Source organism: Halobacteriovorax sp. RT-2-3 (assembly GCF_047085075.1).
Taxonomy (GTDB): domain Bacteria; phylum Bdellovibrionota; class Bacteriovoracia; order Bacteriovoracales; family Bacteriovoracaceae; genus Halobacteriovorax_A.
On sequence record NZ_JBKIYF010000002.1, the window covers coordinates 469,138 to 699,823 of the forward strand.

Genomic DNA, 230,686 nt, shown 5'->3' on the forward strand with positions numbered 1-230,686 from the left:
CTCCGACATCAAGACAACAATGATCTATGCTCACTTAGACAAAGATTTTATGATTGAAGCCGCTAACGTTGTTTCATTTTGATATTTTGAGTAAATAATTTCATCTTACTTCCGACAAGCGAAGTGAGATGAAATTTATCAAGGTACTTTATAATGTTAAAGAAACAAACAAATGACTTTATTGAGAGTATTTCTGTAATCAGAGATTTTCACTCGACATTCTCTAACCACTTAAAAGAAAAAGAGAACAAAGAGAATCCAATAAAGGGCGAAGCTTTTTTTCAAGAGCTAATTACTTACATTAGAGAAAATCAAGAAAGTGTAGAACTTAAAAAGTCGAAAGATAAAAAAACGACGGAAGTAGTTTTTAAAAAATCACCAAGCAAGAAACTACGAAATATGATGAAAGAGTTTAAAAATAATGATGCAAAGAAGAAGCTTATATTTAAAAGCTCATTAATCAACCTAATTTCGACTGCTGAGTGGTTTTTTTCAAATACTTTACATGTATACTATAACGAGCATTCCGATGCACTTAGCGATACTCATAAGTATTTTGCTCTAAAAGACCTAAAAGAAATTGAAAGTATAGATGATGCAAGAACTTACATTATTTCAAAAAATATTGAATCTCTCTTACATGGAAGCTATTCTGACTGGTTGGAATTCATTAAGAAGAATATAAAACTTAAAACTCAAGATATTGAGCACTTACACAATGAAGTAAATATCATATTCAAAATTAGAAATTTATATGTACACAATAATGGAGTTGTTAATAATATTTTCAGACATGGACTTAGCGAAGAAAATAAGAAAAAATATAAAATCAATAAACAACTAACTCTTGAGTTTGATGATATATGTAAATACATAGACCTTATCGAAACAACATTCCTCTTTCTTTCATCAAAAATATGGCAAAAACTAGAAAAGGAAAGTCAGACAAGAATAGACACATATCTAACTTATGCATTTGACCATATGAAAAATGAAAAATGGGATTGTGCAGAGAAGATCTACAAAATAATTCTATCTGATAAAGGTATTAAAGATAAAGATAAAACAATTTCACAAATCAATAATTGGTTATCAATTAAAAGACAACACGGTATTGAGAAAATTGTCGACGAGGTTAAAAATGTTGATTATTCAGCAAAACACGAAATTTTCAGACTTGGAAAACTTCTACTTCTCGAGCAAGAATATGCCGAATGTTCAAAGATTATTTACGATTTAATAAAGTCAGAACATCTGAATTTAAATGACCTAATTGAATGGCCAATATTTAAGGAGTTCAATGGTTCAAACGATTTTATCTTATTACTTGAAAAGCTGACGACAAATAAGTTGATAACAAAGGAACAAGAAAAGAATACTATTTTTCAACTTGGTGCAAAGAAAGAAAAAGAAACAAAGAAGAAAGTTTCTAAAAAATCAGCAAAGAAGAAAGTGACTAAGAAAACAGCAAAAAAGAAAGTTTCTAAGAAAACAGCAAAAAAGAAAGTTTCTAAGAAAACAGCAAAAAAGAAAGTTTCTAAGAAAACAACAAAAAAGAAAGTTTCTAAGAAAACAACAAAAAAGAAAGTTTCTAAGAAAACAGCAAAGAAGAAAGCGACTAAAAAAACAGCAAAAAAGAAATAAAAAAACCTGCCACACCGTTGCCACACGACAAGGCAACCACCACGAAAAGCTGAATAATATTAAATAGTTAGAAGATCGTGGTGGAGGTGGTGGGAATCGAACCCACGTCCGAAATAGCGTCTTGATAGCGGCCTACGTGTGTAGTCTTCGGTTATCGTCAGAAGACAAGACTGTCCGTGATACGTGACCTCGGCAAACCCCGGTGAGTGATTTACGAGGAGGCCCGGCAGCCTCGAAGCCTAGTTAACCAGCAGACTTAACTGGATTGCTACATTCTGTTTCTTGGCAGTAGCGCCTCACAAGACTAATCCTAATTAATTAGGCAGCCATTGGCATTGCATAATCGTCTGCAATTAACGGTGGACTCCTTTTTACCAGGACCGTGGAGACCAACCTGGACACGCCCGGATACCTGTCAACCATCCCGTCGAAACCAGGGCACCCCCATTAGATTTTGACTTGCGGATATTTGGAACAAATATACGTAAGCGGCAGTATAGCACAGCATTTCAAAAGTGGAAAGAAATCCATCGACAATCAACGCTGTGCACACATCTTTATTTTTCATCTACATTTTCTAGATTAACTAAAGAAGCACCAAAGTAGATCAGGTTCTTAATTAGAACTAGGGAACATACTAATAAAATCGCAGCAAGTAGCGGTTGAATAATTCCATGAATATAACCGAGCTCTAAATCGACATTCTTATACAGGTATAGATTGAGTAGTAAAATATAACCAAGTATTTCCACATTGTGAGAATTTAAAACCACCTTTTTAAATAGAGGGCCAAGTTCATTACAATTTTCTATATCATTTCTAACTGTAGGCTTCATAATTCTTACAGTGTTATAAATTATTCCTAGAATAATGAGTTCTATTGCAAAAACAGAAAACAGAGAAAGCAAAGCCTCAAGTAAAATAAATATCCATATGAGAGTTGAATTGTCATGGGTTGAATACTCACTATAACTTTTTATCACAGAATATGCTGCTGCAATAAGTGGAGTGAAAACCATTAAGCTGTTCATTGTTTTTTTTCTCATAATTTATTCCAAGTTTCCAAGCTGTGGCCTACGAGAGTTTCTGTGTTGCATCCCCTTCATCGTATTACTCCTTAGTTGTCTTTGATCTACAATTAAATAAATCCACAAGTAACTGGGAAACAAAGAGATAAAGAAACCCACTAAAAAGTGAAGCACTTACCGCCAAGGCCATTCCCAATTCAAAATTTGTACCCTTCAGAGCAAGACAATAAAAAGTTATACCTGCAACAGTAATCACACCAACAATATGTGAAACGCCAGCATAATATTCTAGTAAATCCAATAGTGAACGAACTTGATTAAATTGGGTTATTTTTCCAACACTAACCCCACTCTCATGTCCTAATATTGAATTGTAAATGAGGCCAAATATTGAAACGATAATCATAAATGCAATGAGAAAGAATAAGATTGAAATGCTTATGCTAAACTTCCCCTGTAAATAATTAATTGAATAAAAGTAGCCTAGTACTGGTGAGAGTAAAAGGCATGGCCATAAATATAAGCTTGTTTTATTTGAAAATTTCATTCTCTGCTTCCTAGTCTCTAAATTGAGGTCTTCCAAAATTTACTTGTAAGTCATTAAAATAATCATCAAATTCTTCATAGAGTCTCCCTCGTAAATATTGAATTTAACGAAAGCTACTCCAGTCTCACCTCAAAAACGAAATATTTCCAAAATGAAATAAGAAATTTTAAAAGAGAAAAGACTCTAGTGATTAAGCACCGCCAAAATCACTTCAAGCGCCTCAACCTGATCGGCGAGCCCCATCGTCTCAAAGCTTGGAAGATGAACGAAGCCTGCCTTGGCGCGCATCTTCTTTTCTTCGATAATGTGGCGAATGCCATAGAAGACGTGATTACACACGAAGCGTCCGCAGTCGCGAGAGATGGCCACGGGAATTTGGGCCGCAAGAAGGGCGTCTTCAATCTCCCCTATGGGAAGAGTGGAATCATAAGTTGCAGCTGCTCCCTCAAAGATCACTTCGTTTACCGGGCAATTGCCTTCGTTGTCTGCGATGCTTGCATCGTTAAGGTTGTGGGCCAGAACTTCGAGATTTATTTCGCGGGCCTTTTCGTTAAGGCCAAAGCAGATGATATAGTCGGGATTTAAAAAGAAGGCTTCCTTCTTTAAGATGGCCAAGCTCTTTTCAAAAACTGTTGGAAGAATTAATTTGTGAACCTCAAGGTGGGAGAAGTTGGCCGTGGTCGCCTCCACCACTTCCCCGCTTGGATTAATGAGATTATTTCCAAAGGCATCAAAGCCTGTGATTAAAACTTTCTTTGCTCTCATATCATAAATCTCAGTATGCCACGTATTCTAACTTAAATCCCCACGCCTCTTCGTCAATATTTGTGCGTGGATAGATTGAGTTATTCTTTTCACTATACGAAGTCTCACAACGTCCCTCACTCACCTCATCCATCGTCAGGAAGTTTGTGCGAATGACACTTCCATCCTTTGTCGATATAGCAAGTTCAGCTGCGCCGTAATGAAAGGCTATTTCAGAATCTTTATAATTAATCTCAAGAAGGTTTTGCGTCACATACTTTTTGCCAAGTACCTTCACATCGGTGCGATAAATCATGTACTGATCCATCACAAAGAAATTATCACCTGATAAGATCATCTTACGAAATGAATCTTCCTCAGTTGTATAAGCGCCACTGCACTTATAAAGCGTGTTGATTTCAAATTTCCCACCAAGGTTTTTTAGCACCACTTTGCCTTCTCGATTTCGAGTCATGGTATGCCCAAGATAGAGATAGGCCATACAATCACCATCAGTAGAGATTGCTCCGGTATAACTTGTCGTTAGACCTCCAGGGTGGCGTGACTTTAGAAGATCAGCAGATAGACTGCAATTATAAACCTCATCCTTCATTTGATAGTCTTGATAGCACACATCCACTTGATGCTTTAGGGCCTTTAGGTAGTTAAGCTTCTGGCCAACACTTGTGCGAAACTTGGCCTGGCCTTCGGCGTCTTCGGGATAAAATGTCTTTTGAAGCTCGGCCTTAAGATCACTTTTGTAAGTGTCTGCGATGGCCTCAAGATTTGAGCAGTTATTTGCGTAAGAGCTAAGACTTAAAATTGCGATTAGGATTAGTTTTTTCATAGGAATATCCTCCCAAATTCTGGCCCCATCGCCTAATAAAAACTTATGACATCTAATGACATATCAAGTACTTACCCTATAAATATATTCGAACAGATTCCGATAAGAAGTCTGTGAAGAAATATGTAATTTCAATACTTTTACTCCTCTTAATGCTACTTAATGCCACGGCCTCTGCATTAGATGCTGCCCTATTAAGTAGTGCCCAAGAAATTATAAAAAAGCACGGTATTGAAGATGGCCTAACGAGCGAAGAAAAGTTTAATGCCTATATCGTCTTAGCATTTGAGCTTGAAACCTACGGCCACTTAGACAAGGCCATAAGCTTCTATGAAAAGGCCCAAAAACTTAAACCTAAAAAAGTTGACCCATTAGAGTTAGAAACATCCTACCTCTTTGCGCTTTATAAATTCGATCAGGCCAAGGCCAAGAGCTATTTTCAGTCATATCAAAAAGCGATTGCTTCCTCTAAAGATTCCGATAAAGACGAGATCCTGCGTTTTTGGAAGAATGTCTTTTCTAATTCAAAACAAATTCAAAGCGGATTCTATGGCCAATTCTTTAAAGATAAGAATGTCAAAGAACTCATGGCCAAGAAGAAATACTCAAAGGCCCTAGCTCTTAGAAATCCTTCAGGACTAGAACATGCAAATATAAATGCCAAGCTTGAATACGACACTCTTTCACGTCTAAAGGGTAAAAAGCATGGCTTCTACTGTGAGCAAATGCTTAAAGAGTTTCCAAATTCCTACGCGGTCTCGATGGAGATCTGTCGCTATTTAAAATCAGGAAAGCTAAAGCATAAGGGATTAAATGAGTTAATTGAAAGAGCAAAGAAAGAAGCTCCTGCTCTGGTGCATATAGCCTCTGCTCTTAAGGATATTAAGTAATGAAGTTACTGGTATCCATTTTATTTCTCATTTCTTTACTAGCTCTCGGCTCGTGTAACCAAGCAGGACTAGGAGCTGTTACGGCGGTAAAAAATCTTATCACAACTCCTTATCGTGGAGCGAAGTCGGCCATTAGTAATTATCAATACAATCAAATTAAAACCGCAGAGGAAACCAAAGTACTTTCAATTCAGCAACATGCACAGCTTCTATCATCTGAACAAGTAAACTGTCAGCGCCCGACAAGTGAAACAGCTTTTGAAGACTTTGGAAATATCCTTAAAGAAGTTCGCCAGCAGGTTTGTTCGTGTAAGAGTTGGGGAAGCTGCACAAGTGAGACCTGCTCATGTGAAACCCTATGTCCAAATAACTTTGATATTTTCAAAAGACGCGATCCCATAATTGAAAATAGCAAAATAAATAATTCAATGGCCTTTAGAAATTACGATTCCATCACATTATCAGATATTGAAGGGACTCAGGGGTATTGCTGGGGACATGCTTCTCTAACATCAAAGTTTAATCGCCTTGCCTTCTTTGATGGCAGTAAGAAAGAAGCTCGCGCTAACTTGGATGCTGCTCCAGATTCAAAAGAGCGCAAAGAATCCCTTGAATACTACAAGAAGATTATTGATGATATTGCCGATAATAAAGTTCGAAAAATCCCTGGTTTTAATAACCTTTTTGAGCTCTCATATCACCCAGATCTTCAATCATATCTTGCGACGAAAATGTCAAAAGAGTGGGCCAACAAGGCCATGACTTTTCAAGGCCTAAAGACAACTTTGTCAACGTCACCAATGAAGCGTGAAGATTCTCAAAAGCTACTTGAGGATATAAAGAAGAAAATTGACAATAACCAACAGCCACAACTTGTCTTCACAAGAAAAGAAAGCGCTGGTTTTACTCATACAACCCTAATTTCTGATTATCGAATCGTCGATGGAAATATCGAACTTTGCGTACGAGACAACGACAACGAACCTTTTTTAAATCACATGTGTCACAATAGAATTAAAATCAATGAGAATGGCGGCCTTTACTACAACTTTCCAAATTGGGGAGAGCTTGGAGGAGCGACAATCGCTCACAATGATAATGCTGATGCTGCTGTTCAATTTCATGAGTTAAGAAGTCATTGTGCTAGTGAAAAAGATTGTCCACTAAATGAATAAAAAAAGACCCCTTGGACGAGGGGTCTAATTTTAATTATAAATTTCTTTGATTCTTATTTTGCTTTTACATCGATTACTTTACTTTGTAGTAATTCGCCTTTGTAAGAAACATCGACTTTAAACTTAAGTTTGTCGTCTTTTGTCTTTTTCTTAAACTTGTAAGTTAGGGCACCAGTTGCTGTTACACCGCGACCAGGAGCTGCAACCTTAGTTGATCCTTTCTTAAGTTCAACAAACTTATCCCCTTCTAGTACACTGATTGCAACATCGTAGCTTCCAGGAACAAAGTCACGTAGACCTGTTAGCTTAACTTTTACATCGTGGCTTCTAAACTTACAGTTAAATAGACCTAGCGCACACTTGCGATCCTTAACCTTATCTTCAAAATCAAGGGCAACTTGAACCTCTGGGTTAACGACAACATTTGCATTGAATGTTGCAATCTCAGTGTAGCTTCCACTTAGCTCATCACCTGGGTAAGTTAACTCGATCTTCATTTCGATATCTGAACCTGGACGAGCGTTATTTGCAACTTTCGCTTGGATAACATCTGTTAGCTCAATTTGTGCTTGTGCTGGTAGAACTCTTAAGTTTGTACGAGAGTTTACGATTTCAACATTTGAAGTTGCTGCAACTACTTTTGCACTAATCGCACCGCGGTTTGAAGCAAGTTTTCCAAAGTTTACAAGCCCAAGACCTACAGAGAATTTTCCATCTTGAGTTAGACCTTTTGCATCTTCAGTTTTTACACTTGTTTGTGCTGCTTGGTTAAGGCGAACAACAGCGTTACTAGCAAATAGCTTCTTTGCTTGGGCCTTACCAAGAGCAAGCATTTCTTCTTTTGCTGCTTGGATATTTTCATCAAATCCAGCTTCCTCACCATCTGCAACACCATTTTTGAAGGCAACACCTTCTCCTTCTAAGCGAGCTTCAGCAAAGGCAGTCTTGTAAGCTTTGTCGAAACCTTTTTGCGTTTCTGCTTCAAAGTTACCAGCGGCAGCTTCATCACGAGAACTCTCAAAGAAGTCCACGTAGCCTGCGAAGTAAGTATCTTTGTGACTAACACTAAATTCAGCTTTATAAGCGGCATCGTAAGAAGCACCACACGCTTTCTTGAACTCATTAACACCTTTGTAAACATCAAAGCAATTTTTGAAGTCTTCATCGATATCGATACGAGTTGGCGCAGTGTAGGCATACTGAGGAAGCGCTTTTGTTTTTGCACTATCATTTTCATATGACTCGATCTCTCTTTGTGTTTTGGCGATCTCTTGATCTACTTTTGAAGTAAATCTTGAACCTAATGATTCAGTAGTCGCTGTGTATTCAGGAGCGACAAAATCTAATGCTTCAAAAGCTGGAGAAACAAATTCTTGTGCCATTGAGAATGCTTTCTCTAAGAAAAGACTTCCGTTAACACTATTTGATAACATCACTCTATTTGTTGGTTTATTAGAGAAAGTCTCGCTCTTAACTTGCTCATATCCTTTTGGAAATTCTTGTGACTTTGCTAAGCTCTTGGCCTTTGCAACACCAGCTTCATACCCTTTTGCAAAACCTTCATCATAGCTTGCTTGAGAATTAACACCGGCCTCATACCCCTTTGTAAGACCATCTTCTTTTCCATCCACAAGTCCCGCAAGGTAGCCACGTAACTCACCTAGCTTCTTCCCGTTGGCACCTCCAAAGAAACTTGCATCTTCTTGTACATCAGCACTTGCCTTGTACTCACCTGCAGTTGCTCCAGCGGCTTCACCTTGAGATGCTCCAAGAGCTTTTGCATCTCTTTCATATTGAACATAAAGGTTGCTGCGGCCTTGGTATGCTTGGTACTTATTATTTGTGATATTTTCAAGATCACTTGCAACAGTGTCTGCTCTTGCAAACTCTTGCTCTTTAACTAGCTTATCTTCAAGAAGACGACTTCTTTCAACTTCAAGATCTGCGATACGATCTTCGTTACTTGCCATCTGTGATCTTTTCGAAGCGATAACACTTGAGTTTTGCATGATTCGTTGTGATGAATCAGCGATGATATTTTGGTTGGCAACAAGTCTTTCACTTCTTGCTTGAGACTGCTCTTCTAACTCTAAGCGAGTTACATGAAGTGAATCAAGACGATCAACAAGTAATTTAATGTCTGACTCAACTACTGATAGTCTTCTTTCATATGAATCACGTTCTGCCACGAGTGCATTTTGAGTATTTCTAAGTGAGCCAACTTCACGGCGCTGACTATCAAACTGATTCTTCTCACGGTTTAGTTCATTTCTAAATTTCTTTAAATCTGAATCAATGAGTGCAACTCTTTGTGATGCTTTTTGCTTTTGATCTTGAAGTGAAGCGATATCACCTTCAAGACGCTTTATATCAGATTTAACTAGGGCAAGCTTAGCTTGTGCCTTATCAAGATCAGACTTGGCCGATGCTTGAGCTGTCTTTGCACTATTTAAACTATTTTGAGCTGCAACTAGTCTTTGCTTTAGCTTTTCAAGCTGAGGTGCCGCTTGTGCGATCTCAGCTTCAACATCTTTAATATCTTGGCGAAGACTTCTAACCTCACCCTTTTTCGTATTTATTTCAGACTCAAGGATAGCAATCTGATTGCTACCACCACTGATTGTACTTTCGGCCTTAGCAATCTTTTTAGCAAGTTGTTCAAGCTCTGTAGACACTTGAGTTAGGCGTGTTTTTGTTTCTTGGATTTTATCTCTTAAAATTTTACGACGCTCTCTAAGATTTTTGATTTGATTAGCATTACCTCGATCGTTGCGATCACCGGCCATTAGAGTTTTAAGGGCCTCCTCAACTTGTACCATTTCAGCTTCTAGTACAGATCTCTTATTATCAAGATTAGTCTTTTGAGAAGCAAGAGGACCTCTTTGTGATTTAAGTCCATCGATTTGTGACTTTGCACTCTCAAGTTCCCTCTTCGCTTTTTCAAGTTCGCTTGTTTTAGCAGATAATGCTGTTTGAGCAGTACTTAATTGAGACTGTAAATTACTTCTTTTTTGAACTAGTGGCTTAACTGCTTGTTCTTGTTTACTGATCTTATTTTCGATTTGAGTTACTTGCGCTTGTGCTTCACTAACTTCAGTATTTGCCGTTTGAAGTTTTGTGCGAGCATTTACGACTTGTGACTCAAAAGTAGAAACCTTAGAAGTTGCTTGCGCAAGATCTTGTTTCTTTGATTTTATTTCTTCTTGGATTTTTGGAAGTTTGATATTTAAGCGGTCGCGCTCATCTATTGCTTTAGAGATATTTGATTCTAGTGATTTGATCTGGTCTCTTGTGCGGTCTAATTTCTTTTGTGCTTTATCGAGTCGATCTCCATTAGCTCTTAGACTTGAGAGAACAGAGTCTAGAGCACGCTTAAGGTTGCGGGCCGTATTGCGAGGGCCTGAAAGATCAGATTCAGTGCGATTAATTTCTCCGTTTACATCGCTTAGTGAGTCAGCAAGTCTTTGAAGTTCTTGTTCTAGGCCTTGGTTTTCAAAGCTTAGCTCTGAAATTGTCGTTTCAAGATTCATATTTTGTGTACTTAAATCAGAAACAAGAAGGATGGCCTCTTCGATCTCTCTTTTTGAGATTGAGATCTCACTTCCATTGGCCTCAAGCCTAGCAACGATTTCAAGGATAAGATCACTGATTTGAGTGGCAGACATTCTAGCAGCATCACTTTGAGACTTAGCTGAGTTGTATGCGGAAAGATAGGTACGGTAATCAATCTCGTCTGGAAGTCCCGATGGAAGTCCCGCATGTGCATTGGCGGCCATGGCCATAACAGCTAATAAAACAACATTTCTCTTCTTTGCTACTTCAGCAATTGATCTCATCATGATTCCCTCTCCTTTTGATCACTTTGATAAGAATTGTTTTATAATTCCCTTTTGAGAATGTTGAGGGCACATCAAAAAGAAATTAATTTATCGAGGCAATTGTAAGTTTTTATCAGAATATGACATTGTGATTTGAAATATTTACAGGATCTAAAGGCCAAAAAGGCCCACCTATTTACTAAGTGGGCCCTTTTGACATTACTTTACTTTAACATTGAAAACTTTGGTATGCAGTACGCTCCCCTTATAGAGGACTTCAAATTTGAATTTTAACTCTTTTCCAGAAGCCTTCTCTTTAAATTTGTAAGAAAGTTTTCCTGACTCAATTTTACCTTGCCCAGGAACCCCAAGAGTAAGTGCTGATTCTTTTAAATCTATATACTTACCACCTTCTAGAACCTCTAATCTAACATTAAATTCACCAGGGATATTGTCACGTACTCCCTTAAGTTGGAACTTAACATCGTGAGTTTTATACTTACATCCTAGCCAACACTTCCCGTACTCGACAGTTTCATCGAATGAAACCGCATATCTAATGTCAGGATTAGGAAGAACAACAGATTTGAAAGTTGTCACTTCAGTATACTTATCTTTTAAGCTATCACCTGGATAAGTAAGTTCAATATCCATAATTACTTCAGAACCTGGTTGAGCATTATTTGCAATTTTCGCAAAAATCACATCTTTTAGATCCATCTTAGTTTCTGCTGGAAGATCAATAAGGTTTACCTTTTTATCGAAAACTTCAACGTTATCAGTTGTAGAAATAACCTTTGCAGAGATAGCGCCTTTCTCACTTGCCATCTTTCCGAAGTTTACAAGTCCAAGTCCAACTCCAAAGTTACTATCTTGAGCAAGTCCTCTAGGATCTCCACTTGTTAAAATGGCCCCTCTCGACTTATCAACTCTTACAACAGCTTGTTCTTCAAAAAGAGCGTTTCCTTTCTCTTTTCCTTCCATTGCCATTTGTTCGCGTAGCTCTCCAAGATTTTCCTCTTCAGCTAAAAGTGCTCCATCTTTCTTTCCATTTTCGAAGGCCACGTTCTTACCTTCAACCATCGCATCACCAAATCCATAACGGTGTCCACGATCAAAACCAATCTTACGAGTGTCAGCATGATCGTTAGTTCTCGCTTCTTCTCTGGCATCGACAAAGAGTTGATCGTACTCTTCAAAGTATACCTTTCGATGTGAAGCTAGGAACTCTTGCCCGTAAAGCTCATGATAAGAAGATTCACAAATGGCCCTTAGCTCAGCAACCGCTTTATATACTTTTTGACAACGAAGCTCTGCCTTACCTTCTGCAATCTTAGCTGGCGCTGTATATACGTATTCAGCACTTCCTTTGATCTCTTCAATATTACTTGTAAGAGATTCTATTTCAGCTTGGATACGAGTAACTTCTTCCTCATAAGTATCTTTTGAATTTCCAAGATCAAATGGAACATGATCTGAATGAGTATCATCAGATGTGTTCTCATCAAGGCCTGCAAGATATGGCATTTCCACAGCACCCATAAAGAAAGCTTTTTCTTGTACTTTATTAACAAGAACAACATGACTGTCAGGAAGAACTGACATCTTAAGCTCTTTTGCTTGCGTAAACGCAGTGTGAAAGTCTTCTTCCATAGCAATATTTTTGGCATTTTGAAGCCCTATTGCATAACCTTCATTATGTCCTAGGTCGTAATCTTCTTTTGAATTAACACCTTGCTCATAGCCATCAGTCTTCCCTTGCTCAAGTCCTTCTTCAAGACCAACAAGGTAGCTATCTAACTCTCCTACGCTTTGACCATTTAGACCACCGTACTTATTAGCATCCGCTGTTGCATCTGCAGATGCTGTTTCAGAACCAATACTTGCACCATCAGTAATAGCATCAACTTGTCCAAGAACCTTAGACTCACTTACATACTCATTGAATAGGTTTTGACGAGTTTCAAACTTAATTCGAGCATCTTGAGTTTTTTGCTCTAATTCTTCTGCTCTTGCTTCAGAGACAATTAGAGTTTCTTCACTCTTAGTCTTACGCATAAGAAGTTCTGTACTTTCTTTTTCTAGCTTGGCCAAGAAATCCTGACCGGCCTTAAGTTCCGCTTGATTTTCAACGATAGCAGAAGAATTTGTTCTAAGACGAGAACGTGTTGTTATGATTTCATCTGTAAGCTCAGATTTTCTCTTAGTCTTTTCAGAAACAATGATATTTAACTCTTCTGTTCTCTTAGCAGTATCTTCAGACATTTTTTTAGTTTCAAAAATCTTGTCATTAAGACTTGAAATTTTCTTCTGATGTAAGTCACGATTTGATTCAAGAGTCGTTTGATTTCTTGAGATCTTTCCTGAATTCACTTCAGTTTCAACGAGTTTATTTTGAGTATTTACATGCTCTTCTTTAAGTTCTTTAAGAGACACTTGAGCAACTCTTAGCTTATCCTTTGCAAGAAGCTCTTTCTTTCTAAGATCAGCACCTTCTTCACTAAGCACTTTAATCTCACCATTTAAAACAGTAAGTTTATGCTTCACTTCTTCATAATCATTGATCGATGCACCAAGATCATCTTGAGAACGTTTTAACTCTAACTTAGCTTCTTCTAGAGCAGCTTCGACTTGTTTAAATCGTGGAGCAGTTCTAATAATCCTCTCATCAACAGAGACAAGTAGTGACTCTTGATATCTTAGTTTCTTCTCAGCACTAATATATTGTTTTTCAAGGAACATTAGCTTTAAATCGCCTTCTTTAATCCTGTACTCAACTACTGAAAGTTTCTTTTTAACAGCTTGGAAATCATCATTTAATGCTTTAATTTCACCTTCAACGAGTAACTTTCTAGCTAGTAAATCTTTTCTTTGAGAAGTCTGATCATCACCTAACTGTAGTAAGTCGATTTCGATCTTTTCTAATTCATGTTTTTTAATCGTTTGATCTGCTTCAATTCTTTCAATCTCAGCTTCAAGAGCAGTTGCTTCTTCTTTAACAGTATCCATAATTTCTTGGTACTTAATGAGGGCAACATGAGTTTTAGAATATTCTTTCTTTTCAACACTAAGATTTGCAAGAATTGTATCTCTCTTTCTTAAAAGAGGACGAATATTACTTGTTTGCTCGTTATAGTCGATATTAATTTCTTCGGCCTTAAGTTTTGCTGAACGAAAGATTTCTCTTTTTCGTGCAACAAAATTATCAAGCTTTTCCATTTCTAATTCTAATGGTCTAACTTTTGGTAAAAGAGTATCGAGCTGCTTCTTATTCTTAGAGACTTTACTAAGTACACTACTGTACTCATTCGTTAAGCTCTTCACTTCAACAGACTTATTATCAGTTTGCTTACTTAAAAGAGTAACTCTTGCCTTTAAAGAGATAAGTTGATCTTCATTCTCTTTAGCTAAACGACTATTAGCATCAAGTTGTGCGATTGTTTCTTTTAGAATTGACTGCTCAAGTTCAACACTCTTTTTAAGAGATGTAAGCATGGCCTCATTATTACTAATGATGACTTGACCTTCACTCAGTTCCTTTTTTACAGAAACTAAGAGCTCTTCTACTTGCCCCTGTTCTCTAACTAGCTCATTTAAGTTAACTTCGAGAATTTCGCTTTCCCCGCTTAATTGATCAATCATAGCAGTCGCATCAGCAACGATTTTCTGAGTTAATTCAACATCGTGAGTATTAACTTCAAGAAGCTCAGCGATTTTCATAATTTCAGCTTTAAGCTCTTCTACTTTAAACATCGCTGAATGGCTTTGGGCCTTCGAAGTATCATAAAGCTTCGAATACTTTTGATAATCAATTTCATCAGGTAATGTTGCATGTGAAGCAACGGCCATAAGTGATAAAATAACTAATTTTTTACTAATTCCAATTGTATTCATATTTCTCCCCTTCTTCTAAAAGTTCAAAAGACTAACTTTATGCACAAAAAACCGCCCATTGGTATTACCAACAGTCTCAGTGCATCTAAATTTTGTGAGGAGTATTAAAGCAACTTGAGATTTAATTATAAATTTGAGGATTGAAAAATGCCTGGCCGCAACTTAAGCAGAGACAGGAAAAGACGGCGGCCAGGCTTTTACACACAAGATAAGGACTTTTCAATAACCTCAAATAAACATTATTTTGAGCGAATCACATTGTAAATAGCTCTTGTTAAACTTTACTTTTTCTTTACTTAAATACTTGGCAATTATTTGAAGATTTCCTTATTTTGGAAAAAGACATTTTTCAAAAGATAAAGTCAATCAAGTATGGGTTTTTAATAACCCGAGCAAATTACTCTAGTGAAATCTCCTTTTCTGCCGGTATCTAAACACCTAAATTTATTATATACTTTATAGGTATAGCTATTTTCCAGATAACAATAAAATCTCTACATAAAATGGAAAGGGGGAACAAATGAAAAAGCTTTTTACACTATTACTTTTAGGTTCTGCACTAGTTATGACTTCATGTGGTTCATCATCAAAAACTGATGACACAACTTCTGTAGAATCTGTTGATTACAGCAATGCTTCTCTTGAAGTGAATGGTGACTCAGATTCAGGTAAAGCTGGTGCACTAAGAACTGTTTATTTTGCATTTAATTCATCAGGACTTAGCTCATCAACTAAAGCAACTCTTGAAGCAAACGCTGACTTCCTTAAAGGAAATACTTCTGTTGAAGTACAAGTAGAAGGTCACGCTGATGAAAGAGGTGGACGTGAGTACAACATGGCACTTGGTGAAAACCGTGCACGTGCAATTAAGAACTACCTAGTAGCTCTTGGTGTTGATGCTTCAAGAATCTCTACTACTTCTTACGGTAAAGAAAGACCAATTTCATTTGGTCACAATGAAGATTCTTGGTCACAAAACAGAAGAGGAAACTTCGTAATTATTGCTAAGTAATCTTAAAAAAATGAAAGAATTAAAAAATAAAATCACATTTTTAATTTTACTTCTATCTTTGGGTAGCTGCGGTCTAACGACCGTACGCCCGAAGTTAGAAATGACTTATGCACAGGTTGCTTTCCTTGCGGCCAAGGAAGCTGGCGGACAAACACTCGCCCCTAACCTTTACCGAAAAGCCGAATTCTACTACTTAAAAGCAAAATCAAGCTACAAGAGAAAATTCTTTAACAAAGCTAAGAAGTACGCCATTCTATCTAAGCAATTCTCAGAAAAGGCCGAGTTCAAGGCATATCGTAAGAAAACTCTCGATAGCATTTAATATATCTTATTCGGAGAATTTCTCATGAAGAAACCTTCCCTACTTACAACGATTACATTAACAATTTTAATGGGTGCTTCAATGACATCTTGTAAAACACAAGAACAAATTGAGCGCGAACAAAAGATCAATACGATGTCTGTGCAAATGCAACAGAATCAAAAGCTTAATGCTGATTCACTCTCAAAAGTACAAGAGCTACAAGATAGCGTTCTTCAATTTCAAGGACAACTTGAAGAGTACACAAACGGTAAGGATCAAAAGCTAGAAACAGTTGATCAAAAACTTCTAAAACTAGAAGAACAGAATACTGTCTTAACTGATGAGGTAACAAAGCTTACAGCTAAGATTGAAGAACAAGATAAGTTCATCAAGGAAGTATTAGCACTCCTAAAAAAAAAAGAAACTGAAAGAAAAGAGATAGCGAAAGCAAAAAGTCGCTCACCTTATGATCAGGCCATGTTTCTTTATGGAAAAGGTAAATACAGCGAAGCTCGTCCTATTCTTGAAAAACTCTATAATGAAAATAAAATCAAAGGTAAAAGAAGAGGTCGTATCATTCACAATCTAGGAATGATCTCGTATATCCAAAAAAGAAATGACGATGCTGTCACATACTTTTCAACTCTTTATACATCAATGCCTTCGTCTGCTTACAATGCTAATGGACTAGTTTATTTGGCCAGAACTTTTAAAAGACAAGGCCAAGCCGAACAAGCAGTTGTGACACTTGAGGAGATGCTTAAGTCATTCCCAAAAAGTCGCCACGTCCCTACTGCTAAAAAGTTATTAGCAAGCTACAAAAAATAAGGAATAGCATGAAAAAAATTTTAGGACTCCTAAGCTTAACTTTCGCACTTTCGTGTCAAAGTATTATTGACCTGGATCGCGATAGTGAAGAGTTAAAAATTGAAGGACCAAAATTTTCAATCCTCTTCTCTCACTCAATTTCAGGAGAGACTCACCCATGTGGATGCCGCCAATTTCCATTAGGAGGTCTTCCGCAAGTTGCAGGCTTTATGAGTGATTTTAAAAAGGATCATCAATACCTCTATATTGACACTGGTGATATGCTCTTTCCTTCATCAGTTGTTCCTGGCCATATTGAAAAGTCTCAGAAATTTGCGGCCTTATCACTTGCAAAAGGATTAGATAAACTTGGGCTTAAATACACAATCCCAGGAGATCAGGATCTAGCTGCTGGACTTGATTTCTACAAAGAAGTACTTTCACAAGTAAGTTTTAAAGTTCTCGTTTCAAACCTTGCTGATAAGAAGTCCCTACCCCACCAAGAATATGCAAAGATTCAATTTGGAAAGAGCACAATCTTTCTAACAGGAATCGTGGCGGCCGGAAGCTTGCAATCAGAGTTTAGAGATCTATTTATCAATCCAGTTAAAAACTTTAAAAATACATTAACAACGCTTAAAGAAGCTGGCTTTGATGATAAAAACCCACTCCATAAACTAGTTCTTATGTCCCATGCTGGACTTGATTACGATAAGAAATTTGCTGAAACATACCCGATGATCGATTGGATAATTGGTTCACACTCACAAAGTTTTACAAATTACTCTATTGACGTTGGTACAACACAAATCGTTCAAGTTCTCTCAAAGAACCACTATATCGGAGAAGTCGCCTTCTCTGCAGGGACTGAAAAAATTGAAAAAGAATTCTCTTACCATGAAATGCGTGAGCAGTTGGGAGAGAGGATTCCAAATAACCCTTTTACAAGCTACATCAATAATCACAAACAAGAGCTTGATAGCATTCGCGATAAAGAACAAAAAAGCCTAAGCTTTGCTGATAGTAGTATTAAAAAGCTTGCCGATACAAAAAGCTGTCTTGAGTGTCACTCAGATCAAGGTGATCACTGGGCCAAGACACCTCACGCGATTTCTTTTGGAACTCTTATGATTGCCAAAGAAGAGAATAAAACGAGCTGTATGCAGTGTCACTCTCTTGGAATGAATGAAGAAGGTGGCTATATCAACCACAACGATATCGTGCACTTTAAAGATTTAAAAACAAGTGATGCCAAATTTAATGCTCACAAACAAAAGTACTGGCAGGATGTATCAAAGGCCTTTAGTGGTGTTGCTTCTGTTCGCAAGCTTGATCCTAAAAAAATAAAATCAATTCGCGTTGCATGGGATAAGGCCAATGAGAAACACAATGTGGAGCACTCATTTGCTAATGTTCAGTGTCTAAACTGCCACTCGATGGTAACAGATCACCCATTTGCCATTGAAGATGAGACACAAAAAAAGGCCCATACAAAAGCGGCCATTAAGAATAAATGTCTTGGTTGTCACACTAGTGACCAATCACCAGAGTGGTATAAGAAAGATCGCGATGGAATTTATTCTGGAGTAAATGACGAGTACTTCGATAAAATGTATCAAAAAATGACACACTAAAAATACGACGGGGACTTCAGTTTCTTACTGATAGTCCCCTTTTCTTAGCTTCTTCTCAACATCTTTTTTCTGCTGATCAGATCTCTTATCATGAAGCTTCTTCCCTTTTGCAAGAGCAATTTCAAGCTTAACACGTGAGCCTTTAAAATAGATGATCGTTGGAACAATCGTAAGCCTTTCGGCCTTCACGCGGTGAGCGATTTCAGCAATTTCCTTCTCATTTAAAAGAAGTTTTCTCTTTCTCGCCTCTTCGTGATTGAATTGATTTCCAAATTCGTATTCAGGGATTTTGATATTATTGGCCCAAACTTCGCCGTTCTTATCAATTGTAATATGGGACTCACCAATTGAGACTTTTCCAGCGCGCAAAGACTTAACCTCAGTTCCCACTAACATCATTCCTGCTTCGTAAAGTTCAAGTATTTGATAGTCGAACTTTGCTCTTTTATTTTTGGCGATTATTTTCTTTCCCATTATTTACTCATTTAGATACTTATATAAATTTTGAAGGTCCTCTAATTTTAGCGCTTCTGCTCTAACTGTCAAAGGCTGATTGATTTTGGCCAGGGCCTCGGCAATCTTATCTGCTGGAGCATAAGTTTTAAGAACTTTTCCAAGCTGTTTTCTCTTAAATTGAAAGACAGCTCTTAAGAATTTCTCAAATTTACTAAATTCAGACAGAGGAATCACTGGACTCTCCAGGCGCTCAAAGCTAATTACAGCAGAGTCAACCTTTGGCGGAGGTGTAAAGGCACCTGGAGGCGCTTTTACAAGCAAAGATGTCTTAAAATATGTTTGTGATAGGGCCATTAAAGACCCCATGAAATTCTTCTTTGAAGCAAAGGCAAAAACCTTATCAGCAACTTCTTTTTGAAACATCAGCGTCATATACTTAATTGCTGGTGTTTGAAGAAATTTTAAAAGAAGTGGTGTCGAGATATTGTATGGTAGGTTTGAAACCAGCCATAACTCGTCACTAATATTCTTATCGCTAATAAATTGATCAAAATCTAGCGCAAGGGCATCTGTGAAAAGAATATTTTCTTCTTTAACGATTGGTCCAAGATATTCGATCATACGAGTATCCATTTCAACAACGTTAAGATTGCCATCATGAGCAGCAAGATGCTTTGTTAGGATTCCAGGACCAGGTCCAACTTCGATGATATTCTTTGCAACATCTGCATAATCATCTGTAATTTTAGTAATAATATTTTGATTATTTAAAAAGTGCTGACCGAGTTCTTTATTGGCCCAAGGTAGTTTTGATTTTGATTCTTCCATGATTAGGCCTTCCTATGTTCTTTCTTATTAATAAATCGTGATCTGGCATCGATACTCAGTGTATCAGGATACTGGATACGACTATTATAGTTTCTAAAAGCATAATTAGCGATCATTGCACCATTGTCGGTACAAAATTTCGGCTGTACAAAATGTACCTGCTTATACTTTTCTTGCAACACTTTTCTAAGATAGCTATTACAAGCAACTCCACCACCAACAACAATTGGAAGATTATTAAATCCCTTCTCTTTTGCAGCTTCAAGTGCATAACGTAGCTTAAGTTTAAGAGCTGAAACGATAGCATGCTGATAAGAAGCACAAATATCTTTTGTATCTTGATTAATATCTTCTGGCGACTTTACAAGGTACTGAGGATTCTTATCGAGGAAGGTTCTTAAAGATGTCTTCACACCAGAGAAGCTTAGGTTGCAATCTTTTGATGTCTTAAGCCCAATTGGAAACTCAAAGCGATTAATATCACCTTCTTTTGCAAGATCATCAATAATGCGACCAGCAGGATAGCCTAGCCCCATTAGCTTTCCACCTTTGTCATATGCTTCACCAGCAGCGTCATCAATTGTTGAGCCAAGAACTTCAATCTCATCACTTGCGCTCACAAGTGTGTAGAGGCTGTGGCCTCCACTTACGAGAAGTCCTAAGTATGGATATGAGACTTTTTCTGTTAAGTGGATTGCTTCCAGGTGAGCAAAGAGATGGTTTACTGCAAAGAGATCAACTTTCTTTAAAAGAGAAATTGTCTTAGCAGCATTAAGTCCTGTAAGTAATGGCCCTAGCAGTCCAGGGAAAGTCGTCACACCAACAAGATCAATATCAGAAAGGTTTACACCGGCCTTACCAATTGTTTGCTTGATAAGAGGTGCTAATTTTTCAAGATGATTTCGAGAGGCAATTTCTGGAACAACTCCACCCCATTGGGCGAGCATTTGTTCTTGAGAAAATAGCTCAAAGGCCAACACCTCAGGCACTTCACCTTGAGAAATCTTATCAGGATCTCCCTTTAGAACTGCTACTGATGTATCATCACAACTTGTTTCAATACCTAAAATATATTTAGTGGCCACGAAATATTCCGTTCTTACGATTAAATAATAAGATGCACCCTATCATTATTTTAAGATTTTATCGACAATTTTGATGATTTTTTCAAAGTGATCGCGTCCGAAATTATCCGCTAAGTACTGATAAATAGTACGGCTTTCGTCGAGATTGTAGTTTCGAAGCTCAATTTGCTTAGCAAGTTCATGGGCAACAATAAAGACGGCCGTTAGTGGCTTAATCTGATTCGCATAAAGTCCACGAGGAAATCCGGACCCATCTGGCCTTTCGTGGTGGTTAATCAGAATCTCATACATATTCTGATCTGCCAGCCCTTCCTTCTCAAGCATCTCACTAATTAAGCGCCCGTGCCCAAGGACAAGGTTCTTATCATAATCTGTAAGCTCGGCCTTAAGTAATTCTTCTTGTGACGAAATACGAGCAAGGGCCTCATCTTCAAGTAGAAGATCATGAAAGACAGCTGTTCGAATAAGAGTTTCAATATTATCTTTCTTCCCCCACTCTAGTTGCTTTGAAATTTCAACGGCAAAGAGGCTTGTTAGATAACAATGATCGTAGAGATAATTTGTCATATTCTCGCGCTCTTTTAAAAGGTTTCGAAGTTTTGGACTTCCCTGCGCAAGTTTTGAAATATTTGAAACATAGCTATCAACAACAGTAGATGTTCCTGTGCTAATTCCATAGCGGCCAACGAGGCGCTTTAGAGTCATCATGGACTTTTGAGCTATATCTAGATGCTCTGCTGGAGTTGAAGGATCATACTTTAAAAATGAAACCTCCCCTGCTTTCTTAACGTACTCATCGATATCGTCTTTGTTGATATAGAGGTAGTTAATATCGCGATCAAGATAGCTCTCAATTTGTGAAATCGTAAATGTGTCTCCGCGGTGAATAACCTTTACGAATTTAGAGTCACTAAGCTTTACGTATGTATCACAAATGGCCAGAGTTCCTCTTAAGAAGTACTCTGTATTAATTTTCTTATATGCACTACTTGATTGAACAAAAGTAGAAACACCACCTAATTGAGTTAGAAGCTTTTCAAATTTAACAAATGAAAATGGCTTTGGTAGATGTTCTCTTTTCTTATGATAAGTTACATCTCTTTCAAAGTTAACAAACTCTGCTTCAGTGTATGAAGTAATGACAAGAGATGGGATATTACAATCAATTGAATCATAGAATGAGAAGATATCATCATCACCTTCTCTAAAATAGTCTGTGACAATTAATTTATAATCTTTTGATGATTGAAGCTTTAATTTTAATTCGCGAAAGTTTGAAACACGAATGACATTTACACCTTGAAATGCATTTTCAATACCCAAGACATAAATATCACTTAGTTCAAAATCTGGTTCGGCCACTAGTACGTTAAAGCTCATAGGAGTTATTTTAACACTTCCATGTTTATAAACTAGAAGGAACTTTGTGCTTTAACGAACCCAGTATAGGACCATGGCAATATAGCAGGCCAGGAAAACTCCACCAGCGATGCGGTAAAAGGCCCTTTTTGCAAAACAGATTGCTAGTAAAAATAGTGAAGCAAATAGTAGAGCGGACATCTCCGGTATAAAGTTTTCCGCAATCTTGATTTTATAGAACACTAAACTACCTAAAACAAAAGCCGCATTGAAAATATTTGAACCGATAATATTTCCTGTAATGATATCCGAGTTCTTTCCCTTACGACTTGTCATGATTGCCGTAACCAGTTCAGGGAACGAAGTACCAAAGGCGACGAAGATTGCTGAAATAACATAATTTGAAATTCCAAACTCAAGAGCAACGGCTGTTCCACTTTTAACCAGTAACTCTCCCCCTCCATATAAAAGGGCAAAGCCAGCAAAAAGGTGAATGATTTCTTTTGGCCCTATTTTCTCATCCATGTGATGAGGCTGTTCTTGATTACCTAGGTGAGCACGCTCTTTTTTCATCGAAGCAAATGTGTCCCATAGATAGAAAAGCATAAAACCAATTAGTAGAGCACTTCCCCACCAGTAGATTTGATCTTGTAGAAGAACGATCCCAAGAATTACTGTAAGTGCTAGGTGTAGAAGAAGTTGTTTCTTGATTTCTGTTCCAGAGATGAAAAGACGTCCCATTAATCCAGATACACCAAGAATAAGAAAAAGGTTGGCAATATTAGAGCCGACAATATTTCCCAGAGCAATTCCCGGCTCACCGCGATAACTTGCAAGTTGAGAAACGAAGAATTCTGGAAGCGAAGTCCCAAAGCCCACAATTAATAAACCGATAACAAGTGGTGATAACCCTAGAGCAAGTCCAATCTTTTCAGCTGACTCCAGAGCGAACTCTGCACCATAGTAAAGCATAACAATAGCAAGAATTAATAACACAACTTGTAAAACCATATTTTATTTCCAATAATTAGCTTATGACTAATTCAAATAACTCTTCATTTCTAAAAAATATTTTTTCTAAGTTTAGCAAAAAGAAATTCAAATTTCTAAGTATTTCGACATGTATGATTGCAGATGCTTTTGTCGCTTTTTATCTTTATTTAGTTTACGCAAATCCGCAAACCTATCGAGAAAGCTTTAAGATTGCTTATCAATCACTAAGGCTTGTTGATCCGAATATTGCAAATGGAATAAAAGATCCTCACTTTCAAGATCAAGTTATCCAATTAATGGTCCATACGGTGATCTCAATTATTTGTGTCTACTTAATTATTCACCTAATTATTTATATCTTTCGCCTCTATAATAAAAAGTTTGCACAGAGTTATATCAAACTCTATTCATGGACAGGTGGCGTGCTTATGATCTCTATAGCGCTCTTCAATCTTGATACTCCAAGAGTGGCCATGTTTATGATTCCAGGGGTTTTACTTTTATTTAATGCACTAGGCTTTAAGCACGTGGATCAAATGAAGGAAGAATAAAATTTGTTAAGTGAGGAAGAGTCCAATCTGGCATACTGCGAGCTTGTCCCTTTGCTTTTTGCAATCCACAAACTGCAAGTAAGAATGAGTCAAAGGCCCTTACATTTTTTACAATAACTTCAAGATCATTATCGTAAATAAAGATTCCCAATTTATTCTCAATCTTTTTAACGATATCAAGGCGTGCCTCAACTCCAAGATCAAGATCCGTTAAATTGACGATATTTTTTTTAAGGACAATGCGACTCTTTAGAAGCTCTAATAGAATGAGGTTTACATGTCCTTCATAGAATTGGCACTCTTCAGGAAAGTGTCTCTTCATATATGAGAAGCGTGAAAGCATCATAAGAGATGTATTTCCAAATGAATCAAAAGTTGTATTGAAGAGCTCTAATAGCTGATCGTGATAAGAGCACCATATCCAAAAATCAAGAGAGCGATTCCAGTAAGGAATAAAGCCTTTCTTTAATCTTCTCTTAAAAGACTTCGAAAGCATGAAATCATTAGACTCTTTTACAAATGTATCGCGATCAAAATGAGTGAGGTCTTCAAAATTTCTCCTTCGCTCATACTCTTTTGGATTTTCCTCTTCCATCTTTCGATCCATCTCTAAGATCGATGCAATATCTTCACGAACCTGCTTCACATCGCCAACGGGGCATTTTGCAACACCTGGACACTTAAGGTCACAGTTATGACAAGGAGGCTTCGATAATGGAAAGTCGATAATTACGTGCTTAAGATTATACTTATCTATCCACTGATTGAGGATATCATCACCATCTTCAACGTCTTCATCACGAACTTCATCTTTTACATGTAGAATTGATTTTAAAAACCAGCGTCCGCTTCCCTCGTGATGATCAAGAAGACAGAAGAAGAAATTATCTCTTCGTCCACCTTTCATTGATAGTCCTGCAACACGATTGAAGCTTAAATTCATAGCGGTTTCTCAACACTAAACTCTAACACTTGCATATCTTTTACACGTGCTAGTTCTTTTAAAACCTGGGACTTATGCTGAGGGCCATGTGCCAGTAAGAAACATCCGCCTCCGCCAGCTCCACAAACCTTCATTCCAATAACCAAGTCTTTTTCACGAAGTTTATTATAAATATCTCGCATATCATCTGTAACAATACCCGAAAATAGCTTTTCTCTTTGCGCACCCTCTTGGCAAAGCATTCCAAGAAAGTCATCGTACTCACCATTTCGAATTGCATTGTATGCGCTAAAAGTTAAATCACGAATTTTTCCAAGCCCTTCTCTTACACCATTTTGATTATCAAAGAAGTCTTTATAAACTTGCCAATTATTAATGGCCGAAAGTCTAAGTTGTCCTGAATACACAAGTGTTAAGTGTGACTCCACAAAGCTCTTAAATTCTTCATTGTAGAGCTGCTCAACTTCAATACAACTATTTGTCGCCTTTAGAGCAAGTACGCCACCATAAAGAGCAGGATAATAATCCTGATACCCACAAGGGCCCTTATTTAAAATCTTGGCCTCAATATTTTGAACTGTATTAATCGCAGTTTGGCGATGAAACTCAACTCCACAATAGTCACACAGGGCCTTATAAACAGTTACTCCCATAGAAGACGAACCACCAAGGCCTGCCCCCGGAGGAGAACCAGACTCTGTCGTTAAACGAATACCACTAGTTAATTTAAAGTGATGAAGAATTTGGGCTAGAAAAGATAAAGCTCCAAATGTATCACTATCAAAGTCTTCGTATGTGAATTCTACGCTAGAGTGTCTTGTTACCGAATCGTAATCAACTGAAACAAACTCAACACCCTCAAATTCTATTTCTTCAACCTTAACCTTGGCCTTAAGAGAAGTTGCAAGATTAAGAGTAATTGTATGTCTTAAGACCTGATTTAGTGGAACAATATCAAGAGTTCCACCAAGAAGGTCAACGCGAACCGATCCTTCGGCCTTGGCAATCATATTATCCATTATAAATTCCAATAAACGGAAGCTCTCGGTAGCGGCCATCAAAGTCAAGCCCATAGCCGATAACAAATTTATCCTCAATTTCAAAGCCGAGGTAATCAATTTGAACTTCGTGTTGTGTTTTTACTTTCTTATGTAAAAGAGTCGCTAGCTTAATTGTCTTAGGTCCTCTTTCTTTTAATATTTTCGTTAGCTCACTAATTGTAAGACCTGTGTCCACGATATCTTCAACAAGAATAACATTCTTATCTTTGATATCGACTTTAATATCTTTTGTAATGGAAACCTTTCCAGTACTTTCAGTCCCTTTGTAAGAACTTGCTCCAATGAAGTCAAAATATACAGGAGAACTCATTTGGCGAATTAGATCGGCCACAAAAACGAAGGCTCCGTTAAGCACGCCAATGATCACAACTTCCTCACCTTGAAAGTCTGAATCAATCTTAGTTGCAAGCTCTTTGATTCTTTCGTTAATTTTCTCTTCAGAAAAATAAGTTTCGATTGCCATGAATTCTTCCCCAATTCCTATACAAATGAATTATTTAAAATTTCCCCAACGCCACCTGCGCCCGGAACAATATATTGCTTTCCAGTAAGCCCAACTTCTTCATCCCACAGTGTTCCAGGAATTGTTTTAAGAACATGATCTGGAGATAGCCCACGATCAAGTCTAAGAGCATAGATTTCAACATCTGGATGATCTTTTTGCATTCTCTTAATATACTCAGGAGTTACGATAAGATTAAGTGAAATATACTTAAGTGCACGCCCTTTAACTTTGTCTTTATAATGACCAACGGCAAACGACATTGAGCCACCAGTTGCTCCCATTGGATCAGGAAGCAGAACAATTGCATTTTCTTGGCCACCACCAATTTTTGAGCCCGAAACATCAACACCAATGACCTGCTCATTCTCATCGACTTTGCGCTGAACATAGAAATGGTCTTGGCGAATTAGTTCAGGATTTAAAAAGTAATTTAAATTCTCAAAACAGATATGACTTGGAAAAGTTCCCGCGCGAGCAAGGTCTACACAAAGAACTGGCTGTTCCCTTTTTATCACCTCTTGTTTAAAGATGGCCTTCTCTGTTAATCCGGCCATACGAGAGCGCACTTCCACGACTTCTTTAGGAAACGAGTTTCCTAAAACAGATTCTAATAAAATGAAATAGAGTTTATGAATTAAGTGATTTAATTCTGGCTGAATAACACCTTCGCTTGAGAAGCGTGCAAGTAAACTTTCAGCAAGAGGATTGGAGAGAATAAAAACATTCTCTCCATACTTATGTTCGATTTGACTAATTTTATATTGGTTCGAATTTTTAGATTGTGTTTTCATTGTTCAATTTCACCTCGCCATTAGAGTTTACCTCTTTTAGGCCTCCAAGTGAAATCGAAAATGCCTTAACATCTTCATCTTCTTCGTAGTAATCGAAGTGAGCACGACAACGAGCTTCGTAAAGATCGGCCTCACCTACTAATACTGTTTTATTATTGTCAGATGGTAGTCTGTAAGACTTCGAAGCAGGTGCGCCACAAACAGTACAAATCGCTTGAATCTTCATAACATCATCAGCAATACATAAAAGCTCAGGCATTGGACCAAATGGCTTTGATTTGAAATCTTGATCAAGACCAGCACAGATAACGCGAATACCACGACGTGCTAACTTTGAAACAACTTTGATAATTGTTGCATCAAAGAATTGAACCTCATCAATTGCCACGATACGAGTTGAATCATAAACCTTCTGTAAGATTTCAACTGCGTCTTTGACAGGCTCAGCTTCCACATGACGTGACGAGTGACTTACGACATTTGTCTTGTGATAGCGATCATCAATAACAGGCTTGAAAATTTGAACTTTTTGACGAGCAATTTGTGCTCTAGTTACTCGACGGATAAGTTCTTCCGTTTTTCCAGAAAACATTGGGCCGCATACGACTTCAATGCCACCAGTTGCGTGTGCGTGACTTGCGTACATTGACTTAAACTCCTCTTAATGTCAGATTTTTTTTGTGTTGTGTCTCTAAATTCTATTATGACGGCCGGGCCAGTTTTAGGCCACTTACATCTTCTTTCAAAAAAGGAAGGCAATGCGCTCAACGCGTAAAGACTAAATAAAGCTTATCATGAGCGTTAGGTACATCACCATAAAGAGCATGAAGCCCACGATGAGTAATAACGGAGACATAAGGATGAAGAAGCTCTGCACAAATGAGAATTGCAGATTATAACGCAGTCCAAAGTACAAGTAGATCACTTGAGAAATAAATTTTAAAAAATCTCCAAAAATTGGGATGATTAAGAAGAAATTCCCAACTAACGCACCTGCTATCACATCTTCTAACTCAATATCCTTTAGATCTTTATCGAATAGACTTGCAAACATTGTGATAATTAAACGCCAAAACTTAACAAATACCCAAGCAGAAAGTGGAAAGAAGACGACTTTGAAAAGTGTCGAAAAGAGAAAAAGCTTCTGTTGAAATTCACTTGAAGAAAAGATTGCTGGCAAGAAACCATCTTCGGCCATTTTCCCCGCAAGATTTATTCCAATATGAATTTGTGCAAGAGAGTATAGTCCATAAATGAAAACAAAGGGCCATGAAGCTAGAGCGAAGTCTGCAAACTTTAAATTAACTCCACGCTCACTCTCCTCTTTAACGATCTCAAAAAGCCTCGCTTCTTTGATGCGTTCTATCTCTAACCTGTGGTGAGCTATATTAGAGTTCACAAGTTTCGGATAAAGAAGAAATTTAATGTATTGAATATATATTTCTAGCACGTCTCTATTTTAATCGAGTTCCTCATAAATTGAAACTAGGCAATGACCTACTCTTTAAGTTTAGTATAAAAAAACTCTTTAGGTGTTTGTAAAACTTCACGAAATTTCTCATAAGGAATACTTGAGCGATCGCGATTCTTATCGTTAGCATCTGCTGGAAAAGCTGTTTCGAAGCGAGCAATAAGCCATGTCGACTTTTGTCCATCAATTACGGCCATATAAAAAGACTGATTTAATTCAATCTTCTTTCCCACTAAGAAGCTGACAACTTTTCCGCTAGTAAAATTAAATGTGATAGTCTCTGCCCCATCAAATTTTAAAAGATTCTCGTCTACTTCATCACTTTCAAGGATGCGATCAACTTTCAGCTTCTGTAATTCATCATAGAAAAGGTTAAGATTATCTTCAATTGCTTCTTTTATCTCAATTGTATTTCCAGCAACAGTAATAGATTTAATCTTTCCATAAGTAGAGAAGCTAAGAATATTTCTTTTCTGAGTTATTAAGGCAACTTCCTTTTGCTCATCTTTTTCAACTAAGAAATACGCTGCAAAAATAGAAAGAACTAATATGACAAAGAGATAACGATTCTTCATTAAGCTGCAAACTTCCTTCTCTGGTAAAAAACTAGAGCGATCACAAGATAAACAAGAGGCAGAACAACAATAGAGAAATAAAAAATCACTTTCTTTTCAATATCTGAAACTAAAAGTGGAATTTCTTTAAATACGACTGAGTGTAGAGAAGTCAGTTGTCCTTGACCTGATAACCAGTGATAAAGATTTGATACATATTTAAAATTACTTTGATAACTAAAGAACTTATTTGAAATAAAGGCAGAGTTTCCAATAGCAACAATTGCAGGAACTCCATCTCTTGTAATGGCCGCGGCCATATCAATAGGTCCTTCAATATCCTCACTATCTTTTTTTACATCCCCAGCGATAACAGAAATCATCTTCTTCTCTGCCCAGCCTTCAGGCGTCGAGGTTGCCAGGGCGTGGAAACTTCCCTTCTCTTCTTGTGGTAGAGTTGAAGTTATGGACGAAACAAGCGGAAAGAAAACTCTCTCAGTAAAGTCTGAATTGATATTTAAAGAATCGTAGCGAGAAATAATCGGCGCAGTCCCTTTTGATGACTCAAGTCCATTAACAGGATCCATCACGATGTCATTTGCAATATTAAGTCCGTTATCCGAAAAGAATTTCTTTATATTTGCCAGCTTTTCTCCGTGGAAATTCGGCATAATCGCTGCAAAAACTCGACCACCATCGAAGTAGTAATTTTCTAGTTTTGAGATTTCTTCTTTTGAGAAATCATTTGTTGGCTCAAGAATCGTAAAGACATCACAAGACTTGGGAATTTCATTTGCTTTTAAAAGATCAACTACATTTAAACGATAAGCCGACTGCTTAAGAACATGTAATAGTCCTGTAAAACCATTATCAGAACTATCTTGAAATTTCGCATTATAATTAAAACAAATAGTTGGATCCTTATCTCTTTCAAGTCGAATGAGACCATTAGTAATTCCTAACTCAAGAATACGAGTCACCACAACTTTCTTAAGTTCTTGTCCATCTTGTTTTGCTAATACAATTGAAGGAGAAACTGTCACTCCATATTGAGCAATCATATCTGGCCTTAACTCAGGATCATAAAACTTAGTCACAAGTGAAGGATTTTGATTTTTATAAAGTTCAAGTAGTGAAAGAATAGCATTCTTTGATTCTTTATTAGAAAAGACCACCATTTCAACCTTATCATCAATCTTCTTAACAGTTTTAATTGTTAGTTCAGAAAGAGTATTTAATTGTCTTTTACTTAAGTCCCAGATTGGTCCTCGTTTAAAAACAATTAGGTTTAATACTGCAAGGATACAAAATATTAGAAAGAAGGCAGTAAAGTTTGATAGAAGATTTTTTCCAAATGTACTCTTAACAAAATTTTTAACTTCTTCAAGATGAAAGTAAAAAGTTAGAAGAGTTAAACAAAGAGCAATGATAAATGTCGCGCCAACTAAAAAAATATGCTCAGGAATTATAAGAAATAGAAAACAAGCAATAAGATAAAAAATGGCACAGAGGCTTAGGGTAATTTTCTTCATTTTCTAACTCCCAAGTTTCGAATACCAATAAAGCTAAAGAAGCCAACGAAAGAAAGGATATAAACTAAGTCAAAGCTAGAAACAGCTCCTCTAGCGAAATAGAAGATATGTGAGCTAAAACTAAAGTATCTCATCATGGCCTGAATCATCTCATTATCAATAACATTCGAGCTTGCATAAATAATTAAGAAAGAAAAAAGTGCACCAAATGAAATAACAATGGATGCAATATAAGAGCGACTTAATAATGAAGCGTTAAGCCCAACAATTAAGTAACAAAGCCCTAGTCCATAAATTCCCAGCATATTTGTAAATAAAATGGCAAAGTCGTTAAAGCCTTTTGGCGCTAAGAAAAGAGGAAGTATAAAAATAGGTAAAGTAATAAAGACGAGCTTCGTTGCAGCTGCAAAATACTTTGCAAAGAAGATTGAATCGTCAGTTAAATTTGAAAGCTTTAAAAGCCCAAAAGTATTTTCTCTCTTCTCCTTCACAAAGGCTCCCATCGTTAGCATTGGAGCAAAGAAGAGAAGAATAAAATTAAGTGCTGAAAATGTCGGTGCAATAACAAAGTCCACTATTGTCTTATTTGTTAATTGCGGTGCCATTTGTAGATTATTGTAAAAGATTGCAGACATAATAAAATTTGAGATGGCCGCAAAGATATAAATAATTGGAGAAGAAAAGCTTTCGCTAATTTCTTTCTTATAAATCAACTTAATACCTTTAAACAGAGGAAGCTTCTTATTCATGAGTTCCCTCCTTTTTTGCTGTTAGCTTTTTAAAGATATCCTCAAGTCCTACCTTAATATTTTGCTGCGATAAAATAGCTAAATCATTTTGAGCAAAATATTTAGATAGCGTAATTCTTAAATCACTGTCTTGTGTTTGTCCGCTAAACTCATAAATATCATTCTTTTTAATAAAGCTTATTCCCATCTCTTTTAGGCCTTGAAGCTTATTTTCATCAACTGATTCAAACTCAACTTCAACTCTTTGATCAACTTCAAGCTGCTTTTCAATATCACCTATAGGCCCATGAGCAACAATGATACCTTCATTAAGGATTGCAATATCATCACAAATCGAAGCAAGATCACTTAACTGATGAGAAGAAATGAAGATCGTGTGATCTTTTGAAAGATCCTTAATCACATCCTTAATTTGAATAATGGCATGTGGGTCAAGCCCAACAAGTGGTTCATCTAGCACAAGAAGCTTTGGATTGTGGCAAATTGCAGCAGCAATCCCTACTTTTTGTTTATAACCTTTAGATAAATTCTCAATTCTTTGATGAGCAACTTCTTTAAGTCCGCACTTCTCAATAACTTCTTCGATTGAATAGATATTTTCTTCAACTTGATAAATTTCTTGGACGAATTTTAGAAATGGCCTAACACACATATGGCGATAGAGCGCTGGCTCTTCAGGAAGGTAGCCAATCGTTAGTTCGCTATCTTTAACGAGACTTCCCCCCGTATACTCCTGTTCTTCAAGGATGATTTTCATTAGAGTCGACTTACCTGCACCATTTGGTCCAAGGAATCCTAAAACTCCTTTGCGACCAATTGTGAGATTCACCCCTTTGAGAACATCTTTACCAGGAAATGTTTTTCTAATGTCCGACAACTCTACAAGGTTATTGTCACTCATTCCATAAGTCCTTAATTAAAAATCCTTCTTTAAAATCCTAGCAAAAAATGAAACAATAAGAAAAGTCTTAAAATTTAATCATTTACCTAACTCTGCCGACTAGGATAAATATGACCAGAAATGTAGAACGCTTCAAGAAGCTTATTGAAAAAGCTAATAATATTGTTATTACAACTCACATCTTTCCAGACGCCGATGGTATCGGAAGTGAGATTGCCCTTTGCATGGCCTTAAGAAAGCTTGGGAAGAATGCAATCTGCATTAATGAAGAAAAATTATTCGATCGCTATCGCTACCTAGATCCAGATGGAGTGATTACAAATTACAATGATTCAAAAGACTACTTTGATAAAATTGATTTATTTATCGTAACAGATACTAACGCTCTTCCTCGCATCGGAAAGAACGTTCAAGAGCTTGTTTTAAAATCAAGCGAGCTTCTATTTATCGATCACCACCCTTGCCCAAAAGAAATTGCGGCCATCCACTGTGTCGATTCTTCAAAGGCTGCAACAGGAGAATTAGTTGGCGAGTTAATTGAGGCGCTTGGTGTAAAATTTGATAAGAAAATGGCCTTGGCCCTTTATACTTCAATTATTATCGACACAAGCTCATTCCGCTATCCTACTGTAACAGGTAATACGCATCGTATTGTTGCAAAACTTATGGATACTGGAATTTCTCCTCCTCAAGCATTTAATCAAATCAACGGTGTTAAACAAGTTGAATACATGAAGCTCATAGGAAAGGTTCTATCCTCTTGTCAAATGAGTCCTAATGGCAAGGTTGCTTGGATTTCTCTAACAGAAGAAGAGATTGAAAGCTTTGGTTGTGAAACTGAAGACACTCACGGCTTTATCAATCACCTACTCATTCTTGAAGGTATTGAAGTTGCTTGTATGTTTAGAGAAGTTGGTGACAAAGTTAAGATCTCATTTCGCTCAGTCAATCAAACAGTTGACGTTGGCGTGATTGCCCAGGCCCTTGGTGGTGGTGGACACAACCACTCAGCAGCTACAATCATTGATGGAAACCTTGCAAAGGTCATTCCTGAGGTGATTGAAAAAATTGAATTAATGATTGAGTAAGTAGACTCTACTGATTAAGAATTTTTGCCAGAACATCTCTTTCTTTATCAGAAAAATTAAATGCCCCTGCTGTTAGTACACCCTTAAGCTTTTCTTGAGTAGCTGGATCTTTTGGATCATTCTTTGCGATATCACCAAAAGGCTCTCCTTCAGGAGTGATCTTTACTTCCGCCTTTGTCGCCTCTTTAATGGCCTGCGCTTTTTTCTCTACAGGTGAAGACGCTTTTTGCACTGCTTGCCCTTGCTTAGTAGCTTTATGTTCAGCAATTGCGGCCTTCATTTTTTCTTCTTTTTCTCTTTTGTGATTTTCTATTTTTGCCTTAATTTCGCCTCTACTTAGCTCAGAAGGCCTTTCACGTCGAACGATACTTTGACCACCAGTAGATTTTGAAGCAACAGGTAAGTCTGCAGCGGCATTACTACGCCCTACTTTCTTAGTGGCCGTTGTTGAATTAGTTCGTAAATTTGTTCTGTCACTTAATAATCTCACCCCTATATTTTAACCTTTTCTCACTTGAGATGTTAGGTGGAAAATTTCGGGGGATGGGCCTTTTCGATTAAGGTTTCGACTAGTTACAAAGGCAGTGTCCATTTTCTACGGCAGTTTTGAAAGTAAAATTCTAAACGACCATCCGAGGCGATCACCCTCAAAAAAAGTCATGTAGAGCACCACTAAGCAGTTGAAATAACAAGACCATTTCTGAAAAAATTTACATTTTTTTCAAAAAAAGTAAATTCAGATCAACATCACCTTGTTTAAATTCTTGATTTCTTCATAATGCATTTATCGAAATTGAAGAGAGAACGATTTGTGGTCTTTGTCGTACGTCAGTGGAGTTCAATTAGTTGTAAAAGAGCACAAGCCTTCAAAGAGACTTCTATTAAAAGGAAAATGAATAATCAATAGAAAGTCATTTGAGGTAATTATGAAAAATTCTGTAGTATTTAAGCAATCAAAACTTTTAATCACTTCTGCACTTATGGCCCTGTCACTATTAACGACGTCATGTGGTTCGGGGGACAGTTCTAGAAACATGGACATTCCAGGTGTAGATGGACCAAAAGTAGTCCTTCTAGGTGATGATATCTTAGTTGATATTATTTTAGAAAACGTTGTTGTTGAGGGTGGAGCTCGTTTCAATATCCCTAACTACACAAATTCTTATGTTGAAATTTCACCAGACCTTCAATCAAACGGTACACTACTTGCTTTCTCTGTATCGTTAGATGATATTTTTGGCGGAAAAGTTGATCGTCTTGATCCACTTACTCTACCAGGTGGACGTGCAATTCCAGGTGTTTCTGGTGGTGCCCTTCCAGCAGTTGCTTTCTCAGTACCAAGTATTAAGAATATTGCTTTTTACGTAGGTCCACAAATCTTTGGTATTTGGGTTCCAGTAAATAACCTTAATATGGCAGGTGCAATGCTTACAACTCGTTTCTATACTGATAGCAAGAGAGTTGGTAACCTTTCACTTGTTGGTGAAGATGCAAATGGTGAAAACGGTGGTTTCTTCTTAGCGCTTACAGTTTCAAGCTCACAAGAAAGATCACTTGAAAGACTTGCTGATAGATACTAATCAGAAGTTTTAAAAATTCTGTAATAACTGACCAAAACATTCTATACAGGAAAAATGCCCCTAGGAATCTAGGGGCTTTTTTTTTCTTCAAAAAAAATTAAGAACCCCTTCATATCTGTCGATAGATGAACATACGAGAGAATTTTTTCCTATAAACTAGTGAGGTATGGATATGGAAATCACATTAAGAAAAAGACTACTGACAGTCGTGGCTCTACTAAGCTTCTCTTTCTTCTCTGTTTCTTGTGGAGAAGGAAATGTTGAAATCCCAGGTGTTGATGGACCGAATGTTAATCTACTTGAAGATAACGTTGTCGTTTCAATGGTACTTGAAGATGTTTCAATTATGGCAGGTGCTACTTACAAAGTACCAAAGTACAAGAAGTCATTTATCGGACTTAACCCTAACCTAGAAGGTGCTGGTTCAGTTCTAACGTTTACTGTTTCACTTGATGATATTTTCTCATCAGATGTAAATAGACTAGACCCTAAGACTCTTCCTGGTGGACGTATGATCCCAGGTGTAGCAGCAGGTGCTCTACCAGCAGTAGCATTTACTGTTGAAAAAGTTAAAAACATGGCATTCTATGTTGGTCCAAAAGTTTTTGGTATTTGGGTACCACTACAAAACTTTAACCTTTACGGATTTGCATGGACAAAATCATTCAAAGCTGGTGACAAGAGAGTTGGTAACATCTCACTATTTGGTCAAGATGAGAATGGTGAAAACGCAGGTTTCTTCCTAGCTCTATCAGTTAAATCTGCATACGAGAAGAGACTTAAGAAGCTATCACGTAAGTATTAAGCATCCGCAAAATTGACTGGCATAGACCAGTCTATTGTTTGCGGTGCTAGCTCCCCTGCTCTTTAGCTAGACAATAGGAGCGAGAGCGAGGGTTCAAGCCCGAGCGGTTCGACTCAGGAGCAATGGGAAAATTAAAGCACAAAAAACAAGGCCCGCTTATAGCGGGCCTTTCTTATTCAGCTTGAGTAACCCAAATCTTCCATCTAAACTTCGTCTCTTCATTATTATCAAGAACAATCTTAATTGGACGAGTTCTCCCCTCTAGATCGTTAATAACAAAGAATTCATTTCCTAGAATACTTGTCATATTATAAAGACCTTGATGAAGGTTATAATCGATTAGATACTTAATAAACGTTAAACTCATTGGGGCCTGAAGGCTTCCAAGGTTATCAACTCTCTTCATTTTAGAAAGTTGTTTTCTTGTTTGATAGCTTCTTAATGAACCATTAAATCTTTCAAGAGTCTTCTTTGAGAATTTATAATCGTCTTTAAAAGAAGGCATTGCTACTTCAGTTTGTTTCTTAGACTTCTCATAATTTAAGACGGCCGTTTCAAACGCAGAAAAAACAATCTCTTTAACTGGCTCAGGCTTCTTTGGTTCAGGCTTAGGTTTTCTAATGATTTTAATTGTTTTTATATCAACCGTTTTGATAACCTTAGGCTCTTTAACTTCAACCTTTGCTACAATTTTAGGTTCTTCTTTAACGATCTTTTCTTCAACTAAAGTAATTCCCTTCTCATCAAACTCTCGCAAAGAACCAAACCAGAAAACTTTTAAGTCATCCTCACCCTTTAATGCGGTACGAATAATCTCAGCACTCTTCTTATCGATAGAAACTTGATCCTTTGTCATCTCTTCATAACGAGAAAAACAAGACTCACCTTTTCCACTAGCATTGATAATTTTATAGGCACTCGTCGTTAAAATTTCTTTCTTAATCTCTTCAACATTTAGCGCAGATAAATAGCTATCTTCCTCACTACACAAGCTTTGAATTTCACTCTTAACGAATTGGCAGCTGTTAATAATAGAAGTCTTGCTATCACCACCAAAGTGACTGCTAAGAATCTTAACTAAAGTTGGATGGTAATTTGCTAAATCAAAACGTCGATCCGTTTGGAGCTTAATAGGATACTTCCCCCAGTCAACGATATCGGGAAAGTAGTCAGATACTCTTTTTGTAAAGAGTTTCATATCTTTAGACTTCGGCTTACATGATTTAAAAATTGCATCATAGCTAAGAGCGCAACTCTTTTCATCACCTAACTGATAAAGAGCAATACTTGATTGACGGTAAAACTCATAAAGACTTGCAATACTTGTTAGTCGCACTAGGTAGCGCATATACTCAATATTTTCAGTCATCTCATGCTTTGAACAAGCAAAGTTAGGATAGATATAGCGATCAAATTCTTGAGTTAAATCAAAGATAGCAGGCTCAAGCATTACACTAAAGTATGTCCGTCCTGTAACCTCATCAAGGAACTCTTGTTTATCGTTTTGATAATCAATAACTAATCGAGGGTCCAGTGGTCCTTCATAGACTTCAAAGTCCCACTCACCTTTTTTCACGTCTAAGGCCGAGGCAGTAAAACCCAAGGCAAAAATTTGTAAGTATTTAAAAATATTCATCCTCTTTATTTTACCCAGATAAGACTCAGGGCAGGAACATAGGTAATAATGGCCAAACAAATTAGTAAAATAAGAAGAAAAGGTAAGGCCGAGCGATACAGTTCAGTAATCGGTCTCTTAAATCGAATAGAACTAATAAAGAGATTTATTCCCACTGGAGGAGTTATATAGCCGATCTCTAAATTTGTTAAAAAGACGATGGCCAAGTGAATTGGATGAATATCAAACTCTTGAGCTAATGGAAGGATGAGAGGTACGACGACAATTATCGCACTAAATATATCCATTAAACTTCCAACAATTAAAAGGAAGATGTTCAAGAAAGCAAGAAAAGCGTACTTGTTCGTAAGAATGTGGTTAAAAGCACCAAAGAGTTGATTAGGCACCTCTTCATCTACTAAGAAATTAGTTAAGCCAAGAGCACAACAGAGAATAATTAAAATAGCACCTACCATTGTCATTGAATCCACAACGATTTTAGGTACATCCTTTGTAAAGCTTAGATCACGATAGACGAAGCACTCGATCATTAAAATATAAAACGCAGTAAAGGCAGCTGCTTCTGTAACCGTTACAATCCCACCGTAAATTCCGACAAGTACAGCAGGGGCCAAAAATAATTCAAACGCTGCGCCCTTTAAAGAAAGAAGCGCCTCTTTCAAATCAAACTTCCCTCTTTCACTATGGTTCTTCGGAGCCTTTAAGATTGAATAAATTGCTAAACCAATGATGAGAAGCATTCCTGGAACAATACCGGCCTTAAAAAGCTGATCAATATCCACTCCTGCTACAATTCCATAGAGAATAATTGGTAAGCTTGGTGGAAAGAGAAGACCTAAAGAACCTGAAGTCGTAATAAATCCCATCGTGAATTTATCATCGTGACCGCGATTCATAAGAATTGGATAAATTAATCCACCTAAAGCAACAATCGTTACCCCACTAGCACCAGTAAAGGCAGTAAAGAAAGCACAAAGAACGAGTCCAACAATAGCAACTCCTCCAGGCATCCATGAAAGTAGCGCATTCGTGAAACGAAATAGTCTTTTTGGTGCATTCGATTCAGCAAGTAAGTAACCAGCAAAAGTAAAAAGAGGTATCGTTAGAATTGTCGGGGCCGATGCGAGACGGTAAATTTCAACAGAGACGGCCGACGGCTCAATTCCATTATGAAAGAAAGCTGCAAGGGCAAGACTTCCAAGAACAACAAAGAGTGGCACTCCAATTAGTGCCAAAATAAATGCGGCAATACTAATTGTTATGAGGCTCATAATCTTCCTTAAAATTTAAAAATGCCAAGATCGTGCGAATGAAGATCAGGGCGAAGCCAATTGGAATGATTGCGACTAAAACAGAAGAGTGCAATCCCAGTGAAGTTAAGTTTCCAAATTGTTTCTCGACATTATAGAACTGAACACCTGAAGCAAAAAGCCAAGTTGTTCCAACAATAATACACACTTGAGTTATCTTATTTAGAATGAATAAAGAACGGTGTTTACCTTCACTCTCTAAAAATTTTGGTAAAATCTCAATTGCAATATGCCTCGACTTTCCACTGGCAAGTGTTGCACCTAAGAAGGCCAGAGCAAATACGAGATGTCGAACAAGTGGATCAACCCAAGAAAATGAAATATCAAACCAACGAAAGATAATGGCCAAAACACTTAAGCCTAGCATAACAGCAACATTGGCCACAACTAGCCAGCCTACAACGAGATCTGTAACTTCTTCTATCTTGCGTATCATGAGTTCTTTCTACTTCTTTTGAGCTTTTAAACTTTTTTCAAGTCTATTATATGCTTCTTCAGAAAATAATTTTCCTTTTAACTTTTTAATTGTTGCCTCACGTACTTCATATCCACGTTTAATATCGGCATCACTAAATTTAACAAATTCAACACCAGATGCCTTCATCAGATCAAGAGCATCTTGATTGTCTTTTTCATTTGTCGCCTTAACAAGATCAATATACTTCTTAGAAATTGCTAAAACCTTCTTTTGGTTTGCAGGAGAGATCTTATTAAAGACTTTATCATTTACTAAGAAGGCTCCAACAGACATTGTAAGAGGGAAATCAATAAGATATTTAACTTTAGTATTCCACTGCATTGATAGAATCGCTAAAGGTGGTGCATAAGCTGCTTCAATGATTCCAGTTGAAAGAGAAGACAAAACATCAGGAAGAGGTAGCTGTACCGAAACAAGTTTCATCTCCCCAAGAATAGTTTCAACAAGAGGATCCCCTTCCCAAGACCAGATTTTTACACCTTTTAGACTATCAATAGAAGAAATCTTTGTTTTTGAAACAAAGTAAACCATCCCAATATCAAAGAAGCCAAGATTAACGAAATTACTTTCATTAATTTTCTTATTTAAAAATGGCGTTAAATCATCAAGTGTCTTTAGGGCCTTCTTGCGATCATGAAAAAAGTTAAAAGGAATTTCCACAACACGAACATCACCATTGATATCACCAAGTGTCTTAGCAGTAAAAACTCCACCGTGAAGTTGTCCAACGCGAATCTTTCTTAAAACATCTGGTTCATCTCCTTGAGATCCACCGAAGTAGAACTTCACTTTTACTTCACCATTTGTTTCTTTCTTAATGGCCTTTGCCATTTTCTTAAGATTCTTTGCCCAGTTCGTTCCCTCAGGAGTTAGAACACCAACTTTTAAAGTTAGGGCCATTACATTCGTCGTTAATAGTAGAATTAATAATGCTTTAAATTTTGACATGATTTTTCCAATTAGAAGATCTCTTCTTCTAAGCCTTCAATTATTTTTAATCTCTTACGTGCAATTAAATTAAAAAGGTTATTGTAATCAACCTTTGGTGTTTCAATTTTTCCACCACTCCAATAAGTTGGCTCCATCTGCTCACGGTGAAATTTATTCATTTCTAATTTCTGATTACGATAGATATTTTCTTCAAACATTGGAACTGCATAAAACTGAATAAATGAAAGTCTAACTAACATATTATTTGGCCATTTTTGAATAGCTTCTTCAAATAAGCGCTTACCAGTTACAGGGTCCCCACCAAGTCCACGAGGTCTTGAAGCAGCGTAAGAAGCATTGAAAATATCACAAGCACCTTGCGCTAAATTTCCATTCTTTTCACATGACCAATCGTACATAACCTTTGCAAGAGGAAGATAAGCGACGGCCCTCATATTATCTCTTTGTAGATTAATGATTGAAGCAAGCGTTTGTCCTGTATAAAAAACACCTTCGATATTTGTAGCGTTATCACTTAAGTTTTCATCAAGTAATTTTTTAAAATCTTCTGGTGAAGAAATGTAGCGAGTGAAATCAAAATCTTTAAATCCTCGTACTTCAAAAAATAGCGCAGAATAATTTAGAGCACGAGTGTAATTTGAAAGAGCATTAACTCGGTATTTTGAATTTGATAGTTCTTTAAGTTGATCTTTAAGATAGTAAGTTTCATCGATGGCAAATGCCTTACCGCTATATGCTTTTATGAGAGTAACAATGAATTCAGGATTTTCGCGATCAGCGGCGTAGAGATTTTCAACTAATTTAATATTGCTATCAATTGTCGATTCAAATAAGTCCCAGTTATCTTCAGTAAAAACGGCCTCAGATGTCTCAAAGATCATATCCCCCATCTGCTTAGTGGCCACTTTCTTTATACTTGAGCAAGAAACTAGATTTATGAACAATATCAGCAATGCCAACATTTTTTTGCAATTCACAGGCGATCCTTATAATTAATATAGTAGTAATTTGCCTTATCTATTCAGTAATTACAAGTGGTTAATGCATTTTCATTGACGCCCAAATCCCTTAGTGATAGCCGTGTTGCACCATTTCTAACCTCGTGATATGATTAGGGAAATATTTCGAAAGGCTCAATTTTTTGCTAATTTGTGCCGAGTATATATTTAAGTTACTAAACTTTGTCACGGAGTGACCATTGAGAGTAGTTTTTCTACGAGTAGATGAACTACTTACCTAATCGGATTTAAGTTCTGGAGTCTCTTGAATCTTATTACGATTAAGGTAAGTGATTTTTTAACCTTTAATCGTTTAATAAGGAGATGGAGATGTCATCACAAGAAACATCTAACGAAAAATTATCGTCTAACACGAACAACAGCGTAATTGGTCAAATTAAGCTAAAGACTATTCGTAAGTCAGCTTCACTAAAGCCAAGAAAATCACTATTAAAAGTGAGAAGCTTAAGACCAACTCGTGCAGTTCTTGGTAGAACAGCAACACAAGAAGACGCGGAATAAGAATAGGCCCACAGCTTTTTTCTTATTTATCTTTTCTTGCGATTTCCCTTAGGAGAAATCAGCTGCTTGTCGTACGTAGCTTTTAAGCTACGTAGTGTTTCCTCGCGTATCTCTTCCAGTTTTTTCAGTCTCTCTTCATGTAAATGATTGAGGTAATTCTTTTTGGCTATGAATAAGTTATTGATATAAGTAACTTGAAAGCCTCTAAGCTCTCTGTAGCAAAGATCTTTTTCTATTTTAGTTAATTTATGCTGACTGGCCTCGATATCCTTATGATCTAAAACAAATGTCGAGTAATCCCCAGAGCAAACACCCTTTTTAAGATCAATATAATGATCAATTTCTTTTCTTATGATTTGAGTCTTTGTTACGTAATCTTTTGGAGGGATATTCTTCACCTCTTCAATTTTCGCATACATTACTTTACTCATCTCTTTTTCAGATTGAGTCTCACCTTTGTCTGCTTGAGCATAGACAGTCAAAGTCGGTATGAATAAAAGAGTCATTAAAACTGATTTCAATTTAGGGCCTTTTTTATCTTAGCTAAGTAATATTCAGTATCTTTATTATGCGCAAAGACGAAGCTTATGGCCATTTTTTTAAACTTAGACTGAAGTCCTTGAGTAAGTTGAACTTGATTTTTTGCTACGCCGAATTTCTTTGCAACTAACTTTTCAATACCAGCATTGGCCTTTCCATCTTCAGGTGGGGCCTGAGTGCTAACGATAAGTTGCCCAGTTTCCGCAACACTCACCTTTTCAACTTTTGCACCAGGCTTTGCCCAAACTTCAAGTTCAACTATTAATTCACTTTCACTATTCGAAAGAGTAATGAAGTTCAGGCATTGTGTTTTTAAATAGTCTTTTATTGAAATAATTCTCTCCAATTGTTGCTCTCAAATCCAAGCTCATCAAGAAAAGTTTTCATTTCAGCAATAAAGTCAGCGAGAGGAAAACCTACAACATTTGAATACGAGCCACTCATATGTTCAACAAAGAGTAGACCTTGTCCTTGAATTCCGTATGACCCCGCCTTATCAAGGGCCTCATCACTTTCTAAATAAAGTTCTAAAATTTCGGGTGAAATATCTGTGAACTTTACTTTTGAACATCTTGAAAAAGTATATTCCTTGTCTCTATAGGCCATATATACAGCTGTAAAAACATCGTGCTCTTTACCAGATAACTCTAGTAGCATCTGCCTTGCATGGTCGCGATCATTAGGTTTTCCTAAAACTTTATCACCTATAGCAACGAGAGTATCAGAAGCGACAACAAAGACATTTCCATCTTTTGGAAATTCTTGCGTAAAGATATCTCTTCCCTTTAGCTCGGCCAATTCTTCGACAATATCTTTTGGATGTTCTTTAGTTGTTATTTCTTCAACAGCTGAAGGCTTAATTTGAATCGGAACTTTCATCCAAGATAGTAGTTCCTTTCGACGTGGACTCCCTGAGGCCAGGATAAATTTCAGTGTAGATACCATTTAACTTCTTCCATAGTTCTTGTTTTTCTGAATTAAGCTTTGGAAAATAACTTCTCGAATTCTCCATCGCACCGACTTTATAGTAACTTTCTTGTGCCTTCGTGTAAAAATCTTTTCGTAGGACATCTTTATCACGACGGTTTGCTCGATTTAAAACAGATTTTCGATAACGATCAGCGATCGCAAGATTTGTCGTTTCAACCTCTCTAACATGAGTCCATAGAAATTTTAGACGCTTTTCTAATTCTTCTTTTTTCCAAAGTCTCAAACCATAATTTTTGGCTAACTGAACCTCATCACCTTCAGCAAATAATGGCTTTCCGTAGCGTTCTAAAAAGATTTCACGAGTATAGTAGATTCCGTAAATTCGCTTCGTAAATAATTCATTTTGACTTAAAACTTCAGAGTCTTTCGTGACAAAAACATTTCGATTAATGAAAGAAAATTTATACCAACTTCCATATTCTAACTCTTCAAAACTATTATTTTCATAACCACGTAAGTTTACTTTTGGAGATGAGGCCAAGTCATTTTTGTATCCTAACTGTTCATCATCTCTGAATTTAAGGTAGCTATCATCACCAATTGAAACATAAGTTTCAAATGATGGAGAATAGGCTTCAAATGAATACAATGGAGATTGTATAAAGAATCGACTCTTTCTTATGACATTTTTATTGTTCTTTTCTATCGCCTCATTAATAAAGCGAGTACGAGATTTATAACGTAGTCCATCTTCAAAAAGATACTCATTCATAGAAACATCTTTATCAAAGACGACGGGATTGGTTTTATTAATAGGAAGAGGAAAGAAAACAGAATCAGTATCTCTTTGGTCCAACTCTTTAAGTTTTTCTTTTGAGCGTGAAATCAAAAGAACATTTCCTACATTCATACGAATATTGAAAAATACTTCGTCTTTTAAAATATTCATTTCTTTTAGTGAGATTGAACTTTCAGGTGCTATACGAATCAATGTACCATCAAAGAGCATAAGCCAAAGGTAGCTATCGATACCAGTTTCAATATCATCATTTTCTTTTATCAGAGATCGAAAACCAATTTTATTATTTCCAAGCTTTCGAAAGAGAGTACACTCCCCCACACATTTGATCACACGGCCAATCTCTTCATCGATACCTGAGATTTTTTCAAGATCACGCCAAAGTGGATAGCTTTCTTTGAAGCGTAATTCCTCTTTCCACTCATCAAAGTCTAGCCACTTCTGGGCCTTAAGCTCATCCCATTTGATTAGAGACTTACGGTCGTCCTTAAACTTTGTTTCTAACTCTGATGAGCTAGCAAAAGTTGAAAGTGTAATGGTTAAAATAAATAAAATACGTAGCATCATGAACTTTATCGACAATTTCGGCTACCGGCCCTAACTGTGCCGCAAATTTGCAAGTTTTTCGGTAAGAATTGCCACTTTCAGGCCCATCTAAACTGTCAAAATCATGGGTTTCATGTTAAATTTTGGGCCAAATATTAATTTACACAAAACTATAACAGACAAGGTTGATACGATGAGTCAGGATAACGGACAATTTTCTTTTGTTAACACAGAACATGAAGTCTTAAAATTTTGGGAAGAGAATGAAATTTTCCAAAAATCACTAGAACAAACAAAAGAGAAAGAGCCATATATTTTCTACGATGGCCCTCCATTTGCCACAGGTCTTCCTCACCACGGTCACCTACTTGCTGGAACGCTAAAAGATATCGTTCCAAGATATTGGACAATGAAAGGTCGCTACGTTCAAAGAAGATTTGGATGGGATACTCACGGTCTACCGATCGAGCAAGAAATTAATAAAAAATTAGAAATGACTGCACACGAAGCACTAGAGAAACTTGGTGTTGCTGGTTACAACCAAGAGTGTCGCTCAATTGTTGATCGCTACACAACTGAATGGCGTAAAACTGTAACACGCCTTGGACGTTGGGTAGACTTTGACAATGACTATAAGACAATGGATCCAACTTTCATGGAATCATGTTGGTGGGTTTTTAAATCTCTTTGGGATAAGAATATGGTCTACAAGGGAACAAAAGTTGTTCCTTACTCAACTGGTCTAGGAACAGGTCTATCAAACTTTGAAGCAGGTCTTGATTACCGTGACGTTCAAGATCCGGCCGTAACTGTACTTTTCAAATTAGATGATCCAGCTAAAGCAGGTGCAGATTATGTTGCCGCATGGACGACAACTCCATGGACGCTTCCATCGAACCTTGCTCTTTGTGTTGGGCCAGATGTTGATTACGTTCGTGTAAAAGATAACGACCGTGGTGTAACAATCATCTTCGCTGAAGCAAGAGTTGAAGCTTTTGCAAAGAAGCGCAACCTTGAAGTTGTTGGGGAATCATTCAAAGGAAGCGAACTTCTTGGTCTTACTTATGAGCCACTTTTTGACTTCTTCGCTGATCTCAAAGCTGAAGGTGCTTTCAAAATCTTAAATGACGACTACGTAACAACTGACAGTGGTACTGGTATTGTTCACCAAGCACCGGCATTCGGGGAAGACGATAATAGAATTTGTAAAGAAGCTGGCATGATGGCAGAAGTTTGCCCTATCGATGATGCTGGTCAATTTACAAAAGAAGTTTCAACTTATGCAGGTCTTTATGTAAAAGATGCTGATAAAGAAATCATCAAAGAACTAAAAGATAATACAAAATTATACGATCACGGAAACCTAGTGCACAGCTACCCATTCTGCTACCGCTCAGGAACTCCACTAATCTATCGTACAATCCCACAGTGGTATGTAAAAGTAGAAGAGATCGTTGATAAGCTTGTTGCAAATAACGAGCAAATCCACTGGGTACCTGGTCACATCAAAGCAGGTCGTTTTGGTAAGTGGCTAGAGAACGCTCGCGACTGGGCAGTTTCTCGCACACGTGTTTGGGGAACTCCTCTTCCAGTTTGGATCAACGATGAAACAGGAAATATGAAATGCCTTGGCTCAATTGCAGAGCTTAAAGAGCTTTCAGGAGTTGAACTTACTGATCTTCACCGTGAGTACACAGATGAAGTGACATTTACAATCGAAGGTGAAGCTGGAACTTATAAGCGTATTCCTGATGTATTCGACTGTTGGTTCGAATCAGGATCAATGCCTTACGCTCAACTTCACTACCCATTTGAAAACCAAGAAATGTTTGAAAATGGATTCCCTGCAGAGTTTATTGCTGAAGGTCTAGACCAGACACGTGGTTGGTTCTACACACTAACAATCCTTTCAACTGCGCTATTTGATAAGCCAGCTTTCAAGAACGTAATTGTTAATGGTTTAGTTCTTGCTGAAGATGGAAAGAAAATGAGTAAGTCTCTAAGAAACTTCACTGCTCCAGATGAGCTTATGGAAGAATTCGGATCAGACGCTCTAAGACTATACCTAATCAACTCAGGACTTGTGAAAGGTGAAGAACAACGCTTTACAGATGCAGGTGTTAAGGACATGGTTCGTCGTGCCCTTCTACCATGGCTAAACTCTTTCAAATTCTTCCAAACATATGCATCAATTGATGGATGGAATTTAAGTGAGCATGCTGAAAGTGGCGACAATATTACTGACAATTGGGTAATCTCAAAACTACAAACTCTTAAAGAAAATATCGAAGCTGAAATGGCACAGTACCAACTTTACAACGTTGTTCCTGCCCTATTCCACTTCATTGAAGATTTAACGAATTGGTATATTCGCCTTAACCGATCACGTTTCTGGGGCGAAGGACTAACATCAGATAAGAAACAAGCATACACTGCACTTTTCACAACACTAAAAGAAGTTACGATTGCAATAGCACCATTTGCGCCATTCTTATCTGAGCATATCTTTAGTGAACTTAAGAAATTTGATTCAAGTGAAAAGAATCTTTCAGTTCACCTTTGTGACTACCCTGTTGCTAATAAAGAACTTAAAAATTCAATCCTTGAAGATGCAGTTGATAGAATGCAACAGATTATTCTTCTTGGACGTCAAAAGCGTAATCAAGTACAAATCAAGGTTAAGACTCCACTTGCTCGTCTAAGTGTAATCCACAAAGACCAAGCTTTACTTGATGAAATCAAGAAGCTTGAAGGATATATCCAGTCAGAACTTAACGTTAAAACTGTTGAGTATACTACTGATGAAGACCACTACATCAAACTATACGCTAAACCAAATTCTCCTGTTCTAGGAAAACGTCTAGGAAAAGATTTTGGTAAGTTTATGGGGATCATCTCAAAGCTTGGAGCAGCTGAGCTGAATGAGCTTGAAGAAAAAGGAAGCCTAGAACTTGCTGGAGAAACATTTGAGCCTTCAGATATCTTAATCTTCCGTGAAGCAAAAGAAGGTACTCAGGCCCTATCAAATCGTTATATCTCAATTGATATCGACACGAACCTTTCAGAAGAGCTAATCCTTGAAGGTCTTGCTCGTGAGGTTGTAAACAGAATCCAAAGAACAAGAAAAGATTCTGGTTTCAATGTTGAAGATAGAATTGAAGTAACTTTTGCAGCTACTGATCTTCTTGCAAAAGCAATCACGACTCATACTGATTACATCACAAAAGAAACTCTTGCTAACTCTCTAACTGTTAGCACAGGGGAACTTGAGCATGAGTTTAAGGTTGATGATGAAAATCTAAAAATGACAATTGTTAAAGCTTAATCAGCATATAAAAAGAAAGCCTCCATTACGGAGGCTTTTTTATTCTTTAATTAACATATATCCAATTGGTTGTGGATTTAGATCAAAACATTCATTTCGTTTATAATCTTCTTTTGCATCTAAAATAGTACCTTGAACTTCAATACTTCCCGAAGCAGCTTTCATCACAATCTCATCTGCTACGACAAACCATTTCCCAGTTCTAACTTCTCGATCTGTATATTTCAAGATTCCAGTTGTTAAACACTGTTTCTCCTTTTTAATAAAAAGTGTCCCTGACTCTTCATCTATTTCATATACTTCAGAAAATTCTTTCACTTCTTTAGAGAAATGATTAAATAACTTCACCTCATATTTTGATAAAACTGAAATACTTACAAATTCTTGCCCTTTCTTAGGCTTAGAAATCACTCCATTTTTCATTACGCGTGTAACTAACCTTGTTTCTTCAGCTTCATAAAACTCAGCTTTTTGAACAAGAGCACCAGTATAGATTTTTTCCATCCTCAAGTTTTCACATCCGTCAGGTTGAACTAAATTTTGAAACTCTTCAAAATTCACTTTTCCTGTTACACACTTTAAAGATTTTCCTAAATCATATTTAATATTTTCCCCATTAGTAAGAATTAGGGACTTTGTCTGCAGATAGACTTCATGTGAAAGAAAATTTCCTTCTTCAAGTTCAAAAAACGAAAGTTTTCCTTCGTTTTGATTATAAACAGCTTCATTTGATAAAACCTTCCCATATTTTGAAATCAATATGAAACGGCCTTCAATAACATCTTCACCTAGATTTATTTTAAGATTTACGAAGTTCTCTACTCCATCTTCATAAATGTTTTGATTGTTAGAATAATCAAAATTAAATAGAAATAATTTTTGGTTTGTAATACCGATCTTATTACACTCACTATCGCTAAATAGAGAACTCTCTAACTTATTACATTCAAGTAGAAATGATTTGCTTGAGATCATTGCTTGATTAGCACTTTCTTTACTTTTGTCACTACCTGAGCCACAAGAAACTAATACAAATAACATAACTAAACTTAATACTTTCATAACTCTCCCTATTCCTTAACTACTACAAATCCAGTTAAAACAGGCTCAACAGGATAACACTTTTTTTGACGACTTATTTTATAGCTAGATTTATCTTTTATGATATTAAGACCTTCATAATGACTAATGTTCAAACGATGTAAGCTCTTGTCGATATTAACTTTAAAAACTTCCATCACTCCTACAGTTACACAGTAACTTGAATCATTTAAAAAGTAGTGAAGGCCATATTGGTCAATACTTTCGAGATAAAATAAACTTGGATCGACTTCACCTTCTTCTAAATCACTTACTGATACATATTTAAAATTTACGAGATCTCGATTTGGTAATTTTATTGGACTATTTGCTGTAGTAAGTGCTGAAAGCCTTCCATTGATCGAAACAGTCTCCACTTTTGGAATAATAACCTTGGCCTTTACAAGAGGAATGAATTTTAAATTTTCACACTGACCTTTAAGATCTGCAAGATTCACATCATTAATATTAAAAATACCTGTATTACAATTTAGATCTTCCTCTGGTGATACGACTTTCGGACGATCTCCAGTAAAATAATTATTAATCTTTAAGTAAATTTCATGGGCCGCAAAATCTCCACGATTTAACTCTTGAAACTTAAGAGTACGACTTCCGTCAAATAAAGTATCTTCACTTAGTCTTTTTCCATATTTAGATACAAGGTAGAATCTTGCATGAATCATTTCTTTAATTGAAATTTCAAGTTCTACTTCGCCAAGCTCTGGATACTTCTTCATATCGATAGCTTGCTCGTCCATATCAATAGAGAAAAGAAATTGTTTATCTTCATTGATAAAAGACATAGGGCACGTAATTTCCGTGTCTGTAATATTCGTTTTTATTGATTCACATTGAATTTGTGTTGCAGTAAGTGACTGGCCTTTAAAGCTTGGATTAAGATTTTGGCCATAAAATGCTCTTTCGTTAGATTTCCCACATGAAAGAAGTAGGATCATGGGAATCAGAAAAAATGAACGCATAAAAAATCTCCTTAAAATTAATTTTTGCCGTTATAGCGAAAATCAATCCAAAGGAGATATTTTTTCTATTTTGAAATAGTTGTTTTTTAATTTGGAATACTAAAAAGCGACTTAAGACCCAAAACCTTTAAGCTGTTCCCCGCCAAGTACGTGAAAATGCGTATGAAATACACTTTGACAGCCATGTTGGTTGATATTTGAGACTACGCGGAAGCCATTCTTTTCAAGCTCATTTGATTGAGAGAATTCTTTGATGGCATCAAAAACTTGGGCCATATCATCGCGGTTCATCTCATTAATATTCTTAGAGTGATTGCGGTGAATAAATAAGTAGTGCTCTTTTGCTAGCGGTTGAATATCTTGAAATGCATAAACATTTTCATTTTCAAATACCTTCGTTGAAGGAATCTCACCATTTAGAATTTTGCAAAATAAACAATCACTCATTACGCTTCTCCCTATTCGTTTACGAGTTCGACACTTGCACCAAGTTTCTTAAGCTTTTCAGGTAGGTCTTCATAACCACGTTGTAAGTGGTAGACACGATCAATTTTTGTTTCACCATATGCACAAAGAGCAGCTAGAACAAGGGCCGCAGACGCTCTTAGGTCTGTACACATAACTGGTGCAGCTGTTAGAGGTTTACCACCTTCAATAAAGACAGAGCTACCAAGTTGTTCAATACTTGCACCAAGACGAGTTAGTTCTGGTACGTGCATGAAACGATTTTCAAAAATATTTTCTGTTACAAGAGAGTTCCCTTCTACAACTGTTAAAAGTGCAACCATTTGTGCCTGCACATCAGTTGGGAATCCAGGAAATGGCTCAGTAATTACTTTAGAACCTTTTAGTGATGATGGGTATGTCTTAACGAAGTCATCACCGATCTCAAGCTTCGCTCCCATGCCTTGAAGGTTTTCAAGAACATTAAAAAGATGCTTAGGGTTAAAGTTCTTTACCGTAACCTCTGACTTTGTCATAAGGCCACCAATAATATAAGTAGCAGCTTCAATACGATCACCAATTGCTTGGTACGTTCCACCGCTTAATTCTTTAATTCCATCAACAATGATACGAGATGTACCGATACCTGAAACTTTTGCACCTAATGTATTTAGGAAGTTTGCAAGATCGTCAATTTCTGGCTCCATCGCTGCGTTTTCAATAATAGTCTGACCATCAGCAAAGACACCGGCCATCATTAAATTCTCAGTGGCACCGACTGATGGAAACTTAAGTTTCACATGTGCGCCTTTTAAATGATCAGTTTCAGCAAAAACAAAACCATTCTTCATTTCGATTTTTACATTCATCTTCTCTAGATTATCTAGGTGGATATCAATTGGACGTGTCCCAATTGCGCACCCTCCAGGAAGAGAAACCTTTGCTTTTCCAAGACGTGATAAAAGCGGTCCTAGAACAAAGATTGATGCACGCATTGTTTTAACAAGCTCATAAGTTGCTTCGTGAGAACTTAGAGTTGATGCATCGAAAGTCACATTCTTACCATCACGATTACACTCAACTCCCATCATTTCAAGAAGCTTAAGCATTGTATTGATGTCACGAAGCTTTGGAAGATTCGTTAGTGTTACTTTCTTATCTGTTAAAAGGATTGCTGCTAAAATTGGCAGGTATGCATTCTTTGCAGGAGAAATTTCAACTTCACCAGAAAGACGAGCTGGTCCTTTAACTATAATCTTATCCATTTTTAATTCCTTTTAGAAAACGGTAGCGGTCTGTGTAGTCCTTAATCAAGTCGAGATTAGTAAATTCATATTCACTCAAAATATCTTTTAAGTGTTCTAAATGCAATTCACTACCTTCCATTATGAACAGTCCACCTGCTTTCAGCTTTTCCTCCACCTGTTGGAAGAAATTTTTAAACCAATTATCGTAATCTTCATCTTTTAAGTAAAGGGCCAGATGTGGCTCAAAACGATGAACCTGTCCATGCACTTCACTTAAGTCAGCACTCTCCTTTATATATGGAGGGTTACTAATGATGATATCAAAATTTTCATTGAGGTTAGTTAATAAATCAGACTCTTCAAAGACTATTTTCACAGTCTTTGGATAACGGTAACGGTGAAAGAATTTATTGGCACGAGCAACTTCAAGGGCCTTTGGACTAATGTCACTGGCCACAATACGCGCTTCTATTTCACCAATCTCACCTGCTAAGCTTAAGGCAATAGCGCCACTTCCCGTGCCGATATCTGCAATTGAAATATCATTTAGCTTATTTTTTTTAATATATTCAGAAGTCCACTCCACCATGATTTCAGTTTCACTACGTGGAATAAGAACATTCTCATTTATGTAAAATGAAGAACGATAAAAGAATGCACGATTACTAATATATTCGAGGGGAATCCCCTGCCTGACTTTTTTTAAGAATTGCTCGATGACACCTTTATTTTCAGAAATATAAATGTCATCGAATTGAGATTCAAGGATGCGACAGAAATCTTTTAGCTCACCCTTTAAGCGAGAAATTGTAATTCCAGGGTAATTTGCCTCTAAGAATTTTTTATTCTCATTAAAGAACGAGCTAATGTAGTCACCGAGAGTTGTAAAACTCATTTACTACTCTTCTTGGCCCTTTAAGAGTTCAGCTTGGTTATGAGCAATAAGAGCATCAAGAACTGGAGCTAAATCACCTTCTACGATTTTATCGAGAGAGTAAAGAGTCAGGCCAATACGGTGGTCAGTTAAACGACCTTGTGGATAGTTATAAGTTCTAATACGCTCAGAACGATCACCAGTACCAATTAGACCTTTTCTCTCAGCTGCTTCAGAAGCATTTTTTTCTTGAAGCATTTTATCAAAGATACGAGCCGCAAGAATCTTCTTCGCCTTCTCTTTATTTTTTAACTGTGACTTTTGATCCTGGTTATAAACTGCAATTCCTGTTGGAATGTGAGTCATACGAACCGCAGAGTCTGTCGTGTTAACGTGCTGTCCACCTGAACCAGATGCGCGCATAACTTCAACACGAACATCATTCATATCAAGTTCCCACTCAAGATCTTCAGTCTCTGGCATAACTGCAACAGTGATTGTTGATGTGTGAACACGTCCCTGAGACTCAGTCTTTGGAACACGTTGAACTCTATGTACTCCAGACTCATATTTCATTTTTGAGTAAACTTTCTCACCAGAGATTGAGAAGATAACTTCTTTAATCCCCTCATCGTTTTCAGAAAGAGAATCAATTTCAACTTTCCATCCAACTGAGCGAGCGTAGTTTTGATACATTCTTAGAACATCACCAGAGAAGATCGAAGCCTCATCCCCACCAGCACCGGCACGAATTTCAACCATAACGTTCTTATCATCTAATGGGTCTTTTGGCAGAAGAAGAATCTTTAACTCATCTTCAAGTTCAGGAATTAATGGCTCGTTCTCATCAAGAACTTCTTTTGCCATCTCCTTCATATCAGGATCATTTTCCTTAAGCATCTCTTTTGCTTCCGCAATATCTTCTTTGATCTGCTTATATTTCTTGTAAGCAATAACAACTTCTTCAAGATTTGAGCGCTCAGCTGAAATCTTTTTGAACTCCTCTTGCCTATCATATAATGTTGGGTCTGCCATTTTTTCAGTTAGTACTTCAAAGCGCTGTACAACTGAATCAAGCTTATCAAACATGCTCATTTGAAAATCCTTTTAGCTGCTTCTTAGCTATTCATTGAATCCATGAATTCAGCATTAGTTTTAGTCTTCGTAATTCTTTGTAGCATGAACTCCATTGCATCAATTGTACTCATTGGGTGTAGAACCTTTCTAAGTACATATGTTCTTTGAAGATCAAGTTGATCCATAAGTAGATCTTCCTTACGAGTCGATGACTTATTGATATCAAGTGCTGGGAAGATTCTCTTCTCAAGAAGCTTACGATCAAGTTGAATTTCAGAGTTACCTGTACCTTTGAATTCTTCAAAGATAACTTCATCCATTCTTGAACCTGTATCAACAAGAGCTGTTGCGATAATTGTAAGTGATCCACCATTTTCAATATTTCTAGCAGCACCGAAGAATCTCTTTGGTCTGTGTAGAGCATTTGAGTCAACCCCACCAGAAAGGATCTTTCCAGACGGTGGAACAACAGTGTTATATGCACGAGCAAGACGAGTAATTGAGTCAAGAAGGATGATTACATCTTTTCCTGCTTCAGTTAAACGCTTCGCTTTTTCAAGAACCATCTCTGCTACTTGAACGTGACGGTTTGCTGGCTCATCAAATGTTGATGAAACAACTTCTGCGTTAACATTTCTCTTCATGTCAGTTACTTCTTCCGGTCTTTCATCGATTAGAAGAACGATTAGAACTGAATCTGGGTGATTTTCAGTAATTGCGTTAGCAACTTCTTGTAGTAAATGCGTCTTACCAGCTTTTGGAGGTGCAACGATTAGACAACGCTGACCAAAACCTTGTGGTACGAACATATCAATCATACGAGTTGAGTAATTGCTTGGATTAAACTCAAGGTTGATTTTTTTTTGTGGATATAGTGGAGTTAAGTTATCGAATAGTACTGTCTTTTTGTGCGCTTCAGGTGTTTGGTCATTGATTGTGCTAACCTTTAGAAGAGCAAAGTATCTCTCGTTGTCTTTTGGTGGACGAATTTGTCCTTCTACAGAGTCACCCTTTTTAAGAGCGAATTTTCTAATCTGACTTGGAGATACATAAATATCATCGGCACCAGGAAGGTAGTTATAGCCTGGAGACCTTAAGAAACCGAAACCATCTGGTAAAATTTCAAGAACACCGTTTCCGAAAATGTCCTGCTTCTCTTTTGCATGTGCTTTTAGGATAGCAAAGATTAGTTCATGTTTTTTCATACCCGCAGAGTTTTCAATTTTTGCTTTTTCCGCAATCTTGTTTAACTCTTTGATTTCCATCTCTCTCAATTCACTTAAATGCATAAAATGTACTACTCCTGAAATATCTGAATATATAAAATTGGATTGGTTTAGAATTTGCCTCTATTAATGATCCATTAATGGCATGGATTTTATAAGATTAAATTGGTTGGTATTGATTTAATTAGATAAACTCATCATAAACCTTCACCCTTTCCTAGTCAAGCTGACTTTAGAGATTGACTTGAGGCGCCAAAATGGGCATAACTACCTAATATGAATGAGTTTTCTAGCTATCCAAAATTTGAAGAATTACGTGGTCTCAACATCCTTTCCATCGACTACGGTGAAAAAGTCATAGGCCTTGGCTTCTTCTGCCCAGGACGTGAGCCTTTCCCAATAGGCGCAGGACGTATCATTAATAAGGGAATTGCACATTTCTATACAGAACTTGAACAAGTGATCGATGATCAAGTGGTAGAAGTTATTGTTATGGGAATACCTTATTATGTTGATGGCAATGAGAGTGAGAAAACAAAAGAGCACAAGGCCATCTTTAACGCTTTAGTTGAGAAATTTCCTAGTATAAAGTTCTATCAACAAGATGAAACACTTACGACTAAGTCGGCAAAAGAGAGAATGCTTAACTCTCCGGAGTATAATTTTCAATTTGATCCAACAAAAATTGATGAGCTTAGTGCGGTGATCATCTTAGAAGATTTCATAAGAAGTTAATTTCACAAAATATAAAAATAAGATATCCTATTATCATTATGATGAAGAAAAACTTATTTGTATTTTTGGTGCTAGCACCAGCATTATCGATCTGCCTTTTAGTGGCCCACACTTATTACAACATTTATCATTGGCAATACAACGGTCCAGAGACTGAATTCCAAATTAATAGTGGCGACACTTTTGGAACAATCAACTACCGTCTTGCCCAAGATAAAATTATCTACTCTCCTCGCCTCTTTCACCGCTATGTGAAATTCGAGGGTAAACTAACCAGCTTTAAGGCCGGACGCTACATCATCCCAAAAGGGATCACTATGGATGAGCTCGTAGACCTTTTAATTAGCGGAAAGAGTTTAACTGTTCGTGTGACAATTCCAGAAGGATATAACTTATTCCAAATTGCTAAAGTTCTGGCTGACGAGAAAATTGTTGATGAAAATGAATTTATCAAAGAAGCAAAAGATAAGAAATTTGTTCACTCATTAGGAATTCCAGCTGATCGAGTTGAAGGATACCTTTACCCTGATACATATCAATTTCACGAGAAGATGAAAGCACGTGCAATCATTCACCGCATGTATGACAACTTTAAAGATAAAACGAAAGAACTTGATTTTTCTAAAGTAAGACTAACAAAGCACCAACTAGTAACTCTTGCTTCAATGGTAGAAAAAGAAACTGGTGCAAAATTTGAAAGACCAACAATTTCTGGTGTTTTTCACAATCGTTTAAAAAAGAGAATGCGTCTTCAATCAGATCCAACGACAATTTACGGGATCTGGGAGTCGTATAAAGGAAATATCAGCAAAAAGCACCTAAGACAGAAAACTCCTTATAATACTTATAAGATTTCAGGTCTTCCAGTTGGGCCAATCGCAAACCCTGGGCTAGAGGCACTTAAAGCTGCCCTAAACCCAAAGAAGCACGAATATATTTACTTTGTTTCTAAAAATGATGGAACACACGTTTTTTCAAAAACATACAAAGAACACAGTCAGGCAGTAGATTACTGGCAAAAGAACAGAGCGAACCGTAAGGGGCGTAGCTGGCGAGATTTAAATAAAAAACAATAAAACTTAAAGAAGTAATTAACTATGAAACTATGGTCATCATTCGATCAGGAATATATCCTCAAGAGGCTTACTGAACTTTATGAGGAAGGCGCAGTTTTGAAATTTTGGCAAAACAATGAAGACATGCGCGAAGAGTACACTGCAACTTTCAGCTCAGTTACAATTGAAAAATGCTCTATCAGGCTCACAAAAGAAAGTGCTCCTTTTTATACTCGAATAGCACCTCTTTCACCTGTCTTTTTTCACTATCCTGCTGGGGATATGATTTTCAAAAAAGATATTTTCAAACTTGAAAATGGTGGTCTTTCGTTCAAGACTCCTAGTGAAGTTCGTATGCGCGATCGACGAAGTGTGGAGAGATTCAATTATAAATATCCAGACTTCAAAAATATCTCATACAAAGTTGAGGGTGAAGATGAAACTCAACATGATATTATTCTCGATATCTCTTTAAGAGGTCTTGCATTTGTTATCGATGCGAAAAGAAAAGCGAAGTACGAAATAGGAAAATCAATTTTTATTACTTCAATTACAGATCAGGAATTACCTGAGCTACACGAAGCTAAGATTGCCTCAGTTAATCGCTACCGTGTTTCAGGAGAAGGACTTCAAACTCACCTCCTACGCATTGGAGTTGAATTCACACAAACGCTAAACTCAATTACATATGATTCAATTGGCTCTCTTGTTAAAAAGAGACAAAATAAATTAAAAGGTCTTGATACAAATCTATTCAATGGCCTAAATCCTGATGATTATCAAAAGCAACTAGCTAAGATACATGAAAAGAACCCTCAACTCGCTATCAATATCTCAGAGTCAGTAGAAGATATCGATCGCCTTCGCTATATGACAATCGATATGAAGCGTGAGTTCTTTTTACAATTTAGTCTTGATCTTATGGCCTGTGCTTTAAGAATGTCGTCTAAAGAATTAATCAATGATCTTCTTTCTGAAGTTACTGCTGGTGTAAGAGAAGAATTTCTTATGAAGTATGATCAACCAAAGCCAGCTTCAGCAATCAATAAAGCACAAGACGAGTTAAGAAAGTATATTCATGAAAAGGAGCGCTCGGGCGAGCTTGTTTTAAGCCCGAAGTCATTTGTTAAGTATGTTTAGTCTCCTGTCTCTTCTCGATGATATTGCAACAACATTTGATGACGTGGCCATCATGTCTAAAGTTGCCATCAAGAAGACCAGTGCTCTAATGAGTGATGATCTTGCAGTTAATGCAGGTGTTATCCACGGAGTAAACGCCGATCAGGAGCTTCCAATGGTCTGGAAGATTTTTGTAGGCTCACTTTTAAATAAAGTCTACAGCATCTTAGGCGTTGTTGCCCTTACCTATTTTTATCCTCCAGCTCTAAAAATCGTTCTTCTAATTGGTGGAATTTATTTAGCATATGAAGGCGCCCACAAAGTGGTCGAAAAGATTACCAAGCAAGATAGCAAGAAGATCCTGGCCGAAATTAGTGAAGAGAAAAAAGTTTCAGGAGCGATTCGCACAGATTTAATTCTTTCAATTGAAATTATCGTAATTGCACAAAATAGCATTAGTGGACCTTTTGTAAATCAGCTAATGACTCTTGTAATTGTGGGGCTTTTAGCATCTGTCCTTATCTATGGACTTGTCGCTGTCTTAGTTAAAATTGATGATCTTGGGCTCTACCTTATAAGAAAAGAGTATAAGAGACTTGGCTACGCTTGTGTCAGTTCAATGCCTTGGATTATGAGAGGACTTGGAATAGTTGGGACAATTGCAATGTTTCTCGTAGCTGGTGGAATCTTTGCTCATAGCTTTCACTTAGACCTCTATACCTATGAAATACTGCAAAACCTATTCTTAGGTGTCATTGGTGGTTTTTCGGCCCTTATCGTTTTCAGTATCCTCACGCATATTAAATCGAAGTTCTTGCGCTAATTATTGGCAGATCTCTTTATGAGAATCCTACTAAACACCTAGAATCACGAGAAATTTAGTCCACACTAAATTAAAGTTTATTATAGCTATAGACGATAATTTATTTAGTTAACTGCCTGAGGGAATTATGAAAATTATCAATATGCTACTAATATCATTCGCAATTATCCTTACTTCATGTGGAGGAAAGTCCTCAAACGTCGAAGTAAAGCTTCAAGGTGCGTTCTCTCAAGTAGCAGGACTCTTTGATAATGGTGCGGTCATGCTAGCAGTTGGTGGGCCAGCGGATAAACCTCCTCTTCTCTATGTTGTTCCTCTTTCACAAGCAACACTTGATCACGAATTTGATAATGGAAATTGGAATATTATGATTCTTGGTTGGCATGGTTCAACTGCAGGCGAGATGATGGAAGGAAGCCTTTATTGTTCTGTCGTAAAAAACGCAGCAATCCCAGAGCAGACAACTTTTACTTTCAATCTAACTCAAGTCGATACTGTGGCACCGGCCAACGTCGTTGATATAGGTCACCCTTGTGCTGAGTTTATTGATGGCCTACAAACGGCCAAGTATATGTCTGTTTGTGAAACTTCAGCTTGTAATGTTGGTGAATACATAAGATTTAATTCAACTGACCTATCTATTAAATTTGGTATTCCTCACTATGAAGGACCAATTAATAAGGATCTAATCTATACTCAATCAAGATTTAATGAATCGATGAATACTTGCTATAGCAATGTTAATGGAAATTTACTCGATGGAGTCGACTACGCTAAAATGGTTCTTGATGCTTCTGTTGGAATGGTTCTTCCAGTAAGGCTAACAGGCGGATTCCACTTACCTCTTAGAATAGAAGGATATGAAGATAAAGATAGTGGAACAACTGACTGCTCTACCGGGCCAGTTGGTACACTTATGACCATGAACAGTATCGGTGAAAAAGACCTAGCAGGAAACGATCGTCACTTCTACGATGGCACTTACTTCACTTATATTATGCCACCTACTCCATTTGAACTTTCTCTTACAAATTCGAGTTATTCATTTGAAAGAAACTCTGCAACGACAGTACAGGTTGGTGGCCCATATGATGTTGGAAACGATACTTATCTTGGCAACTCGATGAACTATACTTGTGAGTACAAAGTCGCTGGAACAGATGATTCAACTTTTGTTGCCTGTGGATATCCAATCGGTTCAGGCCCTATATCATTTGATACGACGTCAGGAGATGTTGTTCTCGACGGTAATACTACTAATTTTAATCTTGGAGATACTTTTGAGTTTAGAATGATTGGATCGTATTTTGATGACGCTTCAAGTAGATTAATCTATTCTCCAGAGAAGCGCTTTAGCGTAATGGCAAACCCTATTGTTATGATTCCGGATTCAGATTTCATACCAGCACCTGGATCAAATGTTGATATTACAACAGGTGGAAGCACGACAATTACATTTAATAATAACACTGATGGAATTGTGAATTTTAGTATCTATTCAACACCAGACACCTTATCAATCTCAGGAGACATTTCATGTTCTCCCTATACGACTTGTACACTTACAATCGCAGGCTCTCCTGCAGGTACAGGAAATTTTGACTTAAATGCCAATGGTCAGCTTTTTAATTACACATATTATTAATATGGCACTAAGAAATGGCATTCACTATTGAGGTTAAAACCATAACCAACTGAAATCCCGTAAGTTTTTGTCCCCAATTCTTTAAAGGTTAAGATTTGCTTAACCGATGAGTTTTGTGGATTAAATTGAATTTGGGGACCGTATGCACCGTCATATTTTTGGATTATTTCTTGTTTCACTTCTTCTCACTTCATGTGGAGTAAAAACATCAAACACAAAAGTTACTTTTTCAAAATCACAATTCTTAGTTGGAGACTTAAACTCAAACTTTGATGGTGGTGTACTTATCTTTGGAAGAAATAACGATACAAAACAAGTTTTTCAAATTGGTCTTGATCCAAGCTCCCCTTCTGAAATCGAAATTGAGCTTCCTTTTGGAAACTACGATGTAAAGGCCATCGGTTGGCACCAAGGAACGACTCCAACGAATCTAGTTGGAACAAAGTATTGTTCTCAAATTAATACTCAAGTTGACTCTACTGAAACTCCAATGAATCTAGTAATGACAACGGCCAATTGTGCATCACTAACTAATACAGTTGTTCATGACAGTACGACAGGAAATCAGTTCAAGGTTGAAACTTGTCACGGGGTTGTCCAAGTTTTTGGGAAAGGAAAAAGAGAAAGCTGCGATGAAGCACCAAGTAACGCTCAATCACTTAAGATTCGCTACCCTTCAATTAATGCTGAAGGTGTCGTCGATCCAAGCTTAACTCTTGAATCAAAATGCTTAACACCAAATGCTGGAGATATTTTCACCTATGACCTAACTGCCGACTATAACGTTGTTACTAGTGATAGTGGTTTTTATAATCCAGTTGAAATTGTAGCCTACTATGATACTGCTTGCTCTGGAGCCTCTCAAGTTAAAAGGATTCCAAGAACAGCAGGACTTCCTTCAGAAGAGTATCTACTAGCAACAGAAGATTCAGCGACAGGTCTTACTCTACTTGCAGGCTTTGATTCTTGTGCGTTTGCAGGAGCGGCAACAAGCTCTCCATTTGCAGCTGATAGCGCTGGATCAAGAGGATTTAATATTATTTGTACGGCCGATCAATTTAATAATATCGCTTCCTACCCTTCAGAGAATTATATTGTTGCGAGAACAATTGATTTTGCAGGTTCAGCACCAGCAACGGGCGCTACTGACTTTAGTGGAAAATTAGAGGGAGATATTCTTATAAGTCTTAAGAAGCTTCCACATATTATTGGAGCATCTGACTCATTATTTAATAGTATTGGAAGCACGGTTGCTAACGCTGAGTCAGGACTTAGTAACTTAAATATCAATGTTAATTCGTTAACAGCAGGGCCGGCACTTGCAAAGTACTTAGGCGATTCTTCAAATCTTCATGAATTAATAATCTCAGGTTCAATGACAAACTCGAATCCATCAACAACACCACCTGGTTCAAGCTTTGGTTACTCGTGCGGTGGATTATTTAATCAGTCTTACTATGATGGAACATCAACAAAGAATGTATTCGCACAAGTTGAAAGAATCACTTTTAGTAACTTTAGTTTAAAATGTACGGGACTTCCTGGTTCTGATAGTGCTTACGTAGGCTCCCTTATTGGTGCCCTAACAAGTGGCTCAACTGATACTGCAACTAATAGTCGTGAAGTTAAAATTTATGATGTTAATGGAAATATTAATATCGAAGTTGATGCAGCTAATCCACAACAATCAGTTGGTGGCCTAATCGGCTTCTCAGAAAATCTTACTAATATTAGTACTTATAGTAATAGTTATGTTTTTACTAACTCATATACTTCAGCGGCACCAGCGATTATTGGTGGCCTTCTAGGACAACATCAGTCAACGGCCGCAAACTATCTAGGCCGTCTAGAGCTTGGTGAAAATAATATTCACTTAGCAATTAGTAGTGATCTTCCATATAGTACGATTCAAGGTGCTGGCGGAATTGCTGGAAAGATATTTAATCCTGAAACTTTTCAGATTCGCTCATCTATTACAACTGGAAGTATTGATACGACATTAAAAAATGCAGGTGGGTTTATTGGTCATGCTGCTTTTACTAATCCTGGTAACACACTTGGAATTTATTCTTCAGCAACAAGAGTAAGCGTTAGTGCTGATGGAAGCGCTGGTGGCTTAATTGGAAGACTAAATCTCGATGGAACTTCTGCAAACTTTGTACTTAATCATATCGCAACAAGTTCAGTCACAGGTGCAGCTGCGGGATCAGCAGGACTTGAAGGTGTTGGTGGAGCCCTAGGGACACTTTCATCAACGACAAATCTTTCCTCAGCAAACTTTGATAATAATTATTATTCTGGACTACTTTTTAATAACCTTGGCTATGCTACTGGAAATTCAAGTGGATCTCTTGTTGGAGTTATGCCAGACATCAACACATTCGTTATAGTTAATGGACACCATTATACAAGATGGGGAACGAGTACTTCTCACATTATCGACTTCATTGGATTTATCAATGACTCTACTCTATCAAACGTCCTAGATAGAATCACGACAAATCAAGTTGTTTACCAAGGCTACACTGATAGCTCAACAGCACTTCTTCAAAGTGCCCTAAGATATGGAACACCTGGTGGTGAGATCAGCCTGACTTTTAACGAACTTGCTAATAAGTTTCTACCTTCGACTTTTACTGGTAGCCCATTCTTTACTCCAAATGGTGATTCTAAGTTAGATGTCGCATTTAACCGCTTCATGAGATTTGCAACAAATGGACGCGCGATAGTAACAGGTTCTGAAGAAAGTCCATTCCTTCTTTCAAATGTAGCTGACCTTACATTTGTTAAAAACAATCTCTTCTTAAGTAACTTTAGTTTTAGACTTACAAATAATATTGATATGGGAGGACAATCACTTCAGTTATCAGACTTTAATAATTCATACAATGGCTCTCTTGATGGAAATGGCTTCACTATTTCAAATTTCTACAATGACTACACTGGTGCCAATCAAATGTTTAATGGTATCTTTCCATATGTTGAACACGGACGAATTAAAAATCTCCGAATTGCAAACTCTACAGTAAAGTTTAATTGTACTTCTACAGGGGATGCCGGAATTCTCATGGGAAGAATTAGTCGCTACAATAACTCTGGTGATGATCGAGCGCAATTTCATAATATTCAATTCGATAATAATACGATTGAAAGTAGTATCGGATGTGCAGCAACAGGACTAGTTGCAGGAGCCTACTCAACAGAGAATAGCGGAGATGGGCCAGTATTTGAAAATATTAGTGTGAAAAATAATACATTTGGCTCACCTACAGGTTCCCTTCTTGTTGATCGCATTGATTATTCAATGTCTAGCTCAGAAATGTTTGCATTTAAGAATCTTGAGTTTATTGGCAATAAGTTCACTGATCCTGCGCCAGTCAATACATATGCATTCTTCTCAAATAAAGGAAATAATACATTTGATGTTAGCTTCGAAAATGTTCTCTACGTGGGACATAAAGATGGACACAATCCAACAGATATTCACAGTACGAATAATGCTGGTTCAGCAATGTTAGTAAAGAATCATTACGTATTCATTAACCCTACTTCTTTTGCAGGTGTTCTTGATACAGCGATACTAACCAATGGGACGAATTACGCTCTTGCAGATATGGCGACAACGGCTTTTGATAAGTACTTCCTAGTGAATTCAACAACAGGAGCGGTCGATTTAAATCGTCCAATGATTCAAGAAGAGTTCGAACAACGATAAGCATAGTTTAATGCCAATAAATTTAGGCGAAAAAAATAAGGACGCGTTCAGCGTCCTTTTTTTATTATCGGCAGAACTTACCGATATTACTGGTAAAAAGAAATTAACTTAATTATTTTCCCGCCAAACACGAAGAGTGCCTACAATAGGTTCCCATGAAGCTTCAGAGCGAAGCAAAGGCTGAGGTTTTAGGGCAACTATTGAATATGTATTAAAAGCAACAATTGCCGACTTTTAAGAAGACTTTTGAACTAAATAAATTCAGGGTTAAAATTAAGTGTCGCGTAATAGTTTAACCAACAAACTTTGCTTGTTTTACTTCGTTAAGGAGGAGGACTAAATGGAAGCTGAAAGACTAGAATATTTTAAAAAGAAGTTATTGGCCGCTAAAGCTGAGATTCTTAACGGTGGTATTCTAACAAGTACTGAAGACCTTAAGATGTCGACAGATGATCTACCTGATGAAGGTGATGTAGCAAACGCAGTAATTAACCAACAGGTTACATTTAATATGCGTGCTCGAGCAATGACTAAGCTAAGACAAATCGAAGAGGCCCTTCACCGAATTGAAGAAGGTACTTATGGGCACTGTGAAGATTGTGACGAGCCAATCGGTAAGAAAAGGCTTGAAAATCAACCATGGGCCGATCTTTGTATCACACACGCAGAAGAAAGAGAGCGTGAAGAACAACACATGCGAAGAGCCGTATAGCTTTTTTCATATTCCAAATGTTAGTAAAAAAGCCTGCTTATGCAGGCTTTTTTTATAGGGCCATCCCCTCGTCTACACTAAAGGTCTCCTTCTTTATATAGACATACTTCGATATGTCTCTCTTAAGCACTTTCTTAACCTGTTCATTTGTTTTAAGTACTTCTTCCACTTTAGGACTTATTGTACTTGAGTTCGTATTATTAATTGGCGCGACGATCATGACATATGCAAACACAAAAATACTGATTGATAATGTCCAAATAGTTTTCACTGAATTACCCTCCATGGTAAGTTCTTCTTCTGTTCATAATTAAGCACGGCCCATGCCAAATTCTGGTACAATGATTACGGCAACTTAACTTAGTGGAGTAATGAACACGGTGGCTTTTTGGCCTTATTTTCTACCACCACTTTTAAAATAGTGTATAAGATTTTGACACCTATCTATAAAGTATCCATATGGGCTATAGGTGAACAACTTAAGTAGGTAGAATCCTGTCATAGTGTTGGCACAAGCTGTGCATTCTATAACAGTGAGTTTGAGTTACTAAGGAGCACTTTTTGAAACTAAAATCTTTTCTACTACTTTCTACTTTAATTGCTAGCTCTTTTGCTTTTGGAGCTGGTGAAGGTCAGAAATTATCATTTGATCAACTAAGACAACGTGTTTTCAAAAAAGAATACCAACAGGAAACATCAAATACTGACGTACTACACTCACGCTTTTCAAGCTGGGGTATCAAAAATAACTTTGCACAAGGATCAATTAATCTTCCAGGTGCACTTAAAAAATTAAAGACACAAAAAGAAGTTGTTGTAGCTGTTATTGATACAGGTATTGATCCAACTCACCCATTCCTTAAAGATAATATCTACGTACCTAAAGGAGATGCTAGCATTTCTAATTTTGGACTAGATTTCTCTAAAGGTGCTGATAATGTAAATACTCCTTACGATAAGAATCGTCACGGAACTCACGTTTCGGGAATTATTAAGTCAGTATTTCCAAATGTTAAGATTCTTTCACTGAAGTACTACAACCGTCACGCTTCAGGTAAGGACAACTTAAACTCAACAATCAAGGCTCTACGTTACGCAGTTGATCTTGGTGTTGATATCATTAACTACTCAGGTGGTGGACCAGAGCCGGATTTAGAAGAACTTGAAATTCTAAAGAAAGCAGAAAGAAAAGGAATCATCGTAGTTGCAGCAGCAGGAAACGAGCAAGAAAATATCGATAACAAGAATACTGCTTACTTCCCAGCAAGCTACAAGTTATCAAATATTATTACTGTAACTGCTCACGATCAGTCGATGAAGATTCTTAACTCTTCAAACTGGGGAGCACAAACAGTAGACGTTTCTGCACCAGGATATAAGATCAACTCTGCTATCCCGACTTCAAGAAACGGTCTGCTAACAGGAACTTCACAAGCTACTGCTTTTGTTTCTGGAGTAGCAGCAATGTTAAAAGCTGGATACCCAGGTCTTTCAGCAAAGCAAATTAAGAAGATCATCTCAATCACTGCAAAGAAAGAGATCACTTTTAATGGAAAGGTTAAGTCTTCAGGACGTGTTGATGCTACAGCAGCTGTTGAACTTGCTGAAAAGCTAAACACAAAGACAAATGGTCAACTAGCTAACTACAAAGAAAGCAAAAGAGAAGTAGCAAACACTCCAAAAGTAATTATCAGAAAATAATTAATTCCTAGATGGCCCTAAAATAGGACGTAAGCGCAAGGGTCGTCCCCATAATAAAAATCACTCCTAGCATTCCATACAATAAATAAGACACCTTAAAAAATCCCATCATCTTATAATCAAGAAAACTTTCAATTTGACTCTTATTATTTAGCTCGCGTGTTTCAGATATTGCTTCCTTAATACGCTCATAAAGAGAAACCTCTTCGATACCCTTTTGCGTATATGGTTGCCAAATTTCTTGCTCGCTCACTCCAGAGTTCATCATTTCAATAACGATATCCACTAACTCTTGAAGATAAAGCGCTCTCAGCTTATCAGTCTTTGAGTGCTCACTATAGAAGTAATCAAGAAGATTATTATAACGGCGACGCACTTTAATCATAAATTTCTTAAACTTCACATCACCTTGGAAAATTGCTGGGTTTTCCATTTCAAGAGGAGAAAGTGTCAGCCAATACTTTTCACGAAAAGTATAGAAGCTCTTCTCCCCTAATGGTTCTCCTAATGGATTAAAAGTTAAATCGAAGTCACAATCTTGGCAGCGTTCTTCAATAATATTTTCACTTTCGCACTTAGGACATGTTATAAGTTGCACATCCTGTGCAATATTATCTTCCATGAAGAGATGTTGATGTTTTTGTATGTCGTTTAAGAATTCTCTATCCATAAGAATATTGTAATTTCATAAGCTTAGTATTGGCAAATGTTAAATCATATACGACAATAAAGTATGTCTAGCCTGCTGAAAAATAAATTCTTTCTACCTGTGCTTCATATTCTTGCAGGTATCATTTACGCATTAAATTTTCCATTCATAGGAAAGTTCACAATCTTTCCAACAATCTTTTTTAGTGCGGCCGTTTTATTCTACGGGCTTAAAAGTGAAATTCGTTTTAAGTATAACCTCATAAATATTTTCTTATTCTGTTGGGGCTATAATTTTGCAGGATACTATTGGTTAACATTCACACTAAACGAGTTTGGAAACCTATTTTTTCCATTTAACTTTATCCTGTGGCAGCTTTTTTCGGTTATTATTGCGCCACAATTCTATCTCTTTCTTATTATCTTTTTCTTTTTAAAGAAGTATGTGAAGATCGATACATTAGCGGGAGGAATCCTTTATTCGCTAATCTTCGTTATTCTTGAATATTTTACGCCACAACAATTCCCAGCTCTTTTTGGCCATCCGTGGCTTAAGATATCTCCATTCTTAAAACCAGCACGCCTATTAGGTGTTCCCTTCTATAGCTTCTTAAGTTTATTCATTGGGCATCTTATTTTTATGTTCTACCAAAAACAAAAGCTTCCAAGAGTTCAAGGTGGAATCATCCTTGCACTTTTACTTATGAATTTTGGAGTAGGCCCAATAAAGTCTAATATAAGTAACGATCTTAAGATTCGAATTGTTCAAGGAAATATTGGAAATGACCTAAAGCTTAAATCTGAACAGGGCATAAAGCTTGCCTCATCAGAAGTTATTAATATCTATAAAGGACTAAGCTTGGCCGAAGGAATTGAAGATATCGATTTGGTTATTTGGCCGGAGACTTCTTATCCTAGATTTGTTTTCTCAGAAAAAAGTAAAAAGTTGTCAGACGAGCTAATGGATCTCTTTATTAAGAGTAATGCTAGCTACTTCTTTGGAACATACGATCTTGCTTCAACAAATCCAAGTGTCTTAGAGAATACGTATAATGCGACAGTACTATCTCGAGGTGAAGGAATTATTGATCAGGTCTATCATAAGCAAGTACTCATTCCTTTTGGAGAAGGACTACCTTTTGGACCACTTAACCATTACCTGGCGCCTTACTTAACAAATATCTCATTCTTTGCGAGTGGAACTAAGTACACAAACTTTGAAGTTAAAGATAAACACTTTATTTCACTCATCTGTTATGAAGTCCTATTTCCTCGCTATGTTGGAAGATACATTAAAGAAGTGAAGAAGCGTGGAGAAAAAATTGATTTCATCGTCAATGTGACAAACGATTCATGGTATGGGCCTTACTCAGAACAAGAGCAGCACCTATTCTTAGCAAAGTGGAGAGCTGTGGAATTTAATCTTCCAATTATTAGAGCGACCAATACTGGAATCTCGGCCGTCATCAAACAAGATGGTCGAGAGTTAATTCGTACAGAAAATTTTAAACAAGAAATAAAAGATTTTTCTCTTTAAAATTAAAAACCTTCTTTAAGAAGATCATGCATTCGAATGAATCCCTTGAATTCATTTCCATCAATCACAGGGAGTACATAAATCTTATTTTGCTCCATTGATGTTAGGGCATCGATAGCAAGGTCATCAGAAGAAACTTTCTTAGGCTCTTTCGTCATAATCTCGCTAAGAGCCGTTTCAAGTGCATTAGCATTTTTAGCAATCGAGCGTCTGATATCACCTTCGACAAGAATTCCACTAAAGCTATTATTCTCAATAACAGCAAGGGCCCCAAGAGGTTTATTCGTCATTTCAAGAACGGCATCTTTTAAAAGATTTGATGGTTTAAGGATTGGGCACTCTTTCGCCACCCACATTAAATCTTTTACTTTCATCGTAAGAGACTTACCCAATTTCCCACCAGGGTGATTAATAGCAAACCCTTCACGTGATAGACCCACAAATTTCTCATAGGCAACAGCAATGGCATCTCCCATTGCCAGAGCAACAGTTGATGAAGTAGTTGGGGCAAGATCGTTAATACAGGCTTCGCGCTCTACCGAGCAATCAAAAGAAATCCCACACTCAAGTGCAATTTGTTTTGTTAAATCACCTACTAGAGCAATACGGTTCTCTTTTCTTATTCTTAGAAATGGTATTAATTTTAAGATCTCACTTGTGGTACCAGATTTTGATAAAAAGATAATGGCATCGTTTTCACTAACTCTCCCAAGGTCTCCGTGAAGGGCCTCAGTTGGATGAAGAAAAATTGAGCGAAGGCCAAGAGAGCTAAATGTTGAAGATAGTTTCTCTCCAATAAGGCCTGACTTACCAACGCCACATAAAACCATCTGGCCGTTATGAGCATGCAGATATTCGAAGACACCAGTCAGTTTGTTACACATCTTCTCATCTAAAAGATCTATTACTCTTAGAATTGAATCAGCTTCAAGTTTTAAAACTTCCTTCATCTGACCAAAATGCTCCACTACCATCTCCTTTAGTGTCAATTTTTCTATCTCGATCGAGTCTACGACTATGTTATTATAATTATATGAAAATGTTAAAAATAATAGTGCTTTTTTCCCTGCTATTTAGTTGTAGTTCATATGAACAATTTGAACAATTAGTTGAAGAATCAGAAATACCTTCAAAAACTTATAAGTCGAATTTTAACCAGACATGGCAAGCTGTTCTTGAGATCATGCAACAGTATGACATTTCAGTAAAAAATCAAGAAGCTGGAGTCGTAAAAACACGTTGGATCAACAACACGAGTCAAATTAACTTCTCCGATGCCTTCGGCTCAAAAGAGATGGTTAAAGCGGCCCAATTTAAATTAGTTATCAATGTCATTAAAGGATATCGCGGAAAACAAGAAGTTTCTAAGGTTTCAATTTACCGACGCCAAATGATTGAAAAAGATTTTCTACAAGGTTGGCGCCTTGTACGTTCGGATGGAATTCTAGAGAAAACTATCCTCTATAGAATTGAACGTATTCTAAAACGTGAATCAATGATTAAAAAGATTGAAGAACAAAAAGCGAAAGAAGCAGAGAAAGAGTTATTCTAATGAATAACACTTTCTTCTTCTAATTTATTTGTCACGATAACAACATCATCAATATCTTCTTCAACTTCTTCTACTCTATTCATTCTTAAAATTTTGCGCTTAAAGAAAACCATGAAGTCTCTTTGGATAAGAAGCATACATGGAAGAACCACAAGAGTTAAAACTGTCGCAAATAGAAGTCCCCACCCCATACTCATGGCAAGGCCTTTCGTAAATCCGGCATCTCCACCGATTGCATATGCCATTGGGAATACACCACCAAGTGTTGTAATACTTGTTAATATGATCGCTCTTAGACGACTTCCTGCCCCTTCTAAAATCTCTGGACGATGAAAGCTAAACCAATCACTTCTTTTCTCATTAATTGTAACAACAAGAAGTAAGCTGTCATTTACAACAACTCCGGCCATACCAATAATACCAATAATCGCCATTAAACTAATGTCGAGTCCTTGGAAGTAGAATGCCCAGATAACACCTATCACTCCAAAAGGAATGGCCGAACAGATTAAGATCGGCTGCATAATACTTCTTAAAACAATCGCTAAAATAAAGAAGATACCAAGAAGAGCAAAAGCAAATTTCTTAACCATTGAACTCTTATTCTTTCTCGACTGCTCATCAGCATCCTGTGCATTAAACATTAAATCGGGATACTTCTTTGAAAGCTTTTGAGTTAGTAGATCAACCTTCTTAATTAGAACTTCTTTTTTAATAATTTCTTTATCAAACGGAAGATCAACAACAACTTTTCTCATTAAATTTGAGTGCCTAATTGTCGATTGCTTCTTTTCTTTTTTCCAAACTCCAATATCAGATGACTTTATGATCTCACCATTTGCCAGAACGACAGGAAGGTTACCTAGTTCTTCGAAATTTAGATCATCGCCATCAGCTGCATAAGTTAAAAAGCGAATCTTTCGATTACCACTTGTATACTCATAAACTTCATTCTTACTAATGAACTGAACTAATTGACTTGAGACTTGAGCCAGAGAAAGTCCTCGTGATTGAATCTCATTTTTATGAGGTGTAAAAATCCAAGCGTCTTTAAAAAGCGAATCATCAAGATCAACTGATTTAATTCCCTCAATTTTTAAATCCTCAATCGATTTTTTAGTATACTCTGTCACTTCTTCAACATTAAATGGAGAAAGAGATTGAATTGTTACTTCGACAAGGTTTTCACGACTTTCATCATCTCCACCCTTTGCAATCTTAACCTCTAGCCTTTCAAACTTACCAGTTTTCTCAAGCTCTTTTAGTTGTTCCTTAAGGAAGTCTTGTACATCTTTCTTGTTGGCTTCAACATTATTATCAAGCTGTGAAAAAGAAACTCTATAACTAAAATACTGTGGCCCCTCTTGCTTCTTACCATTTGTATAATTTTGTCCAATTGAGAATTGGTAGTTATTATACTTATTTTTGTCAATCTTACTCATAACCTCTTCTACAGGAGTCAGTTGTTTATATGAGTCTTCAAGATTTTTTGATTCTTTCAAAGTACCGACAAATTCAACTGTTTCAGAAGAAATATTTAAATTGAAATTGAAGTTAATATTCTTGCTCGCAAAGATTATTGAGCCAATCATTGCCACAATGAAACCTGTTAAAACAATATAGCGCCATCTTAGTGCTCCATCGAGTAATTTAAGATACCCTCTTTTAAAGCGCTGGAAGTAATTAGACTCATGATGTGCATTTGCTTTTGTTACAAAGTGCTTTAAGTGGTTTGGAAGGATAAAGAAACTTTCAAATAAACTTAAAAGAAGCGCCGAGAAAACCACAACAGGAATCGCCATTAAGATATTTGACATTGAATCCTTCCCAACAAGAATTGGGGCAAAGGCAATCAGTGTCGTTGCAACAGTTCCACAAATAGGTTTCCAAGTCGAAAGAACAGCACCTACGGCCGCATCTTTTGAACTGGCACCGTTTTCAAGATTTTGCATATACTGTTCAGAGATAATAATAGCATCATCAACTAGGATCCCAATAACAAGAAGCATCCCTACAACAGAGATTAGATCAATTGAAATCCCCATTGTTTCAAGAACTGTAAATGTAAAAAAGTATGCAAGAGGCATCCCAAGAGAAGTCATAATTGCAGTTCTAAAACCTAAAAATAAACAAAGCGTGATCAAAACAAGAACGATTCCCATTAGAGCATTTGATTGTAGAGCATTAATTTGTCTTTCAATGAATGCCGGACCATCTTCAACACTTATGATATTCACACCTTCAGGAGCTTGCTCATTAATCTTTTTAAGCTTCTCTTCTAGTTTTTCCTTTAGTGTAATTGAATCGGCTTCAACATCTTTAAAGATATTAAAGTTAATCCCTGGCTTCCCATTTATGTAATTAGATCGTTTAATTTTAGGTAAGCGATACTCAAGAGTTGCTAAGTCCCTTAGACGCAAAGTATGGCTTGAATTATTTGAACGAATCAAAAGATTATTAAGTGATTCAATATCGTAGTTTAAGTTTTCAATTTCAATCGAATAAGAATCACTTCCTTTACGGATACTTCCTAAAGGGTAAATTCTAAAAGTTTCTTTAATCTTATTATAAACATCTGATGGCGCTATTCTATAGCGGGCCATATTATCGACATTAAGTTTAATATAAAGATCTTTTGTATATCCATATGTATCGACTCTTGATACTCCATCGACTCTTTCAAGCTCTTCTTCTATTTTCAATAACCAGTTCTGGTGTAAGTCATTACTTTGTTCAAAATTTAAAATTGCATAATAATTAAACCAAGAATCTGTTTGCTTAATATGGCGAACGACAATATCTTTAGTTTCAGATGGAAGATCTCCACGGATTGTTTCAATAGCATCTTTAATTCGAGTCTCTAAATCACCTATTTCCTCAAACTCATCTTTCACATCAACATTGATACGCATATACCCTTGTTGCGAGTTTGACCAAATTTTATCGATACCAGCACTACCTTTAATTGCACGCTCAATTGGGTAAGTTAAAAACCTTTCAATTTGAGATGCACCTGCACCAGTCAATGTGGCAGTGATTTGAATTCTCTTTGATGACCAATTTGAAATTAGATCTCGTTTCATATGGGCAAGGGAGATAATCCCAAAGAGCACCATCATGATACTTAATAAGTTTACTAGAAAGCTATTTCCTACAAAGTATGAAACTAGTTTTTTCACAAGCTACTGTCCTATTTAGATTTTAAAAACAGTAGCTTGTAGCACTAAAAATGTGAATTTATTTAGGTTTTAAGAAATTCTGTCGAATTTACACTAACTAAGGCATTGAAAATACGTTAGTAGGCCATGATATAAGTCACCCAAGACTCACAGTTCTCTTCAACAGTTGAACGATAGAAGATACCATCACCTGAACCATCATCATCCTCACCTTCCCAGAAAGTAATGATATTTTCAAATCCAGCATCCTTCATGATGTCTTTGATCTCGCCAATTGACCAATGTCTCCAATCATATGAGAAGGCCTTACGATACATTTTTCCATCTTTATGTGTTTTAAAGTGAATATAGTACTGAACTTCCTCTGTTAATGGATTGTAGCTATCACAATCCCAGTAGTAAGTGTGATCATCGTGCTCAGTCTCTTCTTCTAGCTCTTGACGACATTCTTCACCACCAAAGATATCCACCATAAAGATACTTTCAGGTCCCATATTCTTTTTTACTTGTTTAAAATAATTAAGAAGAACATTTCTTTCTTTGAAGATGAAATACGAAAAATTAAAAGCAACCGTAACGTCAGCTTTAAATTCATAATCATCAAGCACGTTTCCATTAATATAATGCATACGTGTTTTTTCTTCTTCTGTTAAACGAGAGTAGTGATTTTCCATTCCATATGCCTGTGGCTCTTCATCAAGATCAATACCCCAAGCTTCACGATCTTTCCCTTCTTTTACCCAGTCACAGGCCATTGCAGCTGTACCACCAAAGTCTTCACGTAGAGATCTTGGAGAGCGGCCAAAAATCTTCTTATATTCTTTGTTGATAAATTCAATATCAACTTCGTGATTTTGGACTGACTTTTCATAAAGTTCGTACTTTAAATTCGTTGGAATTTTCGACATTAAATACTCTTTTGTTATTTATTTATATGATTTGACTTCTTTTATGCCTGAATTGTAACTCATATTGATTGAATTTTTAACCTTAAATCTTAAATCATTTGTTTTATAGACACTACGTGCCAGAGAGATAAACTCCTCACCAAAGTCTGCTTCTTTTTCCTTAAGACGGATATCATCTTCAATTACCCAGAGCCTCTCATTAATCTCTTTAAGCTCACTCATAAAAGATTCTATTCCTTCTAAATTTAGTTCGGCCAAAGTTTTCGCTAATTCATCATATTCGGCCTGTGCCAAAGATACGCGCTCATTGTCTTCTATACGCTCTGTCTTAATTTTTAAGATAGTCATCTTATCAACGAGCTCACCAAGTGAAACAGGACATTCAATAATCATCTTATACCTCAATATCAATATAATTAATTTCTATAATAGTGTACTCAAAATCATCCCCTGGTGCCTGAACAATAACCTCATCACCTTCTTCTTTTCCAATCATGGCCCTAGCAATTGGAGACTTCCAACTGACATATCCTTTTGTCGTGTCCACTTCATCGACGCCTACAATTGAATATTTCTTCTCTTTTCCATTCTCATCTTCTAAGGTAACCGTTGCACCAAATTGAATCTTATCAGTTGTGACAGAGAGAGGATCAACAATTAAGGCGGCATTGATTCTTGTATTTAGAAAGCGAATGCGACGATCGATCTCACGCAACCTCTTCTTTCCATACTGATAATCAGCATTTTCAGATCGATCTCCAAGTGAAGCAGCCCATTTAACTGTTTCAGTTATCTCTGGTCTTTCAGTTTTCATTAAAAAATTTAACTCTTCTTCAAGCTTTGCAAAGCCTTTGGGAGTAATATAATTATCTTTCTTTATTGCCATATTGACTTAGAATTCCTTCTACTCCATTTTCAACGAGGTCCATCACTTCCTCAAAGCCTCTTGCACCACCAAAGTATGGATCGGGTACTTCTTCATATGAAGTATATGGACCACTACAAAAACTACAAAATAATTTAACCTTATTTTTATAATTTTCCTCAGGGTCAAGTTTTAAAATATTTCGATAATTAGACTTATCCATAGCAACGATAAGATCAAACTCTTCAAAATCTCTTTTTGTGAAACCTCTTGAAATACTTGGAAGCTTATATCCTCTTTTCAAGGCATGCTCCTGCATACGTCTATCGGCACCTTCTCCTGCGTGATAGGCACTAGTACCTGCAGAATCAACCTGAATCTGTTCTTCTAAGGCCAGCTCCTGAATACGATGTAGAAGTACCCCATCAGCGGCCGGTGAACGACATATATTTCCAAGACAAACAAATAAGATTTTCATTACGAAATTATGATAGAATCGAGGGTGAAAGTAAATTTAAAGGAATAAAATTATGACAGTACAAAGAATCAGAACAATGGGAGATCCAGTTCTAAGAGAAATAGCACAAGATTTTACTAAAGAAGAAATTCTTAGTGAAGAGACAAAGCAACTTCTAGAAGATATGAATGATTCAATGCTAGCAGTAGGTGGAATAGGAATTGCTGCTCCCCAAATTGGTGTTTCTAAGAAAGTTACAATAATTGATGTACCTGAGGATTCACGATACGAAGATGCAACACCAAGTGGAAAGCTCATTATTTTCAATCCAAGAATTGAGTTCTTAACAGAACAAGAAGATGGATATTGGGAAGGGTGTCTTTCGGTTCCTGGACTGAGAGGATATGTAGAAAGACCAAATCATATTCGTGTGACATATTTAAATGAAAAGGCAGAGGAAGTCGTTTTTGAAGCACAAGACTTTTTAGCAACAGTTTTTCAACATGAGATCGACCATCTATATGGGAAACTTTACGTAGATAATGTAAAGGATATAAAAAAGCTCGTTTACGAAGAAAATTTATAAAATAAAAAGGCCCTCTTAATAAAGAGGGCCTTTCTTTTTGTAGAAGGTTTTATTTATTATTCTGAAACAATTGCACGCATTACATCTAATGTTTCAGGAGATAGTGATGATTCGTAGCGTGCCCAAATTTCTTTAGTCTCTGCTACAGAAGTGTCTCGATCCATTTGAGCAACAACTTCTTCAAGGATTAAATTTGCTTCTTCAACTTCAGAGTTGTAGATAGCAATTTGATCTGCACTCACACCTTTAATTGTTCCATACACAGGACCAAACTCTGCTAGTCCTTCATTATCAAGAACAATTAATCCAGCAAGACCAATCTTAGCGGCTTTTGCCCAATCTTTTTGGTCACCTGAGAAGATTGCTTTTACTGAGTAACCAACACCTACTTTCATTGCCAGTAGTCCAGTATAAGCGATGTAGCAGTTACCTGTTAACATACCAACTGCTGCAGACGCATTAAAAGAAAGACCTGTTGCAAGAAGTAGACTTAGAATTACCTTTTTCATTTTTTTCCTCCATGTTTTTTTTGGTTGTAAATAACGATAACGCCCAACTAGATTTTTCTAAACTTAAATAAAGGTAATATGTCGAGCGAGATTTTATAAAAAACAACTCGCTATTTTTACAAGTGATAGAGTCTGACTTTACTTCTATCAAGTATTTTCAAGAGATTACGAATTTAAAGTAAAGTTTTTGCATTTAAAATCCGACAAGATAAGAAGGATAAATACTAATGAGAGAGACATACTATGAGTGAAGGTAAGAAACAAAGTTTTATTGCTTTAGCGTGCGTACTTAGTGTTAATGCATTTGTTGCATATCAATTCTTTTCAACATCTAAGTTTGATAACGTCTATTCGAAAGAAAAAATCCATGAACGAAGAGCTCCAGCGTCTCAAAAAGTTCCTGGCGAATACAAAGAGTTCCCACAACTATTCCCTTTTGAAGAGTATGTCATCTATGAAGACTTCAATGGAAATGTCGACTACAAGATGTCTGTAGACTTCTGGTCAGACAAAGGCGCTAAATACTTCACAAAAAACGGTAAAGAAGCAATTGAAAAAGGCCTTAGTGCTGGATTCAAAAGACTTATCGAAAAAGGAAATAAGGAAGGGACGACTTTAAAATCGGAACTACTTCCTGAATTAACAAAAGAATTCCTCAATACTTTTGTTTATACAGTTAAAGTTCATAAGCTTATCGATTCTAATTTTGAGTTCGATATTATGTTTACACCTTACAATAAAGACTCTGTTTCATATAAGGATGAGTTACAAACAAATCAACTTATAAACCTTGAGACTCAAGGATCACTTTATGAAGCTTTCCAAACTTATAATAAGAATTTCTCACATCGTGTCCTAGATACACAAATCCCAATTTCTAACGATATTTATCAATATATCGGTGGGGCAATTACACTGACATCAGAGCTAATTGATACAGACTGGAAGATATCTCAGCCTATTCCCAATCCAAAAAAGAATGGAATAAAGGGATATGTACGACTTCGTAAGTATTATCGTATCAACTACCCTACAGACTTAAAAATAGATTCATTTAAATCAAAATATTTGAATATCACAGAGCAGGAATTTGAAGCAAAGAATGAAGAACCACAAGTTCTTACTGTTGATACAATCTATGAATACAATCTTGATAGCTTGGTTCCTAAGAAAACTAAAACGATCTTTCACTTTGGCGAGATTGTTTCCCTTGATAAGAAGTACGATAGCTTCTTCAAAAGACTTTTTAGTGTATTTGATAAAAAGAACGACATTAGAACTTCCAAATTCAAATTTCAAGGAGACTACTCTAATGGCACAATCCGTACAAACTTCAACGGTGAGCTAAAAACTTTAGTTTACAGTCATAAAGACAAGAAGTTTACGAGCAAGAGTCGCATTACGACAAACCCAAGAGATTTTGATTTAAGAATGCATGTTAAAGATGCAATCAGAAAAACTCTTCTACAAGAAAATACAGACTTTCTTGTACAAAAACTTAATCTAGAGAAATTTATTAAATAATAGGATCGACAATGAAATCGACAAAGAAATTATTAACAACAGCTCTACTTTCAACTCTTGCTACGCAATCATTTGCAGCAAGCTTTAATATCAAAGACCGTCTCGACTCACAAAAACTATTTCTAGAGTCTTACGAATCAGTCTATGGAAAACGTGACTATGCTCATGCTCCGACTTTCTTTGATGCGATAAAAGAGCTCGATAAATCGAAAGAGAAACAAGCAGTAAAGTTCTTAAAGAATATTGACGAAGTTTTGCCAAATAAAATAGCAATGCCTGTTACTTACTGGACAAAAGTTTCTCCAAATGAAAAAGAGCTTGGTAAAGTTCTCTACTACTTCCTGGCCTATAAACTATTTATACTCAGAGACTTTATTGATAATCCTCTAACGAAGGATAAGGATAAAAAAGCTGCACAAGAGCTTCTTACAAAGATCACGAGAAAAGGAATCACATCAAATTCTATTTCAACTTATTTTCCAACATTAAAGCTACAGGCCATGAAAATCGCAAGCAGTAAAGATGTAATCGAAAGTATTAAAGAGAATGAAATTGCAACAATTGATTTTTCAGAAACATTTAGTGATATTAATAACTACTCTCTTTCAGCGCTTGGTTTTGTTCCTTCAAATAAAACAGAAATCGTCTCGGAGAACGAGCGTTCGCTAGAGCGTATCGATTGGCTGAATCAAAGAGTTATCTTTGCAGGTGGGACTCTAGACTTCGATTCTGATTATATTAAGATGCCAACACCTGAAGATCCTACAGGAAATATCATTTTTCAACAGGATCCGATTTACATTAAGATTCGTGATATGATTGCAAGTTCTAAGGACTCAATCTTTATCGATATTTTTCTCTTCGGAGGAACTCTTGGAGCAACTCTATCAGAGTATCTTTTAGATCAAACGAAAGAGAAGCTTAAAGAAAATTCTAATTTTAAAGTTGTCCTACTACACGACTATGCCACTAACTATAATATGTTAGATGAGATGATGCCGATCTTTGAATACATTAAAGAGCGTCGTGAAAAAGACCCTGTTTTAAAGAAAAGTGTCTCATTACTTCAGGCAAATATTCAGCGTCACCCTCCAGGTATCCCTTTTGGAATTACAAAACTAATCCCAAAAACTGCTGAAGCGATCAAATATTTTGAGTCAGGTAGTACATATTTTGAATCAAAAATTGATCACTCTAAAGTAATTGTCGTTGATGGAAACACTGAAAATGCACAAGCATATTTTGGTTCAAAAAACTGGACTGACCATAGTGGTGGTTACTACTACGATGATGCTATCTACGTAACAGGTGCTGCAGCAGGACTTGTTCAAGCTTCTTACTACCGCGATCTTCAAGCGGCACTTACGGAAGACCCAAAAGAGCTAGTAGGTTTCTACTATAAAGAACAAGGTTTTGATAACCGTGCCTACCTCTCTCAAAAAGATCAAATCTTAGAAGATATGCGAATCAAGAAAGAAAAATATGAAATTAAAGGTGACTCCGTTATTCGCCTTGCCGAAGCCGATGTTGATGGAACAATTAAGAATGTTCGAAATATCCTCGTTGATATGATCTCAAAGGCAGAAAAGAATATTTTTATGGAACAGCTATTCCTATATGACTCATATGTAATCGATGCCCTTGTAAAGGCCAAGAGACAGAACCCTCTTCTCGATATTAAGCTAGTTATCGATCACAACGGAAACTTTGGAATGAACGGCCTCCCAAATACCCTATTCGTTAAAAAGCTTGTTGATGCAGGAATTCAAGTACGTGCACGTAAGACTTATGGTATTACAGCAAACTTTCCAGACGGCTCAACTAAAGAGTATCACCAAGAAAACCATAGAAAGATTACATCGATTGATGGAATCACTGTTCTAGGTGGTTCATCAAATATTAATCCAGATACTCTCCAAGGTTCATTTAGAGAATTTGGTGCACAGATCTTTGATAAGAAAGAAGTAGCAAGCTTTGAAAGACGCTTTAGTCGAGACTGGCACGACTCAGAAAAGATGGAGATCTTTGATATCGAAAATTTTGAGGCAAATGTTCAAGGGGTTGCTTTTGGAAAACGCTCATCTGCAATTATCAATGCTCTTGGAAGTATGATCTATAAGTCAAAAGACGATATCGAAAAACGCCACAAATAATAAAGAGTTCTATATTCAAACAGGTAGCTGTTAACCGCAACAGCTACCTGAATTTCCTTTATCTTCAAAATATTTCTTTACTCTCTTAGGTAGCTCGACAAATAGTAGTGAGCGAAGAAGTAGAAGTGTAAAGACTACCGCTAATGAAACTTCCCACCAGCTTGATGTCTCGTGATTGTGATGAGAAACATTAAAGTTAAGAGGCCATGAAAATGCACTGTAAAGGTAGTCCGTTAAGAAAGAAAAACCTAGCGCAACAAGAGCAATTGAAAGAAGGTTGATCACAACACCTTTTTTTCCAATATACTGCCCGATAACTAAAATATTTGAGATATTCGTCGCTGGACCTACTAAAAGAAAAAGTAATGCCATACCAGGACTCATTCCCTTCATTACAAGAGAAGCTGCAATAGGTGTCGTCGCTGATGCACAAATATAAAGAGGAATCCCTACAAGTAGAATTGCCCCTCTTCCACCCCAACCAGAAAGGCCATCAAAGAAATTAGCAGGAAGTGCAAAGTCAATGAATGCTCCGGCCACAATACCAAAGGCAAGCCAGATGGCCATATCATCAACAAGCTCAACAAATCCAAAGTGAACAGAAGCTTGCGCCTTCTTTGCAAAGCTTTGCTTTACAATAACACTTTCATCTTTCTTTTTTGAACTTCCACAACAACTAGGCTTAACTTCCCCACTAACCTGTTCAACATCTTTATCTGTTTTAAAAACTAATTGAAGAGCACCAGCAACAAACGCCGACACAAAAGCAGCGACTGGGCGGATGATCGTCATTGGGATATCCATCATTCCATAAGTCATGGCTATTGAATCAACCCCAGACTCAGGTGTTGCAATCAAAAACGCAGAAGTGGCCGAATTTGAAGCCCCCTGCTTTTTTAATGTGGCCGCAGTAGGAATAACAGCGCAACTACAAAGAGGAAGTGGAATACCTAAGACAGAGGCTTTTACCGCTCCCTTTAATCCCTTACCACCCATTGCCTTCTTTATGCGCTCAACAGAGATAAAAGCTTTAATAACTCCTGCAGCAAGAAGCCCAAACATTAAAAACGGAGCCGATACTAATATATAATTCCAAAGTGACGTTAAAAAACTCATAAAATTTACCTTTTTTTCGTTGACCAATCTTAGCAGAATTATTCTGAAACGTCCTTTATTACTGGCTTTTTCACACAACCATAGACAAATTTTATAGACAGGCTAAAAAAAATTGAACTTTTTTTAAATTTTTCTATTGACGAATGAAACCGAAATCCCTATATTAAGTCTTACGAAATGCGGGGGCGTAGTTAAGTTGGTTATAACGTCTGCCTGTCACGCAGAAGGCCGAGGGTTCGAGTCCCTTCGCTCCCGCCATTTTCATTTCGTAACATTCAAGTTTTAATCTCTTCGGAGACTAAGATATTAAAAGCCGAGTTAACCCACTCGGCTTTTTTTTTGCCAATTTTTTGCTTCTGCAACTCTGGTCACAATGTCACGGCGCTGACGCTTGTTCCATTCTTTCGCAAGCCTATGCAGACTCAGCGTTAAGAGCTTACGCTCTCACCGCAGGTAAGAACCCACTCGACTTTTTTTTTGGACGCGAAAAATGCCACGAAGGCATTTTGCGCGGAACAACCCTGCACGACCGAGCAGGATGCGAGGGAGAGAGGGTTCTCCGCAAAATTTCCAAGCTACATTTATACGTATACACGATGATGGGACGATTCGGGTAACCAACTAAGTAATCCCACTAACATTTTCAATATCACTAAATTTCAAATAAGAAATGCCAGTATGGCAAAATCATTAGTCTCCCCTTTAAAGGGTTCTTCTTAATGAATTTGATAAAAATTCTTTTCGAGTAAAAACAAAAAAAACAGTACCCTAAAGCACTGTTTTTAAGTTCTATATAACTTTTTCTTGATTAATATGAAGCTGACATATTCGGCGTTGTTTCTTTTTGAGAGTATAGTTCATAAAAATACCCTAATGAATCTTCTACTTTACTATATTGGCCTCCAAATATAACTCTAGAAGCTCCATTACGACTAAGCTTGAAACTTACTTCCTCAGCTGAATAAGAAATAGTGTTATTGAAGAAAGTACTATGAGACACTTTGATCTCTGTCTTATTTCTATGAATTTCTTTTAAAGAATCAATATAACTATTTTCTGATAGGAAACTAATCGGAAGAAGATACATACTTCTATGTGGAATATATTTAGATTTATCGTACTCACGTACTGGCTTGTCTTCTAAACGAGCAATGTCTTTAATAATATCAATAGTACAGTTTGAAAGAGAAGTCGAAATACATTTATTACCTGCATGTAATGTTCTACCTCTGATTAGGCTCTCTAAGGTATTGCAAAGGTTTGAAGTTTTAGATTTACAAAGCTGTGCAATTTTCTTGTGAGTTCTATTCTCGACATCTTTTTCCCATCCATTAACTCCTTCAGACTTAGTTCTAAGTTCAGACATTTCTGAATGAATTTCATTAATCTCCTGGAAGAATTCTGCAATATCACTTTCTAGTGATTCATCTGCTGTGTAAGTATTCTTTCTTCTTTCGTATACAGTTTTGATTTTATTTTTTAGAAGAAGCTTAAGTTCTCCATTGAATGATATATTAATATGCTCAACAAGGTCTCTATAATCAGATTCATTGTTTTCTTTTAAGACTTTAGATCGCTCTAATGATGTAGTTAATATGTTCGTTACTTTTTCTTCTACAAGCTTTACTTTTGCAGGGTTTACTAGTGAGTCAAATGTCAACACAGGTGTTGCTTGAGCTGAAACGCTTGGTAATGTTAAAAGTAGTGAAAAACCAATAATAATCTTGTTCATAGTGTCTCCTCGGCTAAAGTAAAAATGTGAATACTAATCAATTTTATAGATTATCTTGATCGAGAGACAGTCCTATTGAAGAATTTTTATAGAGAAAGTAAAAGTGTCTAAAAAGTATACATAAGAATCTGATGGTTTTGATGATCAGATTATTGAAATAGTCGTAAATAGTGGGAATTCTAATAACTAACCGTACATTCTATTACTTACGTCTATTCTTCATATATGTTATTGCAAAGTCATATGCATCTTGACCCTTTGGAACATTAACATCGGGCTTTATACCTATAGACTCTATAAATCTGTTATCTCTATAGCTATTAAATGTTGAAGGTATATTTATCTGAATGCGACTTTCAGGAAGTACGACAAACCCAAGATTACCAAATTGAACCTGACCAGCTGTGTTCTCACCGACTCTTGTTACATCATCAATATATTCAAAAAAGTCTATTGTACTTTCACATGAAGATGCACAAGCACGATCTTGTAAAATCACGACTGGCTTTAATGCCTTGGCCTTAACAACTTTAGGTAACACTTTATTTACAATAGCGGTCTCTTTTTTATAGTTAGTATATTTTTGCTTATCTCTTTTTATGAAGTCTAAAAAAAAATCTTTTTGTTTCTTTGATTCTGCATTATATGCCAAGAAAGAAGATAAGTTCGCTCGACTTTCTAGACCTGGCCTTGTAACGACTTTGTATTGATTTGCATATGGTGTAGAAAACTGAGAGCCACCAGTTAATAATTTTGCTAACTGATATCCAATAGTATCATCTCCTCCACTATTACCTCTTAGGTCAACGACAACAAAATCGATCTTATCTAAATGCGTCTTAATTTCTCTAAGCATCCCATCCCATTTATTTGAAGAGGGTGATGCAAACCAAGAGATAGTGATAACGAGAACGTTACTATTACCTTCAACAACTTTTTTTACCGTCCAAAGTCTCTTCTCTTCACTATCGATTCTTTTACCGACATTTCCAACGAATGTATTTCTCGCACATTTCCTAGGGCCAAACTGAAAAGTCAAATGCTCATCTTGAACATGAGAAAATGATTCCCCTAATACATTACAAAAATCTCCTGGTTTAATCGATTCAATATTTACAACAGATTCTTTTAATTTTTTAATTCCTAGTTCTACGTTATTTTTATTTTTAAAAAAATAACCTGAATAGGAATTTTTAAGAATATATTCAACAAGGTTTACATCTAAATCTATTTTTTCCTTGTTCAATATAGGGGGGGCTTTAACTTTTTTTGATGGATCATAAACCAAAGAATACTCTTCCTTATTTGTTGAAGAGCAAGAAACTAATATTGAAAAAAATGAAAATGTTAAAATGAAAAATCTCATATAAATATTATCGGTTTTTCGTCAGCTTTCCTTAATAAATCAAATTATTTACTTAGCATAAAGTACTGTAATTACATCTCGGTATCGCGTCCCTGCAATCTCACGAAGCTGACACTCGTTCCATTCTTTCGCAACCCTATGCAGACTCAGCGATCAGAGCTTACGCTCTCACCGCAGGTCAAGCTTTCGGTACTGTAATATTTATATTAAGAACTCCTGTAGTTTTTACAAAACACTGAAATTATAACTATATAAGTTGCGACTCATATTTAGATTCCTTATAAGAGCATATGTATCAATTATTAGCTCTTGTAACTATTTTCATATCGCTTAAGGCTTTTCCTTATAACTTTGCTAATCAGTTTAAAGATCACCGTATGGTCACATGTCATAGTAAAGATTCTCGTGGTCAGATTCAGGTGTTTGACGTTGTTGAAAATATTTATAGTGCTCAACAATACCTTCACTCCAAAGAATATAAAGTTACAACTACTACAGGTCACAGCAATGGCAACCTAAACAATGATCCATTGTATTTCCTCTCTGATGATTTTTGGGGAGTACCAGGAAAAATTGTACAATCACAAAATTGCTTATTCTCAAACCCTGCTCTCGTAGATACTCATGTTAATACTATAAAAACAATAAGAATCGTAAAAGAGCACTTAGGATTTAATAGCTTTGATAATAAAGGCGCGGAAGTAATTTCAGTGCTTTTAAAAAAAGGCTCATTTAATGATAATGCAAGATGGTGGGATAAAGATAAAAATATAATTACATTCGGGCAGAGTTCAGATATTTCAGATCACACACACTTGTCTGCAAGTATTGGAATCGTTGCCCATGAATTTGCTCATGGGCTGTTAGCAAATACAATAGAACTTGCTTCCGAAGGTGACCAGGGATCACTCAATGAAGCATTTGCAGATATTATCGGGGTTTTTGTTTGCTTTAAAAATAATCCAAGTGCAGATTGCTATCAGTTAGGACATGAAGCATATATTGGTCAAGGTAATTGCTTACGTGATATTTCAAACCCAGAACAAAATGGTCAAGCAAGTAACTTTGACGAATACAAGCCTAATGGCCCTAATGTTTATTATAATGCAGGCATAGTAACGAATGCTTTTTATCTCTTGTCTGAGGGAACAGCTGAATTTGAGGGTGTAGGATATGAGGTTGCAACTGAAGTTTTTTTCAATGCTTACATGAAATATCTTAATAAGAATTCAACTATCAGGGATATAAAGTTGGCAACAGTTAAATATTTAAATGAAGCCCAAGACTTAAATCATAAGCAAACACTTAAAACCCTGCTTTCTGTATGGAAGCATATTGGGCCATAAAAGAAGCAATCCCACTAACCTATTTCAATCTACTTCGCTTTACTTGCAGCACGTCTGCGTCTCGCACTTCTTTGCTGATTATTCGACTTACTCGTTTTGTTGCCTTTAGACTTCGCACCACTTCTTGAAGAAGCCTGCTTCTTCTTTTCTGGACGTCGATTATTTTGAGGTTGTGTAGGAGCTCCTGCGACACCATGAAATGGGTGATCCTTATCTTGAGGAATTTGATACTTAATCGTTTTCTCAATATCCTTTAAAAGGTTCTTTTCTGTGTCATCACAAAATGAAATAGCAACTCCATCTCGGCCAGCTCTTGCATGAAATCTCTCATTGAAAGGCGCTCTCCAATATTCTCTTCATCATAGAGCTCTCCGCGTGGGTTAATAGCAAGGTCGTTTAAAATAACTTCAAATGAATTCGTGCCATTATATGTTTTGGAAGTAATCGTAACTGATCCCCTGCTTCATCAGTTACGACTAATGTGCATGAAGCTGGATTAAGTGCTCCATTATCAAGATCATGAGAACACCAACCGTTAAGATCTCTTAAGTCAGGGTTGGTAGAAATATCTTTTCCTACGCTAGCTTTAGCAATCATTGTTGTTATATCAAAAGAAGTATTCTGACATACTTGAGTACAACTCTCACCTGCTGATGCTCGAATATCTTTTTGTTCGCTACAAATACAAAAATCTTCAATAATAACAGAGTTATTTGGTCTAATCGCCGGTACTTGCGCAAATGCTTGTAAAGATAAGAGTGTTAGTATTATTTGTTTCATTAAAAATCCATTTAAAGATTATAAGTTACAATATTAACAAAATCTGTATCATATACTACATATAATTTATTACCGCCTAAGAGAGGAAGTATGAAGATAATTGTTTTTAGTACCCACAATTTTGAAAAAAAATATTTATTAGATCAAGCGAGTGGACACAATATTACTTTTATCAAAGAGCAACTTAATCAAGAAACTGCTCCACTTGCTAATGGTCACGATGTCGTATGTGTTTTTACAAATGACAAAGTGAGTAAAGAAGTTCTAGACCAGCTAAGTGATTTTGGTATTAAGCTCATCACACTAAGATGTGCAGGGTTTAATAACGTCGATTTGGAATACGCTAAATCAAAAAAAATCCCTGTTACAAGAGTTCCAGAATACTCCCCTCAAGCAATTGCAGAGCATACGATGGCAATGATTCTAACTTTAAATAGAAAAACTCATAAGGCGTATAATCGCGTTAGAGAGAATAATTTTAACCTCGATGGCCTCGTTGGTTTTGATCTCTATAAGAAAACTGTTGGTGTTATTGGAACAGGAAAGATTGGGAAGGCCTTTTGTAAAATCGCCCTTGGTTTTGGATGTCGAGTTCTGGCATTTGATTTAACAAAAGACTCTGAGTTAGAGAATCTAGGTGTTGAGTATGTTGGCTTTGATGAGATTTTAAAAGAATCGAAGATCATCTCACTTCATATTCCACTTAATAAAAATTCATATCATCTCATTAATGATGCCAATATTTCGAAGATGCAAGATGGTGTCGTCTTCATCAACACAAGTCGTGGTGGGCTTGTCGATACAAAGGCCCTAATAAAAGCCTTGAAAGAAAAGAAGATATTAGCTGCAGGTCTTGATGTATATGAAGAAGAGGAAAATCTATTCTTTGATGATCACTCTCAAGACGTACTTCAAGATGATGACCTAGCAAGGTTAATGACTTTTCCAAATGTTCTAATTACTTCTCATCAAGCTTTCTTAACTCATGAGGCATTAAGTAATATTGCACAGACAACATTTGAAAGTATTAACTCAATAGAGAGTCAAAAATTTAAATATCTCGTTTGATATTATTTTCTGATATCGGCCAAAAAACGATCCCATCTAAATGAGATGGGATCAACTGCATGTTTCATGACATAGTCATAAGACATATAACCATAGCCTTCATCACCCCACTCACTTGACCAACTATTTTTGAATTGAAAGATTCTCTTTTCTTTGTCGTATCCAGTAAAGTGAATCGCATGGCCATAGCAGGCGACTTCACCAGACTCACACTTTGCAAAAACTTCATCAGGAAGTGTCACATGGGCATTTTCCCAAAGAGGAGAATAAACGAGAACTGTTGCAACAAGGCCATTCCCACTTCTAATCTCATCTTCGTATAAATCAGTTTTGGATTTCCAAGAGCTCCACAGATTTGTGACCATTTTAACTTCTAACCCATCCACCTTCACTCTCTTAAGCGAGCCAGTATCGACTGGAGCATGAGAGAAGCAGTAAGACGGCGCGCTTTCATCAAATGGATCGAATTGCGAGCAAGGGCCATTATTTTCAAAATAACTCATCTGATAAGGAAGCTGGGCCTCTTCGATAAAGAAGTATTGATTGCGAAAATTACGTGCAATCTCGTAAGTGTACCCATGCTCAGCATTTGGGTACTCTCCAAAGTGCTCTTTCCCATAGTAGATTTGAAATTGCTCTGAAATATCGAATTCCATATCAAATCTCTTTTTAATGGCACCCTCAAGCATGGCCGTAACCGCAAAGTATGCACATGTATTTCTGTCTTTTTGGTTTTTAACTGGAGTTTGATACTGTCTAATCGACACCATTTCAGCGTTAACACCAAGAGATAATAATAGGCTTAAGATTATGATTTTCATGAATTTCCCTTCTTTATTCTCGCTGAATTTAATAGAAAGGAAGAGCTTCTTCAAATGACTTCTAAGGAATCAGTTACTTTTACAATATTGTTGAACTGTAAGGGTTTGAAAATATGTACAAATGAGAAAGCCTCCGCTTAAGGAGGCTTCGAAATTATTTAATAATGATAGTTCCTAAATAGTTAAACATGATACGCTCCTTCAAATATTCACCTAATGAGATTTAGATGATGAATAAACCATACCCCATATTGAGAAAGCGCATAACAACCAAGTTAAAAGTACCTGAATATGGAACTTATTAAAGTTGTTGGTTATATTAAAAAATAGAGAGCATTTGATCTAACTGCCCAACTTGCAAAACGCCACTTTGTGAATGTTCTAGCTTTGCCCCTTTAAAGATGAGAGTAGTTGGTATTCCTCGAATTCCATACTTAACCGAGATCATTGGATTCTTTTCAGTATCGATTTTATAAAACTCTGCAGACTGCCAATTCTTTTGAGCAAACTCCGTAAAAGTTGGTCCATACATTTTACACGGGCCACACCAATCTGCGTAAGCGTCAACAAAGACAGGAAGCTCAGAGTGTTGAATGATCTTTTCTAACTTATCAAAGGTAATACTTTGAACTTTTGCACTTGTGTCCAAATCTTTAGAGCACTTTCCACATACAGCACCACTTGCCGAAAGTTTTGTTTTATCAATTCGATTAATTGCACCGCATGATTCACAGATAATAATTTTTTTCATTTTTCACTCCTTAATCCTACTATACCAATAAAAACTTAAAAAATATTTGATAGAGATCAATGAAAAATTATATATAGACAGGCAACAATAGAAAGTAAGCACTCTGTTAGACTTAAGTCCTTTATGCGACCAGCTACAATATATAAAATAGTATGTACAAACAATCCCCACATTATCCCTGTTGTAATTGAGAAACTTAGTGGAATAAGAACAATACATAGGAATGCAGGAATCATTTCTTCAAATTTTTCAAAGTTTATTGATGAGATATTCTTAAACATGAGAATCCCAACAAAGATAAGAACAGGGGCCGTTGCATAGCTTGGAATGGACTGTGCAAATGGAGCAAGAAAGAGAAACGGAAGGAAGCAGATTGCTGTAATAACTGATGTTAATCCAGTGCGGCCACCGACACTGACACCAGCGGAACTTTCGACAAAGGTTGTCGTCGTAGAAGTTCCAAAGAATGCAGAAAAGAGAGTCGCAAGTGCATCAACAGTTAGGGCCTGTTTCATATTCTTAATTTCACCCTTTTCATTTTTAAGATTGGCCGTCTCTGCGACGCCAATAAAAGTCGACAAAGAATCAAAAAGATCAGTCATCATAAGAGTGAGAATACTTGGGATATAAGCAATCTTTAAGGCCCCCAAGATATCTGCTTGCATAAAGTAGCTAAAGTCAGGAGTTGCAAAGAAGTTTTCAGGAAGAGTCGACTTTCCAAAGAGAGCTCCTAGTGTCCAAGTAAAAAATATCCCTATCAGAAGACTTCCAGGAATATTCTTCTTAAATAAGGCAATAATAAGAACAAAGCCAAGGATGACTGCTCCCCCCTCACTTGAAAGCGGTGCTGTTTGAACAAGTGTTACTGGATGGTCAATGATAATGCCGGTATTCTTAAGACCAATGAATGCAAGGAAAATACCGATCCCAACGGCCATGGCCATTCTTAAGTTCTTTGGAATCGATTTAACTAACTTCTCTCTAAATGGCGTCACTGACAAGATAACAAAGACAACACCTGACCAAAAGACCAGGCCCAAGGCTTGCTCCCAGGGAATTTTTTGGTCGAGAATTAATGTATAAGTAAAGAAAGCATTAAGCCCCATTCCAGGAGCAAGGGCAAAAGGTAGCTTTGCGATGAGACCCATAAGAAGAGTTGCAACAAAGCTGGCCAAAATAGTCCCTGTCATAACAGCAGAAAAGGACATTCCTGTACCATCTGAAGATAAGATGAGCGGATTGACAAAGATAATATAACTCATCGTTAAGAAGGTTGTTATTCCTGCTATGACTTCTGTGCGAATACTATTTGCTTTCATACATGTATTCTAGCATTTCAGTTTAGGACAAAAAAACTTAAATAATATTCACAACTCTTACATTAACAATCTTGAGTTCTCCTATTTTCAATCAAAATACCACAAATTATAATGAAAGCACCGAGTAGAAATGATGTCCATTGAATCTTTGCTCCCCAGAAGAAGACGTTAACAAGTATAGCTGCAGGGATAACTGCATTATTCATAACAGCGAGTTCTCCGTATGAAACTTGCTTAGAACCAGTATTCCAAAGATAGTAACACACACCAGATGCAATAAAGCCTAACCACAACAAGACTCCCCACTGCAAGGATGTAATTTGTGAAAGATTTGCGAAGGTTGATCTAGAGATTAAAACAAATGAGATTGGAATAAGGGCACCTAAAAAGAACAGTGCAAATTTTTGCATCTGATTTTGTTCAGAGATTATCTTGCGATAAAGAACCTGTCCTAGCCCAAAACAGATATTTGCTCCCTGAACAAGCAAGAAGCCAATAATATAATCATTTGAGATCTCACTCCACTTTATGATGGCCGCACCAAAAACAACTAAGAAAACACTGAAGAGCTGTCTTAAGATAAAGCGTCTCTCAATAATATTTCCAATAATTGAAATAATGAGAGGTGTTGAAATAGTAAAGAGTGCTACTTCTGATACTGATAGATACTTAAAGGAATTGTAATAAAAGAGGTACATCACTCCGATTTGCAATATTCCAATGAGCATTGTCTTAAGAGATTCTACTCTAAAAATATTTCTAAAATTTAAAAATGGAACAAACACTAAGAATGCGAAAAAGAGTCTTAGAAATATGGCCAGATAGGTATCCATCTTACCAGCAATATATTGCCCTATTAGACTAAATGAAAATGCCCATAAAACTGTAACAAGTATTAATCTTTTCATTTGGCTATACTAGCTTCTAACGAATCCCTTGAAAAGTTCCATTAAAGAAATAATCGAGTTGCCATTTTTGTGAACTGATAGCCTGTTTACTAGTAGGTTGATCCCATTTGGGGTAAAGACGAAATCCACGCTTTCCTTCTTTATATTCACTAGAGAGAATACCTTTTTTCACTAGAGCATCTTTTGGAAATAAGAAGTAACCCTGTTCACTTTCTGTATCGCAAATAATCAAAACATAATCGAGAGGGTCATTTAAGTGGTATGGTATTGTTTTTCCACTTTCGTCTCTCTTCCACAATGTGACAAATTGGCCAACTTTCTTAGGTGTTACTTTGGAAGATCGTTGAATATAGTACTTTCCTTCATATATATATGAACAACCATTATATTCCTGCGCTTCCTCATGAATAATATATGAATCAAGTTTTTCACTTATCTTTTTTATGTCAATCTCTCCGATAAAAACTCTTCTAATACTTCTAGTTTCTTTGAACTAGAAGGTTTTCTAGAGGTTAAGAAAAATAGACTATGAGATGGAAGCTCCCAACTCTTAAATAATTCAATTAACTCACCTCTTTGTATTTGTTCATCTACTAAGTAACGAGGTACATTGAGAATCCCAACTCCTAACTCACAAGCCTTTATGAGAGACATTAAATTATTCGATTTATATGAGCCTTGTACTTGAATATGACTAATCTTTTGACCTTTCTTGAAGCTCCAAATAAAAGGGCTATCTCCTCTTAGATATAGCAAGCAGTTATGCCTGCTTAAAGATTCAAGGTTTGTTGGCTTTTTAAAATGATCAATATAGTAAGGGGAAGCACAAATAACACGGTCGATTTGTGTAACTCTTTTCATATAAAGATTTGAATCTTTTAATTGAAATGCCGTTCTAATACTTAAATCGATATTATGTTCAACAGGGTCAAGTACTCTATCTGTCAAAATCAAATCAATTTCAACATATGGATAATGAAGCTGAAATTCAGCAAAAATTGACGCCAAGAAGCTTTGACCGATTGTCGTTGGCGCAGTAATACGAATAACACCTTTAACTGAGTCAACAACTCCATGTAACTGCTCTTCTAGATTATTTAATTCCTCTAAAAGATTTTTAGACTTCTCAAGAGTGAGCATTCCCTCTTCGGTAAGAACAAAAGATCGAGTTGTTCTTTTAAATAGTACAACTCCGAGATAACTCTCTAATTTCTGAATCTCTTTAGTTATATTTGAAGCTGATGTTCCTAGAACTTTAGCTGCTTTTGCAAATGTTCCCTCTCGAGCAACCACAGTTGCCACCTGAAGGGCATATAAACGATCAAATGTAGTCTTTTCTATTATTTCCATATTAGAAATAAATTATTTCAAATTAGCTTTATTGTTTCAAGCGCAAAATTGAATTAAATTTAAAATGTACTAGAACAAGGGGGAAATCATGAAGAAAATAAAAGTGGTCATTATTGGAGCTGGCTTTGCAGGAATTGCCCTGGCAAAAGGTCTTGCTAATAAAGATTATTTTGAAGTCGTGATACTAGACAAGAAAAATCATCATTTATTCCACCCTCTTCTTTACCAAGTAGCATCGGCATCCCTATCTCCAGGAGATATATCAATGCCAATACGTGAAATCTTATCTCATGCTAAAAATATCAAAGTACACATGCAGGAAGTTGTCTCAATTGATAAAGATCTAAAAGTTATAGAATGTAAAAGTGGTGATGAATATCAATACGACTACCTAGCTGTAGCAACAGGATCAAAACCTTTCTACTTTGGCAATGATGACTGGGAAAAGAGTGCCCCTGGCTTAAAGACTCTAACTGATGCTCTTAGTATTCGTGACCGTGTCCTTAACTCATTTGAAAAAGAAGAGATAAAGCTTAATCAAGAAGAAAAGAAGTTAAACATTGTTATTATTGGTGGTGGCCTAACTGGAGTAGAGCTTGCGGGGGCATTTGCAGAAGTTGCCTATAAAACTCTTGTTAACGAATATCACGACTTCGATCCAAAACTAACAAAGATATATCTAATTGAAGGTGGTCAACATATTCTCTCAAGCTATAGCCATCCAACTTCAGAAAAGGCCAAGAACTATCTCGAAAAGCTAGGTGTGATTGTTTTAACAGATGAAGTCGTTGAAGAAATTGGTGACGATTATATAAAAACTAAAAGCCAGAAAATTGAATCTAAGAATATCATATGGGCAGCAGGAAATCGCGCAACAAAGTTAATTTCAAAGCTTGGTGTTGAACAAGACAGAATGGGACGTGCAATAGTAGAAAAAGACTTAAGTTTAAAAGATTTTCCCGAAATTTTCATTTTAGGAGATGCAGCTAACTTCCAGTCATTAGACGGTAGCCCACTTCCCTCTCTTGCACCAGTTGCGGCCCAACAAGGAAAGCATCTTGCCAAGCAACTACTAAAAAATAAGCGCTTTGCCTTCAAATACCTTGATAAAGGATCGATGGCGACAGTAGGTAAATACAAAGCTGTACTAGAATGGAAAGGTGTTAAGCTAGCAGGTCCAATTGCATGGCTTGCGTGGAGTCTTGTCCATATCTTCTTCTTAATCAACTTTAGAAATAAGGTTATGGTCTTTATGCAATGGGCGTGGTCGCTTCTTTCTAATAAGAGAAGAATTCGTATTATAAAGTAGCAACAAAGCGTCCTTTAAAGCTCGCTCTAACACTGTCTCCTACCATAATCTTTGAATGAACATTTAAGCGGCCGACTTTGCGTCGCTTAAGTGATTGTATGAAACTATTTACTGAAGCTTCATCAATTTCTGCAATGGCCTCAAAGTCAGAATCCACGGGCATAAGATAATCAATCTCACTATTTTGGATAACGAGAGACTTGAAATCAATATTATGAACTTTCATCGTATGATGAGTTAAGAGGTAGCAAGAAAGAATTGCTAGTGTATTAATACTTCCACCAAATGCAGTTCCTTCATAATTAATATTCTTACTTAAAGGAGCTTTTAGTACGATTTTCTGATCTTCTACAGTCTTAATTTCAAGCTTCATTCCTGAGACGACTGGAATCGACTCCAGTAAATCACGCTTGTATTGCTCGGAAATCTTTTTCATATCAATAACCTCCAACTCTCAATTCATAGTATAACCATATGAAATCACGTCTGTCTAATCTTAGAACAGGCACTCATTTTTTCATATTTTCACCATCAAACTAACTAATTAGTTAAGATGATCAAAATAATTTAAGAGGACGACATATGAAGAAATTGATAATGCCACTAAGTATCTTACTATCTCTCTCTGCCCTATCGAGCACTGAAAATATTAGTGATATGCGATTTAACATCAAACCAAACATGATGCAGGCGCAAGAAGATTCATATTCTAGAATGGCCAGAGAGTATGTAGAGCTTTCTGAAAAGTACAAAGATATAGTTATTGGAGACAGTGAACAATCAACTCGAGCTGCCTCAATCTTTTTTGAAAAATATATAAAGAATAATGAAGAAAGACCCCAAGATTTTAAAGTCCTAGGACTAAGTCGTGAATCGGCCCTTTTCTTATCAAATTCTAAGTCTGACTACTTTATCGAAAATGATGATCCTTGTAGTGCTTTACATAACCAAGGAGATATTTCAAATAAATGGTGTCATGCAGGCTTTTCTAAAGTTGCTTACGCTGTAGCGAAAGAAAATGGACTTGGAGAATTTCTTTCACAAGGTGCGGGTTTGCTCGTCTTTGTTATTAAGGAATTCGGTGATAAGAATTATGATTTCTCAGATATTAATACTGCCCCAATTGGCGGAAAAATCGGTCAAAACACAGAAGTCTACACCACTTTTATGCTAGATGGTGCGACTTACTTTGAGTTTTTAACGCGTTTTTAGTGTTCTTAAAGAGACGATGATTTAGTCTTTTGTTTTGCTCTTCTTCGCCTAGCGCTTCTTTGCTTATTGTTATTATCTTTAGAAGATTTTGCTCTAAGCCTAGGCGTCCTAGGAGCTCTAGGCGCCTCTTGTGAGTCAGGTTGCCCCGCAACTCCATGAAAAGCATGATTCGTGTCGACAGGAATTTTGTAGTTAATCGTTTTTTCAATATCGTTTAATAGCTTTGTTTCTGTATCGTCGCAAAAAGAGATAGCAATCCCTTCTCTTCCAGCACGAGCAGTTCTCCCAATACGATGTACATAACTCTTAGGATCATCAGGAAGATTATAATTAATAACATGAGTGATATGGGAAACATCAATTCCACGAGCAGCAATATCAGTAGCAACAAGCACCCTAACAGTTCCCTTTCTAAAACCACCCAAGGCCTTCTCTCGTGCCCCCTGAGACTTATTGCCATGTATTGCAGCGGCCGTAATTCCAACTTGATCCAGATGCTTAACCACACGATTAGCGCCATGCTTAGTTTTAGTAAAAACAAGCACGTGCTCAATTGTAGTATCCTCTAAAATATTCTTTAAAAGCTTCGGCTTATTTGTTCTATGAACAAGATTTATCTTTTGATCAATTTTTTCAACTGTTGTCGACTCAGGTGTCACTTCAACTTTCTTAGGCTTAACAAGCAATTTCTTAGAAAGGTTCACAATATCCTGAGGCATTGTGGCCGAAAATAAGAGAGTTTGTCTTTTTTCAGGGAGTTTAGCAATGATCTTGTTAACGTCTCTAATGAAGCCCATATCTAGCATACGATCGGCTTCATCAAGAACAAAAGTTTCTAGTTGTTCAAAACGAACGTGGCCATCACCCATTAGATCTAGAAGTCTGCCTGGTGTTGCAACGATAATATCCATTCCACGTGACAGTTTCTGAACTTGAGGCCTAGGACTAACACCTCCAAAGATAACTGCGGATGAAATCCCCAATCCTTTAGAGTATTCTTTTATATTCTCTTCTATCTGCGATGCTAATTCTCTTGTCGGAGTTAAGATTAGACACCTCATACGAGCTGGTTTTGTTTTTATTTTTTTAATTTTTAAATTATTTAAAATAGGAAGAGAGAATGCAGCAGTCTTTCCAGTTCCCGTTTGAGCAATCCCTAAGATATCTCCACCATCTAATAGGTGTGGAATTGAATTTGCTTGAATCGGCGTTGGTGCTGTATAACCTTTCTTTTTTAATGCAGAAAGAATTTCAGGTAATAGATTTAAAGAATCAAAAGATTTGACTGAAGACATAATAAATATCCTTGCTTAAAAAGCGCTAGTGCCATTGCTTAATCCAAATACTAGCAAAGGCGAATATTTAAAATGTATCTAGATCAACCCTCTTCATCTCCCGAATAGAGATACAAGTCAACCTTTATAATCCCCTCTGTAAACTATATTTACTTAAACCCCTTCTTAGAAAGGATTTTATTTAACGAGTTCGCGAAATTTGCCTTATCCTTAGTACTAAATGCATCAGGTCCCCCTGTAATAAGACCACCATCTCTAAGCTCTTTCATGAAGTCACGCATAGACAAACGTTCTCCGACATTTTCTTCATCATAAAGCTCTCCTCTAGGATTTATAGCAAGAGTTCCATTTTTTACGACCTCTGCAGCTAAAGGAATATCTGCTGTAATAACGAGATCATTAATTTTAGCGTTGTCAGCAATATACATATCAGCAACATCCGCACCGCTATCAACTTTTATAAAAGTAATAAGTTCATGAAGAGGAATATTCATATAAGAGTTTGCGACAAGAACTAATGGAATTTGTAGACGAATAGATGTTTTGAATAAAACCTCTTTTATAACTTTAGGACAGGCATCAGCATCGACCCAAATCTTCATCAGCTCTTTATTCATCATAGAATTCCTAACTTAAATTTTCTTTTTTTAATTTTTCCATTTCGAAGACTTTCAACGACATGCTTTATATGCTCAGCTTTTACAGCAACATAACTCATATTCTTAGTCACCGAAATATCACCAATTTCTTTCGAATCAATTCCAGACTCACCGACGATTGCCCCAACAATATCACCAGGTCTTAGTTTATCTCTTTTCCCTGCATGAATATAGATTGTCGCCATAAGTGGTCTAATATTGTACTCAGTGCTTTCACTAAAATTAGATGGATCAATAATTTCATAATCTCGTGACTGATACTCTTTTATGTTCTCTAAATTATCAATCTCTTGTTCAACAAAGAAACTAACGGCCCTTCCTTCATTTCCAGCTCGTCCAGTACGTCCTATGCGATGAACATAGACCTCAGGATCATTAGAGAGATCATAATTAACAACAAGATCAAGATCTTTAATGTCAATCCCTCTGGCCGCGACATCAGTTGCAGCAATTCCAGAAAGACTTTTATTTGAAAACATCGTTAAAACAGCGGTTCTTTCATTTTGGTCTAGATCACCATGAATTGACTCGACGGCCACACCGGCTTTATAAAGCTCATCAGCAACAACATCAGTTATTCTCTTTGTCTTACAAAAAACGATAAAGCGCTTAGACTGATACTTTCCAAGAACTCTAAAAAGCATATCCATTTTATCTTTATGAGAACCCAGTTGAATAAACTCTTCTTTGATATTTGTTTCTTCATGGACAACATCAACACTAAGTCTAATAGCATCGTTTTGAAGTTTCTTACTTAAATCTTCGATGTCTTCAGGAAATGTTGCCGAAAAAAGTAAAGTCTGTCTTTGCTTTGGAACAAATGCTGAAATTCTCGAGATATCTTCATAAAAGCCCATATCAAGCATACGGTCAGCTTCATCAAGAACATAATTTTTAACAAAATCAAGAACGAGAATTTTTCTTTTTAAAAGCTTCAATACTCTTCCCGGTGTTCCTACCACAATATGGGCACCATGAGATAGAGACTTCTCTTGTTGATACTCTGATCTTCCACCAGTTATTGTTAATACTTTCATGTTAGAAATTGCTCGAGCGAGTTTCCTTAGCTCCATTGCAACTTGTTCTGCTAATTCTCTTGTTGGACATAAAATTAAACATTGTGGTCTTGTTTGTTTAACATCAATAGTATTTAAGACACCAAGTCCAAATGCTACAGTTTTCCCGCTACCTGTTTTAGCTTGAGCAATTATATCCTTGCCTTCAAGAATGATTGGTAAAGACTTTTCCTGAATAGGTGTCATATTCTCAAACTTTAAATCTTTGAGATTGCTTTTTAATCTGCTATCTATCTTTAAATTAGTGAAGCTATTGCTCATACAGTTTATTTCTCTTTTATTATATTTATTAAGTCATTAGTCTCTTTTTATAAGCTTCCCGTCAACCTAAACAATTTAGGCATACTAGCTTATTAAAAATTACTCACAATATCGAATAGATAAGAGCATTCTTCTTTTGTAATATTAACGTTAAATGAATCACTAATTAGCTTATATAACTCCTCTGCTGAGTTTATATCAATACTTTTACGTTCATTTTCATAGATTTCAGAATAGATAAGATTATTGATAAATCTTGTTCCATTTTCGATTTGTTGAGACAAGATGAGAGATGTCGTAAATTTTGAATCATCATGAGTATTTGTATAGTAATTTGCGACCTTAAAATCAGCATCGTTATAATTAGCAAGGTTAAATTGATAGAGAGAAAAGAACCCATCCTCCTTTTTAATTTCTAATTGATAATCAACATCATTAATTTTAGAAACTCGATAAGTTCGCTTATTGAAGCTCTCGACTTCCTGACCAGTTAAAGGGATTACTGCTCCAGGTGTATATGGTCCAAATCCTACATCCACTAAGTATAACTTACCATCATGTGTTATGACTGTAGCCTGATGAGATCTCGGCTTATCATCAGGTGTATCACCGTAAACAACACGACCTAAAACTCTTTTCACCTCAAGGCCATTCTTTTTTAACTTTGTGTAGAAGTATTGATTATTTTCAAAACAATAACCTCCACGCTTTCTCACAATAAGTTTGTTTTCTAAACTCTCATCATCAAGTTTTAAAATTTCTCTATCACTGATTAAAATATCAATGTTGTTAAATGTGTTATTTAGAAGAAACTCTTTAATTTCATTATTTAACTGTTTCATTAATTGCACTCCAATTGATAAAATATACACCTATAAATAAGAAGGCTACGCCAAGAATTTTGTAACGATTTATTTCAATTACAGGTAAGTCAAAAAAACCGAAATGAGAAACAATCATTCCAGCAATAATTTGTCCTGTAATTATACCACTTAATACTTTTGAAACCCCTAAAATTGGCATTAACCAATAAACGAGAGTTAGACCCACAATACTCAGAATACTTCCAGCTCCCCAAAGGTAGAGAGGAACCTCTTTTATAACTTCTAGGCTAGGTATTTTTAGACGTGTACTTAGAAATATGAACATCATAAAAACAGCACTAAAGAAGTAAAGCACAAACGATGAAAAGAAGGGATTATGCGTATACTTAGAAAGTTGCCCATTAAGACTACTTTGTAAAAGGATAAGACATCCCGAAAGAATTGATAATAATACTAAAGCTAAATTTGTCATGCCCCTAATATATAAAAATAGAGGTAATATTTCCTTTACATATGTTGAGAAGAATCAATTAATTGTTTTTCTGATTCGACTCAACTGGGTTGGTGTAATGCCTAGCTTGGAAGCCAAATGATAGAGAGGGACTCGTTTCGCCAATAGAGGATTTTCTGCGATAAAGGAAAGATAGCGCTCCTTTGCTTCCCCATCCAATAAAGATATCTCAACGGGCTCTTTTTCCTTTACCCAGTGTTTTTCTAAATATTTTATGTGATACCACTTTAGGTCTTCATACTTCTCAAGTAGTTCACGATACTTAGAATGATCTATTTCAACTAGAGTTGAATCCTCAAGTGTTTCGATACATATCTCAGAAGGAGTCCTATCAAGTGTTGCAACGACAGCAGATGGAAACCTGCCTTCATCAAAGAAGTTCTTATTGATCTCCTTCGCTGCCTCATCTTGTCCCATGGAATAGGCCCTAACAAGCCCTTTGTAGACAAAATAAAACTTTGTTGGAATATCGCCAAAGTCGACTAAAACAGTCCCCTTTTTAAAAGACTTGATTCGCAATGCTTGTTGAAGCTCTCCCCAACAATCGTTCGATAACTCATGATACGAATCCATCACACTCTTCAAATAACTTAAAGCTTCCATAGTTTGTCCTCTATCTCCAACTCGTATCACGAGTAACATAATTGCCTATCTTAATAATTTTTAATTAGGGTTTTTTTATAATTAAAATCAGCAATTTTATTCAAAAAATCTTTAACTAACTGTTATCAAAAGACTCCCAGGGTTCAACAAAGTTTATCTATAAAAAAAATATCAATATTTACTATAAAGTTATTTAGAAAGTTTTCGATAACTCAGTTAACAATTTTATTTTAGCCTAATGAAAAAGGATAGTTAATGAGTATAAGTAAATTTTCCCTTAATAAAAAACTAGTTCTCGGTTTCTTATTGGCCGGGCTCATCCCTTCATTAACAATTACTTTTGTTGTCTTAAGTAATGTCGACAAGACACTACATGAAAATGCAGAAAATATGTTAGTTTCGATCCGCGAGGGAAGAAGTTTTCAGCTAGAAGAGCTTTACAAAACAATGGCCGGACAGGCATCTGCATTGGCACAAAATATTTCAACGATTGATGCTGCTAGGAAGTTCAAAAGTTCATTTCAATCATTTGAAATAGAGACGAGAACAGACTTTAATGCTGCAAAATCCTCATTAACATCTTTTTATGCAAATGAGTTTGGTCAACAATACAATAAAACAAATATTGGAAAAGAGTTTGATAAGACTAGTGAAATTATCAGAGAACTGAGCAAGAATGAATTACTTCTTCAAAATGCTTTCATCAGTTCAAATAATAATCCTCTTGGTTCAAAGGATGCACTTATTTCTCTTAATGATGGAACAAGCTATTCAAAAACACACGAAAGATATCACCAGGCATTTCGTACTTACTTAAATAAGTTTGGCTACTACGATATTTTCTTAATTGATGCGGGAAAGGGTGAAGTTGTTTATTCAGTATATAAAGAAGCTGACTTCGCAACAAATCTAAAAGTTGGTCCTTACTCTGACTCAGGATTAGCAGAAGCATACAATTTAGCAATGAATGCGACATCAAAAGATGAAGTATTCTTTACTGATATCAAAAAGTATTACCCAAGTTATGAATCTCCTGCTCAATTTATTTCGGCACCTATTTTTGAAAATAACAAACTTAGCGCAGTACTTGTATTCCAAGTTCCAGTTGCAAAGATTAATCAAATCTTAACAAGCGGTGAAAAGTGGAAAGAGCAAGGACAAGGTGATACTGGAGAAACTTATATAATCGGTAAAGATAAGATTATGAGAAGTATCTCTAGAACAATAGTAGAAGATGAAGCTAGCTTTTTTAAGACAATGCACGAAGTTGGATTAAGTAAAGAAGCTATCGATTATATGAAGTCTAAGAAGACTTCAGCGCTTGCAACTAAGATTGATACACTTGGAGCAGATCATGCAATTGCAGGAAAGTCTGGTGCAGAAATCTTTAAAGACTATAGAGATGTAAATGTAATTAGTGCATATAAACCTTTAAACATAAATGGTCTAAACTGGTATATCTTAAGTGAAATGGATGAAGATGAAGCTTTATCTTCACTCTACACTGTAAGAAAAGTTATCATGACTTTAATTACAATTTCAGGGATTGCAATTCTACTACTTGCCCTGACTTTTGCTAAAACAATTTCTAATAGCCTTGTTAAGCTTGCTGAGGGGTTAAAAATTGGAGCACACAATGTACTTAACTCTGCCAATGCCTTAGCTCAAAGTTCATCTGATCTTTCATCAGCAACAGAGCAACAAGCGGCCAGCTTACAAGAGACTTCGGCTTCAATTACAGAGATCTCTGCAATGGTTGATAGAAACTCAGAGAATGCTAATACAACTTCAGACCTATCAGAAAAAAGTCAGGAAAAGGCTCAAGAAGGTAAAAGATATGTAAGTAGCGTAAAACATAAAATCGAAGATATTCATAAGAATAACGAAGTTCTGATCAAGAGTGTTGAAGAAAACAATGTTGAAATTCAAAATATCACTAAAGTGATTGATGAAATTTCAGAAAAAACAAAAGTTATCAACGATATCGTGTTCCAAACAAAGCTTCTATCTTTCAACGCTTCGGTTGAAGCGGCTAGAGCTGGGGAACATGGAAAAGGTTTTGCTGTCGTAGCCGAAGAAGTTGGTGCTCTTGCAGCAATGAGTGGTACAGCAGCACAAGAAATTACAGAACTACTAGATAGAAGTATTGGGCAAGTACACCGTACAGTTGAAAGCTCTAAGTCTAAAATGTCTGGCATTATCGAGCATGGTAAGAAGTCAGTAGATGAAAGTTTAGTTGAAATCAAAACTTGTGACTCTGTTCTAAGTGAAATCCTAGAAAGCTTCAATGAAGTAAATAGTTCAGTTAGACAGATTGCAGCTTCTTCAACAGAGCAATCTGCTGGTGTTAACGAAATTACAACTGCTGTTCAACAACTTGATGCGGTTACTCAACAGAATACTTCTGTTGCCCACACATCATCTTCAAAAGCAGCAGAACTGAAAGAACAGTCAAACGATCTTTCAAGAATTGTTCAAGATATTCAAATGATCGTATTTGGTGAAAATGAAACTGGAGCAAGCACTATGACAGCGTCAAAAGTGACTCCATCAGTAATTAAAATGCCATTTTCTAAGAAAAAGAATTTGGAACTGATTGACTCTGACTCAATAAGTTCAGATGATTCAAGATTCAAAGATGCTATATAAGAAAGGCGCCACGTAAGTGGCGTTTTTTTTTATTAAGACTCAAATTTTACATTGATATTTATTTTTGAAGCATCCTTAGGCTCAAGTATTAGATAGCGATCATCTTCACCAACAACTCTCCCCTCGACTTTTAAATTTTTATCATCTTTTTTCTTTAAAGAAGTAATCACTTTCAAAATATCAGAATTAAAATCATTTTGAATAATAACATGATCTTCTTTTACTTCAACAACGAGAGACTTCTCTACTTTTATAACACTCTCTTTTCCATCTACAAGTATCTTTCCATTATCAATATTTACCAATTCATCTTTACCATCAACATCGACAATACCAGCAACTTTAACTTTTTCATCCTTACCGTCAACCGCTATAAAGTCCCCTAGGATATTCACTTTTTGCTCTTTTTCATTAACTTTAATTGCTCCCCAGAAAAGAGAAAGTGTAACTTTACCATCGTCATCTTTTGAATACTTAAAAGAAGAAAATACAGCTATCCCCAGAACAACAAGGCAAATAATTGCAATTATGCCAATAGTATTTAAAAAACCACTCACACTCACTCCTCAAAGATTTCTATAAACTTATTGAGATATAGCAACCTTGAAATTAAATAACATTAGTTAACTTTAATCATGAATTATTTACTTAGTGAATACGTAATCCGCTGCTCTAAAGTCAGAGGCCATATAAGTCATGAAAGTAATATTTTCAAGATTCTCTTTACCATACAGCAGCTCTTCTCTCTTTGACCTCTTAGCAAATTCCGATTGCACATCATCCAGGGCCTTAAGATAGTCCAATACTGATTCCTTCTTTAGATAAAAACTTCCCCTAGAACCATGTGACGTCTTTTGTTCCATTTGAAATTGATCTTGAGCATACTCGAAGAATGCACGATCAATATTGAAACTGACTAGAGCACCTAACTTCGCAGAGATATTGATATCACTCCATTTAAACAGGAGTTTTACGCGATCCTTTTCTCCTAATTCAATAAGATTAACCTTATCTAAATCTCTTAACATTGAAAGACATTCATTCTTATCGAGTCGATGTTTTGAGGCTATTTTCTTCCAATCGCCATCGACAGAAAGCAGCTCAGTAAAGAAGTGATAGATAATTGGTTTCTTTAAGAATAGAGCTTCTTGTTTATCATTGATTTTTAAAGTTGGTTCTTTTGAATTCTGAGCAATGGCAAAGAGATCTCCTAGATCAATATTAATAACATCACAAATTTGATCTAATTTACTTATAGAACAATCCTGACTTGCCATAAGCTTCTTAAGGCCAGACTCTGACATATCAATTCGGGCCGCGAGATCCTTATAATTAACCTTACGAACCTTCATTACTTCTTTTAGTGCAACAAATACGTCATTTCTCATTTCATTCTCCTTGCTATTAAGTTAATGAAGAGAAAGTAGTTCAAGCGAGAACTATTTTAAACACTTATCATAATAGTACCAATATATGGTACTTCAATAGTATTTTAGGGTAAATATTATCGATTTTCGGCCATTATCTTCGCTGTAGAATGCGGGATAAAGCATGTACACCACCAGCATTGACTACATTCTTAAAGCCGAGTCTTTGAAGGTGTAATTTGGCCATTGCACTTCTTCCACCTGAAGCGCAGTAAACAATGACAGACTTGTTCTTATCAAGCTTTTCATAGTCAGAGGCTAGTCGATCAATTGGAATATTTACTGAGTTAGGAATTGAAAAAGAGAGAAACTCACCTTCACTACGAACATCGACTAATTGATAATCATTAGAATTCAATATTTTTTCGACCTCCTTTTTGGACTTGAAAAAGCGATATACTCGCCACAAGACAAAAGCAGAGATAATAATAAAAACCATATTGTGTCATATAAATTGAATAAGTTCTTGCATATAAAACATCCTATTCCACTATCTTGAAGAATTATTTGATGTAGGTCAAATATCATTTAATAATTTGGAGGTATGATTAGTGAATTATAAATAAAAAAGGAATAATATATGAAATCAATCACATCACTTCTTTCAATAATCATTACGGCAATTTTCTTAACAGCTTGTTCAACTTCTAGTAATTCGACAAGCGAGCCACTTGTAATGAATTATGAAGAAGCCAAGGTTGTTGGAAATCTAGCAATTGCTCCGCAACCGACGAAAATGACTCTTAGTAAAATCAAAAAAGATGGTTATGAAATGGTAATAAACCTAAGAGGAGAAGATGAATTTAAAGGATATAACGAAGAGGCAACGGCAAAAATGCTAAATCTTCAATACCATCGAATCCCATTCTTTAATAAGAAAAGCGAAATTGATGCTAATTCACTTTATCAAATATCAAAACTTATCGATGCTAATAAAGACAAAAAAATCTATATTCACTGCTCAAGCGGAAATCGTGCAGCAGCTTGGTATCTAACTCACCTCTACCAGTATGAAGGAATGACTAAACAAGAAGCAACAGAACTTGCTCGCAGAACAGGACTGACAAAAGCTCCTCTTGAAAACAAGGTTCTTAAATATCTAAATGAGAAATAATTCCTATTTTAGATTTTAATAAATCTTATATAATAAGTAGATAACGCTATATTTTTAAAGAGGGAGAAGACATGAAAAAGTGTATGCTTTTAGGTATGTTCGTACTTGCTGTAAGCTGTAACAAGCAAGAGGTTAAACAATTTGATGACAAAGGATTACTTACTGAAATCGATGGAGTTCTAGCTCCACTACCAGCTTCTCTAATTGATACAAAATCAAATAAGGATCTTATTCATCTAGGTAAGACACTTTACTTTGAAAAGAAGTTATCAATTAATGACACCATCTCTTGTAATTCATGCCACAAGCTAGATCAATTTGGTGTTGATAACCTACCAACATCACCAGGTCACGATGGAACTCTTGGTGGACGTAACTCTCCTACTGTTTATAATGCAGCTTTAAACTTCCTACAGTTTTGGGATGGTAGAGCGAAAGATGTTGAAGAGCAGGCACTTGGCCCTATTTTAAATCCAGTTGAGCATGGTCTTGCACAAGCATCAGATGCGATGAAAAAAATCGATACACAAGAGTACCGCGAGCTTTTTGAAAGAGCATTTGGAAATAAAGAAGCTTTCAACTTTAATAATGTTGGTGTTGCAATTGGTGCTTTTGAAAAAACACTATTAACACCAAGTCGCTATGATGAGTACTTAAATGGAGATCATTCAGCTCTTAGCTACCAAGAAAAAGTTGGTTTAAAAAAGTTTAACGAGATTGGATGTACAACATGTCATGATGGTGCCAACGTTGGTGGTGGAATGTTCCAAAAACTAGGACTTGCTGAAGAGTATCCGACTAAAGATGAAGGTCGTTTTGAAGTAACTAAGAATGAAGATGATAAGTTCTTCTTCAAGGTACCTACTCTAAGAAATATCACAAAGACAGCTCCGTATTTTCACGATGGAAGCGTAAAGACTCTTGATGAGGCCATCACTATTATGGCCAAGCACCAATTAGGTGTAGAGATCTCTGCTGAAGACAGAGAAAGTATCAAGGCCTTCCTTGGGTCACTTGAAGCTAAAGCTTTACCTAAAATGTAATTGAATAGGGCGTGAGAAATCACGCCTTTATTTTATTTCCATATGTAGAAAGAACGAAATCTTTACTATTTTAACTTGCCTGAATAATCCACAACTTAACTCCTTAGACTCAAGATTCAACTATCTCTTTGCACAACAAGATTCACATCTTGTGAAAACATAGTTTGCTTTATCGTGAAATTTTATTTACATACTTTTATCTGCTACATATTTTTAGTTTAGATTCAAAATCACATGATTCAACTGAATCAAACTAACTATAGGGAGAATTAAATGAAAAAACTAATCACGTTTATTGCCGCACTATTCGTAACAACATCAGTATTCGCTGGTATGCCTAATGAGAATGATTCATGGGAAACAATCAAAGACAACTTTATGAAAGTTACTTTTAATGAGCCAGCACTAAACCTAGATAATGGTGGAGCAATCTCAGTATTCTTTGGTTGTATTGATGGTGACACAATTAGAACAAAGAAAATGCTTAAGAGATGTGTTGAGTGGCAACACCGTGGTGGCGATAGAGATAGTATCTGTACAGCATATACTAGCTTCTACGGAAGAGCAGAGATCGTTACAGAAAGAGAAAGATGTGTAAGATGGTCACTCCAAGGAAGAAGAGATGGACGTGATATCTGTCTAGAATATGAAACTTATTCATATACTCACCCACTTTCATATGACATCGATGTACACAAAACACTTCACGGTAGAAGACATGATAATAAACTGGGTAGAAAACTATTTACTAAAAACTACACAATTGAAGCTTGTGAATAATTAAATAAAACCTAAAGGCCCTTATTAAGAGGGCCTTTCTTTGATTAGGGCAAAGATGGAAGAAGTACATAAAATTGAAGATCCAAAAGTTTCAATTTTCGACTTTGAAAATTATTGTGACTTCCTCATTAAGGCAGGGATGCCAGATGGCCTCTACTCTCATACATCCAATAATCTTAAAACATGGGCAAATCGACTTGGTTATCGATCGCCAAGTTCCTTAACAATGGTCATTAAGGGACAAAGATCCCCTAGCCTCGAAATGATCAATGCTCTTAGTGAAGATTTGGGAATGAATATGAAAGAGAAGCAATACTTCATGCTTCTTGTTCAGCTAGAAAAAGCACAAAAGAAAAATAAAGATACAAAAGAGATTCTAGAAAAAATTGCGATAATCAATCCAAGAGGAAAAGCAATCGCTCTTAGCCTCAAAGAGTTTAATGCAATTAGTGACTGGTATTTTTTGGCAATAAAGCAACTTATATCAATGCCGTCATTTATAGAAGACGAAGAATGGATCTATCATAAGCTCAGGAAGAAACCGACAATCAATCAAATCAAGTACGCTATTGAGACAATGCTTGAAACCAAGACAATTGGTAGGAATGACGATGGCCGCCTGATAGTACAAAAAGAAGGTCTTATTACAACCAATGATGTGCCTAGCTCAGCAATTAAGCGACATCACTACGGTATGATTAATCGTGCTCTAGAAGCAATCGAAGAACAACCAGTAGAAGAGCGTCAAATTACATCTGTCACAATGAAAGTTAAACAAAGCGATGTATCTGAAGCCAAAAAATTTATATTTGATTTTATAAAAGACTTCAATGAGAAATTTTCAACAAATGAAGCAAATAATCTCTACCAATTAAATACTCAATTCTTTGCCCATACTGGGGAAGTCGTTAAGCAGTAGGAAAAAATAATGAAAAGTTACTTAATTTTATCAGTAATACTATTTTCAAATTATATATTTTCAAAAGAACTTGAAAGGCTAAGTCCTTCTCAAAGTTATATCTTAACGAAGAATTTTAATAAAAAATCAAAACCTATCATGGATGCACTAGGCTCTGGAGATATCGTTGGTAATGGATCAGGACTAATCGAACAAAACTTCAGTTTTGCCTACCACAATCTTCAAAGAGCAATCTTTAATTGCCTCTCAAATAAATACGAGTGCCAAATCGACGCCCTAGAAGAAGCAATTTTAAGAGAGATCAATCAGTTATTTATTAATAAGATCTATATGAAAAGACCTCTAATTTTTGTTAGTAAGGAATATGCTGGAGAATTCTTTCATAATAGTGTTGATATGACGGCACGTATTGCAAAAACGGGATTCAGTCAACAAAGTCATATATTTATTAATCTTGAAGAGTCAGAAATTATAGCTAATGACATTCCTGCCATGATTAGTATTCTTATCCACGAATTAGGACACCAGATTGGGATTATTAGTCATAGCTATCTAGATCAACTAGGTACTAAGGTAAGAAATCAATGGGATTCGAATTGGCAATCATTTGAAATAAAGGTCGATGAACTTCCCCTTACACTACGACTATTTTCAAATGCAAAAAGTTTTATAAGCTCAAACTTAAGTTACAGCTACAATGGAAAAGTTGAACGTTTAGATAATCTTATCTACAAGCAATTATCTTGTGGAGATGAAGAAGTTGTTTATGGGTTTAATTTAAATAATGGTCACTGGCAAAGGCCAAATTATCATGGGACAAAGTCAATTTTTAGAATGAACTTTTGGCTAGATACCTATTGTGAGAATCCAACTAATCAAATGAGAATTAAGCAAAATGACTTATCAATTGAATTCATCTTCAAAGATGGAGAGATTCAAGCAAAGGTTTTAATATTCTAAAAAGGATCAATCCCTTCACCATCAATAACAGAAATATTGTAGTTAATACTAGGGGTTCCATCTGATATTGAAGCACTTAAAGAGAAAGTCGAATTCGAATTAGGAGCTTTCAAATCTCCTTCTACTGTACAGACTCCAGTAAATGCACCTTCAAATCCGTAGACCTGCTTCTTTAAACAAGTTAAAGTATTTGTCTCAAGATTAATATTGTGGCTTCGTTGAATTTTGTCTTTCTCAATTAAAATTTGTGCAACTAAACCGTTTTCAACGGCCTGTTTTTCACACGACTTTTCATTTATCGTTAACTTCTTATTGTGAACACTAATATTTGCTTTCCCATCATGGATACTAACAGAATCTATTTTTATATATTTTTCACCAGCGTAAGCAGCAACTGGAATACTTGAATTCAATATGAATTTATAATCACCACATTTTGCTAAGTAACTTTTAAAAGTAATTCCAGGCACTCGCTCGATGATTTTATTAGAGATTATATAATTATCGTCATTAACTCCACTTGCTCTAAGAAGCTCATGAAGAACTAGCCATTTTACATTATCGTTTCTTTCGATATAGTTAATCCAAACTTCTTCATTTAAAGATATCTGACCTTCACTTGCAAAGGCATCAACAATAGAGCCGGTATTATCAATTAACTTTTTTGAAGTAACTTTAATATATTTGACATCTATGACTTCCTTTAAGCTATTTAGAGAAACAAGATCCTTAATCAATTTGGGATGTTTTTTTAGCTCATTGAGAATTTCATTAGCTTCAGAAATAAAGTAGTGGCGAATATTGTCACCACCACCACTGCTTCCGACACCAAGTCGTTGAGTTTGAATTTTATAATTCTGATAAAAATCTTTCTTAATCTCCTTAGGAACTTCTAAAGACGGTATACACTTTACCTGCTCCGCTAACGCAGATTGAACTAAGAATAAAGATGTTACTAAAAATAGACCTTTCATCATATCTCCAAATTTATCACCTTCTAAGTGATACTCATGACTTTTTGAAATAATTACGTTCATTGTCTGTGTCATAGACAATTACTCTTCACATTGAAGCGTATACACATTGTAAGAAGAGGCTCTTACGGAAATCATAAATTCACAACTAGAGTTAGGGGCCCTAAGATCGCCTTGAACAAGACAGTGTCCAAACTCAGACCCAGAGAAACATTCAAGAGTTGTTGAGTCCAAATTAATTGAAAATTCTTGCTCAATTAATTGCTGATCTAATAGAACTCGTGACTTTAAATCTGAAGAGCTAGTTGCAGCGACAGAGAGTGAAATTAAAGAAATTAATAGATAAGTTACTGTTTTCATTTATGCCTCCATTGATATTTATTATTGTGAAGGCTTTATATCTAAATAAATGACACGACTCTATATAAAAGTTATAACTTTATTACTAATTATGTTATAAAATACTAACATATGAATATTTATGATTTTACCGATTACAGAGAATACTTAAGAGAATGTCTTGGCCCAAAGTCTAAGAACTTTACGAGGAAGTCTCTAAGCGACGAGCTTAATTGCCAGCTCTCCTTTATCAATCAGGTACTCACATTTCGCTCTCACTTATCTTTAGAGCATGCAATTAAAACCTCAAATTATCTCCAATTAACAGATGAGGAGAAAGACTATTTTCTTCTTATGGTTCAAAAAGATCGTGCAGGTAGTGTAGAGCTTGAGAGATATTTTCTAGAAAAAATTAATGACATACAAAATAAACGTAAAGAAATTACGAATCGAATAAAGGCCACTAATACACTAACTACTGAAGATCAAATGAAGTACTACTCAAGCTGGTACTATGTTGCAATTCATATCTTAACAGCACTTCCTACATTTAATGGGGCACAAGAGATAGCGACTCATTTAAAGTTAAATATCAAAGTCGTTAAAGATGCACTTGATTTTCTTATCGATAAAAATTTTGTCACGATAGATTCTCATGGAAAACTTGCCATTGGCAGTACGAGAATCCATCTTCCCCAAGGCTCTGACATGCTTCCACGCCATCATGTTAACTGGCGCCAAAAGGCCATGGAGTCAGTCGATCATGTCGGAGAAAATGATCTTCACTATTCAAGCTTACTTGGTATATCACGAAAAGATCTACCAGTGCTAAAAGAGAAAGTTTTAAAACTACTTGAAGAATTTGAAGTTGTTCTAAACGAAACGGGAGAAGAAATCCCTGTTGTCTTCACATTAGACCTTTTTGAGTTATAAAAGTTCCATACTTAACCTTTCTTAAGGTATGGCCGGCCATGCTTCTGTACTAAAATCTTAACAATAACAGAAGGGATTGTGATGGACTTTAGAATTGAAACAGATAGTAATGGAGAAATAAAAGTTGAGTCTTCTCGCTACTGGGGAGCACAAACTCAACGTTCATTAGAGAACTTTAAGATTGGTAAAGATCACTTTACACGAGAAATGATACGAGCATTTGGAATCCTTAAAAAAGGTGCCGCTCTTGCGAACCAAGAACTCGGTAAACTTTCAAAAGAAAAAGCGACTCTTATAATACAGGCAGCGGATGAAGTCATTGCAGGCAAACTCGATGAACACTTCCCTCTGGTTGTTTGGCAAACCGGCTCTGGCACTCAGACAAATATGAATACCAATGAAGTTATTTCAAATCGCGCAATTGAAATTAGTGGAGGTACCATGGGTACCAAATCTCCAATTCATCCCAATGATGATGTCAACAAGTCACAGTCATCAAATGACACCTTCCCTACGGCCATGCATATTGCAGCAATTGAGCAAATCGAAGAACGATTAATTCCATCACTCAATCGCTTAATTAAGACCTTCGAAATTAAATCTGAAGATTTTCAAGACATCGTAAAGATTGGAAGAACACACTTAATGGATGCAACTCCACTTACTTTAGGACAAGAGTTTTCTGGTTACACAGCTCAGCTTAAAGGAGCAAAGAAAGATATACTTCATTCTATCGAAAATTTAAGAGAGCTTGCACTAGGTGGAACGGCCGTTGGAACAGGATTAAATACACATCCTGATTACGCTAAACTTGTAGCACAAAAAATCACTATAATATCAGGTAAGAAATTTGTGACGGCACCAAATAAATTTTCATCCCTTGCAGCACATGATGCGATTGTTGCAGGTTCTGGTGCCATGAGAAGACTTGCAACGGCTTTAATGAAAATTGCAAATGATATTAGGTGGCTTGCCAGTGGTCCGCGCTGTGGGATTGGAGAAATTTCAATTCCATCTAATGAGCCTGGTTCATCTATCATGCCAGGAAAAGTAAACCCCACACAATGTGAGGCGCTAACAATGGTATGCGTACAAGTCCTAGGGAATGATGCTGCAATCGGCTTTGCTGGATCTCAAGGAAACTTTGAGCTTAATGTTTATAAACCAGTTATGATTCATAACTTTCTCCATTCACTTACATTACTTGCTGATTCAATGGATTCTTTTAATGATAATTGCGCAATTGGAATTGAACCAAACCATGAAAATATTGAGAAACATCTAAGAAATTCTCTAATGCTTGTGACGGCTTTAAACCAACATATTGGTTATGATAACGCTGCCAAGGTTGCAAAGAATGCACATGAAAAAGGATTTACTCTTAAGGAATCAGCAATTGAATTAGGGCTTTTAAGTGCTGATGATTTTGATAAATTTGTTGTGCCATCTAAGATGACACAACCTTTATAAAAAATACTACTGTTTATTATAGTGATAAATTGGTGAACCACCGGCTTCACGACATGTCTTGTAGTTTGTGAAAGTGTCTTTAACACTTAGGACAAGCTTTCCGTCGTTATATTCATAATCAAAGATTGATCCATTTGATTCAACACCAAAGTGTTGCTTCTTTAAAATACCTTCCCAAACACCAAGGTTACATTTAACTTTAGTCATTTCAAGTCCACCTTGATACTGACCAGGGCCAACATATTTAAAGTCACCCGAGTTAACTTGAGTACAATTTAGTAAGTACGGTGCCCACTTCGCACTTTTTGCAACTGCTGTCATTTCAGCTTTCTCTTCTTCAACTTTAAGTATCACATTATATCTCATAAAGGCACCACCAAGCTTTAATGTCTCTCCTGTCGTACACTCAATACGATCAAGAAGATATGTCCCTTGAGGGATTGTTGCAAATACTGATGTTACCATTAAAAAGGCTAAAATTGTTTTCATTAGAAACTCCGTTTATTAAAAATGCTTTATTTTATATTGAATACTCATTTTAAAATTTCGTCCAACTTCATTAATATATGAGCCATGTCGACGATATGATTTATCAGTTAAGTTATCAAGTCTTGTCGTAAGCTTCAGTCCTTCAAATACTCCTGAAACAAACTCTTTTGAAGCAAAGACATTGTGAAGTGTATAACCTGATGTTGCCGTTGTTCTCTCAAGTGATGCCGGATTCACTCGATCTTGCCTCATTGCCATAAGCGCATCATAACCAAGCTTTATACCGTATTGATCGAGGTGATAGTTAAATCCAAAAGTATAAGTATTTGCTGGCATATTAGAAAGCCACATCCTTCTTGAATTATCCCAACCAACACTTCGTGAATAACTTGCGGCAAGCTCAAATTGGTCGTAAAGATATTTAAGATCAAATTCTTGACCATAAAGAGTCACTTTATCTCGGTTAACAAATTGGGTCGTTCCATTTTTTCCATCAAAAATGGCATAGTCGATAATTTCTTGATCAATATAATTGTGTGCCTTTGATACATACCCACTTGCCCTAAATGTCAGAAGATCTAAATCAGAGAAAAGTTGTTTCTTAAATTCAGTTCCAAATTCAATTGTATTTGATGTTTCAGGCTTTAAGTCTAAATTAGTCACAAAGTAATTATCTGAAATAAAGAATCCATCTCCCAGGCGGTGCAGTCCTGTTGCATAGACTTCTTGAACATCTGGCGAATTAAAGCCCTGAGAAAAGTTAGAAAAGAAATTAAAACCTTTGTACTCGTAATTTAATAAAATTTTTGACGAAAGGTTATTATCTTTTACATCATCAAAACCAGAATCTTTCGATTCAAGTTTATAATCACTGAAGCGAATCCCAGGTGCAACAGTTAGTCCACCTACCTTATAATTAAGCTGAGCAAATGCAGCGGCTTCAGTTCTTTGTCCATCTGGATAATCAGAAACACTACCTACAGAGCTTTTTCCAGTTACTTTATCAATCGTTGCATCCGTACCAATAACAAGTTTAAGATTTTCTCTAAATTCAATATGATCTTTAAGGCGTGCTCCAAGCGTTTGAATATTACGCTCTTCTTGGCGATTATCACTATCGCGCTCTTGCTTATTAAGCTGGCCAGAATAATAGAGATTTCCTGCGTAAGAGTTATTTGTGTAATTTAATCCTAAGGATTCACGTTTGATTCTTGTCTTGCCATGAAGTGTTGTTAAATCACTTGGTGGATCAAGAGTTGCATTTAATGGCGACTCATCTTCAAGGTCATAAATCTCTCCACTTAACTTTAACTTCTGACCTTTACCAAGATCAAAAGTGAACTTTGAAGAAATATTATAATTTTCAAAAGCTGAATTCTTAAGAGTTGTCTTATCACTTAGCTTAAGATCATTTGAATCTTTATAGCTAGCGCTTATGAGGTAATCACCACCATCCATTAAACCAAAAGTTTTCAATGACTCAGCATTCATATTTGAAGCTTCTTCATATGAGTATTTAACAATACTTCCAGACTTCTCACCGGCCTCTAAATAATCTCGCCCATCTTTCGTAGCAAAAGACATTCCGCCACCAAGACTAATTCCTTGAGAATAATCTGTATTAGATTTAAAGATATCAACTTTCTTTATACTATCTGGATCAACTGCAAGATGCGAGTAATTATGATTCGAAAAATAAAAAGTCTGCTTCACGCCATCAATGTTAACAAAAAGCTTATTGGCCTCAAGGCCACGAACCTGCGGAGTCTCACCAATAGCACGTGGTCCACCTTTAGTTGTAGCACCAGAGGTATTTTTTAAAACATCATCAATGCTTTGAGCAATTTCCTCTTCAAGCTCGTCTGAAGTAATTTCATCTTGAAGACCTAAAGCAGTGCTTTGAGCCTCCTCATAGATTTGCGCCTCGTCGGTAATATATATCGACTCCAAACGATTTACGTCTTGCGCAAAGATAAGTGAATTTGAGAGAAGGCCTAAAAAGACTAGCTTGTATTGGCCATCAAACTTTTTTATCATGTAGGCAAACTATCATATTTGACGTGATTTTTGGAATGGTTTTAGTAAAGAAGTTAGTTTTTACAGTGCGTTAGTCGTGTTACAACAACTCATATTTAATTGGTATTGCTACCTTCAAAATTTCAGACTTTAGGAAGTCTGGCATTTGAGGCAGCTCATCAAGTGCCTCTATTGTCTCAAGGGCAGATTTATCAAGAATTGCGTGGCCACTCCCCTTTTGAATTTGAATATTTGAAAGATTACTTGGATAAGAAACCTCAAAGTAAATATCAACAATTCCTTGTTTTTTTAACATCTTAGCAATTTTTGGATAGCGCTTTTGGGAAAGAATTTGATCTCTAATACTCTTGAGATACCTGGCCTTCTCATTGGCCTGTCCCGTGTTAACGACTTTATTTACCACTGGCGAATTCTCTAGAGACTGCTCTAGCGGCTTCGTTGATATTGGCCTAGCAACCTGCTTAGATCTGGCCTTCTTTTGAATTGTCTTCTTAGGTGATTGGGTAATCTTCTTCAGCTTCACCAAACGTCTAACTTGAATTACTTGGGCAGTATTTCTAGAAAAATGCGTATTAAAAGACTCTGGCTTCAAAGTCGAAGCTGATCCAAATATCAATAGTCCGTGAATTCCTATCGAAATAATTGTCGAATAGAGAAAACGATTCCTGCGCATAGCTCTTATTATCACCAAATAGGACCAAATTCACAAATGCTTTCGTATTCATGAAGTTTTTTCAATAAACATAAAGGAGTCAAAGACTCCTTCACTATTTACTATGCTGCTTTTTTCGTTTCATCTTCATCTTTCTTTTGTTTATTTTGTTTAGACTCACTGGCCTTGATATCATTTGGCCCAATTATATCAAAAGTAGGAACAATTGTTTTTACACGACTTCGATAATCCATGTATCGCGTCCCCCATTGCCTAACAAGATCCCTTTCTTCAACTGAAACGCCTGCGATAATATAGGCAGAGAAAATTCCGCTAAACATAAGATGATCAACTGTCATTTGAGGAGTAAACCACATACCGATAAGTGCACCTGTCATGATTGGGTGGCGATCAAAACTGTACATCCAACTTTCTTGAAAAGGCACACGATGAAGCGGCTTGCCTTGATAATAGTTATAAGTTTGCTCAAGACCAAACAGTTCAAAATGATTTAAAGCAAAGCTTGCAACAAAAAGGTAGGCCCAACCAGCAACACCGATACTCATAATGAGAGTCGAGGCAATTGAGTTTTCAATATTCCACAGAACAACTCCATTTTTAGGCCAAAATAAAATAGCACAATGAAGTGTTATACCCGACATCAGAACATAGAGCGATCTCTCTGCCGCAGCTGGAATATATTGATTAATAAATCTTTTAAAAGTCTGCCTTGCCATTACTGTATGCTGGATCGCAAATAAACTAGTAAGCCCGATGGCAATTGCAAAGGCACTTCCCACAGAGTCTGTTGTATAGTTTACAATTCCATACTGAAAAGGAATTAGCCCCAGCATACTACCAATCCAACCGACAAGCGCAGAAAAGCCTACTAAGTAGCTAATCACTCCGAATGTTAAAACACCTGTTTTGTTCGTCATATTATCCTTCCTATGTTGTTGTGAGTTTCTTCATTATAAATTGAATAACAACACGGAAATAGAGAATCAAAACGGCCAGCGTGATAGACGTAAACACCTAATAGCAGAGCAAGTTAAGTCAAATTAGTAAAAATTAGTTTTTCTAAAAAATCATTTACTCTGCATTTCCCTAAGAACCATTTGTAAAATTCCACCATGAGTATAGTAGTCAACTTCAGCTTGTGCATCGACTCTTAAAATAACATCAAACACTTCAATACTTCCATCATCACGCTTCATTTCTATGCTTAGTTCTTTACGTGGACTGATACCTTCTTCAATACCTTTAATCGTAAATGTTTCTAGACCAGTAATCTTTAAAGTTTTAGCACTTTGACCTTCTTTAAACTGCAGCGGTAGAACTCCCATACAAACGAGATTACTGCGGTGGATTCTTTCATAACTTTCAGCTAAGACGGCCTTTATCCCAAGTAATGTCGTTCCTTTTGCTGCCCAGTCTCGTGAACTTCCCGAGCCATATGCACTACCTGCAATGACAATTAAAGGAATATCATCTTCTTGATAGCGCTTAGAAGCATCATAAATACTCATCTGTTCACGACTTGGTAGATGTGTTGTCCATGGCCCTTCTGTCCCTGGGGCCATATCATTTCTCAATCGAATATTTCCAAAAGTTCCACGAATCATTACTTCGTGATTACCACGGCGTGAACCAAAGCTATTAAAGTCTTTTTGTGAAACACCTTGCTCCATTAAATACTTTCCGGCCGGAGAATCCTTTCCAATTGTTCCGGCAGGTGAGATATGGTCTGTCGTTATAGAATCTCCAAGTAAGCACATGACTCTTGCTTCATTGATATTCTTAAGAGGTGCTACATCTTTTGGTAAATTTACAAAGAAGTCGGGCTCTCTAACGTATGTCGAGTTTGTTTGCCATTCAAATAGATCACCTTTTGGTACGGCCATACTCTTCCACTTATCATCACCTGCAAAAATTCGTCCGTATTCATACTCGTATTGCTCCGAACTTACTGAAGAAGCGATCAAGTCTTGAATTTCACTTGCTGTTGGCCAAATATCTTTTAGAAAAATATCTTTTCCATCTTTATTTTGCCCTATTGCTTCAGTTGATAAGTCACAAAGGAAAGTTCCTGTCAGAGCATAGGCTACACAAAGAGGTGGTGAGGCCAGGTAACTTGCTTTAATTTGGCTATGAACTCGTCCTTCAAAGTTTCGATTACCTGATAAAACAGAAACTACCGCAAGCTCATTCTCATTAATATCTTTTGAAACTTCTTCAGGCAGTGGCCCAGAGTTTCCAATACATGTAGTACAACCATACCCTACTAAGTTAAATCCAAGTTTCTCTAAATATGGAAGTAACCCTGCCTTTTTTAAATAATTTGTAACAACACGAGAACCAGGAGCAAGAGAAGTTTTAACCCAAGGTTTTGTACTAAGACCTGCTTCAACTGCCTTCTTTGCAACAAGTCCTGCGGCAAGCATGACTGAAGGATTTGAAGTATTTGTACAACTAGTTATCGCTGCAATTGCAACATCACCATGTTTAATAACTTTTCCCTCATTTTTTCCAACTTTAAAATTATCATCAAATGATTTACGAGCATCATTAAGATTAACTCTCTGCTGAGGTAGTTTAGGGCCGGCAAGACTTGGAACAACACTACTTAAATCTAAGTCTAAAACTTCAGTAAACTGAGGCTCTCTATCTCCATCATTTCTAAATAGGCCTTGTTCTTTTGTGTACTTTTCAACCAACTCTACTTTATCACCTCGACCTGTCATAACTAAGTAATCGAGAGTCACTTGATCCACTGGGAATAAAGTTGCAGTTGCACCGAATTCTGGTGACATATTTGAAAGAGTGGCTCGATCTGCAATACTTAAACTACTTAGGCCATCTCCGAAAAATTCAACAAACTTCCCAACAACACCGTGTTTACGAAGCATTTCAGTAAGAGTTAGTACTAAATCAGTAGCAGTTGCTCCAGCTGGCAATGTCCCTTTTGTACGAATACCGATAACAATTGGTGCAGGTAAGAACATTGGTTGTCCAAGCATTGCCGCTTCTGCCTCAATTCCACCAACGCCCCAACCAAGTACACCCAATCCATTAATCATTGGAGTATGTGAGTCTGTCCCCACTAGAGTATCAGGGATCGCCCATCCATTCTTACTCTGAACAACATGACCAAGGTGCTCAAGGTTTACCTGATGGCAAATCCCCATACCAGGAGGAACCACTCGAAAATCTTGAAATGCCTGTTGGGCCCAGTTTAAAAGAGCGTAGCGTTCTGCATTTCTCTCATATTCAAGCTCCAAGTTCTTTTCATATGAATCAGCATGCCCGAAATTATCAACTTGGACAGAGTGATCAATAACTAAATCAACTCCAACATATGGATTTACTTTTTTAGGATCTCCCCCTGCTCTGGCCATTGCACTTCTCATTGCGGCCAAATCGACAACGGCCGGGACCCCAGTGAAGTCTTGCATAAGAACTCTTGCAGGCATAAAAGCAAGAGAGGCTTTTTTATCATAGCCACTGCCCCATTTAACGAGAGCTTCAACATCAGTGAGCTTAACATCTTTTCCATCTACTCTTCTTGCAATATTCTCAAGAAGAATTTTAATTGTATGAGGAAGCGTTTCAATATTTACGCCGTACTTTTCACATAGATTCTTTAAACTTATGTAAGATAAGCTTGTATTTTTTAGTTCTAAAACTTTTTCAATTTCTTTGATCTTATTTTCCATAAAAAATCCTTGGTATAGATTTAATTAAGTATATTTAAATATCTTAGTGATAAACTTGGTTATCAAATTAGTTTAAATGGTTTTTTCAATATTTTACTTTTCGGATAATCACTTATGATATTAAATTTTTATAGTTTAATGAATTTACAATTAAATGTTAGAATAAGAATAATTAACTACATTTTATAAAGGGATTAATATGAGCTATGACTTACCTCCACATAATGTTGGTGTAGAAGAGTTTAAAGGAAATAAAATATTCAAAATTTATAAAGTTGATGAAGAAGGCAACGAACTTGAGAAGTATGGTACGATAATGAGTTTCGGCTTAACTAAAGCGAAATACATTCTTGAGCATGTTGATGAAATCAAAAAATTTGTTGATACATTTTCAAAAGAATAAAACAAGGAATTTTAAATGAAAAAAATTATTTTTACCTTAATGCTCACTATGCCTATCTTTGCAGGTGAATGTTATAAATCACTATGCCAAGATGATAAGGTTATGGATGTATTTGGTTGGTCTGGATACGTTGTAAGCTTTGATCAATCAAAAGATATGGTTGAGGTAGAGCTTGCTCATGGGCCAGGTACATACTCATTTCCATATTCAGAACTAGGTAAATCAGTTGAGTGTTTTGAAAAAATTTGCGTAGAAGATAAAGTTATCGACAAGTACAACGAAGTCGATATTGTTCTTGAAATTTATACTCATGGCAAGGCCAGAGTTTACTCACCAGATCGTGATGGTGAGTTTATCATGGATACAAAAACACTAATCAAATACTAGAAAGTGATGTCATTCTGACCAGGCAACTGGTCAGATCACTTAATTTTTCTTAAGTTTCTTACTTTTGACAGAATCATCCTAAAAATTCATCTATCATATTTGCAAATAATAAATTGAATCACTATAGTATTTCTAAATTGACTTAGGGATAAATTAAACTTGTAATACATAGGATAGTAGTATGAAGTACGTTTTATTCCTTGCCATCTTAGCGCAAAGTTATTCATTCGCTTTTTCTCACGAAAGCACTCTAAATAATGAATTAAAATCATTATTTAATGGATTCAAAGAAGACATTATTTTCAATATTAATAAAGAAGTTAAAGAAAATTTTAACAATAAAGAAATTGGCAGTAATTTAAAACTTATGAGTGCCAATATTGCTGAAACAAATATTCTCGACTTCCCAATAGAATTCTATGAAATTACGGATAATAAAATTGTTGTTGGTATTCCAGATTCTAATAAATGGAAATTAAAGCTAAGAGCTCGTTTAAGATACAAAACAAAATGGTTTCGCATGACAAAGCTTATTAAGCTAAATATCAAAGAGCTAAAGTTTAAATACGTTATCAATTATGACAGAGATGAAAATAGTGTTATCAGAGTTAAGTCAATTGATACTATCGACAAGAAATTAAAACTTGACCTTAAAGCTTCAAATGTACTTCTAAACGGTGTACTTGTTGCGACAAAAAAAGTTCTAAAAAAGAAAATCAACAAATCCTTTGATAAATTATTGGCGCAAGGTAGTGAACAATTAAAAACAGTATTCGTACTAAATGAGCGTTTTAGACAAGCAACTCCTGAACGCCTAAAAACTCCTCCACTTTATAGCTTTTCAGACCTAGAGGACACAATTGAAAATATCGAAGACAAAATAGCAGAAAAACATTTAATTAATGGTACTGTTCTCAATTTAATTTATGATCAAAATGATTATATTTCTTGGTTTGATGCTTATGGGCCAAATGGTATTGGAACAAAAGGAAATGTCGTTGGTTTTGGAACTTTTTCAGATGCTGCGATTTGGAATGGTGCCTATCTTGCATCTCAAGCTTTTCGCTATAGTGTTTCTCAAAATGAAAAAGCCTTAAATAATATTAGAATCAATCTTGATGGTATTGGAAATCTATTAGGAGTAAATGGGTTTACTGGTTTACTTTCAAGATCTGCACAACCCCTTAACAGCATGGCCGGTCGTGCTTTGATGGCCAATAGAGACCCTCTAGATTATGAAATCGTCGATTACAAAGGTGAAAAATGGGTAAACCATCACGAGAAGAAAGGTATTACAAGAGATCAATACACAGGAATTATTTTTGGACTTACGATCGTCTATGATCTTATTGAAGACGAAGAGATTAAGACAAAAGCTGCTTCATATTATCGCATGATGCTTGATTATCTTATTCGTAATAATTGGACAATTTCTGAAGACCGTGAAATCAGCATCACTCCTGCAAAAGTAATTGCTCCAACTGTCTGGTTTGGAAGTCCTGAGCAGCAACTTAATATGTTATTGATTGGACAACATATGTTTCCTGGACAATACACACAAGAACTTAACCGCATGTCTGAATTAAGTAAGACTGCTTATATTTTTCATAATATTACAGCAAAAGATAATGTTAATAAGTATTATAAATTCAACTTACTTAATATGCACTTCTACAATTACTTTAGACTTGAAAAGAACCAAGAGCGCCGTGCAGATATGCTTAGAAGCTATAACGTTATTAAGTACAGCACAGGAAATCACGACAACTCTTTCTTTAATTTAATTGAATACTCTTTTAATCCTGATGCGGTTTCGCAAGAGAAGATCACACGAATTCAAGAAAATCTTGTACGCTTCTTAGAACGCTCTCCAAGAAATGTAAGTGTTGTAAAACCACCACTAGAAGACATTGAACTTGTGCAATACCCTGAGTATGGTGGAAAAGGTTTCATGTCTATTTCCGCAGACCCACTTGATATCAGGCATCGCCATCCTGGTGGATCATTCATGTGGCAAAGAGAACCATACACTGTAGGCTATGAAAAAAGAGGTGCTGCTAGAGACGAGAACCCTGGCTACGATATCACTTTAATCTACTGGATGAGTAAGTATTACGGGCTCTAGCTATAAAATAGCATCAACTCCAAAACTTCATTTTCTGTCGGTACCATATAGTGAGACTTCATCCTATCAATAGTGATGAGGTCTCCTTTACTTACTTTAGTAATTTCACCCTCAATATGAATCGCTCCACTTCCTGATGTAATATAAACAACTTCTTTTTGCGGATGCTTATGAGCACGGCCCCTCTTTGAAAAAGAAAGGAAGTTCACTTCACTTACTTGACTAATATCTAACTTAACTAAATGACCAAATGATGTTTCTAACATGACGACTCTCCATGCTTAACATTACTTTGTGAGAGATTTTCTGAACAATATATAATCGGTATTTTTACTATTCCAGAGTGGAATCATAAGAACCTGACCGAGAAAGCTCGGCCAGGCATATTACTAATTAGTATTTTAAATCAAAACGATCTGCTTGCATTACTTTAGTCCAAGCCTTAACGAAGTCTTGCATAAATTTCTTTTGACCATCGTTAGCAGCGTAAACTTCAGCGACAGCTCTTAGCTCAGCATGGGAACCAAAGACTAAGTCAACAGGAGTCGCAGTGTACTTAACCTTTCCAGACTTTCTGTCCACACCATTGTATAGTCCAGGAGTACTTGATTTAACCCACTTATTGTCCATCGTTAGAAGATTTACAAAGAAGTCATTTGTAAGTTTTCCAGGACGACTTGTGAATACACCATTTTTAGATCCATCTGCGTTTGCATCAAGAGCGCGCATCCCACCGATAAGAACTGTCATTTCAGGAACTGTTAGACCTAACATATTTGCTTTATCAATAAGCATATATATAGGAGTTCTTCCAGACTCTTCTGTGTAGTAGTTACGGAAAGCATCTGCTTTTGGCTCTAAGAAAGCAAAAGATGTTACATCTGTTTGTCTCTGAGTTGCGTCCCCTCTCCCTGAAGAGAATGGAACCTTAACTTTGTTACCAGAAGCCTTCTCGATTGCAGCAGCTCCCCCAAGAACAATTGTGTCAGCTAAAGAAACTCCATGTCTTTTACTAATTTTTGAAAGCTTAGCAATCACTGCATCAACGTTTGAGGCCTTATTAATTGCCCAATCTTTTTGTGGGGCCAGACGAATTCGTGCACCATTTGCACCACCACGCATATCAGTTCCACGATAAGTAGAAGCTGAGGCCCATGCAGTTCTAACAAGATCTGATACAGACAGACCCGATTTTAAGATATCAGACTTAACTGCAGATGCTGTTGCATTAGAGATCTTCTTTCCTTTCGGAGTTGGATCTTGCCATTTAAAAGAAGTTTTTGGAACTTCCTTACCAATATAGCGAGCTTGTGGCCCCATATCACGGTGAGTAAGTTTGAACCATGCTTTAGCAAATGCGTATTCAAATTTCTTTGGATCATCTAAAAAGCTCTTAGAGATTTTTGCATATGCAGGATCTTCTTTAAGTGCAATATCTGTTGTGAACATGATTGGTGCGTGACGCTTATCTTTTATGTGAGCATCTGGAACCATATCAGCTGCGCCTTCATCAGTTGGAATCCACTGATGTGCACCCGCTGGAGATTTCGTAAGCTTCCACTCAAATGCCCATAGATTATCTAAGTAACCAGTTGTCCATTGAGTAGGTGTTGCATTCCAAGCACCTTCAAGACCAGAAGTAATTGTGTCTTCTGAGTGACCCTTTCCACACTTGTTCTTCCAACCAAAACCTTGATTCTCAATTGGTGCTCCGGCAGGATCTTTTTCTAAACAGTCATCTGGTTTATGAGCACCGTGTGCCTTACCAAAAGTGTGTCCACCAGCGATAAGAGCAACTGTTTCTTCATCATCCATTCCCATTCTTCCAAATGTTTCACGAATATCTTTTGCAGCAAGTAATGGATCAGGATTTCCGTTTGGCCCTTCAGGGTTTACATAAATTAGTCCCATCTGTACTGCGGCAAGTGGTCTTTCAAGATCGCGCTCACCTTTATATCTTTTGTCACCAGCAAGCCACTGAGTCTCTGGTCCCCAGTAAACAAGATCAGCTTCCCAATCGTCTGTTCGGCCACCGGCAAAGCCGATTGTTTTAAATCCCATATCTTCAAGTGATACGTTACCAGCAAGAACCATTAAGTCTGCCCATGAAATTTTATTTCCATATTTCTTTTTAACTGGCCAAAGTAATCTCCTGGCCTTGTCTAGTGAAACGTTATCTGGCCAACTATTAAGTGGTTCAAAACGTTGTTGACCACCACCGCCGCCTCCGCGACCATCATGAGATCTATATGTTCCAACACTGTGCCATGCCATACGAATAAAAAATGGCCCATAGTGACCGTAATCTGCTGGCCACCAATCTTGGGATGTTGTTAATGTTTTTCTGATGTCTTTTTTCACTGCTGAAAGATTTAGTGATTTAAATTCTTTTGCATAATTAAACTTAGGACCTAATGGACTTGACTCGAGAGAGTGCTGCCTAAGTGGTGTTAAATCGATTCGGCTAGGCCACCAAAAGTTATTCGGCTTGGCTTCACCGCTTGCAAATTGCTGTTTCATATTATCATTTGAGTTCGATGCACAACTCAAAAGCGTTACTGCAGCAATTAACAAAGGTAGTTTTCTTTTCATATTTGGCTCCTTTGAAAATCTATGTTTTCGATGCAATCAGTATCGATGAAAGACAGATGTAAAGATAATATATTTTGTCTATATCAGGATAGATTTTGACTATGGAAGCTCAAACTTAATTTTTCTTAACTATCACCGCAACAGGTCAATTAATTAAACAAGTATTCGAATTTATTGATATCTTTCGGAGGAAGCATAGAGTTGAGATAGTGACGATAGTGCTCAATATGGCTATTCATGTCGCTTATGAGGTAGAAGAATTTTTCTTTAAATTCTCGACATTTTAGATAGGTTTTCCATTCTCCACGCTCAAGAGAGTCTTCAACTTTTTTAAAAAAGTTGATCTGCATTTTCTTTAATTCTTCATTGTGAAAGAACATATGGCCATGCTCAAGATCATGTAGAAAAAACTCTAAACAATCTTCACGCATGAGTATCGGTTTAAAGTTTTCTTGCTCAATTAATGTCACAGGACGAATCCCCTGTGCCTGAAACTTTAAAACTTCATATGGTGATGGAATATAATCGAGAAGTTCAAACTCCCATTGATTATTCCCCCAATGCATTAGAGCATTGAGGGCCTTTGCTTTAACTTTTTTGAAGTTAAAAGTTTTTAAAATAGATAGGTAGTCTTCATGTGTTGATGCAGCCTCAATAGCAGCGGCCAATTTACGATTAGGATATTTCCTTTCGTGATTTACGAGAAAAAATAATAAAGCACTACTCGCTTGACTCATAAATGATTACTTTTTCGTTTTCTGCAGTTCAGCTAATTTCTTCGATACATGATCTGCATCTAACATTGGATCAACATCGCGATCAATTGCTACAATCTTTAAACTTGGATCAATAATAAAAGTCCATCTTTTTGAAATATTAAATACGGCCATCTTTGCACCAAACTTCTTTGTCACTTCACCTTTTTCATCCGAAAGAAGATCGAATTGCAGAGCATGCTCTTCGTGAAAAGCAGCTTGATCTTTTACAGAGTCCATACTGATCCCATAAACCTCAGCACCTAATTTTCTAATTGATTTAATGCTGTCGCGAAAGGCACATGCCTGCTTAGTACAACCAGGAGTCCCCGCCTTTGGGTAAAAGTAAAGAACAGTCCACTTTCCTTTGCGTGATACGATTGAAAAGTTTTTGCCTTCATGATTCTTTGCTGTAAATTCTGGCACACTTTGACCTAATTTAATTTCTTCCCCATGGGCAAAAGAGAACATGATACACATTGCAATAAATAAACGACTGATTACTTTCATAATTCCTCCAGAAATTAAAAATTGGTTAAGTTTATCTCTCTTAACTATATATACGCAATAAACTTCAAAACAGATCACATAAACATAAGTTCTTTTTAAGATTTGATAGTGCTATAATCACGGCATGACTGATAGACAAATTGAATTCCATTCAAAATTTGGCACGATTTATATTTGTGCTAATGAAAACGGTGTCTCATACCTGGGTTGGCAAGAGCAAGATTTTGATGGTCCTCATTACGAAGACGACGAGAGGATTGTAAAATATCTCAATGAGGCCCACGATCAACTTGAGGAATACTTTGCAGGTAGTCGTAAGAAGTTTTCAATTCCTCTAAGTATTAGCAAGGGAACAGATTTTCAAAAACAAGTTTGGGCCCAGCTTCTTGATATACCCTACGGTGAAGTTACAACCTATTCAGAAATTGCAAATAAAGTTGGTTCCCCCAACGCTGTGCAAGCAGTTGGTAGTGCCAATGCTAAAAATCCAATTTGTTTAATAATTCCTTGTCACCGCGTCATAGCCAAGTCGGGCGAACTTTCAGGATACGTTGCAGGAGCACAAACTAAAGAGGCCCTTCTCAATCTTGAAGGTACCTTTATATAGACGAAAACGCAGGGCAATGCTAAATTATTCCCTATGAATAATGAAGTAAAAGAAAACAAAAAAGACATGCGTCCAAAGCAGGACATTCCAACAATCCTATCTCGTGTAAGTCGACCAAAGAAAGCTGTTATTACAGCAGGTATGCCATATGCAAACGGGCCAGTTCACATTGGTCACCTAGCAGGTGCCCACGTACCAGCAGATATTTACTCGCGTTGGATGAGGCTACTGATTGGTGATGATAACGTACTATTTGTTTGTGGTACTGACGATCATGGATCAACAAGTGAAGTAGCTGCAAAGAAACTTGGTAAAACAACACAAGAGTTCATTAGTGAGGTTCATGCAAAGCAATCTAAGACAATGGAGCGCTACTCAATCGGTCTTGATACTTATACAGGAACTTCAAGAGAAGAGAATTACGAAGCTCATAAAGAACTTTGTCAGGATTTTCTTAGAAAAATGCACGCTAATGGAATGCTAGATAAGAAAACAAGTCAGCAATGGTTTGATCCAAAACTTAATATGTTCCTACCTGATCGCTATGTTCAGGGTGATTGTCCAAATCCAGACTGCTCAAATACTAAAGCATATAGTGATGAGTGTGATGTTTGTGGCAAAAACTACGATCCACATGAGTTAAAGAATCCTGTTTCAGCTGTAAGTGATGCGACACCAGAGCTTAGAGATACTGATCACTGGTATCTAAATATGTGGAAAGTAACTGACCAACTTATTGAGTGGCTAAATACAAAGCAGAAGACTTGGAGAAAACCTATTCTTCAAGAAGCATTTGGTACAGTTTATCCATGTGTAACTTTCACAAATAAATCTGAGCCAGCATATAAAGAAATTAAAGAATCTCTTCCAACTCATAAAAGCCGTTATGCTCCAGGAAGAAAAGTTCTAGTTCAATTTGAAAATCTTGCAGATCTTGCAACAGGAAAGAAAATTCTTGAAGATGCAGGAATTGAGTGTGAGCTAAATGATGGTTGGGCACATAGAGCAATTACTCGTGATGTTTCATGGGGAATTCCTGTTCCGACAGATATTGAGCCAGGTATGGAAGGTAAAACTTTATATGTATGGCCAGAGTCATTAATTGCACCGATCTCATTTACAAAAGTTGCCCTTAAAAAGAAAGGACTTGATCCAGAACTTCATAAAGAATTTTGGACTGATCCAGAAGCAAAGGTTTTCCAATTCCTTGGAACTGATAACGTTTTCTTCTACGTTCTTATGCAGGGAGCGATGTGGTTTGGTGTTCAAGAAGACCCAATGAGACAAGCAGTTAAAGGTGAATTCCAACAAACTGATGTCTTCTCTAATTTCCACCTACAAATTAATGGTGAGAAAATGAGTAAGTCTAAAGGAAACTTCTACACAGGTGATCAGCTAATTGATGAGATGGGATATACAGCAGACCAAGTTCGCTACTTCCTATCAACTCTAAGTCTTTCAGAGAAAGCATCAAACTTTGATTTTGAAGTTTTCAAAGCAAAGAATGCATTCCTTGCAGGGCCAATGAACGCTTCATTTGAAAAACCAATCTCTGCTTGTCATAAGCAATTTGGTGGCGTGGTTCCTAAGGGTGAGCTTATTGGTAAGACAGAAAAAGAAACTCTTAAGATTGTTCAACAGTATACGAAATTCATGGAAAAGGGAGAATACCCAAAAGCACTTGGTGCCCTTGAAAACTATGCTCGTATTATTAACGGACTATTTAATCAGTATAAGCCTCACGATGACCGCTTTGATGAGAAAGAAAGAACTGATGCTCTTTATTCTTGTTTCTACATTCTAAGAAATATCTTAGTAATGCTTAGGCCATTTGCGCCGGAGACAATGGAGAAGCTTCGCGTATCTTTAAATCTTCCTGAGAGTGTTTACTCGATTGATGAGCTTGCAAAAGACTTCCCTGCAAATCATAAAATTGGGGAACAAGCAGAATACTTCCCAGCAGTTGATGCTGAGTAGAGATAAAAGAAAAGGCCTCGTTTGAGGCCTTTTTTGTTAATCAATATCTTCAAGCTGAGTTTTAATTTTATTTTTTAATTGTTCAAAATTAATATCTTCAATTTCAACAATCATCCCTTCATCAATTTGTCTTGCTTCCACATCGTCAAGATCGTCGCTATCAGCAACGCCGATAACTTGCTCAAGTGCAATTGACATATCTCTGTGAACAAATGGATCGAGCTCATCAAGGCCTGCTGCAAATGTCGTCCCCACGGCCGTTCCCGATGGTACACCAAAGAAGAACCCACCAACAGCGGCAACACCACCATCAAGACTCACACCTGTTCCAATATAGTAAGCGGCCGTAGCCTTTGCTCCAATAATCAACCCAAGATAAGCAGAAACTGCTAAGATTGCGACATCAGCACCGGCGGCATAAAGAGCGTGGCGTCCATTCATATCGGCCATCTTCTTAATGTCACTTCTTGCAAATGTTCTGTAATCAGAAAAGAGGTTGCGGCATTTAAGCTCTTCTCTATTCCCATGACATTCTTCGAAGATATAACGGTCATTAACAATTTCCGTTGCCTTAATATACTTATAAGGAGTCTCTTCGGCCTGAATAAATGTCGCGGCTTGATTTAGTTGTGAGAGTAAAAGAACTCCCGTTAGAACAATTTTCTTTAGTTTTGGGCTTAGTGTTTTCATAGCTTAAATTTATCAAAAAAATAGATCGAGATAAGCTATAAGGTAAGATTTCTAATGGGTGAATAATTCTTAGTCACCGGTGTAAGTATCTGAAACATGGCCATCAACAAGGAAAATCTCTCGATCTGCCATAGCAGCATAATCAGGATCGTGAGTAACCAGCGCAATTGTCGTTCCCTTCTCTTTATTAGTTTCTTTTAAAATATTCATCACAATCTCAGCATTTGCCGTATCGAGATTCCCCGTAGGTTCATCCGCAAAAATATAACTTGGCTCCATAATAAGGGCCCTAGCAATAGCAACTCGTTGCTGTTCACCACCTGATAGTTGCCCTGGAAGCTTATTACGAGTATGTGGAATATTGAGTTTTTCAAGTAGCATATTTGCACGAGGCTCATACTTTTTTAAGAGACCAAGATTTCGAGGAGGTAATAGAATATTTTCTAAGGCCGTCAGCTCAGGAAGTAAGTAGTGGAATTGAAAAATAAAACCAATGTGGCGATTTCGAAACTCATGAATTTCATCAACACTCATATGAGTAACATTCTTTCCATCAATATAAATATGGCCAAATGTTGGTTCATCGAGGGAGCTAATAATATAAAGAAGGGTTGATTTTCCACTTCCAGAACGTCCTGAAATAGAAACAAACTCTCCCTTATTTATCTCCATGGAGATATTGTGAAGAATACGTTGTGGAGGATCACCAAACTCTTTAACTATACTTTCAGCTTTTATCACTACTCGCCCCTTATGATATCAATTGGAGTCATTCGACTTGCTGATAGAGCAGGAAGAAAGCTTGCAACCAGTGAAGCAACAAGGGCCGCAACAAATGCAATGATATACGTTGAAGGTGTATAATCCATAAGTAAGTGATTATCGCCACCAATATTTATATTTAACTCAATACTTTCGACAGCTCGACAAATGATGAATCCCAGGATTAGCCCAACAACTCCACCACTTACACCAAGGAATATGCCTTGATACATAATAAGCTCAAGAATTCGTTTGGGGCCATAGCCAATAGAGCGAAGAATAGCGATCTCCTTTCGCTTTTGGTTAATCATAATTGTTAGAACATTATAAACCCCAAAGGCAGCTACAATGAGAATGGCAATTGTAATAAAGTAGCGAACTATATCTTGCATCATTATCATTTCCATAAACATGGGATTAGACTCTTTCCAGTCTTCAACTTTATCATGGCTTAATAGAGACCACTGATCAGCAAGCTCTTGTGACTTATTCATGTCGAATAGTGAAACTGCTATTTCAGAGACTCGCCCAGGTGTCTTATTAAGTTTTTGTACATCTTCAAGGTGAGAGAATGCTATGGACTTATCTGCTCGATCATCTCCGAAAGAAAAGAGGCCTACGATTTTAAATGAGTTTTTATGTGTTAGGCTTCCCGCTATGACCTCTACATACTGACCAACACGTGCTCCAATTTCTTCAGCAGCAGCGGCACCAAGAATGATCTTATTTCCTCCACTGGCAAGTGACGAAAAATCACCTTCCACCATGTAATCAGGAATATCACTAATTCTGATTTGTCGTCTGGCATTTGTTCCAATGAGCCCCATACTGTGAGTAAGATCACCACGCTTTAACATAACCTGTATTGTTAAGCGGGGGCTAAAGTCATAGACATCTGGATGATGAGAAAGACGATCGGCCCAGCCTTGATAATTTTCTAATTTTGATTCACTTCTCTTTCCATATGGAGGAGTTATCCAATCAACTTGTTTATTTTCATAAAACCACTTATTAACAAGAGGACGATCAATAAGATCTTCTTTTCCTGAAATCAGGATATGAGCGGTATTATTTAAAAGGGCCTTAATGATATACTGCCTAAGTCCTAGTTGAATCCCTGAGATAGCAACGTAGAGCATCGTACCGAAACTAATACCTAACAGAATAAGAAGAGTTTGCTTCTTTTTAGAAAATAGTTGCTTCATCGACAAGAACAGCATGACTACCTCTTGATAAAAAGTAGATCGGAAAGCTTAATATCTCCAGAGATAACCTCAACCCACATTCCATCATTATTTCCTGTAACAACTTCGACTTTTTCCCTCTTCTTATCTCGCATACGAAGAACCTTTCCGTTACTTATCGCCTTTACAGGTATTAGAAGAACACCTTTTTTCTTTCCAACTTCTATTACTACGTCCGCAGTCATGCCTGGAAGAATACTTTTCTCCAACCCCTTCACCTCGATGCGCGTGATGAACTCTCCTTCCCTTGGATATATTGTTTTTACATAACCTTCATATTTTCTTTGGGACTGGCTTTCAAAAATAATTCTTGTTTTTTGATTTGGGATAACTCTCAGTGCAGCTTCTTGCTCTAATGAAACTTCAATAAATTTTTCATTAAGATTTTGCATTCTAAGAACTGTCACTTGTGGAAGTACAACTTCTTTTTCTTTATTTGCAACGAGAGTAACCGTACCATCAAAAGGTGCTTTAAATAGAACACGGCCATCGAAGCTAACAAGGCGGTCACCTTCTTTAACTTTTTGGCCTTCTTTTACATAGAGTTTTTCGACAAGAGATAAGACTCCAATTTTTACATTAAACTCTTTATCTGTATCGACTCGTCCGAGGCCATAAATGGCCTCCACAACATCACCCTTTTTAGGGGAGATTAATTCATAATTATTTTTAAAATAGAAAACTCTTAAAAGTATCGCAGAGACGACAAAGATAATGACGATTATAAATATATATATCTTTTTCAAGCAATACTCCTAGGGTACACGTTTTTTATTTATTTTCGCATACCCTAGTGGCCAATATCAAAAGAAATTTTGACGTTTAAGATAAGCAATTAAATCTTCACTATATTTAAGATGGGACTCTTCTGTATATTTCGCCTGTGTATAGACTTGGGCCAAATTCTTTGCTCCGACATCTTTAATCATTTGATTTAATCGTGGGTTGTCACGATAACGCTTCATCCCCTCGACTTCTCTTTCTCGATATATTTCTAGCACTTCTTCATCTGAATATTTATGATATTTCTCATAATGAACGAGAGATTCAAGTGGAAGCCTCTTTCTTAAATCAGGTGCCTCATCTGGATAGCCTAGAGCAAAGCCTACGACAGGAACGACATTCTCAGGCAACGCTAAGATCTCACCAATTTCACCAGCACTGGCCAACGTTGTCCCCATATAACAGAGTCCCATTCCAAGACTTTCAGCTGCTAATGCCGCATTCTGACTAGCGAGAATGGCATCAATAGAAGCAATCATAAAGCTCATGTAATTATCAAAGTTATTGGCCGCCTCACTTAATTTAAGCCACCTTCTCATACGATAGAAATCAGCACAGAATGTTAAAAAAATTGGAGCATCCATTAACATACTTTGCTCAAAGTGGGCCTGGTACATCTTCTCTTTCATTGCTCTATCTTTTGTCACAACAACTGAGAAGGATTGCATATTTCCAGAGCTTGATGCGCTTGCTGCTGCACTTAGAATGAGTTCTAAATCACTTTGTGAAATATCCTTATCAGAAAATTTTCTAATTGAACGATGAGAATGTAATTGTTGAATAAAGTCATTCATGGCACGAATCCTCTCTTCTAATATAGTTCGTATTTGTAAAATCACTTTGTCCTAATATAACAAAGCATAAAATAATCTTTTTCATGATTACCTCTTAAATTTTTTAAAAAAATAGATCGAAATTTATTATTAATTAATAATGTGTGAAAGGCGCACTAGCGCCACCAAAGGATAGAAATAGAGATTGCATAACGGCAAAGTCGACAATTCATTTTCACAAAATAGAATTATCAACTTTATCCGTAAACAATTTCTTTCTTACAAGAACTCTCTTTATTTTGCTTTTCTTTCAAAATAAACGAGATCAATGAAAATCGAAGTCGCGAGAATAATTTTCTTCTCCTGCTCCGTTAGTGTCTGACTCTTTAAATCAATGGCAAAGTTGTCTCGATCAGTAAACATCTCTGAAAATAGTCCAGAAAACTTTTTCAACACAAGTGCAACCTCTTGCCCTCGAGAATAGAAAGGATAAGTCCATGGCTTCCAAATTGGTGAGCGCATTTCCATAATGACATTTCCCTGAGCATCCAAGACATCAAATTTCTTTGTTATTAAAGAAAATCTTTGCTGAAGAGAACCAATCAACTGCCCATTCAGATCCTGTATTTCAAGACGCTGAAAAAAGAAGCAAAATGGATGCTTAGCAATCATATACTCATTACGAGCTTGGTCAAAGAAGTGCAGATCAAAAGTCCTCCAGTGACCCAGGAACTGGCGCATGATAAAGCCAAGGAATCCCTTTTGTTGTTCTGCCGCATAGCCAATAGGGTTTTGCGCCTCATCTAAGAATTGATACTTATTTCTTGTTTCATAGCCCAAAAGCTCCCAATTCTCTCTAACTTGCTGTACCAATAGCTTATTATGCTGATTTAAATCCATTTCTTTCCTCATATTCTTAATAAATTAAGAACAGATTTTAACATAACTTCTGTGCTAACTTGTTACTTTCACAAGAAAAAGTACGAATCTCTACCCTTACATTACTTCAAATTCATCTAAATATTATTGAACTCAGTTTATTAATGCGGTAAATCTATAATGACTTCAATTAGTTAGGAAAAGAATGAATTTAAGAATAAATCCGAAAAGACCTACAGAGAGTATTAAAGATATCTTGAGAATTATGGATTATACTCTTGGACCGTTTGCAATGCTCTTTGCAATTTGTGTGGGTGTTTACGAATATCAAATCTCACAAAGACTAAATAGCTTCTTTGGAATCTTCGCTTTCCTTATTTTCAATCTCACAATTTCTCAAATAAGTATTCGAGTTAAGAACTCTCTATATATTGAAATCTTCAGACAAGTTTTTGCAATTTGTGTCCTATGTCCTTTTGCAATCTATATCGTTGATGGGCCATTTTCACCGTTCTGGTATCTCTACCTCATTATGATCGTTGCCAGCAATAATATTTTCTTTGAAGTTACTGGTAAACATATCTATAGTGGACTTATAACTCTCTTAGCTATTATTAGCTATGTTACTTCAAGTTACTTACTTCTTGATGAGCCAGAAACTTCTCTTATCATAATTCATTCTCTGACTATGATTATGTTAAGTCTGCTCTTCTACAGACTTCTTAGTCTTGTGGATCGCACTTATCGAAGTGAAGTGAATAAGTCGATTGCCTTACAGGAAACAATGGATAAGCTTAATAGCACTAAAGAAAATCTTATCTATAGTTCTCGTCTAAGTGCAATTGGTGAAATGGCCGGTGGAATCGCTCACGAAATTAATAATCCTTTAACAGTTATTTACGGCTCAATTTATCAGATCAAGCGACTTCTAAGTATCGGTGAGATGAATAAAGAGGCGTATGATATTCATATCAATCGTATCCTAGATACAATTGATCGAATTACTCGCATTATCTCTAGCTTGAAAGTTGTTTCTCGAGAGAGCGGTGAGATAAAAAAAGAAGTTATTCCCCTTAGAGATATTATTATTGATGCGACGGCCATTTGTTCAGAGAAGTTTAGGGCCCATGGGGTTATACTTAAATTTGATCTCGACGACGATGCCTTTAACATAAAAGTAAATGTAGATAGAGTCCAATTATCTCAAGTCTTCATTAATCTTTTAAATAACGCTTATGATGCCGTTGAAGGAAGTGAATCTGCTTGGATTGATATCTCCGTAAAAAATACAGAAGATTCCGTTTTAGTTTATGTAATGGATTCTGGCCCCGGAATCAATCTTGATCTTCGAAATAAGATTTTTGAGCCATTCTATACATCTAAAGAAGTTGGGAAAGGAACGGGATTAGGACTATCGATTTCAAAAGGGATTTTAGAGAAGCATCAAGGGGAATTATTCTTAGAACCAAATAAGAAAACAACTTGCTTTGTGATAAAGATACCCAAAGCAAGCTGAATTATTTCTAAATTAGAAACAAGCAATATACGAATCGCCGATGCTACCTAGAATCTTACTTCCAGACTCATCGAAAATATTTCCATAAGAATTACCACCATCGCAGCTATCTTCAACAGTTACTACGATTGTGTACACAGTGCCAGTTTGTGTCGCCTCTACTCTTCTAAGCTCTAGGGCGTCTGCACAGTACTCATATTCGAAATCTGCTAATTCTGTATACTTAGCAAATTCCTCTCTTGATAATTTTGGCAGTCTCTCAGAGTAAACTTCAGTGTATTCATCACGATCATAGCTTGATGCAAGATCAACATTATTCAACTCTGGACAGGCCATGACCGAGCTTAAAAGAATAACTGATAAAAGAACAACAACTGATTTCATAACGACCTCCACATAAACACAGGCTTTATTTACCGCGAGGCCGTTCAGTTATCAATTATATTAAAAATATAGATTTCATCTAATTATGAGATATTTACGAGATGACCATCATCACTGGGTGACTGCGTTATTTCCCAACGATTTCCATCTGGATCAATCAAAAGAAAGCTCTTTTCTCCCCACGGATGATCTTTTGGTTTACCACTCACTTCAAATTCATACTTAGCCTTTTGCGCCATAAGTTTATGGTAGAAGTCATCAACATCCTCAACAGTGACACCATATGAGACCTGGGCCGGATTCTCGACTAATTCAAAGAACTTAGAAGCTTTACCTACTGGACGAAAAAAGGCCACACGGCTTTTGTCAGGTAGAACAAAATCAGCAAAGTCTTCATTAGCAAAATGCGCTTCAACACCGAAGACATCAGTGAAAAAGTTCGAAATATTCGTAACATTCTTAGAGGTAATGACTAAATGTGAAAGTGCCTTGATCATGATTTATCCTATTTCTATTTATGTTATAACAATTAAATTGACTTAGATAGCCTTTAGGATTAAATGATTTTATCCATTATTTTGGTGACCAATCCTTCCTGTCACCTTTTAAGGCCCTAGGCCTAGTGAGAACATTTTAATGCAAGAGCTTGAAACGCTAGTCGAATCCTTAACTGAGAAACGATACTACGTGAGTGATACGCTTATTTCAAATGAACTAGCTCGTTCTTTAAAGGACGAGGCCCAGACACGTTTTCACATTGGAGACTTTCAAGAAGCCAAAGTTGGACGACAGCTAACAAAGCGCCTAGATGAAAAGATTCGTGGAGACCTCACTTCTTGGATTGAGGGAGACATGGCCGACCATCCACCGGCACTACAAGAATATTTAAAATTTCTCGATGATCTTAAAGATTTACTTAATCCTATTTTCTACCTAGGTATTCGCTCATATGAAGGCCACTTTGCTTGTTATGATGAAGGTGCATTTTATCGCAAGCATGTGGATCAACACCGTGGAAGAGGCCTAAGGCGCTTAAGTGTTATTCTTTATCTAAGTGATATGAATGATGGTGATGGTGGTGAAGTCGTTATCTACCATCACGACGATCAAGATCAAGAAGTTGCTCGCATTAATCCAATACTTGGAAGAATCTTAATTTTTCTTTCTGAAGACCTTCCACACGAAGTTCTCCCAGCATTTAAGCCAAGGCTTTCTTTAACCGGTTGGCTTAGAGCATAACTCTTAAAATTCTTTAACATTACTTCATTCTAGCTACAGATTAAAAATTTATAATGATAGTGAAAATGAAGGAGTAATCTATGAAAATGAATGAAGGAAATGCTGATCGAGTGATTCGAGTTATTGCAGGGTTAGTTTTAATCTCACTTGTCTTTGTCGGTCCCAAAACATATTGGGGTCTTATCGGTTTGATACCTCTAATTACTGGCGCAGTTGGAATTTGTCCGGGCTATTCAATGCTTGGATTCTCAACACGTAAATCGAAGAAGGCCCACTAACTAATAAACTATGATATACTCTCATAAAGAGAGGTCATTGTTTTGGATCCAAAAGAGCTTATTAAATCAGAGCTGGGCTTTGATGGTATTACACTTTATATCGACAAAAGAAGTAAGTTTTTCTTTTTCATGAAATATGAAAAAGAGAATTATATGGTGCTCTTAAAAAATGAAATCGAACCTGAAGCTCTTCCATTGATGAGAAGATTTAATGAGGAATTTCCTGAACTTCCTACCCTACTAAAAGAAACCGATTCACTCATTCTCTATGACATTCCTAACGGAAAACTTGCAAGGCTTGTTGAAGAAAAAATTGATGAGGATTTGGCCAAAAAAGTTTCCGAAATTCAAATTCGCCTAAATGAACTGACCGCTCCATACGGCTATCACTTTGAATGGCAACTTAACTATTTCTTTATAACTAAAAGTAAGCTTATGTATATTGATCTTGAGACTTTAGAGTTTGGAGACAATACAAAGGTTATAGAAGCTCCAATTTATGAAAATTTGAGTTTACAAGAGCGCGTGAAGCTTAAAATCCAAAAAGAAAATAAGAGATTAAGCAATCACGAGCGCTTCACAAGATGGATTAAATAACCTCTACATAAAAAGGTAAACACTTAGTCCAATAAGAAATAAAATCCCTACGATCTTTCTTTCCTTTTTCATTGTATAAGCTAAGTACAATCCACTTAAAATAATTAGCAGTAAAAAAATCCCAATAATCTTTTCAATATAACGAAGAAATTGTGGGCCATGACCTTTGTGTAGTTCAATCAATTTTTTTAGAAGATTTGGTTTAACATGAGAGATATGTGTTCCATCTTCTTTTATTTGGAATTTATAGTAGTCACGAGTTGTTGGTCTAGTGATTGCACCATCTCCAACTTGTTTAACATAGGCAAAGTCATAGCTTTCATCGATTTCATTTAATTGAACTGAAATATTTTCTTTCGTAAGTTCAGATTTTGAAAGTTGTACAACTTTTATAGGTTCAACAACTTCACTTCCTTTAAAACCTAATAAGTAAGAAACACCTGTAAAGGCCATCATCAAAAGTAGCGGCGAAGCGAGGGCCGATAAGTATAGGTGAATCTTAATAAAAAATGGGCGATTAAATTTCATATTCTATCCTTTAATTCCACATCGAGAAAAAGCTTGTGGTAATGATAATAAGTTTAAGCCGATTTCTTCATCCATCTTTCTTTCAATTTTTTGCATGATTGGAAAGAAATAGATTTCTGTAGTAACCGCAACAGTGGCACGAAACAGATGTCCGCCTTTACAAGAAAAATCTTCATCACCTAAAACCGTATGAATATGAAAGAATGGTTTTCCATCCAAATGAGACAAGTTCCCATCAAGACTTAATAATTCATAATCACCACTAAATTCTTTTCGATCATATGTTTTAGTATCAAGATGGTAGAAGCCTAGCTCAACGTCTTTCAGAGCACCAATGCCTTTTAACATCCCCGCCCCCAGCTCTTCTGCAGCAGCGAATTCCTCTAGAGATGTGAAAAGATCTTCATCCTTATATAATTTAATTAAGTAACATTCTTCTTGCTTGATATATTGCATGGTAAGCTCCTGATTTTACAGACTAATTATAACAATTTCACCACCAAAGTCTCGACCCGTTGCTCCCTGAAAAACTTCTATGCTCACTTTACTCAAATTTGGCCAAGTGGTAGTACTAGAGCATGAAAGCGCTTCTTTTCATTCTTGTTTTCCTAAACTTGGCCCAAGACTCAATGGCCATGGAATGTTTTGAAGAGCATCTCGATGCGGCCATCTCTAACAATCGCCAACGTCGTGAAATCTATTCAAAAATCTCAAATTCAGAAAGCAGGAAAATATCTAATAGCTTAATATTTGCAGAAAAGATCTCACGTATCTATGCAAAGAGCTTAAATCTAAGTTTAGATAAATACAGAACTGCTGGTATTCCAATTCTTTGCCTTGATTTTATCGAAATGAGTAAGGCCCCAAAAATTGAAACAAAGCTACATGCTCCTCGTTTAAAATATAGTGATATTGAATCAGTCGATATTAAAGAGATTCGCTCCGAGCTATCCAAACAACTAAAAAATGAAGATTACTTAGGAATGGTTGAATATATCGAGAATGAGATCTCTGATAAAAGCAAATATGGAAATTACAATTGTATGTTAAAGCATGTTCTTGAATCACTTGGGCGCAGCTCATTTCTGACTCCCTTCTATATCGAACATGCCAATAAACTAGGCCTTAAATCACCAAGAAAGCTTCTAAACAAATATTTAAGAAAAAATATTTTCGCCCTTAAATACTCCCACTCTCTCGATAAAAAAGCCGCTTTTCTTCAAGAGAGAGGTATTACAATTTTATGTGGAGATGTCCCTCATATTCCTATAAGATTAGAATATGAGATGGAACTTTCTAAATACTAAAATTGGTCTTGCTCTTGGTGGTGGTGCTGCAAAAGGTATCGCACATATAGGCGTCTTAAAAGCTTTTGAGGAACAAAGAATTCCTATTTCCTACTTATCAGGAACAAGTGTCGGTGCAATAATCGCTTCCTATTACGCATTTGGTAAGAACTACGATGACTTCTTAGCATTGGCCAATAAGCTCAATTATAAAGATACAATAAGCTTAACAATACCAAAAAAAGGATTTTTTAGTACGAAGTCCATACGAGAAATGATCATCAAAGATTTAGGAGATGTGAATATTGAAGATGCAAGGATTCCCTTAGCAATTTGTACAACAGACATCTCAACTGGAGAGCAAGTTGTTTTCTATAAGGGTAATCTTGCGGATGCGCTCTGTGCTTCTGTCTGTGTTCCCGGTGCATTTATTCCTCAAGTAATCGATGGTAGAACTCTTGTTGATGGAGGTATCACAGAGAACGTTCCGGTTTCCCCTCTAGAAGATATGGGCGCGGGTATTATCGTTGCGGTGGATTTGAATGGTGTACAAAAATATCAGGAACCAGATGATACATTTGCGATCATAAGTAATGCTATGGATATTGCAATAGACCTTAGAACAAGGGAGCAAATTCAAGATGCTGACATCATCCTCTCTCTCGACTTAAGTAAATACAACAGACTCGATAATTCAAAGTGTATTAAAGAGTTAATCAATGAAGGCTACGGGCCAATGACTCAAAATCTTTCAAGCTTAACATGGTATCGCAGGGCAAGTTATATTGAATTTTTTAAGAAGCTTATAATCGAAACAATTCCATTTAAGGTTCCTAAAGTCATTTCAAATCTTTATAAAGAAAAGCTTGCAAAGATTTCAATCAAATAAGCTCCTTTTTTATTTCTTTTAAATACGATAAAATTTAGGGAAATAATTTAAATGGAGTTTACATTGTTTGATATAAATAGAGTTTTTACACTTATTTCTGGAAAGTTAACTTTTTGGTACGAAGCATTTATTAAGAATATTCCTAATTTGATCGTTGCTATCGTCGCTCTATTTGTTTTCTTCTATCTTGGAAAAACTCTTCGAAACTTAGTTAAGAAAGTTCTCCAAAAAGTTTCTTATAAAAAATCAGTTAACGAGATTCTTGGAACAACGACAAATGTCATCGTTATCGTCGTCGGAATATTTACAGCACTAGAAATTATCGGTCTTGAAAAAACCGTTACATCAATTCTTGCAGGGGCCGGGGTAATTGGTTTGGCCTTAGGTTTTGCCTTCCAAGAAATTGCTGCAAACTTCGTTTCAGGTGTTCTGATTGCTTTTCGTGAGCCTTATCAAATTGGAGATATTATCGAAATTGATAAGATCGTTGGTCAGGTTACAAATATTGAATTAAGAACGACGGGGATTACAACATATCAAGGTCTTGAAGTCTTTATCCCAAATAAAGATATGTTCACAAAACCTTTTATCAACTACACAAGTACCCCACAACGTCGAGTAGATATCTCCGTTGGAGTCTCTTATCATGATGATTTAGAGAAAGTAGAAAAAGTTACTAGAGAAGCACTAGAGGCAATCGAAGGAAGACTTGAAAATGTTCCAGTCGAAGTGTTCTTTGAAGAATTTGGGGCCAGTTCAATTAATCTTACGGCAAGAGTTTGGATTCACTACAAGACAGGAGTGGCCTTTTACAAAGCACGACACCAAGCTGTTATTAATATTAAAAAGTACTACGATCAAAATGGTATCTCAATTCCATTTCCAATTCGTACAATTGAGTTTTCCAATCCACTTGATGTTAATAAGGGCTAATCACGTCCTGTACACATTCTTTCCCAACCCTTAACATCGCCCAGGGCCTTGTTATAATCACTACGGCATCCTTCATTAGGAACATATGAATAATAGAGGGAGCCGTTACTGATTTTCTCCATGATCTCTCGCCCCTCACCTGGTACGAATGCAGGACAACCAAAGCTTCTTCCCATAATATTACCGCGGTTATAATAAGCCTCGTGCATCACAACACCTTGCGATCGGGCCTTATCATTTACACCTTTTGAAAGACCATCTAATCGCATACCGTTATAATTTCTTCCAGATGCTTTGAAAGTTGGCCATCCTCTCTCACCTTTTACTCTTTCGTCGTGACTACTAGACATATAGAATTCACCTGTCTTAAAAAAGCCTGGTCTCGTCATCGCCCATTGGTCATGTTGAGGTTTCGCCCTTGCAGGAACACGACAGCGAACTAACCTTCCAACATGATTTGATGCCCTAGTCACTCTACCACTATCTGCAATTGTTGCATCAGCGTAAGTAACTCCTTTAACTTTTCCACTACCATGAGAAACCTTATAACTTTTCACATCACCAGTTTTCATATCAAGTAGAAAAAAGCGTTTCCTTTTAGAATTCTGAGAGTAGTCAGCAATAGTTATGTAATTTTTATTCTTAAACTTATTCTTATTCTCTTTATAATAAAGAAGTGACTGCTTAAGTGCCTCGATAGGAACCCCCTGATCGATAAATCTTTGATAGAATTGGCAATCCTCTCCTCTTGCGGCAGCTTCTGCTAACTTAAGTCCTTCTTCAAGAACTCTCTTTGCCTCAGGAGCGTGATTATCTATAGCTGTATTTGGATTACAAGTGACGGCACTTTCAGGATTTGAAACAGGGTCCATTTCCATATCTTCAATTGCTTCATCGACGACATTATTAACTTGATTAGTGACTTCTTCGACATAGTTTGAGGTTGAAATTTTCTCGTAAGTATTTACAACAACGGCATCAGCATAAGCCTGTACGGCCAGCATACAAAGCATCAAGTAAACCTTTCTCACCGTCTCCCCCCTCTCAAAGAAATCTCTCAATACCTTATCGGAGGACTAGGTTACTTACTTAACAATTATTCTTTATATTCCAGTGAATTCAAGAAATTACACCATCTTCAACAATGGTCTCTTCTATTACCTTTCGCTCTTCTTCAGTAATTGGATCCGTTAGATTCTTAATCCATCGATTCTGTTTAATAATAAAAATCGCAATGGAAGCACCAAGAATATTACCTACAACAAATGACAAGTAGATTCCTGTTTGGCCAAGACTTGTATGCTTTGAAAGAACATAAGCGATTGGAAAACGAATGACCCATAAAGAAACGATGGCCACCATCATCGAGATCATCGGACTTCCTCCCCCTCTCATGGCACCAGAAGCAACCTGCTGAACACCTATTAGACCGAATGTGAGAGCGATGATACGAATAAACTTCGCTCCTTCATTTATAACTTCAATTTCATTCGGTACAAAAATCTGAAGTGTTTGTTCAGCAAATATGAAAAAGCCTATTCCAGCAATTGATAGAGCAATGAATATTACCCATAGCGCTTGACTCGTAACTACTTTCGTTCTTTCAATTTTTCCCGCACCTATATTTTGACCTACGAGAGTTGAGGTCGCCATCGCAAAACCAAGACTAGGAATAATCATTAAAGTTAAAACTCGAATTCCGATTCCATAAGCAGCAAGAGCAATATCACCGAAAGTTGCAATTAGAAAAGTCATAACCATCATGGCCATGGCCCTTGAGGACTGTTCTGTCGAAGCAGGAAAGCCAAGGTATATAATTCTTTTGGCCAAAGAAAGATCAAAAGAGATTTTTGTGAAATCAATTTTTATTCCCCCCTTACCTTTTGCTAGTAAATAAAGTCCAATAACTGCTGATAAACCTTGGGTACAAATAGTCGCATACGCTGCTCCATCTACACCATAAGCTTTAATAGGCCCATATCCCATGATTAGAATTGGATCAATGATGAAGTTTAATATGACAGAAAATAGAACAATATAAAATGGTGTCTTAACATCTCCAACTCCTCGATATAGAGATTGAAACATCATGTAGAGATAACTAAAAATCAAACCAATAAATGAGATTCTTAAATACGATATTGTTAAATCTTGAATATCCACGGTAGGTGTCATCGCGCGAATGACATAAGGAATAACTGCGTAGGCAACACCTGCTAATAAAGCCGAAGTAATAAGAATAATAAATAAAGTATGAAGACATACTTTTGAAACCATCTTAGTATTTTTTTGACCAGTATACTGAGAAACAAGAATTGTTCCAGAAACGGCAAAGCCTGCGCCCATTGAAATTAAAAGAAAGATAACAGGAAAAGAAAGAGAGAGTGCTGCGATAGCGTTTGTTCCTAAACGCCCAACCCAAAATGTATCCGTAAGTTGATAGGCCGTTTGTAGAAAATTGGCCATTACAATTGGTATCGATAATTTAAACAAAGACTTGATGACAGATCCTTGTGTAAGATCACGAGCTTCCACAAATATCCTTTAGTTAGTGACCTAACTAATTTTAGGCCGCATGTAACTCTTGTGTATCATCATCCTCTTCATCTAAATCTTCAATCTTTTTTTTTACGAAACACTCTTGAGCCGCTTCTAGATCCTCTTTTAGTTTAGTCACTAAAAGAATTTTATCCCCTTTTTCAAAAACTGTTGCACCATCTGGAATAATAAATGCACCATGTCTTTTAATAAAGAGAACGATTGCCCCTGTCGGAAGTCGTAGATCGACAACCCTGTGCTCAACCGCATAATCTGTTTGTCTAATTTCTAGTTGAACAATACCATGCTTTGTTTGCTCCAGTAGTTCCAGATCCACAGGAAAGTTTGTTTCATCTTCTTGCTCAACAATAAGACCTAATTTCTTTGCTACAAACTTTAAAGATGAACCTTGCATTAGAGCTGAAACAATTACAACGAAGAATACAATATCAAATAAGACGTGTGCTTTTTCTCCGATATGTGTAGCTGCAAAACTTGCAAAAACAATTGGTGTTGCACCTTTGAGCCCTGCCCAAGAGACAAAGAGCTTTTCATTTAAGTTAAAACGACTCTTAACTAAACATAGGAAAACAGTTATTGGCCTTGCTGCAAATGTCAGGAAGCAAGCAATGAAAAGTCCAGCTGGAGCGATTGAAAGCAGACGACTTGGAAATACAAGTAGCCCTAGCATAATAAAGAGTCCAATTTGAGAAAGCCAAGTAACTCCATCAAAGAATAGTGATAGTAGGTTCTTGTGTAGAATCTTTCTATTACCAATCATCATTCCAAATACATAAACAGCTAAGAATCCATTTCCACCTAACTTCGTTGTCAAAGAGTAGCCAAGAAATAACATGGCCATTGTTAGAGGTGGATACAGTCCGTTAAAATCTAGTTTAACCACATTATTGATTAAGATGAATGAGCGAGCAGTTACCCAACCACCAATTAGACCAATAATTGGATTTGAAATAAACATGATTGCTGTTGTTTTAACGTCCCCCATTCCTTGTTCAATAAATCCAATGATGACTGAAACAAGAAAGTAGGCCATTGGGTCGTTACTTCCCGATTCAAAACGAAGAATATTTTTAACATCACCAACTTGAGCAGTTGGATCTTTAAAAGCAGAAAAGACCGCTGCCGCATCTGTTGCCGATAAAATGGCACCAATGAGTAGTGATTCAAGTAAACCTAAGTCCGTTACAAGATGTGTGAAACCACCCACAAGAAATGTTGTGAGCATGACACCAATTGAAGAAAGAACAACACCTCTCCCAAAGTCCCTCTTAACTTTACTAAATGGAGTTTCAAAACCTCCATTAAAAATAATCAAGCATAAGGCCACTAAACTTAGAGAGTGAGTTAACTCATAATTGCTAAAATTGATTCCACCAATTCCGTCAGAACCGGCCATCATTCCTATGAAGAGAAATAGTACTAGAACAGGCAAACCAAAACGGCTTGAAGACTTACTAAGCACAATACTTAAAAGAAGTAAGATTGAAGATGCCAATAGAAAATTATTTAAAAACTGCTCCATAGGACTGGGCTTATCGGAGAGATTTCTTAAAACTTTAGTAAAAACATCGGGTTATTTACTTTTTTTAAGATTGGCCCGTCAAATTTTCATACTAACTTTACTCTTTGCCAAGACAGGAGTATGAAGAAGAAAATTAATGTTTCACCTGTCAAACAAAAATAATAAAGGACCTCATAAATGAAGACACTCCTGCTTACAATTCTATTTATTTCAAACACTTACGCCTCAGACGAGATCATTCCAAGTGCCACGGATATGAAATTTGTCACTGAATTTACAACTTTTGCGTGCAAGAGCTTTCGCGATAAAGTCGCTGCACCAAATGAGATAGCGGGACTTGATATTTCATTTACGAAACTAGGTATTTCCGATTCGACGAGAAGAATTATTCTTGATGTTGAGTCAAATGATGGTCAATGCTTTTATAGTGCAGACTTTTCAAGACAAAAAGGATTTAAGAGATTAGATTTTGAAACATCATATATGACAAATACACCAGAGTGCATGGTGCTAAAAGAACAACTCGATCGTTATATTTCGCCTGGATTTAAATATATCATTAAATACAATGCATATATTTCTATGCTATTCTTATCGAAAGAATTAACTAGCGTTTGTGATGAAATAAGCGGAAATAAACTTATCGAGTTTCAGTGGAAAATTTAAAAGAGATTGAAAAATATTGTTTAAATAAATCAAATATCCCAAGTGATCTTTGCGTTGAGCTGGGTGATTATACAAAAGATAATCATCCACTTGGACGCATGATTTCGGGAGAACTGGTCGCTTCCCTTCTGGGCTTCTTTATTCGCTCAAATAATTACAAGAATATTTTAGAAATCGGTACTTTCACAGGCTATTCGGCCTTGGCCATGGCAGAGAATATTCCTGTTGATGGAAAAGTGATTACCATTGATAAGAATAAAAAAATCAATACTTTTGCAAAGTCTTACTGGGATCGTAGCGAAGTAGGTAAGAAAATCGAAGCTCGCTTCGGTGATGCTAACTTAGTTCTAAAAGAGTTAGCAGGACAAAGCTTTGATTTAATTTTCATTGATGCCGACAAAGGAAGTTATAAGAACTACTTAGAACTCTCTTTAGAACTACTCAGTGAAAATGGTATGATTGTTGTGGACAACGTTCTTTGGAATGGCAAGGTCGCTTCTGATATTGTTGACCCTGAGGATAAGACAACCAATGCGCTCATTGAATTTAATAACTATATTGAATCGAGAGATGATCTTTATAAGACCATGCTCCCTATTCGCGATGGCCTTTATCTGATTCAGAAAAATAAATCTGCTTAAAATCTTTTTTCATACTAATTAGATTTACAAAGTATTTATCACCTTCAGTTAGAACCTTATCAAGTTTACCAACGTGTGATTTTCTATCATAGGCAAACTCACGTGCACTATCATCGTGATGAATAATACCAACAAATGATTTATATTTTGAATTTAAAGTAGCATACTTCCCCATTGCAAAGTCCCCATCTGAATTCCCTAAAACAAATACAGGAACTTTTCCAATATGTTCTAGAATACCGACAGGCTTATTTTCTTTGTCATTTAAAAAAGCAAGCTTTGCCTCATTTTGAAATTCGACTTTTCCATTTTCAGAAAACTTCTTACCAAACTTTGTTCCAACAATTTGATATGAAGGAAGGTCGTATACAATATTATTTAGAACCCTAACAAAGTGTGTTCCCCCACCTGTTACGATAAAAACTTTAAAACCAAAATCTTCAAGCGTTCTCATTAGCTCAACACTTGGAGCGTAGATCAGCTCTGTGTATTTCTTATTTAACTTTGGGTGCTTCTTAGTCTCTAACCACTTTGCCATGTATTCCATATACTCGTCATTAGTAACACCAGCTTGCATATCAAGTAGGGCCTGATAAAGCTTGCCCTTATCTTCAACATTAGGAAACTGCTTAAGGACTTCATCAACTAAGGCATTTGGTCGATCATACTTTCCAACAATGATGTCTTTATAGAAGTCTAACAACGCAATAAATTGAACATACATCGGGTACTCGCCCCAAAGTGTTCCATCATTATCAAAAACAGCAATTCTTTCACTAACAGGAATAAAGTTTTTAGATTTTTCATCAGAAATATCTTTCAAATAAGTTTTAATCTTATTTGTTACCGCAGTATCATTCCAATATTTTAAATCAGCTTTAGGCGCTACATTTTTGTTACACGAAATAAATAGAAAAATAGATAGAAAGGAAATTAGAAATATTTTTTTTTGCATTAATTACTCTTCGATTGTTAGGCTCATATAAAATACTTGTTTATTCATACCAACAGGAAGCTCAAATGGAATCGTAACAGTTCTTGGTCCTGTTATTCGATCATTCTTAATACTCTCCCCTATGATTACTTCCGGTGTTGTTCTTTCAACAGTAAGTCCTGTTATTTTATTAATGTCAGCTTTGGCCTGACCTAAAACCATATTAACAAATTCAGCAGCTGAATCTGAAATATCCTCATTTAGCTCTGTCTGGTTTTCAGAAAACATTGTGTTATAAATAGTTAAAAAACTATCCTTATTAAAACATAGTGCTAACTCTCCGTTAATCTTTTCACTACTAATTCCAATAAGTCCTACAATATCAACAACATCCTTGAATTCATAATTTGGATGGACCTCTCCCGCCAGAAGAGGGATATTTAGTTGCTTTTTAAACACTTCAAGTAAAGCGTTTAAAAAAGGTTCGATTAACTCCATTACAGCTCCAATTTCGCAATTAATTAATTTTAATTGAGAAAAACACTTCCTACAAACATTTACTCCATTTTGCCGATAATCCCACTATTATTAATCTAGTTTTTTTATCAGTCTTTAAGCTTCTGTAATTGTTGGCCAAATAATTACTAGTTTCAAATAAGCATTATCTCAAACCAATGATTATTGGCATTATTTTGCTAAAGGTTGAATTGTACAAAAAAGTTAATCGTAGTTAAGATAAATAGACAGAATTTAGGATAATTATTATTAACAATGAACATAGAATAGTTTTTTTAAAAAGGATTTTGTTATGAAGAAATTACTATTTTTGGCCCTTATCGTAGGCCAATTTACTCATGCACAATTTAAATCAGAAGATGAAGTAACATTTATTGCTTCTGGTGGAAATACTAACAAAAAGACCTATGACTTTGCATCACGTAACTCTTATAAATGGGATACCAATACCCTGACTTTTAATGGGACATACTCTTATGGTGAGTCCGACGAAGTTGTTGATGATGAAAAATGGAGTGCCCTACTAAGACTTGATCACGTACTTTCAAAAAAAGTAGATATCTATCTTGGCGACTTATTTGAGTCGGATCGCTTTAAAGGTTTTTGGGCCAGAAATAACATGGAAATAGGTTTTAAGTATAAGTTCTACGATCAAGATGATTATAAAATGTTTGCTGAACTTGGTTATCGTTATACAAGAGAAAATTTTGTTCAAAATGAGCCAGATAGCCACGAACAAAAACTGCGTGCTTATTATGAAATTAGTAAGGAACTTCGAAAAGGTGTGAATGCTCGTTACTGGCTAGAATATATTCCGAGTCTAAAGAATAGTGAAAATTACATTATTAATATGGAGCCATCTATTCGTATGTTAATTAATAGTACTTTTTCTTTAAAAGCTGGTGTTATTTGGGAATACGAAAACGAGCCAGTAGAAGGAAGAGATCAACACGATTACAAAACAACAATTAGTCTTTTGGCGAATTTTTAGGAGAATAAATGAAAGAATTATTAAATGAAGCCAATATTGAAAAATTAATGAATCATGCTGCTGAGTATGGAATTCAATTTATCAAAGTAATTGTCGTCCTAATTATCGGACTTAAAGTTATCAATTTCATCGATAGATTAGTTGATAAAGCGCTACAAAAGAAAGAAGTTGAATTATCTCTAAGAGGTTTTATCACTTCAATCGTAAGTATTGCTCTAAAAATTGGACTATTCATCACTATCATTGGAATGGTGGGAGTTAAGACAACGAGTTTCATTACAATGCTTGGTGCTGCAGGTCTTGCTTTTGGTATGTCTCTACAAGGAGCTCTTGGTAACCTTGCTGGTGGTGTACTTATTCTATTCTTTAAGCCATTTAGAGTTGGAAATGTAATCGAAGCTCAAGGGTTTATTGGTAAGGTAAAAGAGATTGGACTATTTTGCACAATCTTAAATACTGCAGATAATAAAACTGTCATTCTACCAAACGGATCACTTTCATCTGGAAGTATTGTAAACTACTCAGCTGAAGGAATTAGACGCGTTGATATGACTTTTGGAATTGGGTACGGAGACGATATCAAGAAGGCCAAGGAAGTTCTAATGAGACTTACAAAAGAGCATCCAATGGTACTTGATGAACCTGAAGCTGTCGTTGCAGTTGCTGCTCTTGCAGATAGTTCAGTTAACTTTGCTGTTAGGCCATGGGTAAAGTCTGCGGACTACTGGCAAGTTATGTTTGATATGCATGAGAATGTAAAACTAGAGTTTGATAAAGAAGGGATTACGATTCCATTTCCTCAAAGAGATGTTCATATCTATCAAGAAAAATAATCACCATAATAAATACAAAAGGTTCTTTGCTTTGCTTAGAACCTTTTTTCTATACCAATTCCTAAGTAGTGCTGAATATCTAAATTACGATTAAGAAAAGACTTTCCATAATTCTCGTATTGGCGAGTATACTGATCATCTTCAATTCCCATACCCGCTTTAATATAGATAACAGACTTTTTCGTTGTATAGACATTTGTTTTAGCTTCAACACCATAGTAATGATTTAATTCACCTTCTTGTGTATATTGGCCGTCATAGTAGAAACGAGTTTCTACCGCTGGAAATTTACCGTTACTATCTTGTGGCTTGAAGTTAACTTTAAACTCGCCACCTAAGCCGACATAATTTTCGTTTCCACTAATATGAGAAAGTTGTCCACCAGTATAGATTTGAGAGGTTGTTGAAATCGTCCCCTCTTCATTTTTATAATCATAGATCTTTCCAACCTTAAAATGTGCTTTTGGTGATACCACTTGATCCATATGACCGTAGTTCTTATACTGAACCGTTCCCGCGGACTTAGACATTTTATGCCACGCTCTTTGCGTATTCATCGCAAGCCCATTGTCGTCAAGGATTGTTAAACCTGCTCCAAGTTGGACAAAGCTCTTTTTATCATCACCTATTAATCGATAAACACTAAGGTCAATATCGTCTCTATTTAATCCTTCTTGATTCCATGTACCGTCGTCGTTTTGATAGCAGAACCTCTCGTATAAACGTCCATGGATTTCAACGACTCCACAAGATTTTTCAACAAGTTTAGTATAGGCCCTCGAGTTATAGCTAAATAGGACCTCACCATTTTCAAATTTTAACTTAGCTGAAATTTTTGCACCAAAAGTCAGACCTCGATCATCTCCTTCAATACCATCACGCTCATTGAAGTTAGTTATCCCAAGGGCCATTAATCCACCATGTAATGGATTATCATTTGAAGTATTTAATTCAAACTCGGCACCCTCAAGTTCTCCAAGGCCAAAGAAGCCTTCTTTCTTAACATCAAGCTTTTCTATTTCAATCTCTGCCGTATAAGCAACTTGGTCATCTCCGATATTAATTCTCGAATCCCCACAGCCATAATCATCTGCCTCATTAATTTTTGAAGCAACGGCCAGACTCTCCTGTAAAATTTCTTCAGGAGCGGGAGCTGAAAGATGGTACGTTTTCTTTACCATTTTTAATCTTCTTTCGACTTCCCCGTGATCCTCGATAGGAATACGATGAAATTTTTCGAGAATTAAATCGTTGTAGCGAAATCTTGAATATTCTGAAACTGATTTTTCATCTCTAAAGATAAATTGATCTTTACTGCGGTCATACGAAATCGTTGTCGCTCCATTGCGATAGAGAACACCCGATTCAGATGCCATGGAAGGCAGCGAAAGGCCCACACATATAAATAAAATAAAAAATAGTTTCTCTCTTAATATTCTCACATCTCACATATCGGTAACTTATAAGCAGTACCTTAGTAAAAGAGTAAGACTTCCTAAAATTTCATATACTTACCTCGATCAAATCTGATATATATTTACTCGTGAAGAATAAAATCCAAGTCCTATTTGAAGATGATCACTATATAGCGGCCACAAAGCCAAGTGATCTTTTAGTCCACCCTTTTAAGGCCAGAAGCTCTGATCGAAGAAGTCTTCTAAGATCGCTAAAGAAACAAACAGATATTTATCTCTTTCCTATTCACAGGCTTGATAAACCAGTTTCAGGAGTTGTTCTTTTTGCAAAGTCAAAGGAAGCAACAAAGCTCATGAAGGAACAATGGAATAGTGACAATGTATCAAAGCACTATGTTGCAATGGTTAAGGGCGTAGCGGAAGAAGAAGGCGTGTACGACTTTCCAATTAAAACAGACAAGGGTATTCAAGATGCGAAGACAGCATTTAAAAGACTCGCTACAAATGAAGAGTACAGTCTTGTTGACATTGAAATCTTCACAGGTCGCCAACATCAAATCAGAAAACACTTTTCTCGTCGTATGCACAATTTAGTTGGTGATGCGAAATATGGCCATTCGTCGATTAACAATCAATTTAGGAAAGATTATAAGTTCTACCGAATCTTTCTTCATTCTTATAAATTATGTTTTAAGCATCCAATCACTCAAGAAGATATCGTCATCGAGTCCCCAGTAACAGAAGACTGTCTTAAAATAGCCAACGATTTATTTGCCTTTGATCTCGGCAATATAACCAAGAAGATTGAAGAAAACTGACCACAAAGTTGGATCACTTAATTTATCCTCCTCAATTTCTTCGACAGCTTCAAGGATTGTTTGATGATTCTTTAAGTTTGTAATGAGTTCAAAGATCCCCTCTGAGATCACTTGAATCTGCATTTTCTCATCTCTCTTATAGAGAATTGTTAATTCATTATTTTGAATATCATGATAACTCTTGTCACTATCACCTTTTCTCATTTGCCAAAGCTCAGATAACTGAACTTCACTAGAAAAAAGAGAGAAAGTATCTTTTAAATTTAAAGGAATTTCAAAAATTCCTTCTCCAAATTCTTGAGGAATAAACGATTTTGAATTGTCTCTTTGATGAAATAAATTCCAAAATCTTTTTTCAAACTCTGCGAGTTCTCTAATAAAAGAAACTTCTTTTACACGTGAAGAAATAAACTCGGGAAAGTCATCTCCATAATGAAGTAGATTTGTAAATTCAGATGGCCTAGACTCAACATAGGCCAGTGAAATATCAAGGAAGTCATCATCGCCTATAACAAACCAACATGTTTCAAAATTATCACCAATAACTTCTTGTAAGCGTGCACGATAGTCATTTTGGTAAACTTCCATCACTTGTTCATTTGATAATTCACCAATAGGAATCATTTCATTCATAATATCGTGAGATATATCTTTCGAAAGAACACCCTTCAGGAACTTATTTTGAAAATCATGATGATTCATAATAAGGCCCCTTCAAAAATCTCTTTTGCTTTTAAGACTTCTCTTTCTAAAACTGGGAATTCAGGAATGTCTTCATCCCATTCTAGAAGAATTGGAACATCAAATTTATGGCAATACTTTTTAAACAATTGCCACACCTCGGCGTGAACGGGATGAGAATGAGTATCAAAAAGATGTGTACCTAAGTCAGAGTAACCAGCAAGATGTATTTGAGAAACATTCTTGGTCTCAATTGTTTCAAAAAATTCAGCTGCATCAAACTTTTGGTTTACTGCATTTACGTAGACATTATTAAAGTCTAAAAGAATTTTACAGCCGCTTTTATTGGCCAATTCATTTAAGAACTGGGCTTCACTCATTGTCGATTTATTTAAAGTAAAATAGGCCGATAGATTTTCAAAGGCCATCTCTCTTGCGTAAAAGTCTTGAACTCTCATTACCTTATCAGCAATGAATTCAAGATTTTCCTTAGTATACGCAAAAGGCAAAAGATTGTGTAAATTTGAATGGGCATGCCCTGTCCAACACATATGATCACTCGTCACGAAAGGATCGAAGTTATCATATAGCTCTTTTGCCTTTTTCATATAATCGAAATTTAATTCTTCACTAGAGGCAATTGATAAAGAGACTCCGTGAAACGCTATTGGATAATCGGCCCTAATCTTCTCAAGCATTTTATATGGTCGCCCGTAAGTTCCCATATAATTTTCGAGAAGAGCTTCAAACCACTCGACACCTTCTTGTGACCTCGAGTGTTCACTTTCCAAATATGGAAAATGTGTATGTCTTAATCCAACACCGTACTTTTGCATTTCTTACCTTGCAGCTACTTTTCCGCCTTTAGCTTCACACTCATCTTTTGTAAGTTTAATTAGGCCTTTACCTTTACAAGAGTTTTGTCCACCACACTTAAGCTCTGCTTGACATCCGTTTTTTCCATTACAAGCATCAACTTTACCGTGGCAAGCCCCTTGACCTTTACAAGAGTTTACTCCGTAACACATAACTTCATTAGCAGCCGTTTCTGGCATCTTAGTTTCTGTTCCCGTACATGAAATCATTAGACCAGCAACAGCGGCACCCATTAATAGTGACTTTTTAGAATTCATAATATTCTCCTTTATTTTTTTTAAGAAGCTAAATTCCTTCTTACTCAATTATTCGAATATAAAATTAAAATTGTTACATTCTACTTTATTTTTTTGTAAATTTAAAAATTATCATACCTAAAGTTGTAATAACCAAGATTGGTAGATAATGAGAAATAACTAGATGCCTTGTCGAAAATGAACAACCAAAGTAAAGAATTACTAATGGGATCATCCCACTTGTTAATAAGCTTGTCGCTACAGTTGCATTATTAAAAGCGATAAAGCCTTTCTTAAGCATATAGTAATTGTGAGCAAATCCAATAATCATAAGAACACTCAATTCTTGATAACAATTTGCTCGATGCTCATGGGCCGAATCAAGGCCAATAGGAAATAAAAGATTAAAGATAATAAGAGCGAATAAAATAATAAATGGTACGAAAATAAGCTTTGCTTTCTTCTCACTTAATAGACCAGGTACAGTATTAGCAAAACCAAAGTAAGAACCAATGGCAAGTGCAATTAGGGCAACAATTACTTGGATTATAAATTGTGTATTTTGCATATACTTAAAGTCAATTGGTGAACTAATCGAAATTGCAATTAAACTAATCGCGACTTGTGGAATAAGCCAAAAGAATGTCCTAAGACTTGGCGATGCCAATCTCTTTACTGGCCTCAAGTCACTTACTAATGAATTTATTAACTTTTCATTTTCCATTATTAATCCTAACCGCTTTTTTTAGCTTTGCCATAGCACGAGAAATTCTCGTTCGTGTCGCAGCCTCGCTAATTCCGAGCTCTTGTGAGATTTCCTTCGTTTTTAACCCTTCAAGTTTTGCCATGAGAAGCGGTTTACTCAATTCGTCAGTTAGATACTTTTCAATCAACAGCTCTAGCTGCTGCTCGAGCGCAACTCTTTCTATTGTATTATTCGATGCATTAGCCTCTTTTGTGACGGCCTCATCAAATATTTCTTCTCTTTCTTCTAATTTCGTGTATTTACGAATGTAATCGATTATTCGACGTTCAATAATACAATTAATCCAAGGCATTATCGGTCGATCTGGCGAGTATGTCGGTAGTGAATGATGAATACTTATTAAGATTTCCTGACATATATCGTCGCGATGTGACTCGTTAAAAACCTTAAAAGAAACAATGCGTTTTATTGTTTGCGATACGGTTTCCAAAAAGACGTGATAAGCCTGTGCATCACCGCTTTGGGCAAGAATAACAAGTTTCTTTAAATCATTCACAGAGCAATTTTAACATAGTATATTTATAACGAAACTAAATCATGAGGTGTATTTTTGAAAATTTATCATATTGTTTGGTCGATGATTGCCGTTCTTGCTTTCCTCTTTATCCTAACTCCATACTACCGTAAGAAAGAAGAAAAAAAGAATAAACTAGAAAGAGAATATTACTCTCTTCTTAAGAACGAAATCGACAAAGAAGATCCTTCTAAAGAATTAATTGAAGCAGCAAAAAAAGTTCACACTTCTAACTACATCGACACTGATGAAAAGTTAATTGCTCAAATTAATAATGATAAGAAAATGATGAAAGCAATTTAATAGGAAATTAATATGAACGATGAAAATAACAATGAGAACCTATTAGACAGATTAGCTAATGATATTGATGATGCAAAGTGGGACTTACTAAAGCCTCACCATGAAAGAGAAGCATTATTCATGATAACTGATGAACTTGAGCTTGCGGCCGTAGGATTTACAATGGCGCGTGACGAAGTTGAATATATTAAGAAATGGCTTGCTGATGAACAGATGTTTCGTCCAACAGATGAACAAATCACAATGTGGGAAGAAGAGAACACTGAATTCCAATACCTAATAGTTCAGCCGTATGTTTTAGTGAAAATTAAAAGAGAAGGACTAATTTAATGAAAAGACTCGCTAGACTATCAGTGATTATTGCTGTTCTTTTAACAACAGCATCATGCTCAAAGGAATTTCTAATTCAAGAGTCTTCGAGTCTAGATAATTTTACTTGTCCATCCATCGACAACTGTCTTTCTTCTAAAGAGAAGAAAGCATCTTCAAGTTATATCATGCCTTTTAAAATGCTAGGGGCAACTCCTGAAGAGAATATTGAAAAGATTGCAAGTGTCATCAGAAAGATTGGTGGCTATCAAATCGAAAGAAATGAGGTCTATTTAAAGGCCACAAATGAAGAAGTTCAACTTGAGTTCATCTTCAACGAAGCTGCAAAGCAGATTGAAGTACGCTCTCAAGTTTTGAAACAAAGTTTCTTCTCATATAATCAAGGAAGAAAGGATATTGAGGCGGTTCGCTTTAACTTCTTTCAAGGCAATTTCTAGCCATTTATACCTAGTTAAAGACATAGTTAAGATATGTTAAAATCTCTTCAGTGAAGAGATTTATCCTACCCATATTCCTACTATTATCATCAACTACTTTTGCCGCTGTTGACACTGGCGATGGTAGTGATCTTTCGTGCAACTGGACAGGATTAATCCCAAGTGGGACTTATAATTGTACTGACTTAACGACAACTGGTGCTCTTACAATCACTGGAAATAATCCACTAATCATTAAAGTTCAAGGTGACGTTACAATTGCTCACACAATCTCAGTAGCAGAAGGTCTTGCTGGAGGCTATGGTGCAGGATTAAGTCCAGTAGCATTTCCAGGATCAGAAGGATCGAGTGCAACGGATGCAGCCTGTGGTGGATCAAGCTTTTCAGATATTGGCGGTAGTGGTGGTGCCGGTGGCTCCCATGCAACCCTTGGTGGAAATGGTGGCTCAGGTGTTTCTTCAGGACCAGTTGATGGATCGGACACTCTAAGTGCCCCTGGTTCCACATCTGTAACATATGACTCAGCTTTAAATCTTGAAGCACAAATGCTTGGTGGTGCCGGTGGCGGAAATGGCGGAGGTGGCTGCGAGCAAGGTGGTGCGACTGAAACTGGTGCAACTCCAGGAGGAAGCGGAGGTGGAGTCATTCATATCGCCGCAGGTGGAGATATGTATATCAACGCTCCTATTCTGGCCAATGGTGGAGCTGGACAGCCGGGCACAACTTCTGCCAACGGAGACTCTGGTGGCTCAGGTGGCGGCGCCGGTGGAGTTATCTTCTTACAAGCAGTTGGTAATATCGAACTCAATGCTGCTCTCGATGCTTCTGGTGGAACAGGTGGAGCCGCAGGTGGAGTTTTAGGAAGGGCCGGTGGAAATGGCGGAGACGGGATCATTCGTCTTGATGAAGTTGATGGAGTCATTACAGGAGTTGGTGGTTCTTACTCACCTAACCCAACGATAGTAACCCTTGGAGCAAACGGTTTTGAAACTCTTCAATCTGGAATTGATCCTGGCTGCGCAGTGAGAGAAGATATGACACCGAATAATGAAAGTATACTCGGTGCCATCGTTCTTATGATTTTATTATTTGGAATTAATTTCTTAAATATTAAAAAGAGCAAGGAAGTTTGCTAATACAGGTGACTCATCATCACCGATAGAATCTGTATTTCCATTACCAAGTTGTCCCTTACTACCATTACCAATACATTTCACGAGACCTTCATCAGTTGTTAAGAAACAATGATGATTAAGTCCACCTGAAACTTGTGAAACGCTCTTTCCAAGTTCAATTACTGGAAGGTTTGCAAGATCACCTGTAATCTTGGCCGTTCCAACTTGACCTAACTTACCAGAAGTTCCGTTACCCCAACACTTTGCATCTCCAGCTTTAGAGAGAGCACATGTTGCAGTGTTTGAAGCAACAACTGAGGCAACTTCAAAACCTAAGTCTAGAGCAGTATGATTATCTAAAGTTTCATTATCACCCATTGCTTCACTTGTTCCATCCCCTAGCTGACCTTGAGAATTATTCCCAAAACAATATACTGTCGAATCAGAAAGAAGTGCACAAGTATGGATACCACCAGTTGTAACTGCAATTACTCCTTTCGGCGTTGGAGTGGCCAAGCTTGGAGAATTCACATTGTCAGTATTTCCTAGGCCAAGCTGTCCGTGAGTCCCACGTCCCCAACACTTAAGAGTACCACCAGATAAAATTGCACAGGCATGGAAACTCATCGAAGAAATATCCATTTGAATGGCCTTTGCCCCTAAAGCAACAAGATTACCCTGAGCTGGAGTTTCATCATCTCCAATTATTTCAGTATCACCAGTCCCAAGCTGACCATAATAGTTTTGCCCCCAACAACGAACATCACCTGTCGTTAGAAGAGCACAGTTATGATAAGTACCACCATAAAGCTTTCTTACAATTCCACCAATTTCAGTATAGCCGTATTCTGATAATTGTTCGTCATCACCTAAAGTATCAGTTGATGCCATCCCTAATTGTCCATAAGTATTGTCACCAAAACACTTAACTTTATTAGATTCAGTTAGAATACACGTGTGAAGATTTCCTGCAATGACTTGTAGTGCAAGCTCTCCGTTTAAATCAATGGCCGGAATCGAATCAATTCCCTCATCATCACCACGATTAACAGTATCACCTTGTCCTAACTGACCTTTAGAGTTATCTCCCCAACACTTTACTTCACCATTTGCAATAAGAGCACAAGAGTGTGAACCACCTGCTACAATTTGAATAACCTGTTTTGTAACTGAAGGCTTTTCACAGTATTGAACAGCTGCAATTGAAAATGGACCTCGCTCCTCATTGAGTGAAACAATATTCAGTTCAGTATCGTATGAATACTGTACTTCTTTTCCATCAACAAAAGTTCGAATCGTATTCGTATCAATATTCGTTACTTCTAGGTTAAATGAATTAACTGGATCAATACGTGACATTGCTAGTGTACCTAGTTTAGATAACCCATCTCCGTATTCACCAGTTGCCATGTCGACAGTGAATCCACCACCAAATTCAACAAACTCTTTATAACCATATCCAATTTCGTTTTCTCCACCAAATGGAATAGTACTTAGATTGTTATAAATAACACCACCTGTAACAAGTGGACGATCTGTATAACGGGCCTTTAATTTATCTAGAACACTCTTAGGAGTTACGATTTGTGTTTCACCATCAAAACATTCAGTAAGACGTGAACGATCCTCACCACCTTGAGGGTCAGGAACAGGTGTTACACCTTCCGGATAAATCGCACAAATATCTTGCTCATCAGCGACAAATACAACCACAAGAGCTGCATCTTCTCTAAAGAAGCCTTGTCCTTGAATAGAGCTATAGTAATCGTCTTCTAGTGCACGATTAAGAGATGCAAGTCCGGCCTCCCCACCATCAGTTCGATAGTCTCCAGCTGGGTTCTCCATTTTTGTTCTTAAGTGTGTTTTAATCTCTTCAATTGTTAATGAACGATTTGAAAGAATTGTCGGCTCCGTCGACTTTGTATAAAGCTTACCAAAGTGTGTCGATCCAGACCCATGCCCCAACATAACTGCGATATTTACATCAGCGGCCGATGGAAGAACATCTAAGAAGGCATTAAATCCTTCTGCAATTTGCGCTCTTTCAGAAATAATTGAAGCAGAAGTATCTGGGATAACCAGAATATCTATATTTCTCGTAATATCTTCTTCTTTAGGTGCATACACATCTTGGTAACAAGCTACATCAAGATTTGGAAGCGTTGGTAGATCTGCTCCCGGTACATTTACTAAATCCTCAACTTCATCTTGTGGAACACAAGATGAAGCAACCAACATAACCCCAACGAGAAAAGCAAATAGCTTTACCGAATATAAATGTGAATGTGGCCTTTTACTTTCTCTTTTCAAAATGCCCTCACAAGTTCAAGTTTAAACCTGCTCTAATTATAAAACGCCCATCGGCATGCCCCGAAAATGGCCTTACTTTTATTCATTATCAATAACTTAGAAGGGAATATTAAGATTATTGGGCCAAAAATCTGGCCCATATACTGGTCAGTCCATAAAATATATTTTCAAAAACTATACTGAAGTTTGAAGGCCATCTTATCAAGCGTGATACTTGGGTCATCTTTTTCAAGGGTCTGATATTGGAAACCAACCTGATATTTATTATTAATCTGATAGAGTGCCTCTGCATTAAGGCCAGAAAAACCAAGGATGAAATACTCTGCTTTTATCTTAATTTTTTCAAATTCATAAATACCGCTTATACCAATATTGAAAGTAAACTCAGCATTTGAAACAACTTCACTTCCCTCATAAGCAAGGGTACTTCGATAATCAAAAGCAACTGCCGCACCATATTTGAAGCGAGGGAGCTTCTTTAAGGGCATGTGACTGCTAACTTTTAAGCGCGTTTGATTAAATGCTAGATCATCAAAAACAACACCACTTGAATGACGTAATTCAAAATCAGTTACAGCGACCTTAAAATCTTTCTTAAGGCCAGCATAAAATGAGATCAAGTTCATATCATCAACGACAATTTTCTTTCCATTACTAATGACTTCATAATTTGTTTTTTCAGGAGCGTAGCCTACATACCAATTTTTTTCTTTCTTATTACCTGTAGTAAAAATCTTTTTTCTACTGTTTTCTACTTTGGCAATTTTTTTACTTAAAACATCAACTCTTCTTTTTTTAGAATAAATTACGTCCTTCTTTTCAATGGCCTTAACGCGCCAATAAAAGCTTTCTGCTAATTTATTTCTAAAAGTATAAGTTGTTTTATTTCCAAGAGGTATTTCCTTAATATTTGTGAAATACTTATCTTTTGAAATTTCGATAAAGAATTTATCTCCACGAACTTGGTCAAACTTCATCTCAACAATATCACCTTCATTAATAACAAGGCCGTGTCTTGGAGAAACGAGATCAATCCCCTTTGCTCCACCAAACTTTTTTGTAATGATTAAATCCTCAAGCGCAGAAAATGGACTTTCCTGGTTCCAATAATCAATTGCAGAAACTCTCCACTGGAAGTTACCTGTTAGATAGTCATCCCACTCATAACGATTATTCTTAACTTTCTCATCAACGATAATTTTTTCACCATCAAGAATCTGTATACGATACTCTTTAACATCACTTACAGGCTCCCACTTAAGTTCAATCTTCTCTTGAGCAAATGCCTGATCAATTAGTAAATTTACGATGGCAATTGGTAGTGACTGCCTAATAACTTGAACTCTCTTTTCGACCTTATCAATACGAGGCGCTTTTGGTGGCGGCGGAGGTACAATAATTATTTTAACGGGAGGAACAAATTTATTTTCCTCATTCTTAACACGCCAATAGTGAACACCAAGTTCCTTAATAAGTAGCTTAGTATTACTTTCAGTGGTCTTTATAGATTCTTTAATAGCACTAAAATTACGATCGCGAGAGATCTCAACAATGAACTCATCACTCCCCTGTTGCTGCCATGTTAAATCAATAACATCACCTGGCTTTTTAACAACTATCTTACGTCCTTGTTCAAGAGCACTATTGTCATTATCAAAAGTAACAACATATTTATTTTCTTTTGAACGAGCAATCACTTCATTATTTAGGACATACTCCAATGACCAAAAATATTCTCCACTTTCATTAACACTAGTAGAAAAAGAACTCCCAGCAACCAGTTGTCTTTTGCCATTTAAAACTAGATAAGTACTAACCCCACTAAAGAGATCTTGAGTTTCCCAAGAAAATTTAACAGTACCATCATTATAGAAATAATATTCTTCGCCATTAAATGGTCTCTTTAAAACAATATCTCCAGGCTTTGCAACGGCCTTTATTAGAACAGGATTAGAAAAGAGCGCATAAGGATGCGTCTCACTTTTATTTCGATAAGAAAGTTCATACTCACCAACTTCCTCAAAAGAAATTTTCAACTCACCTTCATCATAATCAAAATCTTCCCAAACTTTTCCATTAATCATTAATTCGATATTTTCAAATGCTTGAGTATAAATGAGCTTCTCTTTATTCACTAAAACGGTGTTTTGAATCTCATCGAGGTTTTCAAACTCAGGGACAACTTCATAGATAACTTCAAATGACTTTTCCGTTGAAACATTACTTTCATCACTTACCTGCCAATAGTAACTGCCTTGAGCTAAATTCTCTAACTTAAGTTCGAGTCCATTAACAGTATGTGCTTCTCCGTTTTCAAAAGCTTCACGAGAGTTTGAAATGTATAACTTTTCTACTTTTTCATTAAACTTAAATGTAATTTTATTTTTTTCATTAACATAGAACACATCACCATCAACGGGAGAAAATTCGCTTGGCCAGCTCTGCTTAATAGTATAGCTCTCATCAGTAAGCAGTACTCTTACACCCTTTTCAATGGTTTCTTCACGATCGCCTAGTCTTACGCTTGCCTTACCATCAAGAACAGATAACTCTTTATTACCATTTGTATTTGAAATCTTAATCTTCGAATCATTTGAAGTGATCTCATAGATCTGATCACCTACTTTAACAACAAAGGCTTCACTTGCATTATTAAGAGTAGCAAAGATAACACCTTGTTCGATATTAAGATTAATTCCATCTGTTTCTTGTGTGATTTTAAATAGACTCTCTTCGGAGACTTTAATGCGGTTACCAGAGCTAAATTCCAACTGAGCAGTAGAATCTCTATCTGTGAAAATACGATCATTATGGAAAAGTGCTTCGTTTGAACCAAGATCATGCCAAGAGAAATTATCAAAACTTCTTCTTCTCACATCATTTTGTAATTCGAAGACTTGGCCTAAAGTAATGCGCTCCCCACCCATGATTGGTGGAATATATGATGTGTTAAAAACTTGGTTGCCGGCAAAGGCCGCAACACAAAGGCACATCAAGATTAGAAATGTATCAACTAATGAATTTAGTCGCCCCAAAATTGTTCCTGGTACTCTTTTCTCATTCTTGCGCATGACGCAAATCGTTAATATCATTGTATCTAAATATTCAATAGACTTCTACATAGGTAAATAATGGGCAAAAGACCGACATTTCCGATCAAGCTTAAATTAATATCGCTTAATACAGCGCTGCTAATAATTGTTATCGCTTTTCTAACTAAGTATGCCACTCACCTTTTTGAAAAGGATAAGAAAGCCTACTTATATGAGAACTCACTATTCAATGTTACAAGTGTTGCTAAGGAGATGAACTATACTCTTAATAAAATTGAGAATGATCTCCAAAATTTATCTCTTATAAAGAACAATAAACTTAGAGCAAAGGCCGTAGCAGAAAGTAAGTATATTCTCGCCTTCATTGAAAAGAACCAATTCATAATCAATAAAGATTTTGAACAAAATGAAAATGATTTCAAGTTAGTGATTCCTAAGAGCACAAGAGATAACTCACTTACTTCTTTCAAATACAAAGAAGATGTTTTTGTTATTCTAACTAAAAAGATAAATAAAGGTCTTACTTCAATTGTTATCAAGGCCAATATTTTAAATAACCTACTCTCACAAAATCGAACATATAATACGCTTGTCTTTAAAGATGGAGCACTTGTTCTTGGAAATGACCTTATTGGACTTCATAATTATGATAAGAATGAACTTAAGGGAAATAACATTGTAAAAAAGTTAACTTTCAATAATGACGACTACCTTGTTTCCATAGCACAAACAAAGGCATTTGCACTTTCTGTTGTTTCAACAATTTCAGAGTCGGATGCACTATCGGTAACAAAGTTTCTTATTCAGCGAGCTATATTCTTTGCAGTCTTTATTATTGCTCTGTCGACTATAATTATTATCCTTCTATCAAAAACAATCTCAAAGCCGATAGAAAAGCTTTACCAAAGGGCCATCAGTATTGGTCAGGGAGATTTTGAATCAACAGTAGAGATCAACACTAGTGATGAGCTCGGGACACTTGGAGACTCATTTAATCAAATGAGTCGTGAGATTCTAGAATATATTGAAAAAATGAAAGAGAAAGCACGCTTAGATGAAGAAGTGAAAGTTGCTAAAATGGTGCAAGAAGAGTTCTTTCCGCCAAAAGATATTGATACACCAAATGTTCGCCTAAGCTCTTATGCTGCTCCAGCTTCTGAGTGTGGTGGAGACTGGTGGGGACACTTCGAATTTAATGAATATATTATTACCATCATAGCAGATGCAACAGGTCACGGCCTGCCAGCGGCCCTTCTAACTTCAGCAATCAATTCCGCATTTAATAGTATTAAAATAAGACTGACAGAAGATTCGAGTCAAATCTCGCCAGCTTTAATTACTTCACATCTAAATAAGGTTATTAATCTTTCAAATAATAAAATACTTCTTACTGCCTTTGTATCGGTCTATAACACAATGACTAAGGAATACTCATATACTAATGCAAGTCACTTAGAAGTGCTTAAGGTTCCTAAAAAGCCTGAGATTACTAAAGCAGATATCATTCCCCTACTTGATGCTAAAGGACCAAGACTTGGAGAAAGTGCCGACTCTAGCTACGACTATGAAACGATCATTCTAGAACAAGGTGATCTGCTTGTTTATATGACAGATGGAATAACAGAGGCAGAAAATAGTGAAGGCAAACAATGGGGCCTAAGAAAATTACTAAAGATCTTAATGACATATGGAGAGCACACGGCCACTGAAATTCGTGATACAATAGTTTCTGTTGTATACGACCACAGAGGAAGTGATTCATTTGATGATGATCTTACACTCATCTGCCAGGAAATAAAGTGATGTACTTATGGGTATAGAATTTAAGATTGCAAGCGAACAATTTAAAGAGATTGAAAAAATGAAAATTCAATCCTCGAGTCTTGATCTTAAAATCAGTGATCAGTTAGCCGATTCAAGTGATATTTTTTTGAGTCGCTACGATATACTTGTGAACTTAAAGTACCTTAAAGACAACAGAACAAATCACCTCATAGGAGCCTCCCCTTGCATACAAGATGAGGTTGAGAGCGTTATTGCCTATCTAACAAAGCAGAAACAAAACAATCTTGATAGTAGAATCAATTCAAAAAAAACAAACAAAATAGAAATAACTCTTGAAAATGAATTTGATCAGAAGTGCCATCAATTACTCGATGGTATTGACTTAAAAGATTATCACGATAGCTTTGAAAATAAATTAAAATTGATTACAAATGAATTTTACACGAATGATATTTTTCATCGAGTAAACAGCCAAAAACATGGAGAAATTGAAATTTCTCAAGATGAACATAAAACGATCCTCCACTACAGGAGTTATACTAATGTGGGAAAATCCTCAATTATAAATTCTCTCTACCGAGCAGCTGTAGAGAAGACACCGAGGCAGGAAGGACGTGGAGCAGGGCTTGGACTTTATCTGATGCTTCAAAATTGTGATCAACTTCACATTGTTGGAAATCAAGATAGCACTAGTTTCTACATCTATATTGAAAAAAATAAACGGTATAAAGATATTAGTAAAAGAATACCATCAATAAGTTTTTATAATTTAAAGGATTAAAATATGAGTAACTTAAAGGTCGAAATTAAGGCCGAAAATGATGAAACGATTTTAAATTTAATTGGAAGAATTGATGAAGATGCTGATCTAACACCAATCCTTGGAGTTAAAGATAAAAATCTTCATATCAACTTCGATGCTGTTGAGATGATTAACTCATGTGGAATTCGTGAATGGATCAATATGCTTTCAGAGCTGACTGGTTCAATCACCTACTCTCATTGTCCACAGGCAGTTATTGAACAAATTAATATGGTTCATGGCTTTATAAAACCGGGAATAAAAGTTGAAAGCTTCTATGCTCCATATTACGAAGAATCTTCAGACGATGTAAAAATGATGCTTATTAAAACAAGTGATGTCGTTGATAACAAGGCACCTGTTATGAAAAGTGATGAAGGTGAAGAACTCGAGTTTGATGCAATTGAAGCACAGTACTTTCAATTCATTAAACAGATGAAGTAAACAAAGATGTAACTGATGGCAAAATACGAATTATACGACTCCATTTTTGAACCAATCTGTGTCATAAATAATGACAATGAGATAGTTTATTATAATCACTTCTTTGCTTCATTTTTCAAAAAGTCGCCAAGAGTTTTAAAAAAATCGCCAAAGCTTAGCACCCTATTTACCGGCTTTGATATTGAAGATTTTCTTGAAGATATGAATGATGTAAAGGTAGGGCCAGAAGTAGAGATTTTCTTAGAAGATCAAACCTTCTATCACGTTATTATCAAAGCAATTGAAAGTGACAACAACGAGAAAGTAATTTGTTTTAACGACATCAGTATCGAGAAAAATCTCTACACGAAGTATCGTTATCAAATTGAAGAGCTGAAGCAAATTCACAATCAAATTATTCAAGCTGATAAGTTAAGTACAATTGGGGAAATTACAGCAACGATTTCCCATGAGATTTCAAATCCACTTACTATTGCTTCAGGAAATATTGAATTAATTAGTGTTCTTTTGGCCGGAGAAGAATTAAAAGAAAATGATATTATCCACGAAAGTATTAGTGATACTCGTGAGTCAATTGATCGTATCACTAAAATCGTCAAAGGCTTAAAGAGCTTTCTTCATAATAGAGAGAGTGATAAGAAGTTTATTACCCTTGAAGATATTATCAATAAGTCTCTTACCCTACTGAAACTACCATTAGAGCAGAATCAGATATCTCTTGATTTTAATGTAAACACATCTTCGATCGTTAAAGTTAATCCTATCGAGATAGAACAGGTTATTATCAATTTAGTTACCAACGCAATTCACGCTCTGGGTGAGGTAAATACTAAAGATCCAAAAATTTCACTTTCAATCTCCAGCAATGATGTCTGCTACATCATTACAGTTAAAGATAATGGAAGAGGTATTCCTGAAGAAAATCGAGGAAAGATATTTGATTCATTCTTTACCACGAAAGAGGTAGGAGAAGGAACAGGTCTTGGACTTTCAATTTCTTCTAAAATCATTGATTCATATTCGGGATCACTTGAATTAATTGATACAAAAACTGGATGTGAGTTTCAAATCACTCTTCCGAAAATGGAAACGACAACTTTTACGGATAGTGAACTTAGTGTAAACCATAGCTTCCAAAAAGTTTTAATCATTGATAATGAACCAAAGATCTTAAATCTTTTTACGAACTTTTTTGCAAAAGGACCTATTACTTTGATCTTTGCATCAAGTGCTATTGAAGCAAAAAGAATCTTAGAAGGTACTGATGTTGATGCCATAATCACTGATTATGATATGCCAAATATGAATGGTGTTGAGTTTGCCAAAGATATCATAAAAAATGGCCTCAATACCCCTACTTTCGTAATGTCAGGAGTAGCGGATAAATCAAAATTTGATAATCATAAAGAGATTAAAGGCTTTATTGAGAAGCCTTTTAATAGAGAAGATATATTAAATATGCTTGGTATTAAAAATGAGGAGCAGGACTAATGGCCATGTCCCCTTCTAAGAATTCACTTACACCTAAAAAACCTTCTATTCTCATCGTAGATGATGAAGATAAGATTTGCTTTTTAATAAAAACGTTTCTGGAGCAAACTGGTGCTTTTAGAAATATTGTCACGGCCGACTCTGTAAGTGTTGCTTTATTAAAACTAAGAAATGAAGATTTCGATCTAGTTATTATTGATTACAAATTACCTGATAAAGATGGAACTTACTTCATTGATATAGCAAGTAAGTCGATGAAGTATCAGAAGATGAAATACCTTCTTATTTCAGGATTCTTAGATAACCGATCAATGGTGAGTGTAATCAATTCAGGAGTAACAAATGTTCTTGTTAAGCCTTTCTCAAGAGATGACCTTGTTGATAAAGTCTTCAATCTATTAAAGCTTAGCAAATAACTTCGACTTGGTTTAAATACTCATCTTTTGTTATTAAGTACGATTTATAGTGGTTACTATACTGCTCTACTTCTTGTGGAGTAAGCTTCCTTTTAACCACAGCAGGCGTTCCGATAATAAAGCTCTCAGGAGGATATACCTTACCAGGAGGAACAACACTTCCGGCAGCTACAATTGAGTTTTTCCCAATAACTGCTCCATCTAAGACGGTCGCCCCCATACCAATTAAGCAGCCTTCTTCGACTGTACAAGCATGAAGAGTCACACTATGACCAACACTAACGTTTTCTTTAATGATTAGGGGAATATTATCTTCTACATGAAGCATTGTTAAATCTTGAATATTACAATTGTCGCCAATATGAATCTCGTTCACATCCCCACGGGCCACAACTTTAAACCAAAGAGAAACATTCTTTCCCAAGAAAACTTTACCAATAACATCAGCAGAGTCTGCAATAAAGCATCCCTCACCAATTGTCGGTTCAATATTTTTATAACGATATAAAGTCATTTATCTCCACCCAATTACTTCGTAGCCTTTCTCCGCAAGACAACGGTTTACGAAACGTTGCTTGATCTGATCTTCACTAAGCCCCGCTGAAGCGGCTCCACTAGCACCACCAATTGCGGCCCCCTGAGCAGCACCTTTACCAGCATTACCACCAAAGACTGCACTTGCCACAGCGCCTACAATAGCACCCCACGCAGCACCTTTTCCACCTTCACGAACCATTTGTCTTCCACGATCACTCTCAAGAAACTCGTCGGCCTTGGCCATGCAAATTTCAATATCGCGATCGGCTTGGACCTTTCCGTATCTTTGATAGGCTGAGTTCGGATAAAGCTTTGGTTTAGATGCACAAGCAGTAATCGTCAAAAGTAGTAAAAGTGAAAATATTCTCATGGTTGCTCCCAAAAAAAAAGCCGCTTAAAAGCGGCTTCTTATCGATATTCAATTTTAGTTTTTAACTCCGCCCCATGGCACCTTAGATAAGTAAGCCGCTAGGTCTGCAATATCTTCAGTCGATAGTTTTTTAACAATCGTTAACATCTGTTGGTTAACACGGGCCCCTGATTTCATATCAAGAAGTTGCTTCTCAATATACCATTCCATTTGACCACCGATTCTTGGTGCCTTATTTGCAGCTTTCCCTGAACCATCTTTAGCGTGACATGCAATACATTGCTTATAAAGTTTATCTGCTCTAACAAGTTGTGGAGTATCTAGAGGAATAAGAGTCTTCTCTTCGATAACTTCATCACTAACTTTTGGAGGTGCTGTTACTTCTGCGTGCTTCTTAGCAAGTTCCGCAACTTCAACTAAGTGAGCAGCGTGCGCTTTCTTTGCATTTTCAAAGTTATATTTCTCATTGTTGACTTCAACACTCTGGTAACCCGATAGGTTCATAACAAGAACTAGCCCTACTAGCGTTAGGGAAAAAAGCACTAAACGATACATCGTTTCTCCATTCAAAAAATTAATCTACTTTTAATGGCTTAAGTATAAATCCACTGACTTATTTTGGCAATTCCTTTAGCGGGGCATCCCCAAGTTAACGCGACACACATAATAGACGATCTACATTATAGGGTTTATAATTCGGCCTGATATTTTACTAGTAAATTCAGGAGCTTTTAATGCAGTACAACTTTGGTGAAATTGAACCAAAATGGCAGAAGTTTTGGGACGACAACAAAACTTTTAGAACAGACTCAACAGACAAATCAAAACCTAAATACTATGTATTGGACATGTTTCCATACCCTTCTGGAGCAGGACTTCACGTAGGTCACGTTGAAGGTTATACAGCAACAGATATTCTTGCACGTTTCAAGAGAATGAACGGACATAATGTTCTTCATCCAATGGGATGGGATTCTTTTGGGCTTCCTGCAGAAAACTATGCAATCAAAACTGGAACACACCCAAGTGTGATCACAAAAGAAAATATTGGAAATTTCACAAGACAACTAAAGGCCTGTGGATTTTCTTATGATTGGGATCGTGAGATCGCAACATCAAGTATTGACTACTATAAGTGGACTCAATGGATCTTCACTCAACTTTACAATAAAGGTTTAGCATTTGAAGACGAGATCTCTGTTAACTGGTGTCCAGAGCTAAAAACAGTTTTAGCTAACGAAGAAGTAATCGATGGTAAATCTGAAGTTGGTGGACACCCTGTAATCAGAAAGCCAATGAAGCAGTGGATGTTAAAAATCACTGAATACGCTGATCGTCTTTTAGAAGACCTTGATGATCTTGATTGGCCAGAGTCTCTTAAAGAGCTGCAAAGAAATTGGATTGGACGCTCTGAAGGTGCCCAAGTTTCTTTTTCTGTAAAAGGTGTTGATTCGAAAATTGATGTTTTCACAACTCGTCCAGATACTCTATTTGGTGCAACATATATGGTTCTAGCTCCTGAACACGACCTAGTTGCTCAAATTACGACAGATGAGAAGAAAGCTGAAGTAGAAGCTTATATTAAAGAAGCATCTCTTAAGTCAGATCTTGATCGAACAGACTTAAACAAAAATAAATCTGGTGTATTCACTGGAGCCTATGCAATCAACCCAGTTAATGGAAAAGAGATTCCAGTTTGGATTGCAGACTATGTACTAATCTCGTACGGAACTGGTGCGATCATGGCCGTTCCTGCTCACGATGAAAGAGACTGGGAATTTGCTAAGAAGTACGACCTAGAAATTACTCCAGTACTTGAAGGTGGCGATGTAAATGAAGCTGCATTCACAGGTGACGGAACTCATATTAATTCAGGTTTCCTTGATGGGCTTAATAAGGCAGACGGTATCGCAAAAGCAATCGCTCACCTTGAAGCTGAAGGAATTGGAAAAAAAGAAATTAACTACAAACTTCGTGACTGGTTATTCTCTCGCCAAAGATACTGGGGGGAACCATTCCCAATTCTTAAATTTGAAGATGGAACAGTAAGATGCCTTGATGAAGATGAGCTTCCAGTTGGTCTTCCAGAAGTTGAAAAATATGAGCCATCTGGAACTGGTGAATCTCCACTTGCACGTATTGATGACTGGTTATACCTAACTGATCCAAAGACAGGAAAGAAAGCAAGACGTGAAACAAACACGATGCCTCAGTGGGCAGGTTCTTGTTGGTACTACCTACGCTTCATCGATCCACAAAACTCTGAAGTTGCATGGGATAAACAATTAGAAGAATACTGGATGCCAGTAGATTTATATGTTGGTGGTGTTGAGCACGCAGTTCTACACTTACTTTATGCTCGTTTCTGGCACAAGGTTCTTTTTGATCTAGGACTAGTTTCAACAAAAGAGCCATTCCAAAAACTTTTCAACCAAGGTCTTATCCTAGATGAGCACGGTGAGAAGATGAGTAAGTCTAAAGGAAACACTGTAAACCCAGATGATATTATCGCTGAATACGGTGCCGATGCTTTAAGACTTTATGAAATGTTTATGGGGCCACTTGAAAAAGTTAAGCCATGGCAAACGAAAGGTGTAAAAGGAGTATTTAACTTCCTAAGAAAGTCTTTCACTTTCTACGGTAACCCAGAAAATACTTACGAAGGTCAAGAAACAAACCAAGACGTTCTAAAGCACCTACATAAGACAATTAAGAAAGTTACTGAAGATGTTGAGAACCTACGTTTTAACACAGCTATCTCAGCAATGATGGTAATGAATAATGAAGTTATCAAGCTTGGCAAGGTTTCTGTTGAGACAGCTAAGGCCTTCACAAGACTTCTTTCTCCATTTGCACCACACGCTGCTGAAGAGATGTGGGCAAACCTAGGTGAGACGACTTCTTGTTCACTTGCAGCTTGGCCAGTATTTGATGCTGACCTTGCAAAAGATGACCTCATCACAATGGCCATCCAAGTAAATGGTAAGACGAGATCAACAATTGATGTTCCAGCAGATATTTCAAAAGAAGACTTTCTAGCTCAAGCGAAAGCTGATGAGAAAGTTGCGAAATTCCTAACAGGAACTATTGTAAAAGAAATCTACGTACCAGGTAGAATTTGTAATATTGTTGTAAAAGGATAATTATGAAAAATACATTTTATACGACGACTGCAATTGACTACCCTAATGGGCGTCCACATATTGGCCATGCCTATGAGAAGATCGTAACTGACTCATACGCTCGTTGGTATAAACTTCTTGGAAAAGAAGTTCACTACCTAACAGGAACTGATGAGAACGGACAAAAACTAATTGAATCAGCAAAAGCCGCTGGACTTGATACACTTGAGTTCGTAAATGCCAATGTTGAGATCTTCAAAGAACTATGTGCTAAAGCAAATATCCAATACGATGATTTCATTAGAACAACTGAAAAGCGCCATGCTGATACATGTGTTGAACTATGGAAGAACCTGGAAAGCAAAGGACTGATTTACCACGGTCACTACTCTGGTAATTACTGTCTTTCATGTGAGTCTTTTTATACAGAAGCACAAGCGCCAGATGGCAATTGTCCAGAACACCACAAGCCACTTGAACTAAAAGAAGAAGAAGGTTTCTTCTTTAAGCTAAGTGAATACCAAAACTGGATTATCGATCACCTAAAAGCAAATCCAGACTTTATCGTGCCAACTGCACGCTACAAAGAAATCCTCTCTCGCCTTGAAAATGACGATCTAAGAGACCTTGCCATCTCTCGTCCAAGCCAAGGCTGGGGTGTTCCAGTTCCAGGTCATGACAAATTTGTTATGTATACTTGGTTTGATGCCTTAATTAACTACTACTCTGCTCTTACTACAGACCAGAGAGAAAAGTTTTGGCCAGCAGATATGCACGTAATTGGAAAAGATATTCTTTGGTTCCACTCTGTAATCTGGCCATGTATGCTAAAGGCTTCTGATCTTCCTCTTCCAAAACAAGTTTACGTTCACGGAATGGTACTTGCTGAAGACGGAAAGAAAATGAGTAAGTCTCTTGGAAATGTTGTTGATCCATTTGAGATGCTTGAAAAATATCCAACGGATACTTTCCGTTACTATATGCTAAAGAATATTTCTTCTTCAGGAGATGGAAAATTCTCTGAGCAAGAGTTAGTAGATAAACACAATAGTGAACTTGCAAATGACTACGGTAACCTTCTAATGAGAGTTATCAAGCTAGGTCTTAAGAGCTTCCCAGATAAAGTTTATAACGCTGAAGGTGTAACTCAAGAGATCGATGCTCTTCCATATTTTGAGCGCGCTAAAGAGTTCATGGAAAAGCGTGAGCACAATAAAGCAATTGATGCTATTTGGGATCTAATCGTTAGCCTCAACGTTTACGTTAACGACAAAGAGCCTTGGAAGCATAAGGCTGATGAAGCAGCATTTGCTCCAATCGCTTATAACTGTTTCTACGGAATGGCCGCAGCATCTTATATGTTACAAGCCTTCCTACCAAACTGTACAAAGACTGCTCTTGAATATATTGGTTCAAGCGTAAATGGATCTGAGTTAATGGAGTTTGGTAAGGCGACTTATACGCCTCAACCGCCGGAAGCACTTTTCCCTAAGGTAGAATTAAAATAACTGCGGCATCTTAGCGAAGCTAAGATTTGACGCTGTTATAGCTCCCCTACACTTTAGCTAGAAAACAAATTCAACAAGCCTGCGTTTATGCAGGCTTTTATGTTAAGGATGAATTGTATGTCAGCGAGAGGCAGGAGCTGGAGCTGACTGTTGCCTCTGGAGCAATGGGAAAGTTGAAGAATAAAACGAAAAGAAAAATCTACAAGCACTCATTAACAATATCATCATCTGAATAGAACTTCGCACGTCCTACAATAGCTCTAGTATCAATAATACTTCGAATGTCATTTGTGATTTCCATAAGAGGAGAAATTTTATCATTTTCTACAGTTGCTTTAATAATAGCAAAGTTATTTAAAGCAATAGTATTTTCCACAACTTCATATGTACTTGATAAACTAGTTGTAAAGTTTGTTTGGTCTATATTGGCCGGAAATGGATATTCCGAATAGATCATGTCATAGGTCTTTGCATTCCGATCAAGAATAATCTTTACCTCGGCCACGTAGCGCTCTCCCGCGATTTCTCTTGAAAGAATTCCAGTAAACATCAAGGCCCTATGCTGGCGAGTATTATTTGTACAAGTACCTATGGCCTGAGCATAGAATGCTTCTTCAACAGAGAGGCTCTCCAGAGAATTAACATCTACACCTACAACGATGTCACTCTCTGTGCATGACGATAAAATTAAGACAAGTAAGCATAAAGTAAGAAGATTTCTCAAAATAAACCCTTAAGTAAATTAAAACTTAATTTATTGTAGGGTACATGAAATGCTATTAAAAGTATTTTTTATTGAGGCCAATAGCTATTAGTGCTAAGGCATACTTCTTTGTTCTTTAAGTCACTCGATATTAGTAACACGGTACTGTTACAACGTAGTCCCCATACTTTTGAGTTGAATACTTATTAAATTTCTGGACTCCACTATTTGGTAAATCAAATGAGTAAGAACCGCTGATAATTGACTTCCAGCTTCTGTTCTTAGCAGCTAAGTAGAAAACTCCGTTTGGACTTACTGCAAGTTCTTTTGTTTCACCTGCACCAACAGTATAGAAACCTACTGTATTCCACTCATTCTCAATATTCTTATATTTTAAAGCGACTCTCGCCTCACTACTCTTACAAGTATTTTTAACAAGGATGCGAACTAGCAGATCCTGTTCAATTTTCTTTGTTATCCACTTTTCTTCAAATTCATTATTCGTCGAAAAGCTTCCATCAAAAATTGTATTAATGATTTTTTGTCTTTCTTTAGATAGGAAACTTCCAAAGTTCATTCTAGGACTCTCACTAGTGATTACCCCATGAATAAAGAAATTATCGTATTCTGAGTTGTAGACAAAAATTGGAGAACCACTTTGTCCTTTAAAAACATCACATTCTACATTTAAAGAAAGATGGTTATAATTACTATTAGTGATATCACAACCTGTTTCATAAAATTGTTTTGCACTCGGCTTATCTCCAGGATAGCCGATTGTTAGTGTTTCACCATTTGGGAATGACTCTGTTCCCCAGTAGCCATGTGTTCCAACTTTTTGCCCTGCGTGTAGTCCATCACTGCCAGCACCAAGTTCAAGTATTGCAATATCTTCAGAAGAAGAAAAACTCTCATTATCATAAAGTTCAGGATGATAGACACGAACAACTGGATAACGTCCGCTATCAAAGTTATCGACACCATCGATCCCTGGATAAAAGTATGTATTCTTAAGTAAGTTACTTGTATCAGAGAGGTATACACAGTGAGCTGCTGTAATAACAAATTTATTCTTTATAAGTGTCGCGCTACATGTTGCAGTTTTTTTAATTCCAGAGTTTCCAAGCTTTAGATCAGACCTTAACTGGCCAACTTTTCGATAGAAAGTTTTATTTAAATTATCGATCGTTGATCTTCGATCATCATTTCCAATGATGATATTACTACTACTTGCCTCGACTACTTTCTCAATAGTTGCACTGTCATTTTGACAAGAAGTCAGCCCCATTAGTAGCGCTGTCATACAAATAAGTTCTTTAGCTTTGCTCATAGTAAAACCTTTCATTAAGTTGATTAATAAATTGATCTTAGAACGAATAAGGCTAAATATCTTCTATTGTGAACATATTTCATAGGCCGTTCAGGATAAATACGGCCCAAAACAATGTATTTTTAAGCATTTAGGTAATAAAAAAGCCTCCATACGGAGGCTTTCTATTTCGTTGTTCCCCAAATTCGACCAATGCCTAAGCACTGATAAATTTAGTCGTTGTCGTATTGATTTGAGCAATTCATGTAGATTGGTAAGTGATCACTTATTACCTCTTTTAGATAGCTGTAATAAGTCTTATCAAATAGCTGAGAATCGATCACTCGATCGTAAAACTCTTGCTTGCTTTCTTCGATATCAAATCTTTTAACAAGCTGACCGCTTTTAACTGTCATTTTATTTTCAATTGAACGTACATAATTACTAACAAGTGATTCAACTTTTTCACGCCCACCTGCTTTTAGGCGGTACATATCTTTTTCTCTTGTTGTTGAGTAGTACATTGCATTTGAACGAATTAGGTATCTTCTATTAATTAGACGAGAAAAATCACCTTCAATGAAGTTAAAGATTTTAGCAGCTCCATCACCTTGGCAATTTGTCGTTTCTTTAGGATCAAATAGAAAGTGGTCATAGTTACTCTTTGTCCCATGAGTGATCGTCCCATCAGAAAGACTCTTACCAACGGCCATTGAAGTTGCACCCTCAATTCTAATTTCAAGATTATTGAAATCCTTGAAGAAGGTTTCCCAGTAATTATTTGAACTTTCTAAATTAAAGTCACCTAAAATAATATAGTCTTGCTCATAGTAAGACTTTCTTAGGTAATCAACAAATTCTGCCATTAGTCTTACTTCCGCAAAACGAGCGTATTTAAGTTGTGTTACACCTGGACCAATATCTTTATAGTCATCAACACCAAAAACATTATTCAAAATCTTCTTTTGAAGTGCTTCATCTGATGGAGCATTGTGAATGACGTGAGTTGAAAGAAGAGTGAAATCAAACTCCCCTGATTCAAATGTCGAGATAAAAGGCCTACGTGAAAAAAGACCATCAACATCACGTCCAAATGTCTTTTCATCTAAAACTGGAAGACAACCAAATTTACCATTACGGCCGTAACGATCGCTGCAGTAATCCGTCTTCTTTAGCTCAACAACACTACTTCTATAGTAGTAACCTGTTAGCTCCTTTACTGTAGCATTCTCACTTCCCTCTTGTTTACCAGATAGAACAAGTGACCAAGAAGAATCAAGTTTCTGAAGCTCTTTTAAAAGAAGAATATATCCAGGAAAATCGTATTGCTCGCGAATTAGAGCAAGTTCATTTCTTGTTGTTAGTGCATTTACATCTGCGTTAGTTGTTTCAAGCTCAGCAAGACGATTTGTATAATACTCAACAATTGCATCATTGTGTCTTTTACTAAGGCCATTATTTGAAGTTAACTCAACAGCAGCAACAACATCCCAATGATTAATTATCTCTGCCACTAACTCGTGATCTTTGTATTCAGTTTGAGTTGCACCTGGCTTAAATAAATTAAAAGCGCCAATGCGAACTTGCTTGGACTCTTTCTTAACTCTTTGACGATTATAATTTCCAACGAATTTAGAATAGATTTGATATTCAGTTTGGCACTCAACTTCACCAACGCCACCAGCGAGGAAAGTTCTTAGACGACGACAGGTTTCAATTTCAGATTCTGTTGCTCCATCGATACTTGCTACGGCCAAATTTGGCAGTAAAAAAGTAGATAAAACTAATACCTTAAATAAGTTTACCATAATACGTTCCCCAAAGTGAGGCGTCATTGTACCCAAGCGATTCTCTTAATTCAAGGATTGTTCATCTTCATAACATCCTGATTTCCTTCGTATTTTGAGGATTCTCCCCACCGACACATAGCATCTTACTAAATATTTGATCAAAATTAGCCGATATTTTAGTTAAGAAATTATCAGAAGAGGGTTTGAATGAAATTATCATCAAAAATAGTATTCCTAATGCTTACGAGCCAGTTGTCATTTGGTTCGGTATTCAGTGTATTTAAGTCAGCAGGTCACGGCCTAGATGAGCTTTTGATTAAGAGTGGAATCGCAGACCAAGAAGTGAGGTCTGTTGTTGCGAATAATATTGAATTGGCAATGAAGGATCTTTCTCACACTGGAAAGAAAGAAGACTTTAGTATGAATACCCTTAAGATGATGGTTTCGGGATCGCAGGACAAGGCCCGTTTTCAGAGAATGGAAGAAGTATTTACAAAAGATTCCGCGTCTCCAGAGGAAATCAAAAATGCTATCAATAACTTTGTCTACCTATCACAACGTTATGGGTATAACAAAAGTGGTATCCTTTCATGTGCACCTTGTGTGAACAAAAATTTATCTGATGCTGGTTTCAACTTTGTTTTATCTGAAATGAAAGATGATTATTCTCAAAGAATTTTTAAAGTGATGTCTCGTTATAGCTCACCAGTAAAAATGTCTCGTCAGATAAACTCTGCCGTAAAGACACAAAAATGGTCAAGCCGTACACCAATGTTAAATGCAACGGATGAAGAATCATTACTATATTTCTTAACTGCCGAAAAAGTAGGCTCACCAGTGCAGAAAGATCTAATCTCTGCAATTAGAGATGTTTCAGTTAGTGGTGGAAAGGTTGACCTATTTAGCAATACAAATGGACATAAGTTCTATTCGTTTCTATCAAGTGGATTCAGCGATGCAGAAATGACGGAGTTAACTCGTCTTCTTAAAGCAACTTCTGATGAAATGAAAGAGACTAAAAAAGGTACGATGGATGCATTCTTTGATGTACTTCAAAGAGAAGCTGATGAAGCGAGAACACCAGCAACTCGTCAAAAGAAGCTGGCATTAATTGAATATTTAAGAGATCCTGATACTAAGTGTTTTTCTAAATAATTAAAAAATTTCGACGCTACCAAGTGATCCATTGTCCTTTATCTTTAGAACTTTGAGAGCATTTAGGTAGCGTTGTAAGCTTCCAATATTTTCTTCTTTCATTGTATCTCTCATAACTTTATAGGCTAATCCTGAAAACTCTGGAGACTTAAATAGTCCTTCAACATCTGCACTTGCCCATAGATAGCGTGAAAGAGTGTTCTCAACTGTTCCATTTGGAGAATAAAGAATTCTATTAAGTTCACTAAATGTTTGTTCTGGAGTTAATCCATCAAAGCTTACATTATACTTATTCATGAATTTAACAGCTGCGCGGTCATTCTCTAGGTTTCTAACGATTCCAGAGATAGCCTTTTCTTTAACAGTAGCAATCATCGTTTCAACTTCAGTAACTTCCTTCTTACTCATCTTAGGAAGAGCTTCAAGAACTGAAACTTCAAGTCCACGGTAAATATCTCCTACTGTTTCGGCCATAAGAACTTTCTTCATTCCTAAAGTTTCACGTGCTGAGCGACGAGCAACTTCTGAAATAAGTCTTGCACGAGCAGTAAAGATCTTTCTCATAAGAACACCCTCTCCTACTGCTGAAATCACAGGTAGTCTTTTTCCAAAGAATCCACCAGTGTGAGGAGCACCTTGAATTAGCATGTATGGAAAGTCTCTCTTTCTAAGAGGAATCTTTACAAAAATCTCAGTTAGAGTATCAGCATTCTTTGCAATATAATCAGCAAGCTCTGCTTCAGGAAGTCTTTGTAATTCATCATAAATCTTTAAGAATTGGCGACGATTCTTAGCAAGGTTTGCAGTGTTTTCATTCCAAGCGCGAACGATCCAATTTGTCCCTCTCATGTAGTGACCTTGGTCTGCTTTTCTCACTCTTAGCTTAGAGCGAGCTGCCTTAGAAGAGTTACTGAAAGTTGTAGAGTTAAGTCTCTTCACATAACTTCCCATATAGTGTCTAAGCTCTAATGGACTTCCATTAAATAGCTTTGAAACTGTACTTCCAAGTGCTTCATCTACTTGAGAGTAATTTAAATTAACAGCAACATCACTAGTATAACGGTAGATTCCACCATGTGAACGAGTAATTGCTTCTTCAACACTTGCAACAATATTCTTAATTGCTTTGTTATAGCTTGCTTGAGAAAGCTTCCCAGCAGTGTAATTAGCTTCAATACGGTCCATTTTTTTAAGAGTTTTCTCGACAAATTCTTCATCAAGATCAAGATTTCTTAGATTTTGAGCAATATCATCCATCGACTTTGATGAAAGCATTTTCTTAAATACATCACTATATTTCTTAAGACCAAGAACTAGCTTTGCAAATTCAACCTCAGACTCATTTACGATAACCGAAGCATCTTTACCAGACTGCTTTAAGGCTTCTTTAATACCAAGTTGAGAGCGATTCTTAACAATTGCTTTTAGAGATTCTTTAAAGATCTTAGAACCAACTGAAACACTTCTAGTAAGAATTGAGATCATTGAAATCGTTCCAATGACTTCAAATGCTACGGCCATCCATCCTTTTGCTACGTTTTCAGTTGAGTTTGAATCTGTGTAACCAAGCTCGGCCATCTCACCTACGTATTCCTCACTTCTATCGGCACGAAATTTTACTTTTGTTTCTAAGCGAATGGCATTTGCTTGCATACCAAATCCAACTGCACCAGCACTTGCAATAGCAAGACCGCATAGGCCACCAGTTACAAGTGTACATGAACCTGCAGCAAGTACGGCACCCATACCTAAAAGGAAGCCAAATACACCATTAAACATTGCCCACTTCTCGTCGCTATTCCAGTCATCCATTCTATCCATTAACTCTTTAGGTACAGCTGGGATACCTAGTAGTTGATTTAGTTGATCTTGGATCTTAACTGTTGCATAAAAGTTTTCTTTTAAACTATCGATATCATCTTCATCGATCTGACAGAATTTATTAAGCTTCTTATAAGTATCTTGCTGACGCTTAAGTGCAGATCTTTTTAAGATTTCTTTGTATACAGGAGTCTTAAGATCCATATTTAACTTTAGAAAGTTATGTACTAATTCATAGTCATCGAAGATATCAATACTATCTGGACGAGAATCAAAAATTGCTGATCTTTCTTTGTGTGACTTAGCAGCTAAGATTTCTTTAAAGAATGCTACTTTCTCTACATCTTCTTCTTGTAAGCGCTCGTTGATATCCTCAGTTGTTTGATATAGAAGACGGCCATCAATTGTCTCATTGGCAGCATCTTCAATTTGATTACGATCTAGAGTTACTTTATTTGATAAAGAGTCAATTAACTCAAATGCTTTTTTTCCAGAGTTAAGTTCAGCAGTCATGATCTGAGTCGTGTCTTTATTGAACTCATCAAAGATTGTGTTCCAAAGTCTCGCATATTCATCTTTCTTTAACTCATTCGTTAGAAAGTTAGGTTTGATGCTACGGTTTACTTTAAGAATTTCAGCTGCCTCTTCAAGGTTTTCAAGATAAGCCTTCATATTATTATTAAAACATTTATAGCTATAATCTACTCTCATTCCACGAGAAGTTTTCTTATATGTCTTAACCTGCCCATCTCTGATATTTTGCAGCTCTTCACGAGCAACTAAGTATCCTAATCGTACCTTTGCAAGAGGATTAAGGGCCTGCATTTGGTCAAGTAAGTAATCATATTCATTTGTTACAAGCTCAGAAAATACTTTTGGACCAGTTCTTAGGTAATCAAATACTTTAGCAAGAGTAACATAACTCTCTTTAACTTTTGATTGATCAAGGCGTGCAACAGGAATGAATTTTCCATCAATCTTTAAAGAGTCAATATAGCTTACAACTCTCTTTAGAACATTATCTTTTCTTGAAAGTCCCTTACAAATCTGAGCTGGATTTCTGTAACAAAAACCAAAAAGCATTGTATTGTGACGAGAACCAACCTTAAACTCTTGTGAATCTTGAAGCTCAAGAGCTTTATGATAAAGAGTATTTAGTCCCCAGTTACGGTATGACTCTTGAGAATAGAGAGAAGGAAACTCAATTACAACTTTATTGTTCTTTAATTCATTTTTAATTGAATCACTAATAATATCTTCTAAATTCTCAGTTCTAGCTTGTGCCATTTTAGAAGCCAGGTATGGTGAAGCATTAATTGCTGAAGGATAAATATTTTCAACATACTTCTGGTCACCTTCGTAAATATCAACTTCAATAGTCTTCGATTCTGGAACAACACCAATAATATCATTGATAAGGCCAATATCTTTTGTTGTTACTTGCTTAGAAGTTTGCGTTCTTGTACCTCTTTTATAAGAGTAGATATTTTTCTTATAGGCTTGAGCGATCTCACCCATCTTCATATCAACAAACTTATTGTATGCATTAACTTCATCAAAACCTGCTTTCAAATATTTTTGATAGAAGTTTGTAGCTTCTTTTCCCTTTGCCGCTCTTAGAAAATTTTCAACAGTAGTTGAAGCAACCATTGTTTCAGCTAAAGGATTAAGTTGCTCAGCCTCTCTAACGCTCATAAGCTCAAGGTTAGATTCATCATATGAAAGGCCAGAGTTATTAATAAGGTTATCTAGGTAAGTTTTTGCAACTGATTCATCAACTTTTAGTTCTAAAAGTTGTGGCCATGAACCATTAACTTCACTACGACAGCTCTTAGGAATCACGATCTTATCTTCTTTAGATTCTATCATTAGGTCGTAGTTTTTAATTTGAGTTGCCATCATTTGAATCGTTAGAATTCTTAAAGCACGTAGATAACTCTTTGCACTTGGAGATTCATTGACTGTTACAACATCTCTTTTAGAATTTAAAAATGAATTAAGCTTTAGTTCAACATCACTTCCATCAATATTTACAGTGAAGAAAATCTTATCTTTCATTTCACCGTGAACAAGAAAATTATAAAGCTCAGTTTCTTCTTCAATAAAGTCAGTCGTTAACTTTGGAAGAATTTGATCCATTTTGATTTCAGACACATTTCTAAAAGGAGAAAGGATAACCTTAATATCATATAGGCCCTTAACAACTGAATCATTATAAGCAAGTAGAAGCTGCTCTTTATCAGCATAAGCTTCATTTGTGTTATTAATAATGTCTTCGATCTTTGTCTTAAGTGACTTCGCTCTTGTGAAGTAATTTAATGCTTGCTTAGAGTAAGTATCGATTTTTCTATTTTGAGTACGATTTAGTTTTGCATCAACTTCAACTTCAGCAAGAACAGAAGCAATGCTTGAAAAAAGGTTTTCTCCACGAGAAGTTTTCTTTGCTTCTTGTGCTCTTTGCTCATCTTGATAATCTTTTACACCACAAGAATTCTTCTTGATTGAATCAAGAAAAGTAATAAATTCAGTTTGAAACTCAGCTTCACCTTCTGATTCTTGATCACTTTGTGCTTGAAAGCCTTGTGCAATTTGACCAAGCTCTTCTTCAGAAAGATCACTTGAAACATTTCCACGAAGATTCTTTTTAATTTCACTAAGCTCTGAAAGAACTTCCTCTAGGTCATAAACACTTGCAACAGATCGAGCATTTTCGATCGTCTGAGCAAACGCCATTTGGAATGAACAAAGAGAAATAATAATGAATGAGATTAGCTTTTTTAGTTTCATGCCCTATATAGTGCAATCACAGTGCCAACTAACTGGGACAAAAGATCAATAATTTTGGCTACTTACAGTATTACATGGTGTCTAAAAAATGAACATAGTGTCTACTTCATGTGATTCGATCAGATCGCCTCATTTAAGGCAAAATACATTGTAAATTCTTTTTCTCGGCCATAGGCGATGTCGACTCTCGAGTTGAGATTTTGCTTAGGTAGAATTTTGTAACGAATTCCTGTCCCAATATGTGTTAGTGGATCGGCTTCAAATAAGTCTGATGGAATCTGGTTTCCAACTCTTGACTCTCCTCCAAATGTAAAACCAACTCCGGCAAATCCAGCTAGACCAAACTTTCCATCCATAATCGATTGGAAGTAGTGCTTATACTCACCTTCAAAGCGTATCATATTAGCACCTTCATACACTTTTCCAGTGTAACCTCGCGGTCCTCGTGAACCATAGTTATAATTATAATTAGGATTTGTGTCACCTAGATTAAAGCTTGAATCAAATAGCCATGAAAACAAATGATTCGTATTTTCTGCCAGAGAAATATAATGCGAGAAAGTTGCCTCTAGCGTAGTGATATTATCATCTCCTCCAAGATTTTCTCGATAGAAATTCGTTCGCGTATTTAAGTAAAAGCCTTTAGTTGGAGAAAATGTATTATCTCTCGTATCATAGAATAAATTAAATTTAAGACCTGTATTTGTTGCATAATTCTCAGGATTTATATCGGCCTTAAAAATAACCTCATTCCAGATGATCCCACCACCAATAAAGAGATCACCCCACACTCGATAGTTAACATTAACAATAACAGCACGAATCTTATTAGATGTATCAAGGAATCGCTCAAGTTCAGCTTGAAACATCTGACTTAATATATTTCCTTCAAGATAACCACCTGTGATACGCCACTTATCTTCACCGAGATGAAGCTTCGTTCCAATGGCCCCCATTGCGGTTCCATTTGTCGTAATCTTTCCATAAGCACCTATAATAGAAGGTGGCACAGTCTTTGTACTATTCTTATACTTTCCGCTATTTGCATCAAAGAGATACATCCCAATAAGATCGAGTCCTAGTTTAGTGCTTGGCATATAAGAAGGACCTGGAACAATGACGAATTGTCCCTCATCGAGGCCTGTTGAGGCCTTAACGTCACGTTGCGCTTTTTGGGCAAAAGTCATAGAATGAAAAAGAATTAACGCTAATAACAAAAATCTCATTGAGGAGCCTATGTTTAAGATATTTTTTCTTTTCTTTTTATCATTCTCCTATTCTTTTGCAAATAATATTAGTTTCCACAAAGAGATCTTCCCAAGTGTAGAAGACCTGAAGAAGACCAGTATTACTGATACAATTAGTGAGAATCCCATAAATACTACGATTCAAATAGCTTATGATAAAAATGGTAAAAAGCTTGGATTTATTAGAGAAGTAAATACGACAACAGGATGTAATAGTGCATGTCTACCTGTGATCTTTACACTCTATTACAACACGAAGTATGAATTTCTAAAGCTGAAATCTAAGGCAGGATTAACTAAAAAGTTTCACAAACCAATGACTGTCGATGATATCAATCGCCTACACCTACTTATTGGAATCAATCCTGAAGTATTTAAAAAAGTAAAACATCCAACTGATATGACGGATGCATTAACAGGAGCGACAAAGCCAGAATTTGTTGATGCTGTTGTGAAGGAAGCTGCTTATTCGACGTTGAGAATTAATACTTATAATCAAGATACAATCAGACAATTAAAAAGTTTAAAGTTATAAAAAAGGGAGCTGATTAGCTCCCTTTTTATTTTAATGAGGTTATTGTCCTCTTAGATCTTTTCTTAGAATCTTCCCAACATTTGACTTAGGAAGCTCAGTTCTAAATTCAATAATCTTTGGTCTCTTATAAGCAGTTAGGTTTTCTTTACAGAATGCTAGAAGCTCATCTTCAGTTAGAGACTGATCATTTTTTACGACAAATAGTTTTACGATCTCACCTGATTTTTCATGTGGTACACCAACTGCAGCACATTCAAAAACTTTAGGATGAGTAACTACGATTTCTTCAATTTCATTTGGATAAACATTAAATCCTGAAACAAGAATCATATCTTTCTTACGGTCAACAATTTTGAAGAAACCTTCTTCATCCATCACACCAATATCACCAGATTTAAAATAACCATCAGGAGTCATTACTTTTGCCGTCTCTTCAGGACGTCCCCAGTAACCCTTCATAACTTGTGGACCTTTAATACAGATCTCACCTACCTCACCAGCGTTCAGAGTATTTCCATCATCATCTTTGATACATACATCAGTTGATGAAACAGGGATACCAATCATTCCATTGTAGTCTTTAAGATCCATTGGGTTGATACAAGCAGCTGGAGATGTTTCAGTTAATCCATAGGCTTCAATTAATGGAGTTTTTGTTACCTCTTTCCATCTTTCAGCAACAGCACGTTGTACGGCCATTCCACCACCAAGAGTTAATTTTAGCTTTGAAAAATCAACTGATTTAAAGTCTTCATTATTTAAAAGACCGTTAAATAGCGTGTTTACACCAGTAAATGCTGTAAATTTCCACTTCTTCAGTTCTTTTACAAATCCTGGAATATCTCTAGGGTTAGTAATTAGAACGTTTAGTGCTCCAATTTTAGAGAACGTAAAACAGTTCGCTGTAAGTGAGAAGATATGATAAAGCGGAAGAGGAGTAATGATAATTTCTTCACCTTCTTTTACAACTGGTGAAATCCACTCGCCTGCCTGCAGTAGGTTTGCAACGATGTTACGGTGGATAAGTTCTGCACCTTTAGAAACACCTGTTGTCCCACCTGTATACTGTAGGAAAGCAAGATCAGAACTATTAATTTCTGGCTTTTTAAATTTTGACTCATCACCTTTATCAAGTGCCTCAAGAAATGACTTAGCGCCAGGAAGATCCCATGAAGGAACCATCTTCTTAACATGCTTAATAACAAAGTTTACAAGTAGTGACTTTGGAAATTTAAGCATATCACCAATTTGAGTCACAAGTACGTGCTCAATTGGCGTATTTTTTACAACTTCAGCAAGAACAGAAGCTGAGTTTTCAAAAATGATAATTACTTTTGATTGTGAGTCCGTTAATTGGTGCTCAAGTTCTCTAGCAGTATAAAGAGGGTTTACGTTTACACAAACCATACCTGCACGAAGAATACCAAAAAGAGCTACAGGGTATTGAAGAATATTAGGCATCATAATAGCGACACGGTCACCTTTTTTAAGCCCAAGATCATTTTGAAGATAAGAAGCAAATTTCTTTGAAAGATGATCAATCTCTTTATAAGTTAGAGTCTTTCCCATGCAATGGAAAGATGGCTTATTAGCAAATTTAGTAAAACTCTCATCTAATAATGCTGGAATTGAAGGATATAATTCAGGATTAATTTCTTCAGCAACACCATTTTGGTAGTGCTTAAGCCAAGGTTTAGTCACAGGACAGCTCCATTTGTTACTATTAATAAATTTAGTCTAGATTTTATTGTATTTTAATTTTTAGCTACTTACAATACGGAATCTAAATGCGTGTCGCGTTATAGTGATCAAATTTGAAAATTTCCTTGATGTAATAAATTTTATTAGATATAAGAGTGACCGTTTTGCAAAACACCACACACACTTTAGGCCCCCTGAATTAGGGGCCTTACTTTTTTAGAGCCTATGACAAACTCTCACGACGATTCCAAAAAAGATTTCTATATTAATGAAGACGGTAATACTGTTTTTACAAAAGAATTCCACTTACGTCGTGGCTACTGCTGTGAAAGTGGCTGTCTTCATTGCCCTTTTGGCTTTAACGAAAAAGCTGATGATGACTCGAGCAATATTCCTCTAGAACTTAGAAAGCAAGATTTGGATGAAGAGGTATCTGACGAGGACTTAGCAGAGTATTACCTTAAGGATTTTGAATAAGTTTTAGACAGTTGCAAAATCATTTTACCTTCTTAGGACACCTAACATACTGATATCACAAATAATTACTTGGCATCATTCCTGCTCTTAATAGATTGTCTAAATCTTGGAGGGAATATGAAACTACTTAGCCTAATTACACTTTCACTAGTCTTTACGGCCTCTGCTCACGCGGCAGTCAACTTTAAGTGTTCTACTATGCGCAAGAATATTGAATTCAATCTAAAGGGAAATCAGATTCAAGTAGAAGGTCGTACTCCTGCACAGGCCCTAATCGGACGCACTCACAAAGTTGGAAATTCTGTAACAAAGCACTACCAACTTGCTGGTCAGAAATATCAAATTCATTTTGATGATGTAACGAACTCAAATGAGATGAATACTTATATTTCTATTCGTACAAAGAATGGGCACGAAGTAACTTACCCACTGAGCTGTAATAATATCTAAACTTGTTTTACAACTAAAACCTTAGAGTCCGTTGTTGCCTTCAAGATAGCGGACTCAATATCCTTAACTACCGCAGACCCATACTCTTTAATTTCAGTATCATCAATTTCACAAGTACCTTCTAAAACGACAATTGAACTTATACCATTTAACGACAGAACACTCTCATCTCCTGCTCCTAGAACTTTCACTCTAGCATTAAAATAGTTATTGCTTGTTAGTAGTCCACTCTTATCAAGATTCTTATATTGAAAATATTCCGCGACATTAGCGTTTGGATTAAAATTAATAACATCCATGGCCTTCTTCACATGAAGTTCTCGAGGCTTACCATCAAGACCCATACGGTTCCAATCCCAAACACGATAAGTAACGCCCGAGTTCTGTTGAACTTCGACAAGAGTTACTCCTTCACCAATGGCATGGATTGATCCAGCAGGAATATTAAAGAAATCACCTTTTTGAACATTTATGAAATTGAGGAGATCATTTACATTTTCTCCACTTTCGATGGCCTCTTGTAGTCTTTCTTTTGTGACACCTTCTTTAAGACCAAGATAAATCCCTGCATCTTCTTCGGCGTCTAAAATATACCAACATTCATCTTTTCCAAGCGCATCTTCATGAATATGAGCGTACTCATTATCAGGGTGAACTTGTATCGATAAATTTTGGCTTGTATCGATAAATTTAATTAAATAAGTTAATACTTTTCCTTCAAGAACTTCTTCAAGGCTTTGGCCATTCTCACAAAGAGATAGGCCATTTTCTAAAGTTGAAACTTCCCATGTTTCGCCCAATGGACCTTCAAATATCCCCTCAGGGTCTTTATATTTTTTTAACTTTTCACCACCCCAAACAGTGGTAACTAAATGTGGAATTTGCTTTAGAATCATTAGTATATGCTATCGTACTTTACAGCATGAGCAAAGAAGATTTACCAATATTAATAAGGTTTAATAAGCTTCAAGAGCCTATAAAAGCTATGATAAAGCATGACTTTAAACTTTCCAGAACGAATTGAAATTCCTGTTATCACTCTTCCCAATATAGTATTTTTCCCGGGAACATCTCTTCCTTTATATGTCGTTGATGACATTTTTCAAGATATTTTTGAAGAAGCTACTTGTGCAGGAAATCCCGTTGGTATTTCATTGGCAATGGAAAAAGATTTCGAAACATACTTTGCTTATCCATGTGAAGTTTTTGGAATGGGACAGCCTCTTATGATTGAGAGAGTCGATGGGAACACTTTGAAAGTACTCGTTCGCTGTATTGGCAAATGCCAAGTCAATTACCCTACTCAATCAAATCCATATCCAATGTATAATGTGACTATTTTAAAGGATGATGAATGTGTGATGAGTAATATTGATGAATTTTATCGTCTTGAAAGCATCCTTTATAACTGGTTAGAAACAAATATTCCCAACGATCAGGATCGCGACTATTTTATCGAAACACTTAACAAGCCAGATCAAATTATTAACTACGTGGCAACCTTTATCATCAAGAGTCGTCAAATTAGACAGCTTCTCTTAGAACAAAATAATATCAATGATAAAATCAAGATTTTAAATTCTTTGATTACTGATGAGCACATCTATCACGAGGACCCAATCGTGGCCCAAGCTTTTGAAGAGTTTGTTAGTGAAAAGCTACAGCTTAAGCAGGCCAATTAAACAAGGGCCACTAATATATTGATTAAGGCCATCGCGCATGCGCTAAAGAATGAAAGTGTAAAATTATCATCAATCTTAGTTGATAACAATTCAACAAAAGCTGTCGCAATTGCAGTAAAAAAAGCAAAGATTACAATTTTCAGACTCAGTGGAAAATACAATAGGCCATAGAATGCAACAATCAAAAATGTTGTCAGGAAACACGCATAAGACCCTTCAAAAGTACGATCCTGCATAACCTTTCTCTTCCCATAACGAATTCCAACAAATGAAGATGCCGGATCAGCTAATGAAAGAATCAGAGTTGCTAAAAGTGCAATTTGTTCATCAAAGAGAAAGAATGAAAGCCCGATCCCCAAAAGAAAAAGAGGAGTTCCTGTAAATCCATTAACCTCAGTATCTCTTAAGATTCCTCGGCAAGAGTTAACGAATACTTGATTAATTCCATCAAATTTCAATCGAAGAATTTCAATTAAAGTAAACACGGCACTTGCACTAAGAACAATAATTGAAAACCTATATGAATCTAGATTTGAAATTAGATAAATTGAGGCAATTCCCAATCCTGCAAAAATATGAACTAACTTTCGTAATAAGTGCGGCTCAAACTTACTTGGGAATCTATAAATACTTTCCATTACAACAATATATAATTTTAGAAAAATAAAATAAAGACCTTTTCGAGGCTTTTTAATTTTGGCTATAATGATGGAAAGTTAAGCAAGTAATACAAGGACGTATTTTGAATAATAGTACAAATTCACATTTAGCAGATGCTGGTCAATATCTAGGTGCATCAAATAATGGCAAGAAAATCTGGGCCATTGGTGGCGGAAAAGGTGGCGTAGGTAAAAGTCTTGTTACGTCAAACTTGTCAATTTGCCTTGCCCTTATGGGAATGAAGGTAATTGCCATTGATATGGATCTTGGAGGTGCTAACCTTCACACATGTCTTGGCGTAAATGTTCCATCAAAAACTTTAAGTGATTATTTCACAAAACCAAATACAAAACTTTCTGATCTTATTACTCCTACTCCACTTAAGAATTTAAGTTTAATTAGTGGTGCTCAAGATAATCTAGGAATGGCCAATTTAAAAGCCGCTCATAAATCAAAAGTTTTAAATGATCTTCGTGAACTTGATGCCGACTATATACTTCTGGATCTTGGTGCGGGAACAACTAATAATACTTTGGACTTCTTCCTAGGAGCTGACCAAGGAATCTTAGTAACTCTTCCAGAGCCAACATCAATTGAAAACACTTATCGTTTTATCAAGTCAATATATCATCGCAAGCTGCAATCAGTTGATGACTTCCTAGAGCTTGGACCACTTATTGATAAAGTTCTTAATGGAAAAGTCGGTGAAAACCGCACTCCATCTGAAATTATTGAAAAGGCCATGCAAATAAATGAAGCTCAAGGTCTAAAACTAAAAAGAGAAATTGAAGCAATTACTCCGAAACTAGTTATTAACCAGGCCCGAACTCAAGCTGATATCGATATTGGTTTTGCCATGAGAATTATTTCTAAGAAATACTTTGGCATTAACTTAGATTACGTTGGCTTTCTTGAGTACGATGCAACAGTTTGGCAAAGTGTGAAGAAGAAGAGACCTCTTATTCTTGAGTTTCCTAATTCTGCACTAGTAAAGAATTTTGAGCACGTAATCAACAGAATCTTAAATCTAACGAAGAAAATTGTTTAATATATTAATGAGGAATAAATGAGTAAAGAGAAGAACTATTATGAAGTATTAGAAGTAGCACCTAATGCTTCGGCAGACGATATTCAAAAAGCATATGCGGCCGCAAGAGCAGCTTATAGTGGAGATAGTCTGGCCATTTACTCTCTCCTATCAGAAGAAGAGGCACATAAAGTACTTGAACTTATCGAGGAAGCTTACAATATTTTAAGTAATCCAACGAAAAGAAAGAAATACAATCAAGCTCGTGGAATTGTAATCGAAGATGATACAAATTATATTCCAACGTCAAAGCCTGCTGATGAAAATACAATCAAAGTAACGAATCAAATGAATCGTCTCGTTGCCAAAAAACGCTACGGACTTGAATACGAGCAAAATGCTGAATTTGAAAAAGAAATTGAGCAATGTAGTGAGTATACTGGTGAATTCTTAAAGAAAGTTCGTGAATACAAGAAAGTAGATGTAAGTCGTATGTCTGATATGACAAAAATATCGAAAACTTTCCTACAGTATATTGAAAATGAAGAAGTTGATAAGATGCCTGCTATCGTTTACGTTAGAGGATTTGTTTATCAATATGCGAAAGTACTAAAACTTAATCCAGATTTAGTTGCAAACTCTTATCTACAAAGAGTTAAAGCTTTAAAAGAAGGCAACTAAGCTGTCATGAGTGATCAAAATTCTAAGTTTGTTATTACGATCACCCAAGAAGACCATGATGAGTTTACTAGGCTCGATCAAGTTCTTGCGAGTAAGCTTGAACAGTCTCGTAGTTTTCTAAAGGAGCTTTTTAAAAAAGGCTCCATTACTTCTGATAATAAAATCGAATTAAAAAAAATGCCTCCAGTAGGTACTGAAGTTACTATTGATATACCTCCTCCAAGAGAGGCTACAGCAAAAGCAGAAAATATTCCTTTAAAAATTCTCTTTGAAGATGAGCATCTTGCCATTGTTGTAAAACCAGTTGGCATGGTTACCCACCCTGCCCCAGGTAATTATACCGGAACTCTTGTAAACGCTATTCTTCATCACTGTAAAGACATTCAAGGTGTTGGAGATGAAAAGCGTCCAGGAATTGTTCATCGACTTGATAAAGGAACAAGTGGTGTTATGGTGATTGCAAAAAACCAGAAATGCCATGAAGAACTTGTAAAATTATTTCAGGCCCACGATATTGACCGCTACTATCAATGCATAAGCGTCAGTACTAAAATTCCACCAGAAGGAAGACTTGAATCAACTATAGGACGTCATCCAAATAATCGCTTAAAGATGGCCGTTGATGTACGAGGTGGAAAGAACTCTATTACAAATTTTAAAGTACTAAAATATTACCAAAATCTAAGCCATGTTGAATTAAAGCTTGAAACGGGAAGAACACATCAAATTCGTGTTCACTTAAGCCAGCTACTAAATGCTCCCATTCTAATGGATCCACTTTACGGTGTTCCAAAGAATGACCTTCTAAGAATTGATAATCGACTTAAGGCCATTATCAAAGATTACGAGCATCCATTTTTACATGCAAAAATTCTTGGATTTGTTCATCCAATTACGAAACAGAAGCTCTACTTTGAAGAGCCTCCCCCACCAGTATTTCAAGAGGTTCTAAACTTTCTTGAATCAGACTCGGAGTAGAAATGGCACAGCTACTTTATCAAAAAAAAATTGGTGATTTTCTCTTTGAGACCTACGATGATCGTCCAGACTTTGAATTTGATGAAGTAAAGCAAATCCATTCGGATATTGTAGTTAAAACACCTACCACAAATAGTATTGAGGCCGATGGGATTGTCTCTAAACTTGAACTGAGCCAACCATTGGCCATTAAAACTGCTGACTGTCTACCAATTGCCATTATAGGAAAGTTTGGCGTGGCCAATCTTCATGCTGGATGGCGTGGAGTTGCACAAGAAATCATTCTAAATAAAGAAGTTAAGGCAATAGAGCCTCAAATTATTCTCATTGGACCTCATATAAGTGCTGTAAATTATGAGGTTAGCGAAGAATTTAAACAAAATTTTCCTAACTCCCAAGCATTTGACATGGTAGAAGGCAGATTAACATTCAGCTTAGAGATGGAGGTGAAGAAGCAAATTGCTGAACATTTTCCACAGGCCTATGTCATATCTACCAATATATGCACATTCGCAAATCTCAACTATAATAGCTTTAGAAGAAACCAAACAACCAAGAGAAATTATAATATTTTAAAAAGGAATTAAAATATGACTGATAGTTTTTTAAATCGCCTAAATTTTAACAAGAAAGTTTTATTCTTCATCGCAGGTCTGTCGATGTTTATTCTTTCAATTTATCTAACAAACCACTACTACCAAATTAAGTTTCCGGTAGGATTTGGTTCGGCTTCGGCCTGTAACATCAACTCTTTCTTAACATGTGATGCTGCAACACTTTCACCTCTTTCAAATATTGCAGGTGTTCCTATTTCAATCTTCGGAATTGTTATGGGTGCCATGGTTATGCTTTTTTATATGGTAAATAGTAAGCATGCAGAAGGAAGCTTATTTCTTCTCCTTCTTCTAAACGGTATTGGATGTTTAGTACTATTTATTTACTCAATTGTAATGCTTGGTACACTTTGTCCATTCTGTACTCTTTACTACGTTGCTTCTTGGTTAGCATTAGCTTTGATGTTTCAATATAAGGCAGCTCGTGACTTTGATATTAAATTCTTTGCAACTGCTGCTGTCTGTATGCTTATTAGTGGTTCAATTGGTTATGCGTTTACAAATTCAAAGGTTGAAAATTCAACTGCTAGAAGCGCACAAATTGTTGCAATGTTTAAGAACCTAAATAATTTAGGTACTCCAGAAAAAGCATCACCTTACCGTCTAGCTTCTTCTTCAGAGGACTTTAAAGATGCACCAATCCAGATGTCTGTTTTTTCAGACTTTCAATGTCCGGCCTGTAACGCACTTAACTTAGTTCTTCCAACGATTGAAAAAAAGTATGAAGGGAAAATTAATATCCAATATTTCTTTTACCCACTAGATCACAATTGTAATGCGGGAATGAGTGGACCACTTCATCAACTAGCTTGTGAAGCTGCTTATCTTGCAAGTTGTGTAGGACCTCAAAAGTTTAAATCAGTACATGATGCAATTTTTGAAAACCAAGCAAACCTTACTGCTGAATGGATTAGCAATAAAGGTAAGGAATTTGGAGTTACTGAGTGTATGGCAAAGCCTGAAACAAAGCAGGCAGTCGTGGATATGATCACTCAGGCAAATTCTTTTAATGTACAATCAACACCAACTCAGCTAATTAATGGTGTAAAAATTGAAGGTGTTAGGCCACTAAGTGATTACACAGCGATTATGGATCACCTTCTTAAAGAAAATAAAGCTAAGAACTAATGAGTAAAAAAAAAGAAAGAATTATTCCTAAATATACAGTGGGTCCAATAGAGACCCACTGTCATCTCGACTATCTCAAAGGCCAAGAATTAATTGATACACTTAACAAATGCCAGGAATATGGTGTTAATAAAGTTGTGACAATTGCAGTATCTCCAGACAATCTTAAAAAAGTTAGAGAGCTTACGGCCAATGATATCGTCTATGGTACTCAAGGAATTCATCCTCACGAGGCCAAACACATTACAGAAGAAACTTATCAAGAAATTCAAGACAACTTAGCAAACCCTAAGATTGTAGCAGTTGGAGAAATTGGTCTAGATTACTACTATGAGTTTTCAGATCCGAGCATTCAAAAAGAATCTTTTGAAAGGCAACTGCAAATTGCTTGTGATAGTGACCTGCCAGTTGTTATTCACACACGTGAAGCAGATGAAGATACTAAGGCCATTTTAAAAAACTTCTCAACTACACTAAAAAGAAAAGGAGTTATCCACTCTTTTACTTCAGGAATTGAGCTTGCTTCGTTTTGCCTTAGTGAAGGCTTTCATATTGGATTTAATGGAATTGTTACATTTAAGAATGCTACTAACGTTCGTGATGTTTTAGATATTGTTCCAGTCGAGCAAATGCTACTAGAAACGGACTCTCCGTATCTTACTCCTGTTCCATTTAGAGGAAGAGAGAATGCTCCGTTCTATCTTCCATGTGTTGCAGATTTTATTGCAACTCATAAAGGAATTGATCCTCAAGAATTAATCGACGTTGCTAATAGCAACGCCGAAAATCTATTCTTTAAATTAAAATAATCCTTCAGTCGATAAGTAGCGCTCACCAGTATCATAACAGAATGTTAATACTGTTGAGCCTTCTGGCATTTCACTAATTTTCTTTTCAATTGCAGCTAGTGAAGCACCACTTGAAATTCCTAGAAGGATGCCTTCAAGACGGGCAGCACTTCTTGCAAATTCAAAGGCTTCATCTTTACTAATTGTCACAACTTCATCAAGAAGTTCTCGATTTAAAACACTAGGTACAAAACCAGCACCTATTCCCTGTATTGGATGCGGCCCAGGCTCACCTCCAGAGAGAACAGGAGAATCCGCAGGTTCAACCGCCACAACCTTCAGGTTATTAAACTTCTCTTTTAAGACCTCTGATACACCAGTAATATGTCCACCAGTACCTACTCCAGTAATAAGGTAGTCGATACTTCCATCAATATCAGCGAGAATCTCCTTGGCCGTTGTATCTCTGTGTACATCAACATTTGATGGATTATCAAATTGCATTGGCATCCATGAATTTTCTTCTTGCTCACAAATTTCTTGGGCCTTTTCAATCGCTCCCTTCATACCTTTTTCTTTCGGAGTTAAAACTAGCTCTGCACCAAAAAGTGCCATAAGACGCCTTCTCTCTAAACTCATACTCTCTGGCATTGTAATGATTAAGCGGTAACCAAGAACAGCACATGCCATTGCAAGACCAACTCCAGTGTTACCAGAAGTAGGCTCAACAATTACCGTTCCTTCTTTGACAAGGCCCTTCTTTTGCGCGTCTTCAATCATTCTCTTTGCGATTCGATCTTTAATTGAACCACCAGGGTTTGCGCGCTCAAGCTTTGCATAAATAGTTATATTTTTCTTATTTGCCTCAGGAAAGAGACGATTTATTTTTACAAGTGGTGTATTTCCAACAGATTCCAAAATATTATTAAATTTCATATGTAAGCTCCTCTATATTGAATTGTCGATCCTTCACATCTAAGTGAACTTCGCTTTTATGATAAACAATAGACTTCTTCTTCACACTTTGTGTTAGCCAAACGTTACCACCAATCGTTGACCCCTCACCAATAACAGTCGTTCCTCCCAAGATTGTTGCGTGAGCATAGATCACACAATCATCTTCAATAGTGGGATGGCGTTTCGTATTTTGTAAGTCCTTACTCACTGAGAGAGCACCTAATGTTACCCCTTGATAAATCTTTACTCGATTACCAATAACTGCGGTCTCCCCTATAACGACACCAGTTCCATGATCGATAAAGAATGAATCTCCAATTTGTGCACCTGGATGGATATCAATACCTGTTTTATTATGTGCATATTCTGCAATCATTCGAGGAAAGATTGTTAAAGATTTTTCATAGAAAAAATGGGCCAGACGATGAGAGGCAATTGCAAAAAGTCCTGGGTAGCATAGAACAACCTCACAGATATTTTGTGCAGCAGGATCACCTTCTAAGAGCGCAATAGCATCAATTTCTATTTTCTTTGCCAACGTCACTAATTCTTCGCTATACGACGCTATTAACTTTTCTCTGACATGCGCATCAAGTTTCAAATGATTAAAAATTTGATCCGTATTAATGATGTGGCGATTGAAATACAATTCAAAGTCTTCATAATTTAGAAATTGCATTCGCACAGAACCTGGCAAAATAATATTGAGGGCCTCTTCAACGAAATCCTCAATAACCTCAGGTTTGATTTCAGTATCATGACAAACTTTTTTCTTGTGCTCGTAGAGCTTCTTTATATTAGAGAGATTTGATTTTTCCATCGCGTGATTATAACACGCGGCCCGCGAGATATAATTCACAAAAATCTTTATAAATGGTTAACAAAATGAATCGATCTTCTAAGTTACTGAATATTCAACTAAGGATAGCTTCGAAGGATTTCATCAGAGTACTTATCTGCGCAACTACGAAGATCTTCCTCATTCTTAATTCCGTAACATTCTTGAGCTATTTTTATATTTCGCCCACAGTGGAAGCCACTATGCTCATCAGAGATACCTGTAACCTTCTTAATCCAACAAACAGAGTGGTATGCAAGAGAGTAGAGTGTTGCGTACTTCCCTTCCGCACAAAAGCCAAATGAAGCAGATACAATGGCAGCAATTTTTAGTTCTCCGTTAACATCAACAAAGACAGGTCCACCACTATCAATATAACAAGTATCTGTTTGCTTGTTTCTCATATCAATCTCGTTAAAAAAGACTTCAAAAATTGGAATTATGGCCATTCTCTTTTGACCGTAAATAATATGAGCATGGGCAGTGTCCATTGGCATAAAGCCGATTTCGCCAGTATAACCAAATCCAACCGCTGTCGTAAGCTTTCCAGGAGCGATCTTATCTAGAATCTCTTTGGGATCAGTTAAAAGAGAGTAGAATTTCTTCACTCGAAGAGGAGCATCAGTTGTTAAGATAGCAAGATCAACTGTTTTCAAGCTGGCCAAGTCTGCTAGAGGTCCATTTGGATATTTGAATTTCAAGCTCGGATGAAGCTCCACTCCAGTCACACTATACTGAGCATCAAGGTTCTCTTTTGAAGAAGCCGCAGTCATAATTTTTCCTGCTCCAGTATAGATACGAATCGATTTGTAATTTTTATTCTCAAGACAATGAGCGGCAGTAAGGATATGAGTAGGCGTTAATGCCACTCCAGTACAAAATGGACGGCCAAGTCTAACGAGAGCAACGACACTCTGATACTCTCCTTTATTAACAGCTTCCCCCCCAACAATTGCAAAGCAAGAGCTGGCCAAAGCGATACATAATAACAAAAGAGTCTGAATCATGACACTTCATAGCATAATCAGAAGATAAAGACTAGAAAGGATTATGAGTTATTTTGCTGATTCATCTCATAGAAGGCGCGATAAAGGCCCGCAAGTTGTTGCTTTCTCTTGGCCAGATAGTTTTGGTCTAAAACTTGGGTGATTTCTTCAAAAATTTCGCGATGCACATCTGGGGCTTCATCAATTTTCGTATGTCCCTCAGGACGTAGGATATTAATCACATCAGTCGTCTTAAAATCACGAGCGACATTAGGGCCATCATTGAAAATAAAAGATCGATCTAGCATGAAATTAAGATTCTTTTTGACGTTCTTTGGAATGATATCATTATCAAAGCCAACTGAATCGAGTGTCACGAGCAAATCCACACTTCGAAATCCTGCTTCCGCACTATTTAAGCGATTAGCGAGGTTAACAACAGCGTCCCCTCCTAAAGAATGACCTACGAGAATAATTGGCTGATCCTTTGGCCTTCTTAAAACTTCTTCCAAAACCTTATCTTCATCACTCCAACTGACAAACTCGCCATCACTAAATGACTTGGCGATATCCTCAAGTCCACCTTTAGAACTCAGAGTTGAAAGATGAAGTCCCTCTAAAAAGAAAATTGCAGGCTTATTTATTGGACGTAACTCCTTAATTGGACTAACTTCTTTTACTTCACTAGCTTCTTCAGGTGCATTAACAGCAGACTTTGCAACTGTTGTCACAGCATCTACGGCCAACTTCTTTCCGGCTTGAGCAATTGCAAGAGCATCTGTTGAGATTGAAGCCTTAGCAGCGGCTTCGGCAACCTTGGCAGTTTTCTCCACAACTTTCGTTGCGTTTTTGACAAGCTTTTCAGGGACAGGGGCCTCGCTTTTAACACCACTTTCATAATCCGCTTTGGATTTGTAGTGAATAATATTTGATGGCATTTTTGAACTTGTTTGCATTAGTAAAATTATAGCCTGTTCAGCTATTTTTTGGGCAGTGAGCAAAAACGTCGCATCCTCCTAGAAATATGTGCTTTCGGTAGGCAATCTCTCTCGATTGTGGCATATTACAGTGGTATTTTTTTTAATAATTAAGCACAGGAGTCAGGTATGTCTGGAAAGATCCGCGTTGGTATTAATGGTATGGGCCGTATTGGTCGTACAGTTCTTAGAGAAATTTTTAACCGCAACATTGAAAACTTAGAAGTCGTTGCTGTTAACTCACCAGGTGATATCCACGACTACGTTCACCTTATCAAATACGATTCAGTATTTGGTCGTTTCAACGGTGAAGTAAGTGTAGATGAATCACACAAAATGCACATTAACGGAAAAGAGATTTCTTTTCACAAGTATAGAGACCCAAGTGAAATTCCTTGGACACAAGATAAAGTTGATATCGTAATCGATGCAACAGGTGTTTTCAAAGATCAAAAATCACTAATGAAGCACGTAACAGGAACTGTTAAAAAAGTTATTCTATGTTGTCCAGGTAAAGACGTTGATAACACAATCGTTATGGGAATCAACGAAAACACTTATGATGCTCAAAAACACACAGTTGTTTCAAATGCATCTTGTACAACTAACTGCCTTTCACCAGTTGCAAAAGTACTAAACGATAAGTTTGGTGTAATCAACGGTCACATGACTACTGTTCACTCTTACACTGGTGACCAGTGTCTTCTAGATGCTTCACACTCAGACCTTCGTCGTGCTCGTGCAGCAGCAGTATCAATGGTTCCAACAACAACAGGTGCAGCAAAAGCTGTTGGTCTAGTTATTCCTGAACTTAAAGGAAAGCTAGATGGTTTCGCAATTCGCGTTCCAACTCCAAACGTTTCTCTTGTTGATCTAACTGTAAATGTTGAAACAGAAGTTACTGAAGAAGAAGTAAACGCAGCTCTAAAAGAAGCAAGTGAAACAACTCTAAAAGGTATTCTTGGTTTTGAAAAACAACCACTAGTATCTGTTGATTACATGGGTATGAGAGAGTCTTCATGTGTAGACGCTGATCTAACAAAAGTAATTGATGGAAAGAGTGTAAAAGTTGTTACTTGGTATGATAACGAAGCAGGTTTCTCTAACCGTGTTATCGACCTTGCAGGTTTCATCGGTAGCCAACTTTAATAAAAAAAATTAGGAAAAACTATGGCATTACAATTTATTGACAGCATTGATGATTCAAAAATCAAAGACAAGAAAGTTCTTGTTCGTTTTGATTTCAATGTTCCTCTAGATAAAGAAACTAAAGAGATTACTGATACAACAAGAATTGATAATGCTCTTGAAACAATCAAGCTAATCCTAAACAAAGGTGCATCTAAGTTAATTATGATGTCTCACCTTGGACGTCCTAAAGGACAAGTAAACTCAGACTTCTCTCTTGAGCCTGTTGCAACTTACCTTGCAGATAAACTGGGTGAAGAAGTAACGTTAACTGAGTCATGTCTTGATCGCGGAATTAAAACTCTTCTAACTTTAAACTCAAATAAGATCATTCTTCTTGAAAACCTTCGTTTCCACAAAGAAGAAACTGAAAACGATCGTGAGTTTGCACGTAAACTTTCTGAGTATGCTGACATTTATGTTAACGATGCATTTGGAGCTGCTCATAGAAAACACGCTTCAACTTATGAAATTAATGCTTTCTTCAAAAACAAGGCCTATGCAGGACTTCTTATGAAGAAAGAAATCGAAGCTCTTTCAAAAATTACGCAAAGACCTGAGACACCATTTGTTGCAGTCGTTGGTGGTGCAAAAGTTAGTGACAAGATTAAAATCATTGAAAGACTTCTTTCAAGTGTTTCTAATCTTATTATTGGTGGAGCTATGGCCTACCCTTTCCTAAAAGCTAAAGGAAATGAGGTTGGAACTTCTCTTTGTAGTGACGAAGATGTAAGCCTTGCTAAAAAGATTTTTTCTCAAAGTACGGCACATAAAATCATTCTTCCGATTGACCATATCGTTTCAAGTGAGTTTGGTGGAAAGCCGGAAGCAGTTGATAAAGTTGGTATCCCTGATGGAAAGATGGGTTTAGATATCGGTGAGCAAACAATTGCAAAGTACAGCTCTATTCTTCGTGAAGCAAAGACAATCCTTTGGAATGGACCAATGGGTATTTTTGAGAATGAAGATTATGCAAAAGGTACTTTTGCTATTGCTGAAGTTTTAAGCGAGTCAAATGCCTACACTCTTGTTGGTGGAGGTGATTCAGTAAGTGCAGTTAATAAGTCTGGTCTTGCGAATAAAATGAGTCATGTATCGACTGGCGGTGGCGCTTCTCTTGAGTTTATCGAGAAAGGTAGCCTTCCAGGTATTAGTGCTCTAAAATTTGGTGTTGAATAAATAAGTAATAATAAGGGATGTAAATATGACTGAGAGAACGAAGTATATCGTAGGAAACTGGAAGATGAATCAGAATACTGAAGACGTTATCGCCTTCTTTGATGCTATCGACAGCACGAAACTTCGTCATGAAGCATGGATTGCTCCACAAGCAATCCACATCCCTATTTGTCTGCAAAATACTGATGATTTTAAAATTGGTGCTCAAAATTCTGCCACAGAAAATAGCGGTGCATTTACGGGAGAGATCTCACCTGCATCACTAAAAGATATCGGTGCACATTTTGTTATCATTGGACACTCTGAACGTCGCTCTATCTACAATGAGGACGATGCAACTCTAAATGCAAAAGCAAAGATTGCTCTGGCCAACGACCTAACAGTTATTTTCTGCATTGGTGAAACACTTGAGCAAAGAGAAGCCGGAAAAGTCGAAGAGGTTTTAGCAGAGCAGTTAAGTAAAGGTCTTGCTGATATTGACAGTGTAAACGTTATTATTGCTTACGAGCCAGTTTGGGCAATAGGAACAGGAGTAACAGCAACTCCAGAGCAAGCACAAGAAACTCATGCCTATATACGTCAGTATATAAATGATAATCTATCAATTGATGGAAATAAAACATCGATTCTCTATGGTGGATCAGTTAAGCCTTCAAATGTAGAAGACCTCCTATCATGCAAAGACATTGACGGAGGCCTTGTTGGTGGAGCTGCCCTACAAGCGGACAGCTACATGGGTCTGCACGCTTAATTAAAAGACGTGAACTTTCATTTCTTCAGTATCGTTACAACTTAGTTCCTTGTAGGTTTGAACATCATCGAATGATGGCAAACTTCCCCTTGGTAAGTATAGATTTTTAGTAACTCCTAAGACCGTTCCGTCGGGCTTAGCAAAGACACGCCAGTCTGTTCCCCATTCTGTTGAAAAATCAAACTCACCTAAATATTTTCTTTCTTCTCCAAAATAAATGAGACTATCCACATTAATTTTCATATCACGACGAGCAAACTCTGGGTGGTATGGTAGATAGAATTGAAATTCTTGGCGATCTCCAGCTTTTCCTGCCGGAAGAATTTTAAGAATACCTTGAGGGTTCGTAATAGCAACTTCCATCGAATCTTGAGTTAATGTACGAACACCTTTAACAAGATATCCATTCTCTTTTGCGCAATGAAAGTATTGATTAACTTTTAATAAATCCTCTCTTCCATAAAAATCGTGACGGAAAATAAGAGACTTCTTTTTTAAGAAGAATAGTCTTCTTTTTGTATATCCGAGTTGTCCAACCGATGCCTTTAGTGAAGTTCTAAGTCCTTTTCTAGCATCGATTTTCTCTGTAAATGAATGAGTCTTTAGGTTTGGATTATAACGGTAATGTCCTTCACGTGAAATTTCATCTAAGATTCCCTGAGCATCACAACCAACGAGACCAAGGTAGCGAATATTAGGATGGACTGACTTAAATAGATCCTTAACATCCTTTCCGTTAATACTTAGGACAGCTCCCATATTATTTGAACCTGTCGTATTCTGACTTGTTCCTGCAGCATGAGACGCCCAAAAAACAGCGATATTATTTGGATTATGAAGTTGTCGGCGAAGCTCGTGAAAATCCACACTATGCTTTATGACAATATTGTAGCCTGATTTTTTAAATTGCTTCTTGAAGATTTTTTCAAGTTTGGGGTCAATCTTCCAACCTTTTGGACGATACCAAACCTTTGGTGTTTCAAGTGAGGTTAATAAAACAACGTTTGGTTTCACATCCTGTGCATACGTGAAATGCGCAGAAACAAACGTTAAAACAGTAAGTGATAAAATAATTAAAGCTTTCATGCCACAAAAAGTAGCATAAAAAAATGAACAGTTAGGCCTAATTAAAGTTAAATTCGAATGTTAAAATTTACTAACAATTAAGCTTTCTACTGAATATCAACTCTTAATGAAACTGGGCAGTGATCTGAGATAAATCGCTGATACCATGAAAGATTCTCAAGTCTCTTTGTGTTTCGACTACTTCCACTACAAGCACGCCAAATTTCAACGTACTTTGTTTCAACTGTATTTGAAACATAGAAATGATCAAAAACATTTCCTGAGCCACCATTACGATAAGTATAATCATAGTCACTCGTTCTTCTTGTCACATTAATTGTATTAAATGCTTCACCTAAAACGACTAAGTCAGATTCTTTATCTTCATAGCGAGTATTTCTATAAGTATTAAGATCACCTGCAATGACTACAGGCAAATTAGCTTCACGGTATTCTAGTACTCTCTTATTTAAGTTATTAACTTGTTCTAAGCGTTCACTAATTCCATCTGGGCCAGCTTTTAAATGAAGACCAACTAAGTGAATAAGCGGCTGTTTTGAATAACGATCGATAACCTTTCCATAAAGAGCAGGTCTTAAAAACGGACGATTTTCTAATAAAGAGTAAGTAAAATCGTCATCACCTTTTTCAGGAACGATATCAAGTGACTTCTTTAAGCAAATCATTAAGTGCTGGTGATTAAATTGTTCATGACGATAAGAAACACAGTGGTGACCTAGGCCATCCATTAATTGTCCCAATCGTTCAGTGTCGATAACTTCTTGAAAAAGAAAAATATCTGTATTGATATACTTCGTGCTTAAAAATTCTTTGATAAAAGGATCTCGATATTCGTCAGTTCTTTGACCAGAGATTTCCCCCCCAAGTCCGTACCAACGTAGATTGAATGTTGTAATTTTTAAACTACTCGCAAAGCTATTTCCAGAGATCGAAAATACCGCTGCAGCACAGGCCAGCCATGGCCAAAGTCTCTTAATTCTTCCCATATAAAAATGGTAAAGAAGGGATTACCGAAGGTCAAAAAAATTATCTATTTAAGTTACTGATATCACTTTGTGACCATCTTTTTTATTGAAATTATTTCTTATAACCTTCTCATTTTGCATCGCGTGGGATACACCATGCTCAAATCTGTAGGGAGACTCAATGAAAAAACTGCTATTTACGACATTAATTGCAAGTAATATCTTCGCTGGGACAAGCTTCTGGGCCCTCTTCTCACCACACCAAGGTGAAGAAGCATTTAATCAAATTTATACAGCAATCGAAGGCGCAAAAGAGAAAGTTTGGCTAACGGTATACAGCTGGTCAGACTCAACAGTAACAAAGAACCTTGAAGTTGCATGCCTTTCGGGTGTCGATGTAAAAGTTGTTCTTCACCCTAATTTAAAAAGTAGTTCTCGCGTAATTGATTATGCCAAATCAATTGAAGATGCCGGATGCGGTGTTAAGTTCGCTTACAAAAAAATGCACGAGAAATTTTCAATCGTTGATGATAAATGGGCATTCAACTCTAGTGCGAACCTTTCAGGTGGTGCAAAATCTCGTTACTCTGAAAACTTTATTTTCAACAATGACTCTTCTGAAGAAGGTCGTACTACAATTAAAACTTTAAATCGAGAATTTAAGTTTCTTTGGAATTCAGGAAAAGATATCTACACTTCACAAGTTAGTGAAGAAAACCTAGCTTCACTTGATCTTTTAGATCTAAAGAATATTCCAAATGAAGAAGAGAATCCTTCATTCGTTTCAAGTTCAATGAACTTCACATACAAAGAGTACGCACCGAGCTCAAAAAGCTATAAGACAGGACGCTACTTGGGAATGTCTCCTAGGAAAGTAGCTGGTCAGAAAACTTGGTTAGTTCGCGATGCTATGATTAAGCTAATCAATGAATCTCAAAAGAATATTCTGGTTAATGTTAATCACCTTGTAATTAAAGATGTAGCAGATGCACTTTTAGATGCCGTTAAAAGAGGTGTTGATGTTAAGATCGTTGCCGACAATCAAGAATATAAAACAAGCACAAAATCAAAAGAGATGACTCCTTACTTTGTTTACAATTGGAAGAAGCTTCCAGGTAATAAGAATAAGGTCGCACCAGTAAGAATTAAGTACTACTCTCATGCACCATCTCCTCGTCACTGGGCCCTTAATCACCACAAGTACATGATCTTTGATTATGATGAGAGTGATTTCTCTAAGACAAAACTTATGAGTGGTTCATATAATATTTCAGAAACAGCGGAGCTTACTCAATTCGACAATATGTTCACGTATAAAGGTGAAGTATTTGCACAGCTTTTTAAGGACTTTAAAGGTGAATTCGATAATCTTTGGTTCTTAAATAGAGATGACAATGATAAGCCTTCTCAAGAAGCTTGGGATCGCGTCGCTAAACCATACAACGGAAATATTTATCTTCACACAAAGATGCCTGTTTCCCTTACTTGGCCTGAAATCTATAAAGTAAGAAAGGCCGTTTCAAATGCAGCACCACTATTCTTTAAAAACGCTTACAAGAAACGTGACTGCTATCTTTTCAATCTAGAAAAGCAAATTTTCACTGGTTGTCCAAACTAAATAATTATCAAATCATAATTTTTTAACTCATCAGGTCATAGACAGTACTTGTCATGGCCTCGATGTGTTGATATAAATTGTTGTTAATTTATCTATTTATATTGAAAGGAAATAAATTATGGTTACTGGTTTAATGATTTTTCACGGTGTTGTTTCAGTACTTCTAATCATCGTAGTTCTTCTACAATTTGGTAAGGGTGCGGAAGCAGGTCTTCTAGGTGGTGCTTCAGAAGCCGTATTCACAGGTAGCCAACAAGGAAATATCCTAAGTAAAATTACAGTTGTACTTACTGTTCTTTTCCTAGGTAACTGTATTCTTCTTGCTAAGATTCAATCTGGTAAAGAGTCTAAATCACTACTTGATAGTGCAGCGCCAATCGCAGCTCCACTTAACTCAGATACAACAGCTCCAGCACAAACTGCTCCAGCGACTGAAGAAACAGCTCCTGCTGCAAAATAAATTCAAAGAAATTCTAAGAATATACAAAATAAAAAAAAGCTCCCGAAGGGAGCTTTTTTTATTTCTTCTTCATTAATTTTAAAATTGATTCTATTCCTAACTCTTGTGCATATTGGGCAACAGTCTTCCCGTTCGCATCTGGAATATTTGGATCGGCCTTCATTCCTAATAAAGCACGGACATTATCGAAGCGCTTATTCTTGATAGCAATGTGAAGAGGAGTATCACCTCTCTTATTCTTCTCATTTACATCAGCGCCTTTTTTAGCAATATAGTAACGAATTGATTCAGGTGTTGATTTCTTTGCCATAGCAAAGAGTGAAGCTGGCCTTCTCTTCTTGTGAACTAAGCTTACCTCTGGAACAGAAGCAATTCCACGTGACTTTCTTTTTTTAGCAGCTTCAGCGGCCTTGGCCTCTGCAACTAGTTGAGCTTCATTTTTAAACTTATCTTCAACAAAGCTTACTTCGTAGTCGCTAATAACAAATGAGCTATTTTCAATTTCATTAAGATTAATATCTTCAAGTTGCCAGTCTTTCTCTGTTTGCACTACTCGATTAGGAGTGTCCCCCTTGATATCAAGTTTCTCTTCAGAGATCCCATAAAGGTCTGCAAGGTAACGATACTCAGCTTCCTCACTTTCAGTTAAAAGCATCTCATTACTTTCAACTTTGCTTAGAGGAAGAAGGCCCCCATGCTGCTCAAAAGAACCACATGAAGCAAGAATAACTAAAAATGTTAAAAATCTTAACTGACTCATCAACTCACTTATCGCCACGAAGTTAAGATTTCTTTAGTCGTTCTATGTTTACTTTAAAATTCAGGTATTTAGAAATAAATAAGGCCCGCAAAAGCAGGCCTTAGTCATATATAGAAATTTAAATTAATCTCTAGAATGGGATGTCATCAGCTGTGAATGAAGCGTTCGATGAAATATCGTAACCTTGGTTCATATCATCGTGCTGAGGCATTTCTTGGTTAAATGAGTTGTTGTTATTAGACTGACCCATTGAAGCACCTTGACCAGCAGATGGAGCTGCTCCACCAAGGAATTGAATTGTTCTAGCATTGATTTCTGTTGTGTATCTCTTGTTACCGTCTTTGTCTTCCCAAGATCTTGTTTGAAGTTGGCCTTCTAAGTAAGCTTGACGACCTTTTGCTAGGTATTGACCACATAATTCAGCAAGTTTTCCCCAAACAACAACTCTGTGCCATTCAGTTCTTTCTTGTTTTTGTCCGTTCTTATCTGTCCAAGACTCACCTGTTGCTAGTGAGAAGTTACATACAGCCATCCCAGATGGTGTGTACTTAAGTTCTGGATCTTGTCCTAAACGTCCTACTAAAATAACCTTGTTTACACTCATTTGTTCCTCCAATTTTCTTCGCGTATAGCTGAAACAATACTTAAGAATTCAGCTATAACCGCAAGGTTGAGTATTACCTGAATACATTACTACAATAATACGACTTTCCCCTATCGAGAAGTCATAAATAGCTATGCAAATACAAAAAAAAGGACAACTTGCGTCAAGAGCTTGAAATGATATTCATTAAAAATTGAAGGTTCTAAATTTTTTTAATACATGTCTGCAAAAGCTTGCTCAACATTCTCTGGAGCAATTTGAGCATGGCCACCTCTAGTCTGCCAAAACTCTTTTACTTTTGATTTCGCGATACGCACATCCTTCTTGTACCAAGCAGCATCAAAGCCACAGTGAGGACATGGAATTTCTTTTTTGAAGTTTAGTCTAAGCGCTGCTTCAAAGCCTGCCCAGAATAGAAAGAAAGAAAAGATTCCTGCAAAGCTAATAAATGGATAAAGTACACCAGTTGTTGCAACTGTAAGCATGAATACCTGAAGGTAGTTTTTTGCATTCATGTGAGGGTTTGTGACAACTGCCCTTTGAGTGCGACAAAGAGGACAGAAGAATTCAATATGCGCTTTCTTAAATTTGTAAGTACGCGTCTCTAATGGATTAAATGAATTCAATGTCTTCAATTATCGCCCTCCTAAGCATCGACAAAGTAAACATACTTCGACTCCTTAATTTTACCAATTTAGTCGCTGAGAATTAAGCAGGTAAAAAAGGTACCAGGCCCTGTTCTTATTCATCCGTGATTCGAACAAGACCATAAGCCTGGTAGAGATAAGTACTCACAAAAACAAGTACTTAAAGATGACCGAAAGGCCATGGTTAAGGTGGTTAGCCTTGCCTGTACAAACGTTCTACTCCAGGGATTAGGCACCATATCCTTGGTACCTATTTCTATTACAAGTTCAATGCCAACTTAACTCGGTGCAACTAACTAGAAATAGAAAGTGTTCATATCAATTGACGCATAAATGCCACTTTCGGTAGCATTAAGTTACCGGAAAAATAAGGCATTATGACACAACCACAACATTCACATTCGAAAAAATTAGTTAAGAACACGAAAGGCCAAATTAGTATCTTCTTTGGAGTTACACTTGTGGCAATCTTCTCATTCATCGCATTCGTGGTGAATGTTGGACTCTTCGTAAAGGCCAAGATCAATCTGCAAAATGCAGTTGATACTGCTGCTTGGTCGGGAGCCGCTTCTCAAGCTAGACAACTAACAAATATTGCTCACCTTAATTGGGAGATGAGAAATACTTATAAAGAGTGGATGTTTAAGTACTACGTTCTTGGTCAACTTGCGAATGAGAACACTCATGCTAACTCAACAACAACAATGAACTTTGCCTTGAAGCGCTTTGATGAAAGTGGATCTGACTTTAGTAGTGGTGTTAAGGGTGACCATTACAACGTTCCCTCTATTTGTCTTCACTTTGGCTCTGGTAATAACGAAAACCTTTGTACAATTTATCAAATCCCTGGTCTTCCTCGCTTTCACGTCGCAGGGATTCCAGATGTTAGTGAAGAATTTGAAAGAACAATGGATGCCTTTGTTAATTTAAAAGCAAAGAACTGTATGGTTCGTTCAACTTATAACTTTTCGGCCGCAAAGAATTACGCTTTTGCTGCCGGTGTTTCACAAAATGATGTTCCTATTGCAGCAGCAGATCGAACGGGTGCGTGGATTGAATCAATGGAGCTTGCTCTTAGAATTAGAAATCTTGAGATGATCGTAAACCGCCCACCTATTACACAAGGAATTTGTGGTGGTGGTTCTGCCACTGGTTGCGTTAACCCTGAGCAACTATTTATGGAGAACCAATCGACAGGAATTCCAATTAACGATCGACCACTGAAAGCCTATATGGCCGCGGCAAAAACTCTTGGTGGTGGAATTTTTAAAACAACATTCGACGGTGCATTTGCAAAGTCTTTAGTGCTTTATGAATTAGCTCCAAAGACGTTCACACCTTCACCACAATCGTTATCTAGTTTCCTAATCCCACAAGATGCCAGTTATAACGGCGGTGAACTAGTTGCTTCATCAAAGCGCTATCTTGATCTTGTACCGATGATTATGAATTTCACGACGTTCTTTACAACTTTTGCTCCTACAACTGAAGGTATTTCAACGATTGCAGTTCCTGATTCAAGCGGAACAGCTGCAGAAGCGTCATGTGCATCGACAAAGACTTCACTACCTGTACCTGGCTATATTCTAGGCTTCTATAAGAATCCAAAAGTTGTGACATATTATGCAGTTAAGGCCAAAGCTAAGTACCTTGGTTTACTTAATCCATTTTCGTTCCTAGAAAATAATGGCTTTATCGATATGGCAGCATATGCGGCAGCAAAGCCTTTTGGTGGCCGTATTGGGCCGGCCCTCGTTTCACCAACAGTTGGAAAAGATTATGCTGAATCGAGTTCAAATTCGGCCCGTATTGCAAATGCCTCTGGTTCAAGAAGTGCTAACTTCATTATGGGTTTTACAACAACTGGTGACCCAAGAACAACAGATGACCCTACTGATGGTGTAAAGATTCAGGGCCTACCACTACCGGCAACCTCAGACTTTTTTCTAGATGCTGCTGACACAACTGCTGCAATTGGTGGGATTCCATCAAATGTTGATGTGAAATTTACGATACCGAATATGATCTATAATTTGAATTCGCAAACGACTTCGGAATCAGACCTTCCAACCCTTGCCTACAATCCTAACCCAAGTAATATCACTGGCGAGAAAGCAGGGCTTTTCACAACAAAGCAATTTGTTGATTTAAGGGCAAATATTCCGAACTACACGGTAAATCAGGCCGGGGTGACAGCACAAAATCTTATCGAAGCTTTTCAAAATGTTCGTGCTCCGACAAATTATGATGTTCTCAATTACTTAGTTCCAACAGTTAACAGCTTAGAAACAGATATGACGGCCGATCACTTTCCATCAGTGCGCTATATTGATCCAGCGGCCAAAACTATTGGTTACTTTGCACCACTCTTCCACTCTACTTTACTTTATAAGGACAGGGAGGCCCTGACTGGTGTTCTAACTGATTATATTGATACTCTAAGTGATGCTGTTATCGTTTATCGCAAGGCCCTGGATTTCTATGCAACGAAAGTAAGAAATACTAGTGCTCAAGATCCTACGGCCTATATTGAAGCCTCAAAGGCAATCTTTGATCCAGATGTTGATGGCGACCCAACAACGACTACTGTTGCCCTCCCGATTCCGCAGTGCCAAAAACAAAGTATTGCCTCACGCTTCACTTACTTCATTCTAGGAAAGGATGAAGAAGCAAAGCCAGACAACTGTGAAACGATCCCACTATTAGGGGCCATAAAGACGTATATTAACACTAAGGCTCAACAAACACAGTCTAACCTCTACTACATTACGACTTACCGCCAGAACAATGAAGCGAACCCTCCTTCACCGTCACTAAATAATAACTCCCTAAGGACGGCATATGCTCCTGGGAAAGATTATGGCGGGGAAAATAATGGACGTTCAGTAAATCCATTCACCAGTAAAAATAAGAATCATCGCCGTAACGCCTATTCAACAAAGCTTATTAGCCTAACATCGATTACAGATACTGCGTCAGGTTACGCGAAGAATGAATCAAATTACATGGAGTTTCAAGCAGGCTTCTCGCCAGAAGGTGAAACTCCAAGAAGCCCTGAAGATGTTAAGGCCACGGGAGATGTCATTTCTAACCCATTGCCAAGAACTGAACTGCAAGAATTTGGTTCGAATTTATACTTCTAATCACTTTACTTAAATTAACCAAGTCCCCTTTAAAATGGCCCTAAATGGGCCATTATAAATAAAAAAGAACTTGCGAAATTTTTAATTTCTTTTATATACTAAGGACGATTTATAACTTTTTCGCGAGGTATATATGGCAAAGAAGAAAGTAGCCAAAAAGACTGCAAAGAAAGCAACTAAAAAAGTAGCCAAAAAAACTGCAAAGAAAGCAACGAAGAAAGTTGCAAAAAAAGCAACAAAGAAAGCGGCAAAGAAAGTAACTAAAAAAACAACTAAGAAAGCTGCAAAAAAAGTAGCCAAAAAAACTGCAAAGAAAGCAACAAAGAAAGCAACAAAGAAAGCAACAAAGAAAGTTGCAAAAAAAGCTGCAAAAAAAGCTGCAAAGAAAGCAACGAAGAAAGTTGCAAAAAAAGTAGCTAAAAAAACTGCAAAGAAGGCAACGAAGAAAGTTGCAAAAAAAGTAGCTAAAAAAACTGCAAAGAAGGCAACAAAGAAAGTTGCAAAAAAAGCGGCTAAAAAAGCGACAAAGAAAGCAGCAAAGAAAGTGGCCAAAAAAACAGCAAAGAAAGCAACAAAGAAAGTTGCAAAAAAAGTTGCAAAGAAAGCAACAAAGAAAGTTGCAAAAAAAGCTACAAAGAAAACGACAAAGAAAGCCGCTCCAAAAACGGCCAAAACAGTCGCTAAGAAAACTGTAAAAAAATCTGCCGATAACAAAGGTCTTTCTCGCGAAGAAGCAATTGCAAAATACAAAGAGAAGCACAAAGATGCTCTTGATTCTCAATTAGCAGACTCTCTAAAAGAATATGAATTAGAAGATAAGCTTGCAGTGGCAGAACAGTCAAAGCTTGAAACGATCGAAGAGACTGAAGATAGTGTAGGACTTGAAGCTGCGGAAGATTACAACGAGCCAGGACCAAACCTACAAGAAGAGTATAATCCTGATGATGAGCAAGATGAGAAAGATGACCTTAGCTTTGGCTGGGGATACAACGATGCATTTGACTCACCAGAAGAAGAAATCTCTACTGAAGAACTTGACGAAGATGAGAGATATGCACTTGGCCTTGACTCATCTGAGGAAGAAGACGAGGACGATTTTTACTAAAATCTATTGATATCGAATATAAATATAAGAAAAGCGGCTTTTGCCGCTTTTTCTATTTGGAACGAAATTATGAAACTAGAATTTTTTTACTATACAGGCTGCCCATTTTGCCATCGCGTTATGGATGTTATTGATCAATTAGGGATTAAGTTAACTTATTGCGATATAATGAATGACACATCGGCCCTAGAAAGGCATATTAATACTACAGGACGAAGAACTGTACCATGTCTCTATATCGATGATAAGCCGATGTTCGAATCTCAAGATATCATTAATTGGCTGATTGCGAATAAAGATAAGATTAATTAATTTTTGAGGAATTTTTAATGGAAGTAAGAGACCCGGTCCACGGATCAATTCATATTCTTAAAGAAGAAGAGCCAATCATTCGCGCGGACTTTTTCCAACGTCTTCGCAATATTAAGCAACTTGGATTTTCTGAATATATTTTCCCAGGTGCCACTCATACTCGCCTCATCCACTCAATCGGTGTAATGAAAGTTGGAGAAATGGCATTTGACCGTCTCTTCAAAAATCAAATCATCACAAAAGAACACTTAAGGATTAAAGAAACTTTCAAGCTTGCCTGCCTTCTGCATGACATTGGCCACGCGCCCTTAAGTCACTCGACAGAAGTCGTAATGCCAAAGCTTACTGATCTTAAAATTCCTCAAGAGTATCTTCTTGATCGCGATAAAAATAGTGAGCGTCAAGCGACTCACGAAGATTATACAATCAAAGCTATCGCAGATAGCTCCCTTGCTCATAGCCTAAAAGAAGTTGAAAGAGTCTTTGGAGTTGAAAGAAAGTATATTGCTGATTTAATTCGCGGTGAAACTAGTGATCACGATTATTTTAAAATCGATGGAATTAGCTACTTCCCTCTTCTCCATCAATTAGTTTCAAGTGAACTTGACTGCGACCGCATGGACTACCTTCTAAGAGATAGTTACTTCTGCGGAGTTAGTTATGGTTCTTACGATCTTGACTGGCTTCTTGATAATCTTGAGCCTGCAATTATTGATGGCCAAGCTACACTTGGTATTTCAGAAAGAGCAGTTATTACTTTTGATGACTTCCTACTAAGTCGCTACCACATGTTCATCATGGTTTACTTCCACTACCGTGCAGTTTGCCTTGAAAAACTTTTACAACGCTATTTTAAAACTTCTCCATATGAATATTTAATCCCGGCAGATATTGAAAAATATATTGAGCACGACGATTATCACCTTATGAAGATTTTAAGACACTCAAATAATCCTTACGCAAAGGCCATTGTTAACAATCAAACGCCTGAAAAGATTTTTGAATCTTTCAACTCTTCACAATTGGCAACTCTTGAGAAGGTTCAAGCCTATCTAGAGTCTATCAATCTGGAAGTTATTCGCTCATCTTCAACTGGACGTTTATCTAAGTATTATGCAGCAGATAGACCAAAGGACAAGGGGCAATACACGATGAAAGTTGTAAGGAATTCAAAAATGGGTGGAATGACTGAATACTTCGATATTAACGAAGCAACTGATCTATTCCATAAATTTTCGAAGTCTCACGCAATTAATAGACTTCATTGTGACATGGACAAACTAAGCAAAGAGAATTTAGCAGAAATTAATAAAATTATTTCTTCAAATTAATCTTTGAATCTTTGGACTAGCCTCATGGGGCCCGTCTATAATAAATAGATATGAATAAGTTTTCACTTTATGTGCTATTAATTTTGCTTTATCTCGGTATATCGAAGAGTTTTTCTCCGTCTGAGAAGAGAACAATATTTGTTCCTAATGCGAATGCGTATGCAAATATATTTAAGGGCTCACCAATTTCAGTTATTCTTGAAAGAGAATTTTCTACTGGTGCTCTGATTAAGACTTATCACCATCGATACCAAATCATTCATGCCTTCAAAGCACCCCAAAGAATTAACGTCAGGATTTCTCGAGAGTTCTTCTTGGAGAATCAAAATAATATTGGGATGTCTTTATTTAGAAGATATGAAAATGATGAAAGCTCAACAGTCCCAATGCCTCCGGGTTCAATCTATATCGGCTCCCCTGCTTATGGAACATGGAGAACATCTGATTCAGGACAAAAAGTATGGCGCTTTCACCGCACCTACAAAAACTTTCCTCAAATCTTTCACTGGGGTGAATTTACTCCAACATATGACTTTTATCGCAGAATGATTGTCTTAGAAAAGGCAAGCTCTCCTTTCTATGGCCTAAATAATGAATTTGGGACAAACGGAACAGTGACTACGGCACACTATGCGTTCAAGAAAAAAAGTGAAAATAAAACAACACTAAAAGACATACTTAAGAAATATACAAGTTTACCTAAGTGGGAACAAAAGAATGAATGAGTTATACGATAAATTAATTATTCGAATTATTTTTGCACTAATTATTTGCTTTATTATTTATATTTATAAGCAAGCTCATTTAATTCTCTTTCCATCAATTAAGCATCAAATTCTAAAGAAATTCTCTCCATCAAAAAACTCTACTGATACAATTCACCTATTTGGAAGAATTATTGGAATCGGAATAATTTATTCGAATATTGTAATAAATGTTTCAGATGGAATGTATTTTGCACTTGGACAATTATTTTTAGAGTCGATAATGGTAATCGCACTCTACCTAGCTTCACTGTATATTTTAGAAAGTATTGTTCTTTATAACTTTGAATATGCTGATGAAATTTTACGTCGTAAAAACTATGCTTACGCTATTATATGTTTTTCTCACTCAATTTCTTTAGCCTATATTTTAAAAACTGTTATTAAGGTTTCAAATAGTTCTCTTATTATGACGCTTTTTCTATGGCTCTTTGCTGTGGTTCTCATTGGATTCTGTTCAAAGACATTTCAGATTATTTCAAAGCTCTCTTTTAATAGACTACTTGTGCAAAAAAGCTTGGCGGTTGCCATCTCATACATGGGATTTATTTTAGGGCTTTGTACGATTATTTCATCATCACTTGATCACTCTCTGCAAGATATTAAGTGGTACACGATTCAAGTTATTTTAAAAATCCTACTCTCTATTATTATCATTCCAATTATTCGTAAAGGCCTTATTTGGGTCTTCTCAATTCAAGATGATCTACAGATTAAGAAGGATGATACTGACGATTCAAACCTTAGTGTTGAACTTGGTTATGGTATTTATGAAGGTGCAATTCTCTTCACTTCATGCTTCTTAACAACGGTTATTACTGGGAATATCTATTACGGAAATTTTTACCCTCTCTTCTAAATAAGGGTACATTCCTTCATTCCACTTTTTATTTGGCCGATAAGAAATTGGAACGAGGAGGATTTTCGTGGATTTAAAATATTTTCAAATGCTAGATTTTATCAATACTAGACTAACTAATATTGAACGCAACCTTGCTAAGATTGACGAAAAGGTCGACTTCTCTGTTTCACTTCAAAGAAATCATTTAATTCGCGTAAAAAATGGTGAATTCATCGATGATAATATGATCTTAATGGGACTTCCATATAATGACCTTTCTCCTCGCAAAGCCTTTGATGTCTACGAAGATAAGGATATGGATTATATTATTTTAGATATCACACCTAAGGATTATGAAAAACCTGTAAAGCTTGAAGGTGCTATTCATATTCCGTATGAAGAACTCGATCACCGCTATGTTGAGATTACAAATAAGACAACACCTATCCTAGTGATTAGTGAGGATGGACTTAAATCAATACAAGCATGCGAAAAGCTAGTAAAGAAAGGTTTCTTTAACGTAAATAACGTTTCCGGCGGCTATAAATTTTGGCCGGCAACTCAAGGTTCAGTTGTAGTTAAAGTAGCTTAAACTTCTTAAAAATCGAGAGATAGGTTGAGTTGAATTCTCGACTCTAGAGTTTGCCTTTCAACATTACTTAATTTGTTGTGCATATTCTCAAGAGTAGACTGAATTCTTTCAAGCTCAACCTCTCCAATTCTTCTCGAATAATTACCTTCAATTAATTCAAGAACATCAAAGAGAGAGAACTTAAACTTCTCACCATATTCAGTTAAGTAAACGCGTTGTTCACGCTTATCAACTTCTGAAGATTTACGAACGATATAGCCACGCTTTTGTAACTCATTTAGATGGCTTGTCATTGTTTGTTTTTTTAGGCCACAAGAAGATCCAATCTCCTTGATAGTTGGTCCTTCGTTTTCACAAATATAAACTAGAATTTCAAGAAAACTTGGCCTTAAGTCTGTAAAGCCTTTGTCTTGTAGATAACTAAGAATGTGATTACTGTAGATACGATAGATCTTCTTCAGTAAACTTCCAATTGCAGATACGTGCTTCATTGCATACCTCACTAACACGAATATTGTAGCGAGATAAAAAAGACATAGTCAAATATTAGTACTATTTTAATCAAATCTTAAAATGTTCTCTCAAAACGGTGAATTAACTCATAAGGTACTGATTTCACGATAATTTGATCTTCGCTCCCCTGAGCTCCCCCATCGATGACATCAGTATTCGGAATTTTCATATCAGTTGTATGCACATATTCGAAATCTAGACCTAGATTCCACATATCTTCTTTAAGGCGATCAAATAACTCGAACTCACTATCGAAACCAGCACCAAAGGCCTGTGGCGCGGATAGTATTAAGACAAGTGTTAAAAAATTGATCATCTTTTTTAGCATATTTGCTCCATATTAAGTTGTTTTACTAATATAGATGCATTATCGATGCCAAAATCCAGCTCCTCTAAAAGAAGCGTCTTGTATTTGAAATAGAAGTCGCTACTCCAATACAAACCCCAAATGTCAAAAGTGAAGAACCACCATAAGACATTAAAGGAAGAGGCAGACCAACAACAGGTAATAACCCCATGACCATTCCCATATTAATAAAGGTGTGCCAGAAGAATATACTCATGACCCCGATAATGGTGACGGACTCAAAGATTCTACTGACGTTGACAGAGAGCCACACAAATCTAAAAAACAAGAAAAGATATAACCCAATTAATAAGATTGCTCCAAAGAAGCCATGCTCTTCATTATAAATAGAAAATACAAAGTCAGTATGATTTTCAGGTAAGTAGTTCAGGGAAGCCTGAGAGGACTTTCTAAGTCCCTTCCCGAATATTTTTCCAGACCCAATAGCAATCTTTGATTGAATAGCATTATAGCCAGTCCCTTTTGCATCCGCAGTTGGATTAATAAAGGTTTTAATACGATTTCTTTGATATTCTTTTAAACCGAATTGATACATCACTCCACCACTGACAAGACCAACAAGAGCAAGAATTAAAAGTGTCTTCCACTTAAGTTTTCTAAAGAACACCATCGTAAAGAAAATTAGAAGAATAAGAAGTCCTGTTCCTAAGTCCGGTTGAACTACAATTAAGATCGTCGGGATAAATGCCAAGATAGCAGGCTTAATTAAATCCTTGAGTCCAAGTTCACTATCAGGAGCATAATTTCTAAAGTATCTAGCGAGTACGAAAATAACAGATATTTTCATTAACTCTGAAGGTTGGAATCTAATTGGCCCAATCATTAGCCAACGTCTTGCCCCCATTCCTTTATGACCAAGAACAATAACCAATATTAGTAGAACAATATTAAATAGATAAATAGGCCATGCGAAACGATAAAGGTTTTGTGGGTTAATAAAACTAATAACGAAAGCAATGACAATCGAAAGAGCATACCATCCAATTTGTACTTTAAATAAATTTGCATGTGCAGTAGAGGCAGACGCATGTGTTGCTGAATATAGATTAAGAATTCCGAAGAAAAAGATAACTGAACTCAAAAGAAAGAATGAGAAGTCATATCTTTTAAAAAATTCTTTAATATTTGATAAATCCATTAAGTTCTCACTTTTTTAATCTTCAGTTTGACCTTCGTCATCACCATCAGAATCTTCATTCTTCTTTTCTTTTTCGGCCCTAAGTCTTTCCGCTTCTTCACGCTTTTTTCTTCTATCAGCGAAGAAGTCTGACATGATTTTGCGATCTTCCTTGGCATAAATCTTATGAAGATCTGGCATATACTTTTTCATATATGTCGTTAGAACATTTCGAACAATAGGTCCTGCAGCACCTGATCCAGAACAACCGTGTTCAACAACAGCTGCAACTGCAACACGAGGATTTTCATATGGAGCAAAAGCCACAAATAACCCGTGGTGTCTCTGGTTATATGGTTTCTCAGAACATTTTTGAAATAGCTCAGTTGTACTCATCGAGATAACCTGAGACGTACCAGACTTACCGGCCATCTTTACACCAGTACCTCTAACCCACCAGCCAGTACCTCTTGGGTGGTTGGCCACTTCATAAAGACCCTGTCTTACATCAATCAGAGTTTGTTCACTCACCTTTGCTGTTTGAACTAGATCTTCTTTATAGCTTTTAATGATATCACCTTTATTATTAAAAACTTCTCTAACGATTTGAGGCTTATAAACCTTCCCACCATTTGCAATCGCAGCATAAGAAACAGCAAGTTGAAGTGGAGTTGTTAAAACATAAGACTGTCCAATAACACAACTTACCGTTTCACCATCTTGCCACTTTTCTCCAAAGCGTTTCTCTTTCCACTCACGAGTAGGAATTAGACCTGTTGTTTCTCTTGGAAGTGCAATACCTGTCTTCTCACCAAGCCCAAACATTCTCGAATATCTTGCAAGTACATCAATATCCAATTCAACTGCGATCTTATAATAATAAACATCAACAGATCTTCTTAGAGATTTGTATAAATCAGTTATTCCGTGTCCTGATCTTTTCCAGTCATTATAAGTACGACGACCTAGGCGGAAGCGTGGCCCACACATAACTTCATCTTTAGCTTTAATGATGCCTTCTTCTAAAGCAGCAATCGCTGTAAAAACTTTAAATGTAGAACCTGGAGCATAGTGATCTTGGATTGTACGATCTCGAAGTGGACGGTCAGGATTATTAATAAGAGAGTTCCAATACTCTGAAGTTAGCCCCTTAGAAAACTGCCCTGGATCAAATGAAGGACGAGATACCATCGTTAGGACTTCACCATTTCTAACGTCAACAGCAACAACACCACCAACTTTCCCCTCTAAGGATTTATAAGCAGTTTTTTGCATATCACGATCAATTGTTAATCTTAGGTTGTTTCCTGGTGTTGCTTTCTTATTTTCAATGCCCGCAAGAATATTACTAGTTCCAATAGAACGGCGCATACGCCCTCTAGCATCTACTTCCATAATTTGATAACCATCTTCTCCTCGAAGGTCCTGATCAAATCTTTCTTCAACACCTGCTTGACCAATAAAGTCTCCAAGCTTGTAATCAATATTATCTCTTTTGCGATAACGAGGTAGTTGGTTTTGAGAAATCTCACCGATATAACCAAGCAAGTGTGAGCCTACTTCCTTATCTCGATACTCGCGAGAAATAAATGTTTCAACTTGAACACCTGGAAGCTTCTCATTTTCTGTTTCAATGATGGCCACTTCTTTATTAGAAATATTTTTCTTGATACGAACAGGACGATAGCGTGCTTGCCCACGAAATTTCTTAAGAGTTGAGTAGATCTCCTTCTCAGTCATTTCAAGAATTTTAGCAAGCTTCTTAATCGTCTCTTTCTTATTGTCTAAGTATTGTGGAATAATAACTAAGTCAAAACGAGGTACGTTATCAACCATGAGTTGATTATTACGTGAAAAGATCATTCCTCTTGGTGCCTTAACTGTTTCTTTTCTTAAGCGGTTTTGAATTGAATATTGATACAGTAGATCACCTTGGTAAATCTGAAGGTACCATAAACGTATTAAAATAATCGCAAACGCGAGTGTAATTAAAGTAAATAGAATGTCGGCCCTAGTCTTATGAGACCGAACTACTTCTTCTTCAGCAAACATTAGACATTATTCCCCATAAGGCCTTCACTCTTCGTTCTCCAAACTTTATCAAGTAATGAAAAGAAGATAGGAGCTAATAAAGATAAAATAATACTCTCAGGAATAAAGCGCCAAAATTTCTGCACAATATAATCGAAGCTATCAAACTTTAAATATAGTAGTGATGAACTGATAAAAAACCACAGAACCTGAAAGAGAAAAACTGTCAGCATCGTGATAAAGCTACTTGTAAAGTGTAGAAGATCTCTTAGGTATCCAATCACAATACAAATTAAGATTCCCGAAATTGTTCCGTACTCCCACCCTTCAATTGAAAAAAGTGAATGAGTTAATTGAAGAATTAAAATGATAATTGCAAGATACGGAGTTTCCAATTTAAAACCAATATAAAGAACAAGAAGAACATTAAATGGAATCATGTATTTGTTAAGGCCAAATAGTGGTAAGAAAGCACTGGCCAAAACTTCTAGTACAATTAGGATTAATACAGTTATTAATAATCGAATTGGGATATCTGAAGACTTAATCATCTCCCATCTCCTTGTTGAGCATTATTCTCTAGAGCTTCCCACTCCACACGTTTCTTGTCTTGGTCCTCTGAAGGAACAAGAACAGCGACTTCTTCAAGTTTTGAAAAGTCGACAGTTGGAGTTACTTCTAGGTGTTGAGTAATCCCATAACTCTCTCGTTCAATCTTTGTGATAATACCAACAGGGATTCCTCGAGGATAAATATTTCCAAGTCCTGAAGTAATAACAAGATCATTCAAACGAACAGGATCTGTACGTACCACATACTTCATCACAGTACGCCATCCAGAATAACCTTCAAGAATACCGTATGAACGTGTGCGATTTACGATAACATCAACGCGGTTACTTGGATCAAGTATTGTTAGAATGTCGGCAAAGTGATCTGTTAAACGATAAACGTAGCCAACGATTCCATCTGAAGTTACAACTGTAGATTGCAACTTAATACCATCCTTGAAACCTTTATCAATACGAATAACTCTAAAGTCACTTGAAGAGTCCCATGCCACAACTTGAGCAGAAATCATTTCATGTTTAATTTTTTTACCAAAATTTAAGATTTGACGCAGGCGTTGGTTTTCTTGTTCTAATTGCTTTAACGCAAATACTTCCTGCTTTAACGAACCAATTTGTTCTTTCAAAGTAACATTTTCTTTCGACGCATTAACATTAAGCATATAGTCTTCAAAGAACGAAGCTACATTCTTGTATGCATTTGAAATGCCTCTTTGAAGAGGTGCCAACGTGTCCATCATAACATTTTCAAAAATTGAGGCTTCTTTGTAAGGTGCCTTACGCTTTGACACGCCGTAAAATGCAAGTGATAGAACAACTAGGTTTATGATTAATTTGGTTCGAGATCCTTCCGATGCAATTAGCTTCATTCTAATCCTAAGTTGCTATTTTTTTTTATATTAAAAGAGTACACAGGATTATTTAAACTGCCAATATTCTTTACGGAGTAGCATATTTAAGTGATAATAACGAAAATTAAAATTACATGGAGTGGTAAAATGTCATCTAATTTTCAGAAAAAATCATCGCAGATATTCCTGACTCTTTTCATCGGAATTATCGTTATTTCATTCATGGTTTCAGGCCCATTTTTCAATACGGGAACACCTGATTCAATTGGTAGTGTTGCTGGTCACGATATTAAGGTTCGCGACTTTAACATGGAAGTACAAAGACAATCTGATTTTTACTCAAAGTTTATTGGTGGAGGCCAACCTCTTACTTCTCAACAAATGAGCCAATATAAAGTTTATGACAACGCGATCAGAAATTTAGTTTTCCAAAAACTAAGAGTTGTTCTTTCTGAAGATCTTGGGATTCTTGTTTCAAAAGATGAAGTAATTAATGAAATTAAAAACACTTCTTACTTCCAAACAAATAAGCAGTTCGATATCAATAAATATAAAACTCTTCTTTCATATAACAAGTTCACTCCAGAAAATTATGAAGAAGAACAAAAAGAAAGAATTGCACTGACGAAACTACAAAACATTGTTCAACATGTTCCTGTTTCAAAAGCTCTTACTAAAGAATTAAATGAACTTTACAATGACAAGAGAAATGCAAAGATTATTACAATCAAAAGTGCAAACGTAAGAAAGCTTGTAACAATCTCATCTTCAGATATTACAGCTTTTCTAAAAGAAGAAGCTAATAAGGCTAAAGTAGAATCTTTATTTAAAGACAAGCTGCCTCTACTTAGTCAACCTGAGCAAGTTAGAACAAGACATATTTTAATTTCTACTGAAAATGGAAATGAAGCAGAAGCACTTAAAGAAGCAAACAAGATCAGAAAAGAAGTTAACACTAAGAACTTTGTAACTCTTGCTAAGAAATATACTCAAGAGCCACAAGGTAAAACGAACGGTGGAGACCTTAACTGGGTTAAGCGTGGACAAATGGTTCCAGAATTTGAAAAAGCAACATTTGCTCTTAAGAAAGGTGAAATCTCTCAGCCAGTTAAGACTTCATATGGTTACCACATCATTTACGCTCAAGATCGTAAAGAAGCGGTAGTTGCAAAAATTGAAGATCACCAAAGAGATATTGCAAAAGAAATTCTTCAAAAAGAAAAAGATGTTGCTCCTCTAATGGCAACAGCAATTAAAGAAGTACAAAAAGCAGCTTCAAACTCAAAAGCACTTAAGTCACTTGAAGAGAAGTACGGACTTGGTATTAAAGAAATCAATATCAATAAACTTGAAGGTGCTGGACCAACAGGTGAACTTGATGAGAAACAAGTTGCTGAAGTTTTCACAAAAGACTCGGGTCTATTTACTTTTGAAGACGCTACACAAACAACAATTGTTGCTACGACTCCTGCAAAATCAACAGATTCAAAGGGTTATGATGTGAACGCACTTACTAATATTAGTGCTCAACAAACTCTAAAAACTCTGCTAGATAAGTTAGGAAAAGAATATACTTTTAAGCAAAATAAATACGCACAATTACCACAGTAATTTTAAATAATTTGGAGAAGTGAGATGGCCGACAAAAGCGCAAAATTTGATCAAAATGTAGATGGAAAGTTCTATGTTGATGACCAATGCATCGCCTGTGATGCTTGCGTGATGGAGGCTCCTCGCTTCTTTGAAATGAATGACGACGAAGGCCATGCCTTCGTTAAGCTTCAGCCTTCAAATGATGCTGAACTTGAAGAGTGTATGTCTGCTCTTGAGGCATGCCCAGTAGAAGCTATTGGAGAGGACGGCTAAGTCCTCAATTTCTTTGCAACTCACCTCTCTTTTTTAATCTCCTAAACTACTAAAATCACATTAAATTAAATCAAATTGAATTAAAGTTATCTGCCCAAATAACCGAGTAGTATAATATGGTTATGAGGTTAAAAACCCTATTCATTCTAACGAGCTTAAGCTTTAGTGCCGTTGCAAAAAATAGCAATGACAATCAAGAAGCACGTTATCTTCAAGTTCTAACAAGTCAGAACCCGATGTTTGAAAGTGCCATGAGTGTTCCTGGTGTCAAGGATATGTATTCCGAATGCTATCGACAGGAATCAGAGAAAACATCATTTAATGGTGTTGAAGTTGGAAATTGTCTATGGGGAAAAATTCAAGCCGATGAAGGAACACTTAAGCAAATCAACAAACTAGTTGAGAAGCAGAGTGGAAAAGATGGATCCGGGCGCTATCGTACAACAATGGATACGGCCAAAGGAACATCAAAAGGACTTGAAACCTTAAAACAATTTCTTATCGAAAAGCTTGAAAAGGCCCTTTACGGAGAATTTGATAGTAAAACTGGCCAATACGATAAAATTGCAAGTCAAAAAACATTCTTTGAATTATATAAAACGCAACTTGGTAAAAATATTATCTCAGCAGCAACGAGCTACTGTATTGAATCAAAGAACTATGGTTACCCTCTCATTTCTGAAGATGAATCGGTAAGAGAAAAAGTTAAAAATGAAAACCTCGTTGGCCTAAATGAAACTATCATAAGAACAGATCCAAATACCGGTGAACAAAAACAAGTTCTAAAATCTGCAAGTAACTGGGAAGCATGTATTGGTAATATCAACGCTGTTTGCTACGCAGGGGCTGCCGGTGGAGAATTCAAAGTTTTCAACTCCGACCCGAATAACACACAAGGCGAGAAAAAGATCGTTCGTGCAGATATCATAAATACTTGTGCAAAACATGTTTCAGGTAAAGATAGTGACGAAAAAGTTGATAAGTGTGATTCTCTTGTTCGCTACTCATACCCAAGAGCCTGTAACGTCATTCAGTATATTGAGTTAGCAAGACAAAGTATTACAACAACAGATGGTATCGCAAAGAAGTTTGAAAAACTTCAAGGCACAGATAGCTTATCAAATGTAAAAATGTATGATTCACGAGAAAAGTCAGACGAGAGTATTGATGCTCTTACAACGATTTCTTCTGGTGAAGCAATGGACGCTGTTGCAAAAGGACAAAAAGAAGAGATTGCAGCAATGGAAGAATGTTATAAAGATGGCAAGATCGTTGATGCAGAGGCATGTAAAAACTTTCTTTCATCAAATAGAGAGGAACAGTACTCTCTTCTTGGAGAGCTAAAGGTACAAGAAGAAGCTACACTACAAAGACTAAAAGATATCGAAGATAATCCAGAGGAAGTTGCAAAACTTCTTATTGAAGAAGGTTACACTGAGGATGAAGCTAAGAATCTTGCAACTGTTCAAGGTGTAAAGGATCAAATTGCAAAACGTTATGAGGCCAAGAAAGACGCCATTCTTCAATCTCTAAGTGATGAAATCAAAAAACATACAACAAAGGGTGATGAATTTAGCGAAATTGAAGATCTTGAAACCATAGCGGCACTAGCAGAAAAAACGCAGAAAAAAGCCGAGAATTTCTCTAAGCTCGTACACTTTAATAATATCGTTTCTTCATACCTGGAAATTCGTAGTGGAGACGAAAACGAAGATACTCAACGAAACACGCGTGCTCTAGCAATGGAGATGAAAAACTCTATCCTTTCGGAAGAGAATCGTGAAAAGTACAAAGAGATGGGAGTTGATCTAGGATCGATTGGTTACTCTGCAGATGATCTTAATGAAAAATTTGCAACTACAGGAATGGACTATTCTGAATCTTCAAATGATGATGCCACACTAGATGTTGGTGATATTAACACTTATCTTTTAAGTTTATTTAAGGGTGAATAGGTTTCTAAGTAATTCTGATTTTTTAAGTAAATTTTTTTGCTAACTTTAGCCTTGTTAAAGAGTCGCATGTTTCGGTCATGTAAGGAAGTATGCTCACTCATTTTCACTTCGTGAAAATATCGTTTTTCTTTGCGGTAGTTTTGAAGCAGAGATGAATGTGACCTAAGAAACAAAGAGCGTAGCTCGCGTGTTTCGGTCATGTAAGAAAGAATATTTACTCATTTTCACTTTGTGAAAATATCGTTTTCTTTGCGGTAGTTTTCCCATTACTCCTGAGACAACAAAGCCGGGCTTGAACCCGGCTTGTTGAATTAGTTTTCTAGCTAAAGATTGGGGAGCTGGCATAGCGTCCAATAGTTTGCCTTTGGGCAAACAATGACGCTATTCCTCATCCATAATAGCTTTAACAGATGACTTAGTTTCAAAAGCGATATCCTGATCGTCTTCTGCATCAATATCATCAACTTCGTCAAAGCTCTCATCCGCTTCAATATCCATCTCACGAAGAACATCTACGAATGCCTTATCATCATTAAGATCTTTTAGAACTTCATCAATAACTTTTATCGGGTACTTACCAATAATCTCTTTTACATATTTCTGAAGCATTCCTTCTTCAAGAATTGAGATCTTATTCTTAATTTCTTTCCAATATCCAATATAGTGAAGACGACAGAAACCAGCTGTAGTCGCAGGATTATCACATCCTTTTGCTAAACACTCATCTGTATCACCTAGGAAGTAGTCTAAAGTTTCAGCAAGTCTGAATACTTCTTCAACTTTTTCTTCTTCAGTTGCCGGAAGTGGAGTCTTTTTAATTACTTCTTCTTCCTCGTCCTCTTCTTCTAAAATCTCGTCTTCACCAGCAACCTCAAGCTCTTCTTCTTCGATTTCATCTTCATCAAAAAGCTCTGGTTGTACCTCAACGATTTCTTCTTCAACTTCTACAACTTCTTCAACAACCTCTTCCTTCTTTGCTTTCGCTTTTGTTGGCTTTGTTGTTGCTTTCTTTGCAGTTGTTTTTTTCTCAGCTGCAGCCTTCTTAGTTGTCTTCTTAGCTGCTACCTTAGTTGTTTTCTTTGCAACTTTTTTAGCTGCAGCTTTAGTAGTCTTTTTCTCAACTTTCTTTGCTGCTACTTTTGTAGTTTTCTTTGCAACTTTTTTAGCGACTTTCTTTTCAGCTTTTTTGGCCACTTTTTTTGTTACTTTTTTAGCCGCTTTCTTTGTTACTTTCTTGGCAGCTTTTTTGGCCGTCTTTTTTGTAACTTTCTTAGCTGCTGCTTTAGTTGTTTTCTTCGCAACTTTTTTTGCAGCTTTCTTAGCTGTTTTCTTAGCTGTTTTCTTAGCTGTCTTAGGTGCTGCTTTTTTAGTTGTTTTCTTAGTCGTTTTTTTCGCAACTTTTTTCGCAGCTTTCTTAGCTGTTTTCTTCTTAGTAGTTTTTTTGGCCATGCCTACTTTCTCCAAGATTTTCTTTAACATAACAAGTTAAAACCGTATCACTTCTCTTTCAATTGAACAACTATCTACTTTAAGCTCTTAAGCTCATTAGCAGCGATAACCACTCTTTGAATCTCTGAAGTCCCTTCATAAATTTCTGTAATTTTAGCGTCACGGAAGAATCTCTCAACCGGATACTCTTTTGTATAACCATTACCACCACAAACTTGAATCGCTTGAGTTGTAATCCACATTGCCGATTCAGCTGCAAATAGCTTTGCCTGAGCAGATTGTAGTGAATACTCTTCACCATTATCTTTTCTACGAGAAGCCTCCCAAATTAGAAGACGAGACGCAGCAAGTTTTGTACTCATATCAGCAAGTTTAAATTGAATCGCTTGAAGAGCGTGAAGTGGCTTACCAAACTGAACTCTTTCATTTGAGTAGTGCTTAGCATAACGGAATGCAGCTTCACCAATCCCAAGGGCCTGAGCAGCAATACCGATACGTCCACCATCAAGTGTATTCATCGCAATTTTGAAACCTTTTTCATACTCGCCTAGTAAATTTTCTTTTGGAACTCTAACTTTATCAAATGCGATTTGAGCTGTTGAAGATCCTTTGATCCCAAGCTTATCTTCACATTTCATAACTTCGAAACCTTCTGAGTCACATTCAACGATGAATGCAGAGATTCCTTTATAGTTATCAGTCTTAGAAGTTTTTGCAAAAACAACAGCGATATTCGCTTCTTTACCATTTGTAATGAAGTTCTTAGTTCCACTAATCTCGTAGTAGTCACCTTTATCTTCTGCATAAGTTGTTAATGAACCAGCATCAGTTCCTGCATTTGGTTCAGATAGACAGAAACAACCAATATGCTCACCTGTAGCAAGCTTTGGAAGATACTTTTTCTTTTGTTCTTCATTACCAAAGTTTAAGATTGGATAAACACATAAAGATGTGTGAGCTGAGATTAGTACCCCTGTTGAAGCACAAGCACGTGAAATCTCTTCCACGATAATTGAGTATGAAACGTAATCCATACCTGCTCCACCGTACTCTTCTGGAACATATGAACCTAGGAATCCGTTTTCACCAAGCTTAGCAACAAGCTCAGTTGGAATTTTTTCATTCTTATCAATAGAAGCCGCAAGTGGCGCAACTTCACTGTCTGCAAATTTAGAAACTAGGTCTCTAAGTTCTTGGTAGTCACTTAACATCATTTATTATTCCCCTTTAAATACAGGTTTTCTTTTTTCAACAAAAGCAGCTGTCCCTTCTTTCATATCGTAAGAAGAGAAGATATCACCAAAGTGGCGAGCTTCAATATCTAGACCTTCTTCAACAGTAAGGTCGTTTCCTTCATTCATAAGCATTTTTGAAATAGCTACAGCATTTGGTGAGTTCTTTGCAATAGACTCAAGTGTCTTCATTGCTTCATCAAGCATTTCTTGTTGAGTTTCAAATGAACGAACAACAAGGCCAATTTCTTTTGCTTCATTAATATCTACATTGCGTCCAGTATAGATGATTTCTTTGGCGCGATTGCGACCAATAAGCTTAGACAATCTTTGTGTTCCACCAAAGCCTGGAACTAGACCTAGCTTAACTTCTGGCTGACCAAATACTGCAGTATTTGTTGCATAGATAAAGTCACATGCCATTGCCATTTCGCAACCACCACCAAGTGCAAAACCATTTACACATGCGATAACTGGAATATTAAGACTTTCAAAAAGTAGCGTTACATCTTGTCCAAGAGTTGAGAAGTCATGTCCTTCATCAACACTCATATCACTCATCTCTGCGATATCGGCACCAGCAATAAATGCTTTCTCTCCAGCACCTGTAAAAATCATCCCTTTAAGGTCATGATTTTCGCTTAGTGAAGATAGGAAATCTTTTAGTTCATGAAGAACTTGTGAGTTAAGAGCATTGTACTTCTTCTCACGGTTTACTTTTAAAACTCCGATATCACCCATTTTTTCAAATGAGATTGTTTCAAAATTAGTACTCATAAACACCCTTTCCTACTTTACGTCCGAAGCGCCCAGCAGTTACATATTTTTTCAGAAGTGGACATGGACGATACTTTGTATCACCTAGACCATCGTGAAGAACTTCCATGATTGCAAGACAAGTATCAAGACCGATGAAGTCAGCAAGTTCTAATGGACCCATTGGCTGGTTACATCCAAGCTTCATTGCATCGTCAATACCTTTAGCTTCAGCAACACCTTCATAAAGTGTATAGAAAGCTTCGTTAATCATTGGCATAAGAATTCTATTTACAGCAAAGCCTGCTACGTCGTCTGCGCGTACAACAGTCTTCCCCATTTTCTGAGCAGCTTCTTCCACAGCGTTGATTGTTTCAGAACTTGTTTCAAGCCCTGTGATTGTTTCAACAAGCTTCATTACAGGAACTGGATTCATAAAGTGCATTCCTGCTACTTTCGCTGGGCGAGAAGTTGCAGCAGCAATTTCAGTAATTGAAATTGAAGAAGTATTCGAAGCAAGAATCGCTTCAGGTTTTGCAATTTCATCTAATTGTTTAAAGATTTTAAATTTGATTTCTTTGTTTTCAGTTGCAGCTTCAATGAATAGATCACAATCCTTAAGGTCGGCCATATCAGAAGTTGTCGTAAGATTTGCAAGAGTCGCCTCAACGTAAGACTGCTCCCACTTCCCCTTTGAAACACCTTTGTCTAATTGCTTTTTGATAAAGTTGTGACCGAACTCAAGACCCTCGGCACTGATATCGTACATAAAAACTTTATAGTCATTCATAGCAGCAACTTGAGCAATTCCACGCCCCATTTGCCCTGCTCCAATAACGGCAATTTGTTTAATCATTGTGTCTCCTTTGTATTGGCATTGAAAGTACCTAATTTAAAAGGGATCGTCCATTAAATTACTGGTTAATAGGGCCTTATTTGGTCCTATGGCCCAACCAACAAAAACAACAAAATATAGTGACTTATCGTGTAATTTTAACTTTTCACTTGCAAAAAGGCCCTTGGCAGATTATAAAAAGGGGCTTATTAATTAGATGTTGAACAAGTTAAACGTAGGAGTCGATTGTGGCAAACCACAAATCTGCAAAGAAAAGATCTAGACAATCAATTGTTAGAAACGAAAGAAATACTGCAAGAAAAACTGCTGTTAAGTCAGCTGTAAAGAACGTAAGAAATGCTATTGAAGCAGGTAACAAAGAAGAGGCATCATCTCTACTAGTTAAAGCGCAAAAGCTTCTTTCACGTCTTTCTAAGCACGGAGTTATCAAAGGTAACGCTGCTGGTAGAAAAACATCTAGACTTGCTGGTCAAATCAACAAACTTTAATCTTTTTCGAAAGTTTGAATATATAAGAAGCGGAGATATTTCTCCGCTTTTTGTGTTTGTACTTATTTGAAGTTAAT

The 230,686-nt window shown here is 36.5% G+C and carries 225 protein-coding genes, 1 tRNA gene, 1 other RNA gene and 1 pseudogene (1 of these 228 cut by a window edge); 95 read left to right on the forward strand and 133 right to left on the reverse strand.

Annotated elements, in window-relative coordinates; translation table 11 throughout:
* A protein-coding gene (locus tag ACMAYX_RS08065) for a tyrosine-type recombinase/integrase (RefSeq protein WP_412471773.1) crosses the window boundary here: on the forward strand, window positions 1-82 show its final stretch. 1,022 nt of this gene lie to the left of the window's left edge; the window shows 82 of its 1,104 coding nt (coding positions 1,023-1,104); its start codon lies off the left edge, out of view; its stop codon occupies window positions 80-82.
* Between the two features lie 71 nt (window positions 83-153).
* Complete coding sequence (locus tag ACMAYX_RS08070; protein WP_412471772.1) at window positions 154-1,644, forward strand: hypothetical protein; 1,491 nt, start codon at window positions 154-156, stop codon at window positions 1,642-1,644.
* 78 nt (window positions 1,645-1,722) lie between these two features.
* Here the strand turns inward: ACMAYX_RS08070 and ssrA are convergent.
* From ssrA to ACMAYX_RS08095, 5 genes are all read right to left on the reverse strand, one after another.
* Window positions 1,723-2,090, reverse strand: a transfer-messenger RNA (tmRNA) gene (gene ssrA / locus ACMAYX_RS08075).
* Window positions 2,091-2,201: 111 nt separating this feature from the next.
* Window positions 2,202-2,675, reverse strand: coding sequence for a hypothetical protein (locus ACMAYX_RS08080; protein WP_412471771.1), 474 nt, complete (start codon window positions 2,673-2,675; stop codon window positions 2,202-2,204).
* A gap of 79 nt (window positions 2,676-2,754) precedes the next feature.
* Window positions 2,755-3,219 carry a hypothetical protein gene (locus ACMAYX_RS08085; protein WP_412471770.1) on the reverse strand — a complete coding sequence of 155 codons (465 nt, stop codon included), beginning with the start codon at window positions 3,217-3,219 and terminating at the stop codon, window positions 2,755-2,757.
* A 183-nt stretch (window positions 3,220-3,402) separates the two neighbouring features.
* Window positions 3,403-3,984, reverse strand: a complete 582-nt coding sequence (locus ACMAYX_RS08090) for a pyroglutamyl-peptidase I (RefSeq protein WP_412471769.1) — start codon at window positions 3,982-3,984, stop codon at window positions 3,403-3,405.
* Between the two features lie 10 nt (window positions 3,985-3,994).
* The gene (locus tag ACMAYX_RS08095) at window positions 3,995-4,810 is read right to left on the reverse strand and encodes a hypothetical protein (protein WP_412471768.1); all 816 of its coding nucleotides are present in this window, start codon (window positions 4,808-4,810) and stop codon (window positions 3,995-3,997) included.
* A gap of 113 nt (window positions 4,811-4,923) precedes the next feature.
* Here ACMAYX_RS08095 and ACMAYX_RS08100 point away from each other — a divergent pair, with 113 nt between their 5' ends.
* Both ACMAYX_RS08100 and ACMAYX_RS08105 read left to right on the forward strand, forming a co-directional pair.
* Window positions 4,924-5,700 (forward strand): hypothetical protein, encoded by a 777-nt coding sequence (locus ACMAYX_RS08100; RefSeq protein ID WP_412471767.1) that lies wholly within the window; start codon window positions 4,924-4,926, stop codon window positions 5,698-5,700.
* A complete protein-coding gene (locus ACMAYX_RS08105; RefSeq protein ID WP_412471766.1) occupies window positions 5,700-6,875 on the forward strand; it encodes a hypothetical protein in 1,176 nt (391 codons plus the stop codon). The genes ACMAYX_RS08100 and ACMAYX_RS08105 overlap by 1 nt, the downstream gene beginning before the upstream one ends.
* A 53-nt stretch (window positions 6,876-6,928) precedes the next feature.
* On the opposite strand, the gene ACMAYX_RS08110 is transcribed toward ACMAYX_RS08105, so the two are convergent.
* Window positions 6,929-10,714, reverse strand: a complete 3,786-nt coding sequence (locus ACMAYX_RS08110; RefSeq protein ID WP_412471765.1) for a hypothetical protein — start codon at window positions 10,712-10,714, stop codon at window positions 6,929-6,931.
* A gap of 198 nt (window positions 10,715-10,912) precedes the next feature.
* Entirely contained in the window at window positions 10,913-14,587 is a 3,675-nt protein-coding gene (locus tag ACMAYX_RS08115; protein WP_412471764.1) for a hypothetical protein, read from the reverse strand.
* A gap of 520 nt (window positions 14,588-15,107) precedes the next feature.
* Here ACMAYX_RS08115 and pal point away from each other — a divergent pair.
* Genes pal through ACMAYX_RS08135 form a run of 4 tightly spaced genes read left to right on the forward strand, consistent with a single transcriptional unit; the run spans window position 15,108 to window position 18,344 of the window.
* A complete protein-coding gene (pal, locus tag ACMAYX_RS08120) occupies window positions 15,108-15,599 on the forward strand; it encodes a peptidoglycan-associated lipoprotein Pal (RefSeq protein WP_103219240.1) in 492 nt (163 codons plus the stop codon).
* Between the two features lie 10 nt (window positions 15,600-15,609).
* A complete protein-coding gene (locus tag ACMAYX_RS08125) occupies window positions 15,610-15,921 on the forward strand; it encodes a DUF4398 domain-containing protein (protein WP_103219239.1) in 312 nt (103 codons plus the stop codon).
* 24 nt (window positions 15,922-15,945) lie between these two features.
* Window positions 15,946-16,731, forward strand: coding sequence for a tetratricopeptide repeat protein (locus ACMAYX_RS08130; RefSeq protein WP_103219238.1), 786 nt, complete (start codon window positions 15,946-15,948; stop codon window positions 16,729-16,731).
* Between the two features lie 8 nt (window positions 16,732-16,739).
* Window positions 16,740-18,344 (forward strand): multiheme c-type cytochrome, encoded by a 1,605-nt coding sequence (locus ACMAYX_RS08135; RefSeq protein WP_412471763.1) that lies wholly within the window; start codon window positions 16,740-16,742, stop codon window positions 18,342-18,344.
* 24 nt (window positions 18,345-18,368) lie between these two features.
* Here ACMAYX_RS08135 and smpB read toward each other — a convergent pair whose 3' ends face one another.
* The 5 genes from smpB to ACMAYX_RS08160 are packed head-to-tail and all read right to left on the reverse strand — an operon-like array spanning window position 18,369 to window position 23,083.
* A complete protein-coding gene (gene smpB, locus ACMAYX_RS08140) occupies window positions 18,369-18,818 on the reverse strand; it encodes an SsrA-binding protein SmpB (protein ID WP_103219236.1) in 450 nt (149 codons plus the stop codon).
* 3 nt (window positions 18,819-18,821) lie between these two features.
* Window positions 18,822-19,628 carry a 16S rRNA (adenine(1518)-N(6)/adenine(1519)-N(6))-dimethyltransferase RsmA gene (gene rsmA / locus ACMAYX_RS08145; RefSeq protein ID WP_392993045.1) on the reverse strand — a complete coding sequence of 269 codons (807 nt, stop codon included), beginning with the start codon at window positions 19,626-19,628 and terminating at the stop codon, window positions 18,822-18,824.
* 2 nt (window positions 19,629-19,630) lie between these two features.
* Window positions 19,631-20,713, reverse strand: coding sequence for a tRNA (adenosine(37)-N6)-threonylcarbamoyltransferase complex transferase subunit TsaD (gene tsaD, locus ACMAYX_RS08150; RefSeq protein WP_158246953.1), 1,083 nt, complete (start codon window positions 20,711-20,713; stop codon window positions 19,631-19,633).
* 45 nt (window positions 20,714-20,758) lie between these two features.
* A complete protein-coding gene (locus ACMAYX_RS08155; RefSeq protein WP_392993047.1) occupies window positions 20,759-22,093 on the reverse strand; it encodes an HD domain-containing phosphohydrolase in 1,335 nt (444 codons plus the stop codon).
* A 51-nt stretch (window positions 22,094-22,144) separates the two neighbouring features.
* On the reverse strand, window positions 22,145-23,083 hold the full coding sequence (locus tag ACMAYX_RS08160) for a calcium/sodium antiporter (RefSeq protein WP_103219232.1): 939 nt from the start codon (window positions 23,081-23,083) through the stop codon (window positions 22,145-22,147).
* A gap of 23 nt (window positions 23,084-23,106) precedes the next feature.
* Here ACMAYX_RS08160 and ACMAYX_RS08165 point away from each other — a divergent pair, with 23 nt between their 5' ends.
* Window positions 23,107-23,616 carry a hypothetical protein gene (locus tag ACMAYX_RS08165; RefSeq protein ID WP_392993051.1) on the forward strand — a complete coding sequence of 170 codons (510 nt, stop codon included), beginning with the start codon at window positions 23,107-23,109 and terminating at the stop codon, window positions 23,614-23,616.
* On the opposite strand, the gene ACMAYX_RS08170 is transcribed toward ACMAYX_RS08165, so the two are convergent.
* From ACMAYX_RS08170 to ACMAYX_RS08215, 10 genes are all read right to left on the reverse strand, one after another.
* Window positions 23,585-24,559, reverse strand: coding sequence for a hypothetical protein (locus tag ACMAYX_RS08170; protein ID WP_103219230.1), 975 nt, complete (start codon window positions 24,557-24,559; stop codon window positions 23,585-23,587). The genes ACMAYX_RS08165 and ACMAYX_RS08170 overlap by 32 nt on opposite strands.
* A complete protein-coding gene (locus ACMAYX_RS08175) occupies window positions 24,556-25,578 on the reverse strand; it encodes a hypothetical protein (protein WP_158246952.1) in 1,023 nt (340 codons plus the stop codon). The genes ACMAYX_RS08170 and ACMAYX_RS08175 overlap by 4 nt, the downstream gene beginning before the upstream one ends.
* Window positions 25,571-26,083, reverse strand: a complete 513-nt coding sequence (hpt, locus tag ACMAYX_RS08180; RefSeq protein ID WP_412471237.1) for a hypoxanthine phosphoribosyltransferase — start codon at window positions 26,081-26,083, stop codon at window positions 25,571-25,573. Before hpt ends, ACMAYX_RS08175 begins: the two co-directional genes overlap by 8 nt.
* 17 nt (window positions 26,084-26,100) lie before the next feature.
* A complete protein-coding gene (locus ACMAYX_RS08185) occupies window positions 26,101-26,916 on the reverse strand; it encodes a uracil phosphoribosyltransferase (RefSeq protein WP_103219227.1) in 816 nt (271 codons plus the stop codon).
* Window positions 26,900-27,562, reverse strand: coding sequence for a thymidine kinase (locus ACMAYX_RS08190; RefSeq protein ID WP_103219226.1), 663 nt, complete (start codon window positions 27,560-27,562; stop codon window positions 26,900-26,902). Before ACMAYX_RS08190 ends, ACMAYX_RS08185 begins: the two co-directional genes overlap by 17 nt.
* A gap of 132 nt (window positions 27,563-27,694) precedes the next feature.
* Window positions 27,695-28,366 (reverse strand): hypothetical protein, encoded by a 672-nt coding sequence (locus ACMAYX_RS08195; RefSeq protein WP_103219225.1) that lies wholly within the window; start codon window positions 28,364-28,366, stop codon window positions 27,695-27,697.
* Between the two features lie 47 nt (window positions 28,367-28,413).
* Window positions 28,414-28,962, reverse strand: a complete 549-nt coding sequence (locus tag ACMAYX_RS08200; protein WP_412471238.1) for a hypothetical protein — start codon at window positions 28,960-28,962, stop codon at window positions 28,414-28,416.
* Entirely contained in the window at window positions 28,962-30,473 is a 1,512-nt protein-coding gene (locus ACMAYX_RS08205; protein ID WP_412471762.1) for a Gldg family protein, read from the reverse strand. Before ACMAYX_RS08205 ends, ACMAYX_RS08200 begins: the two co-directional genes overlap by 1 nt.
* Complete coding sequence (locus tag ACMAYX_RS08210) at window positions 30,470-31,222, reverse strand: ABC transporter permease (protein WP_412470274.1); 753 nt, start codon at window positions 31,220-31,222, stop codon at window positions 30,470-30,472. The genes ACMAYX_RS08205 and ACMAYX_RS08210 overlap by 4 nt, the downstream gene beginning before the upstream one ends.
* A complete protein-coding gene (locus ACMAYX_RS08215; protein WP_412470275.1) occupies window positions 31,215-32,123 on the reverse strand; it encodes an ABC transporter ATP-binding protein in 909 nt (302 codons plus the stop codon). The genes ACMAYX_RS08210 and ACMAYX_RS08215 overlap by 8 nt, the downstream gene beginning before the upstream one ends.
* A 110-nt stretch (window positions 32,124-32,233) precedes the next feature.
* On the opposite strand from ACMAYX_RS08215, the gene ACMAYX_RS08220 reads away from it, so the two are divergent.
* The gene (locus tag ACMAYX_RS08220; protein ID WP_103219220.1) at window positions 32,234-33,211 is read left to right on the forward strand and encodes a DHH family phosphoesterase; all 978 of its coding nucleotides are present in this window, start codon (window positions 32,234-32,236) and stop codon (window positions 33,209-33,211) included.
* A 7-nt stretch (window positions 33,212-33,218) separates the two neighbouring features.
* On the opposite strand, the gene ACMAYX_RS08225 is transcribed toward ACMAYX_RS08220, so the two are convergent.
* Window positions 33,219-33,701, reverse strand: a complete 483-nt coding sequence (locus ACMAYX_RS08225; RefSeq protein WP_103219219.1) for a hypothetical protein — start codon at window positions 33,699-33,701, stop codon at window positions 33,219-33,221.
* 436 nt (window positions 33,702-34,137) lie between these two features.
* Here ACMAYX_RS08225 and ACMAYX_RS08230 point away from each other — a divergent pair, with 436 nt between their 5' ends.
* Both ACMAYX_RS08230 and ACMAYX_RS08235 read left to right on the forward strand, forming a co-directional pair.
* On the forward strand, window positions 34,138-34,791 hold the full coding sequence (locus ACMAYX_RS08230) for a hypothetical protein (protein WP_103219218.1): 654 nt from the start codon (window positions 34,138-34,140) through the stop codon (window positions 34,789-34,791).
* Window positions 34,792-34,963: 172 nt separating this feature from the next.
* Complete coding sequence (locus ACMAYX_RS08235; protein WP_103219217.1) at window positions 34,964-35,596, forward strand: hypothetical protein; 633 nt, start codon at window positions 34,964-34,966, stop codon at window positions 35,594-35,596.
* 172 nt (window positions 35,597-35,768) lie between these two features.
* On the opposite strand, the gene ACMAYX_RS08240 is transcribed toward ACMAYX_RS08235, so the two are convergent.
* Genes ACMAYX_RS08240 through ACMAYX_RS08260 form a run of 5 tightly spaced genes read right to left on the reverse strand, consistent with a single transcriptional unit; the run spans window position 35,769 to window position 40,876 of the window.
* Entirely contained in the window at window positions 35,769-37,232 is a 1,464-nt protein-coding gene (locus ACMAYX_RS08240; RefSeq protein ID WP_103219216.1) for a hypothetical protein, read from the reverse strand.
* 5 nt (window positions 37,233-37,237) lie between these two features.
* The gene (locus ACMAYX_RS08245) at window positions 37,238-38,503 is read right to left on the reverse strand and encodes a TRAP transporter large permease (protein WP_103219215.1); all 1,266 of its coding nucleotides are present in this window, start codon (window positions 38,501-38,503) and stop codon (window positions 37,238-37,240) included.
* The gene (locus ACMAYX_RS08250; protein WP_103219214.1) at window positions 38,484-38,978 is read right to left on the reverse strand and encodes a TRAP transporter small permease; all 495 of its coding nucleotides are present in this window, start codon (window positions 38,976-38,978) and stop codon (window positions 38,484-38,486) included. Before ACMAYX_RS08250 ends, ACMAYX_RS08245 begins: the two co-directional genes overlap by 20 nt.
* 9 nt (window positions 38,979-38,987) lie before the next feature.
* The gene (dctP, locus tag ACMAYX_RS08255) at window positions 38,988-39,968 is read right to left on the reverse strand and encodes a TRAP transporter substrate-binding protein DctP (protein WP_103219213.1); all 981 of its coding nucleotides are present in this window, start codon (window positions 39,966-39,968) and stop codon (window positions 38,988-38,990) included.
* Window positions 39,969-39,979: 11 nt separating this feature from the next.
* On the reverse strand, window positions 39,980-40,876 hold the full coding sequence (locus tag ACMAYX_RS08260) for a TRAP transporter TatT component family protein (RefSeq protein WP_412471761.1): 897 nt from the start codon (window positions 40,874-40,876) through the stop codon (window positions 39,980-39,982).
* A 423-nt stretch (window positions 40,877-41,299) separates the two neighbouring features.
* Between ACMAYX_RS08260 and ACMAYX_RS08265 the strand changes: the two genes are divergently transcribed.
* Complete coding sequence (locus ACMAYX_RS08265) at window positions 41,300-41,491, forward strand: hypothetical protein (RefSeq protein WP_103219211.1); 192 nt, start codon at window positions 41,300-41,302, stop codon at window positions 41,489-41,491.
* A 26-nt stretch (window positions 41,492-41,517) separates the two neighbouring features.
* On the opposite strand, the gene ACMAYX_RS08270 is transcribed toward ACMAYX_RS08265, so the two are convergent.
* The 4 genes from ACMAYX_RS08270 to ACMAYX_RS08285 are packed head-to-tail and all read right to left on the reverse strand — an operon-like array spanning window position 41,518 to window position 44,327.
* Window positions 41,518-42,012 carry a hypothetical protein gene (locus tag ACMAYX_RS08270; RefSeq protein WP_103219210.1) on the reverse strand — a complete coding sequence of 165 codons (495 nt, stop codon included), beginning with the start codon at window positions 42,010-42,012 and terminating at the stop codon, window positions 41,518-41,520.
* Window positions 42,009-42,377 carry a DUF167 domain-containing protein gene (locus ACMAYX_RS08275; protein WP_103219209.1) on the reverse strand — a complete coding sequence of 123 codons (369 nt, stop codon included), beginning with the start codon at window positions 42,375-42,377 and terminating at the stop codon, window positions 42,009-42,011. The genes ACMAYX_RS08270 and ACMAYX_RS08275 overlap by 4 nt, the downstream gene beginning before the upstream one ends.
* The gene (locus tag ACMAYX_RS08280) at window positions 42,356-42,910 is read right to left on the reverse strand and encodes a Maf family protein (protein ID WP_412463348.1); all 555 of its coding nucleotides are present in this window, start codon (window positions 42,908-42,910) and stop codon (window positions 42,356-42,358) included. Before ACMAYX_RS08280 ends, ACMAYX_RS08275 begins: the two co-directional genes overlap by 22 nt.
* Window positions 42,888-44,327, reverse strand: coding sequence for a hypothetical protein (locus ACMAYX_RS08285; RefSeq protein ID WP_412471760.1), 1,440 nt, complete (start codon window positions 44,325-44,327; stop codon window positions 42,888-42,890). The genes ACMAYX_RS08280 and ACMAYX_RS08285 overlap by 23 nt, the downstream gene beginning before the upstream one ends.
* 172 nt (window positions 44,328-44,499) lie before the next feature.
* Here ACMAYX_RS08285 and ileS point away from each other — a divergent pair, with 172 nt between their 5' ends.
* A complete protein-coding gene (gene ileS / locus ACMAYX_RS08290) occupies window positions 44,500-47,631 on the forward strand; it encodes an isoleucine--tRNA ligase (protein WP_412471759.1) in 3,132 nt (1,043 codons plus the stop codon).
* A gap of 39 nt (window positions 47,632-47,670) precedes the next feature.
* Here ileS and ACMAYX_RS08295 read toward each other — a convergent pair whose 3' ends face one another.
* From ACMAYX_RS08295 to rho, 7 genes are all read right to left on the reverse strand, one after another.
* Window positions 47,671-48,693: a hypothetical protein gene (locus ACMAYX_RS08295; protein ID WP_412471758.1), complete on the reverse strand. Its 1,023-nt coding sequence runs from the start codon at window positions 48,691-48,693 to the stop codon at window positions 47,671-47,673.
* Between the two features lie 8 nt (window positions 48,694-48,701).
* Entirely contained in the window at window positions 48,702-49,694 is a 993-nt protein-coding gene (locus ACMAYX_RS08300; protein ID WP_412471242.1) for a hypothetical protein, read from the reverse strand.
* A gap of 111 nt (window positions 49,695-49,805) precedes the next feature.
* Window positions 49,806-50,141: an HIT domain-containing protein gene (locus tag ACMAYX_RS08305; RefSeq protein WP_392993083.1), complete on the reverse strand. Its 336-nt coding sequence runs from the start codon at window positions 50,139-50,141 to the stop codon at window positions 49,806-49,808.
* A gap of 11 nt (window positions 50,142-50,152) precedes the next feature.
* A complete protein-coding gene (murA, locus tag ACMAYX_RS08310; RefSeq protein ID WP_412471757.1) occupies window positions 50,153-51,403 on the reverse strand; it encodes a UDP-N-acetylglucosamine 1-carboxyvinyltransferase in 1,251 nt (416 codons plus the stop codon).
* A complete protein-coding gene (locus ACMAYX_RS08315) occupies window positions 51,396-52,280 on the reverse strand; it encodes a N5-glutamine methyltransferase family protein (protein WP_412471756.1) in 885 nt (294 codons plus the stop codon). The genes murA and ACMAYX_RS08315 overlap by 8 nt, the downstream gene beginning before the upstream one ends.
* Before the next feature lie 3 nt (window positions 52,281-52,283).
* Window positions 52,284-53,348, reverse strand: a complete 1,065-nt coding sequence (gene prfA, locus ACMAYX_RS08320) for a peptide chain release factor 1 (RefSeq protein ID WP_103219247.1) — start codon at window positions 53,346-53,348, stop codon at window positions 52,284-52,286.
* 29 nt (window positions 53,349-53,377) lie between these two features.
* A complete protein-coding gene (rho, locus tag ACMAYX_RS08325; RefSeq protein WP_103219201.1) occupies window positions 53,378-54,625 on the reverse strand; it encodes a transcription termination factor Rho in 1,248 nt (415 codons plus the stop codon).
* 213 nt (window positions 54,626-54,838) lie between these two features.
* On the opposite strand from rho, the gene ruvX reads away from it, so the two are divergent.
* The 7 genes from ruvX to ACMAYX_RS08360 all read left to right on the forward strand — a co-directional run bounded on the left by ruvX (window position 54,839) and on the right by ACMAYX_RS08360 (window position 64,366).
* A complete protein-coding gene (gene ruvX / locus ACMAYX_RS08330) occupies window positions 54,839-55,297 on the forward strand; it encodes a Holliday junction resolvase RuvX (RefSeq protein ID WP_103219200.1) in 459 nt (152 codons plus the stop codon).
* 41 nt (window positions 55,298-55,338) lie between these two features.
* The gene (gene mltG / locus ACMAYX_RS08335) at window positions 55,339-56,373 is read left to right on the forward strand and encodes an endolytic transglycosylase MltG (RefSeq protein WP_158246950.1); all 1,035 of its coding nucleotides are present in this window, start codon (window positions 55,339-55,341) and stop codon (window positions 56,371-56,373) included.
* Between the two features lie 21 nt (window positions 56,374-56,394).
* Complete coding sequence (locus ACMAYX_RS08340) at window positions 56,395-57,492, forward strand: FliG C-terminal domain-containing protein (protein WP_103219198.1); 1,098 nt, start codon at window positions 56,395-56,397, stop codon at window positions 57,490-57,492.
* Window positions 57,485-58,294, forward strand: coding sequence for a DUF808 family protein (locus tag ACMAYX_RS08345; RefSeq protein ID WP_146037924.1), 810 nt, complete (start codon window positions 57,485-57,487; stop codon window positions 58,292-58,294). The genes ACMAYX_RS08340 and ACMAYX_RS08345 overlap by 8 nt, the downstream gene beginning before the upstream one ends.
* A gap of 127 nt (window positions 58,295-58,421) precedes the next feature.
* Entirely contained in the window at window positions 58,422-59,939 is a 1,518-nt protein-coding gene (locus tag ACMAYX_RS08350; protein WP_412471755.1) for a hypothetical protein, read from the forward strand.
* Window positions 59,940-60,081: 142 nt separating this feature from the next.
* Window positions 60,082-63,654, forward strand: a complete 3,573-nt coding sequence (locus ACMAYX_RS08355) for a hypothetical protein (RefSeq protein WP_412471754.1) — start codon at window positions 60,082-60,084, stop codon at window positions 63,652-63,654.
* Between the two features lie 340 nt (window positions 63,655-63,994).
* Window positions 63,995-64,366: a TraR/DksA family transcriptional regulator gene (locus ACMAYX_RS08360; RefSeq protein WP_103219194.1), complete on the forward strand. Its 372-nt coding sequence runs from the start codon at window positions 63,995-63,997 to the stop codon at window positions 64,364-64,366.
* Between the two features lie 52 nt (window positions 64,367-64,418).
* Here the strand turns inward: ACMAYX_RS08360 and ACMAYX_RS08365 are convergent, their stop codons facing one another.
* The gene (locus ACMAYX_RS08365) at window positions 64,419-64,637 is read right to left on the reverse strand and encodes a hypothetical protein (RefSeq protein ID WP_392993094.1); all 219 of its coding nucleotides are present in this window, start codon (window positions 64,635-64,637) and stop codon (window positions 64,419-64,421) included.
* Between the two features lie 290 nt (window positions 64,638-64,927).
* Here ACMAYX_RS08365 and ACMAYX_RS08370 point away from each other — a divergent pair, with 290 nt between their 5' ends.
* A complete protein-coding gene (locus tag ACMAYX_RS08370; protein ID WP_103219192.1) occupies window positions 64,928-66,067 on the forward strand; it encodes a S8 family serine peptidase in 1,140 nt (379 codons plus the stop codon).
* A gap of 7 nt (window positions 66,068-66,074) precedes the next feature.
* On the opposite strand, the gene ACMAYX_RS08375 is transcribed toward ACMAYX_RS08370, so the two are convergent.
* A complete protein-coding gene (locus ACMAYX_RS08375; RefSeq protein WP_146037921.1) occupies window positions 66,075-66,737 on the reverse strand; it encodes a hypothetical protein in 663 nt (220 codons plus the stop codon).
* A 63-nt stretch (window positions 66,738-66,800) separates the two neighbouring features.
* On the opposite strand from ACMAYX_RS08375, the gene lnt reads away from it, so the two are divergent.
* Entirely contained in the window at window positions 66,801-68,252 is a 1,452-nt protein-coding gene (lnt, locus tag ACMAYX_RS08380) for an apolipoprotein N-acyltransferase (protein WP_412471753.1), read from the forward strand.
* 2 nt (window positions 68,253-68,254) lie between these two features.
* Here lnt and ACMAYX_RS08385 read toward each other — a convergent pair whose 3' ends face one another.
* Window positions 68,255-69,220: a KpsF/GutQ family sugar-phosphate isomerase gene (locus ACMAYX_RS08385; protein WP_392993097.1), complete on the reverse strand. Its 966-nt coding sequence runs from the start codon at window positions 69,218-69,220 to the stop codon at window positions 68,255-68,257.
* A gap of 65 nt (window positions 69,221-69,285) precedes the next feature.
* On the opposite strand from ACMAYX_RS08385, the gene ACMAYX_RS08390 reads away from it, so the two are divergent.
* The gene (locus ACMAYX_RS08390; RefSeq protein ID WP_146037919.1) at window positions 69,286-69,804 is read left to right on the forward strand and encodes a hypothetical protein; all 519 of its coding nucleotides are present in this window, start codon (window positions 69,286-69,288) and stop codon (window positions 69,802-69,804) included.
* Here ACMAYX_RS08390 and ACMAYX_RS08395 read toward each other — a convergent pair.
* From ACMAYX_RS08395 to ACMAYX_RS08415, 5 genes are all read right to left on the reverse strand, one after another.
* A complete protein-coding gene (locus tag ACMAYX_RS08395; protein WP_412470283.1) occupies window positions 69,801-72,983 on the reverse strand; it encodes an efflux RND transporter permease subunit in 3,183 nt (1,060 codons plus the stop codon). The genes ACMAYX_RS08390 and ACMAYX_RS08395 overlap by 4 nt on opposite strands.
* 116 nt (window positions 72,984-73,099) lie before the next feature.
* Complete coding sequence (locus ACMAYX_RS08400; protein WP_103219186.1) at window positions 73,100-73,891, reverse strand: hypothetical protein; 792 nt, start codon at window positions 73,889-73,891, stop codon at window positions 73,100-73,102.
* 18 nt (window positions 73,892-73,909) lie between these two features.
* Window positions 73,910-74,284 carry a DUF6165 family protein gene (locus tag ACMAYX_RS08405; protein WP_103219185.1) on the reverse strand — a complete coding sequence of 125 codons (375 nt, stop codon included), beginning with the start codon at window positions 74,282-74,284 and terminating at the stop codon, window positions 73,910-73,912.
* A 1-nt stretch (window position 74,285) separates the two neighbouring features.
* Entirely contained in the window at window positions 74,286-74,777 is a 492-nt protein-coding gene (greB, locus tag ACMAYX_RS08410; RefSeq protein ID WP_103219184.1) for a transcription elongation factor GreB, read from the reverse strand.
* Window positions 74,758-75,234: a low molecular weight protein-tyrosine-phosphatase gene (locus ACMAYX_RS08415; protein ID WP_103219183.1), complete on the reverse strand. Its 477-nt coding sequence runs from the start codon at window positions 75,232-75,234 to the stop codon at window positions 74,758-74,760. Before ACMAYX_RS08415 ends, greB begins: the two co-directional genes overlap by 20 nt.
* A gap of 52 nt (window positions 75,235-75,286) precedes the next feature.
* On the opposite strand from ACMAYX_RS08415, the gene def reads away from it, so the two are divergent.
* A complete protein-coding gene (gene def / locus ACMAYX_RS08420; protein ID WP_103219182.1) occupies window positions 75,287-75,799 on the forward strand; it encodes a peptide deformylase in 513 nt (170 codons plus the stop codon).
* 56 nt (window positions 75,800-75,855) lie between these two features.
* On the opposite strand, the gene ACMAYX_RS08425 is transcribed toward def, so the two are convergent.
* The gene (locus ACMAYX_RS08425; protein ID WP_103219181.1) at window positions 75,856-76,308 is read right to left on the reverse strand and encodes a hypothetical protein; all 453 of its coding nucleotides are present in this window, start codon (window positions 76,306-76,308) and stop codon (window positions 75,856-75,858) included.
* Window positions 76,309-76,551: 243 nt separating this feature from the next.
* On the opposite strand from ACMAYX_RS08425, the gene ACMAYX_RS08430 reads away from it, so the two are divergent.
* Window positions 76,552-77,832, forward strand: a complete 1,281-nt coding sequence (locus tag ACMAYX_RS08430) for a hypothetical protein (RefSeq protein WP_103219180.1) — start codon at window positions 76,552-76,554, stop codon at window positions 77,830-77,832.
* 11 nt (window positions 77,833-77,843) lie between these two features.
* Entirely contained in the window at window positions 77,844-79,985 is a 2,142-nt protein-coding gene (locus ACMAYX_RS08435; RefSeq protein WP_412471752.1) for a phospholipase D-like domain-containing protein, read from the forward strand.
* Window positions 79,986-80,015: 30 nt separating this feature from the next.
* Here the strand turns inward: ACMAYX_RS08435 and ACMAYX_RS08440 are convergent, their stop codons facing one another.
* Window positions 80,016-81,101: an SO_0444 family Cu/Zn efflux transporter gene (locus ACMAYX_RS08440; RefSeq protein ID WP_103219178.1), complete on the reverse strand. Its 1,086-nt coding sequence runs from the start codon at window positions 81,099-81,101 to the stop codon at window positions 80,016-80,018.
* Window positions 81,102-81,282: 181 nt separating this feature from the next.
* Between ACMAYX_RS08440 and ACMAYX_RS08445 the strand changes: the two genes are divergently transcribed.
* A tRNA-Asp gene (locus ACMAYX_RS08445) sits at window positions 81,283-81,359 on the forward strand.
* Between the two features lie 550 nt (window positions 81,360-81,909).
* Here the strand turns inward: ACMAYX_RS08445 and ACMAYX_RS08450 are convergent.
* Window positions 81,910-82,833, reverse strand: coding sequence for a hypothetical protein (locus ACMAYX_RS08450; RefSeq protein ID WP_412471751.1), 924 nt, complete (start codon window positions 82,831-82,833; stop codon window positions 81,910-81,912).
* 202 nt (window positions 82,834-83,035) lie between these two features.
* The gene (locus ACMAYX_RS08455; protein ID WP_412470287.1) at window positions 83,036-84,199 is read right to left on the reverse strand and encodes a S41 family peptidase; all 1,164 of its coding nucleotides are present in this window, start codon (window positions 84,197-84,199) and stop codon (window positions 83,036-83,038) included.
* A gap of 290 nt (window positions 84,200-84,489) precedes the next feature.
* Here ACMAYX_RS08455 and ACMAYX_RS08460 point away from each other — a divergent pair, with 290 nt between their 5' ends.
* A complete protein-coding gene (locus ACMAYX_RS08460) occupies window positions 84,490-85,545 on the forward strand; it encodes a M4 family metallopeptidase (protein WP_412471750.1) in 1,056 nt (351 codons plus the stop codon).
* Window positions 85,546-85,851: 306 nt separating this feature from the next.
* Here ACMAYX_RS08460 and ACMAYX_RS08465 read toward each other — a convergent pair.
* Window positions 85,852-85,936, reverse strand: a pseudogene (locus tag ACMAYX_RS08465) (DUF188 domain-containing protein); the annotation flags it as partial.
* A 5-nt stretch (window positions 85,937-85,941) separates the two neighbouring features.
* Window positions 85,942-86,325, reverse strand: coding sequence for a hypothetical protein (locus ACMAYX_RS08470; protein WP_412471749.1), 384 nt, complete (start codon window positions 86,323-86,325; stop codon window positions 85,942-85,944).
* A 90-nt stretch (window positions 86,326-86,415) separates the two neighbouring features.
* On the opposite strand from ACMAYX_RS08470, the gene ACMAYX_RS08475 reads away from it, so the two are divergent.
* Window positions 86,416-87,393 carry a 2-hydroxyacid dehydrogenase gene (locus tag ACMAYX_RS08475; RefSeq protein ID WP_412471748.1) on the forward strand — a complete coding sequence of 326 codons (978 nt, stop codon included), beginning with the start codon at window positions 86,416-86,418 and terminating at the stop codon, window positions 87,391-87,393.
* Between the two features lie 2 nt (window positions 87,394-87,395).
* Here the strand turns inward: ACMAYX_RS08475 and ACMAYX_RS08480 are convergent, their stop codons facing one another.
* From ACMAYX_RS08480 to ACMAYX_RS08505, 6 genes are all read right to left on the reverse strand, one after another.
* Complete coding sequence (locus ACMAYX_RS08480) at window positions 87,396-88,214, reverse strand: C1 family peptidase (RefSeq protein WP_412471747.1); 819 nt, start codon at window positions 88,212-88,214, stop codon at window positions 87,396-87,398.
* A 319-nt stretch (window positions 88,215-88,533) separates the two neighbouring features.
* Window positions 88,534-88,965 carry a thioredoxin domain-containing protein gene (locus ACMAYX_RS08485; RefSeq protein ID WP_412471746.1) on the reverse strand — a complete coding sequence of 144 codons (432 nt, stop codon included), beginning with the start codon at window positions 88,963-88,965 and terminating at the stop codon, window positions 88,534-88,536.
* A gap of 56 nt (window positions 88,966-89,021) precedes the next feature.
* Window positions 89,022-90,284 (reverse strand): NCS2 family permease, encoded by a 1,263-nt coding sequence (locus ACMAYX_RS08490; RefSeq protein WP_412471745.1) that lies wholly within the window; start codon window positions 90,282-90,284, stop codon window positions 89,022-89,024.
* A 62-nt stretch (window positions 90,285-90,346) separates the two neighbouring features.
* A complete protein-coding gene (locus ACMAYX_RS08495) occupies window positions 90,347-91,192 on the reverse strand; it encodes an EamA family transporter (RefSeq protein WP_392993131.1) in 846 nt (281 codons plus the stop codon).
* A 16-nt stretch (window positions 91,193-91,208) separates the two neighbouring features.
* Window positions 91,209-91,667, reverse strand: coding sequence for a MepB family protein (locus ACMAYX_RS08500; protein ID WP_412470414.1), 459 nt, complete (start codon window positions 91,665-91,667; stop codon window positions 91,209-91,211).
* Window positions 91,634-92,542: a LysR family transcriptional regulator gene (locus ACMAYX_RS08505; RefSeq protein WP_392993132.1), complete on the reverse strand. Its 909-nt coding sequence runs from the start codon at window positions 92,540-92,542 to the stop codon at window positions 91,634-91,636. The genes ACMAYX_RS08500 and ACMAYX_RS08505 overlap by 34 nt, the downstream gene beginning before the upstream one ends.
* An 88-nt stretch (window positions 92,543-92,630) precedes the next feature.
* On the opposite strand from ACMAYX_RS08505, the gene ACMAYX_RS08510 reads away from it, so the two are divergent.
* Window positions 92,631-93,851 (forward strand): NAD(P)/FAD-dependent oxidoreductase, encoded by a 1,221-nt coding sequence (locus ACMAYX_RS08510; protein WP_412471744.1) that lies wholly within the window; start codon window positions 92,631-92,633, stop codon window positions 93,849-93,851.
* Here ACMAYX_RS08510 and ACMAYX_RS08515 read toward each other — a convergent pair.
* The gene (locus ACMAYX_RS08515; RefSeq protein WP_392993137.1) at window positions 93,841-94,287 is read right to left on the reverse strand and encodes a YiiD C-terminal domain-containing protein; all 447 of its coding nucleotides are present in this window, start codon (window positions 94,285-94,287) and stop codon (window positions 93,841-93,843) included. The genes ACMAYX_RS08510 and ACMAYX_RS08515 overlap by 11 nt on opposite strands.
* A 146-nt stretch (window positions 94,288-94,433) precedes the next feature.
* Between ACMAYX_RS08515 and ACMAYX_RS08520 the strand changes: the two genes are divergently transcribed.
* Complete coding sequence (locus ACMAYX_RS08520) at window positions 94,434-95,063, forward strand: hypothetical protein (protein ID WP_392993139.1); 630 nt, start codon at window positions 94,434-94,436, stop codon at window positions 95,061-95,063.
* A gap of 5 nt (window positions 95,064-95,068) precedes the next feature.
* Here ACMAYX_RS08520 and ACMAYX_RS08525 read toward each other — a convergent pair whose 3' ends face one another.
* The 6 genes from ACMAYX_RS08525 to ACMAYX_RS08550 form a co-directional block, all read right to left on the reverse strand.
* On the reverse strand, window positions 95,069-96,358 hold the full coding sequence (locus ACMAYX_RS08525) for a DEAD/DEAH box helicase (protein ID WP_412471743.1): 1,290 nt from the start codon (window positions 96,356-96,358) through the stop codon (window positions 95,069-95,071).
* Between the two features lie 149 nt (window positions 96,359-96,507).
* Entirely contained in the window at window positions 96,508-96,960 is a 453-nt protein-coding gene (locus ACMAYX_RS08530; RefSeq protein WP_103217996.1) for a YaiI/YqxD family protein, read from the reverse strand.
* Between the two features lie 14 nt (window positions 96,961-96,974).
* The gene (gene dbpA, locus ACMAYX_RS08535) at window positions 96,975-98,354 is read right to left on the reverse strand and encodes an ATP-dependent RNA helicase DbpA (RefSeq protein ID WP_103217975.1); all 1,380 of its coding nucleotides are present in this window, start codon (window positions 98,352-98,354) and stop codon (window positions 96,975-96,977) included.
* A 92-nt stretch (window positions 98,355-98,446) separates the two neighbouring features.
* Window positions 98,447-99,196: an arylamine N-acetyltransferase family protein gene (locus ACMAYX_RS08540; protein WP_103217974.1), complete on the reverse strand. Its 750-nt coding sequence runs from the start codon at window positions 99,194-99,196 to the stop codon at window positions 98,447-98,449.
* Entirely contained in the window at window positions 99,180-99,650 is a 471-nt protein-coding gene (locus ACMAYX_RS08545; RefSeq protein WP_158246866.1) for a DMT family transporter, read from the reverse strand. The genes ACMAYX_RS08540 and ACMAYX_RS08545 overlap by 17 nt, the downstream gene beginning before the upstream one ends.
* Window positions 99,651-99,704: 54 nt before the next feature.
* Window positions 99,705-100,292: a Crp/Fnr family transcriptional regulator gene (locus tag ACMAYX_RS08550; RefSeq protein ID WP_392993151.1), complete on the reverse strand. Its 588-nt coding sequence runs from the start codon at window positions 100,290-100,292 to the stop codon at window positions 99,705-99,707.
* A gap of 255 nt (window positions 100,293-100,547) precedes the next feature.
* Between ACMAYX_RS08550 and ACMAYX_RS08555 the strand changes: the two genes are divergently transcribed.
* Window positions 100,548-102,941, forward strand: a complete 2,394-nt coding sequence (locus tag ACMAYX_RS08555) for a methyl-accepting chemotaxis protein (RefSeq protein WP_392993154.1) — start codon at window positions 100,548-100,550, stop codon at window positions 102,939-102,941.
* 32 nt (window positions 102,942-102,973) lie between these two features.
* Here the strand turns inward: ACMAYX_RS08555 and ACMAYX_RS08560 are convergent, their stop codons facing one another.
* From ACMAYX_RS08560 to ACMAYX_RS08570, 3 genes are all read right to left on the reverse strand, one after another.
* Entirely contained in the window at window positions 102,974-103,498 is a 525-nt protein-coding gene (locus ACMAYX_RS08560) for a hypothetical protein (RefSeq protein WP_103217970.1), read from the reverse strand.
* Between the two features lie 87 nt (window positions 103,499-103,585).
* A complete protein-coding gene (locus tag ACMAYX_RS08565) occupies window positions 103,586-104,329 on the reverse strand; it encodes a helix-turn-helix domain-containing protein (RefSeq protein ID WP_412471742.1) in 744 nt (247 codons plus the stop codon).
* A 133-nt stretch (window positions 104,330-104,462) separates the two neighbouring features.
* Entirely contained in the window at window positions 104,463-104,807 is a 345-nt protein-coding gene (locus ACMAYX_RS08570) for a rhodanese-like domain-containing protein (protein ID WP_255407616.1), read from the reverse strand.
* 141 nt (window positions 104,808-104,948) lie between these two features.
* Between ACMAYX_RS08570 and ACMAYX_RS08575 the strand changes: the two genes are divergently transcribed.
* From ACMAYX_RS08575 to ACMAYX_RS08595, 5 genes are all read left to right on the forward strand, one after another.
* On the forward strand, window positions 104,949-105,482 hold the full coding sequence (locus ACMAYX_RS08575; protein ID WP_412471741.1) for a hypothetical protein: 534 nt from the start codon (window positions 104,949-104,951) through the stop codon (window positions 105,480-105,482).
* Between the two features lie 71 nt (window positions 105,483-105,553).
* Entirely contained in the window at window positions 105,554-106,525 is a 972-nt protein-coding gene (locus ACMAYX_RS08580) for a cytochrome c peroxidase (protein WP_412470299.1), read from the forward strand.
* Between the two features lie 273 nt (window positions 106,526-106,798).
* Window positions 106,799-107,305 (forward strand): hypothetical protein, encoded by a 507-nt coding sequence (locus ACMAYX_RS08585; RefSeq protein WP_392993165.1) that lies wholly within the window; start codon window positions 106,799-106,801, stop codon window positions 107,303-107,305.
* Window positions 107,306-107,345: 40 nt separating this feature from the next.
* Window positions 107,346-108,224, forward strand: a complete 879-nt coding sequence (locus ACMAYX_RS08590) for a DUF4423 domain-containing protein (protein WP_412477730.1) — start codon at window positions 107,346-107,348, stop codon at window positions 108,222-108,224.
* Between the two features lie 9 nt (window positions 108,225-108,233).
* Entirely contained in the window at window positions 108,234-109,184 is a 951-nt protein-coding gene (locus ACMAYX_RS08595) for a hypothetical protein (RefSeq protein ID WP_412471739.1), read from the forward strand.
* Here ACMAYX_RS08595 and ACMAYX_RS08600 read toward each other — a convergent pair.
* Both ACMAYX_RS08600 and ACMAYX_RS08605 read right to left on the reverse strand, forming a co-directional pair.
* Window positions 109,181-110,233: a hypothetical protein gene (locus tag ACMAYX_RS08600; protein WP_412471738.1), complete on the reverse strand. Its 1,053-nt coding sequence runs from the start codon at window positions 110,231-110,233 to the stop codon at window positions 109,181-109,183. The two genes, ACMAYX_RS08595 and ACMAYX_RS08600, sit on opposite strands and share 4 nt — an antisense overlap.
* A gap of 6 nt (window positions 110,234-110,239) precedes the next feature.
* Window positions 110,240-110,518, reverse strand: coding sequence for a hypothetical protein (locus ACMAYX_RS08605; protein ID WP_412471258.1), 279 nt, complete (start codon window positions 110,516-110,518; stop codon window positions 110,240-110,242).
* A 111-nt stretch (window positions 110,519-110,629) separates the two neighbouring features.
* Here ACMAYX_RS08605 and ACMAYX_RS08610 point away from each other — a divergent pair, with 111 nt between their 5' ends.
* Both ACMAYX_RS08610 and fumC read left to right on the forward strand, forming a co-directional pair.
* Window positions 110,630-111,430 carry a TIGR02147 family protein gene (locus tag ACMAYX_RS08610; RefSeq protein ID WP_412471737.1) on the forward strand — a complete coding sequence of 267 codons (801 nt, stop codon included), beginning with the start codon at window positions 110,630-110,632 and terminating at the stop codon, window positions 111,428-111,430.
* 81 nt (window positions 111,431-111,511) lie between these two features.
* On the forward strand, window positions 111,512-112,900 hold the full coding sequence (gene fumC, locus ACMAYX_RS08615) for a class II fumarate hydratase (RefSeq protein ID WP_392993660.1): 1,389 nt from the start codon (window positions 111,512-111,514) through the stop codon (window positions 112,898-112,900).
* Between the two features lie 6 nt (window positions 112,901-112,906).
* Here fumC and ACMAYX_RS08620 read toward each other — a convergent pair whose 3' ends face one another.
* The 5 genes from ACMAYX_RS08620 to acnA form a co-directional block, all read right to left on the reverse strand.
* Window positions 112,907-113,389: a hypothetical protein gene (locus ACMAYX_RS08620; RefSeq protein WP_412471736.1), complete on the reverse strand. Its 483-nt coding sequence runs from the start codon at window positions 113,387-113,389 to the stop codon at window positions 112,907-112,909.
* A 15-nt stretch (window positions 113,390-113,404) separates the two neighbouring features.
* Window positions 113,405-115,426 carry a TonB-dependent receptor domain-containing protein gene (locus ACMAYX_RS08625; RefSeq protein ID WP_412471735.1) on the reverse strand — a complete coding sequence of 674 codons (2,022 nt, stop codon included), beginning with the start codon at window positions 115,424-115,426 and terminating at the stop codon, window positions 113,405-113,407.
* 79 nt (window positions 115,427-115,505) lie between these two features.
* Entirely contained in the window at window positions 115,506-116,099 is a 594-nt protein-coding gene (locus ACMAYX_RS08630) for an energy transducer TonB (RefSeq protein WP_412471261.1), read from the reverse strand.
* Between the two features lie 101 nt (window positions 116,100-116,200).
* Window positions 116,201-117,016 carry a methyltransferase family protein gene (locus ACMAYX_RS08635; RefSeq protein ID WP_412471734.1) on the reverse strand — a complete coding sequence of 272 codons (816 nt, stop codon included), beginning with the start codon at window positions 117,014-117,016 and terminating at the stop codon, window positions 116,201-116,203.
* A gap of 150 nt (window positions 117,017-117,166) precedes the next feature.
* Entirely contained in the window at window positions 117,167-119,794 is a 2,628-nt protein-coding gene (gene acnA, locus ACMAYX_RS08640; RefSeq protein WP_412463377.1) for an aconitate hydratase AcnA, read from the reverse strand.
* A 199-nt stretch (window positions 119,795-119,993) separates the two neighbouring features.
* On the opposite strand from acnA, the gene ACMAYX_RS08645 reads away from it, so the two are divergent.
* The 3 genes from ACMAYX_RS08645 to ACMAYX_RS08655 all read left to right on the forward strand — a co-directional run bounded on the left by ACMAYX_RS08645 (window position 119,994) and on the right by ACMAYX_RS08655 (window position 122,709).
* Window positions 119,994-120,197: a hypothetical protein gene (locus ACMAYX_RS08645; RefSeq protein ID WP_412471733.1), complete on the forward strand. Its 204-nt coding sequence runs from the start codon at window positions 119,994-119,996 to the stop codon at window positions 120,195-120,197.
* A 15-nt stretch (window positions 120,198-120,212) separates the two neighbouring features.
* On the forward strand, window positions 120,213-120,584 hold the full coding sequence (locus ACMAYX_RS08650; protein WP_392993194.1) for a hypothetical protein: 372 nt from the start codon (window positions 120,213-120,215) through the stop codon (window positions 120,582-120,584).
* A gap of 181 nt (window positions 120,585-120,765) precedes the next feature.
* Window positions 120,766-122,709 carry a hypothetical protein gene (locus ACMAYX_RS08655; protein ID WP_412470305.1) on the forward strand — a complete coding sequence of 648 codons (1,944 nt, stop codon included), beginning with the start codon at window positions 120,766-120,768 and terminating at the stop codon, window positions 122,707-122,709.
* Here the strand turns inward: ACMAYX_RS08655 and ACMAYX_RS08660 are convergent.
* From ACMAYX_RS08660 to ACMAYX_RS08675, 4 genes are all read right to left on the reverse strand, one after another.
* Window positions 122,706-122,975: a cupin domain-containing protein gene (locus ACMAYX_RS08660; RefSeq protein WP_103217952.1), complete on the reverse strand. Its 270-nt coding sequence runs from the start codon at window positions 122,973-122,975 to the stop codon at window positions 122,706-122,708. The two genes, ACMAYX_RS08655 and ACMAYX_RS08660, sit on opposite strands and share 4 nt — an antisense overlap.
* Window positions 122,976-123,102: 127 nt before the next feature.
* Window positions 123,103-125,229 carry a catalase/peroxidase HPI gene (katG, locus tag ACMAYX_RS08665; protein WP_368667184.1) on the reverse strand — a complete coding sequence of 709 codons (2,127 nt, stop codon included), beginning with the start codon at window positions 125,227-125,229 and terminating at the stop codon, window positions 123,103-123,105.
* A 221-nt stretch (window positions 125,230-125,450) separates the two neighbouring features.
* Window positions 125,451-126,038 (reverse strand): hypothetical protein, encoded by a 588-nt coding sequence (locus tag ACMAYX_RS08670; protein ID WP_412470307.1) that lies wholly within the window; start codon window positions 126,036-126,038, stop codon window positions 125,451-125,453.
* A gap of 6 nt (window positions 126,039-126,044) precedes the next feature.
* Window positions 126,045-126,566, reverse strand: coding sequence for a peroxiredoxin (locus ACMAYX_RS08675; RefSeq protein ID WP_103217949.1), 522 nt, complete (start codon window positions 126,564-126,566; stop codon window positions 126,045-126,047).
* A gap of 124 nt (window positions 126,567-126,690) precedes the next feature.
* Between ACMAYX_RS08675 and ACMAYX_RS08680 the strand changes: the two genes are divergently transcribed.
* Entirely contained in the window at window positions 126,691-127,173 is a 483-nt protein-coding gene (locus ACMAYX_RS08680) for a methylated-DNA--[protein]-cysteine S-methyltransferase (RefSeq protein WP_412471732.1), read from the forward strand.
* A gap of 33 nt (window positions 127,174-127,206) precedes the next feature.
* Entirely contained in the window at window positions 127,207-129,150 is a 1,944-nt protein-coding gene (locus ACMAYX_RS08685) for a methionine--tRNA ligase (RefSeq protein ID WP_412471731.1), read from the forward strand.
* A gap of 36 nt (window positions 129,151-129,186) precedes the next feature.
* Here the strand turns inward: ACMAYX_RS08685 and ACMAYX_RS08690 are convergent, their stop codons facing one another.
* From ACMAYX_RS08690 to ACMAYX_RS08715, 6 genes are all read right to left on the reverse strand, one after another.
* Window positions 129,187-129,840 (reverse strand): hypothetical protein, encoded by a 654-nt coding sequence (locus tag ACMAYX_RS08690; RefSeq protein WP_412463380.1) that lies wholly within the window; start codon window positions 129,838-129,840, stop codon window positions 129,187-129,189.
* A 69-nt stretch (window positions 129,841-129,909) separates the two neighbouring features.
* Complete coding sequence (locus ACMAYX_RS08695; protein WP_199177540.1) at window positions 129,910-130,581, reverse strand: ABC transporter ATP-binding protein; 672 nt, start codon at window positions 130,579-130,581, stop codon at window positions 129,910-129,912.
* Entirely contained in the window at window positions 130,581-131,822 is a 1,242-nt protein-coding gene (locus ACMAYX_RS08700) for an ABC transporter permease (RefSeq protein ID WP_103217945.1), read from the reverse strand. Before ACMAYX_RS08700 ends, ACMAYX_RS08695 begins: the two co-directional genes overlap by 1 nt.
* Window positions 131,823-131,824: 2 nt before the next feature.
* Window positions 131,825-132,592 (reverse strand): efflux RND transporter periplasmic adaptor subunit, encoded by a 768-nt coding sequence (locus ACMAYX_RS08705; RefSeq protein ID WP_103217944.1) that lies wholly within the window; start codon window positions 132,590-132,592, stop codon window positions 131,825-131,827.
* A 57-nt stretch (window positions 132,593-132,649) separates the two neighbouring features.
* The gene (locus tag ACMAYX_RS08710) at window positions 132,650-133,423 is read right to left on the reverse strand and encodes a nitroreductase family protein (RefSeq protein WP_392993212.1); all 774 of its coding nucleotides are present in this window, start codon (window positions 133,421-133,423) and stop codon (window positions 132,650-132,652) included.
* A 273-nt stretch (window positions 133,424-133,696) separates the two neighbouring features.
* Window positions 133,697-134,302 (reverse strand): phospholipid scramblase-related protein, encoded by a 606-nt coding sequence (locus ACMAYX_RS08715; protein WP_158246863.1) that lies wholly within the window; start codon window positions 134,300-134,302, stop codon window positions 133,697-133,699.
* A 184-nt stretch (window positions 134,303-134,486) separates the two neighbouring features.
* On the opposite strand from ACMAYX_RS08715, the gene ACMAYX_RS08720 reads away from it, so the two are divergent.
* Window positions 134,487-135,797 (forward strand): sensor histidine kinase, encoded by a 1,311-nt coding sequence (locus tag ACMAYX_RS08720; RefSeq protein ID WP_103217941.1) that lies wholly within the window; start codon window positions 134,487-134,489, stop codon window positions 135,795-135,797.
* Window positions 135,798-135,809: 12 nt separating this feature from the next.
* Here the strand turns inward: ACMAYX_RS08720 and ACMAYX_RS08725 are convergent, their stop codons facing one another.
* Both ACMAYX_RS08725 and ACMAYX_RS08730 read right to left on the reverse strand, forming a co-directional pair.
* Complete coding sequence (locus ACMAYX_RS08725) at window positions 135,810-136,181, reverse strand: hypothetical protein (protein WP_392993215.1); 372 nt, start codon at window positions 136,179-136,181, stop codon at window positions 135,810-135,812.
* Between the two features lie 83 nt (window positions 136,182-136,264).
* Complete coding sequence (locus ACMAYX_RS08730) at window positions 136,265-136,678, reverse strand: VOC family protein (RefSeq protein WP_103217939.1); 414 nt, start codon at window positions 136,676-136,678, stop codon at window positions 136,265-136,267.
* A 139-nt stretch (window positions 136,679-136,817) separates the two neighbouring features.
* Here ACMAYX_RS08730 and ACMAYX_RS08735 point away from each other — a divergent pair, with 139 nt between their 5' ends.
* The 3 genes from ACMAYX_RS08735 to ACMAYX_RS08745 all read left to right on the forward strand — a co-directional run bounded on the left by ACMAYX_RS08735 (window position 136,818) and on the right by ACMAYX_RS08745 (window position 138,295).
* Entirely contained in the window at window positions 136,818-137,420 is a 603-nt protein-coding gene (locus tag ACMAYX_RS08735; protein WP_412471730.1) for a 2OG-Fe(II) oxygenase, read from the forward strand.
* An 80-nt stretch (window positions 137,421-137,500) separates the two neighbouring features.
* Window positions 137,501-137,698, forward strand: a complete 198-nt coding sequence (locus ACMAYX_RS08740) for a DUF2892 domain-containing protein (protein ID WP_103217937.1) — start codon at window positions 137,501-137,503, stop codon at window positions 137,696-137,698.
* A 42-nt stretch (window positions 137,699-137,740) separates the two neighbouring features.
* Window positions 137,741-138,295: a hypothetical protein gene (locus ACMAYX_RS08745; protein ID WP_412471268.1), complete on the forward strand. Its 555-nt coding sequence runs from the start codon at window positions 137,741-137,743 to the stop codon at window positions 138,293-138,295.
* A gap of 3 nt (window positions 138,296-138,298) precedes the next feature.
* Here the strand turns inward: ACMAYX_RS08745 and ACMAYX_RS08750 are convergent, their stop codons facing one another.
* Window positions 138,299-138,823, reverse strand: a complete 525-nt coding sequence (locus ACMAYX_RS08750; RefSeq protein WP_412471729.1) for a PepSY domain-containing protein — start codon at window positions 138,821-138,823, stop codon at window positions 138,299-138,301.
* 3 nt (window positions 138,824-138,826) lie between these two features.
* Window positions 138,827-139,279, reverse strand: coding sequence for a PPC domain-containing DNA-binding protein (locus ACMAYX_RS08755; protein WP_103217934.1), 453 nt, complete (start codon window positions 139,277-139,279; stop codon window positions 138,827-138,829).
* Window positions 139,280-139,401: 122 nt separating this feature from the next.
* Here ACMAYX_RS08755 and ACMAYX_RS08760 point away from each other — a divergent pair, with 122 nt between their 5' ends.
* The 3 genes from ACMAYX_RS08760 to ACMAYX_RS08770 all read left to right on the forward strand — a co-directional run bounded on the left by ACMAYX_RS08760 (window position 139,402) and on the right by ACMAYX_RS08770 (window position 141,931).
* On the forward strand, window positions 139,402-140,130 hold the full coding sequence (locus ACMAYX_RS08760; RefSeq protein WP_412471728.1) for a hypothetical protein: 729 nt from the start codon (window positions 139,402-139,404) through the stop codon (window positions 140,128-140,130).
* Complete coding sequence (locus ACMAYX_RS08765; protein ID WP_103217932.1) at window positions 140,105-140,998, forward strand: patatin-like phospholipase family protein; 894 nt, start codon at window positions 140,105-140,107, stop codon at window positions 140,996-140,998. The genes ACMAYX_RS08760 and ACMAYX_RS08765 overlap by 26 nt, the downstream gene beginning before the upstream one ends.
* Window positions 140,999-141,061: 63 nt before the next feature.
* On the forward strand, window positions 141,062-141,931 hold the full coding sequence (locus ACMAYX_RS08770) for a mechanosensitive ion channel family protein (protein WP_158246862.1): 870 nt from the start codon (window positions 141,062-141,064) through the stop codon (window positions 141,929-141,931).
* Here the strand turns inward: ACMAYX_RS08770 and ACMAYX_RS08775 are convergent.
* The 3 genes from ACMAYX_RS08775 to ACMAYX_RS08785 all read right to left on the reverse strand — a co-directional run bounded on the left by ACMAYX_RS08775 (window position 141,928) and on the right by ACMAYX_RS08785 (window position 146,012).
* On the reverse strand, window positions 141,928-142,962 hold the full coding sequence (locus ACMAYX_RS08775) for a murein L,D-transpeptidase catalytic domain-containing protein (RefSeq protein WP_103217930.1): 1,035 nt from the start codon (window positions 142,960-142,962) through the stop codon (window positions 141,928-141,930). The genes ACMAYX_RS08770 and ACMAYX_RS08775 overlap by 4 nt on opposite strands.
* Window positions 142,963-143,050: 88 nt before the next feature.
* On the reverse strand, window positions 143,051-144,466 hold the full coding sequence (locus ACMAYX_RS08780; RefSeq protein WP_412470311.1) for an MATE family efflux transporter: 1,416 nt from the start codon (window positions 144,464-144,466) through the stop codon (window positions 143,051-143,053).
* 31 nt (window positions 144,467-144,497) lie between these two features.
* The gene (locus ACMAYX_RS08785) at window positions 144,498-146,012 is read right to left on the reverse strand and encodes a potassium/proton antiporter (RefSeq protein WP_412463385.1); all 1,515 of its coding nucleotides are present in this window, start codon (window positions 146,010-146,012) and stop codon (window positions 144,498-144,500) included.
* Between the two features lie 177 nt (window positions 146,013-146,189).
* Between ACMAYX_RS08785 and ACMAYX_RS08790 the strand changes: the two genes are divergently transcribed.
* Complete coding sequence (locus ACMAYX_RS08790; protein WP_412463386.1) at window positions 146,190-146,678, forward strand: hypothetical protein; 489 nt, start codon at window positions 146,190-146,192, stop codon at window positions 146,676-146,678.
* On the forward strand, window positions 146,666-147,319 hold the full coding sequence (locus ACMAYX_RS08795) for an O-methyltransferase (RefSeq protein WP_103217926.1): 654 nt from the start codon (window positions 146,666-146,668) through the stop codon (window positions 147,317-147,319). Before ACMAYX_RS08790 ends, ACMAYX_RS08795 begins: the two co-directional genes overlap by 13 nt.
* Here ACMAYX_RS08795 and ACMAYX_RS08800 read toward each other — a convergent pair.
* Both ACMAYX_RS08800 and ACMAYX_RS08805 read right to left on the reverse strand, forming a co-directional pair.
* A complete protein-coding gene (locus ACMAYX_RS08800) occupies window positions 147,273-148,274 on the reverse strand; it encodes an HAD family hydrolase (protein ID WP_103217925.1) in 1,002 nt (333 codons plus the stop codon). The genes ACMAYX_RS08795 and ACMAYX_RS08800 overlap by 47 nt on opposite strands.
* A 3-nt stretch (window positions 148,275-148,277) precedes the next feature.
* A complete protein-coding gene (locus ACMAYX_RS08805; RefSeq protein ID WP_103217924.1) occupies window positions 148,278-148,751 on the reverse strand; it encodes a chemotaxis protein CheX in 474 nt (157 codons plus the stop codon).
* Window positions 148,752-149,061: 310 nt separating this feature from the next.
* On the opposite strand from ACMAYX_RS08805, the gene ACMAYX_RS08810 reads away from it, so the two are divergent.
* Both ACMAYX_RS08810 and ACMAYX_RS08815 read left to right on the forward strand, forming a co-directional pair.
* Window positions 149,062-149,760, forward strand: coding sequence for a YdiY family protein (locus tag ACMAYX_RS08810; RefSeq protein WP_392993233.1), 699 nt, complete (start codon window positions 149,062-149,064; stop codon window positions 149,758-149,760).
* An 8-nt stretch (window positions 149,761-149,768) separates the two neighbouring features.
* Window positions 149,769-150,593: a mechanosensitive ion channel family protein gene (locus ACMAYX_RS08815; protein ID WP_103217922.1), complete on the forward strand. Its 825-nt coding sequence runs from the start codon at window positions 149,769-149,771 to the stop codon at window positions 150,591-150,593.
* Window positions 150,594-150,628: 35 nt separating this feature from the next.
* Here the strand turns inward: ACMAYX_RS08815 and ACMAYX_RS08820 are convergent, their stop codons facing one another.
* Entirely contained in the window at window positions 150,629-151,969 is a 1,341-nt protein-coding gene (locus tag ACMAYX_RS08820; RefSeq protein ID WP_103217921.1) for a hypothetical protein, read from the reverse strand.
* A 167-nt stretch (window positions 151,970-152,136) separates the two neighbouring features.
* Here ACMAYX_RS08820 and ACMAYX_RS08825 point away from each other — a divergent pair, with 167 nt between their 5' ends.
* Window positions 152,137-152,826, forward strand: a complete 690-nt coding sequence (locus tag ACMAYX_RS08825) for an RluA family pseudouridine synthase (RefSeq protein ID WP_392993238.1) — start codon at window positions 152,137-152,139, stop codon at window positions 152,824-152,826.
* Here the strand turns inward: ACMAYX_RS08825 and ACMAYX_RS08830 are convergent.
* The 5 genes from ACMAYX_RS08830 to ACMAYX_RS08850 all read right to left on the reverse strand — a co-directional run bounded on the left by ACMAYX_RS08830 (window position 152,776) and on the right by ACMAYX_RS08850 (window position 155,881).
* Window positions 152,776-153,528 (reverse strand): DNA-binding domain-containing protein, encoded by a 753-nt coding sequence (locus ACMAYX_RS08830; RefSeq protein ID WP_412463390.1) that lies wholly within the window; start codon window positions 153,526-153,528, stop codon window positions 152,776-152,778. The two genes, ACMAYX_RS08825 and ACMAYX_RS08830, sit on opposite strands and share 51 nt — an antisense overlap.
* Window positions 153,525-154,343, reverse strand: coding sequence for a DUF692 domain-containing protein (locus tag ACMAYX_RS08835; protein ID WP_412471727.1), 819 nt, complete (start codon window positions 154,341-154,343; stop codon window positions 153,525-153,527). Before ACMAYX_RS08835 ends, ACMAYX_RS08830 begins: the two co-directional genes overlap by 4 nt.
* A gap of 3 nt (window positions 154,344-154,346) precedes the next feature.
* Window positions 154,347-154,640: a hypothetical protein gene (locus tag ACMAYX_RS08840; protein WP_392993245.1), complete on the reverse strand. Its 294-nt coding sequence runs from the start codon at window positions 154,638-154,640 to the stop codon at window positions 154,347-154,349.
* Window positions 154,641-154,725: 85 nt separating this feature from the next.
* Window positions 154,726-155,343, reverse strand: coding sequence for an NrsF family protein (locus ACMAYX_RS08845; protein ID WP_412471726.1), 618 nt, complete (start codon window positions 155,341-155,343; stop codon window positions 154,726-154,728).
* Window positions 155,333-155,881 (reverse strand): RNA polymerase sigma factor, encoded by a 549-nt coding sequence (locus tag ACMAYX_RS08850; protein ID WP_103217915.1) that lies wholly within the window; start codon window positions 155,879-155,881, stop codon window positions 155,333-155,335. The genes ACMAYX_RS08845 and ACMAYX_RS08850 overlap by 11 nt, the downstream gene beginning before the upstream one ends.
* Before the next feature lie 54 nt (window positions 155,882-155,935).
* Here ACMAYX_RS08850 and ACMAYX_RS08855 point away from each other — a divergent pair, with 54 nt between their 5' ends.
* Genes ACMAYX_RS08855 through ACMAYX_RS08870 form a run of 4 tightly spaced genes read left to right on the forward strand, consistent with a single transcriptional unit; the run spans window position 155,936 to window position 158,105 of the window.
* A complete protein-coding gene (locus tag ACMAYX_RS08855) occupies window positions 155,936-156,202 on the forward strand; it encodes a hypothetical protein (RefSeq protein ID WP_103217914.1) in 267 nt (88 codons plus the stop codon).
* Window positions 156,203-156,214: 12 nt separating this feature from the next.
* The gene (locus ACMAYX_RS08860) at window positions 156,215-156,532 is read left to right on the forward strand and encodes a DUF2288 family protein (RefSeq protein WP_103217913.1); all 318 of its coding nucleotides are present in this window, start codon (window positions 156,215-156,217) and stop codon (window positions 156,530-156,532) included.
* Window positions 156,532-156,969 carry a DUF1499 domain-containing protein gene (locus ACMAYX_RS08865; protein ID WP_392993254.1) on the forward strand — a complete coding sequence of 146 codons (438 nt, stop codon included), beginning with the start codon at window positions 156,532-156,534 and terminating at the stop codon, window positions 156,967-156,969. The genes ACMAYX_RS08860 and ACMAYX_RS08865 overlap by 1 nt, the downstream gene beginning before the upstream one ends.
* Window positions 156,970-157,019: 50 nt before the next feature.
* Window positions 157,020-158,105 (forward strand): hypothetical protein, encoded by a 1,086-nt coding sequence (locus ACMAYX_RS08870; protein ID WP_103217911.1) that lies wholly within the window; start codon window positions 157,020-157,022, stop codon window positions 158,103-158,105.
* On the opposite strand, the gene ACMAYX_RS08875 is transcribed toward ACMAYX_RS08870, so the two are convergent.
* A complete protein-coding gene (locus ACMAYX_RS08875) occupies window positions 158,073-160,394 on the reverse strand; it encodes an RCC1 domain-containing protein (protein ID WP_412471725.1) in 2,322 nt (773 codons plus the stop codon). The genes ACMAYX_RS08870 and ACMAYX_RS08875 overlap by 33 nt on opposite strands.
* A gap of 167 nt (window positions 160,395-160,561) precedes the next feature.
* Window positions 160,562-163,465: a hypothetical protein gene (locus ACMAYX_RS08880; protein WP_412471724.1), complete on the reverse strand. Its 2,904-nt coding sequence runs from the start codon at window positions 163,463-163,465 to the stop codon at window positions 160,562-160,564.
* Window positions 163,466-163,525: 60 nt separating this feature from the next.
* Here ACMAYX_RS08880 and ACMAYX_RS08885 point away from each other — a divergent pair, with 60 nt between their 5' ends.
* The 5 genes from ACMAYX_RS08885 to ACMAYX_RS08905 are packed head-to-tail and all read left to right on the forward strand — an operon-like array spanning window position 163,526 to window position 168,385.
* Window positions 163,526-165,250, forward strand: coding sequence for a SpoIIE family protein phosphatase (locus ACMAYX_RS08885; protein ID WP_103217908.1), 1,725 nt, complete (start codon window positions 163,526-163,528; stop codon window positions 165,248-165,250).
* Window positions 165,251-165,257: 7 nt separating this feature from the next.
* Window positions 165,258-166,013, forward strand: a complete 756-nt coding sequence (locus tag ACMAYX_RS08890) for a hypothetical protein (protein WP_412471723.1) — start codon at window positions 165,258-165,260, stop codon at window positions 166,011-166,013.
* 3 nt (window positions 166,014-166,016) lie between these two features.
* A complete protein-coding gene (locus tag ACMAYX_RS08895; RefSeq protein ID WP_103217906.1) occupies window positions 166,017-166,478 on the forward strand; it encodes a hypothetical protein in 462 nt (153 codons plus the stop codon).
* Between the two features lie 15 nt (window positions 166,479-166,493).
* Window positions 166,494-167,969, forward strand: a complete 1,476-nt coding sequence (locus ACMAYX_RS08900; RefSeq protein WP_412471722.1) for an ATP-binding protein — start codon at window positions 166,494-166,496, stop codon at window positions 167,967-167,969.
* Window positions 167,969-168,385: a response regulator gene (locus ACMAYX_RS08905; RefSeq protein ID WP_103217904.1), complete on the forward strand. Its 417-nt coding sequence runs from the start codon at window positions 167,969-167,971 to the stop codon at window positions 168,383-168,385. Before ACMAYX_RS08900 ends, ACMAYX_RS08905 begins: the two co-directional genes overlap by 1 nt.
* Here ACMAYX_RS08905 and ACMAYX_RS08910 read toward each other — a convergent pair.
* Genes ACMAYX_RS08910 through ACMAYX_RS08920 form a run of 3 tightly spaced genes read right to left on the reverse strand, consistent with a single transcriptional unit; the run spans window position 168,375 to window position 169,847 of the window.
* Window positions 168,375-168,899 (reverse strand): gamma carbonic anhydrase family protein, encoded by a 525-nt coding sequence (locus ACMAYX_RS08910; protein ID WP_412470321.1) that lies wholly within the window; start codon window positions 168,897-168,899, stop codon window positions 168,375-168,377. The genes ACMAYX_RS08905 and ACMAYX_RS08910 overlap by 11 nt on opposite strands.
* Window positions 168,900-169,292, reverse strand: a complete 393-nt coding sequence (locus ACMAYX_RS08915; protein WP_103217902.1) for a cell envelope biogenesis protein OmpA — start codon at window positions 169,290-169,292, stop codon at window positions 168,900-168,902.
* A 54-nt stretch (window positions 169,293-169,346) separates the two neighbouring features.
* Window positions 169,347-169,847, reverse strand: a complete 501-nt coding sequence (locus ACMAYX_RS08920) for a c-type cytochrome (RefSeq protein ID WP_103217901.1) — start codon at window positions 169,845-169,847, stop codon at window positions 169,347-169,349.
* 179 nt (window positions 169,848-170,026) lie between these two features.
* On the opposite strand from ACMAYX_RS08920, the gene leuS reads away from it, so the two are divergent.
* Entirely contained in the window at window positions 170,027-172,435 is a 2,409-nt protein-coding gene (leuS, locus tag ACMAYX_RS08925; RefSeq protein ID WP_412471721.1) for a leucine--tRNA ligase, read from the forward strand.
* A 2-nt stretch (window positions 172,436-172,437) separates the two neighbouring features.
* Window positions 172,438-173,922, forward strand: coding sequence for a methionine--tRNA ligase (metG, locus tag ACMAYX_RS08930; protein WP_103217899.1), 1,485 nt, complete (start codon window positions 172,438-172,440; stop codon window positions 173,920-173,922).
* Between the two features lie 199 nt (window positions 173,923-174,121).
* On the opposite strand, the gene ACMAYX_RS08935 is transcribed toward metG, so the two are convergent.
* From ACMAYX_RS08935 to ACMAYX_RS08945, 3 genes are all read right to left on the reverse strand, one after another.
* Window positions 174,122-174,646 carry a hypothetical protein gene (locus ACMAYX_RS08935; RefSeq protein ID WP_412471720.1) on the reverse strand — a complete coding sequence of 175 codons (525 nt, stop codon included), beginning with the start codon at window positions 174,644-174,646 and terminating at the stop codon, window positions 174,122-174,124.
* Between the two features lie 130 nt (window positions 174,647-174,776).
* Window positions 174,777-175,955: a trypsin-like serine peptidase gene (locus ACMAYX_RS08940; RefSeq protein WP_412471719.1), complete on the reverse strand. Its 1,179-nt coding sequence runs from the start codon at window positions 175,953-175,955 to the stop codon at window positions 174,777-174,779.
* A 212-nt stretch (window positions 175,956-176,167) separates the two neighbouring features.
* Entirely contained in the window at window positions 176,168-177,742 is a 1,575-nt protein-coding gene (locus tag ACMAYX_RS08945; protein WP_412463396.1) for a hypothetical protein, read from the reverse strand.
* Window positions 177,743-177,931: 189 nt separating this feature from the next.
* Here ACMAYX_RS08945 and ACMAYX_RS08950 point away from each other — a divergent pair, with 189 nt between their 5' ends.
* A complete protein-coding gene (locus tag ACMAYX_RS08950; RefSeq protein WP_103217895.1) occupies window positions 177,932-178,879 on the forward strand; it encodes a hypothetical protein in 948 nt (315 codons plus the stop codon).
* Here ACMAYX_RS08950 and ACMAYX_RS08955 read toward each other — a convergent pair whose 3' ends face one another.
* Window positions 178,880-183,487 carry a hypothetical protein gene (locus ACMAYX_RS08955; protein ID WP_412471718.1) on the reverse strand — a complete coding sequence of 1,536 codons (4,608 nt, stop codon included), beginning with the start codon at window positions 183,485-183,487 and terminating at the stop codon, window positions 178,880-178,882.
* Between the two features lie 119 nt (window positions 183,488-183,606).
* Complete coding sequence (locus ACMAYX_RS08960) at window positions 183,607-184,713, reverse strand: BamA/TamA family outer membrane protein (RefSeq protein ID WP_412463398.1); 1,107 nt, start codon at window positions 184,711-184,713, stop codon at window positions 183,607-183,609.
* Window positions 184,714-184,723: 10 nt separating this feature from the next.
* Here ACMAYX_RS08960 and ACMAYX_RS08965 point away from each other — a divergent pair, with 10 nt between their 5' ends.
* Entirely contained in the window at window positions 184,724-185,269 is a 546-nt protein-coding gene (locus ACMAYX_RS08965; RefSeq protein WP_412471717.1) for a hypothetical protein, read from the forward strand.
* 39 nt (window positions 185,270-185,308) lie between these two features.
* Here the strand turns inward: ACMAYX_RS08965 and ACMAYX_RS08970 are convergent, their stop codons facing one another.
* Window positions 185,309-186,970 (reverse strand): long-chain-fatty-acid--CoA ligase, encoded by a 1,662-nt coding sequence (locus tag ACMAYX_RS08970; RefSeq protein ID WP_103217891.1) that lies wholly within the window; start codon window positions 186,968-186,970, stop codon window positions 185,309-185,311.
* Between the two features lie 225 nt (window positions 186,971-187,195).
* Here ACMAYX_RS08970 and ACMAYX_RS08975 point away from each other — a divergent pair, with 225 nt between their 5' ends.
* A complete protein-coding gene (locus ACMAYX_RS08975; protein ID WP_412471716.1) occupies window positions 187,196-187,447 on the forward strand; it encodes a DUF5522 domain-containing protein in 252 nt (83 codons plus the stop codon).
* A 117-nt stretch (window positions 187,448-187,564) separates the two neighbouring features.
* Window positions 187,565-187,897 (forward strand): hypothetical protein, encoded by a 333-nt coding sequence (locus tag ACMAYX_RS08980; RefSeq protein WP_103217889.1) that lies wholly within the window; start codon window positions 187,565-187,567, stop codon window positions 187,895-187,897.
* On the opposite strand, the gene ACMAYX_RS08985 is transcribed toward ACMAYX_RS08980, so the two are convergent.
* Entirely contained in the window at window positions 187,894-188,793 is a 900-nt protein-coding gene (locus ACMAYX_RS08985; RefSeq protein ID WP_103217888.1) for a type I phosphomannose isomerase catalytic subunit, read from the reverse strand. The two genes, ACMAYX_RS08980 and ACMAYX_RS08985, sit on opposite strands and share 4 nt — an antisense overlap.
* Window positions 188,794-188,892: 99 nt before the next feature.
* On the opposite strand from ACMAYX_RS08985, the gene ACMAYX_RS08990 reads away from it, so the two are divergent.
* Window positions 188,893-189,579, forward strand: a complete 687-nt coding sequence (locus tag ACMAYX_RS08990; protein ID WP_103217887.1) for an LON peptidase substrate-binding domain-containing protein — start codon at window positions 188,893-188,895, stop codon at window positions 189,577-189,579.
* Here the strand turns inward: ACMAYX_RS08990 and ACMAYX_RS08995 are convergent.
* Window positions 189,576-190,217 carry a diacylglycerol/polyprenol kinase family protein gene (locus ACMAYX_RS08995; RefSeq protein WP_103217886.1) on the reverse strand — a complete coding sequence of 214 codons (642 nt, stop codon included), beginning with the start codon at window positions 190,215-190,217 and terminating at the stop codon, window positions 189,576-189,578. The two genes, ACMAYX_RS08990 and ACMAYX_RS08995, sit on opposite strands and share 4 nt — an antisense overlap.
* A gap of 104 nt (window positions 190,218-190,321) precedes the next feature.
* On the opposite strand from ACMAYX_RS08995, the gene ACMAYX_RS09000 reads away from it, so the two are divergent.
* Genes ACMAYX_RS09000 through ACMAYX_RS09025 form a run of 6 tightly spaced genes read left to right on the forward strand, consistent with a single transcriptional unit; the run spans window position 190,322 to window position 195,476 of the window.
* Window positions 190,322-191,287 carry a P-loop NTPase gene (locus ACMAYX_RS09000; protein ID WP_158246858.1) on the forward strand — a complete coding sequence of 322 codons (966 nt, stop codon included), beginning with the start codon at window positions 190,322-190,324 and terminating at the stop codon, window positions 191,285-191,287.
* 18 nt (window positions 191,288-191,305) lie between these two features.
* Window positions 191,306-191,947, forward strand: a complete 642-nt coding sequence (locus tag ACMAYX_RS09005) for a helix-turn-helix domain-containing protein (RefSeq protein ID WP_103217884.1) — start codon at window positions 191,306-191,308, stop codon at window positions 191,945-191,947.
* Window positions 191,948-191,953: 6 nt separating this feature from the next.
* Window positions 191,954-192,925 carry an RluA family pseudouridine synthase gene (locus ACMAYX_RS09010; protein ID WP_103217883.1) on the forward strand — a complete coding sequence of 324 codons (972 nt, stop codon included), beginning with the start codon at window positions 191,954-191,956 and terminating at the stop codon, window positions 192,923-192,925.
* 2 nt (window positions 192,926-192,927) lie between these two features.
* The gene (locus ACMAYX_RS09015) at window positions 192,928-193,512 is read left to right on the forward strand and encodes a polyphenol oxidase family protein (RefSeq protein ID WP_392993297.1); all 585 of its coding nucleotides are present in this window, start codon (window positions 192,928-192,930) and stop codon (window positions 193,510-193,512) included.
* Between the two features lie 3 nt (window positions 193,513-193,515).
* A complete protein-coding gene (locus tag ACMAYX_RS09020) occupies window positions 193,516-194,667 on the forward strand; it encodes a thioredoxin domain-containing protein (RefSeq protein ID WP_392993300.1) in 1,152 nt (383 codons plus the stop codon).
* Window positions 194,667-195,476, forward strand: a complete 810-nt coding sequence (locus ACMAYX_RS09025) for a TatD family hydrolase (protein ID WP_103217880.1) — start codon at window positions 194,667-194,669, stop codon at window positions 195,474-195,476. Before ACMAYX_RS09020 ends, ACMAYX_RS09025 begins: the two co-directional genes overlap by 1 nt.
* Here ACMAYX_RS09025 and cysK read toward each other — a convergent pair.
* The 4 genes from cysK to ACMAYX_RS09045 form a co-directional block, all read right to left on the reverse strand.
* Window positions 195,468-196,391 (reverse strand): cysteine synthase A, encoded by a 924-nt coding sequence (cysK, locus tag ACMAYX_RS09030; protein WP_412463400.1) that lies wholly within the window; start codon window positions 196,389-196,391, stop codon window positions 195,468-195,470. The two genes, ACMAYX_RS09025 and cysK, sit on opposite strands and share 9 nt — an antisense overlap.
* Window positions 196,381-197,232, reverse strand: coding sequence for a serine O-acetyltransferase EpsC (gene epsC, locus ACMAYX_RS09035; RefSeq protein ID WP_103217878.1), 852 nt, complete (start codon window positions 197,230-197,232; stop codon window positions 196,381-196,383). Before epsC ends, cysK begins: the two co-directional genes overlap by 11 nt.
* 98 nt (window positions 197,233-197,330) lie before the next feature.
* Complete coding sequence (locus tag ACMAYX_RS09040; protein ID WP_412463401.1) at window positions 197,331-198,257, reverse strand: S1 family peptidase; 927 nt, start codon at window positions 198,255-198,257, stop codon at window positions 197,331-197,333.
* 41 nt (window positions 198,258-198,298) lie between these two features.
* Window positions 198,299-199,192, reverse strand: a complete 894-nt coding sequence (locus ACMAYX_RS09045) for a hypothetical protein (RefSeq protein ID WP_412471715.1) — start codon at window positions 199,190-199,192, stop codon at window positions 198,299-198,301.
* Between the two features lie 150 nt (window positions 199,193-199,342).
* Here ACMAYX_RS09045 and gap point away from each other — a divergent pair, with 150 nt between their 5' ends.
* Genes gap through tpiA form a run of 3 tightly spaced genes read left to right on the forward strand, consistent with a single transcriptional unit; the run spans window position 199,343 to window position 202,331 of the window.
* Window positions 199,343-200,362 carry a type I glyceraldehyde-3-phosphate dehydrogenase gene (gap, locus tag ACMAYX_RS09050; RefSeq protein WP_103217875.1) on the forward strand — a complete coding sequence of 340 codons (1,020 nt, stop codon included), beginning with the start codon at window positions 199,343-199,345 and terminating at the stop codon, window positions 200,360-200,362.
* A gap of 21 nt (window positions 200,363-200,383) precedes the next feature.
* Window positions 200,384-201,580, forward strand: coding sequence for a phosphoglycerate kinase (locus ACMAYX_RS09055; protein WP_412471714.1), 1,197 nt, complete (start codon window positions 200,384-200,386; stop codon window positions 201,578-201,580).
* Window positions 201,581-201,605: 25 nt separating this feature from the next.
* Complete coding sequence (gene tpiA, locus ACMAYX_RS09060; RefSeq protein ID WP_412471713.1) at window positions 201,606-202,331, forward strand: triose-phosphate isomerase; 726 nt, start codon at window positions 201,606-201,608, stop codon at window positions 202,329-202,331.
* On the opposite strand, the gene ACMAYX_RS09065 is transcribed toward tpiA, so the two are convergent.
* Both ACMAYX_RS09065 and ACMAYX_RS09070 read right to left on the reverse strand, forming a co-directional pair.
* Complete coding sequence (locus tag ACMAYX_RS09065) at window positions 202,332-203,417, reverse strand: hypothetical protein (protein WP_412471712.1); 1,086 nt, start codon at window positions 203,415-203,417, stop codon at window positions 202,332-202,334.
* An 86-nt stretch (window positions 203,418-203,503) separates the two neighbouring features.
* Complete coding sequence (locus ACMAYX_RS09070) at window positions 203,504-204,403, reverse strand: endonuclease/exonuclease/phosphatase family protein (RefSeq protein WP_103217871.1); 900 nt, start codon at window positions 204,401-204,403, stop codon at window positions 203,504-203,506.
* A 160-nt stretch (window positions 204,404-204,563) separates the two neighbouring features.
* On the opposite strand from ACMAYX_RS09070, the gene ACMAYX_RS09075 reads away from it, so the two are divergent.
* Window positions 204,564-206,000, forward strand: coding sequence for a phospholipase D-like domain-containing protein (locus ACMAYX_RS09075; RefSeq protein ID WP_392993317.1), 1,437 nt, complete (start codon window positions 204,564-204,566; stop codon window positions 205,998-206,000).
* Window positions 206,001-206,118: 118 nt separating this feature from the next.
* Complete coding sequence (secG, locus tag ACMAYX_RS09080) at window positions 206,119-206,460, forward strand: preprotein translocase subunit SecG (RefSeq protein WP_103217869.1); 342 nt, start codon at window positions 206,119-206,121, stop codon at window positions 206,458-206,460.
* 58 nt (window positions 206,461-206,518) lie between these two features.
* Here secG and ACMAYX_RS09085 read toward each other — a convergent pair whose 3' ends face one another.
* The 3 genes from ACMAYX_RS09085 to ACMAYX_RS09095 all read right to left on the reverse strand — a co-directional run bounded on the left by ACMAYX_RS09085 (window position 206,519) and on the right by ACMAYX_RS09095 (window position 208,459).
* Entirely contained in the window at window positions 206,519-207,220 is a 702-nt protein-coding gene (locus ACMAYX_RS09085) for an ankyrin repeat domain-containing protein (RefSeq protein WP_412470332.1), read from the reverse strand.
* Window positions 207,221-207,350: 130 nt separating this feature from the next.
* Window positions 207,351-207,824 carry a single-stranded DNA-binding protein gene (locus ACMAYX_RS09090; protein WP_103217867.1) on the reverse strand — a complete coding sequence of 158 codons (474 nt, stop codon included), beginning with the start codon at window positions 207,822-207,824 and terminating at the stop codon, window positions 207,351-207,353.
* A 212-nt stretch (window positions 207,825-208,036) separates the two neighbouring features.
* Complete coding sequence (locus ACMAYX_RS09095; RefSeq protein ID WP_103217866.1) at window positions 208,037-208,459, reverse strand: hypothetical protein; 423 nt, start codon at window positions 208,457-208,459, stop codon at window positions 208,037-208,039.
* A gap of 389 nt (window positions 208,460-208,848) precedes the next feature.
* Here ACMAYX_RS09095 and ACMAYX_RS09100 point away from each other — a divergent pair, with 389 nt between their 5' ends.
* The 7 genes from ACMAYX_RS09100 (at window position 208,849) to ACMAYX_RS09130 (ending at window position 216,559) form a co-directional block, all read left to right on the forward strand.
* Complete coding sequence (locus tag ACMAYX_RS09100; protein ID WP_412471711.1) at window positions 208,849-211,614, forward strand: Tad domain-containing protein; 2,766 nt, start codon at window positions 208,849-208,851, stop codon at window positions 211,612-211,614.
* Between the two features lie 133 nt (window positions 211,615-211,747).
* Complete coding sequence (locus ACMAYX_RS09105) at window positions 211,748-212,719, forward strand: histone protein (protein ID WP_412471710.1); 972 nt, start codon at window positions 211,748-211,750, stop codon at window positions 212,717-212,719.
* 69 nt (window positions 212,720-212,788) lie between these two features.
* Window positions 212,789-213,031 carry a glutaredoxin family protein gene (locus tag ACMAYX_RS09110; RefSeq protein WP_103217863.1) on the forward strand — a complete coding sequence of 81 codons (243 nt, stop codon included), beginning with the start codon at window positions 212,789-212,791 and terminating at the stop codon, window positions 213,029-213,031.
* A gap of 17 nt (window positions 213,032-213,048) precedes the next feature.
* Window positions 213,049-214,362 (forward strand): HD domain-containing protein, encoded by a 1,314-nt coding sequence (locus ACMAYX_RS09115; RefSeq protein WP_103217862.1) that lies wholly within the window; start codon window positions 213,049-213,051, stop codon window positions 214,360-214,362.
* A 50-nt stretch (window positions 214,363-214,412) separates the two neighbouring features.
* Window positions 214,413-215,087: a hypothetical protein gene (locus tag ACMAYX_RS09120; protein WP_103217861.1), complete on the forward strand. Its 675-nt coding sequence runs from the start codon at window positions 214,413-214,415 to the stop codon at window positions 215,085-215,087.
* Window positions 215,080-215,985, forward strand: coding sequence for a hypothetical protein (locus ACMAYX_RS09125; RefSeq protein ID WP_392993328.1), 906 nt, complete (start codon window positions 215,080-215,082; stop codon window positions 215,983-215,985). Before ACMAYX_RS09120 ends, ACMAYX_RS09125 begins: the two co-directional genes overlap by 8 nt.
* A gap of 67 nt (window positions 215,986-216,052) precedes the next feature.
* Complete coding sequence (locus ACMAYX_RS09130) at window positions 216,053-216,559, forward strand: rhodanese-like domain-containing protein (protein ID WP_103217859.1); 507 nt, start codon at window positions 216,053-216,055, stop codon at window positions 216,557-216,559.
* 5 nt (window positions 216,560-216,564) lie between these two features.
* On the opposite strand, the gene ACMAYX_RS09135 is transcribed toward ACMAYX_RS09130, so the two are convergent.
* The 6 genes from ACMAYX_RS09135 to mreC form a co-directional block, all read right to left on the reverse strand.
* A complete protein-coding gene (locus ACMAYX_RS09135; RefSeq protein WP_103217858.1) occupies window positions 216,565-217,050 on the reverse strand; it encodes a MarR family winged helix-turn-helix transcriptional regulator in 486 nt (161 codons plus the stop codon).
* Window positions 217,051-217,127: 77 nt separating this feature from the next.
* Window positions 217,128-217,400, reverse strand: coding sequence for a hypothetical protein (locus ACMAYX_RS09140; protein WP_103217857.1), 273 nt, complete (start codon window positions 217,398-217,400; stop codon window positions 217,128-217,130).
* Between the two features lie 64 nt (window positions 217,401-217,464).
* Window positions 217,465-218,577, reverse strand: a complete 1,113-nt coding sequence (rodA, locus tag ACMAYX_RS09145) for a rod shape-determining protein RodA (protein ID WP_103217856.1) — start codon at window positions 218,575-218,577, stop codon at window positions 217,465-217,467.
* 15 nt (window positions 218,578-218,592) lie between these two features.
* Window positions 218,593-220,608 (reverse strand): penicillin-binding protein 2, encoded by a 2,016-nt coding sequence (gene mrdA, locus ACMAYX_RS09150; RefSeq protein ID WP_103217855.1) that lies wholly within the window; start codon window positions 220,606-220,608, stop codon window positions 218,593-218,595.
* The gene (locus tag ACMAYX_RS09155; protein ID WP_103217854.1) at window positions 220,608-221,138 is read right to left on the reverse strand and encodes a hypothetical protein; all 531 of its coding nucleotides are present in this window, start codon (window positions 221,136-221,138) and stop codon (window positions 220,608-220,610) included. Before ACMAYX_RS09155 ends, mrdA begins: the two co-directional genes overlap by 1 nt.
* Window positions 221,135-222,025, reverse strand: coding sequence for a rod shape-determining protein MreC (gene mreC, locus ACMAYX_RS09160; protein ID WP_103217853.1), 891 nt, complete (start codon window positions 222,023-222,025; stop codon window positions 221,135-221,137). Before mreC ends, ACMAYX_RS09155 begins: the two co-directional genes overlap by 4 nt.
* A 129-nt stretch (window positions 222,026-222,154) precedes the next feature.
* Here mreC and ACMAYX_RS09165 point away from each other — a divergent pair, with 129 nt between their 5' ends.
* The 3 genes from ACMAYX_RS09165 (at window position 222,155) to ACMAYX_RS09175 (ending at window position 225,828) form a co-directional block, all read left to right on the forward strand.
* Complete coding sequence (locus tag ACMAYX_RS09165; protein ID WP_103217852.1) at window positions 222,155-223,618, forward strand: SurA N-terminal domain-containing protein; 1,464 nt, start codon at window positions 222,155-222,157, stop codon at window positions 223,616-223,618.
* A 24-nt stretch (window positions 223,619-223,642) separates the two neighbouring features.
* On the forward strand, window positions 223,643-223,873 hold the full coding sequence (locus tag ACMAYX_RS09170; RefSeq protein WP_021268351.1) for a ferredoxin: 231 nt from the start codon (window positions 223,643-223,645) through the stop codon (window positions 223,871-223,873).
* Between the two features lie 122 nt (window positions 223,874-223,995).
* The gene (locus ACMAYX_RS09175) at window positions 223,996-225,828 is read left to right on the forward strand and encodes a hypothetical protein (protein WP_412471709.1); all 1,833 of its coding nucleotides are present in this window, start codon (window positions 223,996-223,998) and stop codon (window positions 225,826-225,828) included.
* A gap of 381 nt (window positions 225,829-226,209) precedes the next feature.
* Here the strand turns inward: ACMAYX_RS09175 and ACMAYX_RS09180 are convergent, their stop codons facing one another.
* From ACMAYX_RS09180 to ACMAYX_RS09195, 4 genes are all read right to left on the reverse strand, one after another.
* Window positions 226,210-227,277 carry a hypothetical protein gene (locus ACMAYX_RS09180; RefSeq protein ID WP_412471708.1) on the reverse strand — a complete coding sequence of 356 codons (1,068 nt, stop codon included), beginning with the start codon at window positions 227,275-227,277 and terminating at the stop codon, window positions 226,210-226,212.
* A gap of 74 nt (window positions 227,278-227,351) precedes the next feature.
* The gene (locus ACMAYX_RS09185; RefSeq protein WP_103217849.1) at window positions 227,352-228,491 is read right to left on the reverse strand and encodes an acyl-CoA dehydrogenase; all 1,140 of its coding nucleotides are present in this window, start codon (window positions 228,489-228,491) and stop codon (window positions 227,352-227,354) included.
* Between the two features lie 3 nt (window positions 228,492-228,494).
* Complete coding sequence (locus ACMAYX_RS09190) at window positions 228,495-229,286, reverse strand: enoyl-CoA hydratase/isomerase family protein (RefSeq protein WP_233189710.1); 792 nt, start codon at window positions 229,284-229,286, stop codon at window positions 228,495-228,497.
* Window positions 229,276-230,121: a 3-hydroxybutyryl-CoA dehydrogenase gene (locus ACMAYX_RS09195; RefSeq protein WP_103217847.1), complete on the reverse strand. Its 846-nt coding sequence runs from the start codon at window positions 230,119-230,121 to the stop codon at window positions 229,276-229,278. Before ACMAYX_RS09195 ends, ACMAYX_RS09190 begins: the two co-directional genes overlap by 11 nt.
* Before the next feature lie 227 nt (window positions 230,122-230,348).
* Between ACMAYX_RS09195 and rpsT the strand changes: the two genes are divergently transcribed.
* On the forward strand, window positions 230,349-230,609 hold the full coding sequence (gene rpsT / locus ACMAYX_RS09200; RefSeq protein WP_103217846.1) for a 30S ribosomal protein S20: 261 nt from the start codon (window positions 230,349-230,351) through the stop codon (window positions 230,607-230,609).
* Window positions 230,610-230,686: the final 77 nt, after the last annotated feature.

Coding starts and splice junctions, on each gene's coding strand:
- ACMAYX_RS08070 (WP_412471772.1), top strand. CDS start 154: ATGTTAAAGAAACAAACAAATGACTTTATTGAGAGTATTTCTGTAATC.
- ACMAYX_RS08080 (WP_412471771.1), bottom strand. CDS start 2,675: ATGAACAGCTTAATGGTTTTCACTCCACTTATTGCAGCAGCATATTCT.
- ACMAYX_RS08085 (WP_412471770.1), bottom strand. CDS start 3,219: ATGAAATTTTCAAATAAAACAAGCTTATATTTATGGCCATGCCTTTTA.
- ACMAYX_RS08090 (WP_412471769.1), bottom strand. CDS start 3,984: ATGAGAGCAAAGAAAGTTTTAATCACAGGCTTTGATGCCTTTGGAAAT.
- ACMAYX_RS08095 (WP_412471768.1), bottom strand. CDS start 4,810: ATGAAAAAACTAATCCTAATCGCAATTTTAAGTCTTAGCTCTTACGCA.
- ACMAYX_RS08105 (WP_412471766.1), top strand. CDS start 5,700: ATGAAGTTACTGGTATCCATTTTATTTCTCATTTCTTTACTAGCTCTC.
- ACMAYX_RS08110 (WP_412471765.1), bottom strand. CDS start 10,714: ATGATGAGATCAATTGCTGAAGTAGCAAAGAAGAGAAATGTTGTTTTA.
- ACMAYX_RS08115 (WP_412471764.1), bottom strand. CDS start 14,587: ATGAATACAATTGGAATTAGTAAAAAATTAGTTATTTTATCACTTATG.
- pal (WP_103219240.1), top strand. CDS start 15,108: ATGAAAAAGCTTTTTACACTATTACTTTTAGGTTCTGCACTAGTTATG.
- ACMAYX_RS08125 (WP_103219239.1), top strand. CDS start 15,610: ATGAAAGAATTAAAAAATAAAATCACATTTTTAATTTTACTTCTATCT.
- ACMAYX_RS08130 (WP_103219238.1), top strand. CDS start 15,946: ATGAAGAAACCTTCCCTACTTACAACGATTACATTAACAATTTTAATG.
- ACMAYX_RS08135 (WP_412471763.1), top strand. CDS start 16,740: ATGAAAAAAATTTTAGGACTCCTAAGCTTAACTTTCGCACTTTCGTGT.
- smpB (WP_103219236.1), bottom strand. CDS start 18,818: ATGGGAAAGAAAATAATCGCCAAAAATAAAAGAGCAAAGTTCGACTAT.
- rsmA (WP_392993045.1), bottom strand. CDS start 19,628: ATGGAAGAATCAAAATCAAAACTACCTTGGGCCAATAAAGAACTCGGT.
- ACMAYX_RS08155 (WP_392993047.1), bottom strand. CDS start 22,093: ATGAGCTTTAACGTACTAGTGGCCGAACCAGATTTTGAACTAAGTGAT.
- ACMAYX_RS08160 (WP_103219232.1), bottom strand. CDS start 23,083: ATGGTTTTACAAGTTGTGTTATTAATTCTTGCTATTGTTATGCTTTAC.
- ACMAYX_RS08165 (WP_392993051.1), top strand. CDS start 23,107: ATGACTAATTCAAATAACTCTTCATTTCTAAAAAATATTTTTTCTAAG.
- ACMAYX_RS08170 (WP_103219230.1), bottom strand. CDS start 24,559: ATGAATTTAAGCTTCAATCGTGTTGCAGGACTATCAATGAAAGGTGGA.
- ACMAYX_RS08175 (WP_158246952.1), bottom strand. CDS start 25,578: ATGGATAATATGATTGCCAAGGCCGAAGGATCGGTTCGCGTTGACCTT.
- hpt (WP_412471237.1), bottom strand. CDS start 26,083: ATGGCAATCGAAACTTATTTTTCTGAAGAGAAAATTAACGAAAGAATC.
- ACMAYX_RS08185 (WP_103219227.1), bottom strand. CDS start 26,916: ATGAAAACACAATCTAAAAATTCGAACCAATATAAAATTAGTCAAATC.
- ACMAYX_RS08190 (WP_103219226.1), bottom strand. CDS start 27,562: ATGTACGCAAGTCACGCACACGCAACTGGTGGCATTGAAGTCGTATGC.
- ACMAYX_RS08200 (WP_412471238.1), bottom strand. CDS start 28,962: ATGAAGAATCGTTATCTCTTTGTCATATTAGTTCTTTCTATTTTTGCA.
- ACMAYX_RS08205 (WP_412471762.1), bottom strand. CDS start 30,473: ATGAAGAAAATTACCCTAAGCCTCTGTGCCATTTTTTATCTTATTGCT.
- ACMAYX_RS08210 (WP_412470274.1), bottom strand. CDS start 31,222: ATGAATAAGAAGCTTCCTCTGTTTAAAGGTATTAAGTTGATTTATAAG.
- ACMAYX_RS08215 (WP_412470275.1), bottom strand. CDS start 32,123: ATGAGTGACAATAACCTTGTAGAGTTGTCGGACATTAGAAAAACATTT.
- ACMAYX_RS08220 (WP_103219220.1), top strand. CDS start 32,234: ATGACCAGAAATGTAGAACGCTTCAAGAAGCTTATTGAAAAAGCTAAT.
- ACMAYX_RS08230 (WP_103219218.1), top strand. CDS start 34,138: ATGAAAAATTCTGTAGTATTTAAGCAATCAAAACTTTTAATCACTTCT.
- ACMAYX_RS08235 (WP_103219217.1), top strand. CDS start 34,964: ATGGAAATCACATTAAGAAAAAGACTACTGACAGTCGTGGCTCTACTA.
- ACMAYX_RS08240 (WP_103219216.1), bottom strand. CDS start 37,232: ATGAATATTTTTAAATACTTACAAATTTTTGCCTTGGGTTTTACTGCC.
- ACMAYX_RS08245 (WP_103219215.1), bottom strand. CDS start 38,503: ATGAGCCTCATAACAATTAGTATTGCCGCATTTATTTTGGCACTAATT.
- ACMAYX_RS08250 (WP_103219214.1), bottom strand. CDS start 38,978: ATGATACGCAAGATAGAAGAAGTTACAGATCTCGTTGTAGGCTGGCTA.
- dctP (WP_103219213.1), bottom strand. CDS start 39,968: ATGTCAAAATTTAAAGCATTATTAATTCTACTATTAACGACGAATGTA.
- ACMAYX_RS08265 (WP_103219211.1), top strand. CDS start 41,300: ATGTCATCACAAGAAACATCTAACGAAAAATTATCGTCTAACACGAAC.
- ACMAYX_RS08280 (WP_412463348.1), bottom strand. CDS start 42,910: ATGAAAGTTCCGATTCAAATTAAGCCTTCAGCTGTTGAAGAAATAACA.
- ACMAYX_RS08285 (WP_412471760.1), bottom strand. CDS start 44,327: ATGATGCTACGTATTTTATTTATTTTAACCATTACACTTTCAACTTTT.
- ileS (WP_412471759.1), top strand. CDS start 44,500: ATGAGTCAGGATAACGGACAATTTTCTTTTGTTAACACAGAACATGAA.
- ACMAYX_RS08295 (WP_412471758.1), bottom strand. CDS start 48,693: ATGAAAGTATTAAGTTTAGTTATGTTATTTGTATTAGTTTCTTGTGGC.
- ACMAYX_RS08300 (WP_412471242.1), bottom strand. CDS start 49,694: ATGCGTTCATTTTTTCTGATTCCCATGATCCTACTTCTTTCATGTGGG.
- ACMAYX_RS08305 (WP_392993083.1), bottom strand. CDS start 50,141: ATGAGTGATTGTTTATTTTGCAAAATTCTAAATGGTGAGATTCCTTCA.
- murA (WP_412471757.1), bottom strand. CDS start 51,403: ATGGATAAGATTATAGTTAAAGGACCAGCTCGTCTTTCTGGTGAAGTT.
- ACMAYX_RS08315 (WP_412471756.1), bottom strand. CDS start 52,280: ATGAGTTTTACAACTCTCGGTGACTACATTAGCTCGTTCTTTAATGAG.
- prfA (WP_103219247.1), bottom strand. CDS start 53,348: ATGTTTGATAAGCTTGATTCAGTTGTACAGCGCTTTGAAGTACTAACT.
- rho (WP_103219201.1), bottom strand. CDS start 54,625: ATGCATTTAAGTGAATTGAGAGAGATGGAAATCAAAGAGTTAAACAAG.
- ruvX (WP_103219200.1), top strand. CDS start 54,839: ATGAATGAGTTTTCTAGCTATCCAAAATTTGAAGAATTACGTGGTCTC.
- mltG (WP_158246950.1), top strand. CDS start 55,339: ATGAAGAAAAACTTATTTGTATTTTTGGTGCTAGCACCAGCATTATCG.
- ACMAYX_RS08340 (WP_103219198.1), top strand. CDS start 56,395: ATGAAACTATGGTCATCATTCGATCAGGAATATATCCTCAAGAGGCTT.
- ACMAYX_RS08345 (WP_146037924.1), top strand. CDS start 57,485: ATGTTTAGTCTCCTGTCTCTTCTCGATGATATTGCAACAACATTTGAT.
- ACMAYX_RS08350 (WP_412471755.1), top strand. CDS start 58,422: ATGAAAATTATCAATATGCTACTAATATCATTCGCAATTATCCTTACT.
- ACMAYX_RS08355 (WP_412471754.1), top strand. CDS start 60,082: ATGCACCGTCATATTTTTGGATTATTTCTTGTTTCACTTCTTCTCACT.
- ACMAYX_RS08360 (WP_103219194.1), top strand. CDS start 63,995: ATGGAAGCTGAAAGACTAGAATATTTTAAAAAGAAGTTATTGGCCGCT.
- ACMAYX_RS08375 (WP_146037921.1), bottom strand. CDS start 66,737: ATGGATAGAGAATTCTTAAACGACATACAAAAACATCAACATCTCTTC.
- lnt (WP_412471753.1), top strand. CDS start 66,801: ATGTCTAGCCTGCTGAAAAATAAATTCTTTCTACCTGTGCTTCATATT.
- ACMAYX_RS08390 (WP_146037919.1), top strand. CDS start 69,286: ATGAAAATGTTAAAAATAATAGTGCTTTTTTCCCTGCTATTTAGTTGT.
- ACMAYX_RS08400 (WP_103219186.1), bottom strand. CDS start 73,891: ATGTCGAAAATTCCAACGAATTTAAAGTACGAACTTTATGAAAAGTCA.
- ACMAYX_RS08405 (WP_103219185.1), bottom strand. CDS start 74,284: ATGATTATTGAATGTCCTGTTTCACTTGGTGAGCTCGTTGATAAGATG.
- greB (WP_103219184.1), bottom strand. CDS start 74,777: ATGGCAATAAAGAAAGATAATTATATTACTCCCAAAGGCTTTGCAAAG.
- ACMAYX_RS08415 (WP_103219183.1), bottom strand. CDS start 75,234: ATGAAAATCTTATTTGTTTGTCTTGGAAATATATGTCGTTCACCGGCC.
- def (WP_103219182.1), top strand. CDS start 75,287: ATGACAGTACAAAGAATCAGAACAATGGGAGATCCAGTTCTAAGAGAA.
- ACMAYX_RS08425 (WP_103219181.1), bottom strand. CDS start 76,308: ATGAAAAAGGTAATTCTAAGTCTACTTCTTGCAACAGGTCTTTCTTTT.
- ACMAYX_RS08430 (WP_103219180.1), top strand. CDS start 76,552: ATGAGTGAAGGTAAGAAACAAAGTTTTATTGCTTTAGCGTGCGTACTT.
- ACMAYX_RS08435 (WP_412471752.1), top strand. CDS start 77,844: ATGAAATCGACAAAGAAATTATTAACAACAGCTCTACTTTCAACTCTT.
- ACMAYX_RS08440 (WP_103219178.1), bottom strand. CDS start 81,101: ATGAGTTTTTTAACGTCACTTTGGAATTATATATTAGTATCGGCTCCG.
- ACMAYX_RS08450 (WP_412471751.1), bottom strand. CDS start 82,833: ATGAACAAGATTATTATTGGTTTTTCACTACTTTTAACATTACCAAGC.
- ACMAYX_RS08455 (WP_412470287.1), bottom strand. CDS start 84,199: ATGAGATTTTTCATTTTAACATTTTCATTTTTTTCAATATTAGTTTCT.
- ACMAYX_RS08460 (WP_412471750.1), top strand. CDS start 84,490: ATGTATCAATTATTAGCTCTTGTAACTATTTTCATATCGCTTAAGGCT.
- ACMAYX_RS08470 (WP_412471749.1), bottom strand. CDS start 86,325: ATGAAACAAATAATACTAACACTCTTATCTTTACAAGCATTTGCGCAA.
- ACMAYX_RS08475 (WP_412471748.1), top strand. CDS start 86,416: ATGAAGATAATTGTTTTTAGTACCCACAATTTTGAAAAAAAATATTTA.
- ACMAYX_RS08480 (WP_412471747.1), bottom strand. CDS start 88,214: ATGAAAATCATAATCTTAAGCCTATTATTATCTCTTGGTGTTAACGCT.
- ACMAYX_RS08485 (WP_412471746.1), bottom strand. CDS start 88,965: ATGAAAAAAATTATTATCTGTGAATCATGCGGTGCAATTAATCGAATT.
- ACMAYX_RS08490 (WP_412471745.1), bottom strand. CDS start 90,284: ATGAAAGCAAATAGTATTCGCACAGAAGTCATAGCAGGAATAACAACC.
- ACMAYX_RS08495 (WP_392993131.1), bottom strand. CDS start 91,192: ATGAAAAGATTAATACTTGTTACAGTTTTATGGGCATTTTCATTTAGT.
- ACMAYX_RS08505 (WP_392993132.1), bottom strand. CDS start 92,542: ATGGAAATAATAGAAAAGACTACATTTGATCGTTTATATGCCCTTCAG.
- ACMAYX_RS08510 (WP_412471744.1), top strand. CDS start 92,631: ATGAAGAAAATAAAAGTGGTCATTATTGGAGCTGGCTTTGCAGGAATT.
- ACMAYX_RS08515 (WP_392993137.1), bottom strand. CDS start 94,287: ATGAAAAAGATTTCCGAGCAATACAAGCGTGATTTACTGGAGTCGATT.
- ACMAYX_RS08520 (WP_392993139.1), top strand. CDS start 94,434: ATGAAGAAATTGATAATGCCACTAAGTATCTTACTATCTCTCTCTGCC.
- ACMAYX_RS08525 (WP_412471743.1), bottom strand. CDS start 96,358: ATGTCTTCAGTCAAATCTTTTGATTCTTTAAATCTATTACCTGAAATT.
- ACMAYX_RS08530 (WP_103217996.1), bottom strand. CDS start 96,960: ATGAAGATTTGGGTCGATGCTGATGCCTGTCCTAAAGTTATAAAAGAG.
- dbpA (WP_103217975.1), bottom strand. CDS start 98,354: ATGAGCAATAGCTTCACTAATTTAAAGATAGATAGCAGATTAAAAAGC.
- ACMAYX_RS08540 (WP_103217974.1), bottom strand. CDS start 99,196: ATGAAACAGTTAAATAATGAAATTAAAGAGTTTCTTCTAAATAACACA.
- ACMAYX_RS08545 (WP_158246866.1), bottom strand. CDS start 99,650: ATGACAAATTTAGCTTTAGTATTATTATCAATTCTTTCGGGATGTCTT.
- ACMAYX_RS08550 (WP_392993151.1), bottom strand. CDS start 100,292: ATGGAAGCTTTAAGTTATTTGAAGAGTGTGATGGATTCGTATCATGAG.
- ACMAYX_RS08555 (WP_392993154.1), top strand. CDS start 100,548: ATGAGTATAAGTAAATTTTCCCTTAATAAAAAACTAGTTCTCGGTTTC.
- ACMAYX_RS08565 (WP_412471742.1), bottom strand. CDS start 104,329: ATGAGAAATGACGTATTTGTTGCACTAAAAGAAGTAATGAAGGTTCGT.
- ACMAYX_RS08570 (WP_255407616.1), bottom strand. CDS start 104,807: ATGGTTTTTATTATTATCTCTGCTTTTGTCTTGTGGCGAGTATATCGC.
- ACMAYX_RS08575 (WP_412471741.1), top strand. CDS start 104,949: ATGAAATCAATCACATCACTTCTTTCAATAATCATTACGGCAATTTTC.
- ACMAYX_RS08580 (WP_412470299.1), top strand. CDS start 105,554: ATGAAAAAGTGTATGCTTTTAGGTATGTTCGTACTTGCTGTAAGCTGT.
- ACMAYX_RS08585 (WP_392993165.1), top strand. CDS start 106,799: ATGAAAAAACTAATCACGTTTATTGCCGCACTATTCGTAACAACATCA.
- ACMAYX_RS08595 (WP_412471739.1), top strand. CDS start 108,234: ATGAAAAGTTACTTAATTTTATCAGTAATACTATTTTCAAATTATATA.
- ACMAYX_RS08600 (WP_412471738.1), bottom strand. CDS start 110,233: ATGACACAGACAATGAACGTAATTATTTCAAAAAGTCATGAGTATCAC.
- ACMAYX_RS08605 (WP_412471258.1), bottom strand. CDS start 110,518: ATGAAAACAGTAACTTATCTATTAATTTCTTTAATTTCACTCTCTGTC.
- ACMAYX_RS08610 (WP_412471737.1), top strand. CDS start 110,630: ATGAATATTTATGATTTTACCGATTACAGAGAATACTTAAGAGAATGT.
- fumC (WP_392993660.1), top strand. CDS start 111,512: ATGGACTTTAGAATTGAAACAGATAGTAATGGAGAAATAAAAGTTGAG.
- ACMAYX_RS08620 (WP_412471736.1), bottom strand. CDS start 113,389: ATGAAAACAATTTTAGCCTTTTTAATGGTAACATCAGTATTTGCAACA.
- ACMAYX_RS08625 (WP_412471735.1), bottom strand. CDS start 115,426: ATGATAAAAAAGTTTGATGGCCAATACAAGCTAGTCTTTTTAGGCCTT.
- ACMAYX_RS08630 (WP_412471261.1), bottom strand. CDS start 116,099: ATGCGCAGGAATCGTTTTCTCTATTCGACAATTATTTCGATAGGAATT.
- ACMAYX_RS08635 (WP_412471734.1), bottom strand. CDS start 117,016: ATGACGAACAAAACAGGTGTTTTAACATTCGGAGTGATTAGCTACTTA.
- acnA (WP_412463377.1), bottom strand. CDS start 119,794: ATGGAAAATAAGATCAAAGAAATTGAAAAAGTTTTAGAACTAAAAAAT.
- ACMAYX_RS08645 (WP_412471733.1), top strand. CDS start 119,994: ATGAGCTATGACTTACCTCCACATAATGTTGGTGTAGAAGAGTTTAAA.
- ACMAYX_RS08650 (WP_392993194.1), top strand. CDS start 120,213: ATGAAAAAAATTATTTTTACCTTAATGCTCACTATGCCTATCTTTGCA.
- ACMAYX_RS08655 (WP_412470305.1), top strand. CDS start 120,766: ATGAAGTACGTTTTATTCCTTGCCATCTTAGCGCAAAGTTATTCATTC.
- ACMAYX_RS08660 (WP_103217952.1), bottom strand. CDS start 122,975: ATGTTAGAAACATCATTTGGTCATTTAGTTAAGTTAGATATTAGTCAA.
- katG (WP_368667184.1), bottom strand. CDS start 125,229: ATGAAACAGCAATTTGCAAGCGGTGAAGCCAAGCCGAATAACTTTTGG.
- ACMAYX_RS08670 (WP_412470307.1), bottom strand. CDS start 126,038: ATGAGTCAAGCGAGTAGTGCTTTATTATTTTTTCTCGTAAATCACGAA.
- ACMAYX_RS08675 (WP_103217949.1), bottom strand. CDS start 126,566: ATGAAAGTAATCAGTCGTTTATTTATTGCAATGTGTATCATGTTCTCT.
- ACMAYX_RS08680 (WP_412471732.1), top strand. CDS start 126,691: ATGACTGATAGACAAATTGAATTCCATTCAAAATTTGGCACGATTTAT.
- ACMAYX_RS08685 (WP_412471731.1), top strand. CDS start 127,207: ATGAATAATGAAGTAAAAGAAAACAAAAAAGACATGCGTCCAAAGCAG.
- ACMAYX_RS08690 (WP_412463380.1), bottom strand. CDS start 129,840: ATGAAAACACTAAGCCCAAAACTAAAGAAAATTGTTCTAACGGGAGTT.
- ACMAYX_RS08700 (WP_103217945.1), bottom strand. CDS start 131,822: ATGCTGTTCTTGTCGATGAAGCAACTATTTTCTAAAAAGAAGCAAACT.
- ACMAYX_RS08710 (WP_392993212.1), bottom strand. CDS start 133,423: ATGAATGACTTTATTCAACAATTACATTCTCATCGTTCAATTAGAAAA.
- ACMAYX_RS08715 (WP_158246863.1), bottom strand. CDS start 134,302: ATGGATTTAAATCAGCATAATAAGCTATTGGTACAGCAAGTTAGAGAG.
- ACMAYX_RS08720 (WP_103217941.1), top strand. CDS start 134,487: ATGAATTTAAGAATAAATCCGAAAAGACCTACAGAGAGTATTAAAGAT.
- ACMAYX_RS08725 (WP_392993215.1), bottom strand. CDS start 136,181: ATGAAATCAGTTGTTGTTCTTTTATCAGTTATTCTTTTAAGCTCGGTC.
- ACMAYX_RS08730 (WP_103217939.1), bottom strand. CDS start 136,678: ATGATCAAGGCACTTTCACATTTAGTCATTACCTCTAAGAATGTTACG.
- ACMAYX_RS08735 (WP_412471730.1), top strand. CDS start 136,818: ATGCAAGAGCTTGAAACGCTAGTCGAATCCTTAACTGAGAAACGATAC.
- ACMAYX_RS08740 (WP_103217937.1), top strand. CDS start 137,501: ATGAAAATGAATGAAGGAAATGCTGATCGAGTGATTCGAGTTATTGCA.
- ACMAYX_RS08750 (WP_412471729.1), bottom strand. CDS start 138,823: ATGAAATTTAATCGCCCATTTTTTATTAAGATTCACCTATACTTATCG.
- ACMAYX_RS08755 (WP_103217934.1), bottom strand. CDS start 139,279: ATGCAATATATCAAGCAAGAAGAATGTTACTTAATTAAATTATATAAG.
- ACMAYX_RS08760 (WP_412471728.1), top strand. CDS start 139,402: ATGAAAGCGCTTCTTTTCATTCTTGTTTTCCTAAACTTGGCCCAAGAC.
- ACMAYX_RS08765 (WP_103217932.1), top strand. CDS start 140,105: ATGAGATGGAACTTTCTAAATACTAAAATTGGTCTTGCTCTTGGTGGT.
- ACMAYX_RS08785 (WP_412463385.1), bottom strand. CDS start 146,012: ATGGAGCAGTTTTTAAATAATTTTCTATTGGCATCTTCAATCTTACTT.
- ACMAYX_RS08790 (WP_412463386.1), top strand. CDS start 146,190: ATGAAGACACTCCTGCTTACAATTCTATTTATTTCAAACACTTACGCC.
- ACMAYX_RS08800 (WP_103217925.1), bottom strand. CDS start 148,274: ATGCAAAAAAAAATATTTCTAATTTCCTTTCTATCTATTTTTCTATTT.
- ACMAYX_RS08805 (WP_103217924.1), bottom strand. CDS start 148,751: ATGGAGTTAATCGAACCTTTTTTAAACGCTTTACTTGAAGTGTTTAAA.
- ACMAYX_RS08810 (WP_392993233.1), top strand. CDS start 149,062: ATGAAGAAATTACTATTTTTGGCCCTTATCGTAGGCCAATTTACTCAT.
- ACMAYX_RS08815 (WP_103217922.1), top strand. CDS start 149,769: ATGAAAGAATTATTAAATGAAGCCAATATTGAAAAATTAATGAATCAT.
- ACMAYX_RS08820 (WP_103217921.1), bottom strand. CDS start 151,969: ATGGCATCTGAATCGGGTGTTCTCTATCGCAATGGAGCGACAACGATT.
- ACMAYX_RS08830 (WP_412463390.1), bottom strand. CDS start 153,528: ATGAATCATCATGATTTTCAAAATAAGTTCCTGAAGGGTGTTCTTTCG.
- ACMAYX_RS08835 (WP_412471727.1), bottom strand. CDS start 154,343: ATGCAAAAGTACGGTGTTGGATTAAGACATACACATTTTCCATATTTG.
- ACMAYX_RS08840 (WP_392993245.1), bottom strand. CDS start 154,640: ATGAATTCTAAAAAGTCACTATTAATGGGTGCCGCTGTTGCTGGTCTA.
- ACMAYX_RS08845 (WP_412471726.1), bottom strand. CDS start 155,343: ATGGAAAATGAAAAGTTAATAAATTCATTAGTAAGTGACTTGAGGCCA.
- ACMAYX_RS08860 (WP_103217913.1), top strand. CDS start 156,215: ATGAACGATGAAAATAACAATGAGAACCTATTAGACAGATTAGCTAAT.
- ACMAYX_RS08865 (WP_392993254.1), top strand. CDS start 156,532: ATGAAAAGACTCGCTAGACTATCAGTGATTATTGCTGTTCTTTTAACA.
- ACMAYX_RS08880 (WP_412471724.1), bottom strand. CDS start 163,465: ATGCGCAAGAATGAGAAAAGAGTACCAGGAACAATTTTGGGGCGACTA.
- ACMAYX_RS08885 (WP_103217908.1), top strand. CDS start 163,526: ATGGGCAAAAGACCGACATTTCCGATCAAGCTTAAATTAATATCGCTT.
- ACMAYX_RS08890 (WP_412471723.1), top strand. CDS start 165,258: ATGGGTATAGAATTTAAGATTGCAAGCGAACAATTTAAAGAGATTGAA.
- ACMAYX_RS08895 (WP_103217906.1), top strand. CDS start 166,017: ATGAGTAACTTAAAGGTCGAAATTAAGGCCGAAAATGATGAAACGATT.
- ACMAYX_RS08900 (WP_412471722.1), top strand. CDS start 166,494: ATGGCAAAATACGAATTATACGACTCCATTTTTGAACCAATCTGTGTC.
- ACMAYX_RS08905 (WP_103217904.1), top strand. CDS start 167,969: ATGGCCATGTCCCCTTCTAAGAATTCACTTACACCTAAAAAACCTTCT.
- ACMAYX_RS08910 (WP_412470321.1), bottom strand. CDS start 168,899: ATGACTTTATATCGTTATAAAAATATTGAACCGACAATTGGTGAGGGA.
- ACMAYX_RS08915 (WP_103217902.1), bottom strand. CDS start 169,292: ATGAGAATATTTTCACTTTTACTACTTTTGACGATTACTGCTTGTGCA.
- ACMAYX_RS08920 (WP_103217901.1), bottom strand. CDS start 169,847: ATGTATCGTTTAGTGCTTTTTTCCCTAACGCTAGTAGGGCTAGTTCTT.
- leuS (WP_412471721.1), top strand. CDS start 170,027: ATGCAGTACAACTTTGGTGAAATTGAACCAAAATGGCAGAAGTTTTGG.
- metG (WP_103217899.1), top strand. CDS start 172,438: ATGAAAAATACATTTTATACGACGACTGCAATTGACTACCCTAATGGG.
- ACMAYX_RS08940 (WP_412471719.1), bottom strand. CDS start 175,955: ATGAGCAAAGCTAAAGAACTTATTTGTATGACAGCGCTACTAATGGGG.
- ACMAYX_RS08945 (WP_412463396.1), bottom strand. CDS start 177,742: ATGGTAAACTTATTTAAGGTATTAGTTTTATCTACTTTTTTACTGCCA.
- ACMAYX_RS08950 (WP_103217895.1), top strand. CDS start 177,932: ATGAAATTATCATCAAAAATAGTATTCCTAATGCTTACGAGCCAGTTG.
- ACMAYX_RS08955 (WP_412471718.1), bottom strand. CDS start 183,487: ATGAAACTAAAAAAGCTAATCTCATTCATTATTATTTCTCTTTGTTCA.
- ACMAYX_RS08960 (WP_412463398.1), bottom strand. CDS start 184,713: ATGAGATTTTTGTTATTAGCGTTAATTCTTTTTCATTCTATGACTTTT.
- ACMAYX_RS08965 (WP_412471717.1), top strand. CDS start 184,724: ATGTTTAAGATATTTTTTCTTTTCTTTTTATCATTCTCCTATTCTTTT.
- ACMAYX_RS08975 (WP_412471716.1), top strand. CDS start 187,196: ATGACAAACTCTCACGACGATTCCAAAAAAGATTTCTATATTAATGAA.
- ACMAYX_RS08980 (WP_103217889.1), top strand. CDS start 187,565: ATGAAACTACTTAGCCTAATTACACTTTCACTAGTCTTTACGGCCTCT.
- ACMAYX_RS08985 (WP_103217888.1), bottom strand. CDS start 188,793: ATGATTCTAAAGCAAATTCCACATTTAGTTACCACTGTTTGGGGTGGT.
- ACMAYX_RS08990 (WP_103217887.1), top strand. CDS start 188,893: ATGACTTTAAACTTTCCAGAACGAATTGAAATTCCTGTTATCACTCTT.
- ACMAYX_RS08995 (WP_103217886.1), bottom strand. CDS start 190,217: ATGGAAAGTATTTATAGATTCCCAAGTAAGTTTGAGCCGCACTTATTA.
- ACMAYX_RS09005 (WP_103217884.1), top strand. CDS start 191,306: ATGAGTAAAGAGAAGAACTATTATGAAGTATTAGAAGTAGCACCTAAT.
- ACMAYX_RS09010 (WP_103217883.1), top strand. CDS start 191,954: ATGAGTGATCAAAATTCTAAGTTTGTTATTACGATCACCCAAGAAGAC.
- ACMAYX_RS09015 (WP_392993297.1), top strand. CDS start 192,928: ATGGCACAGCTACTTTATCAAAAAAAAATTGGTGATTTTCTCTTTGAG.
- ACMAYX_RS09020 (WP_392993300.1), top strand. CDS start 193,516: ATGACTGATAGTTTTTTAAATCGCCTAAATTTTAACAAGAAAGTTTTA.
- ACMAYX_RS09025 (WP_103217880.1), top strand. CDS start 194,667: ATGAGTAAAAAAAAAGAAAGAATTATTCCTAAATATACAGTGGGTCCA.
- cysK (WP_412463400.1), bottom strand. CDS start 196,391: ATGAAATTTAATAATATTTTGGAATCTGTTGGAAATACACCACTTGTA.
- epsC (WP_103217878.1), bottom strand. CDS start 197,232: ATGGAAAAATCAAATCTCTCTAATATAAAGAAGCTCTACGAGCACAAG.
- ACMAYX_RS09040 (WP_412463401.1), bottom strand. CDS start 198,257: ATGATTCAGACTCTTTTGTTATTATGTATCGCTTTGGCCAGCTCTTGC.
- ACMAYX_RS09045 (WP_412471715.1), bottom strand. CDS start 199,192: ATGCAAACAAGTTCAAAAATGCCATCAAATATTATTCACTACAAATCC.
- gap (WP_103217875.1), top strand. CDS start 199,343: ATGTCTGGAAAGATCCGCGTTGGTATTAATGGTATGGGCCGTATTGGT.
- ACMAYX_RS09055 (WP_412471714.1), top strand. CDS start 200,384: ATGGCATTACAATTTATTGACAGCATTGATGATTCAAAAATCAAAGAC.
- tpiA (WP_412471713.1), top strand. CDS start 201,606: ATGACTGAGAGAACGAAGTATATCGTAGGAAACTGGAAGATGAATCAG.
- ACMAYX_RS09065 (WP_412471712.1), bottom strand. CDS start 203,417: ATGAAAGCTTTAATTATTTTATCACTTACTGTTTTAACGTTTGTTTCT.
- ACMAYX_RS09070 (WP_103217871.1), bottom strand. CDS start 204,403: ATGGGAAGAATTAAGAGACTTTGGCCATGGCTGGCCTGTGCTGCAGCG.
- ACMAYX_RS09075 (WP_392993317.1), top strand. CDS start 204,564: ATGAAAAAACTGCTATTTACGACATTAATTGCAAGTAATATCTTCGCT.
- secG (WP_103217869.1), top strand. CDS start 206,119: ATGGTTACTGGTTTAATGATTTTTCACGGTGTTGTTTCAGTACTTCTA.
- ACMAYX_RS09085 (WP_412470332.1), bottom strand. CDS start 207,220: ATGAGTCAGTTAAGATTTTTAACATTTTTAGTTATTCTTGCTTCATGT.
- ACMAYX_RS09090 (WP_103217867.1), bottom strand. CDS start 207,824: ATGAGTGTAAACAAGGTTATTTTAGTAGGACGTTTAGGACAAGATCCA.
- ACMAYX_RS09100 (WP_412471711.1), top strand. CDS start 208,849: ATGACACAACCACAACATTCACATTCGAAAAAATTAGTTAAGAACACG.
- ACMAYX_RS09105 (WP_412471710.1), top strand. CDS start 211,748: ATGGCAAAGAAGAAAGTAGCCAAAAAGACTGCAAAGAAAGCAACTAAA.
- ACMAYX_RS09110 (WP_103217863.1), top strand. CDS start 212,789: ATGAAACTAGAATTTTTTTACTATACAGGCTGCCCATTTTGCCATCGC.
- ACMAYX_RS09115 (WP_103217862.1), top strand. CDS start 213,049: ATGGAAGTAAGAGACCCGGTCCACGGATCAATTCATATTCTTAAAGAA.
- ACMAYX_RS09120 (WP_103217861.1), top strand. CDS start 214,413: ATGAATAAGTTTTCACTTTATGTGCTATTAATTTTGCTTTATCTCGGT.
- ACMAYX_RS09125 (WP_392993328.1), top strand. CDS start 215,080: ATGAATGAGTTATACGATAAATTAATTATTCGAATTATTTTTGCACTA.
- ACMAYX_RS09135 (WP_103217858.1), bottom strand. CDS start 217,050: ATGAAGCACGTATCTGCAATTGGAAGTTTACTGAAGAAGATCTATCGT.
- ACMAYX_RS09140 (WP_103217857.1), bottom strand. CDS start 217,400: ATGCTAAAAAAGATGATCAATTTTTTAACACTTGTCTTAATACTATCC.
- rodA (WP_103217856.1), bottom strand. CDS start 218,577: ATGGATTTATCAAATATTAAAGAATTTTTTAAAAGATATGACTTCTCA.
- mrdA (WP_103217855.1), bottom strand. CDS start 220,608: ATGTTTGCTGAAGAAGAAGTAGTTCGGTCTCATAAGACTAGGGCCGAC.
- ACMAYX_RS09155 (WP_103217854.1), bottom strand. CDS start 221,138: ATGATTAAGTCTTCAGATATCCCAATTCGATTATTAATAACTGTATTA.
- mreC (WP_103217853.1), bottom strand. CDS start 222,025: ATGAAGCTAATTGCATCGGAAGGATCTCGAACCAAATTAATCATAAAC.
- ACMAYX_RS09165 (WP_103217852.1), top strand. CDS start 222,155: ATGTCATCTAATTTTCAGAAAAAATCATCGCAGATATTCCTGACTCTT.
- ACMAYX_RS09170 (WP_021268351.1), top strand. CDS start 223,643: ATGGCCGACAAAAGCGCAAAATTTGATCAAAATGTAGATGGAAAGTTC.
- ACMAYX_RS09175 (WP_412471709.1), top strand. CDS start 223,996: ATGAGGTTAAAAACCCTATTCATTCTAACGAGCTTAAGCTTTAGTGCC.
- ACMAYX_RS09180 (WP_412471708.1), bottom strand. CDS start 227,277: ATGGCCAAAAAAACTACTAAGAAGAAAACAGCTAAGAAAGCTGCGAAA.
- ACMAYX_RS09185 (WP_103217849.1), bottom strand. CDS start 228,491: ATGATGTTAAGTGACTACCAAGAACTTAGAGACCTAGTTTCTAAATTT.
- ACMAYX_RS09190 (WP_233189710.1), bottom strand. CDS start 229,286: ATGAGTACTAATTTTGAAACAATCTCATTTGAAAAAATGGGTGATATC.
- ACMAYX_RS09195 (WP_103217847.1), bottom strand. CDS start 230,121: ATGATTAAACAAATTGCCGTTATTGGAGCAGGGCAAATGGGGCGTGGA.